Below are 208,164 nucleotides of genomic sequence, written 5' to 3' on the forward strand. Positions count from 1 at the left end.
GCGGGGGGGGGGGGGGGGGGGGGGGGGGGGGGTGGGGGGGGGGGGGGGGGGGGGGGGGCGGGGGGGGGGGGTGTTCCCCCCTCCGCACCGGGGGGGGGGGGCCGCCGGGGGGCGCCCCGGCGGCGCAGGGAGCGCCAGGCCTCGACCGGGTCCCAGACCGGGCGGCCCCGGGCGAAGCGGTAGAAGCTCAGGCCGATCAGCACCGAGCAGAAGTGGCCGAGGTCGGTGAAGGTGTGCGAGGTGATCAGCGGCAGCAGGTAGAAGAACAGCAGCCCGCCGCCGTACACGTAAGCCCAGCGCCCGGCGAACCGGTAGGTGAGCACGCCCTCGACCCCGGCCAGCGCGTACGAGACGCCCACGTCCACCGTGGTGGCCATGTTCTCCGGCAGCCGTCCGGCGTCCACGCCCCAGGCGACGATGCCCTCGCTGACGAAGGTGGCCAGCACGTGCGCGGTGAGCGCGACGGCCAGCCAGCGCAGGGTGCCGAGCCAGCGCTCGGCCGGGACGTGGAAGACGTTGAAGATCACGAAGTAGAAGGGGAAGGAGGCCGACTCGGTCCAGATCGCACTGGCCAGCAGGGCGTGCACCGGGTGCGAGCGCAGCTGGTCGATGTTGGTCGACCGCTTCCCCAGGAACCACTCCAGGTTGGCCGGGTCCATCCTGGCCACCACGAAGCTGGTGCAGGCGAGCAGCAGCAGCCAGACGTAGGTGCCGGGGGCCGCCCTGACGTACTGCCAGACCGCCTGCCCCGCGCGGGCGGCCACGCCCCGGCGCACGGGCTGCTCGTTCACGCTCTCCTGCAACCCGACTCCCGTGCTGGTGCGGCCTCCGCTGACATGATGGTCCGTTATGTCCCGCTCTGCGGGGCTGACCCGCCGAAACCGGGTCAGATCGGGGGAGGGGTGGAGGCCGGGTGGGCGGCTACCCTGGCGGCCATGACTGCGACGATCCCGACCACGACTCCGGCTTCCGCGGAGGCAGAGGTGACGGCGGCGGTGACCGCGGACGTGACGGCGGTGACGGCGGAGACGGGCGCGCCCACGACGGCCAAGCGGCCCGGGTACCGGCGGCTGCCGGTGCAGCAGCGCCGGGAACAGCTGATCGCGGTGGCCCTGGAGCTGTTCGCCTCCCGCCCGCCGGAGGAGGTCAGCCTGGACGACGTGGCCGAGGCGGCCGGCGCCTCCCGCCCCCTGGTCTACCGGTACTTCGCCGGCAAGCAGCAGCTGTACGAGGCCGCCCTGCGCAGCGCGGCGGAGGAGCTGGCCGGACGGTTCACCGTCCCGCCGGACGGCACGCCCACCGGGCAGCTGGCGGCGGTGCTGGACAGCTATTTCTCGTTCGTCGCCGAGCACCACACCGGGTACGGGGCCCTGCTGCGCGGCGGGTCCGTGGTGGAGACCGCGCGGACCGGGGCGATCGTGGACGAGGTGCGGCGGGTCGCGCTGCGGCGGACCCTGCGGTACCTCGGCGTCCGGGAGGCCGCCGGGCCCCGGCTCACGCTGCTGGTCCGCTCCTGGATCTCCGTGGTCGAGGCCTCGGCCATGAGCTGGCTGGACGAGGGCCGCCAGATCGACCCCGAGTCCCTGCGGGACTGGCTGACCGACCAGTTCGTGGTGATGACCGCCGCGACGGCGGCCCACGACCCGCAGACCGCGGGCGTCCTGGCCACCCTCCTGGAGCACGACCCGCAGGCGGCGGCGCTGCTCCGACGCATGGCCCCGTAGGGGCTTTCAGGGGCGCGGGGGATGTACGCGGTGAGGCCGGGGGCGCGGGGAACTGCGCGCAGGGGAACGGCAGCACCTGCAACTGGCTGACGTGCCCTCAGTTGCAGGTGAGCCGCCTTCCGACTCGCGCAGTTCCTCGCGCCCCCGGTGTGACCACGTACGTTCTCACGCGCCCGGTGGAACCACGTACGTCCCCGCGCCCCGGAGGGGTCAGGCCTTGCCGAGGACCTGGCGTTGGCGGCCGAGGCCGTCGACCTCGAGTTCGACGACGTCGGCGGGCTGGAGGAACGGGGTCCCCGGGCGGCCGAGGGTGACGCCGGCGGGGGTGCCGGTGACGATGACGTCGCCGGGGTCGAGGACCATGAAGTGGCTGAGGTAGCGGACCAGTTCGACCACCGGGAAGATCATCTCGGCGGTGGTGCCGTCCTGCCGGAGCTCGCCGTTGACCCAGAGGCGCAGGCCGAGCGCCTGCGGGTCCCCGACCTCGTCGGGGGTGACCAGCCAGGGCCCGAGCGGGGTGAAGGTCTCGGCGGACTTGCCCTTGTCCCACTGGCCGCCCCGGTCGAACTGGAAGGCCCGCTCGGTCACGTCGTTGACCACCGCGTACCCGGCGATCACCGCGGCGGCGGCCGCGTGGTCGTCCAGGTACCGGGCCGTCCGCCCGATCACCACGGCCAGTTCGACCTCGTAGTCGGTCTTGGTGCTGCCGCGCGGCACCAGTACCTCGTCGTGGGGCCCGACCACCGTGTTGGAGGGCTTGAGGAAGACCACCGGCTCCGCCGGTATCGCCGCTCCGGCCTCCGCCGCGTGGTCGCGGTAGTTGAGGCCGATCCCGACCACCTTGCCCGGACGGGCGACCGGTGCGCCGGTGCGCTCGCCCTCGACCGAGGTGACCGGCAGTTCGCCGGCCGCGACGGCCCGGCCGAGCGCGGCCGGGTCGAGGGTGGCCAGGAAGGCCCCGTCGATGTCGCCGGTGAGCCCGGAGAGGTCGTACGCGGTGCCGTCGTGACCGAGCACCACGGGCCGCTCGGCGCCCTGGGGGCCGACTCGGAGGAGCTTCACTGCCCATCACCACCTTGGTTCGTCGCATGCCATGGAGGAGCATCCGAGGTATATCAACCGCCTGAGCCTGCGATCCAGAGGTGTCCAGTGGGCGGATTCCTATCAATTCGTCCAAGCCACCGGGCCTCCGAATCGGTGTCCAGCACGCTTGACAGCGGGCCGCCGATGCTCCGTCCGACCTGACTGGTAGACAGGTCCCCATGGCGATCAGCAAGCACATCGAGGAGTTCCACGGGCTCCCGGTCCACGACTTCACCGACCACGAGGGCACGGCCGACCCGACGCCCGACCCGGGGTCGGTGGCCTGGCGGGTGCAGGTGGAGTACGAGGGCGGCCAGGACTTCGCGGCCGTCTGGGCGGCGTTCACCGCGGCGGTGGACACCACCCGGGTCCGGGCCCTGGTGATCGGGCCGTGGTGGGAGGAGGAGTACGAGCTGGTGACCCCGGTGGTCGCCGCGCTGGCGGCCGACGCGGGGCGCTTCCCGCAGCTGCGGGCGCTCTTCCTGGGCGAGGTCACCTTCGAGGAGTGCGAGATCTCCTGGCTCCAGATGGACGACGTCACACCGCTGCTGACGGCGTACCCGGAGCTGGAGGAGCTGGTGGTCCGGGGTGCCGACGGCGACTACGAGGGCAACGGCGGGCTGAAGCTGGAGCCGGTGAAGCACGAGCGGCTGCGGGCGCTGCGCTTCGAGTCCGGCGGTCTGCCGGGCGGGGTGGTGCGGTCCGTGCTGGCCTCCGAGCTGCCCGCGCTGGAGCGGCTGGTGTTCTGGCTCGGCACCTCCGACTACGGCGCCACCTCCACCGACGAGGACCTCGCCCCGCTGTTCTCCGGCGGGCTGTTCCCGGCGCTGCGCCACCTCGGGCTGGAGAACGGCATGCGGCAGGACGCGCTGGCCGCCGCGCTGGCCGCCGCACCGCTGACGCGGCGTCTGGAGGGGCTGAGCCTGGCCCTGGGCACCCTGACCGACGCGGGCGCCGAGTCCCTGCTCGGGCTGACCCACCTGAAGCGCCTCGACCTGCACCACCACTACCTCACCCAGGGCATGCAGGAGCGGCTGCGCGCCGCCCTGCCCGGCGTCGAGCTCGACCTCTCGGAGGCCGAGGACCCGGAGGACGACTGGCGGTACGTGGCGAACGGCGAATGACCGTCCGTCTCGCGGTCGTCGGCCACCCGGGCCACCGCCGGGTCGAGCTCTTCGCGGCGGCGGTCCGGGCGGCCGGGCTGCCCGGGCCGGTGCTGCTGCCCTGGCGCGAGGTGCTGCGCGGCGAGGTCCGGGTGCCGGACGGCGCCGCCGTCCGGGTGGACTCCCCCGGCGAGGACCCGGAGGTGGACGCGCTGCTGCGCGGCCCCGGGTACGCGCCGACCCGGGTCGAGGGCAGCGCCGCCTGGTACGCCGGGCTGCTGCGCGGCCTGGACGTCCTCGCCGGGGCGGTCGCCCGTGCGCCCGGTGCCCGGCTGCTGGCCGACCCGGCCCAGGTGGCCGTGGTCTGCGACAAGCGGGCCACCCACGGGTTGATGACGGCTCACCGCGTCCCGGTGCCCCGGGCGCTCGGCGGCGGGCCGGTCGAGGGGTGGGACGGGCTGCGCGGGCGGCTGGCGGAGGCGGGGCTGCGCCGGGTCTTCGTGAAGCCGGCGCACGGCTCCTCCGCCGCCGGGGTGCTGGCGCTGGAGTTCGGCCCGCGCGGCCGGGTGCACGCCACCACCTCGGTGGAGCTCACCCCGGACGGGCTGCACAACTCGCTCCGGGTCCGCCGCTACACCGACGAGGCGGAGATCGCCGCGATCGTGGACCGGCTGGCCCCGGACCGCCTGCACGTGGAGCAGTGGGTGCCGAAGGCCGCGCTGGGCGGCCGCTCGGCCGACCTGCGGCTGGTCGTGGTGGCTGGCCGGGTCACCCACGTGGTGGCCAGGACGGCCGCCGGTCCGCTGACCAACCTTCACCTGGGCGGCCGCCGGGGCGGTCTGACGGAGCTGCGGGCCGCCGCCGGGCCGCACTGGGCCGGGCTGCTGGAGCTGGGCGAACGGGTCGCCGCCTGCCTGCCCGGCCTGCCGATGGCGGGCGTGGACGTGCTGCCCTCGGCCGGCTGGCGGCGCTGGCAGGTCGGCGAGGTGAACGCCTTCGGCGACCTGCTGCCCGATCTGCCCGGCCTCCCCGAGGGCCCCGCCCCCGGGCTCGACACCTACGGCGCCCAGGTCGCGGCGCTGCTCGGAGAACCATGACGACACCTGACATGAACGACGTGGTCGGCAGCCACGACCTGCTGCTGGTCACCCTGGACACGCTCCGCTTCGACGTGGCCGAGGAGCTGGCCGCGGCCGGCCGGCTGCCGAACCTCACCGCCGTGCTCCCGGGCGGCCGTTGGGAGCGCCGGCACTCCCCCGGCAGCTTCACCTACGCCGCCCACCAGGCGATCCTGGCCGGCTTCCTGCCCACCCCGGCCTCGCCGGACGGCCCGCACCCGCGCCTGTTCGCGGCCCGGTTCGGCGGCTCGGAGACCACCGCCGAGCGGACCTGGGTCTTCGACGCCCCCGACCTGCCCTCCGCCCTGGCCGGCGCCGGGTACCGGACGGTCTGCATCGGCGGGGTCGGCTTCTTCAACAAGCAGGGCCCGCTCGGCTCGGTGCTGCCCGGGATGTTCCAGGAGAGCCACTGGGAACCGGAGTTCGGCGTCCCCTCCCCCGTCTCCTTCGAGGCCCAGGTGGCGTGCGCCGAGCGGGTGGCGGCCCGGCAGCCGCCGGAGCAGCCGCTCTTCCTGCTGCTCAACGTCTCCGCCCTGCACCAGCCCAACTGGTTCCACCTGCCCGGCGCCACCCGCGAGGACGGCGACACCCGGGCCAGCCACGCCGCCGCGCTGGAGTACGTGGACGCCCACGTCGGCCGCCTGTTCGCCGCGATGAGCGCCCGGCGGCCCTGCTTCGCCGTCGTCTGCTCGGACCACGGCACCGCCTACGGCGAGGACGGCTACACCGGCCACCGGATCGGCCACGAGGTGGTCTGGACGGTGCCCTACGCCCACTTCTTTCTGGACCAGCACAGCTTCCTGGAGCACAGCCCCGCATGAGGCCCTACCAGTCCTACGTCTACGCCTACCCGCACAAGACCGCCTACCGCCCGCTCGACCCGCGCCCGGAGCTCGGCGAGCTCTGGCGGGGCGAGCCGCAGCAGGCGCTCTCGCTCTACGTGCACGTCCCGTTCTGCGAGGTGCGCTGCGGCTTCTGCAACCTCTTCACCCGGATCGGCAGCCCGGAGGGCCTGACCACCGCCTACCTGGACGCCCTGGAGCGGCAGGCCGTCGCGGTCCGGGCCGCGCTGGACGAGGGGGCCCGGTTCGCCCTGGCGGCCTTCGGCGGCGGCACCCCGACCTACCTGACGGCGGGTGAGCTGGAGCGGCTCTGCGACCTGACGGAGCGCCACACCGGCGTGGACCTGCGGGCCGTGCCGCTCTCGGTGGAGGCCTCCCCGGCCACCGCCACCGCCGACCGGCTGGCGGTGCTGGCCGAGCGCGGCACCACCCGGCTGAGCCTGGGCGTGCAGTCCTTCGACGACCAGGAGGCCCGGGCGGCCGTCCGCCCGCAGAAGCGGGCCGAGGTGGAGGCGGCGCTCGGCCGGATCCGGGCGGCCGGTTTCCCGGTGCTCAACATCGACCTGATCTACGGCATCGACGGCCAGACCGGGGCCAGCTGGCTCCGCTCGCTGGACGCGGCGCTGGCCTGGCGACCGGAGGAGCTCTACCTCTACCCGCTCTACGTCCGGCCGTTGACCGGCCTGGCCCGCCGGGAGACCCCGGACGACTGGGACGGGCGCCGCCTGGCGCTCTACCGGGCCGGGCGGGACCACCTGCTGGCGCAGGGGTACCGGCAGGTCTCGATGCGGATGTTCCGCCGGGCCGACGCCCCCGCCGAGATGGCGGGCGAGTACAGCTGCCAGACCGACGGCATGGTGGGGCTGGGCTGCGGCGCCCGTTCCTACACCTCCCGGCTGCACTACTCCTTCGACTACGCGGTGGACCCGAAGGAGGTGCGTTCGATCATCGACGCCTACGTGGCCACCGAGGACTTCGGGCACGCCGAGGTGGGCCGGGAGATGACCGCCGACGAGGCCCGCCGCCGCCATCTGCTGCAGTCGCTGCTCCAGGCCGAGGGGCTCGAACTCGACGACTACCGGCGGCGGTTCGGCTCCACCCCGGCCGAGGACTTCCCGGCCGAGCTGGCCTCCTTCGCCGGGCGCGGCTGGCTCGCCGGGGCCGGCGGGCGGCTGACGCTGACCGCCGAGGGGCTGGCGTACTCGGACGCCGTCGGCCCCGCGCTGTTCTCCCCCGCGGTGGCGGACGCGATGGCGGAGTACGAGCTGCGATGACCACCTTCCTCGGCCTGCCCGGCCAACCGGCGCCCGTGCCACCGGAGTTGACGGTGCTCTACCGGGGCCCGCTGTCCTCCTGCGACTACGACTGCCCGTACTGCCCGTTCGCCAAGCGGCGGGACAGCCCGCAGACCCTGCGGGAGGACCGGGCCGCGCTGGAGCGGTTCACCGCCTGGGCACCGGCCCAGCCCGGGCTCTCGGTGCTCTTCACCCCCTGGGGCGAGGGGCTGGTCCGCTCCTGGTACCGGCGGGCGATGGTGGAGCTCAGCCGGCTGCCGAACGTGCGCCGGGTGGCGATCCAGACCAACCTCAGCTGCCGCACCGGCTGGCTGGCCGAGGCCGACCTGGACGCGCTCGCCCTCTGGGTGACGTACCACCCCGGCCAGGTCGCCCCGGACCGCTTCCTGGCGAAGTGCCGGGAGCTGGACGCGCTCCGCGTCCGGTACAGCGTCGGCATCGTCGGCCAGCCCGAACACCTGGCCCCGGCGCGGGAGTTGCGCGCCGCGCTGGACCCCGGCGTCTACCTCTGGGTGAACGCCGCCGAGGGCCGCACGTACACCGACGCGGAGGCCGCCGACTGGCAGGGAATCGACCCGCTCTTCGCCTACAGCCGCCACCCGCACCCCAGCGAGGGCCGCCCCTGCCGCACCGGCTCCTCGGTGGTCTCGGTGACGGGCGACGGCTCGGTGCAGCGCTGCCACTTCGTCCGCGCCCCGCTCGGCAACCTCTACGACGGCTCCTACCGGGCCGCGCTGACCGAGCGGCCCTGCCCGCTGCCGGTCTGCGACTGCCACATCGGGTACGTCCACCTGGAGACGCTGCCGCTGTACGAGGTGTTCGGCGCGGGCGTGCTGGAGCGCGTCCCGGAAGTGCTCACCGGCCCACCAGCAGGGCGAGTTGACCAGCCGCCGGCCCCGCCTGGCCGCCCAGCCGGGCGCTGAACCGGGCCAGGTCGCGGGCGGCGTCCTCGGCCACCAGGCCGGTGACACCGGTGGCCAGCACGTCCGCCATCAGCCCGGCCGCCTCCGGGTACCGGCCGTCGGCGGCCAGGCAGAGCGCCAGGTCGTGGCAGGCGCGCAGGGTGCGCGGGTCGTGCGGGCCGCAGACCCGGGAGAACTCGCCGACCAGCGGCCGGAGCCGGCGGGCCGCCTCGGCCGGGGCCCCGGCCGAGGCCAGCGTCCAGGCCTCGTCCGCCCGCTGCCGCAGCTCGGCCGCGGTGGTCAGCGGGACGGCGGCCAGCCGGCGGGCCACCGTCAGGCCGTCCGGGGGCCGCTGCTCCGGGTCCTTGGCGAGCAGGTCGAGGATCAGCTCCTCCAGTTCGGCGGGCAGGCTCGGCACCCGCTCGCGCGGCCGGGGCGGTGGGGCGGAGACGTGGCCGTGCATCACCACCCAGACCTCCTCGGCGCCGAACGGGGGCTTGCCGACGCAGAGTTCGTAGAGGATGCAGCCGACCGAGTAGAGGTCGGAGCGGCCGTCCACCTTGGTGCCGGTCCAGCGCTCGGGGGCCATGTAGGGCGGGCTGCCGATCACCGTGCCGACGGTGGTCAGCCCGGCCGCCCGGCCGTCCAGCCGGGCGATGCCGAAGTCCAGCACCTTGGCGGTGCCGGAGTCGGCGATCATGATGTTCTCCGGCTTGATGTCCCGGTGCACCACCCCGGCCCGGTGGGCGGCCGCCAACGCCTCGCAGACCTGGCCCGACCACCGGAGCACCTCCGGGAGTTCGAGCTTCACCTGGCGGGCCAGCGCGGACAGCGAGCGGCCCTTGACCAGCTCCATCACCAGGAAGTGCAGGCCCTCGCTCTCCCCCAGGTCGTGCAGGGTGACGATGTGCGGGTGGTTCAGCGAGGCCACCGCCCGCGCCTCGTCGGTGAACCGCTCCAGGTCGGCCGGGCTGCGGTGGGCCGCCTCGGAGATCACCTTGACGGCGATCTCCCGCCCGAGCCGGGTGTCCTCGGCGCGCCACACCACGCCGAAGCCACCCCGGCCCAGCTCGTCCACCAAGCGGTACTTGCCGTCCAGCACGTCCCCGGCCTGCATCCTGCGCTCCCCCAAGTCCCTCCGTGTAGGGGCGAGTCCACCACACGCGGGCGGCCGGGAGGCGAACTCCGGACTACTGGTTGGTCTTCGGCAGACCGGGCGGGTTGAGCTCGGAGGACTGGACGGCCTCGTTCTCCAGGCCCCAGCGCTTGAGCACCTGGCCGTAGCTGCCGTTCTTGATGACGGTGTCCAGCGCCTGGTGCAGCGCGTTCACCAGCCCGTTGTCCTTCTTGGTGGTGGCACCGATCTTGCCGAGCACCTGGGCGCCGGCACCCGAGTAGGTGCCGACGATCTCGGTCTCGCCGGTCTGCGCGGCGTGGAAGGCGGCGACCGGGTTGGGCCCGAGGTGGGCGTCGATCCGGCCGGAGCCCAGCGCCAGGTAGTAGTCGGAGGAGTTCTGGAAGTACTTGATGTCCACCGGCTTGAGGCCGGCCTTGACGTTCTCCTCGTTCCAGGCGACCAGCAGCTTCTCCTGGTTGGTGCCGGAGGAGACCGAGATGGTCTTGCCGGCCACGTCCTTGGGGCCGGTGACCTTCCAGCCGGAGCCCTTCTTGGCCTCGAAGCCCAGGATGTCCAGCCGGTAGGTGGCGAAGTCGTACTTCTCCTTGCGGGCCTCGGTGACGGTGATGTTGGACAGGCCCAGGTCGTACTTGCCGGAGTCCAGGCCGACGAAGATGTTCTCCCAGGAGACCGGGTTGAGCTCGACCTTGAGGCCCAGCACGTCGCCGATCAGGAAGGCGATGTCCGGCTCCACCCCGATGATCGTCTTGTTGTCGTCCGCGTAGAAGTCCAGCGGCGGCACGGTGCCGAGCGAGTCGACCACCTTGAGCGTGCCGCGCTTGCGGATCTCCTCCGGGACGAGGGCGGCGATCGCGTCCACCTTGGCGGTGGTGACGCGCTTCTGGTCGGCCGTCAGGTTGACCTCGGTCCCGTCCGGCGCGGTGTTCCCCTTGCTCTCCGCCGCCGGGGCGGGGCCGCCGCAGGCGGCGAGCAGCAGGGCGACGGCGGGCAGGGCCAGGAGGGCACGGCGGTGCGCGGACACGGTGATGGGCTCCATCCGGATCAGAGGACCTTGGCGAGGAAACTGCGGGTTCTGTCGTGCTGCGGGCGGTCCAGCACCTCGGCGGGCGGGCCCTGTTCGACCACCACGCCGCCGTCCATGAAGACCACCGTGTCGGCCACCTCGCGGGCGAAGCCGATCTCGTGGGTGACGACGATCATCGTGGTGCCGGCCCCGGCCAGGTCCTTGATGACGTCGAGCACCTCGCCGACCAGCTCCGGGTCGAGCGCCGAGGTGGGCTCGTCGAAGAGCAGCACCTTGGGTTCCAGGGCCAGCGCCCGGGCGATGGCCACGCGCTGCTGCTGGCCGCCGGAGAGCTGGCGCGGGTAGGCGTCGGCCTTGTCGGCCAGGCCGACCCGGCCGAGCAGGGCGAGCGCCTGCTCGCGGGCCTCGGCCTTGGAGCGGCGCAGCGCGCCGACCGGGGCCTCGGTGACGTTCTCCAGCACGGTGAGGTGCGGGAAGAGGTTGAAGTTCTGGAAGACGAAGCCGATGTGGGTGCGCTGGCGCAGCACCTCACGCTCCTTCAGCTCGTACAGCTTGCCGCCGGAGCGGCGGTAGCCGATCAGCTCGCCGTCGATGGTGACGTGGCCGCGGTCGAGCTTCTCCAGGTGGTTGATGGCCCGCAGCAGGGTGGACTTGCCGGAGCCGGAGGGGCCGAGCACCACGGTGACCGACCCGGCGGCGACCTGGAGGTCCACGCCGCGCAGCACCTCCAGCCGGCCGAAGGACTTGCGGACGCCGCGGACGTCCACCATGGCGGTACTGGTCATGTCCGGCCTCCTGCGGCGACGGGGATCTGACGGAGCCTCGACCGCAGCTGCTGCCACGGGGTGGGCGGCGGGGTGCGGTCGGCACCCCGGGCGAAGTGGCGCTCCAGGTAGTACTGGCCGATGGAGAGCAGGGTGGTCAGCACCACGTACCAGACGGTGGCCACCATCAGCAGCGGCACCACCCGGCCGGTCCGGCCGTAGACCACCTGGACCTGGTAGAAGAGTTCGCCGATCGCCATCACGTAGACGATCGAGGAGCCCTTGAAGAGCGAGATCACCTCGTTGCCCGCGTTCGGCAGGATGGCGCGCATGGCCTGCGGCAGCACGATGCGGCGCAGTTGGCGCGCCCTCGGGATGCCCAGCGCGGCGGCCGCCTCCAGCTGCCCGGCCTCCACCGAGATCACCCCGGCCCGGATGATCTCGGCGGCGTAGGCGGCCTGGTGCAGCGCCAGGCCGAGCACGGCGGCGCCGAGCGCGCCGAGCAGGTCCATGGTCTCGAAGCTGACCACGGTGGGCCCGAACGGGATGCCGAACCCGAACTCCTTGTAGAGGTAGGAGAGGTTGAACCAGAAGACCAGCTGGACGATCAGCGGGATGGAGCGGAACGCCCAGACGTAGGCCCAGGCGATGGTCTGCAGGATCCGGCTCGGGGAGAGCCGCAGCAGGGCCACCACCGCGCCCAGGGCGAAGCCCAGCACCGTTCCGTAGAGGGTGAGTTGGAGGGTCACCCCGACGGAGCGCAGGATGGTGTCGGCGGTCACGAAGGCCCGGAAGGTGGCCCAGTCCCAGCCGGGGTTGGTGGCCAGCCCGTGCAGGAACTGGGCCACCACCACCAGGGCCAGCACCCCGGCCACCAGCCGCCAGGGGTGGCGGGCCGGCACCACGGGCAGGTCGGCCAGGTCGTCCTCGGCCAGCGGCGGCCGCTCGGTCACGGTCGCGGTCATGGTCAGGGCCTCTCGGGCGGGCTGATCTCGGACTTCGGGATGGCCGACTCCTGGGTGCCCCACTTGGCCAGGATCTTCGCGTAGGTGCCGTCCTGGATCAGCTGGTTGACGGCCCCCTGGAAGGCCGGGGTCAGCGCGGAGCCCTTCCTGAAGGCGAAGCCGACGTCCAGGCGGCGGAACTCGCTGAGGAAGCGGGTGCCGGAGGCGGGCTGGGCGGCCTGGTGGCGCAGCCCGTTGATGGTGGACATCACCAGGTCGACCTTGCCCTGCTGGAGGCTGGTCAGGGTGGCGCCGGAGTCGGAGTAGGCGCGCACCTCGTAGGCCTTCTTGCCGGCGTCGGTGCACACGTTCTTCTTGGCGTTCAGGGTGGTCTCGAAGGTGGTGCCGACGCCGGTGCCGATGGTCAGTCCGCAGAGGTCGTCGACGGTCTTCACCGGCTGCCGGGCGGTGTCGTCCTTCTTCACCGCGAAGCCCTGGCCGTCGTTGATGTAGGTGACGAAGTCGATGGTCTTCAGCCGGGCGGTGGTCACCCCGAAGTTGCCGGTGCCCAGGTCGAACTTCCCGCTGTCCAGCGCGGGCAGGATGGTCTCGAAGGCGGCCTCCTCGCGCTGGATCCGGATCCCCAGCACCTTGGCCACCGCGTCGGTGAAGTCCACGTCGATCCCGGCCGCCTTCTTCACCGCCGGGTCCGGGTAGAAGGCGCTCGGCGGGGTGCCGGAGGAGCCGCCCAGCCTGAGCGTGCCGGCCTTGCGGACCTCCTCGGGCAGCAGGGCTGCCACCGCGTCGGACTTGGCGACCGCCGAGACCACGTCCTGGCTCGCCGCCGCGACCGCCGAACTCCCGGCCGGGGAGGGGGCGTTGGCCGGGCCGGAACCGCAGGCGGTGGCCAGTGCCAGCGGCAGCAGGGCGGCGACGGTCAGGGCGGGGGTGCGTCTCACGGGGTCTGGGCCTTTCCGGGGAGGTGCTTCTCGAAGGGGAGCGGGCCGGTGTCGGGGCCGGGGGCCGCGGGGTCGAACAGCGGGGTCCAGCCGGCCGCCAGGTAGAGCGCCTTGGCCTCGGGCTGGCGCGGGCCGGTGGTGAGGTACATCCGCCGGTAGCCGGTGCGCGCCGCCTCGGCCTCCAGCTCCGCCAGCACCCGGCGGGCCAGGCCCCGACGGCGGTGCGCCGAGTGCGTCCACATCCGCTTGACCTCGGCCGTCCCGTCCTCGTACCGGCGGTAGGCACCGCCGGCCACCGGCTGACCGTCCGTCAGCAGGAGCAGCAGGGTGCCGTCCGGCGGGGCGAACTCGGCGGCCGGGAAGCGGGTCATCTCCTGGGCGCCGCCCGGGCCGTAGCGCGTGACGTACTCGTGGGTGAGCTCGCGCACCAGCGGTTCGGCGAGCGGGTCGTCCAGCCGGACCCGGCGGACCTCCAGCAGGCCGGTCATGCGGCGGCGGCCTCACCGGCGGCCGCCTTGGCCGCGTCCCGCTTGGCGACCTCCTCGCGGACGATCGGGATCACGTACCGGCCGAAGTCGACGGCGTCGTCCAGCAGGTCGTAGCCCCGGGCGGAGAGGATGTCCACGCCCAGGTCGTAGTAGTCCAGCAGGGCCTGGGCGACCGTCTCCGGGGTGCCCACCAGGGCGTTGGAGTTGCCCGCGCCGCCGGTCGCGGCGGCGGTCGGGGTCCACAGGGCCCGGTCGTAGCGCTCGCCGGCGGCGGCGATCTCCAGCAGCCGCTGGGAGCCGGTGTTCTCCGGCGCCCACTCGCCCTCCGCGCCCTTGGGGCGCAGCAGCAGGCCGCTCTCCGAGACCCGGGTGCGGATCCGGTCCACCGTGCGGTGCGCCTTCTCCCAGGCCAGCTCCTCGGTCGGCGCGATGATCGGCCGGAAGGCCACCTGGATCCTCGGGACGTCGGTGCGCCCGGCCTCCTTCGCCGCCTGCCTGACCCGCTCGATCTGCTCGGCGGTGCGGGCCAGCGGCTCGCCCCACAGGCAGAAGATGTCGGCCTCGGCCCCGCCGGCCGCGTAGGCGGCGTCCGAGGAACCCCCGAACGAGACCTGCGGGCGCGGCTGCTGGACCGGGAAGACGTCGGCGACGAAGTCCTCGAAGCGGTAGTACTCGCCGTGGTGGTCGAAGCGGCTGGTGGTGGTCCAGATCTTCTTCACCAGGGCGATGTACTCCCGGGTGCGGTCGTACCGCTGGTCCTTGGTGACGTAGTCGCCCTCGCGGCGCTGGTCCTGGTCGGTGCCGCCGGTGATGAAGTGCACCGTCAGGCGGCCGTCGCTGATCCGGTCCAGGGTGGCGAAGGTCTTGGCGGCGAAGGTCGGGTAGGAGACGTTCGGCCGGTGGGCCAGCAGGATCTGCAGGGTGTCCAGCTTCGAGGCGATGTACGCGGCCGCCGGAGCCGGGTCGGGCGAGCCGGCCGCGTAGGCGAACAGCACCCGGTCCCAGCCGTTGTCCTCGTGGGCGCGGGCCAGCCGCAGGGTGTAGTCGCGGTCGAAGGCGCCGCCACTGCGGGGGTTGGTCTCCGAGCCGTCGTTGGTGGCGGCGATACCGAGGAACTCGACGGGCATGGCGGGCCTTTCGGACGTGCGGACATGGCGGTGCGAGGGGAGGGGGTGCGCGGCGGCGGGGATGGAGGCTTCGGACGGCCCCAGGGGGCGGCTCCGGTGATCCGAGTGGAACAGCGGGCCTCAGGGGGCGTCAACTGCCCTGGGATTCCTTCATGTTCTGTTATCAGCCGGGTCACAGCAGGCAACGTCGGGCCGCTCCGGGCGGCCTTGACAGCGGCGCGGGTCGGCTGCCTACGATCGGGAACCGGACGCGTTGAGGGGCGCGGCCGGGCGCGGCGGCCCGCCGATCCGGAGCCGCCCCATGGCCGTTGTCCTCACCCCCGCGCCCGAGACCTCCACCCCGCTGCCCGACGACCCGCCGATCGTGCCCCGGCGCCGCCCGGGCCGGTGGGCCGCCTCGGCGCTCGCCCTGCTGGTGCTCGCCCTGGTGCTCAACTCGGTGGTGCGCAACCGCGCCTTCCAGTGGGACGTGGTGGGGCAGTACTTCACCACCGCCGCGATCACCCAGGGGCTGCTGCTCACGCTCTGGCTGACCGCCGCCGTGATGGTGCTCGGCTTCGCCCTCGGCACCCTGCTCGCGGTGCTCCGGCTGACCGACAACCCACTGCTGCGCAGCCTGAGTTGGGGGTTCGTCTGGATCTTCCGGTCCACCCCGCTGCTGGTCCAGCTGCTGTTCTGGTTCAACATCGGCGCGCTCTACCCGACGGTGGGCCTGGGCCTCCCGTTCGGCCCGGAGTTCCTCACGGTGAAGACCGTCGACCTGTTCGGCCCCACCCTCACCGCCGTGATCGGCCTGACCCTGCACGAGGCCGCCTACGCCGCCGAGGTGGTCCGCGGCGGCATCCTCTCGGTGGACCACGGCCAGCTGGAGGCCGCCCAGGCACTGGGCCTGGGCCGGGCCCGGGTGCTGCGCCGGATCGTCGTCCCGCAGGCCATGCGCTCGATCGTGCCGACCGCCGGGAACATGCTGATCGGCACCCTCAAGGGCACCAGCATCGTCTCCGTGCTGGCCGTCCAGGACCTGCTCTACTCCGCCCAGTTGATCTACAACCAGACCTACCAGGTGATCCCGCTGCTGCTGGTGGCCACCCTCTGGTACATCGCGGTGACCAGCCTGCTCTCGGTCGGCCAGTACTACCTGGAGCGGTACTACGCGCGCGGCAGCAGCCGGGGCGGGCTGCCACCCACCCCGCTCCAGCGGCTGCGGACCCTCGTGACCCGGGCGGGGGTCCGGGCATGAGCACCCTGGTGATCGTCGGCGCCGGCCCCCGGGCCACCGGCCTGCTGGAGCGGATCGCCGCCAACGCGGACGGGCTCCTCCCCCCGGACCACCCCCTGGACATCCACCTGGTGGACCCGCACCCGGCCGGCCCCGGCCGGATCTGGCGGCACGAGCAGTCCGCACTGCTGCGGATGAACTCGATGGCCGAGGACGTCACCATGTTCACCGACGAGCGCTCGGTGGTCGACGGACCGGTCCGCCCCGGGCCCTCGCTGGCCGAATGGGCCCCGCACCAGGAGGAGTTCGCCCCGTACCAGCCGGTGGCCTCGGCCGCCGTGGAGGCCGAGCTGCGCGCCCTGGCACCCACCGACTTCCCGACCCGGCGGGCCCAGAGCGCCTACCTGGACTGGGTGTTCCGCCGGGCCGTCGCCGAACTGCCCCCGCAGGCCACCCTCACCGTCCACCGGGACACCGTGCTCTCCGTCACCGGCCCGGCCGACGGCCCCCAACTGGTCGAGCTCTCCGACCGGGTGCTGACCGCCGACCAGGTGGTGCTCACCCTCGGCCACCTGGCCGCCGAACCCGACCCCCGGCACGCCCGATTCGCCGCCTTCGCCGACCGCCACGGCCTCGCCCACCTGCCGCCCGCCTTCACCGCCGACGCCGACCTCAGCGGCCTCGCCCCCGGCGAGCAGGTCCTGGTCCGGGGCTTCGGCCTGGCCTTCGTCGACCTGCTGGTCCTGCTCACCGAGGGCCGCGGCGGCCGGTACGAGGAGGGCCCCGACGGGCGCCTGCGCTACCTGCCCTCCGGCGCCGAGCCGGTGCTGCACGTCGGCTCGCGGCGCGGCGTCCCGTACCACTCCAAGACCGGCTACCGGCTCCAAGGGCCACCCGCCCCGCTCCCCCGCTACTTCGACCGGGCCGCGGTCGACGGGCTGCTCGACCGCGAGGGCGCGCTCGAACTCCGGCGGGACGCCTGGCCGTTGATGGCCAAGGAGATCGGCTTCGGCCACTACCACGAGCTCTTCCACGCCCACCCCTCGCGGGTCACCCTCGACTGGCCGGAGTTCCTCGCGGAGTACGACCGACTGGGCTGGTACGACGCCGAGTTGGCCGAGCTGGTGGCGAAGGCCCTGCCGGACCCGGCGGACCGGCTGGACTTCGAGCGGCTGGACCGGCCGCTGGCGGGGCGGGAGTTCACGCCCGAGGAGTTCCAGGCCCACCTGCTGGCCCACGTCGAGGCGGACGCCGACCGGCGGGCCGACCCCGCGCACAGCGCCGACCTCGGGGCCTTCCTGGCGCTGCTCTCGCTCTTCGGCCAACTGCCGCGGCTGGCCGCCTCCGGGCGGCTGACGGACCGTTCGACGGCCGAGGAGCTGGAAGGGTGGTGGTTCGGGTTCTTCAGCTTCCTCGCCTCCGGCCCGCCGGGCTTCCGGCTGCGGGAGCTGGTGGCACTGGCCGAGGCGGGGGTGGTCCGCTTCCTCGGCGGCGACCTGTCCGTCGGCACCGACGAACGGAGCGGCACCTTCACCGCCACCAGCCCCACCGTGCCGGGGCACGTGGTGCACGGCACCGCCCTGATCGAGTGCTACCTCCCCGAACACACCCTGGACCGCTCCACCGACCCCGTCCTGCGCGGCCTCCTCTCCACCGGAGCCGCCGCCGCCCAACCCGCCACCGGCCTGCTCCTCGTCGACCCCGCCGACGCCCGCGTCCTCTCCCCCGACGGCACCCCCCACCCCCGCCGCACCGCCCTCGGCCCCTACACCACCTCCCGCGCCCACACCGCCTTCGCCCGCCCCCGCACCAACGCCCCGGGCTTCCGCCAGAACGACGCGGTCGCCCGCAGGCTGCTGACGGAGTTGTCGGCGCGACGTCCAGTTGCAGCGCCCTAGGGGCGCGAGGAACTGCGCGCGGGGGAACGGCAGCACGTGCAACCGGCTGACGGCGGTTCAGTTGCCGGTGCGCCGCCTTCCGATTCGCGCAGTTCCTCGCGCCCCTGGGTCGCTGCCCTACCGAGCGGCCCACTCTTGCAACCCGCACCTACGATGGAGGCGCAGTGGTCCGTACGAGGAAGTAGGACGTCATGGCGAAGCAGCCGCCGCAGGTCGACCCCGCGCAGGACCGGGCGAAGGTCACCGACCCGAAGCACGCGGCGGCCGGCCTGCCCGCCGTCGGCCACAGCCTGCGGATGGCCGCCGAGCAGATGAGCCCCAAGCGGGTGCTGGCCACCCTGAGCAAGGTGAACCAGCCCGACGGCTTCGACTGCCCCGGGTGCGCCTGGCCGGAGCCCGGCAAGACGCACACCGCCGAGTTCTGCGAGAACGGCGCCAAGGCGGTGGCCGAGGAGGCCACCGAGCGCCGGATCACCCGGGCCTTCTTCGCCGAGCACTCCGTCGAGGCGCTGGCCGAGCGCTCCGGCTACTGGCTCGGCCAGCAGGGCCGCCTCACCGAGCCGATGCTGCTGGAGGAGGGCGCGAGCCACTACACGCCGGTCTCCTGGGAGCGCGCCTTCGCCATCACCGCCGAGGAGTTGAAGCGGCTCGACTCCCCCGACGAGGCCGCGTTCTACACCTCCGGCCGGACCAGCAACGAGGCCGCGTTCCTCTACCAGCTGTTCGCCCGCCGCCTGGGCACCAACAACCTTCCCGACTGCTCCAACATGTGCCACGAGTCCTCCGGCTCGGCGCTGGTGGAGACGCTGGGCGTCGGCAAGGGCAGCGTCAGCCTCAAGGACCTCTACCAGGCCGACCTGATCATCGTGGCGGGGCAGAACCCGGGCACCAACCACCCCCGGATGCTCTCCGCCCTGGAGCGGGCCAAGCGGGCCGGCGCCACCATCGTCAGCGTCAACCCGCTCCCCGAGGCGGGCCTGGAGCGGTTCAAGAACCCGCAGAACGCCCGCGGTCTGGCCGGCAACGGCACCAAGCTCACCGACCTGTTCCTGCAGATCCGCCTCGGCGGCGACCTCGCGCTCTTCCGGGCGCTCAACCAGCTGATCCTGGCCGCCCCGGACGGCGTGGACCGCGCCTTCGTCGAGGAGCACTGCCACGGCTTCGAGGAGTTCGCCGCCGAGGCCGTCGCCACCACCAAGGCGGAGGTGCTGGCCGCCACCGGGCTGCCCTGGGAGCAGATCCGCCGGCTGGCCGAGCTGACCCTCTCCTCCCGCAAGGTGATCGTCTGCTGGGCGATGGGCCTGACCCAGCACCGGCACGCGGTGCCGACCATCCGGGAGGTCGTCAACTTCCTGCTGCTGCGCGGCAACGTCGGCAAGCCGGGCGCCGGCGTCTGCCCCGTCCGCGGGCACAGCAACGTGCAGGGCGACCGCACCATGGGCATCTTCGAGCGGCCCGCCCCGGCCTTCCTGGACGCGCTGGAGAAGGAGTTCGGCTTCGCCCCGCCGCGCGAGCACGGCCTGGACTCGGTGGACACCATCCGGGGCATGCGGGACGGCAAGGTGAAGGTCTTCTTCGCGATGGGCGGCAACTTCGTCGCGGCCACCCCGGACACCGAGGTGACCGAGGCGGCGATGCGCCGCTGCGCGCTCACCGTGCACGTCTCCACCAAGCTCAACCGCTCCCACGTGGTGACCGGCGCCCGGGCGCTGATCCTGCCCACCCTGGGCCGCACCGACCGGGACTGGACGGCGGCCGGCGCCCAGTTCGTCAGCGTCGAGGACTCGATGGGCATGGTGCACTCCTCGCGGGGCGGCCTGCGCCCGCCGTCCGAGGAGCTGCTCTCCGAGCCGGCCATCGTCTGCCGGCTGGCCCGGGCGGTCTTCGGGGAGCAGGACGAGCTGCCCTGGGAGGCGTTCGCCGAGGACTACGACACCGTCCGGGACCGGATCTCCCGGGTGGTCCCCGGCTTCGACGACTACAACGCCAAGGTCCGGGCCCCCGGCGGCTTCGCGCTGCCGCACGGCCCCCGGGACAGCCGCACCTTCCCCACCCACACCGGGAAGGCCAACTTCACCGTCAACCCGCTGACCGCCCCGGTGGTCCCCGAGGGCCGGCTGCTGCTCCAGACCCTGCGCTCGCACGACCAGTACAACACCACGATCTACGGCCTGGACGACCGCTACCGGGGCATCTCCGGCGGCCGCCGGGTGGTCCTGGTCAACCCGGCGGACGCGGCGGAGCTGGGCCTGGCCGAGGGCGCCTACACCGACCTGGTGAGCGAGTGGCGGGACGGCTCCGAGCGGCGGGCCCCGCACTTCCAGGTGGTGCACTACCCGGTGGCCCGGGGCGGGGCGGCGGCGTACTACCCGGAGACCAACGTGCTGGTGCCGCTGGACTCCACCGCCGAGATCAGCAACACGCCGACCTCCAAGGCCGTGGTGATCCACTTCGAGCCGGACAGCGGGCTCTGATCTCCCCCTCCTGACGGCGCGACACCTCCGGTCAAGTGAGCCGATATGTCGGATTTGCACCTAATCTGACACCAGCTCACCTGATCCGGAGGTCCCGCCGTGCCCGAACCCGACCAGCCCGAGAGCGTCGCCGGCCGGGAGCTGACCGAGGGCCCGCCCACCCCGGCCGCCAAGCTGATCCCGCTGATCGGCCCGGCGATCCTGACCGGCATCGGCTCCTCGCTCACCCTGCTGGCGATCAGCGAGGTCGCGAACCGCCTGGACCACCTGCTCTGGGACGTCATCCCGGGCGGGCTCGGCATCGGCGACTTCACGCCCTGGTGGATCATCGTGGTGCTCACCGTGACCGGCCTCGCCGTCGGCCTGGTGGTCTGGAAGGCCCCCGGCCACGCCGGGCCGGACCCGGCCACCACCGGACTGGTGGACCCGCCGGTCTCGCCGCTGGTCCTGCCCGGGCTGACGGTGGCCACCATCCTGGCGCTGGCCGGCGGGGTGAGCCTGGGCCCCGAGAACCCGATCACGATGATCAACATCGCGCTGGCCTACTGGATCGGCCGCCGCTTCCTGCCCGCCACCGGCCCGGCGCTCTGGGTCGCGCTGGCCGCCGCCGGGACCATCGGGGCGCTGTTCGGCACCCCGCTGGCGGCGGCGCTGATCCTCTCCGAGATGCCCGGCCCGGGTGCGCTCTGGGACCGGCTGTTCGCCCCGTTGATCGCCGCCGTCACCGGCTCGATGACCACGCTGCTGATCGCCGGCGAGGAGTTCTCCATCAAGGTGCCCGGCTACCCCGGCGCCCGGCTGGCCGACGTCGGCTGGGCCCTGCTGGTCGGCGCCCTCGGCGCGGCCTTCGGCCTGGCCGCCGTCTACGCCTTCCCGCTGGTCCACCGGACCTTCCGTCAGATCCCGCACCCGGTGGCGATGCTGACGGTCGGCGGCCTGGTGCTCGGCGCACTGGGCGCGCTGGGCGGCCACCTCACCCTGTTCAAGGGCCTGGAGGAGGTGAAGGACCTCGCCCTGGACTACGACGACTACAGCTTCGGGGCCCTGCTCGGCATGGCCGTGGTGAAGCTGGTCGCGCTGGTGATCGCCACCTGCTCCGGCTTCCGGGGCGGCCGGATCTTCCCGGCGGTGTTCGCGGCGGTGGCGCTCGGCTTCTCGGTCAGCGCGCTGTTCACCTCGGTGCCGCCCGCGCTCTCGGTGACCTGCGCGGTGCTCGGCGTCCTGATGGCGATCACCCGGCAGGGCTGGATGAGCCTGTTCACGGCGGCGGTACTGGTGCCGGACACCGCCCTGCTGCCGCTGCTCTGCGTCGCCGCCCTGCCGGCCTGGCTGATCGTCACCGGCCGCCCCGAGATGCAGCTCCCGGAGGAGCAGCCGGTCACGGCGTAGCGGTGCTGCCCGCCGTGCTGCCCGAGCCGGAGGCGGAGGCCGAGGCGGACCGGCCCGACTCCGAGGCGTCGGCCGACGGGGTGCCCGGGGCCGAGGCGTCCGCCGAGGGGCTGGCGGAACCCGAGCCGGACGGGGTGCCCGAACCCGACGGCGAACCCGAACCCGACGGGGTGTCCGTAGGCGAGGGCGAGCCGGAGCCCGACGGCGTGCCCGAACCCGAGGGCGAGCCGGAGCCGGACGGGGTGCCCGAGCCGGACGGCGAACCGGAGCCCGAGGGCGTGCCGGTGGCCGGCGGCGGGGTGGTGGCCGGGCCGGTGCCGGGCTGCTGCGGGGTGGCCGGGACCTGCGGCAGGTTCTCCTGCTTGGTCGGCTGGATCGGCGTCACGGCGTCCGCGCCCTTGGGCAGGTCGGGCACCTTCCAGGCGCCGCCCTGCTCGTCCGGGGCCGACTCCGGGTCGGGGCGGACGGCACCCAGGATCGGCATCGCGCCGACCGGCGAGACCTTGATCACCGCTCCGGTGCGCGGTGCCTGCACGACCAGGCCGCCGCCGATGTACATCCCGATGTGGGTGGCCCCGGCGTAGTAGACCACCAGGTCGCCCGGCCGCATCTGGTTGAGCGGCACCTTGGCCAGCTCGGCCCACTGGTCCTGGCTGACCCGGGGGATCCGCACCCCGGCGGCCAGCCAGGCCTGCGAGGTCAGGCCCGAGCAGTCGAACTTGTCCGGGCCGGTGCCGCCCCAGAGGTAGTCCTTGCCGAGCTGGGCCAGCGCGAAGGCGACCGCCTTGCGCCCGGCCTGGGAGGGGGTCCGCTCGCCCTTGCCGAGCGCGCCGGAGGCCAGGAAGGCCAGCTGGGCCTCGTCGGCCCGGGTCTTCTCCAGCTGCTCCAGCTCGGAGCGCTGGGCGCCGGTCAGCGAGCTGACCATCTGCTCGACCTCGGTCAGGCGCCGGGCCACGTCGGCCTTGGCCGACTCCTGCTGGGTGAGCAGCGCCTGGGCCTGGGCCAGCGAGGCCTCGGCCAGCTGCTGGAGCACCGTCAGCGAGGCCCGGTCGGCCTTCAGCTTGTCCAGGAACTCGCTCTGCGAGCGCCCGGCCGCGGCCAGCAGCTCGGCCAGCACCACGGCCTCGTACGGGTCCTTGGCGAGCATCAGCTCGGCCATCTCGGAGGCGTTGCCGTTGCGGTACTGGGCGGCGGCCAGCAGCGAGGCCAGGTCGCCGCCGGCCTCCACGGCCGCCTGCTGGGAGGTCTGACGGGTCTTCAGGTCGGCCACCACGGCCTGCTGCTCGGTCAGCTTGGCGACCGCGCCGTTGTACGTCTCGGTGGCCGCCTCGGCCTCCCGGTAGAGCTCGTGCAGCCGGTCCAGCATCGGGCCCAGGGTGGCCTTGGCGGCGGCCAGCGGGTCCTGGCCCGGGGAGACGGTGATGGAGGGGGCGGGCGGCGCGGGCGGGGTGGGCGCGGCGAAGGCCGTTCCGGCCGAGGTCAGCGCGAGGGCGGCGACCGCCAGCACCGCGCCGCAGCGCAGGGCGGCGCGCACCCAGGGCCGCACGCCGTTCTCCGTGGTCCGCACCCCAGCGTGCATCGGCCCGCCCTCCCCGTAGTCCCAGCCGTCGGCCGAGCCCCTCAGCCTGGCGATTCGACCCTGATCCTGCCATGCCCCCCACTCGGCCAGACAGGGGGTTACCGGACGGTTCGGTGAATTCTCAGGACGATCTCACCCAGGATGTGAGACACCTCTCAACAAACCCTGACCAAACCGGACTACTCCGGGCAAAGCCGCTGATCAGTGGCTCGATCTCCACCCTTCCACGGCCTGACCGCAACCCCCCGGCCACCTTCGGAACCACGACTCCGCGCCCAGTTCACCTTCCGTTCACCATCCGTCCCTACGGTCGCCCGTGACACCAGCGTCAGTACGACAACTACGACGATTGTTTGGGTTATGGAACACATCACGTTCCTGGTGGCCGTTGTGATCATCACGGCGCTCGCCTTCGACTTCACCAACGGCTTCCACGACACCGCCAACGCGATGGCCACCTCCATCGCCACGGGAGCCCTCCGTCCGAAGGTCGCCGTCACCATCGCGGCCGTCCTCAACTTCGCCGGGGCGTTCCTCTCGGTGAAGGTCGCCACCACCATCTCCGGTGGCATCGTGAACGAGAAGGCGGGCATCCAACCGTCGATTATCTTCGCCGCCCTGGTCGGCGCGATCCTGTGGAACCTGCTGACCTGGCTCAAGGGCCTGCCGTCCAGTTCCTCGCACGCCCTCTACGGCGGCCTGATCGGCGCCACCGTGGTCGGCGTCGGCCTGAACGGGGTCAACTTCGGCACCGTGGTCTCCAAGATCCTGATCCCGGCCGTGGCCTCCCCGATCGTGGCCGGCCTGGCCGCCTGGGGCGCCACCAAGCTGGCCTACCGGATCACCCGCGGCGGCAAGGCCAAGAGCACCGAGAAGGGCTTCAAGGCCGGTCAGATCGCCTCCGCCTCCCTGGTCTCGCTGGCCCACGGCACCAACGACGCGCAGAAGACCATGGGCATCATCACCCTGACCCTGGTCTCCGCCGGCGCGCTGCCCAAGGGCGCGCTGCCCCCCACCTGGGTCATCGTCTCGGCCGGTGCCGCCATCGCGATCGGCACCTACATGGGCGGCTGGCGGATCATCCGCTCGATGGGCAAGGGCCTGACCGACATCCAGGCGCCGCAGGGCTTCGCCGCCGAGACCGCCGCCACCACGGTCATCCTGACCTCCTCCCACATGGGCTACGGCCTCTCCACCACCCAGGTCTGCTCCGGCGGCATCATGGGCGCCGGCCTCGGCGGCCCCAAGGCCGAGGTCAACTGGGGCATGGCCCGCCGCATGGTCTACACCTGGGGCCTGACCCTGCCGGCCGCCGCCGCGGTCGGCGGCGTGGCCGCCTTCCTCGCGGACCAGGGCACCTGGGGCGTCCTGCTGGTCGGCACGGCGCTGGTGGTCGGCTCCGGCGCGATGTACGTGATCTCCCGCCGCCAGCCGGTGCACGCGGGCAACGTCAACGACGTCAGCGAGGTCACCCCGGTCGAGGTCCCCGGCGCCCCGACCCCCAACCCCGCCGCGACCACCGTCGCCGCCTGAGTCCGGAAGGGACCGAACCATGAGCATGAGCATCAAGTGGGCCGCCCTGGCCGAGACCGCCGGCATCAGCTTCGCCGTCACCGTGGCCACCGTCGTGGTGTTCTCCCTCGGCATCATGGCGCTCTCCCGCCGCGAGGCCGCCCTGGAGTCCGGTGCCACCGGCTCCGCCAAGGGCACCGTGGCGCTCGGCGCCGCCGGCCTCTGCTTCGCGGCCTGCGCCGCGGTGGTCGGCTACGGCCTCTACCTGATCGCCGGCTAGTGCCGCACTAGCTCCGAAGAGCACGCACGAAGCCCCCGGGTCCGTCCGCCAACGGACCCGGGGGCTTCGTCGTACGCGCTGTCAGCTCCTGGCCGGCTCCCGTGCGGCGGGCTCGGCCGGGGCGTCCTGCCGGGCGGTGCGCAGCGGGACCTCACGGATCATCAGCACCACCAGGAAGGCCAGCAGGGCGAACGGCGCGGAGACCAGGAAGACCGTGGCCACGCCGCGGCCGAAGGCGTCGGTGACCATCGGCACCACCTGGGCGGGCAGCGCCCGGAGGTCCGGGATGCCGCCGCCGGTGGCCCCGGCCGGCAGGTGGGCGGCGGCCAGGTTCTCGTTCAGGTGCCCGCTCACCCGGTGCGAGAGCAGGGCGCCGAGCGCTGAGACGCCCATCGCGCCGCCCATGGTGCGGAAGAAGGTGACGGTGGAGCTGGCGGTGCCGAGCTCGTGCCGGGGCACCGTGTTCTGCACCGCGAGCACCAGGTTCTGCATGGTCAGGCCGAGGCCCACGCCGGTGACCGCCATCGCGACGGCGAGCAGCCCGTACGGGCTGTCGTCCCGGACGGTGCCGAGCAGCGCGAAACCGACCGTGAGCAGGCCCGCCCCGGCCACCAGGTAGGCCTTCCAGCGCCCGTAACGGGTGATCAGCTTGCCGGCCACGGTGGAGGAGAGCGCCAGGCCGAGGATCATCGGCAGGGTGAGCAGCCCGGCCATGGTCGGGGACTCCTTCCGGGCCAGCTGGAAGTACTGGCCGAGGAAGGTGGTGGCGCCGTACATCCCGACGCCGACCAGCACGCTGGCGATCGAGGCCAGGGTGACGGTGCGGTACCCGAAGAGGCCGAGCGGCACGATCGGCTCGGCGGCCCGGCCCTCCGCCCACACGAACAGCCCGGCCAGCACCAGCCCGCCGCCGACCATCACGGCGGTCTGCCAGGAGAGCCAGGGGTAGCTGTCGCCGGCCAGCGTGATCCAGATCATCAGCAGGCTGACCGCGCCGGTGATCAGCACCGCGCCGAGGTAGTCGATCCTCGCCTTCCGCTTCACGACCGGCAGCCGCAGGGTGCGCTGCAGCACCACGATGGCGACCAGCGAGAACGGGATGCCCAGGTAGAAGCACCAGCGCCAGCCGAGCCAGTCGGTGTCCACGATGACGCCGCCGATCAGCGGGCCGCCGATGGTGGCCAGGGCGAAGACGGCGCCGAAGTAGCCGCTGTAGCGGCCGCGTTCGCGCGGCGGCACCATGGCGGCCAGGCAGATCTGGGCCAGCGCGGTGACGCCGCCGGCGCCGATGCCCTGGAGCACCCGGCAGGCGATCAGCTGGCCGGTGTTCTGGGAGAGGCCGGCCAGGGCCGAGGAGACGATGTAGATCACCAGGGCGGCCTGCACCAGCTTCTTGGGGCTGACCAGGTCGGAGAGCTTGCCCCAGATCGGGGTGGCGGCGGTCAGCGAGAGCAGCGCGCCGGTGACCACCCAGGTGTAGGCGGTCTGGCCGCCGTGCAGGTCGCGCAGGATGTGCGGCAGTGCGTTGGCCACCACGGTGGAGGAGAGCACCGCCACGAACAGGCCGAGCAGGAGCCCGGAGAGGGCTTCCAGTACCTGACGGTGGCTCATGGGGGCAGGGTCGGAAGCTGTGCTCATGGGGGTCCTTCGGCCTGAGAATCGTTGCCTCGGGCAACCATAGGACGCGATGGTTGTGCCAGGCAACCAACAGGGGTGATTCCCGGCCACCGCCGGGGGACTCCGTCGAGTCAGCCGAGCTTGGGCTCGCCCAGGGCGTCGTTCAGCCGCCCGAGCAGGGACCCCAGCTGCGCCAGGTCCTCCGGCTCCCAGCCGTCCAGCATCAGCCGGAAGCGGTCCAGCCGGCCGCTGCGGGCGGCCAGGTAGCGGGCGGCGCCGTCCTCGGTGAGCGAGACCAGCGAGGAGCGCCGGTCCAGCGGATCGGTCTCCCGGGTGACCAGACCGAGCTCCTCCAGCACCTTCACCTGGCGGCTGATGGTGGGCTTGCCGACCCCGAAGTGCAGCCCGATGTCGGTCAGCCGGACCTGCCCGGACTCCAGCACGAAGCCGAGCATGCTGTAGGCCACGCCCTCCAGGGCCGGGTGCACCTGGCGGGACATCTCCGCCGCCCGGGCCCGGCCGCGCCGGAACAGCACGGCGATCTCGCGCTCCACGGCGACCAATGCCGCCTCCGCCGCCACACCGTCAGCCGTACTCGCTCCCATGGCAGCAGTATCCCGCAGTCGCGCCTCCCCCTGGCGGACAACTGTTTCATGATATGAAGTATCCGTTTTGCCCGTCTTTGCGATAGGAGAGGTTCGATGGCCGACCAGGCCCGCCGCGGCTTCACGACCGAGCTGAAGGACGCGGTCACGCCGCGCGCCTTCCTGCTCGTCCTCGGGGTGCTACTGCTCCAGCTCGGGTTCATCACCTCCTACGTCGGCGCCCTGCACCACCCCACCCCGCACGAGCTCTCGATCGCCGTGGTCGCCCCGCCGCAGGTCGCCCCCAAGCTGGTCGGCGCGCTGGAGCAGGTGCCCGACGACGCCGTGCGGGCCACCACCGCCGCGGACCGGGCCGCGGCCGAGGACCTGATCCGGGATCAGAAGGTCTACGCCGCCTGGATCTTCGACCCCGCCTCGACCCAGGACACCCTGCTGGTCGCCGACGCCCGCGGCCCGGCCGCCGCCACGGCCGCCGAGAAGATCGTCACCGCCGTCGACCAGACCCAGGGCCGCACGGTGAAGGTGGAGGACGTCATCCCGCTGGCCAAGGGCGACGCGGAGGGGCTCTCCTCCTTCTACCTGGTGATCGGCTGGTGCGTCGGCGGCTACCTGGTCGCCTCGATCCTCGGCATCTCGGCCGGCTCCCGCCCCGCCAACGCCAGGCGCGCGGTGATCCGGCTGGGCACCCTGGCGCTCTACTCGGTGGCGGCCGGCATCGGCGGCGCCGTCATCATCGGCCCGGTGCTGAACGCGCTGCCCGGCTCCAGCTGGGCACTGATCGGCCTGGGCAGCCTGGTGGTCTTCGCGGTCGGGGCGATCACCATGGCGCTCCAGTGCCTGTTCGACGTGGTCGGCATCGGCGTGGCGGTGCTGATCTTCGTGGTGCTCGGCAACCCGAGCGCCGGCGGCGTCTTCCCGCCGCCGATGATGCCGCCGTTCTGGCGGGCCATCGGCGCCTGGATCCCCAACGGCGCCGGCACCGACGTGGCCCGCTCGATCGCCTACCTCGGCGGCACCAACGTGCTCGTGCCGCTGCTGGTCCTGGTGGCCTGGGCCCTGGTCGGGGTGGCCGTCACCATGGTCGCGGTGGTCCGCCGCCCGCGCGTCGGCCGGGAGCGGATCCCGGAGCCGGTCACGGCCTGACCGTCCGTCGGCACGGCGGCGGGGCCGCACCGGAGGAAGCCCTCCCGGTGCGGCCCCGCCGCCGTTCCTACTCCCGGGCGCCGATCGCGTCCGCCGGGTGGGCCCGCAGCGCGGCCCGGGCGGGCAGCGCGGTGGCCGCGAAGGCCAGCGCCGCGGCCGCGCCGACCACGCCGAGCCAGGTCAGCGGCGGGGCGTACGGGGTGCCCGAGCCGGTCATGCCCGCGCTGTACGCGCCCAGGGTCAGGGCCGCCACCGCCGTACCGAGCGCCACCGCGAGCAGCACCACCGTCAGGGTCTCCCAGCGGAGCATCGCCCGGACCTGACGGGCCGTCGTCCCGATCAGCCGCAGCATCGCGAACTCGCGGCGCCGGGCCGCGGTGGCCATCACCAGGGTGTTCACCACCGCGATGCCGGTGAAGGCGATGATCAGGCCCATCGCCACGTAGTTCACCTGGGCCTGGGTGCCCGCCTGGGCCTCCCGGGCGGCGTCCACCTGGGCCCGGTCCAGCACCCGCACCGCCGGGAACGGCTTGACGGCGGCGGCCAGCGCGGCCCGGTCGGCGGTGCCCGCCACCAGGACCGAGGAGGCCAGCGGGACGTCCACGTGCGCGGCGACCGCAGCGCGCGGCAGCAGCAGGTCCCCGAAGCCGAGGCCGCGGTGGTAGACCGCGACCACCCGCAGCGGCACGACGGCGCCGTCCCCGAGGGTGACCTCCAGCCGGTCCCCCACCCCCACGCCCTTGATCTGCGCGGCCAGTTCGCTGACCGCGACGGTGTCCTCGGCCATCCCGTCCAGCGAACCCGCCGTCACCTCCGGGTCCAGGGTGCGGGCCAGGCCCTGCGGGGTGACGCCCTGGGCCGGGAACTTGTCCTGCCCGGCCCGCACCGCGGTGCGCAGCACCTCGGTGACGGCCTGCACGCCCGGCACCCGGCGGACCGTCTCGGCCGCCGTCCCGGGCACGCCCGGGCCGGACGCGGCCAGCACGTACGGCGCGGTGGTCCCGGCCACCGCCTGCTCGCGGGCCGCGTGCCCGGCCGTGGTCTGGGTGAACAGGATGGTGGAGGCCATCGCCACCGCCAGGCTCAGCGGGGTGACCACGGCGGCCAGCCGCTTGGCGTTGGCCCGGGTGTTCTGCTCGGCCAGGAAGCCCGCCGCCGGGGCGGCCAGCCGGGCGATCCGGCCCAGCAGGAAGGTGGCCAGCCTGGTCACCAGCGGGCCCAGCAGGGCGATCGCGGCGGCGGCCAGGATCACGCTCAGGAAGGTGACCGGGGTGGCGGCGGCCTCGGTCCGCAGACCGCTCAGCACGTACACCAGCGCCCCGTACCCGGCCGCCAGCAGCAGACCGGCCACCAGCCGGCCCGCGCCGATGCCCGGCTTCGGCTGCGCCGCCTCGGCCAGCCCCTCGGTCGGGTGCACCCGGGCCGGGCGGCGGGCCGAGACCCGGGCCGCGCCCCAGGCCGCCAGCAGTGTGGCCGGGACGGCCAGCAGCGGCGGGAGGGCACTGACCGTCAGTTCCAGGGTGTCCGGCAGCGCGCCGACGGCGACGAAGCGGCCGTGCATCCAGCCGGCCAGCAGCAGCCCGGCCAGCGACCCCGGCACCCCGGCCAGCAGGCCGACCACCAGCGCCTCCCGGCCCACCATCCGGCGGAGCTGACGGGGCGTCGCCCCGACCGCCCGCAGCAGCGCCAGCTCCCGGGCCCGCTGCTGCACGGAGAGCGCGAACGTCCCGGTGACCACCAGCAGCGCGACCAGCAGCGAGGTGCCGCCCATCGCCGCGCCCAGGCTGACCAGGCTGACCCGGGCCTTGCCCGCGTCCAGGAACTCCACCGGGCCGCGCTCCTCGCCGGTGCGCACCTTGGCGGTGGTGCCCGCCAGCGCCGCCTCCGCGCCCCGCCGGACGGCGGCCGGATCGGCCCCCGGGGCGGTCAGCAGGCCGACCGCCGCCACCTGTCCCTGGTGCCCGGCCAGGCGGCGGGCCTCGGCGGGGGCGAAGAACAGCGAGGACTGGCGCTCGACCCGGCCCTGCGGGGCCGCGACGCCGACCACCGTGTACGCGGCGGGCGCGCCGGTGGACTGCACGGTCACGGCGGCTCCCACCGCCTGCCCGGCGGCGGCGTCCACCACCACCTCGTTCGCGGCGGCCGGGGCCCGGCCCTCGCGCAGCTCGTACGGGGTCAGCGCGGCGGACTCCCAGGCGTGCCCCCAGGAGGCGCCGGGCCGGACCCTGCCGTCGGGGGCCACCAGGTGGGCGGGGAAGGTGAGTTCGGGGACGGCGGCGCGCACCCCGGGGACGGCGGCCAGCCGCTCGGTGAGCGCGGCGTCCAGCCAGGCCCGCTCGGTCAGCGGCTTGGCCTTCTCCTTGGTCTTCCCCTTCTTCTCGGAGGTCCAGTGCACCTCCTGATCGGCCGTCACCAGCACCGGGGTGCCGGCGTAGCGCTCGGTCGGGATCCGGCCGTGCAGGCCGGTCTCCAGCAGCGCGGCACAGGCGGTGACCAGCGCGGCGGCGCAGAACAGGGCGACGAAGGCCCCGACGAAGGCGCCCTTGCGGGCGCGCAGGGTGGAGAGCGCGAGGGTGAACATCAGGCCCAGGCCCCCAGCCGGCTCATCCGCTCGGCCACCCGGTCGGCGGTGGGCGCGGCCATCGCGTCCACCACGTCGCCGTCGGCCAGGAACAGCACCGTGTCGGCGTACCCGGCGGCCACCGGGTCGTGGGTCACCATCACCACGGTCTGGCCCAGCTCGTCCACGGTCTGGCGGAGCAGGCCGAGCACCTCCTTGGCCGTCATGGTGTCCAGCGCACCGGTCGGCTCGTCCCCGAAGACCACCTCCGGCCTGGTCACCAGCGCCCGGGCGATCGCCACCCGCTGTTGCTGGCCGCCGGAGAGCTCGGCCGGACGGTGCCCGGTGCGGCCCGCGAGGCCGACCCGCTCGACGATCCGCTCCAGCCACTCCCGGTCGGGCTTGCGGCCCGCCAGCAGCAGCGGCAGCGTGATGTTCTGCAGCACCGTCAGCGAGGGCAGCAGGTTGAAGGCCTGGAAGACGAAGCCGATCCGGTCCCGGCGCAGGTGGGTCAGCGCCGTCTCGTCCAGCCCGGCCAGCTCGCTGCCGCCCAGCGTCACCGTGCCCCCGGTGGGCCGGTCCAGGCCCGCCGCGCAGTGCAGGAAGGTGCTCTTCCCGGAGCCGGAGGGCCCCATCACCGCGGTGAAGCTGCCGCGCGGGATGTCGACGGTGACACCGCGCAGCGCGTGCACGGCGGCGGCGCCGCGGCCGTACACCTTGGTGACGGAGGCGAGCCGGACGGCTTCGGCCGTGGCGGTGGGCGAGGGGGTGAGGATCTTGGGCATGCCCCCAGCCTGCTGGCCCCGGCGAAGATGATCTAGTGTCAGAAATGGCAAGGCGTGACAGCTTGATGCCACGCTCGACGGGGGAACGGGGAGCAATGTCGGGTCTGACCGCACTTGGCGTGTCCGATGACCAACTACGTCTGTACAGATACTTCCTGAGACATCCGGGACACCAGACCGAGGAGGCCGCGGCCGCCTTCGGACTGGAACCGGCGGCACTGGAAAGCGCCCTGACGGACCTTCAGGAGAAGGGGCTGCTCCGGGTCTCCGACCGGCACACGGTGCTGGTCTCCGACCCGGCCGTGGCGGTGGAGTGGCTGGTGGAGCAGGAGCTCGGCGCGCTCAAGCTCGCCGGGGACCAGGTGGCCGCCGCCCGCAAGGCCATCCCGGCCCTGGCCGAGGAGCACAAGCACGGCCTGGCCGAGACACCGGTCGGCGACATCGAGCGGGTGGACGGCGTGGACGCGATCCGCGAACGCCTCACCGAGCTCGGCTTCTTCACCTTCCGCGAGCTGATGGCCCTGCTGCCCAACCGCTGGCAGCCGGAGAGCATCGCGCAGGCCCGCGAGTCCGACCTGCGGATGCTGCGCCGGGGCATCCGCTGGCGCACCGTGGCCGGCCCCGAGGCGGCCGGGGACCCGGACACCCTGGCCTACCTGCGCGAGCTGGTGGCGCTCGGCGCCGAGGTCCGGGTCACCGACCAGGCGATCCGCCGGATGGTGGTCTGGGACCGCACCACCGCGATGGTCCCGGTGGACCCGGACGACTACCTCCAGGCCACCCTGGTGATCCGTCAGGGCGGTGTGGTGGCCAACACGGTGGCCTGGTTCGAACAGGTCTGGTCGAGCGGCCACGAGCTCCCCGCCGCCACCGCCGACGTCCCCGCCCCGGCCCCGCTCAGCCCGCTGGAGCGGCGCGTCCTGGACGTGCTGGCCCGCACCGACAAGGACGAGACGGCCGCCCGCGAGATGGGCGTCTCGCTGCGCACCTTCCGCCGCTACATCGCCGACCTGATGCAGCGCCTGGGCGCCGCCAACCGCTTCCAGGCCGGGCTGATGGCCAAGGAGAAGGGCTGGATCTGAACCGCGGCCCGGGCGGGCTCAGACCCGCTCGGGCTCCGGCTGCTGCTCCGACCGGGTGTCCAGGCGGTCGGTGAAGACGAACCTGGCCATCGCCCAGTAGCGGAAGACCATCGCCAGCAGGGTGCCGACGATCATGCCGCTGAGGAAGTCGGCGACGTCCTCGCCGAACTTCGAGATGTACGGCTCCCGCAGGTCCAGCACGTACTGGGAGAACGCCAGCGGGAGGCTGTTCACCACGATGGCCAGACCGCTGACCACGAAGAACAGCACCGCCTCGCGCCGGCGCCCGTACGCGCGGAACGACCACTGCCGGTTCAGCAGGTACGACACCACGGTGGCGATCAGGGTCGCGACGGTCAGCGCGGCCACCGGCTTGGCACTCAGGACGGTGGCCTTGAGGCTCAGGTTGATCACCAGGGTGAGCAGGAAGCAGGTCCCGCCCACGAGCAGGAACTTCACCAGCTTGCGGTGCTTGACCAGGAACGGTCGTGCCCGGTCCGGGACTCGGGACAGCGCCCGTTGCGTGGGTGACGGCATTTCGGCAGTTTCGCATGCCGCCCGGCGGCTCGGGTACTCGGGCCGCCGGGCGGGTCCGGCTACCCGGCCGTGATCCGCAGCACGCCGGTGGTGGTGCCCTGGAGCACCACCCGGCCGGGGGCGATCGAGCCCACCATCTGCAGCGTGTCGAAGACGAAGCCCGCCCCCAGGTACGCCGTCCGGACGGTGCGGCCGGTCTCGGGGTCGATCTCCGCGTAGCGGTACGGGTCGAGTGCCGAGGTGGCGTCGGTGCCCGGGATCACCGGCTCGCGCAGCACGGTGCGCAGCAGCCCGTCGGCGGTGGAGAGCCGGGGCACCGCCGCCGAACGGGTCCGGTTGTCCCAGCGCAGCTCGCAGCCGCTGCCGTCGGCCCGGACGTCCACCCGGCTGAGGCCGCCGCGGAAGGAGCCGGAGGAGGGCACGCTGGGCCCGGCGCCGTCCGGCAGGGCCGGGTACGGGTAGCCGTAGGTACTGGCGACGAAGACCGCGTTGCCCACCGCCACCGGGGAGTTCTCACTGCCGCTGCCACCGGCCTTCAGCACCGGCACCGAGCAGACCCGCCCGCCGTCGGAGGTGCGGTACACCAGCAGGTTGACGGTGGGGGCGGCGTTGTCGACCACGGTCAGGTAGTCGGTGCCGGTGCGCGGTCCGAAGAAGGTCGGGGTGGAACCGGTGCCCCAGCTGAGCTGGCCGGGCTTGCGGCCCGGGCCCCGGTCGTACGCCTGACGCCAGCTCACCTCGGGGGTGCCGTCCGGGCGGGCGGTGAGCAGGTAGGTGGCGTGGGTGGTGGCCACGGCGGCGCCCTCGGGGGCGGTGGAGATGGAGTTGGCGATCCGCTCGCCGGCCGGCAGCGCCAGGGTTCGGACCGCGCCGGTGCCCTCGTCGTCGGCGGTACCGACCACCCCGTTGCCGGTGGCGAACCAGACCCGGCCCTGCCAGTCCGGCGAGAGGCCGGTCACCGCGTCGCCGTCCGGGACGGCCCCGGCCAGCGGGAGGCGGGAGTCCACGGTGAGCTGCCAGCCACCGCCGGCGGTGCGGTGGTGGCCGACCCGCAGCAGGTCACGGTTGCCGTCCACCACGACCAGCCGGTCCCGGTGGTCCAGGTAGGCGTAGACGCCGCCGAGCAGGGAGCCCTTGGCGAGGGTGAGCTCGGTGAGCGAGGCGCCGCTGGACGGGTCGAGCAGGTGGACGGTGGGGGCCCGGCCGAAGATCTCGGTGCAGAGCGCCACCGGGTGGCCGTCGGCGCCCACCAGCACGGTCGGGCAGGCCGAGGCCAGCGCCGTCCGGTGCGAGCTGACGCTGCCCGCCCCCGGGCCGGGCAGCGGGGTGGCGTCCGAGGAGCCGGTGTCACCGTGCATGGTCGCGGTGCCGGGCGGGCCCGCGTACGGGTTGGCGGGCGGGAGCGGGGCGTACGGCTCGGCGGCGCGGGCCGGGGCTTGGGCGGCGAGCAGCAGCGCGGCGGTGGCGAGCACGGCGGCGCGTGGGCGCAGGCGCATGGGCGTCCGTTTCCGGGAGGAGGGGCACGACAGGGGTGCACTCCGCCCGGTGGGACGTGAGAGGAGCCCGGCGATCGGCCGGGCGGGAGGGCACCGCGCGGATCAGAGCGCGCGGTGACAGATGGCCGAGCACGCACGGGCCAGGTCGACGGCGAGTCGACGGCTCAGGTGCGTGTGGCGGTCCATGCGGGCGATCCTGCCGTGCTGACGGACCGTCACACAAGACCCGTCTCACGGTACGGCCCCTTGCTGCCCCCTCAGGGGGCGGCCAGGGGCGCGAGGAACTGCGCGAAGCGGAAGACCCCCACCTCAACTGAGGGCAGCACAGCCAGTTGCACGTGTGCCGGGACCCGGCAGGGCAGTACGGCCACCCTGCCGGGCCTGACGGACCCTCAGACCGAGACCGGCACCGCCGCCGGCTCCAACGCCAGCTCCAGCACCTCCCGCACGTCCGAGACCGTGTGCACCGTCAGCCGCTCCAGCACTTCGGCCGGCAGGTCGTCCAGGTCGGGCTCGTTCCGCTTGGAGATGATCACGGTGGTGATCCCGGCCCGGTCCGCCGCCAGCAGCTTCTGCTTGATGCCGCCGACCGGCAGCACCCGCCCGGTCAGCGAGACCTCACCCGTCATCGCGACCTCCGGCCGGACCTTCCGCCCGGAGAGCAGCGAGGCCAGCGCCGTGGTCATGGTGATGCCGGCGCTCGGGCCGTCCTTGGGGACGGCACCGGCCGGGACGTGCAGGTGGATGCCGCGCTCCCGCAGCCCCGTCACCGGCAGCTCCAGCTCCGCGCCGCGCGAGCGCAGGTAGGAGAGCGCGATGTGCGCGGACTCCTTCATCACGTCGCCCAGCTGGCCGGTCAGGGTCAGGCCGGTGGAGCCGGTCTCCGGGTCGGCCAGCGAGGCCTCGATGTAGAGGACGTCGCCGCCCGCGCCGGTGACCGCGAGGCCGGTGGAGACGCCGGGGACGGCGGTGCGCCGCTCGGCCGGCTCCTGGGCCGCCTCCGGGGTGTGGTGCGGCCGCCCGATCAGCGCCCGCAGGTCCTCGGCTCCGATGACCACGGGGAGCTCACGCGCCCCAAGCTCGGCTTCGGCGGCGACTTTCCGCAGGATCCGGGCCACCGAGCGCTCCAGGGTGCGCACGCCCGCCTCCCGGGTGTACTCCCCCGCGAGCTTGCGCAGCGCGTCCTCGCCGACCGTCACGTCCTCGGGCCGGAGGCCGGCCCGCTCCAGCTGACGGGGCAGCAGGTGGTCCCGGGCGATGGTGACCTTCTCGTCCTCGGTGTAGCCGTCCAGGCGGACCAGCTCCATCCGGTCGAGCAGCGGCTCGGGGATGGCCTCCAGCACGTTGGCGGTGGCCAGGAAGACCACGTCGGAGAGGTCGAGCTCGACCTCCAGGTAGTGGTCGCGGAAGGTGTGGTTCTGCGCCGGGTCGAGCACCTCCAGCAGGGCGGCCGCCGGGTCGCCCCGGTAGTCGGAGCCGACCTTGTCGATCTCGTCCAGCAGGACCACCGGGTTCATCGAACCGGCCTCCTTGACCGCCCGGACGATCCGGCCGGGGAGCGCCCCGACGTAGGTGCGCCGGTGACCGCGGATCTCCGCCTCGTCCCGCACGCCGCCGAGGGCGACCCGGACGAACTCCCGGCCCATCGCCCGGGCCACCGACTCGCCGAGCGAGGTCTTGCCGACCCCGGGCGGGCCGACCAGGGCGAGCACCGCACCGCCGCGGCGGCCGCCGACCTGGCCCAGGCCCTGCTCCGCGCGGCGCTTGCGCACCGCCAGGTACTCGACGATCCGGTCCTTCACGTCGGACAGGCCGGCGTGGTCGGCGTCCAGCACCGCGCGGGCGCCGTTGATGTCGTAGGAGTCCTCCGTCCGCACGTTCCACGGCAGTTCGAGGACGGTGTCCAGCCAGGTGCGGATCCAGGAGCCCTCGGGCGACTGGTCGGAGGAGCGCTCCAGCTTGTCGACCTCCTTGAGCGCGGCCTCCCGGACCTTCTCGGGCAGCTCGGCCGCCTCGACCCGGGCCCGGTAGTCGTCCTCCTCGTCGGCCGGGTCTCCGTTCAGCTCGGCCAGCTCCTTGCGGACGGCCTCCAGCTGACGGCGCAGCAGGAACTCCTTCTGCTGCTTGGCCACGCCCTCCTCGACGTCCTTGCGGATGGTGTCGTTGACCTCCTCCTCCGCGAGGTGCTCGCGGAGCAGGACCAGCGCGTACTCCAGCCGGGCCAGCTGGTCCGACTCCAGCAGCACCTTGAGCTTCTGCTCGGCGGTGACGAAGGGGGCGTACCCGATGTTGTCCGCCAGCTCGCCGACCTTGTCGATCTGCGAGACCCGGTCCACCACCTGCCAGGCGCCGCGCTTGCGCAGCCAGTGGGTGGAGAGCGCCTTGTACTCCTTCACCAGCTCGGCGGCCCGGCCGGCCACCGGCAGCCCGGCGTCCGACTCGTGGAAGGTGCTGGTCTCCACCCAGAGCGCGGCACCGGGCCCGGTCGTGCCGGCGCCGATCCGCACCCGTCGCACGGCGCGCACCAGCGCCGCCGGGTCCCCGTCCGAGAGCCGGCCGACCTGCTCGACGGTGGCCAGCGTGCCGACCGAGGCGTACGAGCCGTCCAGCCGCGGCACCAGCAGCACCTGCGGCTTGGCCCCGCCGGAGACGGCGGCCCGGGCCGCGTCCACGACGGCACGCACCTCGGAGTCCTTCAGGTCCAGCGGGACCACCATGCCGGGGAGCACGACCTCGTCGTCGAGGGGGAGCACGGGCAGGGTGAGCGGAGTGGACGTCGATGCCATGATCTCTCCCCAGTCAGTGAAGTTGAGTTGACCTGACTAAGGTTTGGCGGGCCGAGAATGTTCCCCGGCAGTTGTTCGCTCTGAGCGATCAGGGCATTGCCCCAGGCGGGGGCGGTGCGCCAGAGTGCCGAACGTGGAAATCCAGCCCACCGAGTTCGGCATCCGGGTCAACCTCCCGGAGCCCCGCCGACTTCCCGCCGCCCTCCGCAGCCGAGCCCTCGCCGAGGACGCGGACGGGCTGCTGCTCTCCGCCCCGCACCCCGGCGGCACCACAGAACAGGCCCTGCGGACCGTCCTCGCCGGACCGGCCGCCGAGCTCGGCCTCGACCTGGCCGGCCTGGAGATCTGGGACGGCGAACCCTTCGCCCGGCTCGACGACGCCGACGGGCGCCCCCTGCTCTACGCCGAGCTCGGCCGCGACCCGGCGGCACCCGAGGAACCCACCGGGACGGGGCCCGAACCGACGGACGCCGTCCGGGAACTGATCGACTACCTCTCGCTCTGGCTGCTGGTCACCGTCGAGACCGAGGACCCCGACGACCCGTCGGCGCGCGACCTCGCCGCACGCCTCGCCCGCGAACTGGCCGACACCCTCGCCCCCGACGCCACCGTCACCACCGGCCGCGCCCCGCACGGCGCCACCGCCGTGGTCCGCCCCACCTGGCTCGACACCGCGGACGTCCGTGCCGCCCTCCTCACGGCCTGCCGCGCCCTCCCCGGCCCCTGGAGCCCGCCCGACGTCCTGGAGACCCCCGACGGCGACTGCGCCACCGCCACCCGCGGCACCGTCCACCTCTCCGCCGCCACCGGCCCCGTCTTCGCCGAACTCACCCGCCGCCACCAACTCCCCTGAGGGACGCGGCTACACCCCCCGGAGGCACGAGGAACGTACGTGGTCACCCCGGGGGCGCGAGGAACTGCGCGAGTGCGGAAGGCGGCCCAGCGCCAGATCGGGGCACACGAGCCAGCTGCACGCGCCCCCGTTCGCACCCGATGAAAGTGGCTACCCCAGGGGCGCGAGGAACTGCGCGAACCCGGAAGACGGACCAGCGCTAGATCGGGGCACGCGAGCCGGTTGCAGCACGTGCCGTTCCCCTGCGCGCAGTTCCCCGCGCCCCCGGGGTGACCACGTACGGGGTCGCGCGCCGCAGCCAGGGCCAGAGGGCGATGCCCACCAGGAGGGCGACCGGGTGGCCGATGCCGGTCACGAGGTCGGTGTCGTCGAGGAGTTGACGGCCGATCAGGGCGGCGGCGCCGCCCAACGCGCACAGGCGGCCAGGGGGCGCGAAGAGCCCGGCGAGCGCCCCCAGGGACGCCAACACGCCGTAGCTCACCCCGATGTCCAGGCCGTCGAGCGCCGCGGCGTCCAACCGCCCGGCCGCGACGGCCGCGAGCACCACCGCCTGCGAGAGCAGCGTCGCGAGCACGTGCCCGGCCGCGAACACCGCCGCCGCCCGCCGCCCGCCGACCCGCCGTTCCAGCGGTGCCACGGTGACCGCGAAGGCCCAGAAGTAGGGCATCCAGACCGGCCCGGCCACCCATGTCCCGCTCAGCAGCAGGGAGCCGATGGGGTGGTCCAGCAGGTTGTGGGCGTCCGAGCTGGAGTAGCCCTGGAGCCGGTCGACCACCGCCTGGTCGCCGAAGCGGGCGAACAGCGTGGTGCCCAGCAGCAGGGCGAGGTACCCGAGCGCGAAGGGGTTGCGGCGGGGCGTGGGGAGCACGCCCCGCAGACCGGCGCGCAGCCGTGACCGGAGATCAGCCATTCCGCCCTCCGGTCGACTCGTGCCACCATGTGACTTGTCGTGCTCACGGTACTTCGCAGAACGCCCACGGTACTTCCCCGTACTGGGAGCCTCCTGTGAATCCGCTGTGAGCTCGGTTCGAACCCTGCCCGCCGTTGGTCCGGACCAGCCCTACGCCTACGGACCAGTAGCGAACCCGCCCAGGAGTCTGTCATCCCTTCAACGGCATACGCACCGTTACGGGCGATATTTTCGGCGGGTAAGGTATCGCCCCGTGCCGCATCCCGGGCCCGGGGCGAGGCCGGCCAACAGGCCGGTTGTGCCCGGTTCACCTGCCGGGATGCTCGCGGTGTACGTACGCTGCGACCAGAGCGGAACGGATGCGCGGACCACACCTGCGTACCCTTCCGGGACCCGTGACCTCGGCGGACGGTCCGGGTGATTTTCGGGCCCCGGCACGGGCCCGCCGACGGAACACAAGACGACTACGAGCGGACCCCGCTGTCCCCACAGGCAGCCGGGCCGCAGCCCTGGGGGCGGTGGCGTGACCGTGACAGAGATTCAGCAGGAGACCAACAACAACAGCGCGGTGGGCACCCAGCGACGGGTGCTCGTCGTGGAGGACGAGCCCACCATCGCCGAGTCCATCGCGGCCCGGCTCGGGGCCGAGGGCTTCAAGGTGGCCGTGGCGCACGACGGCCCCGGCGCGGTGGACGGCTTCCACACCTGGCAGCCGGACCTGGTGGTGCTGGACGTGATGCTGCCCGGCTTCGACGGCCTGGAGGTCTGCCGTCGGATCCAGGCCCAGCGTCCGGTGCCGGTGCTGATGCTGACGGCCCGGGACGACGAGACCGACCTGCTGGTCGGCCTCGGGGTCGGCGCCGACGACTACATGACGAAGCCGTTCTCGATGCGCGAGCTGGCCGCCCGGGTCAACGTGCTGCTGCGCCGCGTCGAGCGGGCCCAGCAGGCCGCCCGGACGCCCGCGCTGGGCAGCCTGCGGTTCGGCGACCTGGAGATCGACCACGTCCAGCGCCGGGTCCGGATCGGCAGCGGCGACGTCCACCTGACGCCGACCGAGTTCGACCTGCTGGCCTGCCTGGCCGCCCAGCCGCGCGCGGTGCTCACCCGCGAGCAGCTGCTGGCCGAGGTCTGGGACTGGACCGACGCGTCCGGCACCCGCACCGTGGACAGCCACGTCAAGGCGCTGCGCCGGAAGATCGGCGCCAGCTGGATCCGCACCGTCCACGGCGTCGGGTACGCCCTGGAGGCACCGCTCTCCTGACCGGGAGGACGGCAGAGGCCGGGACCGGGGGGTCCTGGCTCCGCCGCACACCCACCGGGTACGCGGGCACGACGCAGGGCGACGCAGGGGCGAGATGACCTTCCCACAACAGCGCAAGCGCACGGCGCAGCACCACGACGGCGACCACCGGGGCCTGGCCAGCCGGGCCGCCAGCCGGCTCTGGGACGACGTGCGTCCGCTGGACCCGGTCCGTTCGATCAAGGGCAAGCTCACGCTGCTGGTGATCGTCTCGGTCTTCCTGGCCAGCCTGATGGTGGTGGTCGCGATCCGGTCGGAGACCCAGATCCGGATCATCATGATCTTCTCGATGATCGCCTCGCTGCTCTTCATGCAGTTCCTGGCCCACGGCCTCACCGCCCCGCTGCGCGACATGACCGCGGCCGCCCGGGCGATGGCCGAGGGCGACTACAGCATCCGGGTCGAGGTGAACTCCCGGGACGAAGTCGGCGAGCTGGCCGAGACCTTCAACCGGATGGCCGGCGACCTGGAGGCCGCCGACCGCCACCGGCGGGAGCTGGTCGCGAACGTCTCGCACGAGCTGCGCACCCCGATCGCCGCCCTGCGCGCCGTGCTGGAGAACGTGGTGGACGGCGTGGTCAAGCCCGATCCGAGGACCCTCGGCGCCGCGCTGGAGCAGACCGAGCGGCTGGGCCGCCTGGTCACCCACCTGCTCGACCTCTCCAAGCTGGACGACGGGGTGGTCCCGCTGGACACCCGCCCCTTCGAGGTCAGCCCCTTCCTGGACGGCGTGCTGCGCGGGGTGACCGTGGACGGCGCGACCGCGGCCGGTGCGCACGGGCGGCGCGACGACGTCCACCTGGCCCTGGACGTCAGCCCGGCCGGGCTGACCGCCTGGGCCGACCCGGAGCGGCTGCACCAGGTGGTGGCCAACCTGGTGGACAACGCCTGCAAGCACTCCCCCGCCGGCGGCACCGTCACCGTCCGGGCCCGGGCCGGGGAGGAGTCCGGCGCCCTGGTGCTGGAGGTCGAGGACCAGGGCCCGGGCATCCCGGCGCAGGACCGCGACCGGGTCTTCGAACGCTTCGGCCGCAGCGGCAGCGCCACCTCGCAGGGCCCCGGCTCGGACGGCGGCACCGGCCTGGGCCTGGCGATCGCCCGCTGGGCGGTCGACCTGCACGGGGGCCGGATCGGGGTCGCGGAGGCCGCCCGGGGCTGCCGGATCGTGGTCACGCTGCCCGGCGGGCCGGGGGCTACCCCCGAGTTGTCACAGAACTGGGACATTGCCGCCGCCGGGACTGCGTCAGATCGGACCGCACCCCACTGACCTGCGGTATTGTCCCTGTTTGAGGGGATTTCCACCTGCTTGGGAGGCGATCGCTTCCCCGCAGTTGGAACTTTCTAACGCACATTTTCGGCCAAATAACCGGTCGGCACTGTGATCTGGGTGACGCCTGGCCCAGGGGGACTGCGCGATCAGTGATCGTAGGCGTAGCCTTAATCCCCGCTGTCCACCATCCCAAAAGGAAGCGGAAGAGGGCGGTTGCCCCGTGTCGCCACACCCTGAAACCCCCGTCAGCTCGGCAAGCTCCACTGGCTTCGGCCCCAACGAGTGGCTCGTCGACGAGATCTACCAGCAGTACCTCCAGGATCCGAACTCGGTCGACCGAGCCTGGTGGGACTTTTTCGCCGACTACAAGCCCGGTACCGAGGTGACTCCAGTGACCCAGGCCGCGACCCAGGCCGGCCCCACGCCGACCGCCGTTGCCGCCCCTGCCCCTGCTGCCGTGCCGGCGGCGCCCGCCCCCGCTGCACCGGCCACGCCGGTCCAGCCGGCGCCTGCGCCGCTCGCCGCAGCCCCCGCCGCGCCGCCCGCGCCGAAGGCCGCCGCCCCGGCCCCCGCGCCGGCCGCCGAGGGGACCGGCCCCGAGCTGCTCGTGCTGCGTGGTCCGGCGAAGGCCGTCGCCACCAACATGGACGCCTCGCTGGAGGTGCCGACCGCGACCTCGGTCCGCGCCGTCCCGGCCAAGCTGTTGATCGACAACCGCATCGTCATCAACAACCACCTGCAGCGCGCCCGTGGTGGCAAGGTCTCCTTCACCCACCTGATCGGCTACGCCCTGGTCCAGGCCGTCAAGGCCAACCCGGGCATGAACTACAGCTACAAGGTGGAGGACGGCAAGTCCTACCTGGTGAAGCCCGAGCACGTGAACCTGGGCCTCGCCATCGACCTGGTCAAGCCGAACGGGGACCGCCAGCTGGTGGTCGCGGCCATCAAGAAGGCCGAGACCCTCGACTTCCTGGGCTTCTGGCAGGCCTACGAGGACATCGTCCGCCGGGCCCGCGCCAACAAGCTGACGATGGACGACTTCACCGGCGTCACCGTCTCGCTGACCAACCCCGGCGGCATCGGCACCGTGCACTCCGTGCCGCGCCTGATGCAGAACCAGGGCACCATCGTCGGCGTCGGCGCCATGGAGTACCCGGCCGAGTTCCAGGGCTCCGCCCCGGAGACGCTGGCCCGCCTCGGCGTCTCCAAGACCATGACGCTGACCTCCACCTACGACCACCGCGTCATCCAGGGCGCCGGTTCGGGTGAGTTCCTGCGGTCGATCCACCAGCTGCTGCTGGGCGGGAACGACTTCTACGACGAGGTCTTCGAGTCGCTGCGCATCCCGTACGAGCCGGTGCGCTGGGCGACCGACGTCGCCACCACCCACGACGACGAGGTCAACAAGACCGCGCGCGTCATGGAGCTGATCCACTCCTACCGGGTCCGCGGTCACCTGATGGCCGACACCGACCCGCTGGAGTACAAGCAGCGCAAGCACCCCGACCTGGACGTCACCAACCACGGCCTCACCCTGTGGGACCTGGAGCGCGAGTTCGCGGTCGGCGGCTTCGGCGGCCAGAAGATGATGAAGCTCCGCGACATCCTCGGCCTGCTGCGCAACACCTACTGCCGCACCGTCGGCATCGAGTACATGCACATCCAGGACCCGAAGCAGCGCAAGTGGCTGCAGGAGCGCCTGGAGAAGCCGTACACCAAGCCCGAGCGCGAGGAGCAGCTGCGCATCCTGCGCCGCCTGAACTCCGCCGAGGCCTTCGAGACCTTCCTGCAGACCAAGTACGTCGGGCAGAAGCGGTTCTCCCTGGAGGGCGGCGAGTCCCTCATCCCGCTGCTGGACGCCACCATCGACGCGGCTGCCGAGCACCGCCTCGACGAGGCCGTCATCGGCATGGCCCACCGCGGCCGCCTGAACGTGCTGGCCAACATCGTCGGCAAGCCGTACGGCAAGATCTTCGGCGAGTTCGAGGGCAACCTCGACCCGAAGTCGATGCACGGCTCCGGCGACGTCAAGTACCACCTGGGCTCCGAGGGCACCTTCACCGGCCTGGACGGGGAGACCATCAAGGTCTCGCTGGCCGCCAACCCCTCCCACCTGGAGGCGGTCGACCCGGTGGTCGAGGGCATCGTCCGCGCCAAGCAGGACGTGCTGGACCAGGGCGGCACCACCTTCCCGGTGCTGCCGATCCAGGTCCACGGCGACGCGGCCTTCGCCGGCCAGGGCGTCGTCGCGGAGACCCTGAACATGTCGCAGCTGCGCGGCTACCGCACCGGTGGCACCATCCACCTGGTGGTCAACAACCAGGTCGGCTTCACCGCCGCCCCGGCCAGCAGCCGCTCGTCGATGTACTGCACCGACGTGGCGCGGATGATCGAGGCCCCGATCTTCCACGTGAACGGCGACGACCCGGAGGCCGTGGTCCGCGTCGCGCGGCTCGCCTTCGAGTTCCGCCAGGCGTTCCACAAGGACGTCGTGATCGACCTCATCTGCTACCGCCGCCGCGGTCACAACGAGGCCGACAACCCGTCGTTCACCCAGCCGCTGATGTACGACCTGATCGACAAGAAGCGCTCGGTGCGCAAGCTCTACACCGAGGGCCTGATCGGTCGCGGCGACATCACCATGGAAGAGGCGGAGCAGGCGCTCCAGGACTTCCAGGGCCAGCTGGAGAAGGTCTTCTCCGAGGTCCGGGACGCCGCCGGTGCCCAGCAGGGCACCACCAACGGCAAGCCGGTCGCGGACTTCCCGGTCTCCATCCAGACCGGCATCTCCGAGGAGATGGTGAAGCGGATCGCCGCCTCGCAGGTCAACCTGCCGGAGTGGCTGACCGTCCACCCGCGCCTGCTGCCGCAGCTGCAGCGCCGCGCCGCCTCGGTCGAGGACAACACCATCGACTGGGCGATGGGCGAGACCCTCGCCATCGGCTCGCTGCTGATGGAGGGCCACCCCGTCCGCCTGGCCGGCCAGGACTCGCGCCGCGGCACCTTCGGCCAGCGCCACGCGGTGCTGATCGACCGGAACACCGGCGAGGACTACACCCCGCTGCTGTACCTGACGGAGGACCAGGCCCGCTACACCGTCTACGACTCGCTGCTCAGCGAGTACGCGGCGATGGGCTTCGAGTACGGCTACTCCCTCACCCGGCCGAACGCGCTGGTGATGTGGGAGGCGCAGTTCGGCGACTTCGTCAACGGCGCGCAGACCATGGTCGACGAGTACATCGCCTCGGCCGAGCAGAAGTGGGGCCAGCACTCCGGCGTCACCCTGCTGCTGCCGCACGGCTACGAGGGCCAGGGCCCGGACCACTCGTCCGCCCGCCCGGAGCGCTTCCTCCAGATGTGCGCGCAGGACAACATGACGGTCGCCATGCCGACCCTGCCGTCGAACTACTTCCACCTGCTCCGCTGGCAGGCGCACAACCCGCACCACAAGCCGCTCATCGTCTTCACCCCGAAGTCGATGCTGCGCCTGAAGGCCGCGGCGTCCGCCACCAGCGAGTTCCTCAGCGGCTCGTTCCGCCCGGTCATCGGTGACACCACCGTCGACCCGGCGAACGTCCGCAAGGTGGTCATCACGGCGGGCAAGTTCTACTACGACGTCGAGGCGGCCCGGGCCGAGCGCGGGATCACCGACACCGCCATCGTCCGGGTGGAGCGGCTCTACCCGCTCCCGGTCGCCGAGCTCCAGGAGGAGCTGGCCCGCTACGGCGAGAACGTCCAGTTCGTCTGGGCCCAGGAGGAGCCGGCCAACCAGGGCGCGTGGCCGTTCATCGCCATGAACCTGGTCGACCACCTCCAGGTCGTCATCGGCCGCTCCGCCAACGGCGCCCGCCTGCGCCGCGTCGCCCGCACCGCGTCCTCCGCCCCGGCGGTCGGCTCGGCCAAGCGGCACGCCGCCGAGCAGCAGGCGCTGCTGGAGGAGATCTTCACCCTCTGACGCCGCGTCGGTCCGTACCCGGGCCCCGTCCACCGCTCCGGCGGCGGGCGGGGCCCGCGGTCGTTCCCCTGCCGGGCCCAGCGGTGCTGCCGTATGTTCGTCCCACCGATGTCACTGCGGGGGGAGCGAGGACATGACCACGGACCCGGTGTTCCGGCCGCTGGAGGCGGGGGACCCGTCGGAGGTGGGCGGGTACCGCCTGGCCGCCCGGCTCGGGGCCGGCGGCATGGGGCGGGTCTACCTGGGCTACACGCCGGGCGGGCGGCCGGTGGCGGTCAAGGTGGTGCGGCGCCGGCTCGCCGCCGATCCGGAGTTCCGCCGGCGGTTCCGGCACGAGGTGGCCAACGCCCGGCGGATCCACGGCCTGTACACCGCGCAGGTGGTGGACGCCGGGACGGACGAGGAGCTGCCCTGGCTGGCCACCGCCTACGTGCCGGGGCCCTCGCTCCAGGAGGTGGTCCGGGAGCACGGCGCCCTGCCGCCCCGGACGGCGCTGCTGCTGCTCGGCGGGATCGCCGAGGCGCTCCAGGCGATCCACCAGGTCGAGGTGGTGCACCGGGACCTCAAGCCGGCCAACGTGCTGATGGCGGTGGACGGCCCCCGGGTGATCGACTTCGGCATCGCCAAGGCCGCGCACGCCACCGTGCTCACCGACTCCGGCTCGACCATCGGCTCGCCGCCGTACATGGCCCCGGAGCAGGTCCGGGGGCAGCCGGTCACCCCGGCCACCGACGTGTTCGCGCTCGGCGCGCTGCTGGCGTACGTCAGCGGCGGAGCACTGCCGTTCGGGGACGGGCCGGACACCGCGGTGCTCTACCGGGTGGTGCACGAGCCGCCCGCGCTGGCCGGAGTGCCGGACGCCCTGCGGGAGTTGGTGGCCGCCTGCCTGGCCAAGCGGGTCGAGGACCGGCCCGGGCCGGCCGAGCTGGTCCGGGCCGCCCGGGAGCACCCGCTGGTGGGCGGCGAGTTGCGCTTCACCGGGCACTGGCTGCCGGACCCGGTCACCCTGGCGCTCCGCCACCGGGCCGAACTCCCGCTGCCCACCGGCCCGTTGGACTCGGCAGGACCGCCGGCCGGGCCGCTCCCCGAGCCGTCTCCCGAGCCGTCCGCCGGGCTGGTGCCGACCGCACCGGCCACCGCACCGGTGACGGTCCCGCCCCGGCCCGCGCTGCCGCCGCCCCCGGTCCTGCCCCCGCCGGTGCTGCCGCCGCCCGCCCCGGCGCGGAGGACGGCGGCCGCCCGCCGCCGGGCCCTGCTGACCGGCGCGACGGCGGTGGCGGTGGTGCTGCTCGGCGCGGTCGCGCTCTGGCCGGATCCGGACGAGCCCACCGGCCCGTTCCAGCTCGGCTACCGGGACCGGCAGTTGACCATCCCGCCGAACGGCGCCTTCGACTTCGACCTGGACGACGGCACCGTGGTGCCGGCCTACTCCTCCTCCTGGACGGTCTCCACCGCGGGCCCGGAGTTCCGGGTGAGCTCCGGCTCTGACGTCTACCTGCCGCACGACGGGGCGCGGCTGACCGTGCTGGCCTGCGTGGCCGGGATCGAGAGCGAACCGGGCACCGGGCCGGTGAAGTTCGAGCAGGTACCGGTCGGCCGGTCGTTCTGCGTGCGGAACCGGGAGACCGGCTCGGTCGCGGTGCTGCGCACGGTGAAGCTCGGCGACAGCGACGGCATGGCCACCTGCTCGGTGACCTACTACCGGCACCAGGGGTGAGGGCTATCCTGACCGGGTCACACCACGAGCGACCGGAGCAGAGCGTGTACTTCACCGACCGAGGCATCGAGGAGCTGCAGAACCGGCGCGGCGAGGAGGAGGTCAGCTTCGAGTGGCTGGCCGACCGGCTGCGCGAGTTCGTCGACCTCAACCCGGACTTCGAGGTCCCGGTCGAGCGGCTGGCCACCTGGCTGGCCCGGCTCGACGACGAGGACGAGGACTGACCCGCGGGTCACTCCAGCGGGACCCTACGGGCCCGGACGGCTACGGCCGTCCGGGCCCGTACTGCTTTCCCCGGGGTGGACCCTGACCCGTCCCTGACCCGTCCCTGAGACCGCCCGCTCCTCCTTGACTTCGCCCTCACGCGATATATCGTGTTGTTCAGGGGGACGCGATACATCGCGTATCCGACAACGGGAGGCGGGACGGAACCATGGGCAAGTGGACGGTCGAGGGGCCGGAGAAGATCAGCTTCGAGGAGCCGGTGAACGTGCTCCAGGTCCGGGTGGTGGCCGGCGCGGTGAACGTGGTCGCCGCCGAGGGCCCGGCCCGCCTGGAGGTCACCGAGCTGGAGGGCGACCCGCTGCTGGTCTCCCTGGAGGACGGCGTCCTGACGGTCACCTACAAGGACCTCTCCTGGAGCGAGCTGACGGAGTCGGCCAAGTCGGTCGAGAAGGTGAAGAGCTTCTTCGAGGGCCTGCGCCGCAAGCGCCGCGCGGTGGTCTCGCTGACCGTCCCGGCCGCCGCCGAGGTCAAGGTCGGCTCGGTCTCCGCCGACACCACCGTCTCCGGGGTGGCCGGCCGGGTCGGCGTGCAGGGCGCCAGCGGCGAGACCACGCTGGTCGGCCTCAGCGGCCGGGCCGACGTGAACACCGTGACCGGTGACGTGAACGCCCAGGCGGTGGCCGGGGAGCTGAAGGTCAACACCGTCTCCGGGCACCTCACCGTGGTGGCCGGCAGCGGCGAGAAGCTGCACGCCAAGTCGGTCAGCGGCTCCGTCACCCTGGACCTGGACTCCACCACCCCGACCGACCTGCACGTGGCCACGGTCAGCGGCCCGGTCGCCGTCCGGCTGCCCTCGCAGGCCGACGCCAAGGTGGAGGCCGGCACCACCGGCGGCGAACTCTCCAGCACCTTCGAGGAGTTGACCATCGGCGGCGGCTGGGGCACCCGCAAGCTCTCCGGCCAGCTCGGCTCCGGCACCGGCCGGCTCCAGGTGAACACCGTCTCCGGCGCGGTCACCGTGCTGCGCCGCCCCGAGACCGAGGACGGCCAGGTGCGCTTCACCAAGGAGCTGCCCGCCGCCACCGCCACCGACGAGACCCCCCAGGAGGGCTGAGATGACCCCCGTCTTCGGCCACGGCCGCCTGCGCCTGTACCTGCTCAAGCTGCTGGACGAGTCCCCGCGCCACGGCTACGAGGTGATCCGCCTGCTGGAGGAGCGCTTCCAGGGCCTGTACGCGCCCTCGGCCGGTACCGTCTACCCCCGGCTGTCCAAGCTGGAACAGGAGGGCCTGGTCACCCAGAGCACCGAGGGGGGCCGCAAGGTCTACCGGCTGACCGAGGCCGGGCGCACCGAGCTGGCGGCCCGTCAGGCCGAACTCGCCGAGCTGGAGGTGGAGATCCGGGACTCGGTGGCCCAGCTGGCCGGGGCGATCCGCGAGGACGTCCGGGACACCGCCAAGGACCTCCGCGAGGAGATCTGGGGCGCGGCCAAGCCGAAGTCCGAGGACACCGACGGGGAGGGCCGGGGCGGCGACCCGTGGGCCGGCCCCTGGGGCGAGAAGGAGTCCTGGCAGCGCGCCAAGCAGGAGTTCGCCCAGTTCAAGGCGCAGGCCAAGGAGCAGGCCAAGCGCGCCAAGGAGCAGGAGCGGGCCGCCAAGCAGCAGGCCAAGGCCGCCGAGGCGGAGGCCCGCCGGCTGCGCGAGGAGGCCAAGGCCTCCCGGGCGGCCGCCCAGCAGGAGGCGCTGCGGATCAAGCGCCGGGTCGAGCAGCACGTCAAGGAGGCGGCCTCGCGCGGTGACTGGTCCACCGGCCTGTCCGAGGGCCTGGCCGAGATCACCCGCTCGCTCTCCGGCCTGGCCGACGCCGCCAAGTGGGGCGCCGCGACCGTCACGGAGGACATCAAGGTCTCCCGGGTCGACTTCGAGAAGGACCGGAGCACCGAGAAGCCCGCCGACCTGCCCGGCTGGGCCGTCACCGACCCGGACGGCGACCCGGCCCGCGAGCTGGAGCGCCTGCTGGACCGCTTCCGCGACCAGGTCCGCGACGCCGCCCGCGACCACGGCGTCACCCGGGCCGGCCTCGCCGACGCCCAGGCCACCCTGGCGGCCGCCGCCGAACGGCTGTGCCGCCCCCGGGGCTGACGCCCCGTCCGCCCGGAGGGCGGTCAGGGGCGCGGGGAACTGCGCGAAGGGGAACGCAACGACCCGTGTGCCGGGTACGGGGATTCACTTGCACGTGAGCGTCCGTACCCGGCACACGGGTCTGCTTCTTCCGTCTCGCGCAGTTCCCCGCGCCCCTGTCGGCCCTGGCGGGCCTCCGGGCCCGGAGGGCAGGCGGTGCGTCAGGGTTCGAGCACCAGCTTGCCGAAGACGTCGCCCTTGGCGAGCCGGGCGAAGGCGTCCCGGGCCTCGGTGAGCGGCAGCACGGTGTCGATCACCGGCCGCACCCCGGAGGTGGCGCAGAGCGCGAGCAGCGCCGCCAGCTCCTCCTTGGTGCCCATGGTGGAGCCCTGGACGTTGAGTTCCAGGAAGAAGATCCGGTTCAGCTCGGCGGCCTTCGGGCTGGGGCCCGAGGTGGCGCCGGAGATGACGATCGAGCCGCCCGGCTTCAGCGACTTGACGGAGTGGGACCAGGTCGCGGCGCCGACGGTCTCCATCACCGCGTCCACCCGCTCCGGGAGCCGGGCGCCGCTCTCGAAGGCCGCGTCGGCACCGAGCTCGACCGCCCGGGCCCGCTTGGCCTCGTCCCGGCCGGTGACCCAGACCCGCAGGCCGGCCGCCTTGGCCAGCACGATCAGCGCGGTGGCCACCCCTCCCCCGGCGCCCTGCACCAGCACGGTCTGGCCGGGCTTGGCGGCGGCCTTGGTGAAGAGCATCCGGTAGGCGGTGAGCCAGGCGGTGGGCAGGCAGGCGGCCTCGGCGAAGGAGAGCTCGGCGGGCTTGGGCAGCAGGTTCCAGGTCGGCACGGCGACCTTCTGGGCGAAGGTGCCCTGGTACTTCTCGGTGAGGATGGTGCGCGGCTCGTCCGGGCCGACCCCGTGGCCGCTCTGGCCGATCACCGAGTGGATGACCACCTCGTTGCCGTGCTCGTCGATCCCGGCCGCGTCGCAGCCGAGGATCATCGGCAGCCGCTCGGCGGGCAGGCCCACCCCGCGCAGCGACCAGAGGTCGTGGTGGTTGAGGGTGGCGGCCTTGACCGTCACCACGCTCCAGCCGGGACGGGCCTGGGGCTCCGGGAGCTCGCCCAGCTCCAGTGCGCTGAGCGGGTCGTCGGCGTCGATGCGGGCTGCGTAGGCGGCGAACATGGACCGGACACTAGCGGTGAACGTCCACTCACCGGAACGGGACACGGGTGTGACGGCGGTAACCGTCACACCCGTGTCTCGTGAGTGCCATCGGACCCGGCGGAGCGCCGGACGGCGCGTCAGATCCGCGCCACGCCCTCGCGGCGGGCGGCCTCGGCCACCGCCTTGGTGACCGCCGGGGCGACCCGGGGGTCGAACGGCGAGGGGATGACCCGCTGCGGGGTCAGCTCGTCGGCGACCACCGCGGCGAGCGCCTCGGCGGCGGCCAGCTTCATGCCCTCGGTGATCCGGGTGGCCCGGACCTGGAGCGCACCGGCGAAGATGCCGGGGAAGGCCAGCACGTTGTTGATCTGGTTCGGGAAGTCCGAGCGCCCGGTGGCGACCACGGCCGCGTAGCGGTGGGCGACCTCGGGGTGGATCTCCGGGTTCGGGTTGGCCATCGCGAAGACGAAGCAGCCCTCGGCCATGGTGGCGACGACGTCCTCCGGGACGGTGCCGCCGGAGACGCCGATGAAGACGTCGGCGCCGGCCAGCGCGTCGGCCAGCGAGCCCTTGAGGCCGCTGCGGTTGCTGAGGGCGGCGATCTCCGCCTTGACGTCGGTCAGGTCGCCCCGGCCGTCGTACACCACGCCCTTGCGGTCGCAGACCGCGACGTCGCCGATCCCGGCGGCCAGCAGCATCTTGGCGATGGCGATGCCGGCCGCGCCCGCGCCGGAGATGACCGCGCGCAGCGAGCCGATCTCACGGCCCGTCACCTTGGCGGCGTTCCAGAGCGCGGCGGTGGTGACGATCGCGGTGCCGTGCTGGTCGTCGTGGAAGATCGGGATGTCCAGGGCCTCCTGGAGCCGGCTCTCGATCTCGAAGCAGCGCGGGGCGGAGATGTCCTCCAGGTTGACGCCGCCGAAGGACGGGGCGAGCCGCACCACGGTCTCGACGATCTCGTCGACCTCGGTGCAGGCGAGCGCGATCGGCACCGCGTCCACGCCGCCGAACTGCTTGAACAGGATGGCCTTGCCCTCCATCACGGGCAGCGAGGCCTCCGGGCCGATGTCGCCCAGGCCGAGCACGGCGGTGCCGTCGGTGACGACGGCGACCACGTTGGACTTCCAGGTGTAGTCGTTGACCAGTTCCGGCTGCTCGGCGATGGCCGTGCAGACCTTGGCGACACCGGGGGTGTAGGCGAGGGACAGGTCGTCCGCATCGCGCACCGGCACCGTCGCCCGGACCTCCATCTTGCCGCCCCGGTGGAGCGCGAAAACGGCGTCGACCGGGTCGTCGGTCTCAGTGCTGGTGTGGATGATCTCCGCTGCCACGATGACCTCTTCGTCATTTGTTCAGCGAGAGCGCGCGTACCGACGGGCCAAGACCCGCTCGGGGGCGTCCCGGACGGGATGCCGAAAAACCCGGGCCGCCTGAGCGGACCCGGACGAGGGGTCGGGGCGCTGCTGTCGGGCGGCGCCCTCGGATGAGGGTTTTATGGGTGTCTCTGCGGTTGTGCTTCCGGTCTGCCCTGGCCGGTTCCGGTGGGTACCGGTCCACGAGCCTAGGCCGGACAGAGGCATCGCACCTATGCCTTTTTGTCCTTTTCACGCGCACGTCATCCGCAGGTCAGGCAGTTGACGACCGTTGGTTTCGGAAGTACCGACGGCCCTGCACCGACAGCGGCGGTCGTGCACGCACACCCGCAGGATTGAACACCAGACACGGAGGGGAGCTGGCGCCTCGAATCCGGAGTCTGCGTAGCCGACTTCCGGTTCTGCGCGCCCCGGGTCTGTCGCGACCCGGCGGCCTGGGGTTCTGATCGGGGGTCACCCGATACCCGATTCTGACACATCCGAGACCTGCCTCGGCAGGGTGGGATGGAAGACTCCGGGCTCCGGCCCCCGCCGGTCCGCGCGCCCTCTCCCACAGGAGGACGCGCACCTCTCCCACAGGAGGACCAGTACCTCATGCAGTACATTTCCCCCATATTCCGTCATGTCGGCCGCACCACGGCCGTGTTGGCCGCCGGTTCCGCCCTGCTGACCGGCTGCGGCGCCGAGCCGGCACCGAAGGCCTCGTCCGACGACCCCCGCTCGATGCTCCCGGACGCCGTCCGGACGGCCGGGGTGCTCCGGGTCGGCTCCGACCTCAACTACGCCCCGGTGGAGTTCAAGGACCCGAACGGCCAGGCCGTCGGCCTCGACCCGGAGATCGCCGAGGCGATCGGCCGGCAGCTCGGTCTGAAGGTCCAGTTCGTCGACACCCCCTTCGACAAGCTGGTCCCCGGACTGCACGCGAAGCAGTACGACGTCGTGATGTCCGCGCTGAGCGACAACCGGCAGCGCCGCGAGGGCACCGACGACAACGGCACCCAGGTGAATCCCGGGGTGGACTTCGTCGACTACTTCATCGCCGGGACCTCGATCCTGGTGAAGAAGGGAAATCCGAAGTCGATCGCCACCCTGGACGACCTCTGCGGCCACACCGTCGCGCTCCAGCGCGGCACCACCCAGGACGCGATCGTCGCCCGCCAGACCGCGGCCTGCGACAAGCGCGGCAAGGCCCTCACGGTCAAGCTCTTCGAGACCGACGACCAGGCGCTGGCCGAGGTGAAGGCCGGCCGCGCGGTGGCCGACCTGAACGACTTCCCGGTGGCCGCCTACGTGGCCCAGCAGCAGGACGGCGGGAAGACCTTCGAGGTGGCCAGCGCCCAGCTCCAGCCCGGCCCGTACGGGATCGCGCTGCCCAAGGAGTCCACCGCGCTGCGCGACGCGCTGGCGAAGGCACTCGACCGGGTGATCCGCAGCGGCGAGTACGACAAGATCCTCGCGAAGTGGAACGTCTCGGCCGGCGCGGCACAGAACGCCGTGGTCAACGGCGGGTTCTGACGCTCCGGAGCCTTCCGGTCCGCATACTTATACACGGAGTGACAGGGACACGGTATTCGTCCGGATAGCGGACGCTCTGCCCCCTCGTTATCCGATTTTGATCTGAATAGTGGTCCGTTACCGAATGCCTGGTGGCAGGATTCCCACCAACTCGGATCGCTACAGCCCACCTCGGCGGAGGGTGGCGACAGCCCCGGCCCCCCGTGTACGCCGCTCCGCGGCGCGCTCCGCCCAGCCTCTCCCACAGGAGGAGTCTCCCCCCATGACCGTCCGTAACCCGCGCACCCGCCTCATCGCCGCCGGTGCCCTCGTCGCGACCGCCTCGCTGGTGCTCACCGCCTGCGGCAGCGACAGCAGCTCCTCCGGCGGGTCCGCGAGCCCGACCGCCTCCGTCAAGGCCGTCACCGCCGACGCCGCGCTGGCCGCGCTCGTCCCGGCCGACGTCAAGAGCTCCGGCAAGCTCGTGGTCGCGGCCGACGCCTCGTACGCCCCGAACGAGTTCAAGGACGACAAGGGCACCATCGTCGGCATGGACGTCGACCTGGCGAACGCCATCGCGCAGAAGCTGGGCCTGACCGCGGACGTGCAGAACTCCCCGTTCACCGCGATCATCCCGGGCATCGCGGCGAACAAGTTCCAGCTCGGCATGAGCTCCTTCACGGACACCAAGGAGCGCGAGCAGACCGTCGACATGGTCACCTACTTCACCGCCGGCACCAGCGCCGCCGTGAAGAAGGGCAACCCGGAGAAGGTCACCGCCGACGACTACTGCGGCAAGAAGGTCGCGGTGCAGACCGGCACCACCCAGGCCGACGCGATCAAGGACACCATCAACCCGGCCTGCGCCAAGGCGGGCAAGGCCACCATCCCGGGCGACGGCGACAAGTTCGACCTGCAGACGGACGTCACCAACGCGCTGGTCTCCGGCCGCGACCAGGTCATGCTGGCCGACTCCCCGGTCGTCGACTACGCGATCAAGCAGACCAACGGCCAGCTGGAGAAGCTCGGCGGCACCACCGACTCCGCCCCCTACGGCATCGTCGTCGCCAAGGGCTCCGCCCTCACCAAGGCGGTGCACGGCGCGGTCGAGGCGCTGATCGCGGACGGCACCTACAAGTCGATCCTCTCCAAGTGGGGCGTCGAGGCCGGCGCGATCGACAAGTCCGTGGTGAACGGCGCCGCAAGCTGACCTCGCGTCAGACCTGACTCTCCCGAAGGTCCCCCCTCGTGAACTCTTCAGACCAAGGGGCGGTGAAGCAGCCGGCACGGCCCGAGAACATCAAGGCCGTGCCGGTCCGCCACCCCGGACGCTGGGCCGGAGCAGCGGTCATCACGGTCCTCGCCGCGATGCTGGTCCACGCCCTGTTCCAGAACAAGGCATTCCAGTGGGATGTCTTCTCCAAGTACTTCTTCGACTCCAGCGTGCTGCACGGTCTGACCGTGACGCTGGAGCTCACCGCCCTCGCCATGCTGATGGGCCTGGCCGGCGGCGTCCTGCTGGCGGTCATGCGGCTCTCCCCGAACCCGCTGCTGTCCGGCACCGCCTGGCTGTACATCTGGTTCTTCCGCGGCACCCCGGTGCTGGTGCAGCTGGTCATCTGGTTCAACCTCGGCGCGCTCTGGCCGAAGCTGTCGATCGGCGTGCCGTTCGGTCCGGAGTTCTGGTCCGAGAGCACCAACAAGCTGATCCCGGTCTTCGTCGCCGCCCTGCTGGGCCTGGGCCTGAACGAGGCCGCCTACATGGCGGAGATCGTCCGCGGCGGCATCCAGTCGGTGGACGAGGGCCAGGCCGAGGCCGCCCACGCGCTCGGCATGAGCCGCTTCGCCACCATGCGCCGGATCGTGCTGCCGCAGGCCATGCGGGTGATCATCCCGCCGACCGGCAACGAGACCATCTCGATGCTCAAGACCACCTCGCTGGTCTCGGTGATCGCGCTGGAGGAGCTCTTCCGGGCCGGGCAGAACATCTACTCCCGGACCTTCCAGACCATCCCGCTGCTGATCGTGGTCAGCGTCTGGTACCTGCTGCTCACCTCGCTGCTGACGGTCGGCCAGTACTACATCGAGCGGCACTACGCCCGGGGCGCCAACCGGGCACTGCCGCCCACTCCGGTCCAGCGGATAAGGGCGCTGTTCCGCGGCCGGCCCACGCCGCCGCCGGCGCCGCCGACGGTGAACCCCGGGGTGCACGGCGGAGGGAACCTCTCATGACCGAGCTCACCAAGCAGCCGGCCGGCTCCGGCCACCCCATGGTCAAGGCCGAGGGCGTGCGGAAGTCCTACGGCCAGGTCGAGGTGCTCAAGGGCATCGACCTGGAGGTCCGCCAGGGCGAGGTGTTCTGCCTGATCGGCCCGTCCGGCTCCGGCAAGTCCACCTTCCTGCGGTGCATCAACCACCTGGAGAAGATCAACGGCGGCTTCCTGTCGGTCGACGGCGAACTGGTCGGCTACCGGCAGAAGGGCGACAAGCTCTACGAGCTGAAGGACCGTGAGGTCGCGCTCAAGCGCCGGGACATCGGCATGGTCTTCCAGCGCTTCAACCTGTTCCCGCACATGACCGCGGTGCAGAACGTCATGGAGGCGCCGGTCCAGGTCAAGGGCGAGGGCAGGACCGAGGCCAAGGAGCGGGCGATGGCCCTGCTGGAGCGGGTGGGCCTGGCCGAGAAGGCCGGCAACTACCCCTCCCAGCTCTCCGGCGGCCAGCAGCAGCGCGTCGCGATCGCCCGCGCGCTGGCCATGAAGCCCAAGCTGATGCTCTTCGACGAGCCCACCTCCGCGCTCGACCCGGAGCTGGTCGGCGACGTCCTGGACGTCATGCGCGACCTGGCCCGGGACGGCATGACCATGGTCGTGGTCACCCACGAGATGGGCTTCGCCCGGGAGGTCGGCGACGCGCTGGTCTTCATGGACGGCGGCGTGGTGGTCGAGTCCGGCCACCCGCGCGAGGTGCTGACCAACCCGCAGCACGAGCGCACCCGGAGCTTCCTCTCCAAGGTGCTCTGACCCGCGCGCGCCCCCGGGGAGCCCCGGTGAGCCCTCCACGGCTCACCGGGGCTCCCCTTTCCGTTCACCGAGGTAATACCCTAGGGGCAGCTCACCCGTTACCGGCCCTGGAAGGACCAACCGTGGAGCTCGCCTCGTACGCCAACTTCGCCGTCCGGCTGGTGAACAGCGAGGAGCCCGACCGGGGCACCGACTCGCTGACCTCGGTGGAGGCGGTGCGGGCGCTGTTCGGCCCGTCCTCGCAGGCCGCCCGGCTCTCCGACGAGAGCGACCTGCCGCGGCTGCGGGCGGTGCGGACCAGGCTGCGCGGGGTCTTCGAGGCCGCGGCCGAGGGCGACGAGGTCCGCGGGGTGGACCTGCTGAACAGCCTGCTGGTGGAGTACCCCGTCAGCCCGCTGGTCTCCGGCCACGACTACCTGGACGACGCCGGCCGCCCGCGCTGGCACCTGCACCTGGCCGACAACGCGCCGACCGCCGCCGCCAACTTCACCGCGGTCGCCTGCATGGGCCTGGCCATCCACCTCACCGAGCTGGGCGCCGACCGCCTCGGCATCTGCCAGGCCGCCCCCTGCCGCAACGCCTACCTGGACACCTCCACCAACCGCTCCCGGCGCTACTGCTCCGACCGCTGCGCCACCCGGGCGAACGTGGCCGCCTACCGCGCCCGCAAGCGCGAGGAGGCCCGTCAGGCGGCGGCCGCCGGCTGACGGCGCGGCCACCCCAGCCGGCAGAGCACCTGACCGAGGATCAACTCCTCCGGCACCGCTCCGTACTGACGGCTGTCGGTCTCCACGAAGGGGTTGTCGGAGAGCATCCACCACCCCTCCGGGCGCCGCTCGACGGCCCGCTTGAGCACCAGCAGCCCGGCGTGGCGGGGGTGTTCGAAGAGCGCGACCCGCCCGGGGCGCGGCGCCGCGCCGTACCGGACCAGCACCCGGTCGCCGTCCCGCAGAGTGGGACGCATCGAGGGCCCGGCGACCAGCACCACCCCGAACGGCAGGAGCCCGTCGTGCTGCTGTCGGTCCGTCATGCACCCTCCGTCCGGCCAAACCCAGGACCGAAGGGTAATCTCTGGCGCGGGAAGACGATTTCAGAAGGGACTCCCCAATGCGTCTGTTCACTTCGCGCGTCACCGCGCACGCCCACTGCGACCTGCCCTGCGGCGTGTACGACCCGGCCCAGGCCCGGATCGAGGCCGAGTCGGTCAAGGCCACCCAGGAGAAGTACCAGGCCAACGAGGACGCGGTCTTCCGGGCCCGCGCCATCGTCATCAAGGAGGAGCGGGCCGAGCTGGTCAAGCACCACCTCTCGGTGCTGCACACCGACTACTTCAAGGCCCCGCACTTCGAGAAGTACCCGCAGCTGCACGAGCTGTTCAACAACGCGGGCAAGGCGGCCTCGGCCGCCAAGGCGTCCACCGACCCGGCCACCGGCCAGGCGCTGCTCGACCTGATCGCGGAGATCGACAGCATCTTCTGGGAGACCAAGAAGGCCTGACGCCCCACCCCGGTGCCCCGGCCGTTCCCACCGGAACGACCGGGGCACCGGTGCGTTCGCGCTCCACGTCCCGTACTCCACCTGCCTCCAGGAGCACCCGTACCGTGAGCACCTCCCGACGCGCCCTGCTGCTCTCCGCCGCCGTCGGCGGCGTGACCCTGGGCGCCGCCACCGCGAGCCCCGCGGCCGCCGCCGACCCCGGCGCCACGCTGCGGATACCCGACGCGAAGGGGCTGGTCCGGCTGGACCTCTCCCTCGCCACCGTCTTCGACTGCACCGTCACCGGCGACGTGGTCTTCTCCTTCGTCAACTGGCCCGCCGGGCCGGTGGTCACCGAGCCGCTGGTGATCGCCACCCAGGACGCCACCGGCCACCGGATCTCCTTCGAGCACGTCGAGTGGCTGCCCGGCGGCACCGTGCCGGCCTTCCTCACCGGACCGGGGCGGACCAACCTGATCGGCTTCCTCAGTCACGACAACGGCACCACCGTCCACGGCCAGGGCGGGGCGGGCGTCCCCACCCCGGCCCCGGTCGCCGAGAGCGGCTTCGGGATCTTCGGCGACGGAGCCGACGGCCACGTGGTGCTCACCAAGGACGCCACGGCCAACCCGTACGCGGACTTCCTCGGCATGTCCGGCAACTGGTACTGGCTCAAGCGCGACGTCCACCTCGCCTCGCTCACCGTCCCGGCCGGGGTGACCCTCCAGCTCTCCGGCGGTGACACCCCCGCCTACCGGCTGTTCTGCGCCGGGACGGCCCGGATCGACGGCGCCGTGCACAGCTACGTCAACGTGGCGGCCAACGGTGCCAAGGGCGGCCGCAACCTCGCCAAGGGCCTGTTGCTGCCCGGTGCCACCGGCCCGGACGGCACCACCGGGGCCGGCACGGCCGGCGCCTCGGTGCTGGGGCAGAACGGCCCTGCGGCCGGGAGCGGCGGCTCCGCCGCGGGCCGGGCCGGAGGCGCGGGAGGCGGCTCGGCGCTGCCCACCGGCCTCGGCCTGCCGACCGTCCTGCCGTGGGCGGGGCTGGTCGCCACCGGCGGCCCGGGCGCCACCGACCCGGTGCGGTACTTCCCCGGTGGGGCCAGCGGCGGCGCGGGCGCCGGGGACGGCTCCGCCACCGGCGGTGGGGGCGGCGCCGGGGGCAACACCCTTTTCCTGGCGTCCCGTCACCTGGAGCTGAACGGCACGATCGCCGCGCACGGCGGCCGCGGCGGCAACGCGAGCGGCAGCGGGAGCGCGGGCGGCGGCGGTGGCGGCCAGGGCGGGCCGGTGGTGCTGATCACCCACGGCACCACCGGGGCCGGCACGGTCGGCTCCCCCGGCGGCCCGGGCGGGAGCGGGCTCGGCAGCGGCGAGCCCGGCCAGGACGGCTCGGCGGGCTGGATCGTCCGGGTGGCGGTCTGATGCCCCGTCGGCTCGCCTGGAACGCCCCCGACCCGGCCGCCCGGCCCGGCAACCTCAGCCTCGGCCTGGCCTTCGGCTCCGGCTACCAGGCCCGCTTCGACGCCCTGACGGCCCCTCAGCAACAGGACGAGGTCAGCCGCATGCGGGCGGCCGGGATCAGCTGGGTCCGGGCCGACGCCGAGTGGTGGACCGTCCAGCCGGTGCGGGACGCCCCGTACGACTGGCAGGTGCCCGACCGCACCGTGACCGCCCTGCTGGCCGGCGGGATGAACGTGCTGCTGCTGCTCAACGCGGCCCCCGACTCCGGCTGCCTGGCCCCCGGCGCCGAGCCGCTGCGCAGCCCCTGGCGGGCCGTGGACGCCCCGCGGTTCGCCGCCTTCTGCGCGGCCGCGGCGGCCCGCTACGGCCCCCGGGGCGTCACCGCCTACGAGCTGTGGAACGAGCCCAACCTGGACTCCGGCGAGCGGCCGTCCGCCGGTTGGGGCCACCTCTCCCCGTGGGGCTACGCCGACCTCGCGGTCCAGGCGTACCGAGCCGTGAAGACCGCGTTGCCGCAGGCGCACGTGCTGGGCGGCGGTGTGTCCACCCACCCCGAGTTCGGCACCGCCGGCGAGGCCAGGGCGGCCTCCTGGGCCGCCGTGCCGGCCGGGGCGGTCCGGGCCGCCGTGAGCGGGGCCGCGAAGCCGGAGGACCTGAACCGGCTGCTGCACGCCCCCGGCTTCCCGCCCGGCACGGTGGTGACCGGGGTGACCGGCGGCGGCTGGACGGTCGAACCACCGCCCTGGCTCGGGCGGTTCCCCGCGGTCCCGGCCGGCGACACCGGGGCCCGGATCAGCACCGGTTACCCGCCCGGGACCTTCCTCCGCGAGGTCTACGTCCGGGCCGCGGGACAGCCGATGTGGGACGCGCTGGCGATCCACCCGTACACCCAGCCGGTGCTCCCGGCCGATCACCAGCCGCAGTACGGGGGTTGGGCCGCCATCCCGGAGCTGCGCCGGGTCATGGTGGAGCACGGCGAGGGGGCCAAGGCCATGTGGATCACCGAGGTGGGCGCCCCGACCGGTGCGGCCACCGCTTCCTGGCCCGCCCGCACCGCCACCGACCGATCGGTGCAGGTGAGTTGCCCGGCCGCAGTGGCGGCCGATCTCGGACACCAGTTCAGCTCCGGCCTGCCGCAGGGCAGTTACGTCAGCGCGGTGGCACCGGGCGCGGGCTGGACGGTCACCCCGCCGACCGGACTCACCCTGGCCGCGCCCCTGGCCGCCGGAGCTCCGGTGGGCACCCTGCGGCTCGCGCCGACCTCCGGACCGGTACGGATCCCGGCCGGCACCGTGCTGGAACTGGTCCGCGCCCTCGACGCGCCCGGCCTGACCGCGGTGCTCCGGGTCACCACCACCGCCGAGACGACCACTGCCGTGGGCACCCCGGTCGACCTGACGGTCGGTGAGGTGACCCCGACCGGCACCTACCCGGCCGGGAGCGTGCTGCGCGGTCCGCTCGGCCAGACCTGGGGTACCGCTCTGGCCGCCCGGACGGATGCCCAGGTCCGGCTGGCCGGGCCCGGAGTGGCGGTCGTCCCGAGCATGGTCACCGAGCAGCGGCAGGCGGAACTGATCGTCCAGGCCGTCCGGGCCGCAGCGGTCGGTGTGCCCGGCAGCGGCCCGCTGCCGTACGTCGGCCCGGTCTTCCTCTACTGCTGGAGCGACGACGGCGGCGGCGCCGGTCCGTTCGGCCTGGTCCGGGCCGACGGGACCCCGAAAGCCGCGCTGGCCGCCGTCACGGCCCTGGCCACGACGGGCGGCGTCTGAGCCCGGTCACCGGGCAGGGGTTTCCGGCGGACCACCCGCCGGAAACCCACAGCCGCGATCCCCGGTCTCCCGAGTAGGCTCGCCGTATGATCCGCGAAGCAACGCCGTCCGACGTCCCCCTGATCCTCGACCTGATCCGCGAGCTCGCGGAGTACGAGAAGGCCCCCGACGAGGCCGTGGCCACCGAGGAGCAGCTGCGCGAGTCGCTGTTCGGCGCGAACCCGGCCGTCTTCGGCCTGATCGCCGAGGAGGACGGCGGCGGCGAGGCGGTCGGCTTCGCGCTCTGGTTCCGGAACTTCTCCACCTGGCGCGGTACCCACGGGGTCTACCTGGAGGACCTGTACGTCCGCCCGACCGCACGCGGCGGCGGCCACGGCAAGGCCCTGCTCACCGAGCTGGCCCGGATCTGCGTCCGCAACGGGTACTCGCGCCTGGAGTGGACCGTGCTGGACTGGAACGAACCCGCCATCGGCTTCTACACGTCGCTGGGTGCGGTGGGCATGGACGAGTGGACCGTGCACCGGCTCACCGGCGAGGCGCTGGCCGCCCTCGGCGCCGAGTAGCGGACCTCCGTGCCTGCCACGGCAGTTCGAACTCCTTCGCCCGTTCCCGTGACCCACGTCCTGGATCGCGACAAGCGTCGGTCCGGCGCGGTAACGTCTCGGGCGGATGCGCGGCGTTCCGACCTCTCCCGTATGGGTATGACCGGTACGTACCGCACCACCCCTCTTCACAGTTGGGGCTGAGCAGTTGAACCGAGCAACAGGAAGTGCCGCGGCCTCCCGGCCGCAAGCACCGCGCGTCACCCAGGAGGTGAGGGTGTCCCAGATCGACGGCGATCCCGGAGTGAAGGACTTCGTCGAAGTCCGGCTGCCCGCGGCGGGGGCGTACCTCTCGGTGCTGCGAACGGCGACGGCCGGTCTCGCGGCCCGTTTGGACTTCACCCTCGACGAGATCGAGGACCTCCGGATCGCAGTGGACGAAGCCTGCGCCATCCTGCTCCAGCAGGCTGTCCCGGGCTCCGTGCTGAGCTGCGAGTTCCGCCTGGTCGGTGACTCGCTCCGGGTCACCGTGGCGGCCCCGACCACCGACGGCCGGGCCCCCGAACGGGACACCTTCGCCTGGACGGTGCTCTCCGCACTGGCCGGCGAGGTGGAGTCCACGGTCGGCGCGGACAACACCGTGAGCATCAGCCTGCACAAGAAGCGCGGCGGAGCACCGGTCGCGGTGTGAGTCCACTCGCGAAGCCGTACGCGCGGCCCGGCCGCGCGTACGGCTCCCCCGTACCGCAGCGCGGTACGAACCCTCAGTGAAGTGCTCCGGAACGGAACGGGTGACCGCCGTGAGTGATCTCGACCGCACAGGCATGGCCCCCGGCCCGGCCGCCACCGCAGACTTGAGCCTGCCGGCCCAGCCGAGCCCCGCCGCCCCGCCCCCTGCCCGATCCGACCCCGCCGACGTGCACCCGAAGGACAACCATCGGATGACCCAGCCGACAGACCCGACGAACGACCAGCAGCCCGCCCCTCCGGTGCGTCCGCCGGTCGCCGGAGCCGTCCCGGCCCAGGCGCACCGCTCCGGCGCGCCGGACCGCGAGGCCGCGCGGGCGCTCTTCGTCCGGCTGGCGGAGCTGCCGGAGGGTTCGCCCGAGCGGGTCGAGCTGCGCAACCAGCTGGTCCGGATGCACATCCCGCTGGTCGAGCACCTGGCCCGCCGCTTCCGCAACCGCGGCGAGCCGCTGGACGACCTCACCCAGGTCGCCACCATCGGCCTGATCAAGTCGGTGGACCGCTTCGACCACGAGCGCGGCGTGGAGTTCTCCACCTACGCCACCCCGACCATCGTCGGCGAGATCAAGCGGCACTTCCGGGACAAGGGCTGGGCGGTCCGCGTCCCGCGCCGCCTCCAGGAGCTCCGCCTCTCGCTCACCACGGCGACCAGCGAGCTCTCCCAGCGGCACGGCCGCTCCCCCACGGTGCACGAGCTGGCCGAGCACCTCGGCATCTCCGAGGAGGACGTGCTGGAGGGCCTGGAGTCGGCCAACGCCTACTCCACGCTCTCCCTCGACGTCCCGGACAGCGACGACGAGTCCCCCGCGGTGGCCGACACCCTGGGCGCCACCGACGAGGCGCTGGAGGGGGTCGAGTACCGCGAGTCGCTCAAGCCGCTGCTGGCCCAACTCCCGCCCCGGGAGCAGAAGATCCTGGTGCTGCGGTTCTTCCGGAACATGACGCAGTCCCAGATCGCGGCCGAGGTCGGCATCTCCCAGATGCACGTCTCCCGGCTGCTGGCCCGCACGCTGGCCCAGCTCCGGGAGAAGCTCCTCGTCGAGGAGTGACGGACCCTCAGCCCTGGCCCTCAGGCCCTGAGGCTCAGGAACCTTCGGCGGTGCTCTGCTGCGCGTAGAGCACCGCCGTCACCTTCGGGTTGAGCAGCGCGCCGATGCCGACCAGCCCGACCAGGCCGATCACCACCCCGAGCACCTGCATCGCGCCGCCGTTCTGCCACATGTAGTAGGCCACCGGCAGGCAGATCGAGTTGGTCAGCACGGCCGGGGTGCGGCCCCAGCGGCGCAGCTTCAGCAGCGCCCGCCCGGCCAGCAGCGGCTGGAGGCCGAGCAGCAGCAGGATCACCCCGCCGAACTCGCTGCGGCCCAGCGCCGGGGAGTCCCAGAAGAACCCGGCGATCACGTCGTAGACGCCCCAGCCGGCCAGCGCCGCACCCTCCAGCGCGGTGATCGCGGCGCCGACGACGAGCGGGGTGGGCCGGGCGGGTCCGGTGGTCATGGAATCGGTGGTCACTCCAGCAGGGTAGCCGCAGCGGTTCGCACCCCGACCCGTAGGCTGAGCGCCATGCGCGCTCTCCTGGTCGTGAACCCGAAGGCGACCACCACCAGTGGACGCACCCGCGACGTGCTGATCCACGCCCTGCGCAGCGACCTCCGGCTGGAGGTGGCCCACACGGAGTACCGGGGCCACGCCCACGACCTGGCCGCGGGGGCCGCCGAGCGCGGCTTCGACCTGGTGGTCGCGCTGGGCGGCGACGGCACGGTCAACGAGGTCGTCAACGGGCTGCTCGCGCACGGCCCCTCCGAACGGGTGCCCCGGCTGGCCGTGGTCCCCGGCGGCTCGACCAACGTCTTCGCCCGCACCCTCGGCCTGCCCAACGACCCGGTGGAGGCCACCGGCGCGCTGCTGGACGCCCTGGAGCACCGCCGCGAGCGGGCGGTCAGCCTGGGCAAGGCGATGAGCGAGGGCTGCCCCGACCGCTGGTTCACCTTCACCGCGGGCCTCGGTTTCGACGCCGGCGTGGTGGGCCGGGTGGAGGCACAGCGGCGGGCCGGGAAGAAGTCCACCCACGCGCTCTACGTGAGCCAGGCGCTCCGGCATTTCGTCACCGAGCGTGATCATCGCCGCAACGGCCCCATCAGCCTGGAAATCAACGGCCAGGACCCCGTCCCGGGCCTCGTCCTGGCCATAGTCAGCAACACCTCGCCCTGGACCTTCCTGGGCAGCCGTCCGGTCTTCCCCTCCCCCTCCGCCTCCTTCGACACCGACCTGGACATCTTCGGCATCACTCGAATGACCGCGTTCGGCACGGCTCGAACGGTGCGTCAGATTCTGCGTTCGCACACGGCTTCGGAAGGCCGCACAGGGCCGTCCGGCCCTACGGGCAAGCACCTCGTCTCCTACCACGACGTCCGGCACTTCACCTTGGTTTCACAGGAACCGGCCCCGTTTCAGGTCGACGGGGACCACCTTGGAGACAGGAGTCGCGTCAGTTTCACAGGCGTTCGGCGGGCACTGCGTGTGATTGTGTGACCAGAAGGGCCCGTTGCCCTTCTTCTCGAACGCACAAGCCCCCTTCACCCCATAGAAGTACGGGCTGTGAGCTAGGCGACACCGAAGAATCAAAAATTTCCAGCCGAAGGGGGTTGTATCCGAGCCCGAGGTTTGCGAACCTCTACATGGCGATCGGGACACGTCGCAGCGGGACATACCGCGACGAGCTCCCTTGATAGCCCGAACCCCCTCCAGCACAGACCTCCCAGGCCCAGCGGGCCTTTGGTCCCTTTTGCTGTTGCGGGATTCGTGAAAGCGTTCACATTCACAAGCCACCACGATTGCGTCGCGCGGGCCACAGCCTGCCGACCGGAGGAGTTGGACGAACATGGACTGGCGCCACCGCGCTGTCTGTCGCGAAGAGGACCCGGAGCTGTTCTTCCCGATCGGGAACACCGGCCCTGCTCTGCTGCAGATCGAGGAAGCCAAGGCCGTGTGCCGCCGTTGCCCCGTCATGGAGCAGTGCCTCCAGTGGGCGCTCGAGACCGGCCAGGACGCCGGCGTCTGGGGCGGCATGAGCGAGGACGAGCGTCGTGCGATGAAGCGCCGCGCCGCCCGCAACCGCGCCCGCACCGCCTGAGTGACCGTCAGCCCCGCCTGATCAATCCACGATCAAGGGTCAGGCCGTGCCGTACGGCGCGCCGGGCCTTCCGCACCGCGGGTACTTGATACTGTTCACTTAGAGCAATACCGTGGAGCTGTGGCGCTCACCGTGTGCAACACGTCGAGCGAGTGCCGCGCGACACCACAGAGCCCCCGTTCCGGCCGACTCCCCCCGACGGCCGGAACGGGTTGAGAGGCCCTGTCGACCCACCCCCCCGGTCGACAGGGCCTCGTTTCTTTTCGGCCGACCGCAGGTTCGCGCGCCCAGGGGCGCGAGGAACTGCGCGAGTCGGAAGACACGGACCCGCAGCCGCTCGCCCGCGCCCAGTTGCACGTGCGACGACTCAGCGAACCGGGATCTCCAGGATCACCTTCGTCCCCCCGTCCGGCGCCGCCACCATGTCGAAGGTGCCGCCCAGCTCGTTGGTGGCCAGGGTCCGGACGATCTGCAGCCCGAGGTTCCCCGAGCTCTGCGGGTCGAAGCCCTCCGGCATGCCGGTGCCGTCGTCCTGCACGGTGATCAGCAGGTACTCCTCCGGCCGGGCCCCGGTGTTCCAACTGTCCGACCACCCCTTCCCGGTGGCCGGTGCCCGCCCGCGGAGCGCGCTGACCTCCAGGTTGCCCCCGGCGCTCGGCCCGAAGGCGTGCTCCAGCGCGTTCTGCAGCAGTTCGGTGAGCACCATCGCCAGCGGCGTGGCCACCTCCGCCGAGAGGATCCCGAACGAGCCGGTTCGCCGGGTGGCCACCCGGCCGTCCTGGGAGAGCTCCATCACCATGGCCAGCACCCGGTCGGCGATCTCGTCGAAGGCCACCGCCTCGTCCAGCGCCTGGGAGAGCGTCTCGTGCACGATGGCGATCGAGCCGACCCGCCGCACCGCCTCGTCCAGTGCGGCCCGCCCGGACTCGGAGTCCATCCGCCGGGCCTGCAGCCGCAGCAGCGCCGCCACCGTCTGGAGGTTGTTCTTCACCCGGTGGTGGATCTCCCGGATGGTCGCGTCCTTGGTCATCAACTCCCGGTCACGGCGCCGGAGTTCGGTGACGTCCCGGCAGAGCACCAGCGAGCCGGTGAGGGTGCCCTTGGGCTTGAGCGGGATGGCCCGCAGGGTGACCACGCCGCCCTGGGCCTCGACCTCGGTCTGCCGCGGGGCCCAGCCGCTGGCCAGCTTGACCAGGGCCTCGTGCACCGCGCCGCGCGAGGGCGGCACCAACTCGGCGGTGGCGCGGCCCAGATGACTGCCCACCAGGTCGGTGGTGAGGCCCAGGCGGTGGTAGGCGGAGAGGGCGTTGGGGCTGGCGTAGGTGACGATGCCGTCGGCGTCCAGCCGGATCAGGCCGTCGCCGACCCGGGGGGCGGCGTCCATGTCGGCCTGCTCGACGCCCGGGTAGGGGAAGCTGCCGGCCGCGATCATCTGGGCCAGGTCGGAGGCGGACTGCAGGTAGGTGAGCTCCAGCCGGCTGGGCGTGCGCACCGTCAGCAGGTTGGTGTTGCGGGCGATCACCCCGAGCACCCGGCCCTCTCGGCGGACCGGGATGGACTCCACCCGGACGGGCACCTCCTCGCGCCACTCCGGATCTCCCTCGCGGACGATCCGGCCCTCGTCGTAGGCGGCGTCCAGCAGTGGCCGGCGGCCCCGGGGCACCAGGTGGCCGACCATGTCGTCCTGGTACGAGGTGGGGCCCGTGTTGGGCCGCATCTGGGCCACCGAGACGTACCGGATGCCGTCCCAGGTGGGGATCCAGAGCACCAGATCGGCGAAGGAGAGGTCGGAGAGCAGCTGCCACTCCGAGACCAGCATGTGCAGCCACTCCACGTCGGCACCCGTCAGGGTGGTGTGGCGGCGGACGAGTTCGTTCAGCGAGGGCACAGGGCGAGCGTATCCGGAGCGGCCCCGCGGGGGCCTCCCGGAGCGATCACCACCGATCCCGGGAGCTCTCTGGACAACCAGGATTGGTCTAGTCCACAATGGAGAAGCACCAAGGAGACACCCCCCGCGCAACTGCCCTGACCGCGCGCGGTGCCTCCTCGGTCGGACGCTCCGGACCGGCGGCCCCGCACAGTTGCCGGCCCGCAGGAGCGACCGACGACAGCTCCGGGCTGCGGTGCCGCACAGGTTGAGGGTCCTGTGTCGGCGCCGTGGCCCGTAGTGCTTTCCGGGGGCACTGCGCCGTCCGGGGACGACGCCCCGTCACTTGGCCAGCGCCCGCGGCTCGTCCGGGTCCTGCCCGCGGGCGACCGCCACCTCGTGGGCCAGCTGCTGCAGCGGCAGGACCTCCAGCACCGGCTGCAGCTCCTCCGGCACGCCGGACGGCAGCACGAACCCCGCCGAGGCGGCCGCCACCTGCTCCGCGGTGCCGAACACCACCAGGTCCGCGCCCCTCCCCCGCAGCCGGTCCAGCACCGGCCGGAGCGCCTCGCCGCCCTTGCCGTCCGGCACCACCGCGATCACCGGCGAGACGTTGTCCACCATCGCCAGCGGCCCGTGCAGCAGGTCCGCGCCGGAGAACGCCGAGGCCGGGATGTAGCTGGTCTCCATCAGCTTGAGCGCGGCCTCCCGGGCGGTCGGGTAGCCGTAGCCGCGCGAGGTGAGCACCAGCCGCTGGGCGAAGCGGTAGCGCTCGGCCAGCGCCCGCACCTCGTCCCGCCGCCCGAGCACCTGCTCGGCCAGGTCCGGCAGCACCCGGGCGGCCTCCCCGCCCTCGCCGCGCAGGCCCTGCACCAGCAGGTAGAGCGTCAGCAGTTCGGCGGTGTAGGTCTTGGTGGCCGGCAGCGCCCGCTCCGGCCCGGCCAGCACGTCCACGTGAAACTCGGAGACCTCGGCCAGCCGCGAGCCCGCGTTGTTGGTGACGGCCAGGGTGACGGCCCCGGCCTCCCGGGCCGCGTTGGTGGAGGCCACCAGGTCCGGCGAGCCGCCGGAGCGGCTGACCGTCACCACCAGCACGTCGGTGAGGTCCGGCCGCGCCCCGTAGGCGGTGACGGTGGACATCGAGCTGAGCCCGGCCGGCCTGCCGAGCAGGATCTCCACCAGGTACTTGGCGTACAGCGCGGCGTTGTCCGAGGTGCCGCGCGCGGCCAGCAGCACGAACCGCGGACGGCGGGCCGCCACCTCGGCCGCGATCGCGGCGATCCCCGGCGCGCCCTCGTCGAGGATCCGGCGGAGCACGGCGGGCTGCTCGGCCGTCTCCGCCGCCATGATGCGGCCGGGCCCTTCGGCGACGGACATCTGACGCTGCCTCCGGCTCGGTCGGCCCCCTCGGAATCCCCGCTGGTGAGCCTACGGAGCACCGGCCGCCCCGGCACGCAGGAGGCCGCCGTCCGGTGGAGCGCGGACGGCGGCCTCCGACGGCGCGTCAGGGCGGGGTGGCGTCGGGACGGGGTGGCGTCAGGACGGCTGGTTGATCAGCTGGTCGATCTTGGCGTCGGCCTCCTGGGTGGCCTGGTCGACCGACTTACCGCCCTTCAGGATGTCGGTGAGCATGGTCACCAGCACGTTCTGCTTCTCGATCGCGCCCCAGCCGGGGGCCAGCGGGGTGAACCAGGCGTTCGGCACCGCGTTGGCCGCCGCCGCCGTGGCGGGCTTGGACTTCAGCGGGGCGAGCTGGGTCAGGTTGTTCGGCAGGGTGTCCTTGTCGACCAGCACCTGCTGCGACTTGGCGCTGGTGAACATCCGGATCCAGTCCTTGGCCGCGTCCTGGTTCTGCGACTTGGCGGTGACCGCCAGGTCGGAGCCGCCGATGAAGGAGGGCAGCGGCTTGCCGTTGGGGCCGGGCATGCCGACCACCTTCAGCACGTCCTTGAGCCCCGGGTTGCCGCCGACCGGGGCGGTGGCGGTGCCGATCTCCCAGCCGTTGCCGTAGAGCATCGCGGTCTTCTGCTTGCCGAGCACGCCGGACTGGTTGAGCTCGTTGACCGTCAGGTCGCCGTTGTTGTACTTCTTCACCAGGTCGACGAAGTGCTGGACGCCCTGCTGGGACTTGGCGTCGTGCAGCGAGCCGTGCCACTTGCCGGTGGAGTCGAAGCGGGCGATGGTGCCGCCGTACGCCTCGACGTAGGACATCGCGGCGTACCAGTACGGGCCGGGCAGGTAGAGCGCGGAGAAGGCCTTGTCGCCCTTGCGCTTGGCCGCCACCTTGTCGAGCGCGGCCCGCAGCTCGTCCTCGGTGGCCGGGAACTCGGCGCTGCCGGTGGCCTCCTGGAACATCGCGGTGTTGTAGATGCCGACCCGGGCGCCCGCGTAGTACGGCACGCAGTAGAGCTTGTCCTGGTACTCGCAGGTCTTGACCAGGCCCTTGATCCAGGTGTCGGAGTTGTCGTAGCTCGCCTTGTCCACCGGGGCCAGGGAATTGTTCAGGATGTACTTCATGGTCTCGGTGTTGCCGAGTTCGACCACGTCCGGAGCGTCCGCCTGGCCGGCCAGCGCGGCGTCCAACTTGGTGATCTTGTCGGCCCAGCCCTGGTAGCTGAGCCGGAGGTCGATCTTCGGGTACTTCGCCGCGAACTCGTCGTTGACCTGCTGGACCAGCTCGGGCCAGTTCTGCTGGGCCTCGTTCATCAGCCAGATGGTGACGCTGCCGGTCATCGACTTCGGGTCCGCGCTGCTCGGACCGCCGCTCTTGGCGCCCGACCCACCGTCACTTCCGCAGGCCGCGGTACTTGCGAGCAGTGCTGCGACGCCGAACGCCGCCATGAGCCGACGGTTCACGCCATCCTCCTGGTTTCGATCCCGGCCCAAGCTGTGGTTTAGACCGGATTGCTGGAGACTGGCCTAGACCAAAGCTGGTGTCAACGGATTCCGGGTGTCCAAGTGGCGGACGTTGCAGACCTGTTGTGAGTCGTGTGCGATGTGTTGCCGATCGGGCACATAGGGTTCCCTTAATGCTCCGTTAAGGCAGCCTGAGTACCCGTCAGAATTCTTGTCGCGGACACGGAAAAAGCCCCCGGAGGAATTCCTCCGGGGGCTTTTTGTTGACGTTATGTCAATTGCATTCGGCTCACTGGCCGGTGAGCACCTCGACGGCCGCCAGCCCGCAGACCCGGGCGGCGCCGTGGGTGGCCACGTACAGGGCTCCGGCGGGCTTGGCCTGAGGCACGCCCATCTCGACCACCGCGGCGTCCGGACGGGCCGTCAGGAGCCGCGAGAGCAGCTCCGTCATCCACGGGTAGCGGTGCTCGTCGCGGACCACCAGGACCAGGCTGCGGCCCTCGGCGCCGGCCAGCAGGCGGCCGGCGGTGGCCGCCAGCGCCTCCGGGGTGGCGTCCTCGGGGCCGACCGCAGCGGTCGAGGTGCCCGGGAAGCGGTCGGCCAGCATGGCCGAGACGCCCCACGGGGTCTCGTAGCCGACCGCGAAGTTGGGCTCGGCGGAGAGCGAGGCGACGAACGGGCGCTCGGTCACCGGGGTGAACGGGCGGCCCGGGGCGCGGACCACCCGCAGGGCCCGCCGGGCGGCCCGCAGGCCGATCGCCAGCTCCGGGTCGGACTGACCGGCCTGGGACTCGATCCGGGCCCAGGAGCCGAGCGTACGGACCCGCTGGGCCGCGTCGGCCAGCCGCTCCTCGGCCAGCTCGCCGGAGCGCACGCCCTCGACGATGGCGTCCCGCAGGTGCAGCACCGTCTCCTCGTCGTCGTGGCCGCCGCCGACGCAGATCGCGTCGGCGCCGGCCGCGAGCGCCCGGACCGTGCCGTTGCCCATCCCGTAGGTGTCCGAGATGGCGCCCATCTCGATCCCGTCGGTCACGATCAGGCCCTGGTAGCCGAGCTGGCCGCGGAGCAGGTCGGTGAGGACCGCCGGGCTGAGCGTGGCGGGCAGGGCGGGATCCAGTGCGGGGACCATGATGTGAGCGGTCATCACGGACTTGGCACCGGCCTCGATCGCGGCCAGGAAGGGCGGCAGGTCGCGGGAGCGCAGCAGGTCCACGTCGACGTCGACCACCGGGAGGCCCAGGTGCGAGTCGATCGCGGTGTCCCCGTGGCCGGGGAAGTGCTTGGCGCAGGCGGCCACGCCGGCCGACTGCAGACCGGTGACCCAGGCCGCCGTGTGGCGGGCGCAGAGCTCGGGGTCGTCACCGAAGGAGCGGACGCCGATCACCGGGTTGCGCGGGTCGGAGTTGACGTCGGCCGAGGGCGCCCAGTTGTGGTTGACGCCGCAGGCCACCAGGGCCCGGGCCAGCTCGCGGGCGACGCTCTCGGTGAGGGCCGTGTCGTCGATCGCGCCGAGCGCGAGGTTGCCCGGCCAGGAGGAGCCGGACGGGGCCTCGATCCGGGTGACGTCGCCGCCCTCCTCGTCGATGGCGATGAGCAGGTCCGGGTTCTCCGCACGCAGCTGGGCGGTGAGCGCGGCCAGCTGCTGGAGGTCGATCACGTTGCGGCCGAACAGGGCGACCGAGCCGAGCCCGTCGGCCAGGTGCCGGCGCACCCAGTCCGGCGGGGTGGCGGTGCCCACGAAGCCGGGCTGGAGGACCGTCAGGGCGTCCCGGTGGAGCTGGTCGCTGCCGGTCACGGCGGGGGTCAGGATGCTCATCGGCTCAGCCCTTCACGGCGCCGGCGGTGAGGCCGGAGGCGATCCGGCGCTGCACCAGGAGGAAGAAGATCACCACGGGGATGGCCATCATCGTCGAGCCGGCCATCATCGGGGCGTACTCGGTGCCGCGGGTGGTGGTGAAGTTGCCGAGCCACACCGTGGCGGTGGTGTTGGTCTGGCTGAGCAGCTGGAGCGCGTAGAGGTACTCGTTCCAGGCCTGGATGAAGCCGTAGATCGCGGTGGCCACCATGCCGGGGGCGAGCAGCGGGAAGACCACCCGGACGAACGCGCCGGTGCGGGTGCAGCCGTCCACCATGGCCGACTCCTCCAGCTCCTTCGGGATGTTCACGATGAAGCCGCGGAGCGTCCACACCGTGAAGGGGAGCACGAAGGTGAGGTAGGTCAGGATGATGCCGGTGAGCTTGTTGTACTGGCCCAGGTCGTTCAGCAGCAGGAAGACCGGGATGATCATCGCGACCAGCGGGACCATCTGGACCGTCAGGATGCCGACGATGACCACCTTGCGGCCGCGGAAGGCGAACCGGGAGATGGCGAGCGCGGCGAGCAGGCCGACCACCAGGCCGATGGCCACGGTGGAGCCGGCGATGATCAGCGAGCGGGTCACCGGGCCCCAGAAGTCGGAGACCTCCAGCGCCCGGCTGAAGTTCTCCAGCGAGAGCGGGAACGGCAGGAACTTCGGGTCGGTGGAGATGGCGTCCTTGGACGGCTTGAGCGCCGTGTTGACCATCCAGTAGACCGGGAAGCCCATGACCACGGCGGTGATGACGCCGAGCAGGTTGTAGAGCGGGCGGCCCTTCGGGGCCTTCTCCTTGGCGGTCGTCATCACTCCACCTCTCCAATCTTCAGCATCTGGCGCATGTAGACGGCGATCACGCCGAGCAGCAGCAGAACGGTCAGCAGGGCGATGGCCGAGCCCATCGAGTAGTCGTTGACCACGAACGCCTTGTCGTAGGAGTAGGTGGTGAGCAGCTGGTACTCGGGCTCGGGGTGTCCGCCGCGCATCAGGAAGACCTGCGCGAAGACGCCCATGTCCCAGATCACGGAGAGGGTGGCCAGCATGACGATGATGGGCTTGAGCACCGGGATGGTGACGTACCGGAAGACCTTGAAGGCACCGGCGCCGTCCATCCGGGCCGCCTCCTCCAGCTCCTTCGGGACCTGGGTGAGGCCGGCGTGCAGGGTGATCGCCACGAACGGGACGGCGCCCCAGACCACCAGGGCCATGATGATGGTGAAGCCCTGGGTGGAGTCGATGAACCAGTTGTGCTTCTCGAAGTCCAGGCCGATCTTGGTGAGCAGCCAGTTGACGACGCCGTAGTCGCTGTCGAACATCCACTTGAAGACGGTGACGGCGACCACGATGGGCATCGCCCAGCTCGCCACCAGGGCGATGTTGATCAGCGTCTTCACCCAGCCGGAGACCCGGACCAGCAGCATCGCGATCAGCATGCCGACGACCATGGTGGTGACCACCGCGCCGACCGTGAAGATGATCGTGCGGACCACGACGTCCCAGAACATCGAGTCGCCGAGCACGGTGGTGAAGTTCTGGAAGCCGACCCACTCGGTGGGGAGGAAGCCCCAGAGCTGCGACTGCCCGAAGTTCTGGAACGACAGCGTGACGAGCCGGACCAGGGGGTAGCCGAGCACCACGGCCAGCACGACCATGGTCGGCGCCAGCAGCAGCCACGGGGCCGCCGCGGTGCCCATCCGGCCGCCGCGGGCCGGCTTGGCGGCTCTGCCGGTGGCGGGGGCGCCCGCAGATGATGAGGGCCGCTTCGGCGGCACCTTCGCGGTGGATGTGTCGGCACTCATCACGTGCTCCTCAACTACGCCTGGTCTTGCTTGGAGATGGGGGCCTCACGACCGTGGCCCGCCGGCCCCCTCGGATGCTGAGGGGGCCGGCGGGCTGACGGGTGATCAGGCCTTGTTGATGACGGCGTCGATCGCGGTGTCGGCGTCCTTGGCGGCGGCCTCGACCGTCTTCTTGCCCTGGGCGATGTCCTGCAGGGCGTTCTGCAGGATGTTCGCCTTCTCGACCTGCAGCCAGCCCGGCGCGGTCGGGACGAACCAGCTGATCTCGGCCGCGGTGGCGGTGGCCGCGGTCTTCGGGTCGGCCTTGAGCGGGGCCAGCTGGGTCTTGTTGTTCGGCAGGTTGCCGGCCTTGATCAGGGCCTCCTGCGCCTTGCTGTTGGTGAAGGCGTTGATCCACTCGGAGGCGGCGGTCTTGGCCTTCGACTTCACCGGGACGGCGAGGTCGGAACCACCCAGGAAGGTGGAGAGGTTCTTGCCGGACGGGCCGGGGAAGACGAAGGAGGCCAGGTTGTCCTTCAGCTTGCCGCCGGTCTTGTCGAACTTCGGGTCGGCCGCGGACGGGCCCTCCCAGGCAGCGCCGTAGATCATGTTGGACTGGCCCAGGCCGTAGACGATGTAGCGGTCCGCGTCGTCCTTGGTCAGGTCGCCCTTCATGTACTTGCCGACGGCGTCCTTCCACGCGGTCAGGCCCTTGATCGCCTCCGGGGAGGAGAGCGAGGCCTTCCACTTGTCGCCGTCCTGCTTGGCGATGGCGCCGCCGGCGTCGGCCACGAAGGACATCGCGGCGTACCAGTCGCGGGACGGCTGGTACCAGGCGGAGAACTTGTCGCCCTGCTTGGCCTGGATCTTGTCCAGCGCGGCGGTCAGCTCGGCGTAGGTGGTCGGGGTGGCGGTCACGCCGACCTCGGCGGCGAGGTCCTTGCGCCAGGTGGCCACGCGGGCACCGGCGTAGTACGGGACGCCGTAGGTCTTGCCGTTGTAGGTGGCGGAGGCCTTGAGGCCGTCGAGCCAGGCCGAGCTGTTCTCGAACTTCGCGACGTCCAGCGGGGCCAGCGCGCCCTTGATCATGTAGGGCAGCATCTCGGTGTTGCCCATCTCGACCACGTCCGGCACCGAGTCGGTGGCGAGGACGGAGTCGAACTTGGTGTTCTTGTCCTTCCAGCCGTAGTACTCGTGGTTGATCTTGATGCCGGGGTACTTCGCGACGATCGCGTCGTCGGCCGCCTTGACCAGCTCCGGCCAGTTCTGCTGCGCGTCGACGGTCAGCCACACGGTGAGGCTGGTGGGGGCGGCATCCGCCTTGTCGCCACCGGCGGGCTTGGAGTCCGAACCACAAGCCGCGAGACCGACGACCATTGCTGCGACGCCGACCGCCGCGATGAGCTGACGCTTCACGCCATCCTCCTGAGGGATGCCCGGGTTGCCCCCACCGGGGGCAGGCGACATACCCGTGCATTTCGGCAGGAATGGTGTCGCGAACCCTTGGGACGGGGTTGGGAATTCAGAGTTGGTCTCAGTGGTGTAGACCAGATGTCTGGAGCTTGGCCTAGACCAATGGGCGTGTCAACGGCTGCCAGAGCAAACCGGACCACCCGTTATCAAGCCGACACCGCTCATCGTTCATCGTGTGATGAGGTCCCCGTTGACAGGCCATACGTGCAACGATGTGTGCCGTTAACGGAGGAGGCGGGGCCTGGGAAGGCTCCGCCAGGAGCGGGAGATACGGCCGAATGAGCAGCGACGGGGGCACCACGGCCCAGGTGACCGAACCCGAGGCCCAGAATCTGCCGACGCAGTCGGCGGCCGACCCGACCGCGCGCGTCCCCAAGTACTACGGACTCAAGCGCCATCTGCTGCAGCTCACCGAGACCCAGCCGGCCGGCACCCCGGTCCCGCCGGAGCGCGCGCTGGCGGCCCAGTTCGACACCTCCCGCACCACCGTCCGCCAGGCCCTCCAGGAACTGGTGGTCGAGGGCCGGCTGGAGCGCATCCAGGGCAAGGGCACCTTCGTGGCCAAGCCCAAGGTCGCCCAGGCCCTCCAGCTCACCTCCTACACCGAGGACATGCGGGCCCAGGGCCTGGAGCCCACCTCCCGCCTGATCGAGATCGGCTACATCAGCGCCGACGACCGGCTGGCCCCGCTGCTGGACATCAAGCCCGGCGGCCGGGTGCTGCGGATCGAGCGCCTGCGCCTCGCCAACGGCGACCCGATGGCCATCGAGGTGGCCCACCTCTCCGCCAAGCGCTTCCCCGCCCTGCGGCGCAACCTCGCCAAGCACAACTCCCTCTACACCGCGCTGCGCGAGGTCTACGGGGTCACCGTCGCCGAGGCCGAGGAGACCATCGAGACCACGCTGGCCGACCCGCGCGAGGCCGGCCTGCTCGGCTCCGACCTCGGACTGCCGATGCTCCAGCTCTCCCGGCACTCCTTCGACGCCGAGGGCGCCCCGGTCGAGTGGGTCCGCTCGATCTACCGCGGCGACCGCTACAAGTTCATCACCCGGCTCCAGCGGCCGGCCTCCTGACGGAGTAGGAGCGGTTCCGTCCGCTATCCGAAAAGTTCCCACCGGGGTGGTGACACGCGTCACGCCAGGGCCCAAGATGGCGCCTGACAGTCGATCACCCGGGTGCTGCTCGGCGGGCGTGCGGTTACCCGTACGTTGCGGCGCATGAGGTGAGCCCTCATAGGAGCCGCTTACATGTCGTCAGAAAGCACCGGGGCGCGGCAGCTCCCGGTGGTCACCCCAGCGCGGGTGATCGCCGGGATCTGCCTGCTGCTGCCCGTCGTCGCGATGCTCTGGGTGTCCTCGTACACCAAGGCCACCCCCGAACTCGGCGGGATGCCGTTCTTCTACTGGTACCAGCTGGCCTGGGTGCCGCTCTCGGCGGTCTTCACCGTCGCGGCCTACCTGCTGCTGCGCCGTGACGAGCAGGCCCGCAAGGCCGCCGCGGGGCCCTCCTTCGAGAAGGGTGTGTCCGAGTGAGCCACACCGGGATCAACTGGACCGCGCTGACGGTCTTCCTGCTGTTCTTCGTCCTAGTCACCGTGATGGGCTTCCTGGCCTCGCGCTGGCGCCGGGCCGACGACGCGCTGCACCTGGACGAGTGGGGCCTGGGCGGCCGGAGCTTCGGCACCTGGGTCACCTGGTTCCTGCTCGGCGGCGACCTCTACACCGCGTACACCTTCGTGGCCGTCCCGGCGCTGGTCTACGGCGCGGGCGCGGCGGGCTTCTTCGCGGTGCCCTACACGATCGTGGCCTACCCGCTGGTCTTCCTCTTCCTGCCCCGCCTCTGGTCGGTCTCCCGGGTGCACGGCTACGTCACCCCGGCCGACTTCGTGAAGGGCCGCTACGGCTCCAAGGGCCTGTCGCTGGTGGTCGCGCTCACCGGCATCCTGGCCACCATGCCGTACATCGCGCTCCAACTGGTCGGCATCCAGGCGGTGCTGGACGTGCTCGGGGTCGGCGGCAGCGCGGACAGCAACTGGTTCGTCAAGGACCTGCCGCTCTTCCTGGCCTTCGCGGTGCTGGCCGCGTACACCTACTCCTCGGGCCTGCGCGCCCCGGCGCTGATCGCCTTCGTCAAGGACACCCTGGTGTACCTGGTGATCATCGTCGCGGTGATCTACATCCCGATGCGGCTCGGCGGCTACGGCGCCATCTTCGACTCGGCGGCGCAGAAGTTCTCCACCGTCAACCCGGCGACCGGCAAGCCGGTCGGCTCGCTGATCACCGGCCCCAAGGCGCAGTGGACGTACGCCACCCTGGCCTTCGGCTCGGCGCTGGCGCTCTTCATGTACCCGCACTCGGTGACCGGTGTGCTGGCCTCCCGCTCCCGCAACACGGTGCGCCGGAACATGGCCATCATGCCCGCCTACTCGCTGATGCTCGGCCTGCTCGCGCTGCTCGGCTTCATGGCCATCGCGGCCGGCGTCGGCAAGGGCGTGAAGGGCTTCAACCCGCAGCTCTCGGTGCCGCAGCTGTTCGAGAACATGTTCCCGGACTGGTTCACCGGCGTGGCCTTCGCCGCCATCGGCATCGGCGCGCTCGTCCCGGCCGCCATCATGTCGATCGCCGCGGCCAACCTCTTCACCCGCAACATCTACAAGGAGTACCTGAAGCCCGGCGCCACCCCGGCGGACGAGACCAAGGTCGCCAAGATCGCCTCGCTGCTGGTGAAGGTCGGCGCGCTGGCCTTCGTACTGCTGATGGACAAGCAGTTCGCCATCAACCTCCAGCTGCTGGGCGGCATCTGGATCCTGCAGACCTTCGTCTCCATCGTCGGCGGCCTGTTCACCCGGTGGTTCCACCGCTGGGCGCTGCTGGCCGGCTGGGCGGTCGGCATGGTCTACGGCACCTGGAAGGCCTACGGGGTCTCCTCCCCCGCCACCAAGCACTTCGGCGGCAGCTCGGCCGAGATCCCCGGCGTCGGCGAGATCGGCTACATCGGTCTGACCGCCTTCGTGCTGAACGTCGTCGTGGCCGTGGTGCTCACCCTGGCGTTCAGGGCGCTCAAGGCGCCCGAGGGCCCGGACGAGACCAGCAAGTCCGACTACACCGCCGAGGCCCCGAAGCCCCCGGCCGCCTCCCCGGAGGCGCCGGAGCCCGTCGCGGCGCACTGACAGCGCCAGGGCGCACAGGCCCGTACCGCGCGCGCCCTGTGATCGCGCCGTCTCCCCGGTCAACACTGGAGGGACGGCGCGATCATTTGGTAGTACGACCAACGGGGAGAGCACGTGGAGCAGAGCACCGTCCTCAACGGACACCACCGTCCCGACAGCGGCGAGGGCCGCGGCACGCCCCTGCCCTCACTGCTGATCACCACCAGACACGGCGAGTCGATCGCCAACATCGAGTTCCAGCTCGCCGCCGAGACCGGCGCGATGGCCGTCCCGATCACCTGCCGGGACGCCGACATCCCGCTCTCGCTGCACGGCCAGGCCCAGGCCCAGGCGCTCGGCCGCTGGTGGGCCGCGCTGCCCCCGGCCGACCGGCCCCGCTCGGTCTGGTGCTCCCCGTACGTGCGCACCGCCGAGACCGCCCGGATCGCGCTGGCCCAGGCCCAGGGCCTGGGCGCGGTCCCGGTCGGGCTGACGGTCCGTCACGACGAGCGGCTGCGCGACCGCGAGCTGGGCGTGCTGGAGATGCTCACCCCGGCCGCGATCGAGAAGGAGCACCCCGGCGAGGCGGCCCGCCGTCGCAAGATGGGCGAGCTCTACTACCGCCCGCCCGGCGGCGAGTCCTTCCTGGACGTCGCGCTGCGGGTGCGCAGCCTGCTCCGCGACCTGGCCGAGGAGGAGGACGGACGCCCGGTGCTGGTGGTCTCGCACGACTGCCCGGTGCTGATGACGCGCTACGTGCTCGACCGCCTGACGGAGCGCCAGCTGCTCGACCTCGCCCCGGTGGCCAACTGCTCGACCAGCACTTGGCGCGCCCGCGGCGGCCGCCTGGCCCCGGAGCTCTGGAACGCCACCGAGCACCTCTGAGCAGGAGCGCCGGACGACCCCGCAGGGCTCAGGCGAACGCCCGCCGGTACGCCTGCGGGGTGGTGCCGAGCCAGCGGGTGAAGTGGTGCCGGAGAGTGGCCGCGTTGCCGAAACCACAGGCGGCGGCCACTGCCTCCACCGGTTCGTTGGTGCCCTCCAGCAGCCGCTGGGCCAGCAGCAGCCGCTGGTTGGTGAGCCACCGGTGCGGGGTGGTGCCGGTCTCCTGCTGGAAGCGGCGGGCGAAGGTGCGCGGCGACATGTGGGCCCGGGCCGCCAGCTGGTCCACCGTCAGCTCACGGTCCAGATGGCGGCGCAGCCAGTCCAGCAGGCCGCCGAGGGAGTCCTCGTCGCAGTCCGGCAGCGGCCGGTTGACGAACTGTGCCTGCCCCCCGTCCCGGTGCGGGGCGACCACCATGCGGCGGGCGATCCCACGCGCCACCTCCGGGCCCTGGAGCTTGCGGACCAGGTGCAGACAGGCGTCGATGCCGGCCGCCGTACCGGCAGAGGTGATCACCGGGTCCTCGTCCACGTAGAGCACGTCCGGCTCGACCCGGGTGAGCGGGAAGCGCTCCGCCAGCCGGGCGGTGTGCTTCCAGTGGGTGGTGGAGCGCCGGCCGTCGAGCAGTCCGGCGGCGCCGAGCAGGAAGGCACCGCTGCAGATCGACAGCACCCGCGCGCCCCGGTCGGCAGCCGCCCGGAGCGCCTCGATCAGCACCGCCGGGTACTCGTCCCGGACGTGGGTGGCGGCGGCGATCACCAGATCGGCCTCGGCCAGCTTCTCCGCACCGTGCTCCACCGCGATCCGGTAGCCGGCGTGCGTACGGAGCAGTCCCGGCGCGTCGCTGGCCACCGCGAAGTCGTAGACCGGCAGACCGTCGTCGCGCCGGTCCAGTCCGAACACCTCACTGGCCACCCCGAGTTCGAAGGGGTGGACGTCCTCCAGGACCACGGTGACCACGTTCTGCAGTGCCATGGGCCCAGCTTGCCCGATGGCAGGATATCGATGCAACGGGTCGTTCCTGCCACTCGTCCCGGCCGGGGCCCGGCGGGAGAGTGGAGCCATGGACACCTCGACGCTCCAGAGCCTGCTCGCCCTCGCCGCCGTCACCGGCTCGTTCGCCCTGCTCGGCCTGCTGGTCGGCCGCGACCTGACCCGCAACTCCCGCCACGGGCGTGACAACTGGCACCGCCCCGGCGGCTATCCGCACGAGGCCGGGCCCGGCGAACCGCTGCGCGCCACCCTGCCCGCCCCCTCGGACGTCCGTTCGGGCAGACTGGCCGGATGGACATCGTCATCCGGCAGGCCGTCGAAGCCGACCTGGAGGCCGTCGGCCTCATCACCCACCAGTCCTTCGTCGGAGACGGCCACAGCCCGGCCGACGGCCCGTACGCGGCCCAACTCCTCGACGCCCGGCCCCGCTTCGAGCAGGCCGAACTCCTCGTCGCGGCCGACCAGGCCGACGGGCAGCTGCTCGGCTGCGTGACCTTCGCGGTCGGCGGCACCCCGTTCGCCGACATCGCCGAGCCGCACGAGGGCGAGATCCGGATGCTCGCGGTCTCCGGGGCGGCCCGTGGCCGCGGCGTCGGCGAGCTCCTGGTACGGGCCACGATGACCCGCAGCCGCGAGCTCGGCCTGACCGGCATGGCCTTCTCCACCCGCCCGTCGATGACCACCGCCCACCGCCTCTACGAGCGGCTCGGCTTCCGCCGCACCCCCGAGCGCGACTGGGAGGTCCGGCCCGGGGTACTGCTGCTGACCTACGGCCTCACCTTCTGACGGCCCGTCGGGGACCGGGGCCGGTACCCCGCGTCCCCGACCCCCCGCACTATGCTCTGACGACCGTGGAGCGACTCTTCCGGTCCGGGCTTCCCCCGGGCCGTCCGACCGGAGACGCTGCGGCGCAAGCGCAAGGACGGCGAGGGGGACTCATGCGGGACATACCACCCGTTGGCATGCCCGGTGCGGCTCACACCCTGCAGGACATGCGGGAGGCGAGGGGTTCGACCGTCGTCCCCGGCCGCAGCCGGTACACCGTCGACCTCCCGCCGCCCCAGCCGTACGTCCCGGCCGGCGCGGCGGCCAAGTCGGCGGACCGCTACGAGGCGGTGGACGGGCTCCGCGGCCTGGCCGTCCTGTCGGTGCTGCTGTACCACACCAACTGGTTCCAGCGCGGGCTGTTCGGCGTCGACGCGTTCCTCGTGCTCTCCGGATTCCTGGTCACCCTGCTGCTGCTGCGCGACCTGCAGGCCAACGGCCGCATGGCCCTCGGCCGGTTCTACCGCGGACGGGCCAAGAAGCTGCTCCCGGGGCTGCTCGTCACCCTGCTCCTGGTGGTGGCCGCGGCCCTGCTGACCAGCCCGCTGCACGAGGCCCGGCGCCTGCGGCCGGAGGCGCTCACCGCGCTGGCCCAGGCCGCCAACTGGGCCGAGATCCACCGGGGCGGCACGTACTGGGACCAGTTCGCGCCGGTCGACCCGCTGGCGGCGATGGGGACGCTCGGCATCGTCGCGCAGTTCTGCCTCGTCTGGCCGCTCCTGCTGGTCTGCGTCCACGTGCTGTGCCGCCGCTCGCTCACGGCCACCGGCGTGATCACCCTGCTGCTGTTCGGTGGCGCCGCCGTGGTGGCGCCGCTGCGCTGGGACGGCGGCAACGGCGACCGCCTCCAGCTCGGGACCGACAGCCGGGTGGTGGCCTTGCTGGCCGGTGCCACCGCCGCCTGCCTGGTGCACCAGTGGCTGCGCCGGTCGCGGCGCGCCGAGCCCTCCACCGGCCGCACGGTGCTCCTCACCGTCCTGGGGACGGCCGCGCTCGCCGCGCTCGTCTGGCTGAGCGTCATCACCACGTCGTACCACCAGCCCTGGCTGTACCGGGAGGCCGGGCTCGCCGGGGTCGCCGCCCTGGTGGCCGTGCTGACGGTCTGCCTGTGCCACGGACGCGGTCCGCTGGTCCGGGTGTTCTCGTTCGCCCCGCTGGCGGCCACCGGGCGGATCTCCTACCACCTCTTCCTGCTGCACCTGCCGGTGTACTGGCTGCTCCAGCAGCACATGGACAACACGAGCCCGGCCGTGCTCCTCGGGCTCGGCGGCGTCGTCAGCTGGCTGGCTGCCTGGTTCCTGCACAACTTCACGGAGAAGGCCCGGCACGTCGACTGGCGGGTCAGCCGGGCGCTGCCGCTGATCACCGTGGCCGCCGTGGCCACGGCGGCCGGTGCCTGGTACCTGCCCCAGGTCTTCGAGGCCCGGACGCGTCCGGCCGGGAAGCCGGTGGTGGTCGCGCTGGGCGACTCGCTGACGCAGGACCTCGCCGCCTCGGTCCAGCAGTACGGCAGCCGGTACACGGTGGTCGACGCCGGCATCAGCGGCTGCGGCCTGTTCGGCTCGGACTCCGTGCGGGTCTCCTCCGGGCAGTCCGTCGAGACCAGCCCCGAGTGCCGGGACCGGGAGGCGCGCTGGCGCGAGCAGGTGGCCGAGGCCGCCCCCGCGGCCGTGGTGATCCACGCGGGCTGGGACGCCACCGAGCAGAACACCGGCAGCGCCCGGCTCTCGCCCTGCGCCCCGGAGTACCGGGCTCTCTACTACCCGCGGCTCCAGGCCATGGTGGACCTGGTCCGGCAGCAGGCCCCCACGGCCAAGGTGCTGCTGATGAACGAGCGCATCTGGAACGGCGCGATCAACCTCAGGTGGGGTTCCTGCTACAACCGCCACATCGAGGACTTCGTCCAGGCCTCCGAGGGCGCCGTCGAACTCCTCGACCTGGAGAAGCTGCTGTGCCCCCGGGGAGCCTGTGACGCCACCGACGAGCACGGTTCGCAGCTCAACCCGCGCGGCGGCAGCGGCGTGTTCCTGGCCCCCGCGGGCAAGCGGCTGGTCGGGCCCTGGCTGACCGAGCAGCTGGATCTGGCGCTGGCCGCCCCGTCGGCCGCGCCCGAGACCACGGCCACTCCCTCGCCGTCGGCCACCGCGCCGAGTCCGTCGCACTCGGCCTCGCCCTCGCCCTCGGCCTCCCGCAAGCCCGGCACCCCGAGTTCCCAGCCGACCGGCACCCGGACGGGCACGCCCAAGCCGACCGGGTCCCGAACGGGCACGGCGACCAGCCGGCCGACCAGCTGACGGAGGGTCAGCCCTGCTTCTCGGCCACCTGGTAGGTGGTCGAGAAGCAGTCCCGGATGGCCTGCTCGGAGGACGGGCGGCCGGCGAACTCCATCCTCGGGGTCTTCTCGTTCGCCGCCTTGTAGGGGTCCGTCCCGAAGTACGTGGACCAGAAGTAGGCACCGCCGAGCTTGCGCTCGGCCGCCACCTGGCAGACGGCGGTGAACCAGGTGGGCTGCGCCTTGTCGTTGGCCGCCCGGACGGTGTAGTGGTCACCGGGCGTCTGGTAGGCACCCTGCTGGGCCGGGATGCCCACCTCGGTGAGGGTGGTGCCGGGCAGCGGCCCCTTGCCCTTCTTGTCCAGCCAGGAGTTCCAGGACGCGACCAGCTCGGAGACCGGGGCGTCGTCCCCGGCCTTCTTCGCCGGGAAGTAGGCGTCCACGCCGATGTCCTCGAGGGGCACGGCGATCGGGCCCTTCACGTAGTTGTCCCAATTGGCGTCGTAGCCGATCCGACCGTGGTAGATCGCCTTGGCCTGCTCGATGAGCGGCTGCCAACGCGCGTCCCCCTCCAGCGAGTTGAACTCGGTGCCGATGGTGAAACGGGCTGCCCGGTGCTCCTCCGCCATCTTCAGGTAGGGCTTCAGCAGCTTGGTGTACGAGGCGAACCACTTGGTCCGGTCGGCCGGCTCGATGTTCCCCCGCCAGTCGCCCTGCGGTGACTCGAGCGCGTGCTCGTCGAGGATCGGCCGGACCACCGTGCGCAGCCCGGCCCGGTGCGCGGTGTCGATCAGCAGCGCCACCCGGTCCGGGCTCGGCGTGGTCGGCTCCACCGACAGCAGGTTCGAGGTCTTGTTCTTGGTGTAGAACGGGAAGGAGATCGACATCGAGTTGGCGTTCAGCCCGACCACGTACTTCACGATCCGGTCCGCCTTGCCCTGGACGTAGTTGTCCGGGTCGGCCGGGTCGTCGAGCCAGTAGACCTGCACCCCCCACTCCGGGCTGCCGGGCTGCCACGGCCTGGCCACCTTCGGTCCCCGGTAGGTCTCGGAGGGGGTCGGGCTCGCCGTGGCCTTGCCGGCCGGCTCGGAGGGAGCGGCAGTGGGGTCGACCGCGGTGGCGGTGCTGGTGGTGGTGGCGGACGGGGTCGTCGTCACGCTGCGCCCCGACACGACCGGCACGGTGCGGTCGAACTGGATCGGGTGGTCCCCGAAGAAGAACGGAACGGCGACGGTGGCCCCGACGATCACCGCCGGGGCGGCGAAGATGATGTTGCGCTTCACGTGTGGGTCCTCGACCGGTCAGGCGGGCTTGGCGATGACGACGAACTTGTTCTCTTCGCGCTTCAGGAACTTGATCAGTCCCCGCAGGCCGCCCCAGCCCTCCAGGAAGGAGAACACCGGGATGAGCGCGACGATCGCCATCGGCTCCCACCACTTGCGACGGTGCTGGGCCGAGGAGATCACGTTGAGCCGCAGCCCCTCCCAGTAGGTCCATATCACGTAGGCGAAGTTGACCGCCCAGATGAAGACCACGGACTGGGTCACCGGCGAGGTGTTCATGGTCCCGGTGAACCAGGCGAGCAGCATGACCAGCCCGACGTGCTGGAGCGGCCCCAGCACCCAGCTCACCATGCCGATCCCGATGAAGATCCGGAACCGCAGCGGGATGGTCGGGTTGAAGCAGAGCGCGACCAGCCCCCAGGCCCACCGCTCACGCTGCTTCAGGAAGTCCTTCACCCCGGCCGGGGAGGCCCCGTAGCAGCGGCCGTTGAACCAGTCGCTGCGGCCCGGGTAGCGGATGCAGAAGTTCAGCGCGTGCTGGGCGTCCTCGACGATGGTGTCCGGCCCGAAGTCCCAGCCGATGGTGGCCTCGACCGACGCCCGCATCAGCAGCAGCTCGCCGTGCACGCCGGCGGTCGGCGTGCCGGTGCCGGTCATCGCCCGGAAGCGCGCGATGTCGTCCGCCGGGCGGATCGCGTCGGCGAGCCAGGTGAAGGTGTTGACCGCGTTCTCGCGCGGGTACGTCAGGATGCCCTGCGCCATGTGCTTGGCCTCGTCGTCGCCGGCCCGGCGCTGGCGGTTGACGAACTGCGCGACGGCCGCGGCGGTGTCCGGTCCGACGCCGGTGTCGTCGTCCATGTGCAGGACCCAGACGTCGTCCTCGGCCTCGCCCTCGGCGATCCGCAGCTCGTGCGAGTAGTGGTTCGCGCGGGCCTTGAACTTGGTGCCGTTGGGGGTCTGGTAGACCTTCGGCACGGTGACCACCCGGATCAACGGGTTCCGCTCGGCGAGCTGGTCGATCTTCTCCCCGGCCTCGCAGCCCTCCTCCGTGAGGATGTCCACCCGCATCCAGGGGAAGTACGGCGGCAGGTGGTCCACGTACGAGAGCACCGAGCGTTCGAGCGCCGGGTAGGTGTCGTGCCGGCCGATGGTCGGCACCAGCACGATCAGGTAGTCGTCCTCGGCCGGGGCCGGCGGCACCATCTGGCCCACCTTGCGCAGGCGCCGACGGACCATCAGCACCCCCTGGAAGCCGATCATGACGCCGATGATCGGCATCGACCAGACGATGGTGATCACCCAGCCGAGCAGCGTCGGGTTCGGCACGAAGGCCCAGACCGAGAAGCCGAGGATGATGAGGAACGAGACGTAGAACGGCAGCAGTCCCGGCTTCCAGTCCTGGTGCCGTTCCGCCAGTCGCTGCGCCTCACGCGAGATCGTGCCCACAGGCCGCACAGGTGCTGTCGTCATCTCCAACTACGTTTCACTCGGCGGGACTTCGGCCGGGCGCCGGCTGCCCGAGCGGGTACTCCTCCGGCTCCGGCCGGAACGGTGCGGCCGGCTGCGGGGCCTGCTGGGCCCAGTGCTGCTCGGGCCCGGCCGGCGCGGCCTGTGCCGGCCCGGCCTGGACCGGCGGGCGGCCCTGGGCCGGGCCCGGGAAACCGTACCCCGACTGCGGCTGCGACCCGAACTGCGGTGCGGGGCGCAACGGTTCCTCGACCCGCCGGACCTGATCGGCGAGCAGGAACGACCGCCCCAGCACGGCCACCAGGCCGGCCGTCACCAGGAAGCCGACCGCGAAGGTCGACAGCTTGAGCCAGCCCTCGACCGTGCCGGTGAACCACTCGCGCTGCGGGGCGTCGAAGAGCGCGCCGGTCAGGCTGCGCAGCCGGTTGTACCCCTCCACCAGGGCGACGCCCATCACCACGCCCCGGGCCCAGTAGCGGCCGCCGAGGATCAGCCAGGCCGAGACCAGGTAGACCACCGCGTAGTTGAGGTTGTTGGTCTCGGCCTTCGAGGAGCCGTCGCTGACGCCGTAGTAGAAGATCCCCTGGACGAAGGTGAGGACGCCCACCTGCACGAAGCAGTTGTACGCCGCCCAGACCAGCAGGACCGCACCCCAGCCGCCCGCCACCAGGGCGGCCGGTCGGACGTGCCGCCCGGCGTATCCGAGCTCGGTCGCGTAGGACACCGGATGCCCCCCAGGTGATGGCCGGTCAAATGCGGCTAGCCTGCCACACCGGTCCGACGCCGTTGACACCGGGTTCGGTCGGTCCGGGCGATCGTTATGAAACTCAATCCAAGTGCAGCGCCGACCAGTCCTGGTTCGCCCCGAAACGTCCGGATCCACCGGTGATCGCCAGCGGGCTGTTGTAGGTGTCCTTGACGTCGGCCAGCCGGTTCACCACCGGGCCGGGGTTGACGTTCCGTTCGGTGAGCGACTGCCCCCACACCGTCCACATCGTCCACGGGGTCTGCGCGAGCGTGTCCTTCTGACGGGAGTTCACCGGCACGGCGAACGACTCGGCCAGCACCCTGGGCTTGCGGTACGCCGAGAGTCCGTCGTAGTAGCGCTTGGTCCACAGCTCGCCGGTGCCGATCGGGTCGGTCGGACTCCCGCTGTAGTCGTCCACCCCGACCACGTCGACGTACCCCTCGCCCGGGTAGTAGTCCCAGGGCTCGACGCCCGGCGCACCGTCCCAGGAGACCGGGGTCCAGACGAAGATCAGGTTGTGCAGCCCCCGGGTCTCCACCAGGTACCGGTAGGTGATCATCCAGAGCTTCTTGAAGTCCGCACCGGTCTGCCCGGACCACCAGAAACTGCGCTGGCAGTCCTGGTTGTTCATCTCGTGGTACGGCCGGAAGAGCACCGGGACGTCGTGCGCGGCCAGGTACTCCAGGTGGTCCGCGAGGAAGCGCAGGTCCTCCATCAGGGCCTGGTTCTCACGGGTCCCGCCCGCCTGGTCGACCACCCGGCCGAACCACTTCGGGTCGGTCATCCGGGGAGAGCTGCGGCAGAGCACGTTCTCGAAGGACTTCACCGGGGCACCGGGGTAGGGCTCGTGGAAGGACATGCCGACCATCCCGGCCGGGGCGCCGCCGTTGTCCGGCAGGACGGTGGTGCTGCCGTCGCAGTTGCGCTGCGCGCCGCCGGCACCGGTCCCGTAACTGCCGTCCGCCGCACGGGGGTAGCCCGACCAGACCGCCTTCAGCAGGTCCACCGCGTCGTCGGCGTACTGCCACTTGGCCTCGCAGGAGGGCCAGCGCCCGGCCGAGTAGCTCCGCTCGTTGCCGACCCCCCAGGCCGACTGCCCGTACCCCGGCCCCAGGTCCGCCTCGACGAACCCCGGCAGCTTGCCGGTGATGTCGGCCGCCTTCTTGTAGTAGTAGCCGGCCGGCTTGGAGCCGGCGAAGTCACCGTAGGAGGCGTTGTAGAGCTCGTTCTGCAGTTCCACGTGCTGCCCGATGACCGTGCCGCGCGGCTTGCCCGAGCGGGCGGCCTGCTCCAGGTCGGCCAGCAGCTGGAAGACCGCCCGGGCGTTGGGCGAGGCGGCCGGGTCACGCTTGAGCAGGTCCTTGCCCAGATCGGCCGGCACCGGACGCGACGCCGGGGCCGACGCCAGGCCGGGCCCGGACGAGGCCGGGGCGGAGGTCGGGGCCGCTCCCGGCCCGTCCTCCGCGCCGCTGACCGCTATCACCGTCGCGCAGACGAGCGAGGCCGTCAGCGTCACGGCGCCCAGCGTCACAGCACCGCCGTGTCTGCCCCGCAGAGATATCACGGACTCCCCCTGACAACTCCTGATCATCCTTGACAGGGAGACAGTATCGGGGCCTGCGTGCGGATCTGACCCCAGGTCACACCGGTCAGCCCGCCTGCGAGAGAGCCCGCTTCTCCAGCGTCGAGCGCACCCGGGCGGCGAAGCCCGGTCCGGCGTCGGTGGCGACCTTGTCAGCGGTGATGCCGCCCTCCTTCGCCGAGCCCGCGGCCGTGAAGTACGCGAACCGGCCGAGCGAGCCGTGCGTGCTGGCGCACCCCACCTCCTGGCAGAAGTCCTTCATGCCTTCGACCTGGAGGCCCTTGAGCTGTCCGTTGACGTTGCCGGTCGCCGTCTCGGCCTGGAGCCGCTTGTCGAAGACCGCCACGCCGACCACCACGGCGCTGTCGTTCAGCACGTAGGTGGCCCGCACCACCTGCCGGCAGGCCTGGTTCTCGATCGCGTCCGCGAGCCCGCCGGTGATGGCGTGCCAGCACGGCGTGACCGTCGTCGCGCTGCGCCGGGTCCAGACGGCGCCGCCGAACTCGAGGGTCTCCTCGGGGAAGAACGCGGCCGGGTCCACGGGTGCCTTGTCCGTGCTCACGTCCCAGATGGCCTTGAGTGACGCGTCGTCACCGGCGAGCGGGGACGCCGGGTTCGGTACCGGCGCCTTGGTCGCCCCGGTGGTGGCCGTCGGGCTCACGCTGGAGCCGGTCTTGCCGGTCGAGGCCGTCCCGGTCGGCTGTGCGACCGGGTCGCCGCCCTTCGACACGGAGACCGCCACGGCGACCAGCCCGCCGACGACCGCGAGCGCGACCACGCCGAGCAGCAACCGCATCCGGGTCTTCCGCTTCGCGTCGTCCTGGGCCCGCTGCGCCATCGCGTCCCAGTCCGGTCCGCCGGCCGGCGGACCGTACCCCGGGTACTGCTGCTGGTACTGCGGATATCCCTGACCGGGCTGCTGCCCGTTGCCACCGTTCATGCCCACCCCATCACTCATGAGCGCAGATCCTAGGCCATGTGGAGAATCCGCGAACAGGGACGGCCTCGGCTCCCCGAACGGCCTCCTGCGGGGCCTCCGGCCATCACTCCGGGCCACCATCGCGCTACACGACACCACACAAGATGTGGGGTCCACCAAGCCAGCTAGCACTACATGTATGCTCGCTCTCGCTGTCGATGCAGGGGAACTCCGGTGGAAGTCCGGGACTGCCCCGCAACGGTGAGCGGCCGCCTCGACGACGGCCCGCGAGTCCGGTGACCTGCCGACGGTGTGCCACACGGCTTCCCCGCAGATGCCTTGGAGCACCGCAGTGACGTCCGGGCCTCGCGGGTGGGCCGGGGGGTGGATCGCGCGCGCCGTGACGGCGTCAGCGCCGTACTCCCCTGCGCCCAAGTCGGCCCGGCAGCCATGCCGACCGCCGCCGCCAGGAGAGAAGCGCCTTGACCATCGCTGCCTCAGTTGCCCTGCCCGCCCAGGGAACCGCCGAAGACCGGACCGAACCGGGGGCCGCCCTGCTCCGGCTCCTCACGGACCGCAGCGCCGACCTCCCCCAGGTGGACCCGGGCCACGTCGCGGCCGCTGCGCTGCGCGGCCGGCACGCCGGTTCGGACTTCGCCGAGCTGCGCGGGCTGGCCGTGGAGGCTGCCGCCTCGATGATCGCCGAGGACCCGCAGTACTCGAAGCTGGCGGCCCGGCTGCTGGCGCTGGAGATCCAGGACGAGGCCGTCTCGCAGGGCGCCGTCTCCTTCTCCGCCTCGATCGCCGTCGGCCACGCCGAGGGCCTGATCGGTGACGTCACCGCGGCCTTCGTGGCCAAGCACGCGGCCGCCTTCGACGGTCTGGTCGACCGCTCCGGCGACGACCGCTTCGAGTACTTCGGCCTGCGCACCGTGCAGTCCCGCTACCTGCTGCGCCACCCGATCACCCGTCAGGTGATCGAGACCCCGCAGCACTTCCTGCTCCGGGTCGCGGCGGGCCTGGCGGTCGGCGACACCGAGGAGTCGGTGGCCGAGGTGGCCGGGCTCTACCGCCTGATGAGCCGTCTGGAGTACCTGACCAGCTCCCCGACGCTGTTCAACTCCGGCACCAAGCACCCGCAGATGTCCTCCTGCTACCTGCTGGACTCGCCGCTGGACAACCTGGACTCGATCTACAACCGGTACGCCCAGATCGCCCGGCTCTCCAAGCACGCCGGCGGCATCGGCCTGTCCTACTCCCGGATCCGCTCGCGCGGCAGCCTGATCCGCGGCACCAACGGCAAGTCCAACGGCATCGTCCCGTTCCTGCGCACCCTGGACTCCTCGGTCGCCGCGGTGAACCAGGGCGGCCGCCGCAAGGGCGCGGCCTGCGTCTACCTGGAGACCTGGCACGCGGACATCGAGGAGTTCCTGGAGCTCCGCGACAACACCGGCGAGGAGGCCCGCCGGACCCACAACCTCAACCTGGCCCACTGGATCCCGGACGAGTTCATGCGCCGGGTGAACGCCAACGCCGACTGGTCGCTGTTCTCCCCGGCCGACGTGCCCGAGCTGGTCGACCTCTGGGGCGCCGAGTTCGACGAGGCCTACCTCAAGGCCGAGCAGGCCGGCAAGGCCGTCCGCACCATCCCGGCGCAGACCCTGTACGCCCGGATGATGCGCACCCTGGCGCAGACCGGCAACGGCTGGATGACCTTCAAGGACGCCTCCAACCGGGCCGCCAACCAGACCGCGCTGCCCGGCCGGGTGGTCCACTCCTCGAACCTCTGCACCGAGATCATCGAGGTCACCGACGACTCCGAGACCGCCGTCTGCAACCTCGGCTCGGTCAACCTGGGCGCCCACGTCGCCGCGGGTGCCACCGTCGCCGACCTGCTCAACGCGATGGACTGGGAGCGGCTGGACGCCACCGTGCGCACCGCCGTGACCTTCCTGGACCGGGTCATCGACATCAACTTCTACCCGACCACCGAGGCGGGCACCTCCAACTCCCGCTGGCGGCCGGTCGGCCTCGGTGTGATGGGTCTCCAGGACGTCTTCTTCCAGCTCCGCCTGGACTTCGACTCCGCCGAGGCCAAGCAGCTCTCCACGCTGATCGCCGAGCGCATCATGCTCACCGCCTACGAGCGCTCCAGCGAGCTGGCCGAGCAGTTCGGCAAGCACGAGGCGTACGGCGAGACCCGGGCCGCCCGCGGCCAGCTGCACATCGACCACTTCGGCGTCACCCCCGCGTGGGCCGACCGCTGGGACGCGCTGCGCGCCCGGATCGCCGAGACCGGCCTGCGCAACTCGCTGCTGCTGGCCATCGCGCCGACCGCGACCATCGCCTCGATCGCCGGCGTCTACGAGTGCATCGAGCCGCAGGTCTCCAACCTCTTCAAGCGCGAGACCCTCTCCGGCGAGTTCCTCCAGGTCAACCCGTACCTGGTCCGCGAGCTCAAGGAGCTGGGCGTCTGGGACCAGCAGACCCGGGACGCGCTGCGCGAGTCCAACGGCTCGGTCCAGGACTTCAACTGGCTGCCCACCGAGGTCCGTTCGCTCTACCGCACCGCCTGGGAGCTGCCGCAGCGCGCGCTGATCGACCTGGCCGCCGCCCGCCAGCCCTACATCGACCAGAGCCAGTCCCTGAACCTCTTCATGGCCGCGCCGACCATCGGCAAGCTCTCCTCGATGTACGCCTACGCCTGGAAGGTCGGTCTGAAGACCACCTACTACCTGCGTTCGCGCCCGGCCACCCGGATCGCCCAGGCCGCCACCGGCGCCGCCCGCGCCGCCGCCCCGGTCCCGGTGACCGTGGGCGCCCCGACCCTCACCCCGGAGGAGGAGGCCGCGCTGGCCTGCTCCCTGGAGAACCCCGAGTCCTGCGAGGCCTGCCAGTGAGCACCCCCGACACCCCCGGCCGCGAGAAGATGCTGCTCGACCCCGGCTTCGAGCTGACGCTCCGTCCGATGCGCTACCCGTCGTTCTACGACCGGTACCGGGACGCGATCAAGAACACCTGGACCGTGGAGGAGGTGGACCTGCACTCCGACGTCGCCGACCTCGCCAAGCTGAGCGAGGGCGAGCGGCACATGATCGGCCGCCTGGTCGCCTTCTTCGCCACCGGTGACTCGATCGTCGCCAACAACGTGGTGCTGAGCCTCTACAAGCACATCAACTCCCCCGAGGCCCGGCTCTACCTGTCCCGGCAGCTGTTCGAGGAGGCCGTGCACGTCCAGTTCTACCTGACGCTGCTCGACACCTACCTGCCCGACCCGGACGACCGCGCGGCGGCCTTCGCGGCGGTGGAGAACATCCCCTCCATCCACCAGAAGGCGCAGTTCTGCTTCAAGTACATGAATGCGGTCGACCACATCGACTCGCTGCAGACCAAGGAGGACCGCCGCGCGTTCCTCCTCAACCTGATCTGCTTCGCGGCCTGCGTCGAGGGCCTGTTCTTCTACGGCGCCTTCGCGTACGTGTACTGGTTCCGCAGCCGCGGCCTGCTGCACGGCCTGGCCACCGGCACCAACTGGGTGTTCCGGGACGAGTCCATGCACATGGACTTCGCCTTCTCGGTGGTCGACACCGTCCGCGAGGAGGAGCCCGACCTCTTCGACGACGAGATGGCCAAGCAGGTCACCGAGATGCTGGAGGAGGCCGTCGAGGCCGAGCTCCAGTTCGCCCAGGACCTCTGCGGCGACGGCCTGCCCGGCATGAACACCGAGTCGATGCGCCAGTACCTGGAGGCCGTGGCCGACCAGCGCCTGGCCCGCCTCGGCCTGCCGGTCCGGTACGGCTCGGCCAACCCGTTCGGCTTCATGGAGCTGCAGAACGTCCAGGAGCTGACCAACTTCTTCGAGCGCCGGGTCTCCGCCTACCAGGTCGCGGTCGAGGGCTCGGTCGCCTTCGACGACGACTTCTAGGCCGCCCGCCGCAACGGACACGGAGGAGGCCCCCGACGCGAGCGCGTCGGGGGCCTCCTCGCTTCCGGTCAGACCTGCCAGGTCCCGGAGGCCCAGGCGGCACTGCCGTCCTGACGGTAGATCACCAGGTTGCCGTCGTCCTGGAGCACCGCGCGGGCCCCCGGGTTGCCCCAGGTGCGGCTGGACCAGATCGCACCGCCGGTGGCCGGGCCGCCGCCGCGGGCGTACAGGACCATGTTGCCGTCGGACTGCATCAGCAGATAGGCGCCGGGGCTGTTCCAGGTGCCGGTGGACCAGGCGACGCTGCCGTCCAGACGGTAGATCACCAGGTTGCCGTCGGAGTGCATGACCAGCGAGTCCACCGGGCCCCGCGCCCACTGGCCACCACTGAGCGCCGCGCCCGCGGTGAAGGTCCGCCCCGCCCGGTAGGTACCGGTGGCCCAGGCGGCGCTGCCGTCCTGACGGTAGATCACCAGGTTGCCGTCCTCCTGGAGCACCACGCGGGCCCCCGAGTTGCCCCAGGTGCCGGAGCTCCAGACCGCGCCGCCGGTGGCCATGGAGCCGTCGGCCCTGTACACCACCAGGTTGCCGTCGTACTGCATCTGCGCGTACGCGCCCGGGTTGCCGTAGGTGTTGGAGCTCCAGATCACCGCGCCACCGGCGGAGGACCCGTTGCTCTTCAGGTAGGCGACCAGGTTGCCGTCCGCCTGCATCACCACGGTGACGTCCGTGCTGGTCAACGACTGGCCGGAGCCGAGCTTCCAGCCGGCCTTCAGCTGGTTGCCGGCGTTCACCTGCGGGCCGCGCACGTCCACCGCGTTGCGGTCGATGTTGATGGTGACGCCGTTGTAGGTCTCGCTGACGTTCCCGGCGTACTGGTGCACCCGGTTGGCGGTCCAGTACTGGGAGCCGGGCAGGTTCATGGCCTGGTCCGAGGTGTCCGCGGTGCCGTTCCAGACGGCCGACCAGATCACGTCCGGGCTCGGGTAGTTCGGGTCGGTGTACTTGGCGGCCAGGTCGGCCACGCCGCTGTTGGCGCTGGAGTACACGCCGGAGCGGAAGTTCGACAGGTGCACCCGGTCGGTCCAGCCGCCCAGGAAGGCCAGCACCCGGGCCTTGGAGGTCGAACTGACGTAGTTCTCCATGTCGTTGTACAGCACCGCGCCCGGCTTGAAGCCGAGCGTCTGGGCCTGCTGGACGGCGTCCGCGGCGGCGTCGATGCCCTGCTGACGGGCCGTCGCCTCGTTGGCGTCGATCTGCAGGCTGTAGGCGGAGTTGGCCTGGCGGCCGACGTAGATCGGCAGGAACGACCAGCCGGCCGAGGCCTGCTGGTCCACCCAGGCGGCGGTCAGGTTGGGCTGGGCGCAGCCGCGCAGCGGGCCGCCGATGTAGACGCCGACGGTGCGGTACGGCGAGGCGGACCAGGCGTTCATCGCCGAGGAGGACGGCGCGGTGCACGCGTCGAAGGCCAGCCCGTTCACCTCGGTGGACGGGGTGGTCTTCGCCACCGGCGCCTGGGCGGTCAGGGTCTGCGCCGCCGGCGCCTGGGCGGCCGGGGCCTGGGCCAGGGAGCGCGGCTGACGGGAGGCGGGCGCCGCGGCGGCGGTCCCGTCCGTCCGGCCGCCGGCCAGCACCTGGCGGACCGCGTCGGCCGAGTCCCGGTACCCGGCGGTCACCCGCAGGCCGGTGCCCTCGACGGAGACGGTGAACTCCCGCCCGGCGGCGCCGGCCCGGACCACCGACGCGGGCACCTCGGCACCCGGACGGACCGTGGCCGCCGGGGTGTCGGTGCTCCGCTCCGGCGTCACCAGCAGGGTGTCCGCCCGGTCCGCCACCAGGTGCGGCGGGCAGTCCTGCGAGTCGCCCGGCAGACCGAGGTAGACCGTCTTCCGGTCCTGCCGGACGCAGGCGCGCGGGTTCGCCTCCAGGTCCACGACCTGCCAGTCCGCCGGAACGGTGAGGTGGTAGCCCCGGTAGGAGACCTCCACGCCGCCCCCGGCGGGGGCGGCGTGGGCGGTCGTCGGTATGGCGGCGAGCAGCCCGGCCGTGCTCAGCACGAGCGCGGTGGCGTGGCCTGCCAGTCGGCGTGTCATTCGGTGGTGATCCCTTTCGACCCCGTGGTCCGGCCAGATTTCTGACCGTGTTCAATTCGGGACCCTAGCCGATCACCGCGTCGCACTGTGTACCAACACCGCTACGAAACGGACTGGGCGATTCCCCATCGGGCCCGCCCCAAGTGCCGGAGGGCCACAGCACGGGTCCGAGCCGCTCCCCGTACTCCGGGTCCCACAGGTGGACACCAGGCTGCCGTCCGCCTGCATCACCAACGCCTCTTCGGCAGTGCGCAGTTCGTCCCCCGCCGTGAGCCGGCCCCCAGCGACAGCGGCCCCGGGTCACCCTCGCGACTGCGCCCCTCACAGGCCGGCACCGTCGCGGCAGGCGGACCGTACCAAGCGTCGGGCCCGGCACCTGATGGTGGTGCCGGGCCCGTGGCCGGAGGTGGCGGACCGTCAGTCGTTGGGGACGGTCGCGTAGCGCGGGGTGCCCTCGGCCATCTGCTTGAGGGCGTCCTTGCGGTCCCGCTTCGACAGCTTGTCGATGTAGAGGAAGCCGTAGAGGTGGTCGGTCTCGTGCTGGAGGCAGCGGGCGAAGAAGCCGGTGCCCTCGACCCGGACCGGGTTGCCGTCCTTGTCCTGGCCGGTCACCGCGGCGTAGTCCGGGCGGGGCAGCTCGGCGTAGGCGGTGGGGACGGAGAGGCAGCCCTCGTTGCCGTCGTCCAGGTTGCGCGGGCGGTCGGCCGGGAAGGGCTCCAGCACCGGGTTGATCACGTGGCCGATGTGGCGCACGCCCTCGTCGTCCGGGCAGTCGTAGACGAACACCTTGGCGTCCACGCCGATCTGGTTGGCCGCCAGGCCGACGCCCTCGGCCGCGTACATCGAGACGAACATGTCGTCGATCAGCGCCGACAGCTCGGCGTCGAAGGCCGTGACGGTCTTGGTCTCCCGGTGCAGCACCGGGTTCCCCACCACGGTGATCGGACGGGCGGTGCCCTTGGAGGTGTCCGGCAGCTCCCCCACGATCTTCCCCGCGCCCGACTCCTCGTGGTCGTGGTCGTGGTCGTGGCCGTCGTGGTCGTGGTCGTGCTGGTCCGCCATCGCTCCCGCTCTCCTGTACTCGGATCTTCCGGGTAAAGAGTACGGTGCGCGCACCGCCGGCGGTCCTTGCTCCGGAGAGCTCACCCGGAGATCTCAGCAGACCTCTTCGAGGTCCCGGTACGCCCGGCCGCCCGGCGCGGCGGCCACCCAGCGGTCCAGCAGGGTGCGGACCAGCGCGGCGGGGGCCGCGATCCCGCACTCCCGCTCGGCCAGCCAGGCCAGGCCCGAACCGGCCTGGCTGAGGTGGCTGAGGTGGCCCGGGTGGGCGGCGTCCCCGTCGTCGTGCGGGTCGTGGTGCACCGTGCGGCCGTCGTCGCTCGGCATCCGGCTCTCCGAACAGGCCCGGCAGAGCAGCCGGACGGAGGAGGTCCAGTCCTCGGCGGCGTACCCGGCGTCGGCCACCAGCCGCTCCAGGGCGTCCCGGTCGGCGGCGGTCTCGGCGTGCAGCAGCACCACGTAGGTGGGCACCGGGGAGGGCGCCCAGAGCTCGATCTCGTCGAAGACCGGGTAGGCCACGCCCTCGGCCACCCGCTCGCCGTGCGGGGCGCCGTCGTGCAGCACCACCTCGCCCCAGCGGCGGCCGGAGGAGGGCAGCGGGATGGAGAGCACCTCGATCCGGGCCGGGTCCAGGCGCCGGCCCCAGACCACCTCGGCCTCGCCCTCCGGGGAGAGCCGGACGGGGGTGGTGCCCAGGTCCAGCTGGACCGGGCCGTCCTGGGCGCCGCCGGGCAGCCGCAGGCCGTACGCCTGCCAGGCCCGCCGGGCCAGCGACCAGTCCTGCAGGGCGGTGGCGGTGATGCCGAGGTTCCACCAGTCGGGTGCACCCTGGTCGCGGTCGAGCAGGGCGACGGCGCGCAGCCCGGCGGCCCGGGCCTGCTCCCAGTCGCGGCGGAACTTGTGCAGCAGGGCGAGGTTGAACCAGGAGTCGGAGAGCCAGGGCTCCAGGTCGGCGGCCATCACCAGCAGGGTGCCCGCGTCCTCGTAGCGGCCGTCACCGATCAGGGTGAACGCCCGGTCGGTGGTCTGCCGCCAGGTCGCCGACGGCCGGTGCCGTGCGCGGTGGAAGATCCTCACGTTCCGTCCCTGCCGTAGTCGTCCGCCGGTTGCCCGGCCCGCCGGGTGCCGGGCCCTCGGCCCGCCCGGTCCGGGCCCTTTCCTCGCTATGACCGCATCCAACCACGCCGCCCCCGGGCCGCGCTCCTTGCGAGGGTGCTCAGTCAGGTCCGGGGGGCACCTCGGGCGGAACCGTCCCGGGGGTGTCAGGTAGCCGCGGCCCGGATCAGTCCGGGTACCGAGGACCCGGGGCTGACGGGAGCAGACCGCCGAGCGCGTCCAGCACCCTCGGGTCGTAGATCCGGCCGCCCTCCGCCCGCAGCCGGCCGAGCACCTCCCGGTGGCCGTCCGGCCCGCCCGGCCCGCGTTCCCGGGCCGCGGCCGACAGGTCGTCAAAGGCGTTGGCCACCCGGATGATCCGGGCCGCCAGCGGGACGGAGGGGTCCTCCCGGCCGTCCGGCCCCCGGCACGGGTCGGCCAGCCGGGCCACCTGGCCGGCCACCTGCCGGGGCACCCCGGTCCGGCTGATCACCTCGCTGCCGAGCCGGGCGATCCGCTGCTGCTCGGCCTGCGGCAGCAGTGCGGTGGCCCCGCCCGGCACCGGCTCGACCAGCGAGAGCTGGCCGATGTCGTGCATCAGCGCGGCGTACTCCAGCAGGGCCAGGTCCCGGCTGCCCAGGCCCAGCACGCGGCCGAGCGCGCAGGCCGTGTCGGCCACCCGGCGGGCGTGGCCCGGCGGGGTGTACCCGGCCACCTCGGTGGCCCGGGCCAGTGTCTCGATGGTCTGCCCGGTGGTCGCCCGGATGCCCGCGGCCCGCCGGAACGAGGCCTGCGCCAGCACCAGCGGGGCGCAGAACAGCGGCAGCGCCCAGAGCCCGACCTCGCCCGCCAGCAGGCTGATCAGCATCCCGGTGGCCACGATCGCCGAGCCGATCCCGAGCAGCGAGCGCAGCTCGTCCTCCAGCGCGGCCCCGAACCGCAGCCCGTGCGCGGCCCGCCGCTGCACCGCCGCCAGGGTGGCGTCGCAGAGGGCGGCCAGCGCGGCCACCCCGGTCAGGAACACCCCGTAGACCGGCCCGGCCAGCGGCAGCCGGTCCAGCGCCCCGCTGTTGTAGAGCGGCTGGAACAGCACTCCGGCGAAGCCCACCGTCAGCACCCGCCGGGCGGCCCCGTCCAGCACCCCGGGCCCGGCCGGTGCCTGCCCGGCGTGCGCGGCCCGGTGGGCCCGCCCGCCCGGGAAGCGGTGCGGGAACCGGCCGAGCAGGGTGCCCACCCCGGCGACCGCGACCACCTGGGAGACGCCGTGCGTGGTGGGCAGGCCGTGCAGCGGCCCGAGCAGGGCGTACGCCAACGCCACCGCGGTGCCGATCGGGGCCTGCTCGCGGTCCCCCGGCAGGGTGATCCGGACCCGCTCGCCGACCGCCACCACCAGGGCGAAGGCGGTCGCCACCAGCGGCGCGGCCACCCCGTGGTGCAGCACGTCCAGGCAGCAGAGCAGGAACAGCGCGGCCGCCGCCAGCCACAGCCCCCGGATCACGAGCCGCCGCGCAGCAGGTCGGAGGAGCCGCGCCGGGCGGGCTCGGGCACCCCGAGCGGGATGTCCGGCACCTCGCCGTCCCAACCGCCGGGCGGCGGCAGCGCGGGCTGCCAGCCGTGCTCGGCCACCGCCTCGACCAGCGCCCGCACCATCCGCGGGTCGAACTGGCTGCCCGCGCACCGCTCCAGCTCGGTCACCGCCTCGGCCACCGGGCGGCCCCGCCGGTAGGAGCGGGTCGAGGTCATCGAGTCGAAGGCGTCCGCCACCGAGATGATCCGGGCGAACTCCGGGATCCGGTCCCCCGCCAGCCCGCTCGGGTAGCCGCGCCCGTCCATCCGCTCGTGGTGGTGCAGGATGCCGCCGCGCGCCTCGCCCAGGAAGTCGATGCCGCGCACCAGCTCGAAGCCGAACACCGGGTGCACCTCGACCGCCCGCCGCTCGGCCTCGGTGAGCGGGCCGTTGCGCCGCAGCAGCTCGGTGGCCACCCCGAGCTTGCCGACGTCGTGCAGCGTCCCGGCGAAGTGCAGGGTGCGCAGCCGCTCCTCGGCCATCCCGAGCTGACGGGCGATCAGCACGGCCGCCCGGCCGACCCGTTCGCTGTGCCCCCGGGTGTACGCGTCCTTGATCTCCACCGCCTGCACCAGCGCCCGCACGGTCGCCTTGTGCGCCGTCCGCTCCCGGCTGCCCTGGGCCGAGACCCACGCCGAGATCGAGAACGGCAGCAGCGCCAGCACCGCGGCGAACGCCCCGTACGGGCCCTGCCAGAGCACCGCCACCATCAGCCCGCCGGCCCCGTGCAGCAGCGCCCCGGCCAGCCGGCCGCCGCGCCCCTCCGCCACCCCGGCCCGTCCGGAACCGCCCGGGGCCAGGTGGCGCATCCCGGCCACCAGGGCCGCGTTGACCAGGCAGAACAGCGCGACGGCGGCCAGCGCGGGCAGTGCGGCGCCGGGGAAGCGGGAGCCGAGCAGCAGCTCCGGGCCGTGCAGCAGCCGGAACAGCAGGGCCGCCGCGAAGGCGGAGAGCCCCAGCTGGGCCGCGTTCCAGGCCCGGCGCAGCACCCGGGGCGCGGCGGCCGGGGCCACCAGCGCGGCGGGGACGGCGACCAGCGCGGCCGCGGCCGGCGGCAGCATCAGCACCCCGGCGAACAGCACCGGCAGGAAGACCGGAGCGGTGCTCTCCCCCTCGGGGCGGCCGCCCTCCACCGGCCCCGGCCACTTGCCGGTGAGCAGCGCCCGGGCCGCCCGCGCGGCGCGCAGGCAGGGGGTCGGGCTGCCCTGGGCCAGCGAGTCCCAGCAGGCGTGCAGCAGGGCCAGCAGCCCGAGCCGGGGCCAGTGCACCGGCCCGGCCAGCACCCCGGGGCCCGGCAGGGCCAGGGTCAGCAGCGCGCCGAGCGCACCGCACAGCACCAGCGCCACGTACCGTCTGGCCGCTCCCGGCAGGGCCGGGGCCGCCTCGTCACCGACGATCTCCGCCTCCCGCCACGGCCGCAGTTCCCTTCGGGCACCCGCCTGCTGAGGGCCCGTCAGGGAGAATAGGGGCCCGGCGGGCGGGCTGGACGCCCGATCCCGGAATGCCCCGGTCGGCGCAGCACCGACTCACTCGAACGAGTGAGGATGCGGCGGGTACGGAGAAGCCCGGCAGGCCTCCTCGGCCTGCCGGGCTTCTCCGGTCGCTGCTGTGCCTACTCGGCCGCCTCGGCGGCCAGCGGCTGCGGCTCGCCCTCGCGCTGGGCCGCCCGGATCAGGTCGATCCGGGCCAGCACCTTGCCGCGCAGGTCGGCCGGGGAGTGGTCGCTGGAGCAGGAGCGCTTGACCAGGGCCTTGATGGCCGCCTCCAGGCCGTACTCCTCCAGGCAGGGGGAGCACTCCTCGAAGTGCACCCTCAGCTTGGCGCAGTCGCCCTCGGCCATCTCGTTGTCGAGCAGCTCGTAGAGGTGGTCGAGGACCTCTCCACAGTCGGTGTCGTGCGGATCGCCGCAGCTCATGAGCCCGAGCCCTTCGCTTCCTGCCCTGCACCGCTGCCGGCGGGGACCAGCCCGCGCTCGCGGGCGTAGTCCTCCAGCATGACGCGCAGCTGACGGCGGCCACGGTGCAGCCGGGACATCACCGTGCCGATGGGAGTACCCATGATGTCCGCGATCTCCTTGTACGCAAAGCCCTCTACGTCCGCGAGGTAGACCGCGATCCGGAACTCCTCCGGGATCGCCTGCAGGGCGTCCTTCACGTCGCTGTCCGGGAGGTGGTCGAGCGCCTGGGCCTCGGCCGAGCGCAGACCGGTCGACATGTGCGACTCGGCCCGGGCCAGCTGCCAGTCCTCGATCTCCTCGGCGGCGGTGCGCTGGGGCTCCCGCTGCTTCTTCCGGTACGAGTTGATGAACGTGTTGGTGAGGATCCGGTAGAGCCAGGCCTTGAGGTTGGTGCCCTCGCGGAACTGGTGGAAGGACGCGTACGCCTTGGCGAAGGCCTCCTGGAGCAGGTCCTCGGCGTCGGCCGGGTTGCGGGTCATCCGCAGGGCCGCCGAGTACATCTGGTCCAGGTAGCCGAGGGCGTCGCGCTCGAAGCGCTCGCGCCGCTCGTCCTCGGTCTCGTCGGCGGACACCCGGAAGGTGTCCTCGCCGATCGCCTCGGCCAGCTCCTCACCCGTCAGCACCGCGCTGACCTCGACCGGCTCGGCCTCGTGCTCCGCTCCGACGACCGGACCCACCTCCTCGGCAATACGGGCAGGCGCCGGGGTGGGCCCGCCCGACAGCGAGGATATCGGGCTGACGGACTTCCCGCCCGCGCCGATCCACTCGGACCAGTCCGGCACCACGGAGCCCGCGGCCGCCCGCTCGGGGCACGCGATCGAACCCATCTGCCCTGCCTCTCCACCGGTTTCACCTTGCTGACGTGAGGTGTCAACCCCTCACCCGCGCAGGTAATTCCCGGTGGGCCGGACGGACCTGACGGCGCTGGTCAGAGCCAGTCGACGACCGCCCCGGTGATCACCTCCAGGGCCTCCTCCTGGGAGACCGGGGCGCGCTTGGGCACCGCGAAGCCGTGGTCCCCGTACGGCACCTCGACCAGCGTGTGGGTCTCCGGCAGGGCCGGGTACTCGGCGGGCGCGCCGAAGGCGTCCCGGCCGCCCTGGAGCACCAGGGTGCGGCAGCCGGTGGCGAGCAGCTCCTCGGCCCGGCTCCGCTCCGGCCTGCCCGGCGGGTGGAGCGGGAAGGCCAGCGCGAGCACCCCGGCCGCGCCGAGCGCCCCCGCCGTCCGGCAGGCCACCCGGGCCCCGGCGCTGCGGCCGCCCAGGTACAACGGCAGCCCCTGCCCGGCGAGTTCGGCGATCACCGGGAGCCAGCCGGCGTCCAGGGTCTTCGGCGCGGGCGCGACCTTCTTGCCGGCCACCCGCCAGGGCTGCTCCACCAGGGCCACGGTGACGCCGTGCCCGGGCAGCACGGCGGCCAGCGCCCGGAGGTCGCGGGCCTCGACGCCGCCGCCCGCGCCGTGGCCGAGGGCCAGCAGCGCGCGGGGCTCCGCGGTGGCCGGGTGCAGGGTGATCCGGGCCTCGCCGGCCGGGGTGGGAACGAGCATGACACTCCGTCAGGTAGGGCGGCGCTCTGTCAGGCCGCCGGGGGCCGGGTCGGTTCGACGGCGTGCGCCGTGTCAGAACAGCACGCCCTCGTCGGGCTCCGCCTCGCCCGGCGGGAGCAGCAGCTCGGGCCCGTTGTTGCGGATGTTGCCCACCGCCGGGCCCACCGGTCGGGCCAGCAGGGCGCCCGGGGCGGGCGGGACGAGCAGCGGGAAGAGCCGGGCCGGGTCGTCCAGCCCCGGGTCCAGCCAGGCGTCGAAGGAGGAGGGGTCCAGGAAGAGCGGCATCCGGTGGTGGATCGGGGCCAGCGCGGGCTCGGCGTCGGTGGTGACGATCGCGCAGGTGACCAGCCAGGCCTCCGGGTGGTCCGGCGGGTACCGGCGGTCCCGCCAGAACTCGTACACCCCGGCCAGCGCGAGCACGGTGCCGTCCGCCCGGTGCACGAAGTAGGGCTGCTTCCTCGGCTTCCCCTTCTCCGCGGGTATGGTCTCCCACTCGTAGTAGCCGTCCACCGGGACCAGGCAGCGGCGGGACGCGAAGGCCTGCCGGTACGAGGGCTTCTCGTGGATCGTGTCCGAGCGGGCGTTGATCATCTTCACCGCCGCCTCGGGCGACTTCGACCAGGCCGGGACGAGGCCCCAGCGCAGCACCCGCAGCTGGCGGACGGGCGCGCCGCCGCCCTTCGGCGGGCGGTCCAGCACCACGAAGGCCGGGGAGGTCGGGGCGACGTTCCAGCTGGCCGCGACGGTCTCGGTCGGGTCCCACTGCTGGACCCCGAAGACCTCGACCAGGTCCTCGGGCCGGGTGGTGGAGGCGAAGCGTCCGCACATGACGATCAGCTTGCCACGGCCGTTCTCACCCGAAGGGAAGAACCGGACGGTTCCGCCGGGCCGTCCTGGCATGGGAGGCTGCCGGTCCCGCGTGGTGGAGGAGGTACGGAATGGACGTCGCGGCACTGTGGCGGACGGTCACGGACGCGGTCACCGCCACCCAGCCGGCCCCGCCCCGCTGGCTGGTGCTGGCCTGCGCGGGGGCGGCGCTGCTCGCGGTGCTGCCCCGCCCGCTCTGGCGGCTCAGCCGGAACGTGGTGACCATCGCCCACGAGGGCGGCCACGGCCTGGCCGCCCTGCTGACGAGGCGTCGGCTCTCCGGCATCCGGCTGCACTCGGACACCTCCGGCCTGACCATCTCCTCCGGACCGCCCACCGGCCCCGGCATGATCCTCACCGCCGCGGCCGGGTACACCGCTCCCCCGCTGCTGGGGCTGGGCGGCGCGGCGCTGCTGGCCGGGCAGCACGTCACCCAGCTGCTCTGGATCTCGGTGGTGCTGCTGGCCGGGCTGCTGGTGATGATCCGCAACCTCTACGGGCTGCTCTCGGTGGTGGTCACCGGCGGCGCCTTCTTCCTGATCTCCTGGTACGGCAGCAGCCAGCTGCAGTCCGCCTTCGCCTACGCGGGCGTCTGGTTCCTGCTGCTGGCCGGGGTGCGGCCGGTGCTGGAGCTCCAGGGCAAGCGCCGCCGCGAGGGCGCCCGCTCCACCGACGCCGACCAACTGGCCCGCCTCACCGGCCTGGGGCCCCTCCTCTGGGTGACGGTCTTCCTGCTGGTCGCCCTGGTCTCGCTGGCCCTGGGCTCCGCCTGGCTGCTGGGCTGAACCACCGTCAGCTGCGGCCGGGCGGTGCGTGCCGGGAGGGCCCAGGGGCCGTCCCGGCGAGCAGGCCGAAACGGGCCGCGGCGTTGGGGTGCGTGGCTCGGCGGCGCCGAGGAGGGAGTCCATGCGGAGCATCGGCGACCGACGAGAAGCCGGCGAGGCGCGTGCCCCGGCGTCGCGGCCTCGGCCTGCTCGCCGGGACGGCCCCTAGACTGAGCGCATGACCGAAGAGCTGTGGCCCGCACCCGTCGCGAGCGGTGCCGTCGACGCGACCGTCACCATCCCCGGCTCGAAGTCGGCGACCAACCGCGCGCTGGTACTGGCCGCGCTGGCCGACGGCCCCGGGTGGGTCCGGCGACCGCTGCGCAGCCGGGACTCCCAGCTGATGGCGGACGGTCTGCGCGCCCTCGGCGTCACCGTCGAGGAGACGGTCAACAACGCCAGCGGCGGCACCGGCGGCGGCGAGGCCTGGCGGGTCATCCCGGCCGGCCGGCTGCGCGGCCCGGCGCAGGTGGACGTCGGCAACGCCGGCACCGTGATGCGCTTCCTGCCCCCGCTGGCCGCGCTGGCCGACGGCCCGGTGCACTTCGACGGCGACCCGCGCAGCCACGAGCGGCCGCAGCACGGCGTGATCGACGCGCTGCGCGCGCTGGGCGTGCGGATCGACGACGGCGGCCGCGGCGGCTTCCCGCTCACCGTGCACGGCACCGGCGCGGTGGACGGCGGCACGGTGGAGCTGGACGCGTCCTCCTCCTCCCAGTTCGTCAGCGCCCTGCTGCTCTCCGGCGCCCGCTACAACAGCGGCGTGGAGGTGCGGAACACCGGCTCCACCGTTCCCTCCCTGCCGCACATCCGGATGACCGTCGACATGCTCCGCAAGGCCGGCGCCCAGGTCGACGCGCCCGAGGACGGCGGCGAGAAGGACGTCTGGCGGGTCACCCCCGGAGCCCTGATCGGCCGCGACCTGGTGGTCGAGCCGGACCTCTCCAACGCGGCCCCGTTCTTCGCCGCCGCGCTGGTCACCGGCGGCCGGGTGACGGTCCGGGACTGGCCGAAGCACACCTACCAGCCGGGCGACCAGCTCCGTGACCTCTACACCCGGATGGGCGGCTCCTGCGCCTTCACCGACGAGGGCCTGGAGTTCACCGGCACCGGCCGGATCCACGGCATCGAGGCCGACCTGCACGACGTCGGCGAGCTCACCCCGGTGATCGCCGCGGTGGCCGCGCTGGCCGACTCCGAGTCGCACCTCTACGGCATCGCCCACCTGCGCCTGCACGAGACCGACCGGCTCGCCGCCCTCGCCAAGGAGCTGAACGAGCTGGGCGGCGACGTCAGCGAGACCGCCGACGGCCTGCGGATCCGCCCGCGCAAGCTGCACGGCGGCACCTTCCACACCTACGAGGACCACCGGCTGGCCACCGCCGCCGCCGTCCTCGGCCTGGCCGTGCCCGGCGTGCTGGTGGAGAACGTGGCCACCACCGCGAAGACCCTGCCGGACTTCCCGCAGATGTGGGCCGACTTGCTCGGCCGGGGCGACCGGGGCTGACGGGGAGTCAGGGCATGCGCCGCTACGGCAAGGACACCGACGAGGACGACATCCGCAACCGCCCGGCCCGCAAGGGCTCGCGGCCGCGGACCAGGATCCGGCCCAAGCACGAGGACGCCTCCGAGGCGATGGTGCTCACCGTCGACCGGGGCCGGATCACCTGCCTGGTCGAGGCCGGGACCAAGCGCGAGCGCGAGGTCACCGCGATGAAGGCCCGCGAGCTGGGCCGCAAGGGCGTGGTGGTCGGCGACGTCGTCCAGCTGGTCGGCGACCTCTCCGGCGAGCCGGACACGCTGGCCCGGATCGTCCGGGTGGAGGAGCGCACCTCGGTGCTGCGCCGCACCGCGGACGACGACGACCCGTACGAGCGGATCGTGGTGGCCAACGCCGACCAGCTGGCCATCGTCACCGCGCTGGCCGACCCGGAGCCCCGCTCCCGGCTGATCGACCGCTGCCTGGTGGCCGCGTACGACGCCGGGATGACGCCGCTGCTGGTGCTCACCAAGTCCGACCTGGCCCCGGCCGAGCCGCTGCTGGAGACCTACGCGCCGCTCGGCATCGCGTACGTGGTGACCCGGCGGGACGAGCTGGAGACCACCGGCGCCGAGGCCGTCCGGGAGCGCCTGCGCGGGCTGGCCACCGTCTTCATCGGCCACTCCGGCGTCGGCAAGACCACCCTGGTCAACTCCCTGGTGCCGGAGCGCCAGCGGACCACCGGCCACGTCAACGCGGTGACCGGCCGCGGCCGGCACACCACCGTCTCGGCGCTGGCCCTGCGGCTGCCCCCGCCGCCCGGGGCCAAGCCCGGTTCGAAGAAGGCGCTGGACCCGGGCTGGGTGATCGACACCCCCGGCTTCCGCTCCTTCGGCCTCTCCCACATCGACCCGTCCCGGGTCATCCTGGCCTTCCCCGACCTGGAGCCCGGCACGGTGGACTGCCCGCGCGCGTGCAGCCACGACGAGCCGGACTGCGCGCTGGACGCCTGGGTCGAGGAGGGGCACGCCGAGCAGGCCCGGCTGTACTCGCTGCGCCGCCTGCTGGCCTCCAAGGAGGCCCGGGAGGGCGACTGAGGTGACGGGGGAACACCTTTCGGCCCGTCAGAAGTGTCGGGCCGCCACCTCGCGGTGATCATAGGAAGGTCGGACCGGGCGGTCCGGCCTCGCGAGGGGAGTCGGCTCGGATGGCTTGGGCTTTGGTGATCATCGCCGGACTGCTGGAGACCGGCTTCGCGATCAACCTCAAACTCAGCGACGGCTTCACCAAGCTCTGGCCCACCATCAGCTTCGCGGTCTTCGCGCTCGGCAGCTTCGGCCTGCTGACCCTCTCGCTGAAGACCCTCCCGGTCGGCCCCGCCTACGCGGTGTGGACCGGGATCGGCGCGGCCGGCACCGCGATCTACGGCATGGTCTTCCTGGACGAGGCCACGTCCGTGCTCAAGCTGGTCTCCATCTCCCTGGTGGTGGCCGGGGTGATCGGGCTGCAGCTCAGCGGCTCCGCCCACTGAGCCCGGGGCGTCCGGTGTGCGAGCCGAACTGGTCCCGGACCGACCCGGCTCGCTAGGGTTTTCGGCATGGCCGACTACCACGACGATCTCCGACTCGCCCACGTCCTCGCCGACTCGGCCGACTCGATCACCATGGAGCGCTTCAAGGCGCTGGACCTCAAGGTGGAGACCAAGCCCGACCTCACCCCGGTCAGCGACGCCGACAAGGCCGCCGAGGAGCAGGTCCGCGGCGTGCTCGCCCGGGCCCGCCCGCGGGACGCGGTGCTCGGCGAGGAGTTCGGCCTCCAGGGCTCCGGACCGCGCCGCTGGGTGATCGACCCGATCGACGGCACCAAGAACTACGTCCGCGGCGTCCCGGTCTGGGCCACCCTGATCTCCCTGCTGGAGGTCGGCCCGGACGGCGAGCAGCACCCGGTGGTCGGCATCGTCTCCGCCCCGGCGCTGAACCGCCGCTGGTGGGCCGCCAAGGGCCTGGGCGCGTACGCCGGCCGCAGCCTGGCCAAGGCGAGCCGGATCGAGGTCTCCAAGGTGTCCCGCCTGGAGGACGCCTCGCTCTCCTACTCCTCGCTCAGCGGCTGGGAGGAGCGGGCCCGCCTGGACGCCTTCCTGGACCTCACCCGCTCCTGCTGGCGCACCCGCGCCTACGGCGACTTCTGGTCCTACATGATGGTGGCCGAGGGCGCGGTGGACGTGGCCGCCGAGCCCGAGCTCTCGCTCTGGGACATGGCCGCGCCCTGCATCGTGGTGCAGGAGGCCGGCGGCCGCTTCACCGGCCTGGACGGCATCGACGGCCCGGGCGGCGCCGACGCGGTGGCCTCCAACGGGCTGCTGCACGACGACGTGCTGCGGGCGCTGACGATCTGACGCCCCCGTGGTGGAACTGGTGCGGGCCCCGGGGGTGACTGAACACACCCGGGGCCCGCGGTCTCTGAGCGTCCGTTACTTCTGCGTGCGCAGCTCTCGGACGGTCTCCTCCAGGCGCTTGCCGAAGTCGGCGTCGGCCTGGCGGAAGTTGTTGATCGCCCGCTCGACGATGTCCTCGCGGTCCGCCGACACCTTGGCGATGAAGCCGCCCAGGTTGGCGATCAGGCGGGCCTTCTCGTCCTCGGAGAACAGGCGGTAGAGGTTGCCCGCCTGGACGAAGTCGTTGTCCTCGGCGTGCGAGGGGGCCGCGCTCTCACCGGTGGCGCCGTTCAGCGGCACCGAGGCCCAGAGCGGACGGTCGATCTGCACCGGGCCGCCGAAGGAGTTCGGCTCGTAGTTCTTGGCCCGGCCGTGGCGGCCGTCGTAGAGGAAGCCGTCCCGGCTGTTGGTGTTGGCCTCGGTGGCGTGCGGGCGGTTCACCGGCAGGTGGTCGGCGTTGATGCCGACCCGGTAGCGGTGCGCGTCGCCGTAGCCGAACAGGCGGCCCTGGAGCATCTTGTCCGGCGACGGGCCGATGCCCGGCACGAAGTGCGCCGGCGAGAAGATCGACTGCTCGACCTCGGCGAAGACGTTGTCGGGGTTCCGGTTGAGCTCCAGCTTGCCGATCTCGATCGGCGGGTAGTCCGCGTGCGGCCAGACCTTGGTCAGGTCGAACGGGTTGAACCGGTAGTTCGCCGCGTCGGCCGCCGGCATGATCTGGACCTGCACGGTCCAGGTCGGGAAGTCGCCGTTCTCGATCGAGGTGCGCAGGTCGCGCTGGTGGCTGTCCGGGTCCTCACCGGCCAGCACGGCGGCCTCGGCCGCGGTGAGGTTCTTGATGCCCTGGTCGGTCTTGAAGTGGTACTTCACCCAGAAGTACTCGCCGGCCTCGTTCTCCCACTGGAAGGTGTGCGAGCCGTAGCCGTTCATGTGGCGGTAGGACGCCGGGATGCCGCGGTCACCGAACAGCCAGGTCACCTGGTGGGTCGACTCGGGCGACAGGCCCCAGAAGTCCCAGACGTTGTCCGCCTCCTGCGAGCCGGTGTACGGGTCACGCTTCTGGGTGTGGATGAAGTCCGGGAACTTCACCGCGTCCTTGATGAAGAAGACCGGGGTGTTGTTGCCGACGAGGTCGTAGTTGCCCTCCTCGGTGTAGAACTTCAGCGCCCAGCCGCGCGGGTCGCGCACCGCGTCGGCCGAACCGAGGTTGCCCGCCACCGTGGAGAAGCGGAGGAAGGTCTCGGTCTGCTTGCCGACCTCGGAGAGGAACTTCGCCCGGGTGTACGCGGTCACGTCCGCGGTCACGGTGAAGGTGCCGTAGGCGCCGGCGCCGCGGGCGTGCACCACGCGCTCCGGGATGCGCTCGCGGTTGAAGTGCGCGAGCTTCTCGAACAGCAGCTGGTCCTGGACCAGCGCCGGTCCGCCCACACCCGCGGTCTCGGTGTTCTGGTTGTCCGAGACCGGCGCACCGGCCTCCGTGGTGAGTATGGGCCGCTCGCTCTGGGTGGTCATGTCGGGGTGCCTCCGCGTGTCCGGTCGTCGGTCGTACCGTGTGCCTGAGCTTCGGCTCGATCCTATCTTGGACTTTGTCTAAGTCAACACTGGAACCAAGTCGAGAAGCTGGCTTACCCTGTCACCCATGAGTGACCTGTTGGAAAGACTGCGCGGACGCGGCTGGCGCATGACCTCGCAGCGCCGCGTGGTGGCCGAGGTCCTCGACGGCGAGCACGTGCACCTCACCGCCGACGAGGTACACGCCCGGGCGGTGGCCCGGCTCCCCGAGATCAGCCGCGCGACGGTCTACAACACGCTGGGCGAGATGGTCTCCCTGGGCGAGGTGCTCGAGGTCTCCACGGACGGCCGCGCCAAGCGCTACGACCCCAACGCCCGGCACGCCCACCAACACCTCATCTGCTCCGGCTGCGGCTCCATCCGCGACGTCCACCCCCAGGGTGACCTGATCGCCGCACTCCCCGCAGCCGAGCGCTTCGGCTATGTCATCTCCGCCGCCGAAGTCACGTACCGGGGGCTCTGCCCTTCGTGCAGTCAGGCTTGATCGCGGAATTGGCTACGCCTTCGGGGGCGCGAGGAACTGCGCGCTTCGGGAGGCGGCCCACCGGCAACTGAACCGCCGTCAGCCAGTTGCAGGTGCTGCCGTTCCCCCGCGCGCAGTTCCTCGCGCCCCTGAGGTGACTGCCCTTCCGGGCGTCAGCCTCAGGCGCTGAGGTCCGTGTGCAGGGCACCCAGGAGGCGGGCGGCCCGCTCGGTGACCTCCGGGGGGCCGTAGTCGGCGGCGCGGCGGCACCAGGACTCGGCCTGGACCGGCTCGCCGCGGCGGAGCGCCAGCAGGGCCAGCCGCAGGGCGGCCCGCCCGTGCCCGGCGTCGGCGGCCCGGGTGTACCAGGCGACGGCCTCGCCCTCCTGGTCCTGACGGGCCAACAGCAGCCCCAGGTTGAACGCGGCGCTGCGGCTCCCGGCCTCCGCCGCCCGCCGGTACCAGCTCTCGGCGATCTCCAGCGCCCCGCGCTCCGCGGCCCGCACGCCCATCCGGACCTGCGCCCGCCGGTGCCCGGCGTCCGCCGCGACCGCGTACCAGTGCTCGGCCTCCGCGTCGGCGTCGCCGCGCCGGTCCAGCAGCGAGGCCAGCCGGAAGCCGCCCTCGGCCGAACCGCCGGCCGCCGCCTGGCGGTAGCGCTCCAGGGCGCCCGTCAGCTGCCCGCGCTGCTCCAGGACCACGGCCAGCTGCAGCGCGGCCTCCCCGTGCCCTTCCGCCGCAGCGCGCGCGTACCACTCGTGCGCCTGCTGGAGCTCCCCGCGCCCGGCGTGCAGCACCCCGAGGTTGAACGCCCCGTCCACGCTCCCCGCCTCGGCGGCCTTGGAGAACCAGGGCTCCGCCCCGGACTCGTCGCCGCGCTGGAGCAGCACGACGGCCAGCGCGTTGCATGCCTCCCGGTGCCCGGCGTAGGCCGCGCGCCGGTACCACTGCTCGGCCTGCGCCTCGCGCCCGGCGCCCGCGCAGAGCAGGCCGAGGTTGAAGGCGCCGTTCTGGTCGCCCGCCTCCAGCGCCAGCCGGTACCAGTGCTCGGCCTCGACGGCCTCGCCCCGGCCCGCGTACAGCGCGCCGAGCGCGTTGGCGGCGTTGCCGTCGCCGGCCTCGGCGGCCTCCTGCCACCACTCGGCGGCAGCGCCGAGGTCACCCGCGTCGCGGTGCAGGAAGCCCAGCGCGCAGGCGGCGCGCGCCTCGCCGTTCTGCGCCGCCTGCCGGTACCAGCGCGCCGCCTCCTCCACGTCGCCGCGCTCCTCCAGGAGCACGCCGAGCCGCAGCCCCGCGCGGGCGTGGCTGCGGGCGGCGGCGGTGCGGTACCAGGTCTCGGCGGTCTCCTTGTCGCCGGCCGCCTCGCGCATCCGGGCGAGGCGGTAGGCGGCCTCGCGGTGGCCGGCGTCGGCGGAGACCTTGAACCAGCGCTCGGCGCGCACGTCGCGCCGGTGCTCCATCAGGTCGCCCAGCGCGTAGGCGCCCAGCGGGTGGCCGTGCTCGGCGGCGAAGTGCAGCCAGTACTCGGCGGCCTCCTCCTCGCCCTGGTCGCGCAGTTGGAGCCCGAGGGCGTGCGCGGCCGGGGCGGAGCCGGCCACGGCGGCCTGCCGCCACCACTGGGCGGCCTCGGCCCGGTGGCCGCGCTGGTGCAGCAGCACGCCGAGGTTGTTGGCGGCGGCCCGCAGTCCGGCCGAGGCGGCGCTGCGCAGGTAGGGCTCGGCGTCCTCCAGGTCGCCGCGGCGCAGCAGCAGCGCGCCGAGCTGGCTGGCGGCGTTCGGGTCGCCCTGGTCGGCGGCCTGACGGTGCCTCACCTCGAGGGCGGCCTGCTCGCGGGCGGCGAGGGCGGACTCGAAGCTCATCGGGTCGGGCTCGGGCTCGTCGGCGGGCGCGGTGTAGCTGCCGGCGGCGGGCGCGAACTGCTTGGTCGGCACCCGGACCAGGCTGTCGGGCCCGTACCCGGTGGTCCGGGGAACGGTCAGTCCGCTGGTGCGCTGGGCCGGCAGCGCGGCGGCCGGCTCCTCGCTCTGCGCCCACGCCTCGGTGTCGACCGCCCCCACGGCCGACTTGTCCGCCCTGCTCGGATCGTTCCTTCCGATCAGCCTCATGCCGACTCCCGCTTCCCCCGAGTGCCGCGGCATCCGCCGGGGACGTCGAGGCTGCGACGGCGACCTCCCCGGGGCATGGGAGTCAACTGCCGTACGGCATCCCCCATGTGCTCCATCGTCGCATCACCCGCAACCCGCGTACACCTGCCCCGGCCAGGTTTGGCGGGAGCGGGCCGAAGCCCGGCGAGATTGCTTCAGCGCTTTGTCGATTTCCCGACACTTGCCCCCCACAAACCCCGGGGACGCATCGTACCGGAGCACGAGCCGGGCGGGTGAGCCCATTTGACGGGCGATCAGCTCCCGGGAAGCACCGAAGGCCCGGAGAAGATCTCCGGGCCTTCGGTTCAGAGTAGCGGGGACAGGATTTGAACCTGCGACCTCTGGGTTATGAGCCCAGCGAGCTACCGAGCTGCTCCACCCCGCGTCGTTGTGTGTCACAACCATAACACGGGGGTGGAGCGGTTCGTTAACCGGCCTTCTGCTGCGCCGCCGCCGTGGCGGCGTCCAGGGCGGCCTTCAGGGCCTTCTGGGCCTCGCCGTACTTGGCCCAGTCGCCGTCCTTGCGCGCCTGTTCCATGTCGCCGAAGGCCTTCTGCGCGTCGGCCACCGCCTGCTGCTGCGCCGCGTTGCCGGTGGTCGGCGTGGTCGGGTTGGTCGGCGTGGTGGGCGTCGTCCCCGGGGTGGTCGGCGCGGTCGGCGTGGTGGCCGTCGCGTTGCCGAGCACCTTGGTCAGCGCCTTCTCCAGGGTGTCCTCGAAGGCCACGTTGTCGTTGCCGTAGACCGCCAGGACCTTCTGCAGCACCGGGTAGTTGGCGCCGCGGCCGCGGACGTACACCGGCTCGATGTTGAGCAGGCCGCCACCGACCGGGAGGGTCAGCAGGTTGCCGTACTCGACCTCGGAGTCGCCACCGATCTTCAGGGTGTTCAGCTTGTTCGCCACGTCGGCGTTCGAGTTGAACTGCGACTGCACCAGCTTGGGGCCGAGCGTGTTGGAGTCGCCCGGCACCTTGAGGATGCGGATCTTCCCGTACTCCGGCCCCGGGTCCGCGCTGACCGCCATGAAGGCGGCCAGGTTGTCCCGCTTGCTGGGCACGAAGGTGGTGGTCAGCGAGAAGCTCGCCTGGGTGACCGCCGGGTCCGGCATCCGCACCGTCATGTAGTACGGCGGCTGCACCTCACCGGTGTTGGTGGTCGGGTCCACCGGCACCTGCCAGATGTCGGTGCCGTTGAAGAAGGAGTTGGCGTCCGTCATGTGGTACTGGCCGAGCAGGTCGCGCTGCACCTTGAACATGTCCTGCGGGTACCGCAGGTGCGGCATCAGCGTGGCCGGGATCTTGTCCTTGGCCTCGACCGTGCCGGGGAAGGCCTTCATCCAGGTCTTCAACACCGGGTCGGCGTCGTCCCACTGGTAGAGCGTCACCTCACCGGTGTAGGCGTCCACGGTCGCCTTCACCGAGTTCCGGATGTAGTTGACCTTGTTGACCGTGGTGAGCGTGCGCCCGCGCTGGTCGGTCAGCGAGTCCTTGGTGACGTCGCCCAGGGTGGTCTTGGACGCGAACGGGTAGCCGTCCGAGGTGGTGTAGCCGTCCAGCACCCAGACCAGCTTGCCGTCCTGCACCACCGGGTACGGGTCGGCGTCGATCGACAGCCACGGCGCGACCTTCTCCACCCGCTCCTTGGGGGTGCGGTCGTAGAGCACCTTGGCGCCGTCGGTGATGGCGCCCGCGTAGAGGATCTGCGGCTCGGCGAAGCGCACCGCGTAGGCGGCCCGGGTGAACGGGTTGTCCAGCGAGACGCCGCCCTCGCCCGTGTACTTGTAGGTCTTGTCGCCGCCGTCGGTGGAGTAGTCGATCTCCTCGTTGGAGCCGCCGACGATGGAGTAGGTCTTGGTCTCCTCGCCGTAGTAGATCCGCTGCTGGTAGTCGCCCAGCGACCCGGTGGACGGCAGGCCCGACTCGGTGAAGACCGGCTGGCCCTTGTCGTTGACCTGGTTGCCCTTGGCCGAGACGACGCCGTAGCCGTGGGTGTACTTGAAGTGGTCGTTGATCCAGTTCCGCTGCTGCACCCCGTTGAGGTCCAGCTCGCGCAGACCGATCACGGTGTCCTGGCCGCCGATCTGGCCGTTGTTGTACCGGTCGACGTCCAGCGTCTTCGGGAACTTGTAGTACGACCGCTGCTGCTCGATCTGCTGGAAGGTCGGCGAGACCACGTTCGGGTCCAGCAGCCGGATGTCGGCGATGGTCTGCGCGTCCTGCTTGAGCGCCTCGGTCGAGGTGGACGCCTTCGGCGCGTACTGCTGGGTCTCACTGCCGGCGATGCCGTACGCCTGCCGGGTGGCGTCGATGTTCTTCTGGATGTACGGCGTCTCCTTGGCCTGCTCGTTCGGCTTGACCTGGAACTGCTGCACGATCGCCGGGTAGAGCCCGCCGATCAGCACCGCCGAGAGCGCCATCAGCCCGAAGCCGATCAGGGCCGGGGCCCAGGTCTTGCGGATCGGGGTGAGGAAGAACAGCGCCGCACAGATGATCGCGACGAAGAACAGGATGGTCTTGGCCGGCAGGAACGCGTTGGCGTCCACGTAGCGCAGCCCGGTCCAGCCGTCCACACCCTTGTACGCGCCGGTCTTCACCGCCAGCGCGTACCGGTCCAGCCAGTACGCGACCGCCTTCAGCAGCACGAACACGCCCAGCAGCACGGCCAGGTGGCCCTGCGCGCCCGGGCTGGCCTTGCGGCCGGGGCCCTGCAGGCGCAGGCCGCCGTACAGGTAGTGCACCAGCGCGGCCGCCAGCAGCGAGACGATCACCGCGCTGAACGCGAAGCCCAGCAGGAACTCGTACCAGGGCAGCTCGAAGGCGTAGAACGAGACGTCCAGGTGGAACTGACTGTCCTTCACCCCGAACGGCGTCTGGTTGGTCCACAGCATCCAGGTCCGCCACTGCCCGGCCGCCGCCGCGCCGGCCACCAGGCCGGTCAGCAGCGAGATCCCGATCAGCAGCCACTTCCGGTACGGGGCCACGCCCATCCGGTAGCGGTCCAGGCTCTGCTGCTCCACCGACATCGCGGCCAGCGGCGGCCGCAGCCGGTGCGCCAGCCAGACGTTGACGCCGACCACCACCGCCATCACCAGGCCGAAGACGGCGAACAGGCCGACCTTGGTCCAGAGCTGGGAGGTGAACACCGAGGAGTAGTGGAGCGACTTGAACCAGAGCCAGTCCGTCCACAGACCCGCGAACATCACGAACAGCAGGAACAGCACCGCGAGGACGCCTGCGGTCAGCAGGAGCACGCGGGTGCGGCGGGAGGGCGGGCCGACTCTGGCGCGGAAGCCCGGGCCTTGCGGGCGGTCCGGCATCTGGAAAACCAAGGGGGCACCTCTGGTGTGTCGTGTCGTCAGATTTCGGGCGGGTCTCCTGATGCAACTTAATCGCTCTTTACCTGAGTTCCCACGGTTCACCACGACTTCACGCACTCCGTCCGGTCGGACGGCGGCACACCCCCACCCGGCCCGCCGGGAACCCGTCGCACCCCCTCCCCCGCCACCTGCGCGGAGCGCGCCCGCCGCCGTGTGAGGATGGAGCCATGTCCGATGCCCTTGATGCCCTGGCCGGCGGCAAGCCGCCCGCCGCCTCCCCGCTGACCCGCGCCGCGCTGGAGATCGACGAGTACGCCGCCACCCTCGGCTGGGACCTCCCGGCCCGGCTGTTCGCCCTGGTCGACAGCTCCGCCCTGCGCCGCCAGGACCCGAGGCTGGCCAAGCAGCTCGGGCTGTCGGCGGACGACAACGGGCTGACCCCGGTCGAGCAGGACGAGCTGCCCGCCGGGATGGAGCTGGACAAGTTCCTCGGCACCATCGCCTGGCCCGAGCAGGTGGCCGGCTGCGCCCTGGTGGTGGAGCGTCAGATGCTGCCGCCGGGCGCCGAGCAGACCCGCCCGAAGAACGCCACCGAGGCCCAGATCGCCGAGTGGGTGGCCAACCAGCCGGGCCGCGAGGAGGTCCGGATCACCGCCGCCGTGCTGCGCGACGGCAAGAAGGAGATCGCGCTGCGGCTGCGCTCCAAGGACGTCGCCCGTGAGGTGCTGACCGGCCCGGACCTGGTGCCCGGCCTGACCGAGGCGCTGCTCGCCACCTTCTCCTGACGCCCGGCCGGGATCAGGAGGCCTTGCAGGACGGCAGCCCGTCCGCCTTCCCCTCCCGGATCAGGTCCAGCGACTTCAGTGCGCTGTCGAGGGTCTCCGCCTTCACCAGGCGGAGGCCCTCCGGCGTGTTCTTGGAGGCTTCGGCGCAGTTGTCGGCCGGGGTGAAGAAGTACTGGGCGCCCTTGTCCCGGGCGGCGATCAGCTTCATCGAGATGCCGCCGATCGGGCCGACCTTGCCGTCGTCGGTGATGGTGCCGGTGCCGGCCACGAACCTGCCGCCGGTCAGGTCGGTCGGGGTCAGCTTGTCCACGATGCCGAGGGCGAACATCAGCCCGGCGCTGGGGCCGCCGACGTCCTGCAGCCCGATCTCGATCTTGAACGGGTAGGTGTGGCTGATCCGGGGCCGGATGCCCACGACCGCCCGGTCGGAGTCGGCCGCCTTGGCGGTGGTGATGGTGACCCGCTGCTGGTCGGCCGGGTTCGGGTCCCCCGTGCCCTTGTCCTTCTCCTTGGGCACGACGGTGAAGACCACGTCCTCGCCCGGCTTGTGCTTGACGACCTGCTCGGCCACCTGGACGTCACTGGTGATCGTGGTGCCGTCCACCGCGACGATCCGGTCGCCCGCGTGCAGCTTGCCGTCGGAGGGACCGCCGGCCACCACGGAGTTGACGATCACCTCGCTGCCGATCGGGATGCCCAGCTGGTTCAGCGCCGCGGTCTTGGCGCTGTCCTCGGAGGAGGCGAACTCCTCCGCGTTCTGCTGCTGCGCCTCCTGGTCGGTCTGCCCCTCGGGGTAGACGTTGTCGTGCGGCACCACCAGCACGTCCCCGCGCAGCCACCCGACCACCGCCGAGACCAGGCTCGGCTCGTACTTGGCCCCCGTCACCTGAACGGTCGTCATGTTGAGGTGGCCGCTGGTCGGGTAGGTCTCGTGCCCGGAGATCTGGATCACCGGCTTGTCGCTGTTCTCCTGCGTCCCGAGCGTGTTGTACGTCGGGCCGGGGCTCATCTCCGTGTACGGGACCTTCATCAAGACCGACGCGCAGAGCAGTGCTATGAGCAGCAGGGTGGCGGCGAGCATCGTCGCGGAGCGGCGTGGCATGGGTCCGACAGTACGGGACGGAACCGTCACCGTGCCGCCCGGGTCACCGGTCCCGTTCCGCTCCGGCGGAGGTGCTGCGCTCCATCGCGGCCTTGAACCGCTGGTGCTCCGCGAGCGAGGCCGGATCCCCGGTGGCCCTGGGGGTGCGGGCGGCCCAGCCGGCCCAGACCATGGCGCACAGCGCCGCCACCACAGGAATGATCAACCAGGCGAGCGCAGCCATGTCCCCAACTCCCAGCTCCTCGTTCGTATGAGCAGATTAACCACCCGGGAGTCCAACGGTGACGGCGCCGTTCGGGTTACGGCGCCGGGGGCCTGCTCAGCTCGGCGGAGTATTCGTATGACCGGGTGCGCCCGAACGTGACCGGGCGCGGCCGAACGGACGTACCGTCAGCAGGAGCCGGCCCCGACCCACTCCTCCTCGCCGTCGGTGAAGACCTGGTGCTTCCAGATCGGCACCTCGTGCTTGAGGTCGTCGATCAGCCGCCGGGCGGCCGCGAAGGCCTCGCCCCGGTGCGGGCAGGAGACGGCGACGATCACCGCCTTGTCGGTGATCTCCAGCCGGCCGATCCGGTGCACCGCCGCGAGCGCCCGGACCGGGAACTCGGCGACGATCTTCTCGGCGATCCGGCGCATCTCCGCCTCGGCGGTCGGGTGGGCGCTGTACTCCAGCGCGGAGACCGACTTGCCGCCGTCGTGGTCCCGCACCGTGCCGACGAAGACGGTGGTGCCGCCCGCGGCGTCGTCGCCGACCGCTTCGTACACCTCGTCCAGCGAGAGCGGGGTCTCGCGGATGGCCAGCAGCCGGATGGGGTCGTGGTTCTCGGACATGCTCCCCATGATTCCTCATCCCCCCGGGCCCGCGACAAGAGCCTTCCGCATCACGATTGGAGCATTCCGCACTGCGGAACGCCCGAAGGTCGCCGGCACTCCGTCAGGTCCGCCGACGGACCCGCCCGGACCCCGCCGCCGGACCCTCCGTCAGATCCGCCGCCGCTTGCGCATCTGCCGCACCAGCGCCGCCGTGCCGACCAGCGCCACGGTGGCGCCCGCCGCGCCCAGCCCGGCCGTGGCCTCCTTGCCGCCGAGGCGCCGCCCGGCCACCGCGTGCTTGCCGGCCACCTGCTCCAGCAGCTCGGCCAGCACCTCCTCGTTGCTGAACGTGGGCCGCCAGCCGGCCTCGTACAGCCGGGAGCCGGAGACCACCCACGGGTACATGGTGTACGCCAGGTCCCCCGCCGGGGCCGGGGTCAGGCCCAGCCGGTGCAGCCGGGCCGCGGTGCCCAGCGCCAGGGCGGCGGGCAGCTCCATCCGGCGGATGCCGGAGAGCGCCTCCACCTCCTCCTGCTCCAGCCAGCCGTCGCAGCCGACCGTCACCTCGCCCTCGACCAGGCCGAGCACCGCGTACTCCAGCGCCGCCGCCAGGTCGTCCACGTGGCAGAACTGCCAGCACGGCCGGGAGCCCGCCACCACCAGCAGCCGGGGCGCCTCGAAGTGCCTGGTCAGCACGGTGTCGATGCCGGGACCGACCACCACGGCCGGGCGCAGCACGGTCACCTGGAGGCCCGGGTGCGCCCGCGGCGCGCGGCGGGCCAGCCGCTCGATCTCCAGCAGGTCCCCGACCAGCGAGGCCTCCTCGGTGGCCCGCAGCTCGGCCGACTCGGCCAGCGGCACCTCGTTGTCGGCCAGCGCGCCGTAGACCATCGCCGAGGTGCAGAGCACCACCCGGGAGACCCCGGCGGCCGCGGCGGCGGTGATCACCGTCTGCGCGCCCCGCACGTTGTACGCGCTCCGGGCGCGCGGGTCGGACTCCATGCCCAGGTCCATCGCCAGGTGCACCACCACGTCCACCCCGGCCAGCCGCTCGGCCACCGCCGGGTCCCGGACGTCCAGCACCCGCCAGAGCACGCCGGGCACCTCACCGCGCCGGTCGTCCAGCGCCAGCACCTTGCGCACCGAGGGCGAGGCCACCAGGCGGGCGGCCACCCGCTCGCCGAGCACTCCGGCGGCGCCGGTCACGGCCACGGTCAGCGGCTTGCCGCCGTAGGCTGGAGGCGGCGAACCCGCGGTGGCAGGGACGTCCTCTCCTTCGGTCAGCCCAGAGCGAACGTCCGAGGGCGGGGAACTCACCGGCCATCCTCCACGGTTAGCTTATGTGCGTACGTACGAGTGTCTTGTACGTCCATCCTGCCCGAGGCACGGCCCCGGCGGTGCACCCGGCGCGGTCGGGCCGCGATCCCGTCGGCGGTTTTCCCCGGGCGCCGCAGCCCCCGCCACACCACTTGCGTGACGGCCGACCGGATCGAGGACCCCGTGAGCGACCTTCCCTTCGGATTCGGCGTTCCTCCCGAGGAGCCCGAGGACGGCAAGGCCAAGGGCGACAAGGACAAGAAGGACGAGAGCTCCGGCGGCACCCCGCCGCAGCAGCCGTTCGGCTTCGGCGGGGCCAATCCGTTCGGCGCACTCTTCGGCATGGGCGCCCCCGGTGCGGGCTCCGGCGCCCCCGGGGACAACCCGTTCGGGGCGATGTTCGGCAACCTCAACCCGAACGACCTCGGCGCCGCCTTCCAGCAGCTCGGCCAGATGCTCTCCTTCGAGGGCGGGCCGGTGAACTGGGACCTGGCCCGGGACATCGCCCGGCAGACCGTGGTCGCCGAGCAGCCCGAGGGGAAGAGCAAGGACCGCTCGGTCAGCGCCACCGAGCGCTCGGCGGTGGCCGAGGCGGTCCGGCTGGCCGACCTCTGGCTGGACTCGGCGACGGAGTTCCCCTCCGGCGCCGGCACCGCCGTGGCCTGGAGCCGGGCCGAGTGGGTGGAGGCCACCCTGCCGGTCTGGAAGGACCTGGTGGACCCGGTGGCCGAGCGGGTCGGCAACGCCATGGGCGGCGTGCTGCCCGAGGAGATGCAGGCCATGGCCGGGCCGCTGATGGGCATGATGCGCTCGATGGGCGGCGCCATGTTCGGCACCCAGATCGGCCAGGCACTGGGCGCGCTGGCCGCCGAGGTGGTCGGCTCCACCGACGTCGGCCTGCCGCTGGCCCCGGCCGGCAAGGCCGCGCTGCTGCCGCAGAACGTGGCCGAGTTCGGCGAGGGCCTGAGCGTGCCCGCCGAGGAGGTCCGGCTCTACCTGGCCCTGCGCGAGGCCGCCCACCAGCGGCTCTTCGCCCACGTGCCGTGGCTGCGGGCGCACCTGTTCGGCGCCGTCGAGGCCTACGCCCGCGGCATCAAGGTCGACACCACCCGGATGGAGGAGCTGGTCGGCCAGCTCGACCCGTCCAACCCCGAGGCGCTCCAGGAGGCCCTGGGCAACGGGCTGCTCCAGCCCGAGGACACCCCCGCCCAGAAGGCCGCACTGGCCCGGCTGGAGACCGCCCTGGCCCTGGTCGAGGGCTGGGTGGACGCGGTGGTGCACGCCGCCGCCGAACCGCACCTGCCGCAGGCCGGGGCGCTGCGCGAGACCGTCCGCCGCCGCCGCGCGGCCGGCGGCCCGGCCGAGCAGACCTTCGCCACCCTGGTCGGCTTGGAGCTGCGCCCGCGCCGCCTGCGCGACGCCTCCCGGCTCTGGGCCTCGCTGGCCGACGCCCGCGGCGTCGAGGGCCGGGACGCGCTCTGGGAGCACCCCGACATGCTGCCCACCGCCGCCGACCTGGACGACCCGGACGGCTTCGTGCACCGCGGCTCGGGCGACTCGCTGGAGGGCGGCATCGACTTCGCCGAGCTGGACAAGCTGCTCGGCGAGGCGGCGGCCGGCGCCGACGGTGCCAAGAAGGACGACGAGGACGAGGACGGCAAGGGCAAGTGAGCACCACCCTGCACGCGGACGCGGTCCGTGCGCTGACCGACTGGACCGTGGCCGACGCCGGGCAGGACCTGCTCCGGCAGGACTACCTGGCCCACCTGGCCGCCGAGCCGGAGGGCCTCTGGCGCTCCTGCCTGCCCGCCCACATCACCGCCAGCGCCCTGGTGGTCGACCCGGCGGCCGGGCGGGTGCTGCTGACCCTGCACCCCAAGGTCGGCCTCTGGCTGCAGATGGGCGGGCACTGCGAGCCCGGCGACGCCACGCTGGCCGCCGCCGCGCTGCGCGAGGCCACCGAGGAGTCCGGCATCGCCGGGCTCGAACTGCTCGCGGTGGACGGCGCCCCGGTGCCGGTGAAGCTGGACCGGCACACCGTCCGCTGCACCGGCAAGGACGGGCCGGAGAACACCCACCTGGACGTGCAGTACGTCGCGCTGGCCCCGGCCGGGGCCGAGGCGCTGATCAGCGAGGAGTCGCTGGACCTGGGCTGGTTCGCCTTCGACGCCCTGCCCGACCCGACCGACGACGCGGTGCGCGAACTGGTCGAGCTGGCGCGGAAGCTGACGGAGCGTTAACCGGCCTCCTCCTCGGGATCCTGACGGGCCTGCGGGAGCCTGGGAGCGGCGGCCACGCCCTCCAGGTACCCGCGGGCCCGCTCCGTGCGAGGGTAGGCCTCCAGCAGGGCCCAGAAGGCCGGGCCGTGGTCGGCCTCCAGCAGGTGGGCCAGCTCGTGCAGCAGCACGTAGTCCACGACGTACTCGGGCATGCCGCGCAGGCGGTGGGAGAGCCGGATGCTGCCCTCGGCCGGGGTGCAGGAGCCCCAGCGGGAGTTCTGGTTGGTGACCCAGCGGACCACGCTGGGGCGGGCCCGGCCGCCCAGGTAGGCCTGCGAGAGCCGCTCGGCCCGGGCGGCCAGCTCCTGGTCCCCGCCGAGCGCGCGGCGGCTCTCCTGGCGGGCCAGCCGCTCCACCATCTTGGCCACCCAGCGCCGCTCCTCGGCCAGCGACATCCGGGCCGGGATCAGCACCACCGTGCGGTCGCCCTCGCGGTAGGCGGAGACGGTACGGCTGCGGCGGGCGCTGCGCCGGACCTCCACCAGGGGCTCGCCCGGGGCCGCCGGGGGCTCGCCGGGGGCGTGCGGTGCCGCCCGCCGCGCCGCCTCGCCCCGCGCTGTCGGGCCCTGCTGCCGGGAGTCCTGTTCGGTCGCCATGCCAACCGACGCTACCCCGCGGCACCGACGGACGGCCTCCGCCGGAGCGGGCAGCGTCAACTCCGGGCCCACCGTTGTCCACAGACCGTGCAGAACGATCGTCGTACCAGCCCACCGGGCCTGTGGACGGGCCTCGGCCGGAGGGCCGCCGGCTCGGGCATGCTGCCTCTGTCAGCCCTGCCCACCCCTCCCCGGAGGTGCCCGTGCGACCGATGGTGAAGCCCGCGCTCTCCCGCCTCTGGCGGGACGGATCGACCCTGCAGTTCGGCACCGTGCACCGGCACGCCCGGGTGGTGGAGGAGGTCGGCCAGCCGGTGGCCGCCTTCCTGGAGCTGCTGGACGGCAGCCGGGAGCGGCCCGCCCTGCTGGAGGCCGCGGAGCGGCTCGGGCTCGGGCGGGAGGTGGCCGAGGAGCTGCTCGGCTCGCTGGAGCAGGCCGGGCTGCTGGACGACGCCGAGGCCGGGCAGGCCGCCCTCGGCGGCTACCCCCGGGCCCGCCAGGAGCTGCTCGGTCCTGACGTGGCGTCACTCTCCCTGGTGCACCCGGCACCCGGGGAGGCCCCGGCGGTGCTGCGCGGCCGGGCCGCCTCCCGGGTGGAGATCCACGGGGCCGGCCGGGTCGGCGCCGCGGTCGGGGCGGTGCTGGCCGCCGGGGGCGTCGGCAGCGTCACCCTCACCGACCGGGGCCGGGTCACCGCCCGGGACTGCTCCCCCGCCGGGTACCCGCCGACGGACGTCGGCCGGCTGCGCACCACCGCCGCCCGGGAGGTGGTGCACCGCACCTCGGGCACCCCGGCCGGGGAGCGGCAGCGCCGGCGGCCCGGCGGCGATCCGCCGCCGCCCGCCCTGGTGGTGCTGGCCCCCAGGGACGGTGCCGGGGCCTTCGCCGGGGTCGCGGCGGAGGCGCACCGGCTGATGCGGGCCGGAGTGCCTCACCTCTACGTCGGCGTGCTGGAGCACCTCGGGGTGGTCGGCCCGCTGGTGCTGCCTGGTGTCTCGGCCTGCGGCGCCTGCGCCACCCTGACCAGACGGGACGAGGACGAGGCCTGGCCCCGGCTGCTCGCCCAGCTCGGCGAGGAGGGTGCCGGGCGCCCTCGTACCCCCGCCTGCGACAGTGCCCTCGCCACCGCCGTCGCCGGGCTGGCCGCCCTGCACGTGGAGCTCTGGCTGGACGGCGTCCGCCCGCCCAGCGTGGACGGCTGGTGCGAGGTCTCCGCCGCCGACGGCATGGCCCGCCGCCTGCGGCTGCCCACCCATCCCGCCTGCGGCTGCACCTGGCCCTCCGGCCCGCCGGTGCACCGGACGGAGGTCATCACCCCGCCCCGGTGAGCGGGCCGCCGAGCAGGCCACCGGGCGGGCCGCCGGGCAGGCCGGTGAACGGGCTGTCGACGGGGCCGTGATCCGCTGGTCACAGTCCGGCCGGGCCCGCATCCGGAGCGGGCACAATGGCGTAGTGACACGCCCACCGGACGGGCGTCGGAGCTGGGAGGCCCTGGGGTGAGCGATCTTCCGCGCAAGGCAGTGACCCGGACGGCGCGGCTGGCCGCCCTCCCGCTCGGGATAGCGGGCCGGGCCACTCTCGGTCTGGGGCGGCGGATCGGCGGCCGCTCGGCCGAGGTGGTCACCGCCGAGCTCCAGCAGGCCACCGCCGACCAGCTGTTCAAGGTGCTCGGGGAGCTCAAGGGCGGGGCGATGAAGTTCGGGCAGGTGCTGTCCGTCTTCGAGGCCGCGCTGCCCGAGGAGGTGGCCGGCCCCTACCGGGCCGCCCTGACCAAGCTCCAGGACGCCGCTCCCCCGATGCCGGCCGCCAAGGTGCACGCGGCGCTGGCCGAGCGGCTCGGCAAGGACTGGCGGAAGAACTTCCGCAGCTTCGACGACCGGCCGGCCGCCGCGGCCTCGATCGGCCAGGTGCACCGCGCGGTCTGGAAGGACGGCCGGCAGGTGGCCGTCAAGATCCAGTACCCGGGCGCGGGCGACGCCCTCCTCTCCGACCTGGCCCAGCTCAGCCGGGTGGCCTGGCTGCTCGGCCCGCTGATCCCCGGCCTGGACATCAAGCCGCTGATCACCGAGCTGCGGGAGCGGGTGGCGGAGGAGCTGGACTACGCGCTGGAGGCCGAGGCCCAGCGCCGGCACGCCGAGGAGTTCGCCGACGACCCGGACATCACCGTCCCCGGGGTGGTCGCCCAGGCCGACCAGGTGCTGGTCAGCGAGTGGCTGGACGGCACCCCGCTCTCCGAGGTGATCAGCAGCGGCACCCAGGAGGAGCGGGACAGGGCCGGGCAGCTGATCGCCCGCTTCCTGTTCGCGGGGCCGTCCCGGACGGGCCTGCTGCACGCCGACCCGCACCCGGGGAACTTCCGGCTGATCAAGGACGACGGCCCGGCCGAGGGCTGGCGGCTGGGCGTGCTCGACTTCGGCACGGTGGACCGGCTGCCCGGCGGCCTGCCCCGGCCGATCGGCGACTCGCTCCGGATGGCGCTGGCCGGGGACGCCGACGGAGTGCTGGACATGCTCCGCGAGGAGGGCTTCGTCAAGCCCTCGATCAAGCTGGACCCGACGGCGGTGCTGGACTACCTGCTGCCGATCATCGAGCCCGCCACGGTGGAGGTCTTCCACTTCACCCGGGCCTGGATGCGGGCCCAGGCGGCCCGGATCGCCGACCCGCGCTCGCCCGCGTACGACCTGGGCAAGCAGCTCAACCTGCCGCCCGCCTACCTGCTGATCCACCGGGTCACCCTCTCCACCATCGGGGTGCTCTGCCAGCTCGGCGCCAAGGCCCCGTTCCGGGCCGAGATGCTGGAGTGGCTGCCCGGCTTCGCCCACCCGGTGGCGGAGCCCGCGGAGGGCTGAGACTCCGTCAGAACGCGCCGATGGCCGCCCTCCTTGAGGAGGGCGGCCATCGGCGTTCGGGGAATGTCACTGCGGGGCAATGCTGTTGGTACCGCTGGAACGACGTGCCGCGCGGGCCTACGCGGCTGTCACTCCGTCAACTCCCGATCCGCCAGGTCTCACAGGACCGCGACGGCGAGGGCCTTGCGGGCGCGGAGCGAGGCACGCTCGGCCTTCCGCATCAGTCGGGCGGCGCGGTCGAGGCGCTCGCCCATCCGTTGGTGTTCGGCCTCGTGCAGTCGTTCCTGCATATGGGCACGGGCCAGGGTTTCTTGCATGAGTTGCATCTCGCGGGTCCTGTTCTGGATCAGAAGTTCTGTGGCCTGGTCGGCGTGGGCGGTCTTGTCGGCTGCGGGGGTCATGTGGTGGTCCTGCTCGTGGTGCGTGCTCGGAAACGGACGGGGGTTGGCGGCTGCGTCGACCTTGGCTGTGGCGACGCGGACCGAGTGGCGCAGTGTGGTGGTGCCCAGCGGGGGCTGCTCTCCCCGACGGGCGGTCACTGCGGTGGTCATCGCGGGGTTCACGCCATGACCTCGGTCTTGCGCGGACGGCCCCGGGGCCGCTTGCGGGCGACGACCACACCCTGGACGAAGAGCTCGCCGCCCCAGACACCCCACGGCTCGCGCCGCTCGAGGGCGCCGGCCAGGCAGGCCTCCTTGACCGGGCAGGTGCCGCAGAGCGACTTCGCGTACTCGACGTCGGCGGGGGTCTCGGCGAAGAAGACCTCGGGGTCGAAGGCCCGGCAGGGGATGGGCTGGCCGTTGACCTCGGCCTGGTCGAGCGCGGTGAGCTGCATGAGAGAAACCTCCGGGGGGTCGGCCTGGTCGGCCTTGGTGATGTCTGTCGGTACGGACGGGAGTGGCGGCGTGATGACCGTGGACACTGTGGCGTCTTCCTCGTCTTTGCTTGTGGTTCCGGCCAGCTGACTGGTGGGGCTGGACCGGAGGACCCGAAGGTCCAGGCTGGGTCTTGACGTACCGGACAAAACAGAAGGGCCGCGAATCCCGGTGTGAGACGGGTTCCGCGGCCCTGGAGGCTCCGACCTGAGGCTACTCAGGTTCGAACTCTCCAGGGTTCGGGGCCGCGGAAGGCCCACATCCGGACGGCCTCGGCGCCCGCGAAGGCGGCCTTGGCCTCGATCTGCTTCTCGTCCTGCTTCTGCTGGGCCCCGGCATCGACTGCCGCCACATAGGCGCCATGCTTGGCGTCTACCTGAGCTGCCTTCGATGCCTGGAGCGGTCGCTCGCTGCGCAGTCCACGACCGCCGCCGAACGCCGCCCCGGCAAGGGACAGACCCGTCTCGACGGAGGTGCCGCGGGTGCCGTTGCCGCCCAGGCCATTAATGCCGGAGCCACTGACAACGCCGGAGACACCGGTGCCGTTGAGACCCAGACCGAAGGGAGCGGTGACGACCTGCGAGGAGACGCACGAGGGCACGGCGATGACGGTCTGGCCAGTCAGGTTGGTGATCATCTTGGTTTCCACTGTCTTCGCCTCCTCTCGGCGTCTCGCGCGGCCCAGTTCCCCGGGCCCCGATGTTCGGATGTTTGGACGGTCATGCAGGTACTGCGGTACTGCTGGCAGGCGTGCGGAAGGGAGCCTTCCGAGGCCTTGCGATCTCGTTCCCTTGACCGCTCCGGCAGGCTATTGCGCCCCGTGTACGGCGCGCAAACTATTTTTCCGGCGAGTTTCGCGGAGTGACTCGGGCGGCTCCCGGAAGCGGCGTCACGCCTGCTCCTCGGACTCCCCCCGAAGCCCCTCGACGGTGGCCTCGGACTCGTCCGTGGGCTCCTCGCCAGCACACAACAACAGCACGTCGGCACCGTACTTGTCCAGCTTCATGGCTCCGACGCCCGAGATCAGGGCCAGTTCGCGCTCGCTGGAGGGCACCGCCTCGGCGATCGCCATCAGGGTGGCGTCGGTGAACACCACGTAGGCCGGGGCCCCCTGCTTCTTCGCCTGCACCGAGCGCCACTCGCGCAGCCGCTCGTACAACGCCTCGTCCATGTCCGAGGGGCAGCTCTCGCAGCGGCGCAGCTTGCGCTCCACCGCCTCGGTCAGCGTCTTGTCGCAGACCCGGCACTTGACCGGGCCGCGGACCTTGCGCCCGCCGGAGCGCTCGGCGCCCTGCTCGACGCCGCCCCGGCCGCCCCGGCTGGTGGGGCCGGAGTACGAGGAGCCCGGCCGCAGGCCGTCCAGGAAGCGGGTGGGCTTGCGACCGGCCCGGCCGCCCGGGGAGCGGGAGAGCGCCCAGGAGAGCGACAGGTGGACCCGGGCCCGGGTGACGCCGACGTAGAGCAGCCGGCGCTCCTCCTCGATCTGCTCGTCGGTCTTGGCGTAGATGATCGGCAGGGTGCCCTCGGTCAGGCCGACCAGGAAGACCGCGTCCCACTCCAGGCCCTTGGCGGCGTGCAGCGAGGCCAGCGTGACACCCTCGACGGCGGGGGCGTGCTGGGCGGCCGCGCGGGCGTCCAGCTCCGTCACGTAGGCCGCCAGGTCGGCCGGCTGGCCGGCCTCCCGCCGGGCCGTCTCGAACTCCTCGGCCAGCCGCACCAGGGCGGCCAGCGACTCCCAGCGCTCGCGCACCGTGCCGGAGCCGGACGGCGGCTCGGGGGTGAAGCCCCGGGTGGCCAGCACCGCGCGGACCTGCCCGGCCAGCGCGGGGCTGTCGGCCGTCAGCGGGTCGTCGGAGGCCCGGGCGGCGCCGCGCACCAGCATCACCGCGTCCCGCACCTCGGGGCGCTCGAAGAACCGCTCGGCGCCCTTGAGCTGGTACGAGATGCCCAGGTCGGCGAGGGCCTGCTCGTAGACCTCGGACTGCCCGTTGGTCCGGAACAGCACGGCGATCTCGCTGGCCCGCACGCCGCGGCCGAGCAGGGCGCGGATCTCCCGGGCGGTGGCCTCCGCCTCGGTGGGCTCGTCGGCGTACTCGACGTAGACCGGGGCCGGGCCGGCCTCGCGCTGGGAGACCAGCTCCAGGCGGTGCTGGGCGGCCTGGCCGCGGGCCTTGGCGAGCAGCCCGTTGGCCAGGTGGACCACCTGCGGGGTGGAGCGGTAGTCCCGGACCAGCTTCACCACGGTGGCCTCGGGGTGGCGGTGGCGGAAGTTCAGCAGGTGGTCGGGGGTGGCGCCGGTGAACGAGTAGATCGTCTGGCTGGCGTCGCCGACCACGCAGAGGCTGGCCCCGCCGGTGGACCACTGCTCCAGCAGGCGCTGCTGGAGCGGGGAGACGTCCTGGTACTCGTCCACCGTGAGGTGCCGGTACTGGGCCCGGACCCGCTCGGCGATCTCCGGGCGGTCCTCCAGGATGGCCGCGGTCAGCAGCAGCACGTCCTCGAAGTCGATCACGCCGCGGTCGCGCTTGGTCTGCTCGTAGGTGGCGTAGACCCGAGCGATCTCGGCCGGGTCGCGCGGGGCCTCGCGGCCGGTCTTGAGCACGGCGGCCGGGTAGTCGTCGGGGACGATCTGGGTGACCTTGGCCCACTCGATCTCGCTGGTCAGGTCGCGCAGCTCGGTGCGCTGCACCCGCAGGCCGGAGCGGCCGGCCGCCTCGGCGACCAGCTGCACCTTGCGCTCCAGCAGCCGCGGCACCTCGCCGCCGATCGCCCGCGGCCAGAAGTACTGGAGCTGGCGCAGCGCGGCGGAGTGGAAGGTGCGGGCCTGCACGCCCTCGGCGCCGAGCTGGCGCAGGCGGCCGCGCATCTCGCCGGCCGCGCGGGCGGTGAAGGTGACCGCGAGCACCTGCTGCGGCTGGTAGACGCCGCTGCGCACGCCGTAGGCGATCCGGTGGGTGATGGCCCTGGTCTTGCCCGTGCCGGCGCCGGCCAGCACGCAGACGGGGCCCTGCAGGGCGGTGGCGACGGCCCGCTGCTCCGGGTCGAGCCCGGCCAGCACGGCCTCGGCACTGGAGGCCGGGCCGTGGGGCGCGCCGTAGTGTGCGCCGCCACCTGACGGAGTGCCGTACCGGTCGCCGTGGCCGTCGGGGAGGCCCAAGAGCTGTTCCTGCATGCCGCCCATCCTCGCAGGGCGCTCGGACGTTCCGTCCCGGCTCGTCCACAGGGCGGCCCCGGCGGACGATAATCGCTCCGCCGACCGGCGCGCGTGGTAGGTCACACGCCGGGCGCGCACGGAATGTTCCGTTGCGCCCCGGACGTTGTCGGCACAGACCGCACGCCCCTTCACGAAGGAGTCCCCCGAATGTCCGGCAGCGTCACGATGTACAGCACGACCTGGTGCGGGTACTGCAACCGGCTGAAGAGCCAGCTGGACCGCGAGGGCATCGGCTACGACGTGATCAACATCGAGGAGGACCCGGCCTCGGCGTCCTTCGTCGAGTCCGTCAACAACGGCAACCAGGTGGTGCCGACCGTGATCGTCCAGCCCGCGGGCGGCGGCGAGCAGGTCGTGATGACCAACCCGAGCCTGCGTCAGGTCCAGGCCGCGCTGGCCGGCTGACACCGCGTCAGGAGAACCGCTCCAGGTGGCCCTGCCCCGCACGGGACGGGGCCACCGGCGCGTCGTCCACCGGCCGGGACGGCCCGGGGACCGGGGACGGGACCGGCAGCACCGTCGGCCGGCCGGCCAGCTCGCCCAGGCCGTAGACCAGCCGGCAGCGGTCGGCCGAGTACCTGGTCTCGATCACCCGCACCGGCCCCCGGGCGTCGTAGCTGACCCGGGTCTGCACCAGCAGCGGGGCGCCCGGCCCGCCCTGGAACCAGGCGGCCTCCTCCGGCCCGGGCATCCGGGAGACCAGGTGGTCCACCGCGCCGATCTCGGTCCGGCCGAGCGCCTCCAGCACCGACTCGTCGCCGCCGGGCACCTGGTCCGGCTCCATCAGCGGGGTGCCGGCCGCCAGTCCGGCCCGGTAGTGGCTCTCCTCGATCGAGTACGGCTCGCGGTCCAGCAGCCGCAGCTGGCGGCGGACCACCACCGCCTCGCCGGGCCGCAGGCCGAGCCGCTCGGCGACGTCCACCCGGGCCCGGACGATGAGCATCTCGAAGTCCACCGTGAGCCGGCGCCCGCCCTCCGCGGCCTCCGCCTCGTAGACGCCGGTGGGCGCGGTCAGGCAGTGCCCGGCGGCGCGGCCGGGCGGGGGGCCGGGGAGCAGGTCGGGCCCGAAGACCCGGTGGTCCAGCACCGGGTGGTCCTTGAGGTACGTGCCCTTGCCCTGGAGCCGGACCAGCCGGCCCTCGTTGACCAGCACGTCCACGGCCAGCCGGACGGTGTTCCGGGCGACCCCGTACTGCTGCTCCAGTTCGGTCTCGACCGGCAGCGGCGCGTCGCCGCGCCACTCGCCGGCCGCGATCCGGCGTCGCAGGTCGGCGGCCAGCCGCTGGTACTTCGGTGATTGGGAACTGCCCCGCGAGATTGTCACGCGAGTGAATGTAGCGATCCGGGTTGCGCCATTTCAGCGAAACCGGCCAATATTGCCCGGGATCGGGGATCTCGGTTTCCGTCCCGATCAGGTCGTTCGCAGTCGCCCGGCGGCACTCGGCCCTTCCGGATGAGCGCCGCATTCAGCCACGTACAACCGGGGGCGGAGCCATGCCCGTGACCAGTACCGCGCAGCACTTCCAGGCGCGGCCGACCATCCTTCGAACCGGCGAGCCGGACGGCGCCCGGCCACGTCCGGGGCGGGCCCTGGGGGCCGCCGACCGGGGCGCCTGGCACGCCACCGCCAGCTTCCCGCCGCGCCCGCGCAACGTGGCCCGGGCCCGGCAGCTCACCAGGACCGTGCTCACCGCCTGGGGCGCGGCCGAACTCGCCGACAGCGCCGAGCTGTTGATGTCCGAGCTGGTCACCAACGCGCTGCGGTACGGCCGGGGCGCGGTCTCGGTGACGCTGGCCCTGACGGAGCAGGCGCTGCAGATCTCGGTGGCCGACTACGGCCGGGCGATGCCCGAGCCCCGGGAGGCCGGGGAGGAGGAGACCAGCGGCCGCGGCCTGGCCATCGTCGGGGCCCTGTGCACCGACTGGTCGGTGACCACCCGGCTGACCGGAAAGACCGTCAGCTGCTGGTTGGAAATCGACCGGAAGAGCGACTGACCGAGGGATTTCGATTCCGCTCGAAAAAGCCGAAGAAAAGCACAAGGGGCGTACGGTTTTCCACCGCACGCCCCTTATTCACTACGATTCACCACGATTCGCGACGGTCTCCGCCGTCACCAGCGGGCCGCGCTCGGCAGCGGTTCCCCGTACCAGAGTTCGACCAGGTGACGGGCGATCGAGATGCCCGAGGGCGGCAGGATCTCGCCCGCCTCCATCCCGGCCCTCAGCTCCTCGCGGGAGAACCAGCGGGCCTCCGCCAACTCCTCACCGTCCACCGTGATCGCGGTGCCCGCCGGGTCGGCCCTGCCCAGGAAGCCCAGCATCAGGCTGGACGGGAACGGCCAGGGCTGGCTGGCCACGTACTCCACCTCGGCGACCCGGACCCCGGCCTCCTCGTAGACCTCGCGGGCCACCGCCTGCTCGATCGACTCGCCCGGCTCCACGAACCCGGCCAGGGTGGACCAGCGGCCCTCCGGCCAGAGCGCCTGGCGGCCCAGCAGGCAGCGGTCCTCCGGGTCGGTGATCATCATGATCACCGCCGGGTCGGTCCGCGGGTAGTGCTCGGCCGCACAGGAGGTGCAGCGCCGCACGTGCCCGGCCCCGGCCTTCTCGGTCCGGTGCCCGCAGCGCGAGCAGAAGCTGTGCAGCCGGTGCCAGTGCTCCAGCGCGACGGCGTGCACCAGCAGCCCGGCGTCCCGGTCGGAGAGCTGGGCGCCGACCTCGCGCAGCCCGGCCGGACGGGCGTCGCCGTCGAGGCGCCCGGGCAGCGTCTCGTTCACCAGGGCGAAGTAGGAGGTGCCGCCCTCGTCGGTGCCGAGGAAGTAGCGGTCGCCGGCCTCCGGCGCTTCGAAGGAGGGCAGCAGCACCAGCTCGGTGCCGTGCTCGGTGTCCACCACGAAGGCCTCGCCGCTGGCGATCGGCAGCACCTTGGTGCTCGGGTGGCTCCAGGCGGCGGCCAGCCACGGCTCGTCGAACCGGTGCTCGGCGGCCCGGTCGACCCCCGCCCGGGCCAGGGCCAGCTGCTTGGTGTCAGGCACGGTGCTCAACGCGGTCCATCCCCATCGGTCGGAAGACTTCGGTCGGAAGACTGTCGAAGTGGTTCATGCCCCGAGCCCGCTCTCGGCCAACTCGCCCCACAGGTACGCGGCCGTCTCGACGCCCTTGGTGAGCAGCGGCAGCTCGACCTTCTCGTCCACCGAGTGCCAGCCGTCCGAGGGCACCGAGATGCCGAGGAAGACCACCGGCGCGCCCAGCACGTCCTGGAGGTCGGCGGCCGGACCGGAGCCGCCCTCGCGGGTGTACAGCACCTCCTGCTCGAAGGCCCGGCCCATCGCCCTTACGGTGGCCTGGAGCGCGGGGTGGTCCAGCGGGGTCAGGCAGGGCCGGGTGGCGCCGGGGAAGACCAGCTCGTACCGGATGCCGGCCGGCACCTTGGCCGCGACCCAGTCCGCCACCGCCGCGCGGACGGCGTCCACGTCCTGCCCGGCGACCAGCCGGAAGGAGAGCTTGAGGTGCGCCTCGGCCGGGACGATGGTCTTGCCGCCGGGGCCGGTGTAGCCGCCCCAGATGCCGTTCACCTCGGCGGTCGGCCGGGCCCAGACCCGCTCCAGCACCGAGTACCCGGCCTCGCCCAGCACCCCGTGGGACTTGGCGGTCCGCAGCCACTGGTCCTCGTCGAAGGGCAGCGCGGCGAACAGCTCGCGCTCACGCTCCGTCAGTTCCACCACGCCGTCGTAGAACCCGGGCACGGCCACCCGGCGGTCCTCGTCGTGCAGGCCGGCCACCAGCTCGGCGGCGACCGCGGCCGGGTTGGGCACCGCGCCGCCGAAGGAGCCGGAGTGGATGTCGGTGTCCGGGCCGTAGAGGTCGATCTGGGCGTCGGCCAGGCCGCGCATGCCGGTGCAGACGGTCGGCGTGGTCTCGTTCCACATGCCGGTGTCGGAGACCACCACCAGGTCGGTGGCCAGCCGGGCGGCCTCGCGCCGGACCAGCGCCTCGAAGTTCGGCGAGCCGGACTCCTCCTCGCCCTCGATCAGCAGCTTGAGGTTGACGGCGGGGGCGGTGCGGCCGGTGGCGGCCAGGTGGGCGCGCAGGCCCAGGGTGTGGAAGAAGACCTGGCCCTTGTCGTCGGCCGCGCCGCGGGCGTACAGCCGGTCCCCGACCACGGTGGGCTCGAACGGGTCGGTCGCCCAGCCGTCCTCCTTGGCGGCCGGCTGGACGTCGTGGTGGCCGTAGACCAGGACGGTGGGCGCGTCCGCGTCCCCGGACGGCCACTCGGCGAAGACCGCCGGCAGCCCCTCCGTCTCCCACACCTCGGCCACCGGGAAGCCGGTCTTCCGCAGCTTCTCCGCCAGCCACTCGGCGGAGCGCCGGACGTCCCCGGCGCGGGCCGGGTCGGCGGAGACCGAGGGGATGCGGAGCCAGTCGGCCAGGTCGGAGAGGAACTCCGCCCGGTGGAGGTCGATGTAGGAGCGGACGACGCTGTCCGGGGTTTTCGTCATACGGACGACTTTAGTTCGCCACCGCCTCCCGGTGTGCGGCCCGTCCACCCGGCGGTCCCGTAACCTGCGTCACCCCGTGCGGCCCACGGGCCCCACGGGGTGACACGGGTCACTGGTGACGGGCCGTCAGGCGGAGCGCCTCAGCAGGCCCAGCCGGGACCGGGTGAAGAGCATCGCCAGCAGCACCGCCACCACCGGCAGCACCACCAGGGTCAGCCCCAGGGTGGCCCACGGGAAGACGATCACCGCCTCCCTGGCCTCCTCCCCCGGGAACTGCGGCATCGCCTCGATCTTCCGCAGCGCCACCGAGGGCACCACCCCGCAGACGGCGCCGAGCACCGCGCCGATCGCGGCGATCACCCCGCACTGGAAGCCGGACAGCCGCCGCCGGATGCCGCCGGTGGCGCCGACCGCCGCCAGGGTGGCCAGGTCGCGCTGCGAGTCGGCCGCGGCCAGCCCGGTGGCGATGCCCGCCGCGCCGAGCGCGACCAGTCCGGCGAAGCCGGTCAGGGCCAGCGGCACCAGGTCGGGTTCGGGCCGGAACCCGCGCTCGACGGTCACGCCGCCCTCGCTGCCGAGCCTGGACAGCGCCGCCGTGGCCTTCTGCTCGACGGCGGTGCTCGGCGCCTTCGCGGGCAGCCAGACCGTGGCGACCTGAGCCGCCGTCAGACCGAGCCGCGCCGCGGTCTCCCGGCTGGCGAACGCCCCGGCGTTCTGCAGCGCCGGCGCGAACCGGACCGCGTCCACCGCGAGTTCGCGGCTCTGGACCTGGGGCCGGGTCAGCGTGCCGTCCGCGCTGCGGGCCATACCCGTCATCGGATCCGTCGTGCCCTGCTCCGGCTCGACCAGCGCCAGGGCGACCTTGCCGTCCTTGAGGTAGGCCGGGTCGAAGACCAGCACCTTGCCCTCGGCCAGCGCCTTGCCGGCGGCCGGGTCGCGGACCCCGGTCAGGTTGGCCAGTGCGGTGGCGTCGCCGAGCAGCAGCCCCTGGCCGACCGGGGACGAGTACTGCCCGGTCGAGCGCTTGCAGCGCTCGTCCTGGTAGAACCGGTCGCGCTCCTCCACCGGGAGCCCCTCGGCCGCCGGGTCGTTGGCCGGGCAGCGCAGGTCCTTCGGCAGCATCAGCTCCACCCGCCCGCTGCCGCGCTGGTAGCGGGTGCCCTTGTACTCGGCCTGGTAGACCTCGCCGCGCGGGCCGAGGTCCGGGACGACGCCCTCCACCGCGCCCTGCTGGAGCGCGTACGAGGCCGGGTCGCGGTTCTCGCCGTAGCCGGTGTGCAGCAGCACCGCGCCGGGCTGCAGGTAGGCCGTGTAGTTCTGCCGCTGCTGGGCCTCCGAACTCGCGGTGTAGATGCCGACCGCGACCGAACCGGCCACCGCCGCCATCACCGCCGCCACCGCCGGGGCGGTCCGGCCCCGGTGGCGGACCGCGTCGCGCAGCGCCAGCCGGGGGCTGAGCGGCAGCCAGCGGCCCAGCCGCCCGAACAGGCCGACCAGCATCGGGGTGCAGGCCACCATGCCGAGCTCGGCCAGCACCGAGCCGCCGAGCACCGCCAGGACCCGGTCGGTCAGCTGGGAGCCGAGCAGCGCGAGCGCCGCGCCGCCGCCCACCATCAGCAGGCCGAGCACGGCCAGCCGCTTGCTCGGCGGCTTGACCGAGCCACGGCCGGTGAGCGCCTCCACCACGTCCTGCCGGGAGGCCTGGACCGCCGGGACCACGGCTGCCAGCAGGCCGGTGACCAGGCCGATCGCGGCGATCCCGAGCAGGTCCAGCGGGGCCAGGTCGAAGCTGCCGAAGCGGCGCCCGGCCAGGTCCTCCAGCCACGGCCGGGTGGCCGCCACCAGCAGCACCGCCAGCACCAGGCCGGCCACCGCACCGGACAGGCCGAGCACCGCGCCACCGCCGAGCACCACCGCGCGGACGTGCTTGCGGTCCCCGCCGCCGGCCGCCAGCAGCCCGAGCTGGCGCCGGGAACGGCGCGCGCCGACCGCGAAGGCCGGCCCGGCCAGCAGCACGATCTCCAGCAGCGCCATGCCGACCACGGTGGCCAGCACCGCCAGCGCGGTCTTGTCGATCAGCTGCGGACCCGTCTGCTGCTGGTAGTACGGCACGGCGGAGCGCGGCGGCGGGTCCAGCAGCACGGCCTTCGACGTCGCCGAGAAGCCGTACTTGTTCAGCTCCAGCACCTGGGGCCAGGTCAGCGCCGCCCCGGCCGGCATCCGGACCAGCCACTTGCCGCCGCCGAACCGGTCGTCCGCCTTCTTCTCCTGGACGGGCGCGGCGCCGGGCCGCAGCACCAGCTGGCTGAAGCCCAGGTCGCCGGGGTACTCGACCTCGGCGGTGATGGTGAACGGGCGGTCCGGCCCGCGCACCGTGGTGGTGTCACCGACCTTCAGGCCGGACAGCTCCAGGAACCCCCGGGTGGCCGCCACCTCGGTCGCGGCGGTCGGCAGCCGGCCGCCGGTCAGCACCGTGTGGCCGTTCCAGACCGGGTCGGTCAGGTCCGCCTCGGTCAGCCGGGTCCTGAGCAGGCCCTCCTTGGTGGTGACGTTGGCGGACACACCCCCGTCCATCGGGGTCAGCCGGGTGCCCGCCGGAAGCAGGGTCGGCAGCAGTGCGCCCGGCTCGGTGTCCAGGCTCTTCTGCTGCTCCGGGGTGGGCTTCTGGCCCTCCCGGGGCATGTCCGCGTTGGCGCCCTCGCCCGGGTTCGGTGGCTGGACGACCGTCATGCCCCGGCCGTACGCGGACACCATCGCGTCGGCCTCGCCCATGATCCGGACGATCTTCTGCTCCGGCTCCAGCTGGGCACTGCGGAAAACCACGTCGGCCCCGGTCACCCCGAGCACCGGCAGCGCGATCATGGCGATCACCAGCGCGCTGCGCCCCTTGGCCCGGAGCGCGTCCCTCCGGGCGATCCGCAGGGCCACCCGCCACGACGTCAGGCTCACTCCGTCACCGGGCCGTTCACGCTGTTGGTGGCCGCCGAGACCAGCAGGCTGGCCGCGTCCCGGCTGACGCTCTCGTCCACCACCCGGCCGTCCCGGATGAAGACCACCCGGTCCGCCCAGGCCGCGTGCCGGGCCTCGTGGGTCACCAGCATGGCCGCGGCGCCCGCGTCGCAGCGGGCCCGCAGCACCGCGAGCACCGACTCGCCGGTGGTGGAGTCCAGCGCCCCGGTCGGCTCGTCGGCCAGCACCAGCCGGCGGTCCCCGATCAGCGCCCGGGCGATCGCCACCCGCTGCTGCTGACCGCCCGACATGTCGTCCGGGAAGCGGTCGGCCAGCTCCTCGATGCCCATCTCGACCAGGGCCGCCATCGCCTCCTTGCGGGCCGCCCGGGTGGAGAGCCCGTCCAGCTCGCGCGGCAGCGCGATGTTCTCGGCCGCGGTCAGCGCCGGTATCAGGTTGTAGTCCTGGAAGACGTAGCCGACCGCCCGGCGGCGCAACTGCGCCTGCTGACGGCGGCTCAGCTCGCCGAGCGCGCTGCCCTCGACCAGCACCCGCCCGGAGGTCGGGGTGTCCAGCCCGCCGGCCAGCGTGAGCAGCGTGGACTTGCCGGAGCCGGACGGCCCCATCACGGCGACCAGCTCGCCGGGGTGGACCTTGAGGTCGACGCCGCGCAGGGCGTGGACCTCGGCCGCCCCCTGGCCGTGGACCCGGGTGACGTTCTCCAGGTGCAGCACCGGGGCGGTGCCGGACCGGTCGTTCTGGGTGCTCATCGCTTCCCCCTGACGGTGGTTCAGAATCGGGCGCGCCTGCGGGCGCGGGGTGGGGCGGGCTCCGGATCGGGCTCGGCGGCCTCGGAGGGAGCCGCCGGAGCGGCCGGGCGGTACTGGGCGAGGCGGGTCTCGCAGTGGTCCAGCCAGCGGATCTCCGCCTCGGTCTGGAAGATCAGCTGCTCCAGCACCAGCAGCCAGGCCAGGTCCGACCCGCTCTCCTGGGAGGTCAGCGCCTGGCCCTTGAGCCGGGTGTAGTCCTGCAGCGCCTTCATGCTGTGCCGCCGCTGCCCCTGCACCACGGCCGTGACGTCGACGCCGGGCACGGTGACCGCCATCGCCAGCTTGATCGCCAGCTCGTCCCGGGGCGGGTTGGTCCGCGGCACCGGGGTGTCGAACCAACTGCGCAGCTCCGCACGTCCCTTGTCGGTGACGGCGTAGAAGACGTGGCCCTCCTCGTCCGCACCGTCCGGGACCACCAGGCCGTCGCGCTCCAGGCGCCCCAGCGTGGTGTAGACCTGGCCCACGTTGAGCGGCCAGGTGGCCCCGGTGCGGGCCTCGAACTCGGTTCTCAGCTGGTAGCCGTAGCGCGGGCCCTGGTCGAGCAGGGCGAGCAGACCGTGACGGATGGACATACCGAGTATGTATACCGGGTATGCCCCACCGGCTCAAGCGCAGCCGGTACCGTCATGCCTTGTGAGCCAGCTGCGCATCGCCACCTTCAACCTGCTGCACGGCCGCCCGCTGGCCGCCGACGGCAGCCCGCTGCCCTTCCCCGCCGAACCGGGCGAACCGCTGGCCGAAGCGGTCAGCGCCCTCGACGCGGACGTGCTCGCCCTCCAGGAGGTCGACCGCCACCAGGAGCGCTCCGGCTTCACCGACCAGACCGCCGTGGCCGCCAAGGCGATGGGCGCCGGCGACTGGCGGTTCGCCGCCGCCCTGCACGGACGCCCCGCCACCGGAGCCGGCTGGATCCTCGACCCCACCCGGCCCGGCCTCCAGGTCTACGGCCCCACCGAGGCCGGCACCGCCCTCCAAGTCCCGTCCTACGGAACGGCGTTGCTCACCCGGCTGCCCGTCAGCCACTGGCGCGCCCGCCGCTTCGCCCCGGCCCCCTTCGGCCTCCCCCTCCGGGTCGCCGGCCGACGGGGGCTCACCCCCGTACCGGACGAGCCGCGGGCCGCGCTGGCCGCCGTCCTGCGCGGCCGCCACGGCGAGTTCACGGTGGTCGCCACCCACCTGTCCTTCGTCCCCGGCTGGAACATGGCCCAGCTCGCGGCCATCCGGCGGTGGATCGCCGACCTGCCGGGGCCGCACCTGGTGCTCGGGGACTTCAACCTGATCGGGGCCGTGCCGCGGACCGTGCTCGGCGGGGCGGCCGCCCTCGGCCCGCGCCCCGCGCGGCAGCCGGGGCCGCGGCGGCGCCGCGTCCTGCGCGGCTGGCACGACCTCGCCAAGACCCCCACCTACCCGTCCCACCGCCCCGCGGTCCAGTTCGACCACGTCCTCGCCATGGGCGTCCCCCGCACCGCCGTCGGCACCATCACGGCCCCCCGCACCCCGGTCTCCGACCACCGGCCCCTCCTCGTCGAGGTCGACCTGTAGTCAGGGGCGGGCCGCCCGGCAGGGCAGCGACCCAGGGGCGCGAGGAACTGCGCGAATCGGAAGGCGGACCACCGGCAACTGAGGGCACGTCAGCCAGTTGCACGTGCTGCTGTTCCCCCGCGCGCAGTTCCTCGCGCCCCTGGGTCGCTGCAACTGAGCGTCACGCCGTAGGTACGAGCTCCGTGGTGGTCTGGTGCGGGAGTTGGACGGGCTCGTGGTGGAGCAGCAGCATCGCCGCGTCGTCCCCGAGCTTGTGCCCCACGTGCCGCACCACGTCCTCGTGCAACCGCCGCAGCACCTCCGCCGGGGAGCCGACCGCGCAGTACGGCAGCCGCTCCGCCAGTGGGTAGAAGGCGCCCCGGTGGTCGCGGGCCTCGATGACGCCGTCGGTGTAGAGCAGGATGCGGTCCCCCGGCGCGACGGTGAGCCGCTGCACCGGCGGCCGCACGTCGGCCGGGTCGAGGACCCCGAGCGGCGGCACCGTCTCCGGCAGCTCCAGCGCCCGGGCCGGCGCGCCGGGGCTGAGCAGCAGCGGGGCGGGGTGCCCGCAGTTGACGATCTCCACGGACCCGTCCGGACGGACCCCGATCAGCACCAGGGTGACGAACTCCTCCTCCACCCCGGGGTGCTCCCCCTCGTGCAGGACCCGGTCGAGGCTGACCGCCAGCCAGCCGGCCACCCGGTCGAGCTCCGGCTCCTGGTGGGCGGCCTCCCGGAAGGCCCCGAGGACGGCCGCCGCCGTCTCGACCGCGGCCAGCCCCTTCCCCCGGACGTCGCCGACGACGGCCCGCACCCCGTGCCGGGTGTTGACCACCTCGTACAGGTCGCCCCCGATGGAGGCGTGCGCGGCGGCGGCCGCGTAGTGGACGGCGGCCCGGACGCAGCCGAGCCGGTCCGGGACGGAGCGGAGCAGCACCCGGCGGGCCACCTCCGCGACCAGCTGGGCGTCGGCGAGGGCCTGTTCCTGACGCACCCTCAGGGTGGCGCTGACCCAGCCGATGGCGGCCACCAGCGCGATGGCCAGCACGGTGGCGGTGTGCACGGACTGGCCGAGCACGCCGTTGTACCAGGCGAGCAGGAAGGCGACGGCCTCGGTGGCGAGGCCGACGGCCAGCGGGTACCAGGTGCGGCGGCTGACCACGGCGGCCAGTGCGGGGACGGCGGTGAGGGCGGGTTCGACGGTCAGCGAGGTGGCGCTGAACCAGTCCAGGGCGAGTACCAGCAGCATGCCGATGAACGGCAGCGCCATCGAGGTCTTCGGCCACGTTCCGGTGACCGTGCCCGGCACGGCTCCGGGGGAAGGCCCCGCGAGCCGGTCCTTGATCCATCCGGTCGCGCTCAACTTCGGTCTCTCCAGCGAGGGTGCGCGGGCGCCCGTGGCACCTGCGGTGATGACTGAGGGTCAGAGGTGGGGCCCTGCCCGGCGGCCGGAGTACCTTGATTGACCGGTTACCGACCCCACAATAGGCGCGAAACGTGCATGAAGCACAGGTTTCGCACGCTGCCGTGACGGCATGGATGCGCTGCGTGACTCATTCTTCACTATTCCCGATCAGAAGCCGAGTCAACTCTTTTCGGCCCGGAAGTCCTGACGGTCTGTCGACCCGGCCGCTGCGGACGTACAGGAACGACGCGGTGACCTGCTCGGGTTCTACGCCCGTCAACTCGGCCCAGGCCAGCCGGTAGACCGCGAGCTGGAGCGGATCGGCCGCCTCGTCCCGCTGGGTCTTCCAGTCCACCACCTCCCAGCGCTCGCCCTCCGGTGACCCTGAGCCACCGTCACCGTCCCGGTAGACCGCGTCGATCCGGCCGCGCACCACCCGGCCCCCGAGCACCAGCTGCACCGGCACCTCGACCCGGTGCGGGCGCCGCCCGGCGTACGGGCTGCGCAGGAACGCCTCCTTGAGCCGCTCCAGGTCGTGCTCGTCCTCGATGCCCTCGTCGTCGAGGCCGGGCAGCGCGTCCGGGCCGACCAGCGGCAGCTCCTCGTACGGCAGCTGGTACTGGGCCTGGATCCAGGCGTGGAAGCGGGTGCCGCGGCGGGCGGCGGGCTGCGGGGGGCGGGGCATCGGGCGGGCCAGGTCGCGGGCGAAGCCGTCCGGGTCGGCGTTGAGGCGCAGCAGCTGGGTGGCGGAGAGCGAGGCGGGCAGCTCCACCTCGCGGACGGCCCGGCGGGAGCGGGCCAGCTCGCCCAGCAGGGCCGTCAGGTCGCGGTCCCAGGAGGCGATCCGGCGCTGCTCCTCGACGGTGTGCTGCTCCGGCGGCGGAGCGGGCTGCCCGGCCAGCCGGCGGTGCACCACCTCGGCCACCCGGCGCCGGGCCAGCTGGGCCCCCCGGTCCAGCGGCAGCGGCCAGGGGGTCTCGACCGAGGTGTCCAGCGCCGGGTTCTCGGCGTCCGGCAGCGGGGGGTCGGCCCAGAGCTCGACCTCGCCGTTGCCGGGCCGCTCGGCGTGCTCGCGCAGCGCGGTGAGGAAGGAGGACGGGCCGCGGCGGCGCTTCTGGCTGGGGCCCCACCAGTGGCCGGAGGCGAGCAGCAGCTCGCGCGGGCGGGTGAAGGCGACGTAGCCGAGCCGCAGCTCCTCGACGTGGCCGTGCCCGGCCATCTCGGCCTTGAACTCCTTCATGTCACGCGGCGTCAGGCCGCCCAGCACCGGCAGGGTGGCCGCGTCGCCGCGCAGCTCGTGCGGGAGCACCTGCTTGGTGCTGGTCCAGCGCTCCCGGCCCCGGCCGCTCGGGAAGGCGTCCTTGACCAGGCCGGGGACGGCCACCACGTCCCACTCCAGGCCCTTGGACTTGTGCGCGGTGAGCACCTTCACGGTGTCCTCGCCGCCGGGCAGGCTGCTGTCCAGACCGCGCTCGTACTCCTGGGCGGCGCGCAGGAAGGCCAGGAAGGCGGAGAGCCCCGGGTCCCCGTCCAGGTCGGCGAAGCCGGCCGCCACGTCCAGGAAGGAGTGCAGCGTCTCCCGCCGGCGGGCGGCCAACGCGCCCGGGGAGGAGGAGAGTTCGACCTCCAGGCCGGTGACGGTGAGCACCCGGTGCAGCACGTCCATCAGCGGCTCGGCCAGCACCCTCCGCAAGTCCCGCAGCTCGCGCGCCAGTTGGGCGAAGCGGTGACGGGCCTCCGGGGAGAACGGCAGCTCGTCCGGCTGCTCGGTCTCGATGAAGGTCTCCAGTGCGTCGGCCAGCGAGACCACCTCGGTCGGGTCGGTCTCGGCCACCGCCGCCGCCAGCGGATCGGCACCCTCGGACCGTCCGGTGCGCACCAGTTCGGCGGCCCGGCGGCCCAGCAGCGCCAGGTCACGCGGGCCGGTCCGCCAGCGCGGGCCGACCAGCAGCCGCACCAGCGAGGCGTTCGCGGTCGGGTCCTGCAGCACCTCGCAGACCGCCACCAGGTCGGCCACCTCCGGGAGTTGGAGCAGCCCGCCGAGTCCGACCACCTCCACCGGCACCTCCCGGGCGACCAGCGCGGCGTGGATGTCCGGGAAGGCCGAACCGCCCCGGCAGAGCACCGCGATCCGCCCCGGCGGGGTGCCGGTCGCCGTCAGGTGGGCGATCCGGTCGGCCAGCCAGTCGATCTCCTCGGCGTGGGTGGGCAGCAGCGCGCAGCGCAGGTACCCGTCCAGCTCGGCCCCCGGCGCCGGGCGCAGCGCCTCCACGCCCTCGTGCATCTCCCGCAGCGGGGCGGCGAGTTCGTTGGCGAAGGCCAGCAGCCGGCCGCCGCTGCGGCGGTTCTCGCTCAGCGCGTACCGGTGCGCCGGGGAGCCGTCCGCGCGCGGGAAGTGCCGGGGGAAGTCGTCCAGGTTGGCCACCGAGGCGCCGCGCCAGCCGTAGATGGCCTGGCACGGGTCCCCCACGGCCGTCACCGGGTGCCCGCCCTCGGTACCGAACAGCCCTGCCAGCATGAGGCGTTGGGCCACCGAGGTGTCCTGGTACTCGTCCAGCAGCACCACCCGGAACTGCTCCCGCAGCAGCCGCCCCACCTCCGGCCGCTCCTGCGCCAGCCGGGCCGAGGCGGCGATCTGGTCGCCGAAGTCCATCAGGTTGGCCCGGCGCTTGCGGCGGCGGTACTCCTCCACCAGCTCCAGCAGCTCCAACCGGGCCCGGGCGGTCACCGGGATCGGGCGCAGGTCGTCGTTGCTCAGCCTGACCGTGGCGGCGTGGTCGATCAGCTCCCGGTCGAAGGCGCGCAGCCGCTCCGGCTCCACCAGGTGCTCGGCCAGCTCGGAGTCGAGCGCGACCAGTTCGGCGACCAGACCGCTGAACGCACCCGTCAGGTGCGGGTACGGTCCGCGCGAGGACCGCAGCACCCGGGCGGCCAGCTGGTACCTGGTCGCGTCCGCCAGCAGGCGGACGTCCGGCTCGATGCCCAGGCGCAGGCCGTGCTCCTTGAGCAGCCGCCCGGCGAACGAGTGGTACGTCGAGATCTCCGGCTCCCCGAGCACCTCCTCCTCGGGCCCGGCCACCCCCGCCCGGTGCAGCGCCGCCCGGACGCGCTCGGCCAGCTCCCCCGCCGCCTTGTTGGTGAACGTCAGCCCCAGCACCTGCTCCGGCCGCACCGCCCCCGACCCGACCAGCCACACCACCCGGGCCGCCATCACCGTCGTCTTGCCCGACCCGGCCCCCGCCACGATCACCCCGGGCTCCAACGGGGCCCCGATCGCCGCCACCTGCTCCGCGTTGAACGGCACCCCGAGCAGCACCTTCAACTCTTCGGGGCTGCTCAGCGCGGATCTCATCCGGCAAGCCTAAAGCGATGCCCTGACGAAATTGGCTACGCCTCCGGGGGCGCGGGGAACTGCGCGAACCGGAAGGCGGCCCAGTGCTGGATCGGGGCAAGCGAGCCAGTTGCAGCTCGTGCCGTTCCCCCGCGCGCAGTTCCCCGCGCCCCCGGAAGCATCACCTTGTTCAGTCCAGGATCTGCCGCCCGTCGCGCTGCACGGAGCAGGAGGCCCGGAAGGAGCACCGCGTGCAGCCGTCGCCCGCCTTGGGCGTGAAGCGTTCGGAGAGCACCCGCCCCGCCGACTCCGCCAGCAGCCCCTCGATCCACGGCTCCGCCGGCGGCCCCTGGTGCTGCACCTTCGGGGCCTCCGGCTCCTTCTTCGAGGCCTCCGCCCGCAGGTGCACCAGCTCCGCGCCGCCGACCTCGACGCCGCCCGCCAGCCCGTCCACCCCGTCCAGCGCGCCGCTGCGCGCCGCGAGCTGGTAGACCGCCAGCTGCTTGTGGTCGGGCAGGGACTTGTCCGTCGGGAGCTGCTTGCCGGTCTTGAAGTCGACGACGTAGACCCGTCCCGCCGCGTCCTGCTCGACCCGGTCCATCGACCCCCGGATCCGCACCGCGATGTCCCCCACCGGCAGTGTCAGGTCGAAGTCCTGCTCGGTGGCCACCGTCGCCCGTCCCCGCTCCAGCACGTGCCAGTGCAGGAAGCGCTCCAGGGCCGCCCGTGCCTGCTCCTTCTCCTGCTGCGACTTCCAGGGCGCGTCGAAGGCCAGCGCGTCCCAGACCGTGTCCAGGCGCTCCATCAGTACCGCGAGGTCCGCCGGAGTGCGCCCGGAGCCGACCTCGTCGGCCAGTGCGTGGACCACGTTGCCGAAGCCCTGCGCCGCCGTGGTCGTCGACCCCGCCCGGACGTCCTTCTCCAGGAACCACTTCAGCGAGCACCCGTCCAGCTGCTCCAGCCCGCTGCCCGACAGCCGCACCGGCTCCGCCGGGTCCCGCAGCGGCTTGGCGGACTCGGTCCGGTCCACCAGGCCCCACCACCGGTCGGGGTGGGCGGCGGGCACCAGCGGCACCCCGTCCTCGTCGGCCGCGGCCGCCAGCGCCGCCAGCCGTTCGGCGGCGGCCCGCCGCAGCGCGGGCGACTGCGCCGGGTCCACCGTCACCGCGCGCAGCTCGGCCACCAGCGCCGCGACCGAGAGCGGCCGCTTCGGACGGTGCGTCACCTCCTCCACCGTCACCGGCGGGGTGCGCCGCAGCACCTTCCCGCTCGCCCGGTCGACCTCTTCCCGGTAGAGCTCGCGCAGGAAGCGCGACGGTTCGTCACCGTCCTCGCTCGGTGCCTTGACGGCCGTCACCACCAGGCGGTCCTTGGCCCGGGTGACGGCGGTGTAGAAGAGGCGCCGCTCCTCGCCCAGCAGGGCGCCCGGGGAGAGCGGTTCGGCCAGGCCGTCCCGGCCGATCCGGTCGGCCTCCAGCAGCGAACCGCGGCGGCGCAGGTCGGGCCAGAGGCCCTCCTGCACCCCGGCCACCACCACCAGCCGCCACTCCAGGCCCTTGGAGCGGTGGGCGGTCATCAGCCGGACGGCCTCCGGGCGGACGGCCCGCACGGTCAGGGTGTCGGCGGCGATGTCCTGGGCCTCCAGTTCGGCCAGCAGCTCCAGCGCTCCCCGGTGGCCGGCCGACTGCTCCTCGGCCCGGGCCGCCGTGTCGAACAGCGCGCACAGCGCGTCCAGGTCCCGGTCCGCGTTCCGGCCCGCCGGTCCGCCGCCCCGGAGCGCGGCCCGCTCCAGCCGCTCCCGCCAGCGGCGCGCACCGTCCCAGAGCTGCCAGAGCGCCTCCTCCGCGCTGCCGCCCCCGGCCAGCAGCTCGCGCACCTTGCGCAGCAGCATGCCCAGTTCCATGGCCCGCCGGGCGTACGAGGGCTCCATCGCCACCAGCCGCTCGGGCTCGGCCAGCGCCTCCCGGATCAGCTCCTCCGCCGACCGCACCACCAGCGGGGCCGGCCCTGAGTCCTCGTCACCCCGCAGCGCCTGCCGCTCCTCCTCCCGCAGCGCCCGCCCGAGCCGCCGCAGGTCCGAGCCGTCCAGCCCGCCGAGCGGCCCGGTCAGCAGCGCGTGCGCCTGCTCGGCGTCGCACTCCGCCGCCGGGTGCGCGCAGACCCGCAGGGCGGCGAGCAGCGCGGCCACGGCCGGCTCCTCGCGCAGCGGCAGGTCGTCGCCGTCGATCTCCAGCGGCACCCCGGCCGCGCCGAGCGCCCGCCGCACCCCGGGGATGGAGCGCGCACCGGCCCGGACCAGCACGGCCATCTCGCCCCACGGGACGCCGTCCTCCAGGTGGGCGCGGCGCAGCAGGTCGGCGATCGAGTCCAGTTCGGCGCCGGGCGTCGGGTAGGTGTACACCTCGACCCGGCCGCCCTCCCGGGACGGCAGCAGCGCCCGGTGCTGGGCCAGCTTGTCGGCGGGCAGCCGCCCCATCGGCATCCGGCCGGTGAGCTCGCGGGCCGCGGCCAGCAGCACGGCGCCGGAGCGGCGGGAGACCCGGAGCACCTTGACCTCGGCGGGGCCGCCGTCGGCCTTGGGGAAGGCGGAGGGGAAGTCCAGGATGCCGTTCAGGTCAGCGCCGCGGAACGCGTAGATCGACTGGTCCGGGTCACCGACCACCACCAAGTCGCGCCCACCGCCCGCGAGTTGGCGCAGCAGCCGGACCTGGGACGGGTCGGTGTCCTGGTACTCGTCCACGAACACCACGTCGTACTTCTCCCGCAGCTGCCCGCCCACCTCCGGACGCTCCGCCAGCAGCACGGCGCGGTGGACCAGTTCGGCGTAGTCCAGCACCCCGCGCAGGTCCAGCACGTCCAGGTACTCGGCCAGGAAGTGCGCGGCCGCGGACCAGTCGGGCCGCTGCACGCCCGCCGCGAAGCGGCCCAGCTCCTCGCCGCCGAGCCCGAGCTCCCGGCTGCGGGCCAGCACCGCGCGGACCTCGTCGGCGAAACCGCGGGTGGTCAGGCAGGCCCTCAGGTCCAGCGGCCAGTCGAAGCGGGCGGTCCCGTCCCGGACGTCCTCGGCGCCGCCGGCCAGCAGCTCACGGACCATCACGTCCTGCTCCGGGCCGGAGAGCAGCCGCAGCGGTTCGGCGTAGGCGTCGGGCGCCTGGTGCGCGCGCAGCAGCGCGTAACAGAAGGAGTGGAAGGTGGTGGCCTGCGGAGTGGCCGAGCCGTTGCCGAGCCGGGTGGTCATCCGGTCCCGGAGCTCGGCGGCGGCCTTGCGGCTGAAGGTCAGCACCAGGATCCGCTCGGGGTCGGTGCCGCGCTCGATCCGCCGCACCACCGACTCCACCAGCGTGGTGGTCTTGCCCGTCCCCGGCCCCGCCAGCACCAGCAGCGGCCCGGCCCCGTGCTCGGCCACCGCCCGCTGGTACTCGTCCAGCACGGGCGGCACCGGCTGCGCCAGTGCGTTGCGGACCAGACGGAACGGAGAAGCCATCCGACGAGCGTAACCGCCGTACGAAGATCGGCTAACCGCCGTCCCAGCGGGCCTTCTTGAGGTCCACCCTCGGTTCGCCGCCGACCAGTTTCAGCGGCGTGCCCTCGACCCGGTACTCCGGGAGTGCCCGGTGCTCGTGGCCGGGCAGCGGACGCCCGTCGGCCCGGATCACCCGCCACCAGGGGACGCCGGAGCCGTAGAGCGCCATCACCCGGCCGACCTGCCGGGGGCCGCCCTGGCCGAGGTACTCGGCCACGTCCCCGTACGTCATCACCCGGCCCGGCGGGATCCGCTCGGTCAGTTCGAGCACCGACTCGACGTACGGCGGAAGCTCATCCGGCGGCTCACGGTTCGTCACTCTGGCATCCTGCCAAACAGCACCGACAGCCGGAGCCCGTCCGGGGGATTCGCCGCGCCCGATGCGGACCCTGTCCCGCACCGGTGCCCCCGGCATGCCACCATCTGACGGGGCGGTGAGTGGTGATACGAGGACAAGACCAGATGACCGGGACGGCGGACGTGGACGTGGAAGAGGGCCCTGCGGAGCCCGCCACCATCCAGCCGTCCGGCTCTCCGGAGCCGTCGGCCAGGCTGACCAAGGGGGAAGAGGGAGTGGCCGAGGAGCCACCGAACGGCGAGCACGTCGCCGTCGACGAGCCGTTGCTGGCGGCCCGGGCACACCGACCGTCCGATCTGCTGAGGTTCCTGGCCGGCGTGCTCGGGATAGTGGCCCTCTTCCTGGTGGCCCGCTTCGCGGTCTCCACCACCTCGGGCCTGGAGACCGACATCTCCAAGAACGCCGAGCACATCCCGAGCTGGCTCACTACCGTCTCCGGGCTGGTGGCCAGCATCGCGGTGCTGGCGGTACCGCTCTCCTTCGCGGTGGAGCGCCTGATCAAGCGCGACGGGCTGCGGGTCGCCGACGGTGTCCTCGCCTCGGTGCTGGCGTACGGCGTCTCGCTCGGCGTCGACTGGTGGGTGGCGGCGGGGGCGCCGAACGAGGTGCGCAACGCGCTGACCCAGTTCCCGCCCGGTTCGCAGTCGCTGACCGACCCGGTGCACGGCTACCTGGCCCCGGTGATCGCCTACATGACCGCCGTCGGCATGTCGAGCAGACCGCGCTGGCGGGTGGCCCTCTGGTCGGTGGTGCTGCTCAGCGGCCTGACCGAGCTGGCCAGCGGCTACACCACCGTGCTCTCCCTCATCCTGACGGTGCTGATCGGCTGGTCGGTGGCCTACGCCACCCTCTACGCCATCGGTTCCCCGAACATCCGTCCGACCGGCCAGCACCTGCTGATCGGCCTGCGCAAGGTCGGCTTCTCCCCCTCCGTCGCGCACGTCGCCCCGGACGCCCCCGGCGGCACCCGGCGCTACTACGTGGAGCAGGTCTCGGGGCCGCCGCTGGACGTCCACGTGATCGACCGGGAGCAGCAGGCCTCCGGCTTCTTCTACCGCGCCTGGCGCCGCGTCAGGCTCCGCTCGGTGGCCGTCCGGCGCAGCCCCCAGTCGCTCCGCCAGGCCCTGGAGCAGGAGGCGCTGATCGCCTACGCGGCCACCGCCTCCGGAGCCCGCGCCCCCCAGCTGGTGGCCACCTCCGAGCTCGGCCCGGACGCCGCCATCCTGGTCTACGAGAAGCTGACGGGCCGTCCGCTGGACGAGCTGGTGGACGAGGAGGTCACCGACGAGGCGATGGCCTCGCTCTGGGAGGCCGTCGACGCCCTGCACCAGCGCCGCATCGCGCACCGCCGCCTCACCGGCGAGTCCCTGCTGGTGGTGGACGAGAAGACCGGCTACCTGGTCAACCTCTCGGGCGGCGACATCGCGGCCGGCGACCTCACCCTGCGGATCGACATCGCCCAGCTGCTCACCACCTTCGCCCTGCGGGTCGGCCCGGAGCGCGCGGTGGCCACCGCCAACCGGGTGCTCGGCGCCGACCGGGTGGCCGCCTCCCTCCCGCTGCTCCAGCCCGTCGGCCTGAGCCGCACCACCCGGCTCGACCTGGGCCGGCTGAACAAGGAGCGCAAGTCCGCCGCCCAGGCCCTGGCCCTGGAGCAGGTGGCCTCCGGCGAGCGCACCCAGCAGCAGGCCGAGGAGGACATCGCGGTCGCCAGCGAGGACCTGCTGAGCCGGATCCGCGGCCAGATCCTCCAGGTCGTCCCGGAGGCCCCGCTGGCCCCCGAGAAGCTGGAGCGGCTCAGGCCGAAGACCGTCATCACGGTGGTCGCCCTGGCCTTCGCGGCCTACTTCGCGCTGACCACCATCAAGCCCGAACAGTTCAACCTCGACCGGATGAACTGGGCCTGGGCGGCCGCCGCGCTCGCCGCCTCGGCACTCACCTACGTGGCGGCCGCGATGAGCCTGACCGGCTTCGTGCTGGAGCGGCTGCCGTTCGCCCGGACGGTGGCGGCCCAGGTGGCCGGCTCCTTCGTGAAACTGGTCGCGCCCGCCGCGATCGGCGGCATCGCGCTGAACACCCGTTACCTGCAGAAGGCCGGCATCCGCCCGGTCCAGGCGGTGGCCAGCGTCGGCGCCTCCCAGCTGGCTGGTCTGGGCGGGCACCTGCTCCTGCTGTTCGTCTTCGGCCTGATCACGGGCAGTCAGCGGGAGGGCGAGTTCGGGGCCTCCCGGGCCCTGATCATCGGCGTGCTGAGCGCCGCCGTGCTCTCGCTGGTCATCGCCGCGGTCGCCCCGCTGCGGCGGTTCGTGGTGACCAGGGTGCGGGCGCTGTTCTTCGGCGTGGTGCCCCGGATGCTCGACCTCATGCAGAGCCCGCGCAAGCTGGTCACCGGCTTCGGCGGCATCCTGCTGCTGACCCTGTCGTTCACCGCCTGCCTGGACGCCTCGGTCCGGGCCTTCGGGTACTCGATGAGCTTCTCCGCCGTCGCGGTGGTCTTCCTGACCGCCAACGCGGCGGGCTCGGCCATCCCGACCCCCGGTGGCATCGGCGCCGTCGAGCTCGCCCTGATCGGCGCGCTCATCGCGTCCAACGTCCCGGCGACCGTCGCCACCCCGGCGGTCTTCCTCTACCGCGCCCTGACCTTCTGGCTCCCGGTGATCCCCGGCTGGATCTTCTACAACGTCCTCCAGCGCAAGGACGCGCTCTAGACCGCCGTGCTCCGGGAACCACGGAGGGGCGGGTGGCCACCGGCCACCCGCCCCTCCGCCGTCCGGTGACGGCCCGTCAGTAGGACGGCTTGTGCGGCTCGATCTGGTTGACCCAGCCGAGGATGCCGCCGCCCAGGTGGACCGCGTCGGAGAAGCCGGCCGACTTGAGGACGGCCAGCACCTCGGCCGAGCGGACGCCCGACTTGCAGTGCAGCACGATCTTCTTGTCCTGCGGCATGGACTCCAGCGCGTTCCCCATCAGGAACTCGTTCTTCGGGATCAGCGTGGCGCCGGGGATCGAGACGATCTCGTACTCGCCGGGCTCGCGGACGTCGACCAGGAAGATGTCCTCCTCGTCGTCCTGCCACTGCTTGAGCTGCTTCGAGGTGATGGTCGAACCGGCGGCGGCCTCCTGGGCCTCGTCGGAGACCACGCCGCAGAAGGACTCGTAGTCGATCAGCTCGGTGACCGTCGGGTTGTCACCGCAGACCGCGCAGTTCGGGTCCTTGCGGATCTTGACCTGGCGGTAGTTCATCTCCAGGGCGTCGTAGATCATCAGACGGCCCACCAGCGGCTCGCCGACCCCGGCCAGCAGCTTGATCGCCTCGGTGACCTGGATCGAGCCGATCGAGGCGCAGAGCACCCCGAGCACGCCGCCCTCGGCGCAGGACGGGACCATGCCCGGCGGCGGGGCCTCCGGGTAGAGGCAGCGGTAGCAGGGGCCGTGCTCGGCCCAGAACACGCTGGCCTGGCCGTCGAAGCGGTAGATCGAGCCCCAGACGTACGGCTTGCCGAGCAGCACCGCGGCGTCGTTCACCAGGTACCGGGTGGCGAAGTTGTCGGTGCCGTCGACGATCAGGTCGTAGCCGGAGAAGATCTCCATCACGTTGTCGTTGTCGAGGCGGTCCTCGTGCAGGATCACGTTGACGTACGGGTTGATCTCCAGCACGGAGTTCTTCGCCGACTCGGCCTTGGAGCGGCCGATGTCCGACTGGCCGTGGATGATCTGCCGCTGGAGGTTCGACTCGTCCACCGTGTCGAACTCGACGATGCCGAGCGTGCCGACACCGGCGGCGGCCAGGTACATCAGGGCGGGCGAGCCCAGGCCGCCGGCGCCGACACAGAGCACCTTGGCGTTCTTCAGCCGCTTCTGCCCGGCCATCCCGACGTCCGGGATGATCAGGTGGCGGGAGTACCGGCGGACCTCGTCGATGGTGAGCTCGTCGGCCGGCTCGACCAGGGGTGGCAGCGACACAGTGACTCCGATGGTCGTCAGTTCGGGGCTTGGCGGGCCACCGAAGTGGCTCTGCTACGCCAACAGTGTCACTCGACCGAGGTATTCCGAGACAGCAGGTCCGTCTGGTGAGACACCCTCCGCCGGATCGTGGGACCGGGCCGGATTCCCGCAACACCCCTGGTGGGAGCGGACGGTGGGAGCTCAGACCCGGCAGGCGGTCTCCAGCCAGATGTCCCCCAGCGACTCCTCCAGCGGCACCTGTGTCCGCCAGCCGAGACGGTCCCGGGCGGTCCGGGCGTCCGCCTGCCGCCACTGCACCGGCTCGCCGCCCGGCCGGAACGGCGGGTACTGCGGCGGGTGGTCCCCCGACGGCCCCGGCTGGCCCGGCAGCACCGCCGGACGGGCGTCCTCGCTGATGGAGCCCTCGAACCCGGCCGCCCGGAGTAGCAGCTGCGCCCCGTCCCGGGCCCGGACGGCGTGGCCGCTGCCGATGTTGATCACCCCGGTGGCGGCCGAGACCGCCGCCGACTGCACCGCCCTGGCCACGTCCCGGACGTCCACGAAATCCCGGTATCCGGACAGGTCCGGCATCCGCACCTGCCGCTCGCCCTGCTCCAGCGCCCGGCGCAGCCCCTCCGCCAGCCGCCCGAACAGCGAGGCGGCCGGCGAGCCCGGCCCCACCACGTCGAACACCCGCAGCACCGCCGCGTCCAGCCCGCTGGCCAGCACCAGCTCCGTCCCGGCCAGCTTGGACACCCCGTACGGGCCGGACGGCCTGGGCTCGGCGTGCTCCGAGATCGGCACCCCGGCGGGCATCGGCCCGTACTCCGCCGCCGACCCGATGTGCACCAGCCTGGCCGGCTCCCGGCTGCGCCGGATCGCCTCGCAGACGGTGGCCACGGCCAGCGTGTTCGACCGGATCAGCATCCGCGAGCTGCCGTACGTCGCCCCCGCGCAGTTGATCACCACCTGGGGCGCCACCGCGTCCAGGAACCGGGCCAGCGCGCCCGGGCTCCCCGCCGTCAGGTCGAACCGGATGTCGGCCGAATCCCGCCGGCCCAGCACGGTGACCTGGAGGTCCGGTTCGTCCAGCAGACGCTCGGCGACACGACGGCCGATGAAACCGTCGGCGCCCAACAGCAGCACCCTCATCTGGGGTGTCCTTCCACGAGATCCATTGCAGACAACTAGGGGTACGAGGGGGCCGGACGTCACGGGGCCCGGTGGGCCCCGGGGCGCCCCAGCACCAGCCACGCGTAGGGCAGCAGCACCGCCGCCACGGGAGAACAGGCCAGTAACTGGGCAACCGGCCCGGGCTGGGCCACCGTCAGCAGGGCCCCGCCCGCCCCCGCCACCGCCAGACCCGCCAGGGCCGGGGCCGGCCGGCCGCAGCGGAACAGCACCACGGCCGGGAGCAGCACCGCCCCGAGGGCGGCCTGCCCGGCCCACTCCGGGCCGGTGGCCCGGTGCAGCGCGCCGTACAGCAGGCCGCCGTCACCGGCCGGACCGGCCGCGGTCAGCAGCACCAGCCCGCCGAAACCGAGGGCGGCCACGGCCAGGACGTGCAGCCCGACCGCGACCGGGAGCACCGGCCGCATCCGGGCCCGGAAGTCCGCGATCGTCCGCGCCGCACCGAGGTGCCCCCGGCCGACCCGCCGCAGCCACCCGGCCGCCCACTCCACCGCCCCGGCCCCCACCGCCGCCGCCACCCCGAACACCACCCCGACCGGCCCCCCACCCACCACCGGCACCACCAGCGCCAGCGCGACGGCGGCTCCGCCCACGAAGGCGGCCACACCAGGGAAAGTGGTCACCCCGGGGGCGCCCGCGCGGCCGCTTCCGCTTCCCAGCAGCCCCGCGGGCCGCGTCGCCGCCCACGCCAGCCACCCGCCGCACAGCACCGCCAACGGCCCCCGCGCCGCAGGCACCACCGCACAGCCCACCGCCACCCCCACCACCGGCAGCCCGTGCCGGACGGCGCTCCGCAGCGCCGCCCCGGCCCGCTCCCGCCAGGCCCCGCCGGCCGCCGTGGCCGGCGCCCGCGGCGGGCGCCGCGGCACCCGGGCGTACAGCTCCTCCGCCAGCGAGAACACGTCCGCGTGCCGGTACCGGGCCGCCTCCCCCGGTCCGATCCCGGAGTCCTCCAGCGCGGCCGCTATCTCCAACGCGTCCACCGCCTGCTCACAGGTCCTGCGGTGACGCTCCATCAACTCCCGGACCGGGTCCCCCGCTCCCCCGACCATCAGACCGCTTCCTTCAACGGCTCCACCGCACCGACGGGAGCGGGAGCCTCCTCGCCCCCGACCGGCCCGGCCACCCAGTACTCGGCGGGCCGGGCGAACGGCCGCACCTCCGCCCTCGCCCCCTTCTTCTCCGCCCCGCCCGCACGGTCCGCCGCCGGGTACGCCGGGAAGCGTGAGACCAGCTCCAGGTAGACCTCGCGGAAGGCCGTCACCACCGGCTCCACCGCGAACCGTTCCTGCGCGCGCAGCCGCCCGGCCAGCCCGAGCCGGGCGCGCCGCTCCGCGTCGCCGAGCAGCGCCAGGCAGGCGGCGGCCAGCGCTGCGGGGTCGCGGGGCGGCACCAGCAGCCCCGTCGGCCCGAGCACCTCCCGGGCCACCCCGACCTCGGTGGAGACCACCGCCCGGCCGCTCAGCATCGCGTCCGCGATCAGCCGGGGGCTGCGCTGGGCGAGCGCCGAGAAGACCACCACCTGCCCGGCCTCCCAGGCCTCGGCCGCGCCGCCCTCCGGCCGCCCCTCGAAGGAGACCGCCGCGCCCACCCCGAGCTTCTCCGCGATCCCGCGCAGGTGCGCCAGGTACCCGGGCGCGCCCTCCTCGCCGTACAGCCGCAGCCGCGCCTTCGGCAGCTCGGCCCGGACCCGGGCGAAGGCGTGCAGCACCAGGGCCGGGTCGCGCCCGGGCTCCAGCGCCCCGGCCCAGACCAGCACCGGCCGCTCCGGCTCCGGCCCGGCGGCCGGCCGGGCCACCGCCGGGGTGCCCTCGTGCACCACCCGGACCCGGGCCGGGTCGGCCCCGCAGCGCTCCTGCCAGCGCCGGTCGTAGTCGCTCCCGGGGGTGAGCACGGCGGCCTGACGGTACGTCTCCTCGGTGAGCTGCCGGAAGAAGGCGATCAGCAGCGCCCGCACCGGCCAGCGGTACGGCGCGGTGCGCCAGCTCCGGTACTGCTCGCGCAGGTGCAGCCCGTGCTCGGTGACCACGAACGGCACCCCGTACAGCTGCTTGGCCACCAGGGCGGGCAGCGCCGCCGGGCCGCCGCCGACCACGTGGCAGAGGTCGGCCCCGCCGAGCCCGTCCTCCCCGGCGCCGTACCAGGACGCGGAGAGCGGCCGCAGGCACTGCTCCAGCAGGTCGGCCGCGACCAGCACGTCCCGCACCTGCGGCTGCCCGGCCGCCGTCTCGGCCCCGGGCGAGCGCCAGACCTGCTCCAGCACCCGCTGGGCCGGCCCGGAGGCCAGGAAGGCGGGCAGCGCGCCGTCCTCCCGGGCCAGCGCGGCCAGCCGGTACAGCGCGGGGCCGAAGGAGTCCTTCTCCCCGGGTATCACCAGCGAGCGCACCAGCGCCCGGTAGGCCTGGGCGTACGACCGCCGCCGGTGCAGCGCGGGCCCCCGGCCGCGCGGCCGCCGCCCCCAGATCGGCAGCTCGCTGACCGGCAGCCGCCCGCCCCGGGCCCCGCCCCCCTCGCCCAGCACGTACATCCGGAACTCGTGCTCGGCCAGCCCCTCGGCCAGCCGCCCGCACCAGCCGTCGGCACGGCGTGCGTACGAGTGGGAACTCTCGGTGATCAGGGCAATGCGCACGACGACCTCCAGGGCGCAGCGGTTCGTGTTGACCGGGTGCGGTTACGCGACGACGTCAGCCCACGTACCAGTACTCAGAACCCGCGCGGCTGCTCCGGGACCACCCGGAGGGGCCGCGCTTCCCCCACACCTGTTCGGTCCGACACCACGAAGGTAGAACGAATCGCTGAGAACGCCTCCGACATGGGCGTCCAGGCCACCTGAACGAGTGAAACCGCGTGACCTCACCCCGACTGAGCCGTTCCGCAAGGCCGCTGACGCCCCGTCAGCAAGGGCCCGGCACCGGGGAGGCCGCAGGTCAGGAGGCCGCCAACAACTCCCGCACGGCCCGCGCCACCCGCTCCGGGTGCTCCAGCATCGCCACGTGCCCGGCCTCCGGCAGCACCAGCAGCCGGGCGTCCGCGAAGGCCGCGCAGGCCTTCCGGGCCGAGCGGTACGAGACCAGCTTGTCCTTCAGCCCGTACACCAGCAGCACCGGCGCCTTCACCTGCGCCGCCTGCCGCCAGAGCGACTGGTCCCCGCGCTCGGTGTAGGCCGAGACGATCCCGCGGGCCGATCCGGCCAACACCGAGAGCGCGTACGGCAGTCCGGCCCGGCGCCGGTACTCGGCCACCGCCCGGTCCCACTGCCCGGACGGCACCGCCGCCGGATCGCCGTAGACCAGCGCCATCAGCTGGCGGGTGGCCGCCTCGACGTCGCCGCCGGGGGCGCGGGTGCGGCTCAGCAGCGCGGCCACCCCGGGCAGCGCGAGCAGGCCGGTGGGCCAGGCGGTGCGCTGCGGGGGCAGCTCGGGCAGCGCCGGGGAGATCAGGGTGAGGCTGCGCACCAGGTCGGGCCGCAGGGCGGCCAGCCGGACCGCGACGGCGCCGCCCAGCGAGTTGCCGAACAGGTGGACCGGGCCGCGTCCGGAGGCCTCCAGGTAGCCGATCACCGCCCGGACGTGGCCGTTCAGCGAGAGGTTGCCGTCCTGCGGGGGCATCGACCAGCCGAAACCGGGCAGGTCCACCGCCTCCACGTCCAGCACGTCGGAGAGCTCGGTCATCAGCTCGGTCCAGTTGTCCCCGGAGCCGCCGAGCCCGTGGACGAAGAGCGCCGGCGGCAGGTCGGCCGACCGCGTGGCGGGCCCGTGCACCGCCAGCACCGCCCCCGGGACCTCCACGGTCCGCCCCGCGCCCGCCCCGTCCGCCACCCGCTGCTCAGTGCTCATGGAGCACGATCGTAGTGAGCGGGCGGGAGCGGGCCCAGCCCCCACGAGCACCCCCGCCGGTGTCTCGGCCTCTGGACAGCGCAGGTCGGCACCGTATTGTGGGCTCCCGACAAGGGGTCCGAGGGGTAATTGATCTGCGCTCGCCCGGCGCGGATCCGGTTACCCAAAAGTAGAATCGGACTCCTCTGCAAGCCACGCACGGCACACCACCCCCGTCCCGGGCGTGCCGCGGACCGAGAAGTGAGGAGCGCCCGTGTCGGCCGTCCAGGAGGCCCAGGAGCGCCCGCGCGGCGCCCGCCTGCCGCGCAGCGCCCGCCGTGAACAACTGCTCGGTGCCGCGCAGGAGGTGTTCGTCGCCCAGGGCTACCACGCCGCGGCGATGGACGACATCGCCGACCGCGCGGGCGTCAGCAAGCCCGTCCTCTACCAGCACTTCCCCGGGAAGCTGGAGCTCTACCTCGCGCTGCTCGACAAGCACTGCGACGCCCTGGTCGACGCCACCCGGGACGCCCTCTCCGCCACCACCGACAACAAGCAGCGCGTGGCCGCCACCATGGAGGCGTACTTCAACTACGTCTCCAGCGAGTCCGGCGCCTTCCGCCTGGTCTTCGAGTCCGACCTGACCAACGAGCCCGCCGTGCGCGAGCGGGTCGAGCGGGCCGCCGACGCCAGCGCCACCCTGGTCAGCCAGGTGATCGCGGAGGACACCGACCTGCCCGACGCCGAGTCCAAGCTGCTCGCGGTCGGCGTCTGCGGCCTGGCCCAGATCACCGCCCGCTACTGGCTCTCGCAGAACCTGGAGATCCCGCGCGACGCCGCCGTCAAGCTGGTCGCCAGCCTGGCCTGGCGCGGCCTCAAGGGCTTCCCGATGCACCCGGGCGAGCAGGGCGCGGAGTCCCCCGCCGGCTGACCGGAGTCCCGCGGTGATCGCGGGACCTTCGCCGCCGGGCCGGGCAGGTGCTCTATGGTGAAGCCGTAAGACGCGACGGCCGCGAACTGCGGTTCGAGCGCACGGATGACTGCAAACCCGGAGGGACGGAAGCCGTGGAGGTCAAGATCGGCGTGCAGCACGCGCCCCGAGAGATCGTTCTCGAGAGCTCGCAGACTGCCGATGAGGTCGAGAGCGCGGTCGCCAAGGCGCTGGAGGGCACCACGAAGCTCTTCACGCTGACCGACGAGCAGGGCCGCCGCGTCATCGTCCCGGCCGAGCGCCTGGCGTACGTGGAGATCGGCGAGCCGAGCGTCCGCAAGGTCGGCTTCGGCACCATCTGACGCACCGGCAGCACCTGACGCTGTCTCAGGCGGACGGCCGCCCCTTCACCCGAAGGGGCGGCCGTTCCGCGTCCGGTGCGCGTACCACCGGTCCGTACGGGGTATGGCCCGGGTGGTACCCCCCGCCCCGGCCCCACACCTGGGAGGCAGCCCGTGGTCCTGCAGTCGATCGCCTTCGCCGTCATCGGACTGGCCGTCGCCGCCGTGGCGCTGGTGCTGTTCGCGGACTACTTCCCGAGTCCGAGGGCGCTGACCGTCTGCACCGCGGTGGTCTCGGCCCTGATCGGCGGGGTTGTCTCCGGCTACGCCCTGGACGACCGGCTGCCCGGCCTGGCCCTGCTCTTCTCCGCGGTCAGCTCGGCCCTGCTGCTCTCGGTGCTGGCCCGCCCGGACCGCGCGGCCGGCCACGGCCGCCACCGGCACGCCTGAGGCGCCCTCCGGTCAGGAGGCCAGCCCCAGCGCGGCCATCCGCCGGGTGTGCGCCTCGGTGATCCGGTTGAACATCTTGCCGACCTCGACCAGGTCGAAGCCCTGCACCTCGGCGCCGCCGACCAGCAGGTTGGAGAGCGCGTCCCGCTCCGCCACCACCCGCTGGGCCTGGCTGAGCGCCTCGCCCATCAGCCGCCGGCCCCAGAGCGCCAGCCGGCCGCCGACCCGCGGGTCCTCCTCGATCGCCTGCCGCACCCGGTCGACCGCGAACTGGGCGTGCCCGGTGTCGGCGGAGACGCTGAGCACCAGGTCCCGGGTGTCGTCGTCCAGCCGGACGGCCACCTCGCGGTAGAAGTCGGTCGCGATGGCGTCGCCGACGTACGCCTTGACCAGGCCCTCCAGCCAGTCCGAAGGCGCGGTCATCCGGTGGAAGTTCTCCAGCGGCTCGACGAACGGGGTCATCACCTCGGTCGGATCCGCGCCGACCTCGACCAGCCGGTCGTGCAGCTGCTGGTAGTGGTGGTACTCGTTGGAGGCCATCTTGGCCAGCGCGGCCTTGTCGACCAGCCCGGGCGCGAACTTGGCGTCCTCCGCCAGCCGCTCGAAGGCGCTCAGCTCGCCGTAGGCCAGCGCCCCCAGCAGGTCCAGCACGGCGGCCCGGTACCCCGGGTCGGCGGCCCTGGCCTCCCACCCGCCGATGGAGGCGGGAGCGTCGGAAGTGGCGGAAGCGTCCAGCGGGGTGCCGTCGTCGGCGGCCTGAGTCTCCATTCCCGCCACCCTAGTGCCTCCCCCTGAGCAGGGACGGTCGGCACGGAGTAGGGCACGTCACGTGTTCGAGTCGTCGCCTGACTGTATGGTGGTAGTGAGGCCCGATGTATCCGGGCGGCACATGAAGGTGCCGCGCAGGACACCGGGCGTTCACGTACGCGGATGCCCGGTCGGAGAGCCGATCGGCTCCGACCATGGCCCGGACTTCGGGCCCTGGCACCGCATCAGTGGCCGAGCGAGGGCCGCCGCGGACCGCGCCTCCCCCCGGCGCAAGGTCCCGCGCCGCGCCCCTCAAGGGAATCCTCCCCGACGCCGCCGCACCCCGCGCCCCGAACCGGGCCGCTCGGGTCGGCAGGGCACAGGGGCCGGCGCGGTTGTGCGACCTCGTGACGACGGGACGGGCTGTGACACGGCCCGCGACCGAACACGGGGCTGCCACGCCGCCTCTCTCGCTCTCGGCCCACCCACACGGAAGAGGCAGCACCCTGTCCACCACCGCTGAACCCACCAAGACCACCTTCCGGGACCTGGGCGTCCTGGCCGAGACCGCCGAGGCCCTGGAGTCCGTCGGGATCGTCCACCCCTTCCCGATCCAGGAGATGACCCTGCCGGTCGCGCTGACCGGCCACGACGTCATCGGCCAGGCCAAGACCGGCACCGGCAAGACCCTCGGCTTCGGCCTCCCGCTGATCGAGCGGGTCGTCGTCAAGGCCGACGTGGACGCCGGCCGGGCCACCGCCGACCAGCTCTCCGACAGCCCGCAGGCGCTCATCGTGGTGCCCACCCGCGAGCTCTGCACCCAGGTCACCAACGACCTGCAGACCGCCGGCAAGGTCCGCGGCGTCCGCGTCCTCGCCATCTACGGCGGCCGGGCCTACGAGCCGCAGGTCGAGGCGCTCAAGAAGGGCGTCGACATCATCGTCGGCACCCCGGGCCGCCTGCTCGACCTGGCCGGCCAGCGCAAGCTGGACCTCTCCAAGGTCCGCGCGCTGGTCCTCGACGAGGCCGACGAGATGCTCGACCTGGGCTTCCTGCCGGACGTCGAGAAGATCATCACCATGCTGCCGGCCAAGCGGCAGACCCTGCTCTTCTCCGCCACCATGCCCGGCCAGGTCATCTCGCTGGCCCGCCGGTACATGAGCCAGCCGACCCACATCCGGGCCACCGCTCCGGACGACACCGGCACCACCGTCGCCAACATCGAGCAGCACGTCTTCCGCGCGCACTCGCTCGACAAGGTCGAGATGGTCGCCCGCATCCTGCAGGCCGACGGCCGCGGCCTGGCGATGATCTTCTGCCGCACCAAGCGCACCGCCGCCGACGTGGCCGACCAGCTGACCCAGCGCGGCTTCGCGGCCGGCGCGGTCCACGGCGACCTCGGCCAGGGCGCCCGCGAGCAGGCGCTGCGCGCCTTCCGCTCCGGCAAGGTCGACGTGCTGGTCTGCACCGACGTCGCCGCCCGCGGCATCGACGTCGAGGGCGTCACGCACGTCATCAACTACCAGTGCACCGAGGACGAGAAGACCTACCTGCACCGGATCGGCCGCACCGGCCGCGCCGGCGCCTCGGGCACCGCCGTCACCCTGGTCGACTGGGACGACATCCCGCGCTGGCAGCTCATCAACAAGGCGCTGGACCTGCCGTTCACCGACCCGGAGGAGACCTACTCCACCTCGCCGCACCTCTACGAGCTGCTCAAGATCGCGCCCGGCACCACCGGTGTCCTGCCGCGCTCCGAGCGCACCCGGGCCGGCCTGAAGGCGGAGGAGATCGAGGACCTCGGCGAGACCGGCGGCCGCGGCTCCCGCACCCGCGGCGGCCGTCGCGGCGCGGCCGCGCCCGAGGCGCCCGCCGCCGAGAAGCCGGCCCGCAAGCCGCGCGAGCGCCGCCGCACCCGCGGCGGCGTGGGCGCCGACGGCCAGCCCGTCGCCGAGGCCCCCGCCACCGAGACCGCCCCGGTCATCCCGGCCCAGGCCGGCGAGGCCACCCCGGCCGTCGAGGGCGACGCCCCCAAGCGCCGCCGCCGTCGCCCCCGCGCCGCCGCCACCGAGGCCGCCGCCGTCGAGGCCCCCGCCACTGAAGCCGCCCCGGCGGCCGACGGCGAGGCCCCCAAGCGCCGCACCCGGACCCGCACCCGCCGCCCGGCCGCGGAGACCCCCGCCGCCGAGTAACCCGCGCCACCCCGTGCCGCCCTCCGGGCCGCCCGGAGGGCGGTTAGGGGCGCGGGGAACTGCGCGAATCGGAAGACACAGACCCGTGTGCCGGGTACGGACAGCCACTTGCACGTGAGCCTCCGTACCCGGCACACGGGTTTCGTCCTTCCGCCGCGCGCAGTTCCCCGCGCCCCCGGTGTAACCACCACCAACCCGGCGCCGCAGGCCCCACGCCACCCGCAGACCCCCGCGCGCCCCCAGGGTGACCACCACCAACCCGCCGCCGCAGACCACCGCGCCCCCGATGTAATCGCCACCGCCCCGGCGCCGCAGGCCTCGTGCCCCGGGGTCATGGCCGCCACCGCCGCGCCGCAGGCCCTACGCTCTGCGGGGTGAGCACTCCCCCCTTCCTGAAGCTGCCCGTCTGCGCCAGTGCCGTCCGGCTGGCCACCGCCCGGGGGAGCTTCGCCGCCTTCGTGGGGGAACCGGCCGGCCCGGTCCGCGGTACCGCCCTGCTGGTCCCTGGCTTCACCGGGAGCAAGGAGGACTTCATCGCCCTCCTGGAGCCGCTCGCCGAGCGCGGCTACCGCACCGTCGCGGTGGACCAGCGCGGCCAGTACGAGACCGAGGGTCCGGCCGACGCCGCCGCGTACGCGATCGGCGAGCTGGCGCTGGACGTGCTGGCCCTGACCGCCGCGCTGCCCACCGACGCCCCGCGCCACCTGCTGGGCCACTCCTTCGGCGGCCAGGTCTCCCGGGAAGCGGTCCTGACGGCCCCTCAGCCCCTCCCGTGGAGCTCGCTGACCCTGCTCTCCACCGGCCCCGCGGCGATCGACCCGCCCGAGGCGGCCCGGACCGGGCTGCTCGTCGACGCGCTGGCGGGCGGTCTGACGCTGGAGGAGATCTGGCAGCTGATGCGGGAGATGGACCAGGACGACGACAGGCCCGCCCCGGATCCCGAGATCGGTGCGTTCCTGCACCGCCGCTGGCTGGCCAACCGCCCCGAGGCGCTGATCGCGATGGGCGGCCACCTGACCGCCGCCCCGGACCGGGTGGCGGAGCTGGCGGCCACCGGCTTGCCGGCCCAGGTGGTCTCCGGTGAGCGGGACTACGCCTGGCCGGTGGAGGAGCAGATCGCGATGGCCGGCCGGCTCGGCGTCCCGCACACCACCGTCCCGGGGGCGCTGCACTCCCCCAACGCGGAGCAGCCCGCCGCCACCGCCGCCGTGCTCGCCGGTTTCTGGGACCTGACCTGACGTAATGCCCCCGTGCCGGGTACGGCGCGGGCGCTCCACGGGCACAATTTCTTTAGTTCAGGTAATATTTGATTCTGTCCGGGAATCACTGAGCCCGGCGCCTGGTTGCAGACCTCGGAGCACACCGGCGCCGATGCGCCGAAACCGGGACTTAACGGGCGGGCAATCGCCCGGATTCAGCAGTGCGAGACCGTACGAAGCAGGACAGCACCACACCCGGACGACGAAGACCGAGCTGTCACAAGCGCCCCACCTCGGGTGGGGCAGGGAAGGGAGCGACCCATGCGTTTCGAGATCCTCCGCCTGGACGACATCCAGGGTGCCGCCACCGACCGCCTGATCGCCGACGCGGACACCGTCCGCGAGTACGTGGAGCGGGCCGCCCGCACCGGCGAGCGCATCTACATCCGCCCGTGCAAGACGGCCTGACCGCCGCAGGGCCGGCCGAGGCCGGGTCCGACGCCCCGAGAGTCACCGACGCCCCGCTCACCCCGTCCGGGTGACGGGGCGTCAGTGCGTTCCCGCACGGGCCAGGCCGCGCCGCCCCGCACGGCCGGACGGGGCCCCGCACACGTTTGCCGCGCCCTCGGGCGGGACATCCCCCAACGGGGCTGCCCACCACCCCCGGCGGAGCCGCACTCCATCCGGGTGATCGTCCTTGACGCGGCGCTCCGGGAGGAGGACCGTTGTCCGTCATGAGGGGCGAGCCAAGCTGCCCGAGGTGTGGCGCCCGGGTCCGCGCACCCGGTCTCTTCTCCGACACCTGGCAGTGTGACCAGCACGGCGCGGTCCATCCCATGCAGCCCGTGCTGCCGCCGAGCGTGGAGGCCCTGGGGGTCGCCGTCGCCCGTTCGCAGGTGCCCGTCTGGCTGCCCTGGCCGCTGCCGGTCGGCTGGCTGTTCACCGGGATCGCGCACGCGGGTGACGACGTGTCAGGGGCCCGCGCCACCGCGGTGGCCTGCTCCGGCCCGGCCCCGCTCGGCGGGTTCGGCGAGCTGGTGCTGGTGGCCGAGGAGCTGGGCGTCGGGCTCGGTGCCCGGTACGCGGGGCTGCCCGGGCCGGATCCGGGCGACTCGGTCTCGCTCTACAAGCCCGCCGACGCCAAGCTGACCGCGGCCGGCCGGCCCACACCGATGTTCCACGTCCCGGACGCGCCGGACGACCGCGCGGTGTACGTCGGCGAGGCGCGCGGGCTCTGGCTCTGGGCGATCGCCTGGCCCGAGCAGTCGGCGCTGATGATGCACGACGAGCTGGTCCTGACCGACCTGCGGGACGCCGGGGCGGAGCTCGGCCTGCTGCCCTGCGGGGCGCCCTCGCCGCGCCTGCTGGGGTAGCGGCCGTCTCCTCCGTCGGGTCACGGCTGCGACGTCGTGCGACTCCGCCGCGCGGGCGGGCGCCGTCGGGGTGGGTGCCCCGGCGGCGCCCGCACGGCCCGGTCGAGGGGACGGCCCCGGCGGCTCCCCGGGGCCGTCGGGTCGTAGGCTGAGCGCCCACGACACCCGGACCGAGGAGCGACCAGCCCGTGCGCATCGACCTGCACGCCCACAGCAACGCCTCGGACGGCACCGACTCCCCCGCCGAGCTGGTCGCGGCCGCCGTGGCGGCCGGGCTGGACGTGGTGGCGCTGACCGACCACGACACGGTGGCCGGGTACGGCGAGGCGGCGGAGGCGGTGCGCGGCACCGGGCTGACCCTGGTGCCCGGGGCGGAGCTGTCCTGCCGGACCGGCGGGATCTCGATGCACCTGCTGGCGTACCTCTTCGACCCGGCCGAGCCGGAGTTCGCGGCCGAGCGCGAGCTGGTCCGCACCGACCGGTTCCGCCGGGGCCGGGCGGTGGTGGAGAAGTGCGTGGAACTCGGGGCGCCGATCAGCTGGGAGCAGGTGGAGCAGATCGCCGGGAACGGCAGCGTCGGGCGGCCGCACATCGCCAGCGCGCTGGTCGAGGCCGGGGTGGTGCCGGACGTCTCGGCGGCCTTCACCGCGGACTGGCTGGCCAACGGCGGCCGGGCCGACGTGCCCAAGCACGAGACCGACCCGGTGACGGCCGTCCGGCTGGTCCGGGCGGCCGGCGGGGTGCCGGTCTTCGCCCACCCGGGTGCGGTGAAGCGCGGCCGCACGGTCTCGGAGGACACCATCCGGGAGCTGGCCGGGGCGGGCCTCGGCGGCCTGGAGGTCGACCACATGGACCACGACCCCGAGACCCGGGAGCGGCTGCGCGCCCTGGCCGGGGAGCTGGGGCTGCTGGCCACCGGCTCCAGCGACTACCACGGCAGCCGCAAGACGGTCCGGCTCGGCGAGCACACCACCGACCCGGCGGTCTACGAGGCCCTGCTGGCCCAGGCCACCGGAGCCGCCCCGATCACCGGCTGACCTCGCGTCAGGGCTCGACGGACCGGACAATTCGTCACATGAGCCGCGTACCACCCCAGTCGACGGACGCCCGCCGATGAGCTTCTTCGACCTCACGACCTTCGGGTCGCTGTTCGTCACCCTGTTCGTGATCATGGACCCGCCGGGGACCATCCCGATCTTCCTGGCGCTGACCTCCGGCCGGGCGGCCAAGGTGCAGCGGAAGATGGCCTGGCAGGCCGCGGCCGTGGCGCTCGGGGTGATCACCTGCTTCGGCCTGTTCGGCCAGCAGATCCTGGACTACCTGCACGTCTCGATCCCGGCGCTCCAGGTCTCCGGCGGCATCCTGCTGCTGCTGATCGCGCTGGACCTGCTCACCGGCAAGATCGAGGAGCCGACCCAGACCAAGGACGTGAACGTCGCCCTGGTCCCGCTCGGCACCCCGCTGCTGGCCGGTCCCGGGGCGATCGTCGCGGTGATCCTGGCGGTGCAGGGGGCCGACGGCGCGGCCGAGGAGTTCTCGGTCTGGACGGCGATCGTGGCCATGCACGTGGTGATGTGGCTGACCATGCGGTTCTCGCTGGTGATCATCCGGGTGATCAAGGAGGGCGGCGTCGTCCTGATCACCCGGCTGTCCGGGCTGCTGCTCTCGGCCATCGCGGTACAGCTGGTGGCCAGCGGCGTCTACGGCTTCATCAAGGACTACCGGTAGCACTGACCCCGCGTCAGCCCAGCGGCACGCCGCGCCGCTCCGGGTCGCGCAGGTCGGTGCCGTGCCGCAGCCAGCGCTCCTCCAGCTCGGCCGCGCCGTGCACCCGCTTGTGCGCCGCCTCGTTGGGCGTCATCGGCAGCAGCGGCAGGAAGCGGACCGGTTCGGCCGGCTCCGGCAGCTCCAGGTCGGGCACCAGGCCGCCGGGCTCGCCGGTCAGCACCGAGGTGAACGGGGCGCCGGCCCAGAGCGGGGAGCCGAGGTCCAGCGAGGCGCCGGGGGCCACCACCAGGCCCTCGACCTGAGGGGTGGCGGCGAAGGTGGCCAGCGTGCGGAGCACGTCGTCGCGCCCCCCACGGACCGTCAGCACCAGTTCGGTGCGCGGCCCGCGGACCGGGTCGGCCACCACCGCGGTGGGGTCGGTCATCGGCGCAGCTGACATTCCGAGGGTGACGTACCTCACCAGTCCGGCCCCGTCGGGGCCGAAGCGCAGCACCTCGATCCGGTCCGCGCCCAGGAAGGTGACGGCGGCCCGGCCGCTCGGTTCGCCGAAAGTCGCCAGCAAGCGGGCCTCGACGGCGGCCAGCACGGCCGTGCGGGAGAGCTCGGCGGGGTCGTGGAAGTCGTGCGCCATGGGCAGACCCTAACGCCCGGTTGACAGCCGGGGCGCGCAGACCCCCAGCGCTGGCGGCCCGTCAACTGTTAGGGTATGGAGCTGGCCACTGGGGCATCACTCCACCCACAGGGCCACGACGTGAAGGAGGTGGTTGCGGTGGATACCAGCCGACCATGCAGTACCGGCAGCTCTGCCCGGCCGCGTCGCCTCCGCTCCGTCCTCGTCACCCTCGTCTGAGGCCCCTCTCCGCAGGGCACCGTCCGATCGCCCAGCAGATCGGCCGAGCGAGCACCTGAGGCAGCGTCACGTCCGGCCGGGAGAGCACCTTCCCCGAAGCCGCAGCGTCCAAACCGCGCCCCAGCAAGGCAGCAGGACTTCTTCCCCGGCTCCGGAAACACCGGCCTCGGCCGCTACGAACGTGCCGCCCGCTCCGCCGCACCACGGTCTGCCCACAGCTCCGCCGTGCGACGGTTCCTGCCCGAGGAGCCCGTCATGTCGATGATCGACAACCTCCGTGCCGTCGTCCGCCCGCGTCCGCGCCGCACCGCGCCCACGTACGACGCCACCGCCGGCGACCAGACCTCGTCGGCCGTGGTCGACTGCGCCGTCTACCTGGACGGCAAGCGGGCCGGTGCCAAGTGCAGCCCCCGCGAGGCGGCCCGCCAGGTCCGCGCGGCCCGGGAAACGGATGCAGGATCGTTCAGCTGGATCGGCCTGCACGAGCCCACCGAGGCCGAGTTCGAGGGCATCGCCCAGCGCTTCGGCCTGCACCCGCTGGCGGTGGAGGACGCGGTGCACGCGCACCAGCGCCCCAAGGTGGAGCGCTACGACGACGTGCTGTTCGCGGTCTTCAAGACCATCCGCTACGTGGAGCACGACGCGCTCACCCCGACCAGCGAGGTGATCGAGACCGGCGAGCTGATGGTCTTCGTCGGCGCCGACTTCGTGATCACCGTCCGGCACGGCGGCCACAGCTCGCTCACCCAGCTGCGCCGCCGGCTGGAGAGCGACGGCGGCGGCGAGCTGCTGGCCAAGGGCCCGTCCGCCGTGCTGCACGCCATCGCCGACCAGGTGGTGGACCAGTACCTGCTGGTGGCCGACCGCCTGCAGGCCGACGTGGACGACATCGAGTTCGACGTCTTCGCCAACAAGGGCGGGCGCGGCGCCGACGTCGGCCGGGTCTACCAACTCAAGCGCGAGGTGCTGGAGTTCAAGCGCGCCGTGACCCCGCTGCTGCGCCCGATGCAGCAGCTCTCCGAGCCGGGCCAGCGGCTGGTCGACCCGGACATCCGCAAGTACTTCCGCGACGTGGCGGACCACCTGACCCGGGTGGTCGAGCAGGTGCACGGCTTCGACGAGCTGCTCAACTCGCTGCTCCAGGCCAACCTGGCCCAGGTCTCGGTGGCGCAGAACGAGGACATGCGCAAGATCACCGCCTGGGCGGCCATCTTCGCCGTCTCCACCATGGTCACCGGCGTCTACGGGATGAACTTCGACTACATGCCGGAGCTGCACTCCAAGTACGGCTACCCGATCGTGATGGCCTGCATCGGGGTGCTCTGCGTCGGCATGTACCGGGGCTTCCGCCGCAACGGCTGGCTCTGACGCACCGTCAGGCCCGGCTCTGGCCCCGGACCACCAGGGCCAGGCCGGCCAGGATCACCACCAGCGCCGGGTAGGCGGCCACCGGCGGCAGCTGGCCCAGCCAGAGGGCGGCGATCAGCGCCGCACCCGGGGTCTCCAGCAGGATCGCGGTCGAGGTGACGGTGGGGCCCAGGGTCCGCACCACCCGGTTGCTCAGCGAGTGGCCGAGCAGCTGGGCGGCCACCATCAGCAGCGCGATCTGGCCCCAGACCCCGGCGTCCCACCCACCCATCGGGGTGCCGGCGACCAGGCAGATCACCAGCAGCACCACCGCGGTGGTGGAGTAGCAGACCAGCGTGTACGCCGTGGTGCTGACGGTCCGCCGGACCTCGGCGCCCAGCAGCATGTACCCGGCGGCGGCCAGCCCCGCGCCGAGCGCCAGCGCGTCCCCGAGCAGCGCGCGCGGCGAGAGCGACATGTCGACACCGGTCAGCACCAGCACCCCGGCGAAGGCCACACAGGTGCCGATCCAGACCAACCGGGGCGCGCGGTGGCCGAGCAGCCGCATCAGCAGGATGGTCCAGAGCGGGGTGGTGGTGACCAGCGCGGTGGCCGAGGCCACCGAGGTCATCCGCAGGCTGGGCATCCAGAGCGCGAAGTGCAGCCCCAGCAGCACACCGGCCGCCACCGCCAGCAGCAGCGCCCGGCGGCCGATCCCGCGCAGCTCGGCCCGGTGCCGCAGCAGCGCGTACGGGCCGAGCACGCCCACCGACATGACGTTGCGCCAGAACGCGATGGCCAGCGCGGGGGCGGCGGTCGCGGTGATCAGCGGGGCGGAGAGCGAGATGCCGGTGATCGAGACGGCCAGCAGCACCAGGTCCGTCCTGGGCAGCGCGGCCCGGGCGGGCGCGGCGGCGGGCGCCTGGGCGGCGGTGACGGTCTCGGACCGGGCGGCGGGCACGGTGCTCCTCGGGGTGGTGCTCAGGGTGGTGCTCGGGTTTCGGCTCTTACCGTAAGGGCTGTGACGGCCGGACGGAACTGTCGTCCTGCCTGCTGGGACATCCGGCGGACGGCAAGCCGTACGCTGTGCGCCATGGAGCCCACGATCGCCGCCGACGACCTGCTGGACCGCGCCCTGCTGGAGGAGGCCGCCAAGAAGTCCGGCCTGCTCTGGGTGCGCGCCGACGGGCAGCCGCAGGCCAGGCCGGTCTGGCACGCCTGGCACGACGGCGCGGTGGTGGTGGTCGGCGACGGCGCCGAACAGCCGCTGCACGGCCTGACGGCCGGTCAGGGCGCCGAGGTCACGGTGCGCAGCAAGGACAAGTGGGGCCGGCTGACCGCCTGGCCCGCCCGGGTCAGCGAACTCGCCCCGGGCAGCGAGGCCTGGGCGGGCGCGGTCGAGGAGCTCAAGGGCAAGCGCCTGAACGCCCCCGACACCGACACCATCGGTGACCGCTGGGCCCGCGAGTGCCGCGTGCTCCGCCTGGAGCCGGCCGGTGCCCTCTCCGAGAAGCCCGGCGCGATGCCGGAGGTCTCCCACCAGGCCGTCCCGATGCCCACGGACGCCACCACCCGCCAGCCCATCCCGGCCGGCCTCCCCAAGCTCCTCTTCAAGCGCTCCCGCTGACCCGGCCGGCCGGAGGCCGGCCAGGGGCGCGAGGAACTGCGCGAATCGGAAGACACAGACCCGTGTGCCGGGTACGGAGAGCCACTTGCACGTGAAGGCCCGTACCCGGCACACGGGTCCCGTCCTCCCGCCTCGCGCAGTTCCCCGCGCCCCCGGGGTGACCACCACCAACCCGGCACCGCAGCACCCGCCCTCGGGGTGACCACCTTCCTCCCGCCCCCGGGGGAGCACCCCGCTTGACCCTGACACCGTGTCAGCCCTTGGAGTACCCCTCGTCATGTTCAGCATCGGAGACTTCGCGAAGCACGGCCGGGTGTCGGTCCGGATGCTCCGCCACTACGACGCCATCGGCCTGCTCGCCCCGGCCCGGGTGGACCCGTTCACGGGTTACCGGGGCTACGAGGCGGCCCAGCTGGCCCGGCTCAACCGGATCATCGCGCTCAAGGACCTCGGCTTCACCCTCCAGCAGGTGGCGGGGATCATCGACGAGCAGGTGTCCCCGGAGGAGCTGCGCGGCATGCTGCGCCTGCGCAGGGCCGAGCTGGCGGAGGCGGTGGCGGAGGCCGAGAGCCGCCTCACCCGGGTGGAGTCGCGGCTCCGGTCGATCGAGAGCGAGGGGCACATGCCCACCGAGGACATCGTGGTGAAGGGCCTCCCGGCGGTCCGGGTGGCCCGGCTGTCCGCCGTGGCGGAGAGCTTCGGGCCGGAGCACATCGGCCCCGTCATCGACCCGCTGTTCGGGCGGCTCTGCGCCCTGGTCGAGGAGGCGGGCCTCACCGTCGCCGGGCCCGGCCTGGCGTACTACGAGGAGGCCGAGCCCGGGTCCGAGCGGGTCCGGGCGTACGCCGCGCTGCCGGTGAACGCCGCGCCCGACCCGGCGTACGGGTTCGAGGTCGCCGACCTGCCCGCCGTGGCCCGGGCCGCCACCCTGGTGCACCGGGGCGCGATGGACCAGGTGCTGCCGGCCGAGCAGTTGATGGCCCGGTGGGCCGAGGCCACCGGCGAGCGGGCCGTCGGGTACGTCCGCGAGCTCTACCTGGAGTGCGAGGGCCCGCAGACCACCTGGGTCACCGAGCTCCAGCAGCCCCTCGCCTGACGCCCGCTCGACCCAGGTCCCTGACGCCCGCTCAGCCCAGGCCCAGCGCCGCCGCGTTGGACCACTCGCGGGTGGAGAGCACCAGCCGGTAGCCGTCCGGGTCCTCGACCGTCACGCCCCACTGGTCCCAGTAGGGGTTGTGCGCGGGGACCCGGCGGCCGCCGTGCGCCTCCAGCCGCTCCACCAGCTCCTGCGGGACCTCCTCGCCCAGGTAGACCACCAGCAGGTCCTCCACGGTCGGCACCGGCTGGATCTCCCCCGCGTCGACCAGTTCCAGGTGCCAGGCGGCGTCCGGCCAGCCGGCCATCAGCAGCGCGTGCTTCCCGGAGCCGGGCTCCGGCTGCGAGCGCCAGAGCACGCTCAGCCCGAGCCCGCCGATCCAGAACCGCTCCGCCGCCGCCAGGTCCCTGCTCGGCCGGGCGATCCGTACGTGTGCCGAACCGTTCATGCGCAATCCCCTCCCACGTCGTGTGACGACCGCTCCGTCTGACGGATGATCAAGTAGCCGACCGTACCGCGCAGCAGCCGGTCGGCGGGCTGCCGCCCTCCCGGGCGGGTAGCCTGGGCCGCGGATCGTCGCGAGGAGGAAGCCAATGGCAGGGCCGGGCACCCGGGTCTTCATCTCGCACCTCTCGGGGGTCGCGGTCTTCGACCCGAACGGCGACCAGGTCGGCCGGGTGCGCGACGTGGTGGTGTCGCTGCGGATCGGCGGCCGCCCGCCCCGGGTGCTGGGCCTGGTGGTCGAGGTGGTCGGCCGGCGGCGGATCTTCCTGCCGATGACCAGGGTCACCAGCCTGGAGTCCGGCCAGGTGCTCACCACCGGTGTGATCAACATGCGGCGGTTCGAGCAGCGCCCCTCCGAGACCCTGGTGCTGGCCGAGCTGCTGGACCGCACCGTCACCCGCACCAAGACCTCCGAGGAGGTCACCGTGCTGGACGTGGCGATGGTGCAGACCCGGGTCCGCGAGTGGGAGATCAGCAAGGTCTTCGTCCAGGTCGGCAAGGTCTCCCGGCTGCGCAAGGCCAAGGGCGAGACGCTGACCCTGGACTGGTCCGCCGTCAGCGGCTTCTCGCTGGCCGAGGAGGGCCAGGGCGCGGCCAACCTGCTGGCCACCTTCGAGCAGCTCCGCCCGGCCGACCTGGCCAACGTGATGCACCACCTCTCCCCCAAGCGCCGTGCCGAGGTGGCCGCCGCCCTCGACGACGACCGGCTGGCCGACGTGCTGGAGGAGCTGCCGGAGGACGACCAGGTCGAGATCATCGGCAAGCTCCAGGAGGAGCGCGCCGCCGACGTGCTGGAGGCGATGGACCCGGACGACGCCGCCGACCTGCTCTCCGACCTCCCCGAGGAGGCGGCCGAGCGGCTGCTGCGGCTGATGGAGCCGGAGGACGCCGCGTCCGTCCGACGCCTGCTCAGCTACGAGGAGAACACCGCCGGCGGTCTGATGACCACCGAGCCGATCGTGCTGGAGCCGGACGCCACGGTGGCCGAGGCGCTGGCCCGGGTCCGGGTCTCCGACCACAAGCCCGCGCTGGCCGCCCAGGTCTACGTCTGCCGGCCGCCGAACGAGACGCCGACCGGCAAGTACCTGGGCACCATCCACTTCCAGCGGCTGCTGCGCGAGCCCCCGTACACCCTGGTCGGCTCGCTGGTCGACGACGACCTGGACCCGCTGCCGCCGGACACCCCGCTGCACCTGGTGACCAGTTACCTGGCCGCCTACAACATGGTGGCCGCGCCCGTGGTGGACGAGGCCGACCACCTGCTCGGCGCCGTCACGGTCGACGACGTGCTCGACCACCTGCTGCCGGACGACTGGCGCGAGGAGGCGCTGCACGCGGGGGACGCGCACGACGCGCAGGACCACGAGAGCGAGGTGACCACCGGTGGACGGTGACCGCAAGAGCCGGCGGGAGGACTCCCCGCGCCAGCGCCTCCAGGGCGAGCTGCGGGAGCTCCGCCAGCTGCGCGAACTGCGCGCCCGCGAGGGCACCCAGCGCGGCAGCCGCCCCGAGCGCGGCCGCCCCGAACCGAGCGGCCCCGTCCGGGCCCGGCTGGACCAGCCGCGCACCGCCCGCCCCGGGCTGATCTCGCTGCCCGCCTACGACCCCGAGGCCTTCGGCAAGCTCTCCGAGCGGATCGCCCGCTTCCTCGGCACCGGCCGGTTCATCGTCTGGATGACGGTGGTGATCATCGCCTGGGTGGTCTGGAACACCGTGGGGCCGGTGAGTTGGCGCTTCGACGACTACCCGTTCATCTTCCTCACCCTGATGCTCTCGCTCCAGGCCTCCTACGCCGCCCCGCTGATCCTGCTCGCGCAGAACCGCCAGGACGACCGGGACCGGGTCAACATGGAGCAGGACCGGGCCCGCAGCGACCGCAACATCGCCGACACCGAGTACCTCACCCGCGAGGTCGCCGCCCTGCGGCACGGCCTCGGCGAGGTCGCCACCCGCGACTTCGTCCGCTCCGAACTCCAGGCCCTGCTGAAGGAACTCGACGAACGCCGGGACCACGCCGACACGTTGTGACCCTCCGCACGTTACTCCCCGGTCGGCGGGATGCCGCCGGGCCGTACCATCAAGGCATGGCGAACGAGACTGAGGTCCCGGCAGGCGTCACGGAGGACTCCGTACGCACCGCGCTGGCGACCGTCAACGACCCGGAGATCAACCGACCGATCACCGAGATCGGCATGGTGAAATCGGTCGAGATCGGTGCCGGCGGCGCGGTGAAGGTGGCGGTCTACCTGACCGTCTCCGGCTGCCCGATGCGCGAGACCATCACCGAGCGGGTCACCACCGCCGTCGCCGCCGTGCCCGGCGTGACGGAGGTTCAGGTCGAGCTGGACGTGATGAGCGACGAGCAGCGGCGCGAGCTCTCCCAGCTGCTGCGCGGCGGCGCGCCCGAGCGCGAGATCCCCTTCGCCAAGCCCGGCACCCTCACCCGGGTCTACGCCGTCGCCTCCGGCAAGGGCGGCGTCGGCAAGTCCTCGGTCACCGTCAACCTGGCCGCCGCGATGGCCGCCGACGGCCTCAAGGTCGCCGTGGTCGACGCCGACATCTACGGCCACAGCGTGCCCCGCATGCTCGGCGTCGAGGGCCGGCCGACCCAGGTCGAGGACATGATCATGCCGCCGTCGGCGAACGGCGTGAAGGTCATCTCGATCGGCATGTTCACCCCCGGCAACGCGCCGGTGGTCTGGCGCGGCCCGATGCTCCACCGCGCCCTCCAGCAGTTCCTGGCCGACGTCTACTGGGGCGACCTCGACGTCCTCCTGCTGGACCTCCCGCCCGGCACCGGCGACATCGCCATCTCGGTCGCCCAGCTCGTCCCGAACGCCGAGATCCTGATCGTCACCACCCCGCAGATGGCCGCCGCCGAGGTGGCCGAGCGGGCCGGCACCATCGCCCTGCAGACCCACCAGAAGATCGTCGGCGTCATCGAGAACATGTCGGGCATGCCCTGCCCGCACTGCGACGAGATGATCGACGTCTTCGGCACCGGCGGCGGCCAGACCGTCGCCGACGCCCTCACCCGCTCCGTCGGCGCCACCGTCCCCGTCCTCGGCTCCATCCCGATCGACGTCCGCCTGCGCGAGGGCGGCGACGACGGCCGCCCGGTCGTCCTCTCCAACCCCGACTCCCCGGCCGGCGCCGCCCTGCGCACCATCGCCGGCAAGCTCGGCGGCCGCCAGCGCGGCCTCTCCGGCCTCTCCCTCGGCCTCACCCCCAAGAACAAGTTCTGACCGAGCGTCAGCACCGAGGGCCCCGGAACTCGTTCCGGGGCCCTCGGCGTTCCCGGTTCGTGAGGGGACGGGCGGGTGTGCGGCTGGTGCCGGTGTCGGCGGGGGCGTTGCTGTTGAGCGCCTCGGTGACCGGGGAGGCCGAGGGGCGGTATCCGGGGTACCAGGAGAACCACGCGGGGCTGGCGTCCCTGCTGCTGGTGGTCGCGGTGGCGGCGGCGGTGGGGGCGCTGGTGGCCGCCCGGCGGGGCCCCCGGGCGCGGTTCGTGGGGGTGGGGCTGGTCTGCTGCGTGCTGGTGGTGGCGGGCGCCTGGCGGGGCCGCGCGCTGGAGCCGATGCTGGACTGCCTCGGGTACCCGAGGGTGGCGCAGCAGCAGGACGGGTCCTACCGCTGCGCCCCGTGAGCCGTCAGCGGCCGTTGTAGACCGTCAGGTCGGGGACGGTGGAGAAGCCGGCGCCGTAGGCGCTGACGCCGCGGCCGTAGGCGCCGAGGAGGACGCCCGGGGCCTCGCCCGCGAGGACCCAGCCGTACTCGGACTCGCGGTAGCGGAAGGGCTGCGGGAGGCCGTTGACGGGGAGGCTGAGGGGGGACCAGCCGGGGCCGTCGAGGTCGTCGGCGAGGTCCCAGGCCAGGGCGGTCTGCTGGTCGAGCCAGTCCTGGCGCAGGGCGCGGTCGAGCTGGCCGGGCCAGGTGGCGGCGAGCAGGCCGGAGCCGGCCAGCCAGGCGGCGGAGGAGGCGGAGGTGGCCTCCAGCGTGCCGGTGTTGTCGGCGCTGCGCCGGGAGTCGCGGCGGGCCACGGTGACCACCACGGCGAACTTGCGGACGTCCCGGGGCTCGTAGGCCTTGGCGGGCTCGTCCCCGTGGCCGAGGGTGCCGTAGTCGACGGGGGCGCCGTCGCGGCCGCTCGCGCCGGCCTGCATCAGCCAGCGCCGTCCCGTCCAGCCGTCGTCCAGGCCGTACCAGGGGAAGTCGGCGGACTGGTAGGGCGCCAGGGGGTCCGCGGCGGGGCGCTTCTGCGCACCGACCGGGGCCCCCACCGTCGTGCTGCTCGCGTCCATCCCGGTCCTCCTTGGTCACACCGCCGATTTGCACTCAGCACAGTAGCGGGCGGCGGACGCCGACGCCCCGCGCAGCGGGGCTGGCGGGGCGGTGCGGTGGCGCGGGCTGACGGAAGGTCAGGTGGCGTCCGGGTCGAAGGGCGGGCGCTCGCCGGTCTTGAGCGGCTCGACGGTGACCGGCGGGGCGGACTTGGTCAGGTCGGCGACGGCGCGGTTGGGCGCGGGCTCGTCGTTGAGGACCGACTTGATGTCCAGGCCGTCCCGGATCTCCTTGAAGCCGAGCGGGTCCTCGTTGCCCCCGAGCAGCTGCTTGCGGACGAAGGTCTTGGGGTTCAGGTCCTCGAAGTCGAAGTCCTTGAAGTCCGGGCCGAGCTCGCTGCGGATGTCCTGCTTGGCGTTGTCGGCGAAGGACCTGACCTTGCGGACGAAGCCCATCACGTCCTGGATCAGCTTCGGCAGCTTGTCCGGGCCGAAGATCACGATGGCCAGGATGACGATCGTCAGCAACTCAAGTGGGCCTATGTCAGTGAACACCCGAGCTCCCGGCGCTGAAAAAGAGGTCTGGACAGCAGTCAGTACAGAGTAAACGGCCCCGGCGCCGACCAGGGATGCCCCCGGATGAAGCTGTGGCAAAAAAGCGTCCCGCCGGGGCCCTGGCGGGCACCGGCGGGACGGTGATCAGCGGAAGTAGTGCTGCGGACCGGAGGGCGACCCGTCGGGCCGCCCGCTGGGCGAGGCGGTGGGGCGGGCGCCTCTGGCCGGCTGGACCGCGCGCTCGCCCTGGAAGTCCACCGGGACCACGGCCGCCCCGCCGGAGCCGGAGCCGCTGACCGGGGAGATCCGGGTGGGCACCGGCTGGCCGGAGACGGCGCCGACGCCGCCCAGGGTGACCGCCGCGACCGAGAAGGCCCCGGCCGCCGCGAAGACGAAGCGCCGCCCGCGCGGGGCCGACGCCCGGACCACCGGGGGCAGTTCGGCCAGCGCGGCCAGCGGGCGGACGGCCGCGGCCAGGGGCCGGACCGCGGCGGACCGGCGGGCCCTCGGGTCGAGCCCGGGCAACGGGCTGCCGGCGCCGAGCGCGCCGCCGCCGAAGGAGGCACCGGCGCCGCGGCCGAAGGAGCCGCCGGTGAGCCGGCTGCCGCCGAAGGTGCTGGGGCCCGGTTCGGGCAGCGGCCCGGAGGCCGGCAGGCCGGCGAGCGGCTGCCCGGGGCCGCCGGGCAGGTCCTCGTCGTCGGGCAGGGCCGCCACCGCGAGCAGACGGGCCATCAACAGGCCGGAGGGCTCGGGGACGGCGGTGCGGGTGAGGAGCTGCTTGGCCGCCCGGCTCTCGTCCGCCTCGGCGAGGCAGTCGGCGCAGGTGGCGAGGTGGGACTGGACCCGCTCGCGGTCGTCGTGGTCGAGCTCGCCGTCCACGAAGGCGGCCAGCCGGTCGCCCAGGTGGTGCTGCCCGGGGGCGGGTGCCGCGGCGGGGACGGGGTGAAGCTCCGTCAGGGGCTCGGCCCGGCGGCCGAGTGCGGCCCGGACGCTGCCGCGCCGGGACCTCCCGGTGGAGCCGGCGGAACTCACGCCGGCCCCCGTTCGCCCCCGGACCCGGCGGCCACCGCCACCGGCTCGGCCCCGCCGCGCCGGACCCGGCCCGGCGCGCTGCCGGGGGCCCGGTGCTTGAGCGCGGCCCGCAGGTGCGAGCGGCCACGGTGGATGCGGGAGCGCACGGTGCCGAGCTTCACGCCCAGCGTCGCGGCGATCTCCTCGTAGGAGAGGCCCTCGATGTCGCAGAGCACCACGGCCGCGCGGAACTCGGGCGCCAGGGTGTCCAGCGCCTGCTGGACGTCGGCGTCGAAGTGGGTGTCGCTGAAGTGCTGGGCCGGGCTCGGCTCCTTGGACGGCAGCCGCTCGGCGGCGTCCTCGCCCAGCGCGTCGAAGCGGATCCGCTGACGGCGGCGGACCATGTCCAGGAAGAGGTTGGTGGTGATCCGGTGCAGCCAGCCCTCGAAGGTGCCGGGCGTGTAGGTGGAGAGCGAGCGGAACACCCGGACGAAGACCTCCTGGGTCAGGTCCTCGGCGTCGTGCTGATTGCCCGTCAGGCGGTAGGCGAGCCGGTACACCCGGGCGCTGTGCGCCTCGACGATCTCCGCCCAGCTCGGCGGCGTCCAGGTCTGCGCGTCGGGGCCCTCGGCGAAGGTCGCGAGCGGGGCGGCGTCCGCCGCGGAGTCGGCTGCGGTCGACGTGTCCAGGGTGGAGTGCGCAGGCTGGTTCATCACGGGCTTCGGCGTACGGGCCGACGCGCTGCCGTAGGAGTGCCACGGCATCGGGGCGTCGCCCTCGGCCACACCTCCTCGGTCGGCTCTTCTGCCCAGCAGGGCCACCACCATATCCACCTCACCCGTCAGATCCGGATAAAGCACCGATTCCGGCTGCACCCACGGTGCTCCGTGCGCCGATCACCGGCCGTCTCCCGGTACAACGGCCCGTCTTCGAACGCGGTTCCCGCGCGGCCAGTAACCTGTGGCTGGAAATATCGACATCCGGCGCTCCGGAAGAGGCAGCCATCACCGAGTTCGGGCCCGCGCGAGCGGCACTCGCCGACAGCTACGTCGGCGAGGACGCGGTGCTGACCTACGCCCGGGCGCACTCCGCCCGGATCGGGGTGCAGGCGATCGGGCCGAGCGGCGGGGCCGCGCTGCGGCTGCTGGCGGCGGCGCTGGACGCCAAGGCGGTGGCCGAGATCGGCACCGGCACCGGCGTGTCCGGGGTCTACCTGCTGCGCGGGATGCGGCCGGACGGCGTGCTCACCACCGTCGACCTGGAGCCGGTGCTCCAGCAGTACGCCCGCGAGGCGTACCAGGCGGCGGGCTTCGCGGCCAACCGGGCCCGGTTCATCCCGGGCCGGGCGCTGGACGTGCTGCCGAGGCTCGCGGACGGCCAGTACGACCTGGTGTTCTGCGACGGGGACCCGGCCGAGTCCCGGGCGTACCTTGCAGAATCGTTGCGCCTGCTCCGGCCGGGCGGGATGGTCTGCTTCGAGGGCGTGTTCCAGCAGGGCCGGCTGGCCGAGCCCGACCTCGACGACCCCGCCACCCACTCGGTGCGCGAACTGGTCCGGGACGTCCGGGAGAGCGAGCTGCTGCTGCCCGCGCTGCTGCCGGTCAGCGACGGGCTGCTCTGCGCCGTCAAGCGCTGAGGGACCGTCAGCACGGGGACAACGCGAAGCCCGGTTCCGGAGGTCCGGAACCGGGCTCAGGTCTGCGGTCTCCGAGGAGAACGCGGCAGCACCCGCTGTGTCAGCCGGTGACGTTCTTCAGAGCCTCACCGAGGGCGCTCGCCTCGTCCGGCGTGAGCTCCACCACCAGGCGTCCGCCGCCTTCGAGCGGAACGCGCATGATGATGCCCCGCCCCTCTTTGGTGACCTCGAGCGGGCCGTCACCCGTCCGCGGCTTCATGGCCGCCATGCTCGTTCCCCTTCCTGCAAACCGCTCAACTACGTCCCGGCAGTCCGTCCACCGCCGGTATCGAACGCATTGATCGGAAGCCATTATCCCGCATCCGGAGCCCGGATGACCAACGTCACTCTCTCCGCGCCACCCGCCGCACCCCTGCGAGGTGCCCGGTGGACGGCCGGAACCCCCGGTGGCACGAGGTGTGCGGCGCCGCGAAAAGGTGCCCGAGCTCACACTCCCTCATGCCACTGACAGTCGGGCATCCTGGCACCGTCCCACCCTCAGACACCGGGAGCTGCGGTCCATGTCGGACTCCGTGCTGTACGAAATCGACGGCGGCCTCGCCGTCATCACCATCAACCGCCCCGAGGCGATGAACGCCCTGGACACGGCCACCAAGGTGGCCCTGCGGGACACCGTGACCGCCGCCGCCGAGGACTCGGCCGTCCGGGCGGTGCTGCTCACCGGAGCGGGCGGGAAGGCCTTCTGCGTCGGCCAGGACCTCAAGGAGCACCTCGGCCTGCTGCAGGCGGCCGACGAGGGCGGGGCCCCGGCCCTGCGCACCGTCGCCGAGCACTACAACCCGCTGGTGCGGGCGCTGGCCGGGATGAACAAGCCGACGGTCGCGGCGGTCGGCGGCGTGGCGGCCGGGGCGGGCGCCTCGCTGGCCTTCGCCTGCGACTTCCGGATCGTGGCCGACACGGCCGGCTTCAACACCTCCTTCGCGGGCGTCGCGCTGACCGCCGACTCCGGGGCCTCCTGGACCCTGCCGCGGCTGGTCGGGCACGCCCGGGCGACCGAGCTGCTGATGTTCCCGCGCACCGTGAAGGCGGCCGAGGCGGCCGAGCTCGGCCTGGCCACCAAGGTGGTGCCGGCCGAGGAACTCGCCGCCACCGCACGGGAGTTCGCCCAGCGTCTGGCCAAGGGGCCGACGGTGGCGCTGGGCGCCATCAAGACCGCGCTGGCCTACGGCGCGACCCACTCGCTGAGCGAACTGCTGGACAAGGAGGACGAGCTCCAGACCCTGGCCGGCGAGAGCCAGGACCACCGGATCGCGGTGGCCGCCTTCCTCGCCAAGGAGCAGCCCGAGTACCTCGGCCGCTGACGCACACGGCTGCGCCACCAGGGCGCGAGGAACTGCGCGAGTCGGAAGGCGGCTCACCTGCAACTGAGGGCACGTCAGCCAGTTGCACGTGCTGCCGTTCCCCTGCGCGCAGTTCCCCGCGCCCCGAAGCCCCTTGCGGGGCTACCGGGCGTGGCAGTCGGCCAGGTGGTCGTTGACCAGGCCGCAGGCCTGCATCAGGGCGTAGGCGGTGGTGGGGCCGACGAAGCGGAAGCCCTGCTTCTTGAGCTCCTTGGCCAGCGCGGTGGAGGCCGGGGTGACGGCCGGCACGTCGGAGAGGGCGTGCGGGGCCGGGCCGGGTTCGGGGGCGTGACGCCAGATCAGGGCGTCCAGGCCGCCGTCGAGTTCGCGGGCCACCCTGGCGTTGGCGATGGTGGCCTCGATCTTGGCCCGGTTGCGGATGATGCCGGTGTCCTGGAGCAGCCGCTCCACGTCCTCCGCGCCGAACTCCGCCACCCGCTCGATCGCGAAGCCCGAGAAGGCCGCCCGGAAGCCCTCCCGGCGGCGCAGGATGGTGATCCAGGACAGCCCGGACTGGAAGGCCTCCAGCGCCACCCGCTCGAACAGCGCGTCGTCGCCGTGCACCGGCCGGCCCCACTCGGTGTCGTGGTAGACCCGGTAGTCGTCGGCCGAGTCGCCCCAGCCGCAGCGCTTCAGGCCGTCCGCGCCGAGCACCGCGCCGCCGGTCATCAGGCGTCCCCGTCCCGGCCCTTGGTCAGCTCGACGGCGGTGGTCACCGTGGAAGCGGCCTCCGCGGCGGCGGCGGAACCGGCGCCGGCCGGGACCGCGGCGGCCTCCAGCTCGGCGATCCGGGTGTCCCGGAGGGCGAGCTCGGCGCCGAGCCGGTCCAGCACGTCGTCCACCTCGTCCATCCGGTAGCCGCGGACGGCCATCGGCAGGCGGATCTCGTCCACGTCGGTGCGGCTCAGCGGCCGGTCCTGCGGGAGCCGGGCGGCGATCCGGTCGTGCTCCGCCTCGGGCAGGGTGCCGCCCCCGCCGAGGGCCACCAGGGCCGTCCCGCCGATCACCACGGCCATCGCCACCACGACCAACCAGAACACGAGCTGTCCTCCAGTACTCCGGTGGGCCCGGCACGAGACGAGAGAGATGGGATCATGGTCCCCGAACAGACCGGGGCCCATCATTGCACCCGGGCGAGCCGTGGAGGAGACACCGGTGGCACTGCGTCTGGGCCCGCGCGAATTCGGCGCCGAGGAACTCGTCGTCATGGCGATCGTCAACCGCACCCCCGACTCCTTCTTCGACAGGGGCGCGACCTTCGCGGACGAGGCCGCCTTCGCCGCCGCCGACCGGGCGGTGGCCGAGGGCGCGGCGATCCTGGACATCGGCGGGGTGAAGGCGGGGCCGGGCGAGGAGGTCACCGTCGAGGAGGAGCTGCGCCGCACGGTGCCCTTCGTGGCGGAGCTGAGGAAGCGTCACCCCGGGGTCGTGATCAGTGTGGACACCTGGCGGCACGAGGTCGGCGAGGCGGTCTGCGAGGCCGGCGCCGACCTGTTGAACGACGCCTGGGGCGGGGTGGACCCGCAGCTGGCCGAGGTGGCCGCCCGGTACGACGTCGGGCTGGTCTGCACCCATGCGGGCGGGGCCGAGCCGCGCACCCGGCCGCACCGGGTCGGGTACGCGGACGTGATGGCCGACATCCTGGACGTCACGGTCGGCCTGGCCGAACGGGCGGTGGGGCTCGGGGTGCGGCGGGACGCGGTGATCATCGACCCGGGCCACGACTTCGGCAAGAACACCCGGCACTCGCTGGAGGCCACCCGCCGCCTGCCGGAGATGACCGCGACCGGCTTCCCGGTGCTGGTCTCGCTCTCCAACAAGGACTTCGTCGGCGAGACCCTGGACAAGCCGGTGGACGAGCGGCTGCTCGGCACCCTGGCCACCACGGCGGTCTCGGCCTGGCTGGGGGCGCAGGTCTACCGGGTGCACCAGGTCGCCGAGACCCTCCAGGTGCTCGACATGGTGGCCTCGATCCGCGGCACCCGGCCCCCGGCGGTGGCCCGCCGGGGGCTGGCGTGAGGAGGCGTCAGACCTCCTCCGCCGGGCGGCGGCTCTCCTCCAGGATCTTCAGCACGTCGTCGATCTCGTCGGTGACGTGGAAGAGCTCCAGGTCCCTCGGGTTGGCCTTGCCCTGGGCGATCAGGGTGTCCCGCAGCCAGTCCACCAGGCCGCCCCAGTAGGCCGAGCCGAAGAGGACCACGGGGAAGCGGGTGACCTTCTTGGTCTGCACCAGGGTGAGCGCCTCGAACAGCTCGTCCAGGGTGCCGAGCCCGCCCGGCAGCACCACGAAGCCCTGCGCGTACTTCACGAACATCGTCTTGCGGACGAAGAAGTAGCGGAAGTTCAGCCCGAGGTCGACGAACTCGTTCAGCCCCTGCTCGAAGGGGAGCTCGATGCCGAGCCCGACCGAGAGGCCGCCGGCCTCCGAGGCGCCGCGGTTGGCCGCCTCCATGGCGCCGGGCCCGCCGCCGGTGATGACCGCGTAGCCGGCCTCCGCCAGGGCCCGGCCGATGGCCACCCCGGCGGCGTACTCGGGCGAGTCGACCGGGGTCCGGGCGGAGCCGAAGACGCTGATCGCGGCCGGGAGTTCGGCCAGGGCGCCGAAGCCCTCGACGAACTCGGAGGTGATCCGCCAGACCCGCCACGGGTCGGTGTGCAGCCAGTCGGTCGGGCCGGTGGTGTCCAGCAGGCGCTGGTCGGTGGTGCCGGTGCCGACCTGGTCCCGGCGGAGCAGCACCGGGCCCTTGCGCTTCTCCGGCACGCTCTTCTTCTCGGTGTGCTCGTCGGATCCGTACGTGGTGTTCTCGTCTCCTGTGCCTGTCATGACGGAACAGTACGCCCGTTGATCCCCGATGTCGGGGAAAAACGGGCGGTACGCCCGGTGACGGTCAGTTGGCCGTGAGCCAGACCCGCAGCCGCTCCTCCACCTCGGCGATGGCGCTCAGCGAGCAGTGCTCGTCCCGCTTGTGGGCCTGGTTCGGGTCCCCCGGGCCGTAGTTGACGGCCGGGACGCCCAGCGCGGAGAACCGGGCCACGTCGGTCCAGCCGAACTTGGCGCGGGCCTGGCCGCCGACCGCCTCCAGGAAGGCCCGGGCGGCGGGCTGGTCCAGGCCGGGCAGCGCGCCGGGGGCGGTGTCGGTGACCTCGACGTCGTAGCCGGCGAACACCTCGCGCACGTGCGCGGCCGCCTCGGCCTCCGAACGGTCCGGCGCGTAGCGGAAGTTCACGTGCACCAGGCACTCGTCCGGGATGACGTTGCCGGCCACGCCGCCGCTGATCCGGGTGCAGTTGAGGCCCTCGCGGTACTCCAGGCCGTCGATCTCCACCCGGCGCGCCCGGTACTCGTCCAGCCTGCGGAGCACCTCGGCGGCCTTGTGGATGGCGTTGTCGCCCAGCCAGCTGCGGGCCGCGTGGGCGCGGGTGCCGGTGAGCTTCACGTCCGCCCGCAGGGTGCCCTGGCAGCCGCCCTCGACCATGGCGCCGCTGGGCTCCATCAGCACCGCGAAGTCGGCCGCCAGCCAGTCCGGGTGACGCTCCGCCAGGTGCCCGAGGCCGTTGTGCGCGGCCTCGATCTCCTCGCAGTCGTAGAACACGAAGGTGAGGTCGCGGTTGGGCTCGGTCAGGGTGGCGGCCAGCTTCAGCTGGACGGCCACGCCGGACTTCATGTCCGAGGTGCCGCAGCCGTAGAGCAGGTCGCCCTCGACCCGGGAGGGCACGTTGTCGGCGATCGGCACGGTGTCCAGGTGCCCGGCCAGCACCACCCGCTCGGCCCGGCCCAGCTGGGTGCGGGCCACCACGTTGTTGCCGTACCGGTCCACCCGCAGGTGCGGCAGGGCCCGCAGGGCGGTCTCGACCGCGTCCGCCAGCGGCCCCTCGGAGCGGCTCACGGACGGGAAGTCGACCAGCTGCGCGGTGAGCGCTCCGCCGTCGAGGGTGAGGTCGAGCTGCTGGGGCGCGGTGGCGTCGGAGCTGGTCATGCCCGTCAGCGTAGTGGGGGCCGCGCAACCGCGGGCACCGCACAGCCGTCCGAGTGGGTACGGTGTCCGGGCGGATCGGCGAGGAGAGGACGGGACCTGTGGCGGAGACTACGACCGAGGAGACGGCGGGCCGTCGGCGGCGGCCGGTGCGCCGGGTGCTGATCGGGCTGACCGTGCTCGCGATCGTGGGCGGCGCCGTGGTCTACCTCAACAAGGACACCCTGATCCCGCCGCAGGAGGGCTGCAAGGTGGCCACCGCCTCCGGCCAGGGGCAGCTGGAACTGGCGCAGGCGGCCAACGCGGCCACCATCTCCGCGGTGGCGCTCTCCCGCGGGCTGCCCGAACGGGCCGTCACCATCGCGCTGGCCACCGCGATGCAGGAGTCGAAGCTCTACAACCTGGACGGCGGGGACCGCGACTCGGTCGGGCTGTTCCAGCAGCGGCCGTCCCAGGGCTGGGGCACCGTGCAGCAGATCAAGGACCCGGTGTACGCCACCAACAAGTTCCTGGACGGCCTGGTGAAGGTGAACGGCTACGCCCGGATGCCGCTCACCGACGCGGCCCAGGAGGTGCAGCGCAGCGGCTTCCCGCAGGCGTACGCCAAGCACGAGACCAACGCGACGCTGCTGGCCTCGGTGCTCACCGGCCGCGAGGCGGCCGCGCTCAGCTGCGTGGTGCACGATCCGGCGAAGACCGCCGCCGCGGCCTCGCTCGGCGACGACGGCAAGCCGCTGCCCGGCCCGGCCGACCGGGCCCGGCGGGAGTTCGGGAAGCTGGTCACCACCACTCCTGCGGCCCCGGCCGCCAAGGACCCGCGCACGGTGCTGGCGCTCTCCCCGCAGTCCGGGCCGACGCAGCGGCAGACCGGCTGGGCGCTGGCCCAGTGGGCGGTGTCGCAGGCGGCCGACCTCGGGATCGGCCAGGTCGCCTTCGACGGGAAGGTCTGGCGGGTGGACCGGCCCACCGAGGGCTGGCAGGCGGCCGGCGGCGAGGCGGCCGGGGCCGAGAAGGTGCTGGTCACCCTGGGCACCAAGGCCGGGGATTGACGCACTGGTGAGCCAGTACCGGCCGACCGGGTGATTCGCGTCAACCCCGGTGGACGGTGCGGGCCGCACCGGAGCACCTCCGGACGGACGGTGGGCCACGGCGCCCCTTCCCTTGCGGGAGGGGCGCCGTGACGTTTCGTCACCTCCCCGCGGGCCGGGGCGAAATGTCCTGAATGCCGGAAAGAGGATCGTCCGATCTTTGCCAACCCTTGACCTTGGCCCGGCGAAACCTTCTCGGCCCTGCAGCGGTAATAACGTCGTCCGCCCGACGGACGACCCCTGGCGCCCCGAACACCCGACCCATGCCGGGGGACCACCTCTCAGAGCAGGAGCACCATGTCTCGTCCCCTCACGCGCCGGATCGCCCAGGCCGCGCTCCTCGTCGCCGCCGCCGCGACCCCGCTGGCCGCCGCCGGCGCGGCGTCCGCCGCCGACCTGCTGCCGAAGACCGACCTGGGGGCCGGCCTGAGCCAGCTCGACAACCCGAACAACACCCTCCAGGGCGCCACCCACGACGCCGGCGTGGCCGCCGCCGACACCACCGCCGCCACCGTGCAGACCGGCGTGCCGGCCTCCGCCGACGTGGCCGGCAAGGCCGTCGCGGGCGCGCTGCCCGACGCCGACCAGGCGCTCGGCAAGGTGGCCGGCCCGGCCGCCAAGACCACCGAGACGGCCGGCACCCTGGCCGCCGTGGCCGGCAAGGCCACCCCGATGCTGGTCGACCGCCTGGCCCCCGCCGTCACCGACAAGGTGCCGCACCTGCCCGGCTCCCCCGCCGCCGCCAACCGCTCGCTGCCGGGTACCGGCCTCCCGCTGAGCGACCTCGCCTCGGGCTCGCTGACCGGCACCGCCGCCAGCGCGCTGCCGACCGGCGGCGTGCCGGACCTCGGCCAGGTCACCCAGCACCTCCCCGGCGGCCTGGGCCACCTGGTGCCGGACACCGGCAAGCTCCCGGTGGACACCCAGGACCCGACCGACCACTCCAACCGGCTCGGCGGCGCCCCGGACCTGGGCGGTGCCACCGGCGCGCTCGGCCCGGTGGGCGGCCTGCTCGGCGGCGGCCTGCCGCTGCTCGGCGGCTGACGCTCCGCCAGGACGCCGGAAGGGGCGCGCACTCCGTGGAGTGCGCGCCCCTTCCCGTACCGCCGGCTCAGCGCTTGAGGCGCTCCACCGCCGAGGCCACCCGCTCGTCGGTCGCGGTGAACGCGACCCGGACGAACTCGGCCCCGGCCGGCCCGTAGAAGTCACCGGGCGCCACCAGGATGCCCAGCTCCGCCAGTTCGGCCACCGTCTCCCAGCACGGCCGCCCCTGGGTCGCCCAGAGGTAGAGGCTGGCCTCGGAGTGCTCGATCCGGAAGCCGTACCCCTCCAGCGCCGCCCGCAGCGCCGAACGCCGGGCCGCGTACCGGCCCCGCTGCTCCTCGACGTGGGCGTCGTCGGCCAGCGCGGCGGCGGTGGCCGCCTGCACCGGGGCGGGCACGATCATGCCGCCGTGCTTGCGGACCTCCAGCAGCTCCTTGACCACCACCGGGTCACCGGCCACGAAGGAGGCCCGGTACCCGGCCAGGTTGGAGCGCTTGGAGAGCGAGTGCACCACGAGCAGGCCCTCGTGGTCCCCGCCGCAGACCGCCTGGTCCAGCACCGAGACCGGCTCGGCCTCCCAGCCCAGCTCCAGGTAGCACTCGTCGCTGACCAGCAGCACCCGGTGCTCCCGGGCCCAGGCCACCGCGGCCCGGAGCTGATCGGCCGTCAGCACCCGGCCGGTCGGGTTGGAGGGCGAGTTGAGCCAGAGCAGCCGGACCCGGGAGGGGTCGAGCTCGTCCAGCTCGCCGTACTCGACCGGCTCGGCGCCGCAGAGCCGGGCGCCCACCTCGTAGGTCGGGTACGCCAGCTTGGGGTAGGCGACCTGGTCGCCCGGGCCGAGGCCCAGCTGGGTCGGCAGCCAGGCCACCAGCTCCTTGGAGCCGACGGTCGGCAGGATCGCCTCCGGGCCGATCTCGGCCCCGAGGCGGCGGCGCAGCCAGCCGGCGATGGTCTCGCGCAGCTCCACCGGGCCCCAGACGGTCGGGTAGCCGGGGGTGTCGGTGTGGGCGGCCAGCGCCTTCTGGATCAGCTCGGGCACCGGGTCGACGGGGGTGCCCACGGAGAAGTCGCAGAGCCCGTCCGGGTGCGCCAGGGCCGTCCGCTTGTACGGCTCCAGCTTGTCCCAGGGGAAGACGGGCAGCAGGTCGGAGACGCGGCGCGCCGCCCCCGGGTGGCCCGGGAGCGGCGCGTGCGTGCTGTCGTTGCTCACAGCTGGTCGGCCACCGATCAGTGGTCGGCGTTCTGCGGCGGGAGGGCCGCGATGAACGGGTGGTCCGAGTCGATGACACCCAGCTTCGAGGCACCACCGGGCGAACCGAGGTCGTCGAAGAACTCGACGTTCGCCTTGTAGTAGTCCTTCCACTCCTCCGGGGTGTCGTCCTCGTAGAAGATCGCCTCGACCGGGCAGACCGGCTCGCAGGCGCCACAGTCGACGCACTCATCCGGGTGGATGTAGAGCGAGCGCTTGCCCTCGTAGATGCAGTCAACCGGGCACTCTTCGATGCACGCCTTGTCCTTGACGTCGACACAAGGCTGCGCGATGACGTAAGTCACGCTGTCGTTCCTCCTCGGTTGGGCAGTTGCCCAAACTATTGGCTTGTGCGCGGGTGAGCGCGGCGTCGTCGATGCCCGCCCCTAGTATCGCGGGTCAGAGACAGCAAATGCACAGGAGGTGCCATTGATGACGGGTGGAGCCACCGCCGGAGGCCGTCCCGAAGTCCGCCTGGACGGCTCTGACGTGGGACGACGCGTCTCCGTGCGCCGTCTTTCGGAGGTCGTGGACGACCGGCCGGTGTTCCGCGATGTGATCGGCGTGCTCACTTCCTGGGACAGTGAGGGGATCACCGTGGTACCGCGCGACGGCGGTGCGGTGACGATCCCCCAGCAGCTGCTGGTGGCCGGGAAGCCGGTGCCGCTCTTCCCGGCCCGCCGGAGCCCACTGCCCGTCAGTTCCCCCGTGGAGCTGCAGCGGACCGCCGCCCGGGGCTGGCCCGCGGTCGAGCAGGAGCCGCTGGGCGAGTGGACCCTGCGGGCCTCCTCCGGCTTCACCCGGCGGGCCAACTCGGTGCAGGCGCTCGGCGACCCCGGCCTGCCGCTGCCGGAGGCGCTGGCGGCCGTGGACCGCTGGTACGCGGCGCGCGGACTGCCCGCGTACGTCGAGGTCTCGGTGCCCGGCTCGCCCGACGGGCTGGCCGATGAGCTGGCCCGCAGCGGGGCCGAGCTGGCACCCACCCTGGTCCGCACCGCTCCGCTGGCCGGGCTGGTGAGGCTCGGTCAGGGCCACGACCGGGTGCGGCTGGCGCGCACCGCGGACGCCTCCTGGCTCTCCCGCTACCGCCGGGTCGGCGACGACCCCGCGCTGGAGAGGGCCGCCCACCAGGTGCTGCACGGCGGGCCCTCGGTCTGGTTCGCCACCGTGCCGGGGCCGGAGGGCAGCGGGCCGCTGGCGATCGGACGGTGCGTCATCGACGGGCCCTGGGCCTGCTTCGGAGCCGTGGAGGTCGCCCCCGGGGCGCGCCGCTCCGGGCTGGCCACCACGGTGATGGCGGTGCTCGCGGCCCGCGCCGCGGAGGAGGGCGCCACCGGCGGCTACCTCCAGGTCGAGGCCGAGAACGCGGGCGCGATCGCCCTCTACGACCGTCTGGGCTTCACCACCAGTCACACTTACCACTACGCCCGCCTGCCCCGGCGGTAGCGTCACCGGAGAGTGTGGACTGTTGACCGAACAGAGCCGTGCACGTTTCCGCGCCGAGGCCAGGGCCGACCAGCCCGACCCGGTGCTGCTCTGCGTGCTCGCCGCCGCCGAGCACATCCTCGCGCCCTCGGCCGAGACCCCGGAACCACCTGCCCTGGACGAGCTGGTGGCGGCCTGTCAGGCCGCCCTCGACCGGCACGCCGCCGCCGTCCGGCTGGCCGTCGCCGAGCGCGCCCCCGGCACCCCGGACGAGGTGGCCGCGCTGCTCGCCGCCGTGCTCGGCGGCCGGGAACGCTTCCACGGCCGCCCGGCCGACTACCGGCGGCTGGAGTCCTCGCTGCTGCCGGACGTGCTGCGGCGGCGGCGCGGCCTGCCGATCATGCTCTCGCTGGTCTGGCAGGCCGTCGCCCGGCGGGCCGGGCTGACCGTCCACGGCATCGCCCTGCCCGGGCACTTCATCGTCGCGGTGGGCGGGCCGGGCGGCGGCGAGGAGTACGTGCTGGCCGACCCGTACCACGGCGGGCGGCTGCTCGACCTCCCCGACGCGGCCCAGCTGACCCGGGCCGCCGGCCACCACTTCTCCCCCGAACTCCTCAGCCCCGCCGCCCCGTTGGACACCGTCCACCGGGTCCTCGGCAACATCCGCAGCTGGGCCGCCGACCGCCCCGAACACGCCCGTACCCAGCTCTGGGCCACCGAGCTCGCCCTGCTGCTCCCCCGCCACCCCGCCCAGCTCCGCCTGGAACGCGCCGAACTCCTGGTCCGCACCGGCGACTTCCTCTCCGGGGCGGCCGAGATGGACGCCTACGCGGAGATCCTCGACACCTTCGACCCCAAGGCCGCCGCCCGCACCCGCCACGAGGCCCGCGCCGCCCGCCACCGCCTCAACTGACCGAAATCCCCTGGCCCGCCCGGCCCGGCACCCCCTAGGGTCCCCTCGTGACCGATGCGAACGTGCGGGCCGTGCCCGACTGGTGGGGTTCCGTGCGGAGCATCCCCGCGGGCGGCTGGGTGCTGCTGCTGGTGCTCCACCTGGTGGTGATCGTCCTGGTGGACACCCTGTTCCTGGCCGGGAGCTTCACCGCGGTGCTGCTGCTGGGCGCCCTGGTGGCCGCCGGCGCCTGGTACGCCGGGCTCCGCGTCCTGCACGCGCGGCACGGGGCGGTTCCGGACCTCCGGCGGCTCCCGCTGCTCTGGGCCTGGCTGGTGCTGCTGGACATCACCGGCCTGCTGAACCTGCGGTTCGACGCCGACGTCCTCGTCCCCGGGTACCTGCCGGCCGTGGCGAGCCTCGCCGACCTCGCCCTGCGGTACGTCTTCGCGCTGCTGCCGATGGTGGTCCTGCTCGACGGGCGCGGCCCGCTGCGCGCGGTGCGGCTGCTCCACCGCTCCTGGCGGACCGTGGTGCCGGTGGCGCTGGTGGTGGTGCTCGGCTTCCTGAGCGAGCAGGTCGTCCAACTGGTCCTGGTGACCGCGACGACGGGCTACCAGCGGCCGGACGGGTTCGTGGCGCTGATGGTCGGCAACCTCGTGTTCAGTACCCTCCGCGCGGTCCTCACCACGGCGGTCCTGTACACCACCTACCGCCTGGCCACCGCCGACGAGCCCCTCCCCGCCTGACCCCTCGTCAGAGCCAGCCCTTCTCCCGGGCCAGCCGCACGGCCTCCGCCCGGTTGCGGGTCGCGGTCTTCTGGATCGCCATCGACAGGTAGTTGCGCACCGTCCCCTCGGACAGGTGCAGCCGGGCCGCGATCTCGGAGTTGAGCGCCCCGTCGGCCGCCGCCGCGAGCACGTCGCGCTCACGGGCGGTCAGCGGGTTGGCGCCCTCGGCCAGGGCGGCGGCGGCCAGGACCGGATCGATGACCCGTTCGCCGCGGAGCACCCGGCGGACCGCCTCGGCCAGTTCGGCGGCGGGGGCGTCCTTCACCAGGAAGGCGTCCGCCCCGGCCTCCATCGCCCGGCGCAGGTAGCCGGGCCGCCCGAAGGTGGTGGCGATGACGATCCGCACCCCCGGCGCGGCCTTCCGCACCGCCGCGGCCGCCTCGATCCCGGTCATCCCGGGCATCTCGATGTCGAGCACGGCGACCTCGACCTGGTGCTCCGTCACCGCCGCGACCACCTCGTCGCCGCGCGAGACCTGCGCGACCACCTCGATGTCGCCCTCCAGCGAGAGCAGCGCCGCCAGCGCCTCCCGCACCATCCCCTGGTCCTCGGCCAGCAGCACCCTGATCACCCGGGCACCTTATCGGCCACCGCCCGCAGCGGCACCGAGGCCCGCAGCCGGTAGCCCCTGCCCCGCTCGCCGGGCCCGGTCTCCAGCCTGCCGTCGACCAGGGCCAGCCGCTCCCGCAGGCCCGAGAGGCCGTTGCCCGCCGAGGACTTGCCGGGGCCGCGGCCGTTGTCGGTGACGGTGAGGACGGCGTAGCGGGTGCCGTCCTCGGCCCAGCTCTCGTCCAGGGTGACGGTGCACCGGGTGGCGCCCTCGCCGTGCCGGACCACGTTGGTGACCGACTCGCGCAAGGCCCAGGCCAGCACGCCGGCCTCCTCGCCGTCCAGGCCGGGGCGCGGGTCACCGATCGCCGGGTCGGCCTCCAAACGGATCTGAGCGGCCGTCAGGGCGGTTCGGGCGGCGGAGAGTTCGACCGGGAGGGTGGGGCGGCGGTAGCCGCCGACAGCCTCCCGGACGTCGGTCAGCGACTGCCGGGCGACCTGCTCGATCTCGGTGAACTGGGCCCGCCCGGCCTCCTCCCGGCCGGCGTCCATCAGCCGCCCGCCGAGCTGGGCCTTGATGGTGATCAGGGAGAGCGAGTGGCCCAGCAGGTCGTGCAGGTCGCGGGCCATCCGCAGGCGCTCCTCGGCGACCGCGAGGTGGGCCACGGTGGCCCGGGCCTCCCGGAGTTCACGCATGGTGGTGACCAGCCGCTGGAGCCCGACCATGGCCAGGCCGCTGAGGAAGCAGGGCAGCAGGATGGCGGCCAGGGTGCCGTGCTCGGCGTGGACCAGCAGGGCCGTCGCCAGCGCCAGCAGGGTGACCGCGCCGACCCCGTACATGCCGTACCTGGGCGGCAGCACCGCGCCGAAGCAGACCGAGGTGTACGTGAACAGGGTCAGCCAGGCCTCCCCCAGCCCGAAGGAGGTGGCCACCGCGAGCGCCAGCATGGTGCCGGCCACCGGGAGGCCGATCCACCAGCGGTCGTGGGCCAGCGAGCGGACCGCGACCATGCCCAGGTAGGCGGTGAGGAAGACGGCCAGCGCGCACCAGCCGAGCACCTTCCCGGTGGTGGTGTGCTCGTCGCCGAGCAGGTCCTCCACCGGGTAGTACAGGTAGATCATCCACAGCGACATCCAGCAGATCTTGACGACCAGTTGGCGCAGGTTGTCCACCGGTGCGCCCGGGACGACGCGGAACTCCCCGCCCCCTCCGGTCCGTTCGGTACCGGCGCGGGAGGTGGCGGGGAGCTGCTTCGGCATGGGCGACATCATGCCTGCTTGGTGTCCTTGCGGTAGAGGTGCGCGGCGGCGGCCACGAAGACCACCAGGAAGCCGGCCAGCCCGGCGGCCGCCCCGAGGTCGAAGCCGTGGCCCGGCTGCACGAAGGTGGCCAGCTGGTTGTAGAGGTAGACCGGGTTGAAGCGGGCGAAGGACTCCAGCGAGCCGCCGACCGGGAACCAGGTGCCGCCGAGCAGCGCCATCAGCATGTAGACGATCATCACGATCGGCTGCACCGCGTCCGGCTGGGCCGCGTAGCCGAGGGCCACGCCGAGCGCGGCGAAGACGAAGCTGCCCGCCCAGAGCGCGAGCGCCAGGCCGGCCCACTGGGGGGCGGAGAGCGAGACGCCCTCGACCGCGCCGATCGCGAAGACCACCACGATCGCGGGCAGTGTGGTCACCGCACAGGAGGCGATCTTGGCGATGGTGTACGCCCGGCCGGGCAGCGCGGTGAGCCGCAGTTGGCGGACCCAGCCGCTCTTGCGCTCCAGCGAGATCCGCTGGGCACTGCCGGTGAGCACCGCGCCGACGGAGCCGAAGGTGGCCATCGAGACCATGAAGTAGGTCTTCACCTGCATGCCGTTGGCCAACGGGGAGGTGCCGTAGGCGTTGATGAAGAAGACGTAGAGCAGGGCCGGGTAGAGCACCGTGAACATCAGGTACCGCTTGTTCCGCAGGGTGCGCAGGATCTCCAGCTGGATCAGGGTGTTCATCGCGCACGCTCCTCGGAGGCGTCGGCCTCGCCGGTGATGGTCAGGAAGGCCTGCTCCAGGCCGAGGCCGGTGACCTCCAGGGCCCGGGGGTAGAAGCCGGCCCGGTAGAGGGCGGCCACGCCGGCGTCGGCGTCGGTGGTGCGGATCCGGACCACCCGGACGCCGTCCGGACGGACCGTCAGGTCCAGTCCCACGGTGCCCGGCAGGGCGCGCAGCACCGCCTCCTCGACCGGGCCGTCCGCGGGGTGCAGCTCGCAGGAGATCCGGCGGGCGCCGGCCTTGGCCTTGATCTCGGCGGCGGTGCCGTCGGCGATCAGCCGGCCCCGGTGCAGCACCAGCACCCGGTCGGCGATGGAGTCCGCCTCCTCCAGGTAGTGGGTGGCGAAGAGCACGGTGCGCCCGGCCTCGGCCTCGGCCCGCATGGCGGCCCAGAACTGCTGACGGACCGACACGTCCATCCCGGTGGTGGGCTCGTCCAGCACGATCAGGTCGTTGGCCCCGGCGATCGCCAGGGCGAACCGGACCCGCTGCTCCTGGCCGCCGGAGAGCTTGTCCACCTTGCGCTCGGCCAGCTCGGTGATCCCGGCCCGCTCCATCACCTGCTCGGGGCGGTGGCCGCGGGGGTGCACCTCGCAGGCGAACCTCACCAGCTCGCGGACCTTCACCTCGCCCAGCAGGCCGCCGCTCTGCAGCATGGCGCCCACCCGGCCGGTCTCGATGGCCGCCCGGGGGCTGCCGCCGAACAGCGAGACGCGGCCGGCGTCCGGCTCCCGCAAGCCGAGCAGCAGGTCCAGGCTGCTGGACTTGCCCGCCCCGTTCGGCCCCAGCAGGGCCACCGTCTCCCCGGGCCGCAGCACCAGGTCCAGGCCGTCCACCGCCTTGACGGTGCCGTAGCTCTTGCTCACCTGCCGGAAGGCGGCCACCTCGGTGGCCGTCTCTGTCGCGGTGCTCATCGCGCTTCCCTCTCTCCCCGTTCCCTCTGACTCCTCAAGAGTCGCGAAAACGGCGGAGCACGGGCAGTGCGGTGCGTCGGGTGTTCCGCATGACAGCTGTCATGCGGAACACCCGACGGTCCGTCACGTCCGTCAGAGCGACTTCTTCAAGAAGTCGACCTGGAACAGCATGAGGTTCTCCGCGACCTCCTCCTGCGGGGTCATGTGGGTGACCCCGGAGAGCGGCAGCACGCTGTGCGGGCGGCCGGCGGCCAGCAGGGCGGAGGAGAGCCGCAGGGTGTGCGCGGCCACCACGTTGTCGTCGGCCAGGCCGTGCACCAGCAGCAGCGGGCGCTCCAGCTTGGCCGCGTCGCCGGTCAGGGTGTTGGCCTCGTACACCTCGGGGCGCTCGTCGGGGTGCCCGAGGTAGCGCTCGGTGTAGTGGGTGTCGTAGAGCCGCCAGTCCGTCACCGGGGCACCGGAGACGGCGGCGTGGAAGACGTCCGGGCGGCGCAGCACCGCGAGCGCGGCCAGGTAGCCGCCGTAGGACCAGCCGCGGATGCCGACCCGGCCGAGGTCCAGCGGGTACGTCCCGGCGAGCGCCCGGACGGCGTCCACCTGGTCCTCCAGGGTGGCCCCGGCGAAGTCGAAGGCGATCGCCTTCTCCCACTCCGGGCTGCGGCCCGGGGTGCCCCGGCCGTCCGCCACGACCACCGCGAAGCCCTGGTCGGCGAACCACTGCGAGGTCAGGTGCGGGTTCTGCGACCGCGCCACGCGCTGGCCGTGCGGGCCGCCGTACGGGTCCATCAGCACGGGGAGCAGGCCGTCCCGCTCGCGGTCGTAGCCGGTCGGCAGGAAGACCGCGCAGGGGATGCGGCGCTCCCCGGCGAAGACGAACTCGGGCCGGGCGGTGAGCACCGGGGTCTCCGCGTACGAGGCGACGGTGGCCACCGTCTCGCCGCCGCGCAGCACCTCGACCCGGGCCCCGTGCCAGGAGGGGTCGGCGGAGAGCAGCACCGTGACGTCGCCGCCGCGGACGGCCGAGACCACCCCGGCGGTGCCGAGCCGGGTCAGGCCGGTGCCGTCGGGGGCGACCTCGAAGGTGCCGATCCACCCCGGCTCCGCGGAGTCGTCGGCGGGGCCGCCGGAGGCGGTGAAGAGGATCGTCTCGTCCACCGAGAGCACCGCACGTACGTGCAGTCGGGCGTCGGACAACGTCAAGTCGCCCGCCACCAGGGCCCGGACGCCGTCCTGGTCGGCGATCCGCACCAGCCGGCCGTCGGCCGTCCGGGACGGGGAGCCGTCGAACAGGTCGAGCCAGACCTCGTCCCGCTCGGCCAGCTCGGTGCTGGTGGCGCCGGTGGCCTGGTCGACCGTCAGGTAGCGCTGGGAGCGCTGGCTCCGGGCCTGCACCAGCAGGGTGAGGGCCGTGGCGGACCAGTGCACCCGGGCCAGGTACGGCTCCTCGGCGCCGTCCCAGCCGACCTGGGTGCGGCTGCCGTCCAGGCCGAGCAGCCAGAGGCCGACCTCGGCGTTGGCGGTGCCGGCCCGGGGGTAGGCCACCTCGGCCGGGACGGCGTCCGGGTTGGCCGGGTCGGCGATCCACCAGCGGGCCACCGGGGCCTCGTCGGCCCGGGCGGCCAGCAGCCGGTCACCGGCCGGGGACCACCAGAAGCCGCGGTCCCGGTCCATCTCCTCCTGGGCGATGAACTCGGCCTGACCCCACGTCACCCCGTCCCGCTCGGGGGTGGCCAGCGCGCGGTCCCCACTGCCGTCGGCGGCGGTCACCCGCAGCTCGCCGGCGGTGTTCGCGTACGCCACCAGGGTGCCGTCCGGCGAGAGGCGCGGGTCCAGCACCGGGCCCTCGGCGGGCAGCTCGCGCGGCGCCCCGCCGCCGGCCAGGTCCACCACGAAGAGGCGGCCGGAGAGCACGAAGGCGGCCAGCGCACCGGAGCCGTCCAGGGAGTAGCCGACGATGCCCGCCGAACCTTCCCGGCTGCGCTCGCGGCGGGCCTTCTCGGCCGCCGAGAGGTTCTCCTCACCGCCGCCGAGCAGCTCCACCGGGTCGGCGGCGATCCGCTCCTCACCGGTGGCCGGGTCCAGGGTCCAGAGCAGGTTGGCGCGCTCGGCGCCGCCCTTGGCACGCAGGAAGACGACCCGGGAGCCGTCCGGTGCGACGGCGAACGACCGGGGGGCGCCGACCGTGAACCGCTGGGTGCGCGCGTACTGGCGAGGGAAGGTTTCAGTGCTCATGGCACGAACTCTAAGGCCACACGAACAACCGTCATCACCCGTTCGGCGCAGCGCCCGTGACCTGCCGTCAAGCGGCTCGTGGGCTGCTCCCACCGGCCCGGATGCCGATCTTGGGGGCTCGTGCGCAGCCATGCGGACTCACGGAAAGTAATGCAGTGCTCACCGATCGGGTATCCCTTGAGTCATCACGTCCCCTGCCGTCCTGTCCCCGGGGCGGCACACCCGAGAAAGGGTGTGAGCCTGATGGCTCTGTCCATCTCCGCAGCCGTGCTGATGCTGGTCATCGTCGTGGTGCTGATCCGCCGGTCCGGCCTGAAGCTGGCGCACGCGATCGTCTGCGCACTGCTCGGCTTCTACCTCGCCTCCAGCTCGATCGCCCCGTCGATCCAGCAGGTCACCAGCAACGTGGCCGGGATGATCAACGGCCTGAAGCTCTGAGGGCCCGGTCGGGGCTCGGGGCGGGCGGAGATCGGTAGGCTCCTGCGCATGACCGCTGTCTCCGACCGGCCCGGGCGCCGGCTGCTGCTGGTGCACGCGCACCCCGACGACGAGTCGATCGGGAACGGCGCCACCATGGCCCGGTACGCCGCCGAGGGGGCCGGGGTCACGCTGGTGACCTGCACGCTCGGCGAGGGCGGCGAGGTGATCCCGCCGGAGCTGGCGGACCTGACGGCGGACCGGACCGACCGGCTGGGCGAGTACCGGATCGGCGAACTGGCCGCCGCCATGCGCGAGCTGGGCGTCACCGACCACCGCTTCCTGGGCGGCCCCGGCCGGTACCGGGACTCCGGGATGATGGGCCTGCCCGAGAACGACCGGCCGGACTGCTTCTGGCAGGCCGACCTGGACGAGGCGGCCGGCCACCTGGTCGCGGTGGTCCGCGAGGTCCGGCCGCAGGTGCTGGTCACCTACGACGAGCAGGGCGGCTACGGGCACCCCGACCATGTCAAGGCCCATCAGGTCGCGATGCGGGCCCACGAGTTGGCGGCCGATCCCGGCTGGCGCCCGGAGCTGGGCCCGGCCTGGCGGATCGCCAAGGTGTACTGGAACCGGATGCCCCGCCCGGTGATCGAGGCCGGACTGGCCGCCGTCGCCGCCGCCCGCCCCTTCCCCGGGGTGGCCGAGCCGGGCGACGTGCCCGGAGTGGTCGACCCCGGGCTGGTCACCACCGTGCTCGACGGTGCGGCGCACGCCGGGGTGAAGGCGGCCGCGATGGCGGCGCACGCCACCCAGATCACCGTCAAGGGCGAGTGGTTCGCCCTCAGCAACGACCTCGGGCAGCCGCTGGTGGCCACCGAGTACTACCAGCTGGTCCGCGGTGAGCCCGGACCCGAGCGGCCGGAGACCGACCTGTTCGCCGGTCTGGAGGCGCAGCGATGAGCACCCCCGCCGAGAACACCGCCACCGCGAAGGCCCCGTCCGTGCGCGGCCTGCCCGCCCGGGTGCTCGGCAGCCGCGGCGGGCGGCTGGCGGAGGCCCAGCCGTCGCGCGGGGCCCGGGTGGTGGCCTACCTGGTGCTGCTGGTGCTCGGGGCGGCGGTCTCGCTGGCGGGCTGCTTCGTGCAGGCGCTCTGGCCGCCGGCCGGCCTGCTGCTGGCACTGGCCGCCACCTGGGCGGTCTTCTACGGCGGCCTGCGGGTGACCGGTACCAAGCTGGGGGCCGGGGCGCCGCTGGTGGGCTGGTTCCTGGTGCTGCTGGTGCTGATGGCGCCCCGCCCGGAGGGCGACTTCGTGCTCGCCGCCTCCTTCACCTCCTACGCCTACCTCTTCCTCGGCGCGGTCTCCGGAGTGGTCTGCGCGACCCTCCCGACCCGGGGCGGCTTCGGTCTCCTGAACCCGTGACGGCACGTCAGGGCACCCTCCGGGGCGCCCCCTCTGCCGGAGATGCCCGACCTGTCCGCGGGACCGCACAGTATGGTGGTGCCGCGACAGGAGGTCTGAGGTCCGCCTGCGCAACTGGTGTCGGAGGGTCACTCGGCCGGGCCGAGGTCCCACAACCCGCGACCGCACGTCCCACACGCGCGGGCCGCGAACCCGGAGCAGAGCAGCATTGAGCAGCCGCGAACCTGACAGCGCGAACCCGTCGCCCCGGCACACCGGGCCGGACGCCTACCCGTCGGGCACCCCGCCCTACGGCACCGGCGTCCCGGGCGGCTTCGGCGCCGCCGACCCGTTCGGTGTGACGCCCGGTCAGCCCGCGGCCGCCCGGGCGGGCCGGGGCGAGCCCGAGGACGTCCCCAAGACCGAGACCACCCTCACCACCAGGGTCCGGATCAACATCCCGGGCTCCCGGCCGATCCCGCCCGTGGTGGTGCGCAGCGCGGTGAAGACCGAGCCCGCCGCTGCCGCCGCGCCCGAGGCGCCCAGCGGGCCGCGCCACCGCTCGGCCACCCCGTCCTCCCCCGTGCTCGGCGTGGTGGACTCGGCCGCCCCCGCCGGGACCCCGCCGAACCTCCCGCCGGAGTGGCGCCAGGAGCCGGCCACCGCCCCGGTGGACGGCGAGTCCACCGGCGAGTGGTTCCGGCCCCGGCAGAAGGGCGCCCCCGCCCCGGTCGCCGCCGGGGCGCCGCAGCCCGAGGCGGGCGCCCCGCGTCCGGGTGCGCGCCCGTCCGCGCCCCAGGCGGCACCGGGCGGCGCGCACCCCGCACCGTCGGGCGCACCGGCCTCGCCGTTCGCCCCCGCGGACCCCTTCGCCCCCGCCGACCCCTTCGGGGGCTCACCGGCCGCGGGGGCCCCGCGTGCTGACGACCCGTTCGCCGCGCAGCACCCGGGCGGCGGCTCGCCGTACGCGAACGACCCCTACGCCAACGACCCGTACGCGGCCCAGCAGGCCGGCGGGCCGCGCCCGCAGGGCGAGCCGGAGGACACCCAGATCGGCGGCTTCGACCCGGTCCGGGACGACTTCGACGCCTACCCGGCCGGCGAGGCCGCCATAGCCGCCGGCCCCACGGGTGCGGGTGCCGCCCAGGCCTCGCCGTACGGCCAGGCCGACCCGTTCGCCCCGGCCGACCCGTTCGCGGGCGCCCCCGGCGGGCAGGCCGGGCAGCCGGGCCGCACCGCACCGCATGACCCGTTCGCGGGCGCCCCCGCCGACCCCTTCGGCGGCCGCCCCGCCGGGCAGCCGGGCGGAGCTGACGCCCCGTCGGCCGGCCGCCCCGAGGGCCGCTTCGCCAACGTCCCGTACGAGCCCGCCGAGCCGTTCCCGGGCAACCGTCCCACCGGCCCCCTCGGCGCCTCCCGCCCGGGCGACCGGCCCGCGCCCGCCGCCGACCCGTTCGGCACCGCCCCGGCCGCCGGGCGGCCCGGGCCGGCCGACGACGCGGAGGAGGCCCCGGCCCAGGAGGCCGCAGAGCCCAAGGCCGCCAAGCCCAAGCCCAAGGCCGCCGCCAAGCCCGCCCCCGCCCCGCGCGGCAAGGCCGGGAAGCTCGCCACCTACGCCGTCGGCGGCGTGCTGTTCGCCGGCGCCGCCGCGTACGGCACCGGTCTGATGCTCAACCAGGCCGACATCCCCCGGGGCACCACGGTGCTCGGCACCGACATCGGCGGGGACACCCGCGACCAAGCGGTGACGGCGCTGGACTCCTCGGTGGCCAAGACCGGCCAGAAGCCGCTCAAGCTCAAGCTCGGCGACCAGACCGTGGATCTCGACCCGGTGACCGCCGGTCTGGCCTTCGACACCACCGCGACGGTGGACGGGCTGACCGACCACACCTACAACCCGGTCGATGTGATCGGTTCGCTGGCCGGCGGCAGCAAGGCCGTCGAGCCGCAGGTGAAGGTGGACCGGGCCAAGCTGAAGGCCGCGCTGGAGGGCCTCGGCGCCAAGACCAGCCAGGGCCTCCAGGAGGGCGTGGTCCGCTTCACCGCCGACGGCAAGGCCGAGGTCGTGCCCGGCCGGGCCGGGCAGACCGTGGACGCCAACGCCGCGATGGACAAGGTCGAGCAGGCCTACCGCGCCAGGGCCGCCGGGCAGCCCGACGCCGAGCTCTCGGTGCCGGTGACGGCCGCCCAGCCCAAGGTCTCCCCCGAGGCCCTCCAGGCGGCCGCCGACGGCCTCGGCAAGCAGGTGCTGGCCGGGAACGTCACGGTGCAGGCCGGCGGCAAGACCTGGAACTTCGGGAAGGCCACCGCCGCCAAGGTGCTCACGCTGGCCCCGGACGCCTCCGGAAAGGTCGCGCTCAGCTGGGACCTGGCCGAGCTGGAGAAGGCGCTGAACGGCACCTTCGACCGGGTGAAGACCAAGAAGAACGGCGCCTCGGTGGCCATCACCGCGCAGGACGTCGCCGACGGCATCGCCTCGGTCCTGGACAAGACCGCCACCAAGGACCGGACGTACAAGTTCGCCTGAGGCAGGGCCAGTTGAGGCGGCGCGGGGCCGGTACCGGATGATCCGGTACCGGCCCCGCGGCATTTACGACCCCCGGCCCCGGCGGCGAAAACTCGCCAGTGGCGTGAATTTGCCAGCAACCGTGCGTGACAACACCCCCCGTTGATTTGGGCCGTTGGACCCCAAATTCCCCGTAGCCCTCAACAAAGCGGTAGCGTCCGATTATCGGACATGCAATTTCACTGGACATTCGCGGACAGAGCAACCAAAACGGACACCCTGTCTACGCGCATCACATTCCCGAACAGAGGAACGGTCCGTCCTGATACCGGAGTTGCGAAGCTCGGGTTACGGACGCGTGAACGTTACTTGTGGTGCTATGTCCGGTTTGTGCCGTATCGCTGAACGCTTGTCAAGGTGTCTGGAACTACGAAGTGGTTGATATTCCAACACGAAGCAAGAAATGCACGGCCAGCAACTGGGGAACTCTTGACGTTCGATAAACGACTTGCAAGAGTCCGTGCGATCACCTTTTTGCAGCCGCTACACCCCGGGCGGGAGCTCCAGCACCATGACTAACCCCACCAAGGCCACGGCCGAGGCCGACACCGTAGGGACGGCCGACACCATCGCGCCGACCGCGAAGTCGGCCACGACGTTCAAGGGCCTGTCCCCGAGGACCATCAGCTGGCGGCGCTTCAAGCGCGACCGCACCGGCGTGGTCTCGGCGTTCATCGTGGCGTTCTTCGTCCTGGTGGCGCTGTGCGCCCCGCTGATCTCGATGATCTACGGCAAGGACCCGTACACCCTGTACGGCCAGGACGACCCGAGCCTGCTGAACGACTACGGCTTCCCGGTCGGCGCCAACGGCGGCATGAGCGGCGACTTCTGGTTCGGCCTGGAGCCCAAGCTCGGCCGTGACGTCCTGATGCAGCTGGTCTACGGCATCCGCACCTCGCTGCTGATCGCCCTGATCGCGACCCTGCTCTCCACCGCGATCGGCGCCATCATCGGCGTCGCGGCCGGCTACCTCGGCGGCAAGACCGACTACCTGGTCGGCCGGGTGATCGACGTGCTGCTCGCCTTCCCGTCCACCCTGTTCTTCATCGCCTTCACCCCGGTGCTGTTCGCGGCCTTCTACAAGCCGGACGAGAACATCCCGCCCTTCGCCCGCGCCGTGGTGCTGGTGGCCGTCCTGGTGATCTTCGGCTGGGCCGGCCTGGCCCGACTGATCCGCGGCACCGCCCTGGCCTTCCGTGAGCGCGAGTTCGTCGAGGCGGCCCGGGTCACCGGTGCCTCGCCGGCCCGGATCATCTTCAAGGAACTGCTCCCCAACCTGTGGACGCCGATCCTGATCCAGGCCACGCTCTCCCTCCCCGCCCTGGTGACCGCCGAGGCCGCACTCTCCTTCCTCGGCGTCGGCATCATCGAGCCGACCCCGGACTGGGGCCGGATGATCGCGGCCGGTACCGACGTCTACCAGGACGACATCACATATCTGATCTTCCCCGGGGCCTCGCTGGTGATCTTCGTGCTCGCCTTCAACCTCCTCGGGGACTCGGTCCGGGATGCACTCGACCCGAAGACCAAGCGCTGACGCAGCGTCGCCAAGGCGCTGAACACTCTCAAAAAGTTGAGCAACCGCACACCTCGGCAGCCGCCGCGGCCGTGCTGACCAGCCGGTTAACCGACAGGCAGGACGACATGATTTCTCGCAAGACCCTCCAGGCGGCCGCAGCAGTCGTGGCCGTCGGCACCCTGACCCTCACCGCCTGCTCCAGCGGCGGTGGCGGCGGCAAGACGGACGGCAAGTCCTCGCCCTCCGCCTCGAAGTTCAACGAGCACCCGAACATCGTGGTCGGCACCGCCGCCGACTCCCAGGGTCCGGCCAAGCCGGTCGAGGGCGCCAAGGCCGGCGGCACGGTCAAGAACATCGAGCGTGACGACTACGAGCACCTCGACCCGGCCCAGGTGTACTCCAACACCGGCTCCAACTTCTCCCTGCTGATCACCCGTGGCCTCACCGGCTACAAGCAGGAGGGCAACACCGTCAAGCTGGTCGGCGACCTCGCCACCGACACCGGTGTCGCGAGCGACGGCGGCAAGACCTGGACCTTCAAGCTGAAGGACGGCGTCAAGTGGGAGACCGGCGACGCGATCACCTCGGCTGACGTCAAGCACTCGATCGAGCGCTCCTTCGCCCCCTTCATCACCCAGGGCGCGACCTACGTCCAGCGCTGGCTGACCGAGGAGGACTACCGCAAGGCCTACGCCGGCCCGTACGACGGCAAGCACCTCGACAACGTCACCACCCCGGACGAGAAGACCATCGTCTTCAAGTTCGCGAAGCCGCACGCCGACTTCAACTACGCGATGGCGATGACCACCTACGGTGTCGTCTCCCAGAAGGGTGACACCAAGGAGGAGTACGACAAGAAGCCGGTCTCCTCCGGCCCGTACAAGATCGTCAACCGGGTCACCGACAAGTCGCTGAGCCTCGAGCGGAACACCAACTGGGACGCGAAGACGGACCCGATCCGCCACGCCTACCCGGACAAGTGGAACTTCGAGTTCGGCTACCAGGCCATCCCGGCCACCGACAAGCTCCTCGCCGCCGACAAGGGCGAGGACGTCACCACCATGTCCTTCTACTCCGGTGTGGCCGGCGACCGCCTGCAGAAGGTGCTCGACGACGCCTCCCTGAAGGACCGTCTGGTCAAGGGCGAGAGCCCCTACGCCGACTACTACTACATCAACAACAAGAAGGTCACGGACCTGAAGGTCCGTCAGGCCCTCAACCACGCCTGGCCGCACCAGCAGATCCGCACCACGGAGGGTGGCCCGGCCACCGGCACCTACTCCACCACCCTGCTGAACCCGTCGGTCGCCGGCTTCCAGGACTACGACCTGTTCGGCAAGAAGGAGAAGCCGACCGGTGACCCGGAGAAGTCCAAGGCGCTCCTGAAGGAAGCCGGCAAGGAGAACTACAAGATCGTCTACGCGTACAACAACACGCCGAACCAGCAGAAGGTTTCGGTCGTGATCGAGGACGCGCTGAAGAAGGCCGGCTTCGACGTCGTCCTCAAGCCGATCGACACCAAGACCTGGTACGACGAGATCTCCAAGGTCGACAAGCAGTTCGACGTCTTCTGGGGTGGCTGGGGCGCCGACTGGCCGAACGCCTCCACCGTCCTCCCGGTGCTGTTCGACGGTCGCCTGATCCAGGACGGCTCGAACAACTACGCCAACTTCAACGACCCCGAGGTCAACGCCGAGATCGACCGGATCCTCGACCTGGCCGACCTGAACGAGCAGAACAAGGCGTGGGGCGCCCTGGACAAGAAGATCATGGAGAAGGCCGCCCTGATCCCCGGCATCCAGGAGAAGTTCTACATCCTGCACGGCTCCAAGATCGGTGGCGCGACCTACGACGCGCTGGGCAAGATCATCTCCCCGAACGACGTGTTCGTGAAGCAGTGATCACCGCCTGACCCGTAGTACCCCGTGGTGCCCGCCGCCCAGCGCGGCGGCGGGCACCACCGCCACCCACCCGGGTGGCACCACGCACCACAAGCCCCAGCCCGCCCCACCACGCCGGCCGCCGAACACCCCCCGTGCGGACCAGGCGTGACATGCGATCAGGAGATCCCGCTCCCATGTTCCGCTTCCTCGTGCGCCGGACACTAGGTGCGGCTGTGATCCTATTGATCATCAGCGCCATCACCTTCTTCCTCTTCTACGCGGTCCCGGCCGACCCCGCCCGGTCCTTCTGCGGCAAGACCTGCGACGCGAGCACCCTGGCGCAGATCAAGATCAACCTCGGGATGAACGAGTCGGTTCCGGCCCAGTACTGGCACTGGCTGGTCGGCATCTTCGCCGGCCGCGACTACGCCGCCTTCGGTGCCTGTGCCGCTCCGTGCCTCGGCTACTCCTTCGCCAACAAGGAGCCGGTGCTCGGCACCATCCTGGACCGCTTCCCGGCCACCATCTCGCTCACCCTGGGCGCTGTGGTCGTCTTCCTGATCGTGGGCGTCGGCGCGGGCATGCTGGCCGCGCACAAGCAGGGCACCATCATCGACAAGGCCGCGAGCTCCATCTCGCTGTTCTTCTCGTCGATGCAGATCTACTTCATCGGCACCGTGGCGATGTACTTCCTGGTCTTCAAGAACCAGATCTTCGACCAGCCGCACTACAACAACTTCAGTGACGGCATCGGCCCGTGGTTCTCCGGTCTGCTGCTGGCCTGGCTGGTGCTGGCCCTGATCTTCACCGCCAACTACACCCGCATGACCCGTTCCTCGATGATCGAGCAGCTCACCGAGGAGCACGTGCGGACCGCGCGGGCCAAGGGCATGTCCGGCCGCACCGTCTTCATGCGCTTCGCCTGGCGCGGTGCGATGGCCCAGATCGTCACCATCCTCGGCCTCGACCTGGGTTCGCTGCTCGGTGGCGCGATCATCACCGAGACCACCTTCAACATCCACGGCATCGGCAAGCTGTCCATCGCGGCGGTCGTCGACAACGACCTGCCGATGCTGATGGCGGTGGTCGTGGTGGCAGCGGCACTGATCGTCTTCTTCAACATCATCGTGGACGCCGTGTACGCCCTCATCGACCCCCGGATCCGTCTCGCATGAGCGCCATGAACCGCTCCGAGCACCGCACGACCCCACGAGGAGTACGCCCGTGACCACCCAGGCCAAGCCCCAGGCCGCCGCTGACCGGAGCGACAGCTCCGCCTTCCTCTCGGTCCGTGACCTCGCGGTCAAGTTCAAGACCGAGGACGGCATCGTCAACGCGGTGGACGGCCTCTCCTTCGAGGTCGAGAAGGGCACCACCCTCGGCATCGTCGGTGAGTCCGGCTCCGGCAAGTCCGTCACCAACCTGGCGATCCTCGGGCTGCACAACCCGGCCGTCACCACCATCACCGGCTCGATCCGGCTGGGTGACGACGAGCTGGTCGGGATGACCAACCGTCAGCTGGAGCCGCTGCGCGGCAACAAGATGGCGATGATCTTCCAGGACCCGCTGACCGCGCTGTCGCCGTACTACACCATCGGCCGGCAGATCGGCGAGGTCTACCGCAAGCACACCGGGGCCAGCAAGAAGGAGTCCCGGGACCGCGCCATCGAGATGCTGACCAAGGTCGGCATCCCGCAGCCGCAGACCCGGGTGGACGACTACCCGCACCAGTTCTCCGGCGGTATGCGCCAGCGCGCGATGATCGCCATGTCGCTGGTCTGCGACCCCGACCTGCTGATCGCCGACGAGCCGACCACCGCGCTCGACGTGACCGTCCAGGCCCAGATCCTGGACCTGCTGAAGGACCTCCAGCAGGAGTTCGGCACCGCGATCATCATGATCACCCACGACCTCGGCGTGGTCGCCCAGACCGCCCACAACGTGATGGTCATGTACGCCGGCCGGGCGGTCGAGCGCGGCACCGTGCGCGAGGTGCTGAAGGCCCCTCAGCACCCCTACACCTGGGGCCTGCTGTCCTCGATGCCGAGCCTGAGCGGCCCGCTGGACGTCCCGCTGACCCCGGTCCGCGGCACCCCGCCGAGCCTCATCAACCTCCCGACGGGCTGCCCGTTCAACCCGCGCTGCGACCACCGGGAGCAGGTCACCGGCGGCAAGTGCACCAGCGAGCGTCCCGCGCTCGCCCCCGCCACCGGCCACGCCACCGCCTGCCACCTCGCCGCGGCGCAGAAGCAGGACATCTTCATCAACCAGATCCAGCCGCGGCTCGGCTGAACGGGACGGCGATTCACATGAGCGACCAGATCACCCTCGACAAGCCCGAGGGCACCGCCGCCCCGACCGGCACGCCGCTGCTGGAGATCAAGGGCCTGGAGAAGCACTTCCCGGTCCACGGCGGCTTCCTGATCAAGCGCAAGGTCGGCGCCGTGCACGCGGTGGACGGCATCGACCTGACCGTGCACTCCAACGAGTCGGTCGGCCTGGTCGGCGAGTCCGGCTGCGGCAAGTCGACCCTCGGCCGGCTGGTCACCCGTCTGCTGGAGCCCACCGGCGGAAGCATCAAGTACCAGGGCCAGGAGATCGCCCACGCCAGCCGCAAGGCCATGGCGCCGATCCGGTCCGACATCCAGATGATCTTCCAGGACCCGTACTCCTCGCTGAACCCGCGTCAGACCGTCGGTGCCATCATCGGCGCGCCGATGGAGATCAACGGGATCGAGCCGGCCGGCGGCGTCCAGCGCCGGGTCCAGGAGCTGCTGGAGACCGTCGGTCTCAACCCGGAGCACTACAACCGCTTCCCGCACGAGTTCTCCGGCGGCCAGCGCCAGCGCATCGGCGTGGCCCGCGCGCTCTCGCTGAACCCGAAGCTGATCGTGGCCGACGAGCCGGTCTCCGCGCTCGACGTCTCGATCCAGGCCCAGGTCGTCAACCTGCTGCAGCAGCTGCAGAAGGACCTCGGCATCTCCTTCCTGTTCATCGCGCACGACCTCTCGATCGTCCGGCACTTCTCGCAGCGCGTCGCGGTGATGTACCTGGGCAAGATCGTCGAGATCGCGGACCGCAAGTCGCTGTACGAGAGCCCCCGGCACCCGTACACCCACGCGCTGCTCTCCGCCGTCCCGGAGGCCGACCCGGACGACGTCCGCGAGCGCATCCGGCTGACCGGTGACGTCCCGTCGCCGATCAACCCGCCGTCCGGCTGCCGCTTCCGCACCCGCTGCTGGAAGGCGCAGGACAAGTGCGCGACCGAGGAGCCGCCGCTGGTGCAGCTCTCCGGCAACGTGGACGGTCACCTGACCGCCTGCCACTTCCCGGAGGAGGGCTCCACCGCGGTGCCCGAGCCCCGGCTCGCCAAGGAGCTCTGACCCACACCGAAGGGCCCCTCCCCACCACGGGAAGGGGCCC

General features: G+C 73.0%; 181 protein-coding genes, 1 tRNA gene, 1 pseudogene and 1 riboswitch. Of the genes and pseudogenes, 91 read left to right on the top strand and 92 right to left on the bottom strand.

What is annotated here, in order from left to right; translation table 11 throughout:
• Window positions 1-173 precede the first annotated feature (173 nt).
• Window positions 174-791: pseudogene (locus tag ACIA8O_RS29580) on the bottom strand (rhomboid-like protein); the annotation flags it as partial.
• Window positions 792-1,016: 225 nt separating this feature from the next.
• On the opposite strand from ACIA8O_RS29580, the gene ACIA8O_RS29585 reads away from it, so the two are divergent.
• Window positions 1,017-1,724 carry a TetR/AcrR family transcriptional regulator gene (locus ACIA8O_RS29585; RefSeq protein ID WP_396297193.1) on the top strand — a complete coding sequence of 236 codons (708 nt, stop codon included), beginning with the start codon at window positions 1,017-1,019 and terminating at the stop codon, window positions 1,722-1,724.
• Window positions 1,725-1,934: 210 nt separating this feature from the next.
• On the opposite strand, the gene ACIA8O_RS29590 is transcribed toward ACIA8O_RS29585, so the two are convergent.
• A complete protein-coding gene (locus tag ACIA8O_RS29590) occupies window positions 1,935-2,786 on the bottom strand; it encodes a fumarylacetoacetate hydrolase family protein (RefSeq protein ID WP_396297030.1) in 852 nt (283 codons plus the stop codon).
• Window positions 2,787-2,986: 200 nt separating this feature from the next.
• On the opposite strand from ACIA8O_RS29590, the gene ACIA8O_RS29595 reads away from it, so the two are divergent.
• From ACIA8O_RS29595 to ACIA8O_RS29615, 5 genes are read left to right on the top strand one after another with little or no spacing between them, the layout of a single operon-like run.
• A complete protein-coding gene (locus tag ACIA8O_RS29595) occupies window positions 2,987-3,931 on the top strand; it encodes an STM4015 family protein (protein WP_396297031.1) in 945 nt (314 codons plus the stop codon).
• Window positions 3,928-5,007 carry an STM4014 family protein gene (locus ACIA8O_RS29600; RefSeq protein ID WP_396297032.1) on the top strand — a complete coding sequence of 360 codons (1,080 nt, stop codon included), beginning with the start codon at window positions 3,928-3,930 and terminating at the stop codon, window positions 5,005-5,007. Before ACIA8O_RS29595 ends, ACIA8O_RS29600 begins: the two co-directional genes overlap by 4 nt.
• A gap of 11 nt (window positions 5,008-5,018) precedes the next feature.
• Window positions 5,019-5,849: an STM4013/SEN3800 family hydrolase gene (locus tag ACIA8O_RS29605; RefSeq protein WP_396297194.1), complete on the top strand. Its 831-nt coding sequence runs from the start codon at window positions 5,019-5,021 to the stop codon at window positions 5,847-5,849.
• A complete protein-coding gene (locus ACIA8O_RS29610; protein ID WP_396297033.1) occupies window positions 5,846-7,144 on the top strand; it encodes an STM4012 family radical SAM protein in 1,299 nt (432 codons plus the stop codon). The genes ACIA8O_RS29605 and ACIA8O_RS29610 overlap by 4 nt, the downstream gene beginning before the upstream one ends.
• A complete protein-coding gene (locus tag ACIA8O_RS29615; protein ID WP_396297034.1) occupies window positions 7,141-8,088 on the top strand; it encodes an STM4011 family radical SAM protein in 948 nt (315 codons plus the stop codon). Before ACIA8O_RS29610 ends, ACIA8O_RS29615 begins: the two co-directional genes overlap by 4 nt.
• On the opposite strand, the gene ACIA8O_RS29620 is transcribed toward ACIA8O_RS29615, so the two are convergent.
• The 7 genes from ACIA8O_RS29620 to ACIA8O_RS29650 are packed head-to-tail and all read right to left on the bottom strand — an operon-like array spanning window position 8,021 to window position 14,511.
• Window positions 8,021-9,199, bottom strand: a complete 1,179-nt coding sequence (locus ACIA8O_RS29620) for a serine/threonine-protein kinase (protein ID WP_396297035.1) — start codon at window positions 9,197-9,199, stop codon at window positions 8,021-8,023. The genes ACIA8O_RS29615 and ACIA8O_RS29620 overlap by 68 nt on opposite strands.
• Window positions 9,200-9,257: 58 nt before the next feature.
• On the bottom strand, window positions 9,258-10,241 hold the full coding sequence (locus ACIA8O_RS29625; RefSeq protein WP_396297036.1) for an ABC transporter substrate-binding protein: 984 nt from the start codon (window positions 10,239-10,241) through the stop codon (window positions 9,258-9,260).
• 5 nt (window positions 10,242-10,246) lie between these two features.
• Window positions 10,247-11,014 (bottom strand): amino acid ABC transporter ATP-binding protein, encoded by a 768-nt coding sequence (locus ACIA8O_RS29630; protein ID WP_396297037.1) that lies wholly within the window; start codon window positions 11,012-11,014, stop codon window positions 10,247-10,249.
• The gene (locus ACIA8O_RS29635; protein ID WP_396297038.1) at window positions 11,011-11,958 is read right to left on the bottom strand and encodes an amino acid ABC transporter permease; all 948 of its coding nucleotides are present in this window, start codon (window positions 11,956-11,958) and stop codon (window positions 11,011-11,013) included. Before ACIA8O_RS29635 ends, ACIA8O_RS29630 begins: the two co-directional genes overlap by 4 nt.
• Before the next feature lie 2 nt (window positions 11,959-11,960).
• Window positions 11,961-12,896: an ABC transporter substrate-binding protein gene (locus ACIA8O_RS29640; protein WP_396297039.1), complete on the bottom strand. Its 936-nt coding sequence runs from the start codon at window positions 12,894-12,896 to the stop codon at window positions 11,961-11,963.
• Window positions 12,893-13,384 (bottom strand): GNAT family N-acetyltransferase, encoded by a 492-nt coding sequence (locus tag ACIA8O_RS29645; protein WP_396297040.1) that lies wholly within the window; start codon window positions 13,382-13,384, stop codon window positions 12,893-12,895. The genes ACIA8O_RS29640 and ACIA8O_RS29645 overlap by 4 nt, the downstream gene beginning before the upstream one ends.
• A complete protein-coding gene (locus tag ACIA8O_RS29650; RefSeq protein WP_396297041.1) occupies window positions 13,381-14,511 on the bottom strand; it encodes an LLM class flavin-dependent oxidoreductase in 1,131 nt (376 codons plus the stop codon). Before ACIA8O_RS29650 ends, ACIA8O_RS29645 begins: the two co-directional genes overlap by 4 nt.
• Window positions 14,512-14,812: 301 nt before the next feature.
• On the opposite strand from ACIA8O_RS29650, the gene ACIA8O_RS29655 reads away from it, so the two are divergent.
• From ACIA8O_RS29655 to ACIA8O_RS29670, 4 genes are all read left to right on the top strand, one after another.
• A complete protein-coding gene (locus tag ACIA8O_RS29655; RefSeq protein WP_396297042.1) occupies window positions 14,813-15,751 on the top strand; it encodes an amino acid ABC transporter permease in 939 nt (312 codons plus the stop codon).
• Window positions 15,748-17,628: an FAD/NAD(P)-binding protein gene (locus ACIA8O_RS29660; RefSeq protein ID WP_396297043.1), complete on the top strand. Its 1,881-nt coding sequence runs from the start codon at window positions 15,748-15,750 to the stop codon at window positions 17,626-17,628. The genes ACIA8O_RS29655 and ACIA8O_RS29660 overlap by 4 nt, the downstream gene beginning before the upstream one ends.
• 191 nt (window positions 17,629-17,819) lie before the next feature.
• Entirely contained in the window at window positions 17,820-20,102 is a 2,283-nt protein-coding gene (locus tag ACIA8O_RS29665; protein ID WP_396297044.1) for an FdhF/YdeP family oxidoreductase, read from the top strand.
• A 99-nt stretch (window positions 20,103-20,201) separates the two neighbouring features.
• Window positions 20,202-21,491, top strand: a complete 1,290-nt coding sequence (locus ACIA8O_RS29670; RefSeq protein ID WP_396297045.1) for an ion channel protein — start codon at window positions 20,202-20,204, stop codon at window positions 21,489-21,491.
• Here ACIA8O_RS29670 and ACIA8O_RS29675 read toward each other — a convergent pair.
• The gene (locus ACIA8O_RS29675) at window positions 21,481-23,070 is read right to left on the bottom strand and encodes an NlpC/P60 family protein (RefSeq protein WP_396297046.1); all 1,590 of its coding nucleotides are present in this window, start codon (window positions 23,068-23,070) and stop codon (window positions 21,481-21,483) included. The two genes, ACIA8O_RS29670 and ACIA8O_RS29675, sit on opposite strands and share 11 nt — an antisense overlap.
• A 360-nt stretch (window positions 23,071-23,430) precedes the next feature.
• Between ACIA8O_RS29675 and ACIA8O_RS29680 the strand changes: the two genes are divergently transcribed.
• Both ACIA8O_RS29680 and ACIA8O_RS29685 read left to right on the top strand, forming a co-directional pair.
• Window positions 23,431-24,603 (top strand): anion permease, encoded by a 1,173-nt coding sequence (locus tag ACIA8O_RS29680; RefSeq protein ID WP_396297047.1) that lies wholly within the window; start codon window positions 23,431-23,433, stop codon window positions 24,601-24,603.
• Window positions 24,604-24,622: 19 nt separating this feature from the next.
• Window positions 24,623-24,862, top strand: a complete 240-nt coding sequence (locus ACIA8O_RS29685; protein ID WP_396297048.1) for a hypothetical protein — start codon at window positions 24,623-24,625, stop codon at window positions 24,860-24,862.
• Window positions 24,863-24,943: 81 nt separating this feature from the next.
• Here the strand turns inward: ACIA8O_RS29685 and ACIA8O_RS29690 are convergent, their stop codons facing one another.
• Both ACIA8O_RS29690 and ACIA8O_RS29695 read right to left on the bottom strand, forming a co-directional pair.
• Entirely contained in the window at window positions 24,944-26,473 is a 1,530-nt protein-coding gene (locus tag ACIA8O_RS29690) for an MDR family MFS transporter (protein WP_396297049.1), read from the bottom strand.
• A 137-nt stretch (window positions 26,474-26,610) separates the two neighbouring features.
• A complete protein-coding gene (locus tag ACIA8O_RS29695; RefSeq protein WP_396297050.1) occupies window positions 26,611-27,084 on the bottom strand; it encodes a MarR family winged helix-turn-helix transcriptional regulator in 474 nt (157 codons plus the stop codon).
• A gap of 96 nt (window positions 27,085-27,180) precedes the next feature.
• Here ACIA8O_RS29695 and ACIA8O_RS29700 point away from each other — a divergent pair, with 96 nt between their 5' ends.
• On the top strand, window positions 27,181-28,227 hold the full coding sequence (locus tag ACIA8O_RS29700) for an ABC transporter permease (protein ID WP_396297051.1): 1,047 nt from the start codon (window positions 27,181-27,183) through the stop codon (window positions 28,225-28,227).
• Window positions 28,228-28,294: 67 nt separating this feature from the next.
• On the opposite strand, the gene ACIA8O_RS29705 is transcribed toward ACIA8O_RS29700, so the two are convergent.
• Both ACIA8O_RS29705 and ACIA8O_RS29710 read right to left on the bottom strand, forming a co-directional pair.
• Window positions 28,295-30,808 (bottom strand): FtsX-like permease family protein, encoded by a 2,514-nt coding sequence (locus ACIA8O_RS29705; protein WP_396297052.1) that lies wholly within the window; start codon window positions 30,806-30,808, stop codon window positions 28,295-28,297.
• Window positions 30,808-31,572 carry an ABC transporter ATP-binding protein gene (locus ACIA8O_RS29710; RefSeq protein WP_396297053.1) on the bottom strand — a complete coding sequence of 255 codons (765 nt, stop codon included), beginning with the start codon at window positions 31,570-31,572 and terminating at the stop codon, window positions 30,808-30,810. Before ACIA8O_RS29710 ends, ACIA8O_RS29705 begins: the two co-directional genes overlap by 1 nt.
• 119 nt (window positions 31,573-31,691) lie before the next feature.
• On the opposite strand from ACIA8O_RS29710, the gene ACIA8O_RS29715 reads away from it, so the two are divergent.
• Window positions 31,692-32,654 (top strand): LuxR C-terminal-related transcriptional regulator, encoded by a 963-nt coding sequence (locus ACIA8O_RS29715; RefSeq protein WP_396297054.1) that lies wholly within the window; start codon window positions 31,692-31,694, stop codon window positions 32,652-32,654.
• A gap of 18 nt (window positions 32,655-32,672) precedes the next feature.
• Here the strand turns inward: ACIA8O_RS29715 and ACIA8O_RS29720 are convergent, their stop codons facing one another.
• From ACIA8O_RS29720 to lon, 3 genes are all read right to left on the bottom strand, one after another.
• The gene (locus ACIA8O_RS29720; RefSeq protein WP_396297055.1) at window positions 32,673-33,191 is read right to left on the bottom strand and encodes a GtrA family protein; all 519 of its coding nucleotides are present in this window, start codon (window positions 33,189-33,191) and stop codon (window positions 32,673-32,675) included.
• Between the two features lie 59 nt (window positions 33,192-33,250).
• Window positions 33,251-34,687, bottom strand: coding sequence for a hypothetical protein (locus tag ACIA8O_RS29725; protein WP_396297056.1), 1,437 nt, complete (start codon window positions 34,685-34,687; stop codon window positions 33,251-33,253).
• A 392-nt stretch (window positions 34,688-35,079) separates the two neighbouring features.
• On the bottom strand, window positions 35,080-37,473 hold the full coding sequence (lon, locus tag ACIA8O_RS29730; RefSeq protein WP_396297057.1) for an endopeptidase La: 2,394 nt from the start codon (window positions 37,471-37,473) through the stop codon (window positions 35,080-35,082).
• 133 nt (window positions 37,474-37,606) lie between these two features.
• Here lon and ACIA8O_RS29735 point away from each other — a divergent pair, with 133 nt between their 5' ends.
• A complete protein-coding gene (locus tag ACIA8O_RS29735) occupies window positions 37,607-38,326 on the top strand; it encodes a hypothetical protein (RefSeq protein WP_396297058.1) in 720 nt (239 codons plus the stop codon).
• A 199-nt stretch (window positions 38,327-38,525) separates the two neighbouring features.
• On the opposite strand, the gene ACIA8O_RS29740 is transcribed toward ACIA8O_RS29735, so the two are convergent.
• Entirely contained in the window at window positions 38,526-39,236 is a 711-nt protein-coding gene (locus ACIA8O_RS29740; RefSeq protein ID WP_396297059.1) for a rhomboid-like protein, read from the bottom strand.
• Window positions 39,237-39,765: 529 nt separating this feature from the next.
• On the opposite strand from ACIA8O_RS29740, the gene ACIA8O_RS29745 reads away from it, so the two are divergent.
• The 7 genes from ACIA8O_RS29745 (at window position 39,766) to ACIA8O_RS29775 (ending at window position 49,847) form a co-directional block, all read left to right on the top strand.
• Complete coding sequence (locus ACIA8O_RS29745) at window positions 39,766-40,500, top strand: response regulator transcription factor (protein WP_396297060.1); 735 nt, start codon at window positions 39,766-39,768, stop codon at window positions 40,498-40,500.
• Between the two features lie 94 nt (window positions 40,501-40,594).
• Window positions 40,595-41,806 carry a sensor histidine kinase gene (locus tag ACIA8O_RS29750; protein ID WP_396297061.1) on the top strand — a complete coding sequence of 404 codons (1,212 nt, stop codon included), beginning with the start codon at window positions 40,595-40,597 and terminating at the stop codon, window positions 41,804-41,806.
• Window positions 41,807-42,029: 223 nt separating this feature from the next.
• A complete protein-coding gene (locus tag ACIA8O_RS29755) occupies window positions 42,030-45,764 on the top strand; it encodes a multifunctional oxoglutarate decarboxylase/oxoglutarate dehydrogenase thiamine pyrophosphate-binding subunit/dihydrolipoyllysine-residue succinyltransferase subunit (RefSeq protein ID WP_396297062.1) in 3,735 nt (1,244 codons plus the stop codon).
• 133 nt (window positions 45,765-45,897) lie between these two features.
• Window positions 45,898-47,481: a serine/threonine-protein kinase gene (locus ACIA8O_RS29760; protein WP_396297063.1), complete on the top strand. Its 1,584-nt coding sequence runs from the start codon at window positions 45,898-45,900 to the stop codon at window positions 47,479-47,481.
• 44 nt (window positions 47,482-47,525) lie between these two features.
• Window positions 47,526-47,705: a DUF6104 family protein gene (locus tag ACIA8O_RS29765; RefSeq protein ID WP_345290039.1), complete on the top strand. Its 180-nt coding sequence runs from the start codon at window positions 47,526-47,528 to the stop codon at window positions 47,703-47,705.
• Window positions 47,706-47,914: 209 nt separating this feature from the next.
• On the top strand, window positions 47,915-48,820 hold the full coding sequence (locus ACIA8O_RS29770) for a DUF4097 family beta strand repeat-containing protein (protein WP_396297064.1): 906 nt from the start codon (window positions 47,915-47,917) through the stop codon (window positions 48,818-48,820).
• Between the two features lies 1 nt (window position 48,821).
• Window positions 48,822-49,847: a PadR family transcriptional regulator gene (locus ACIA8O_RS29775; protein ID WP_396297065.1), complete on the top strand. Its 1,026-nt coding sequence runs from the start codon at window positions 48,822-48,824 to the stop codon at window positions 49,845-49,847.
• A gap of 200 nt (window positions 49,848-50,047) precedes the next feature.
• On the opposite strand, the gene ACIA8O_RS29780 is transcribed toward ACIA8O_RS29775, so the two are convergent.
• Together ACIA8O_RS29780 and ACIA8O_RS29785 are read right to left on the bottom strand one after the other, a co-directional pair.
• Window positions 50,048-51,010: a zinc-binding dehydrogenase gene (locus tag ACIA8O_RS29780; protein WP_396297066.1), complete on the bottom strand. Its 963-nt coding sequence runs from the start codon at window positions 51,008-51,010 to the stop codon at window positions 50,048-50,050.
• A 119-nt stretch (window positions 51,011-51,129) separates the two neighbouring features.
• Window positions 51,130-52,323: an NADP-dependent malic enzyme gene (locus ACIA8O_RS29785; protein WP_396297067.1), complete on the bottom strand. Its 1,194-nt coding sequence runs from the start codon at window positions 52,321-52,323 to the stop codon at window positions 51,130-51,132.
• A 636-nt stretch (window positions 52,324-52,959) separates the two neighbouring features.
• Here ACIA8O_RS29785 and ACIA8O_RS29790 point away from each other — a divergent pair.
• From ACIA8O_RS29790 to ACIA8O_RS29810, 5 genes are all read left to right on the top strand, one after another.
• Window positions 52,960-53,880, top strand: a complete 921-nt coding sequence (locus ACIA8O_RS29790; RefSeq protein ID WP_396297068.1) for an ABC transporter substrate-binding protein — start codon at window positions 52,960-52,962, stop codon at window positions 53,878-53,880.
• A gap of 262 nt (window positions 53,881-54,142) precedes the next feature.
• Complete coding sequence (locus tag ACIA8O_RS29795; protein ID WP_396297069.1) at window positions 54,143-55,069, top strand: ABC transporter substrate-binding protein; 927 nt, start codon at window positions 54,143-54,145, stop codon at window positions 55,067-55,069.
• Between the two features lie 62 nt (window positions 55,070-55,131).
• On the top strand, window positions 55,132-56,091 hold the full coding sequence (locus tag ACIA8O_RS29800) for an amino acid ABC transporter permease (protein ID WP_396297070.1): 960 nt from the start codon (window positions 55,132-55,134) through the stop codon (window positions 56,089-56,091).
• 38 nt (window positions 56,092-56,129) lie between these two features.
• Window positions 56,130-56,882, top strand: a complete 753-nt coding sequence (locus tag ACIA8O_RS29805) for an amino acid ABC transporter ATP-binding protein (RefSeq protein ID WP_396297195.1) — start codon at window positions 56,130-56,132, stop codon at window positions 56,880-56,882.
• A gap of 122 nt (window positions 56,883-57,004) precedes the next feature.
• Entirely contained in the window at window positions 57,005-57,589 is a 585-nt protein-coding gene (locus ACIA8O_RS29810; protein ID WP_396297071.1) for a CGNR zinc finger domain-containing protein, read from the top strand.
• On the opposite strand, the gene sodX is transcribed toward ACIA8O_RS29810, so the two are convergent.
• Window positions 57,568-57,912, bottom strand: coding sequence for a nickel-type superoxide dismutase maturation protease (gene sodX, locus ACIA8O_RS29815; protein WP_396297072.1), 345 nt, complete (start codon window positions 57,910-57,912; stop codon window positions 57,568-57,570). The genes ACIA8O_RS29810 and sodX overlap by 22 nt on opposite strands.
• A 77-nt stretch (window positions 57,913-57,989) precedes the next feature.
• Between sodX and sodN the strand changes: the two genes are divergently transcribed.
• From sodN to ACIA8O_RS29845, 6 genes are all read left to right on the top strand, one after another.
• Window positions 57,990-58,379: a superoxide dismutase, Ni gene (sodN, locus tag ACIA8O_RS29820; protein ID WP_345290026.1), complete on the top strand. Its 390-nt coding sequence runs from the start codon at window positions 57,990-57,992 to the stop codon at window positions 58,377-58,379.
• 104 nt (window positions 58,380-58,483) lie between these two features.
• The gene (locus ACIA8O_RS29825) at window positions 58,484-59,785 is read left to right on the top strand and encodes a hypothetical protein (protein WP_396297073.1); all 1,302 of its coding nucleotides are present in this window, start codon (window positions 58,484-58,486) and stop codon (window positions 59,783-59,785) included.
• Window positions 59,785-61,593 (top strand): hypothetical protein, encoded by a 1,809-nt coding sequence (locus tag ACIA8O_RS29830; RefSeq protein WP_396297074.1) that lies wholly within the window; start codon window positions 59,785-59,787, stop codon window positions 61,591-61,593. The genes ACIA8O_RS29825 and ACIA8O_RS29830 overlap by 1 nt, the downstream gene beginning before the upstream one ends.
• Before the next feature lie 86 nt (window positions 61,594-61,679).
• Window positions 61,680-62,156, top strand: coding sequence for a GNAT family N-acetyltransferase (locus tag ACIA8O_RS29835; protein ID WP_396297075.1), 477 nt, complete (start codon window positions 61,680-61,682; stop codon window positions 62,154-62,156).
• 256 nt (window positions 62,157-62,412) lie between these two features.
• Window positions 62,413-62,826 carry an anti-sigma regulatory factor gene (locus ACIA8O_RS29840; RefSeq protein WP_345290023.1) on the top strand — a complete coding sequence of 138 codons (414 nt, stop codon included), beginning with the start codon at window positions 62,413-62,415 and terminating at the stop codon, window positions 62,824-62,826.
• Window positions 62,827-62,959: 133 nt separating this feature from the next.
• Window positions 62,960-63,931, top strand: coding sequence for an RNA polymerase sigma factor SigF (locus tag ACIA8O_RS29845; RefSeq protein WP_396297196.1), 972 nt, complete (start codon window positions 62,960-62,962; stop codon window positions 63,929-63,931).
• A gap of 34 nt (window positions 63,932-63,965) precedes the next feature.
• On the opposite strand, the gene ACIA8O_RS29850 is transcribed toward ACIA8O_RS29845, so the two are convergent.
• Complete coding sequence (locus tag ACIA8O_RS29850) at window positions 63,966-64,394, bottom strand: hypothetical protein (protein ID WP_396297076.1); 429 nt, start codon at window positions 64,392-64,394, stop codon at window positions 63,966-63,968.
• 51 nt (window positions 64,395-64,445) lie between these two features.
• On the opposite strand from ACIA8O_RS29850, the gene ACIA8O_RS29855 reads away from it, so the two are divergent.
• On the top strand, window positions 64,446-65,414 hold the full coding sequence (locus ACIA8O_RS29855; protein ID WP_396297077.1) for a diacylglycerol/lipid kinase family protein: 969 nt from the start codon (window positions 64,446-64,448) through the stop codon (window positions 65,412-65,414).
• Between the two features lie 349 nt (window positions 65,415-65,763).
• Window positions 65,764-66,015 (top strand): WhiB family transcriptional regulator, encoded by a 252-nt coding sequence (locus ACIA8O_RS29860; protein ID WP_014138019.1) that lies wholly within the window; start codon window positions 65,764-65,766, stop codon window positions 66,013-66,015.
• Between the two features lie 367 nt (window positions 66,016-66,382).
• Here the strand turns inward: ACIA8O_RS29860 and ACIA8O_RS29865 are convergent, their stop codons facing one another.
• From ACIA8O_RS29865 to ACIA8O_RS29895, 7 genes are all read right to left on the bottom strand, one after another.
• Window positions 66,383-67,903, bottom strand: a complete 1,521-nt coding sequence (locus tag ACIA8O_RS29865) for a sensor histidine kinase (protein ID WP_396297078.1) — start codon at window positions 67,901-67,903, stop codon at window positions 66,383-66,385.
• A 321-nt stretch (window positions 67,904-68,224) separates the two neighbouring features.
• Entirely contained in the window at window positions 68,225-69,259 is a 1,035-nt protein-coding gene (locus tag ACIA8O_RS29870; RefSeq protein WP_396297079.1) for an SIS domain-containing protein, read from the bottom strand.
• Window positions 69,260-69,418: 159 nt separating this feature from the next.
• Window positions 69,419-70,738 (bottom strand): extracellular solute-binding protein, encoded by a 1,320-nt coding sequence (locus tag ACIA8O_RS29875; protein WP_396297080.1) that lies wholly within the window; start codon window positions 70,736-70,738, stop codon window positions 69,419-69,421.
• A 289-nt stretch (window positions 70,739-71,027) separates the two neighbouring features.
• The gene (locus ACIA8O_RS29880) at window positions 71,028-72,554 is read right to left on the bottom strand and encodes a glycoside hydrolase family 3 protein (protein ID WP_396297081.1); all 1,527 of its coding nucleotides are present in this window, start codon (window positions 72,552-72,554) and stop codon (window positions 71,028-71,030) included.
• Between the two features lie 4 nt (window positions 72,555-72,558).
• Window positions 72,559-73,398, bottom strand: coding sequence for a carbohydrate ABC transporter permease (locus ACIA8O_RS29885; RefSeq protein WP_396297082.1), 840 nt, complete (start codon window positions 73,396-73,398; stop codon window positions 72,559-72,561).
• On the bottom strand, window positions 73,398-74,393 hold the full coding sequence (locus ACIA8O_RS29890; RefSeq protein ID WP_396297083.1) for a carbohydrate ABC transporter permease: 996 nt from the start codon (window positions 74,391-74,393) through the stop codon (window positions 73,398-73,400). Before ACIA8O_RS29890 ends, ACIA8O_RS29885 begins: the two co-directional genes overlap by 1 nt.
• A gap of 102 nt (window positions 74,394-74,495) precedes the next feature.
• The gene (locus ACIA8O_RS29895; RefSeq protein WP_396297084.1) at window positions 74,496-75,785 is read right to left on the bottom strand and encodes an extracellular solute-binding protein; all 1,290 of its coding nucleotides are present in this window, start codon (window positions 75,783-75,785) and stop codon (window positions 74,496-74,498) included.
• Between the two features lie 335 nt (window positions 75,786-76,120).
• On the opposite strand from ACIA8O_RS29895, the gene ACIA8O_RS29900 reads away from it, so the two are divergent.
• The 4 genes from ACIA8O_RS29900 to ACIA8O_RS29915 all read left to right on the top strand — a co-directional run bounded on the left by ACIA8O_RS29900 (window position 76,121) and on the right by ACIA8O_RS29915 (window position 79,875).
• Window positions 76,121-76,915 (top strand): GntR family transcriptional regulator, encoded by a 795-nt coding sequence (locus ACIA8O_RS29900; protein WP_396297085.1) that lies wholly within the window; start codon window positions 76,121-76,123, stop codon window positions 76,913-76,915.
• 174 nt (window positions 76,916-77,089) lie between these two features.
• The gene (locus ACIA8O_RS29905; protein ID WP_396297086.1) at window positions 77,090-77,374 is read left to right on the top strand and encodes a DUF3311 domain-containing protein; all 285 of its coding nucleotides are present in this window, start codon (window positions 77,090-77,092) and stop codon (window positions 77,372-77,374) included.
• Between the two features lie 11 nt (window positions 77,375-77,385).
• Window positions 77,386-79,011 (top strand): monocarboxylate uptake permease MctP, encoded by a 1,626-nt coding sequence (gene mctP / locus ACIA8O_RS29910; protein ID WP_396297197.1) that lies wholly within the window; start codon window positions 77,386-77,388, stop codon window positions 79,009-79,011.
• Between the two features lie 114 nt (window positions 79,012-79,125).
• Complete coding sequence (locus tag ACIA8O_RS29915) at window positions 79,126-79,875, top strand: histidine phosphatase family protein (protein ID WP_396297087.1); 750 nt, start codon at window positions 79,126-79,128, stop codon at window positions 79,873-79,875.
• A gap of 28 nt (window positions 79,876-79,903) precedes the next feature.
• On the opposite strand, the gene ACIA8O_RS29920 is transcribed toward ACIA8O_RS29915, so the two are convergent.
• Window positions 79,904-80,848 carry a helix-turn-helix domain-containing protein gene (locus ACIA8O_RS29920; protein ID WP_396297088.1) on the bottom strand — a complete coding sequence of 315 codons (945 nt, stop codon included), beginning with the start codon at window positions 80,846-80,848 and terminating at the stop codon, window positions 79,904-79,906.
• A gap of 309 nt (window positions 80,849-81,157) precedes the next feature.
• On the opposite strand from ACIA8O_RS29920, the gene ACIA8O_RS29925 reads away from it, so the two are divergent.
• Together ACIA8O_RS29925 and ACIA8O_RS29930 are read left to right on the top strand one after the other, a co-directional pair.
• Window positions 81,158-81,652, top strand: a complete 495-nt coding sequence (locus tag ACIA8O_RS29925; RefSeq protein ID WP_396297089.1) for a GNAT family N-acetyltransferase — start codon at window positions 81,158-81,160, stop codon at window positions 81,650-81,652.
• 206 nt (window positions 81,653-81,858) lie between these two features.
• A complete protein-coding gene (locus ACIA8O_RS29930; protein WP_396297090.1) occupies window positions 81,859-83,985 on the top strand; it encodes an acyltransferase family protein in 2,127 nt (708 codons plus the stop codon).
• Window positions 83,986-83,992: 7 nt separating this feature from the next.
• Here ACIA8O_RS29930 and ACIA8O_RS29935 read toward each other — a convergent pair whose 3' ends face one another.
• The 5 genes from ACIA8O_RS29935 to ACIA8O_RS29955 form a co-directional block, all read right to left on the bottom strand.
• Window positions 83,993-85,246 carry a glycoside hydrolase family 113 gene (locus ACIA8O_RS29935; RefSeq protein ID WP_396297091.1) on the bottom strand — a complete coding sequence of 418 codons (1,254 nt, stop codon included), beginning with the start codon at window positions 85,244-85,246 and terminating at the stop codon, window positions 83,993-83,995.
• Window positions 85,247-85,264: 18 nt separating this feature from the next.
• A complete protein-coding gene (locus tag ACIA8O_RS29940; protein WP_396297092.1) occupies window positions 85,265-86,716 on the bottom strand; it encodes a glycosyltransferase family 2 protein in 1,452 nt (483 codons plus the stop codon).
• A gap of 13 nt (window positions 86,717-86,729) precedes the next feature.
• The gene (locus tag ACIA8O_RS29945) at window positions 86,730-87,437 is read right to left on the bottom strand and encodes a hypothetical protein (RefSeq protein ID WP_396297093.1); all 708 of its coding nucleotides are present in this window, start codon (window positions 87,435-87,437) and stop codon (window positions 86,730-86,732) included.
• Window positions 87,438-87,540: 103 nt separating this feature from the next.
• Entirely contained in the window at window positions 87,541-88,977 is a 1,437-nt protein-coding gene (locus ACIA8O_RS29950; RefSeq protein WP_396297094.1) for a glycoside hydrolase family 26 protein, read from the bottom strand.
• Window positions 88,978-89,110: 133 nt separating this feature from the next.
• The gene (locus ACIA8O_RS29955; RefSeq protein ID WP_396297095.1) at window positions 89,111-90,001 is read right to left on the bottom strand and encodes a hypothetical protein; all 891 of its coding nucleotides are present in this window, start codon (window positions 89,999-90,001) and stop codon (window positions 89,111-89,113) included.
• Window positions 90,002-90,144: 143 nt separating this feature from the next.
• Window positions 90,145-90,286, top strand: a riboswitch (cobalamin riboswitch).
• A gap of 158 nt (window positions 90,287-90,444) precedes the next feature.
• Between ACIA8O_RS29955 and ACIA8O_RS29960 the strand changes: the two genes are divergently transcribed.
• Window positions 90,445-92,862: a ribonucleoside-diphosphate reductase subunit alpha gene (locus tag ACIA8O_RS29960; protein ID WP_396297096.1), complete on the top strand. Its 2,418-nt coding sequence runs from the start codon at window positions 90,445-90,447 to the stop codon at window positions 92,860-92,862.
• Window positions 92,863-92,891: 29 nt separating this feature from the next.
• Window positions 92,892-93,887: a ribonucleotide-diphosphate reductase subunit beta gene (locus ACIA8O_RS29965; RefSeq protein WP_396297198.1), complete on the top strand. Its 996-nt coding sequence runs from the start codon at window positions 92,892-92,894 to the stop codon at window positions 93,885-93,887.
• 68 nt (window positions 93,888-93,955) lie between these two features.
• Here the strand turns inward: ACIA8O_RS29965 and ACIA8O_RS29970 are convergent, their stop codons facing one another.
• From ACIA8O_RS29970 to ACIA8O_RS30010, 9 genes are all read right to left on the bottom strand, one after another.
• Window positions 93,956-95,980 carry a glycoside hydrolase domain-containing protein gene (locus tag ACIA8O_RS29970; protein WP_396297097.1) on the bottom strand — a complete coding sequence of 675 codons (2,025 nt, stop codon included), beginning with the start codon at window positions 95,978-95,980 and terminating at the stop codon, window positions 93,956-93,958.
• A 417-nt stretch (window positions 95,981-96,397) separates the two neighbouring features.
• Complete coding sequence (def, locus tag ACIA8O_RS29975; protein ID WP_396297098.1) at window positions 96,398-97,042, bottom strand: peptide deformylase; 645 nt, start codon at window positions 97,040-97,042, stop codon at window positions 96,398-96,400.
• A gap of 93 nt (window positions 97,043-97,135) precedes the next feature.
• Window positions 97,136-98,116, bottom strand: coding sequence for a tetratricopeptide repeat protein (locus tag ACIA8O_RS29980; RefSeq protein WP_396297099.1), 981 nt, complete (start codon window positions 98,114-98,116; stop codon window positions 97,136-97,138).
• 205 nt (window positions 98,117-98,321) lie between these two features.
• Window positions 98,322-99,632 (bottom strand): HD-GYP domain-containing protein, encoded by a 1,311-nt coding sequence (locus ACIA8O_RS29985; protein ID WP_396297100.1) that lies wholly within the window; start codon window positions 99,630-99,632, stop codon window positions 98,322-98,324.
• Window positions 99,629-101,047 (bottom strand): HD-GYP domain-containing protein, encoded by a 1,419-nt coding sequence (locus tag ACIA8O_RS29990; RefSeq protein WP_396297101.1) that lies wholly within the window; start codon window positions 101,045-101,047, stop codon window positions 99,629-99,631. Before ACIA8O_RS29990 ends, ACIA8O_RS29985 begins: the two co-directional genes overlap by 4 nt.
• Window positions 101,048-101,313: 266 nt before the next feature.
• The gene (gene rsrA, locus ACIA8O_RS29995) at window positions 101,314-101,616 is read right to left on the bottom strand and encodes a mycothiol system anti-sigma-R factor (RefSeq protein WP_345287391.1); all 303 of its coding nucleotides are present in this window, start codon (window positions 101,614-101,616) and stop codon (window positions 101,314-101,316) included.
• Window positions 101,613-102,485, bottom strand: a complete 873-nt coding sequence (locus tag ACIA8O_RS30000) for a sigma-70 family RNA polymerase sigma factor (RefSeq protein WP_396297102.1) — start codon at window positions 102,483-102,485, stop codon at window positions 101,613-101,615. The genes rsrA and ACIA8O_RS30000 overlap by 4 nt, the downstream gene beginning before the upstream one ends.
• Before the next feature lie 101 nt (window positions 102,486-102,586).
• The gene (locus ACIA8O_RS30005; RefSeq protein ID WP_396297103.1) at window positions 102,587-103,204 is read right to left on the bottom strand and encodes an alpha/beta family hydrolase; all 618 of its coding nucleotides are present in this window, start codon (window positions 103,202-103,204) and stop codon (window positions 102,587-102,589) included.
• A gap of 72 nt (window positions 103,205-103,276) precedes the next feature.
• Complete coding sequence (locus ACIA8O_RS30010; protein ID WP_396297104.1) at window positions 103,277-104,032, bottom strand: SOS response-associated peptidase; 756 nt, start codon at window positions 104,030-104,032, stop codon at window positions 103,277-103,279.
• Between the two features lie 110 nt (window positions 104,033-104,142).
• Between ACIA8O_RS30010 and ACIA8O_RS30015 the strand changes: the two genes are divergently transcribed.
• The 5 genes from ACIA8O_RS30015 (at window position 104,143) to hisN (ending at window position 108,770) form a co-directional block, all read left to right on the top strand.
• Entirely contained in the window at window positions 104,143-104,856 is a 714-nt protein-coding gene (locus tag ACIA8O_RS30015; protein ID WP_396297105.1) for a M50 family metallopeptidase, read from the top strand.
• A gap of 217 nt (window positions 104,857-105,073) precedes the next feature.
• Window positions 105,074-106,402 carry a 3-phosphoshikimate 1-carboxyvinyltransferase gene (gene aroA / locus ACIA8O_RS30020; RefSeq protein WP_396297106.1) on the top strand — a complete coding sequence of 443 codons (1,329 nt, stop codon included), beginning with the start codon at window positions 105,074-105,076 and terminating at the stop codon, window positions 106,400-106,402.
• A gap of 14 nt (window positions 106,403-106,416) precedes the next feature.
• The gene (gene rsgA / locus ACIA8O_RS30025; RefSeq protein WP_396297107.1) at window positions 106,417-107,472 is read left to right on the top strand and encodes a ribosome small subunit-dependent GTPase A; all 1,056 of its coding nucleotides are present in this window, start codon (window positions 106,417-106,419) and stop codon (window positions 107,470-107,472) included.
• A 110-nt stretch (window positions 107,473-107,582) separates the two neighbouring features.
• Complete coding sequence (locus ACIA8O_RS30030; RefSeq protein ID WP_396297108.1) at window positions 107,583-107,906, top strand: DMT family transporter; 324 nt, start codon at window positions 107,583-107,585, stop codon at window positions 107,904-107,906.
• 66 nt (window positions 107,907-107,972) lie between these two features.
• Window positions 107,973-108,770: a histidinol-phosphatase gene (gene hisN / locus ACIA8O_RS30035; RefSeq protein ID WP_396297109.1), complete on the top strand. Its 798-nt coding sequence runs from the start codon at window positions 107,973-107,975 to the stop codon at window positions 108,768-108,770.
• Window positions 108,771-108,845: 75 nt separating this feature from the next.
• Here hisN and ACIA8O_RS30040 read toward each other — a convergent pair whose 3' ends face one another.
• Complete coding sequence (locus tag ACIA8O_RS30040; RefSeq protein WP_396297110.1) at window positions 108,846-110,321, bottom strand: catalase; 1,476 nt, start codon at window positions 110,319-110,321, stop codon at window positions 108,846-108,848.
• Window positions 110,322-110,448: 127 nt separating this feature from the next.
• On the opposite strand from ACIA8O_RS30040, the gene ACIA8O_RS30045 reads away from it, so the two are divergent.
• Entirely contained in the window at window positions 110,449-110,865 is a 417-nt protein-coding gene (locus ACIA8O_RS30045) for a Fur family transcriptional regulator (protein ID WP_396297111.1), read from the top strand.
• Window positions 110,866-111,023: 158 nt separating this feature from the next.
• Here the strand turns inward: ACIA8O_RS30045 and ACIA8O_RS30050 are convergent, their stop codons facing one another.
• From ACIA8O_RS30050 to ACIA8O_RS30060, 3 genes are all read right to left on the bottom strand, one after another.
• Window positions 111,024-112,703, bottom strand: coding sequence for a tetratricopeptide repeat protein (locus tag ACIA8O_RS30050; RefSeq protein WP_396297199.1), 1,680 nt, complete (start codon window positions 112,701-112,703; stop codon window positions 111,024-111,026).
• A 596-nt stretch (window positions 112,704-113,299) separates the two neighbouring features.
• Window positions 113,300-113,373, bottom strand: a tRNA-Met gene (locus tag ACIA8O_RS30055).
• Between the two features lie 42 nt (window positions 113,374-113,415).
• Window positions 113,416-116,301, bottom strand: coding sequence for a UPF0182 family protein (locus ACIA8O_RS30060; RefSeq protein ID WP_396297200.1), 2,886 nt, complete (start codon window positions 116,299-116,301; stop codon window positions 113,416-113,418).
• A gap of 227 nt (window positions 116,302-116,528) precedes the next feature.
• Between ACIA8O_RS30060 and ACIA8O_RS30065 the strand changes: the two genes are divergently transcribed.
• Entirely contained in the window at window positions 116,529-117,086 is a 558-nt protein-coding gene (locus ACIA8O_RS30065; RefSeq protein ID WP_396297112.1) for a PPA1309 family protein, read from the top strand.
• A gap of 13 nt (window positions 117,087-117,099) precedes the next feature.
• On the opposite strand, the gene ACIA8O_RS30070 is transcribed toward ACIA8O_RS30065, so the two are convergent.
• The 4 genes from ACIA8O_RS30070 to ACIA8O_RS30085 all read right to left on the bottom strand — a co-directional run bounded on the left by ACIA8O_RS30070 (window position 117,100) and on the right by ACIA8O_RS30085 (window position 120,318).
• Window positions 117,100-118,188 carry a PDZ domain-containing protein gene (locus tag ACIA8O_RS30070; RefSeq protein WP_396297113.1) on the bottom strand — a complete coding sequence of 363 codons (1,089 nt, stop codon included), beginning with the start codon at window positions 118,186-118,188 and terminating at the stop codon, window positions 117,100-117,102.
• 43 nt (window positions 118,189-118,231) lie between these two features.
• Window positions 118,232-118,411, bottom strand: a complete 180-nt coding sequence (locus ACIA8O_RS30075; RefSeq protein ID WP_396297114.1) for a hypothetical protein — start codon at window positions 118,409-118,411, stop codon at window positions 118,232-118,234.
• Window positions 118,412-118,578: 167 nt separating this feature from the next.
• The gene (locus ACIA8O_RS30080; RefSeq protein ID WP_396297115.1) at window positions 118,579-119,028 is read right to left on the bottom strand and encodes a molybdenum cofactor biosynthesis protein MoaE; all 450 of its coding nucleotides are present in this window, start codon (window positions 119,026-119,028) and stop codon (window positions 118,579-118,581) included.
• Between the two features lie 141 nt (window positions 119,029-119,169).
• Window positions 119,170-120,318 (bottom strand): NAD-dependent epimerase/dehydratase family protein, encoded by a 1,149-nt coding sequence (locus ACIA8O_RS30085; protein WP_396297116.1) that lies wholly within the window; start codon window positions 120,316-120,318, stop codon window positions 119,170-119,172.
• A 183-nt stretch (window positions 120,319-120,501) separates the two neighbouring features.
• Here ACIA8O_RS30085 and ACIA8O_RS30090 point away from each other — a divergent pair, with 183 nt between their 5' ends.
• The gene (locus ACIA8O_RS30090; protein ID WP_396297117.1) at window positions 120,502-121,989 is read left to right on the top strand and encodes a zinc-dependent metalloprotease; all 1,488 of its coding nucleotides are present in this window, start codon (window positions 120,502-120,504) and stop codon (window positions 121,987-121,989) included.
• Entirely contained in the window at window positions 121,986-122,558 is a 573-nt protein-coding gene (locus ACIA8O_RS30095; RefSeq protein ID WP_396297118.1) for an NUDIX hydrolase, read from the top strand. Before ACIA8O_RS30090 ends, ACIA8O_RS30095 begins: the two co-directional genes overlap by 4 nt.
• Here the strand turns inward: ACIA8O_RS30095 and ACIA8O_RS30100 are convergent.
• Window positions 122,555-123,193 carry a M48 family metallopeptidase gene (locus tag ACIA8O_RS30100; protein WP_396297119.1) on the bottom strand — a complete coding sequence of 213 codons (639 nt, stop codon included), beginning with the start codon at window positions 123,191-123,193 and terminating at the stop codon, window positions 122,555-122,557. The genes ACIA8O_RS30095 and ACIA8O_RS30100 overlap by 4 nt on opposite strands.
• Window positions 123,194-123,405: 212 nt before the next feature.
• On the opposite strand from ACIA8O_RS30100, the gene ACIA8O_RS30105 reads away from it, so the two are divergent.
• Together ACIA8O_RS30105 and ACIA8O_RS30110 are read left to right on the top strand one after the other, a co-directional pair.
• Complete coding sequence (locus ACIA8O_RS30105; RefSeq protein WP_396297201.1) at window positions 123,406-124,521, top strand: TOMM precursor leader peptide-binding protein; 1,116 nt, start codon at window positions 123,406-123,408, stop codon at window positions 124,519-124,521.
• Between the two features lie 168 nt (window positions 124,522-124,689).
• The gene (locus tag ACIA8O_RS30110) at window positions 124,690-126,042 is read left to right on the top strand and encodes an ABC1 kinase family protein (RefSeq protein ID WP_396297120.1); all 1,353 of its coding nucleotides are present in this window, start codon (window positions 124,690-124,692) and stop codon (window positions 126,040-126,042) included.
• Window positions 126,043-126,200: 158 nt separating this feature from the next.
• On the opposite strand, the gene ACIA8O_RS30115 is transcribed toward ACIA8O_RS30110, so the two are convergent.
• The 4 genes from ACIA8O_RS30115 to ACIA8O_RS30130 all read right to left on the bottom strand — a co-directional run bounded on the left by ACIA8O_RS30115 (window position 126,201) and on the right by ACIA8O_RS30130 (window position 130,098).
• Window positions 126,201-126,443: a hypothetical protein gene (locus tag ACIA8O_RS30115; protein ID WP_396297202.1), complete on the bottom strand. Its 243-nt coding sequence runs from the start codon at window positions 126,441-126,443 to the stop codon at window positions 126,201-126,203.
• 158 nt (window positions 126,444-126,601) lie between these two features.
• Window positions 126,602-126,964, bottom strand: coding sequence for a WhiB family transcriptional regulator (locus ACIA8O_RS30120; protein WP_396297121.1), 363 nt, complete (start codon window positions 126,962-126,964; stop codon window positions 126,602-126,604).
• A 170-nt stretch (window positions 126,965-127,134) separates the two neighbouring features.
• Complete coding sequence (locus tag ACIA8O_RS30125; RefSeq protein ID WP_396297122.1) at window positions 127,135-127,566, bottom strand: hypothetical protein; 432 nt, start codon at window positions 127,564-127,566, stop codon at window positions 127,135-127,137.
• 240 nt (window positions 127,567-127,806) lie between these two features.
• Window positions 127,807-130,098 carry an ATP-dependent DNA helicase UvrD2 gene (locus tag ACIA8O_RS30130; protein WP_396297123.1) on the bottom strand — a complete coding sequence of 764 codons (2,292 nt, stop codon included), beginning with the start codon at window positions 130,096-130,098 and terminating at the stop codon, window positions 127,807-127,809.
• A gap of 180 nt (window positions 130,099-130,278) precedes the next feature.
• Between ACIA8O_RS30130 and ACIA8O_RS30135 the strand changes: the two genes are divergently transcribed.
• The gene (locus ACIA8O_RS30135) at window positions 130,279-130,536 is read left to right on the top strand and encodes a mycoredoxin (protein ID WP_345287355.1); all 258 of its coding nucleotides are present in this window, start codon (window positions 130,279-130,281) and stop codon (window positions 130,534-130,536) included.
• Window positions 130,537-130,543: 7 nt separating this feature from the next.
• Here ACIA8O_RS30135 and ACIA8O_RS30140 read toward each other — a convergent pair whose 3' ends face one another.
• Window positions 130,544-131,455, bottom strand: coding sequence for a GntR family transcriptional regulator (locus tag ACIA8O_RS30140; RefSeq protein ID WP_396297124.1), 912 nt, complete (start codon window positions 131,453-131,455; stop codon window positions 130,544-130,546).
• Window positions 131,456-131,631: 176 nt separating this feature from the next.
• Here ACIA8O_RS30140 and ACIA8O_RS30145 point away from each other — a divergent pair, with 176 nt between their 5' ends.
• Window positions 131,632-132,126 (top strand): ATP-binding protein, encoded by a 495-nt coding sequence (locus ACIA8O_RS30145; protein WP_396297125.1) that lies wholly within the window; start codon window positions 131,632-131,634, stop codon window positions 132,124-132,126.
• 116 nt (window positions 132,127-132,242) lie between these two features.
• On the opposite strand, the gene nudC is transcribed toward ACIA8O_RS30145, so the two are convergent.
• From nudC to ACIA8O_RS30170, 5 genes are all read right to left on the bottom strand, one after another.
• Window positions 132,243-133,175 (bottom strand): NAD(+) diphosphatase, encoded by a 933-nt coding sequence (gene nudC, locus ACIA8O_RS30150; RefSeq protein ID WP_396297126.1) that lies wholly within the window; start codon window positions 133,173-133,175, stop codon window positions 132,243-132,245.
• A 54-nt stretch (window positions 133,176-133,229) separates the two neighbouring features.
• Window positions 133,230-134,630, bottom strand: coding sequence for a dipeptidase (locus ACIA8O_RS30155; RefSeq protein ID WP_396297127.1), 1,401 nt, complete (start codon window positions 134,628-134,630; stop codon window positions 133,230-133,232).
• 126 nt (window positions 134,631-134,756) lie between these two features.
• Entirely contained in the window at window positions 134,757-137,579 is a 2,823-nt protein-coding gene (locus ACIA8O_RS30160) for an FtsX-like permease family protein (protein ID WP_396297128.1), read from the bottom strand.
• On the bottom strand, window positions 137,576-138,349 hold the full coding sequence (locus ACIA8O_RS30165; RefSeq protein ID WP_396297129.1) for an ABC transporter ATP-binding protein: 774 nt from the start codon (window positions 138,347-138,349) through the stop codon (window positions 137,576-137,578). Before ACIA8O_RS30165 ends, ACIA8O_RS30160 begins: the two co-directional genes overlap by 4 nt.
• A 20-nt stretch (window positions 138,350-138,369) precedes the next feature.
• Complete coding sequence (locus ACIA8O_RS30170; RefSeq protein WP_396297130.1) at window positions 138,370-138,981, bottom strand: PadR family transcriptional regulator; 612 nt, start codon at window positions 138,979-138,981, stop codon at window positions 138,370-138,372.
• A 61-nt stretch (window positions 138,982-139,042) separates the two neighbouring features.
• On the opposite strand from ACIA8O_RS30170, the gene ACIA8O_RS30175 reads away from it, so the two are divergent.
• On the top strand, window positions 139,043-139,951 hold the full coding sequence (locus ACIA8O_RS30175) for an endonuclease/exonuclease/phosphatase family protein (RefSeq protein WP_396297131.1): 909 nt from the start codon (window positions 139,043-139,045) through the stop codon (window positions 139,949-139,951).
• Between the two features lie 160 nt (window positions 139,952-140,111).
• Here ACIA8O_RS30175 and ACIA8O_RS30180 read toward each other — a convergent pair whose 3' ends face one another.
• The 4 genes from ACIA8O_RS30180 to ACIA8O_RS30195 form a co-directional block, all read right to left on the bottom strand.
• Entirely contained in the window at window positions 140,112-141,293 is a 1,182-nt protein-coding gene (locus ACIA8O_RS30180; RefSeq protein ID WP_396297132.1) for a PP2C family protein-serine/threonine phosphatase, read from the bottom strand.
• Between the two features lie 190 nt (window positions 141,294-141,483).
• Window positions 141,484-144,687, bottom strand: coding sequence for an ATP-dependent helicase (locus tag ACIA8O_RS30185; protein WP_396297133.1), 3,204 nt, complete (start codon window positions 144,685-144,687; stop codon window positions 141,484-141,486).
• Window positions 144,688-144,856: 169 nt separating this feature from the next.
• Entirely contained in the window at window positions 144,857-148,150 is a 3,294-nt protein-coding gene (locus ACIA8O_RS30190) for an ATP-dependent helicase (protein WP_396297134.1), read from the bottom strand.
• A gap of 31 nt (window positions 148,151-148,181) precedes the next feature.
• A complete protein-coding gene (locus ACIA8O_RS30195; RefSeq protein WP_396297135.1) occupies window positions 148,182-148,508 on the bottom strand; it encodes an MGMT family protein in 327 nt (108 codons plus the stop codon).
• Between the two features lie 143 nt (window positions 148,509-148,651).
• Between ACIA8O_RS30195 and ACIA8O_RS30200 the strand changes: the two genes are divergently transcribed.
• A complete protein-coding gene (locus tag ACIA8O_RS30200; RefSeq protein WP_396297136.1) occupies window positions 148,652-151,255 on the top strand; it encodes a flippase-like domain-containing protein in 2,604 nt (867 codons plus the stop codon).
• A 76-nt stretch (window positions 151,256-151,331) separates the two neighbouring features.
• On the opposite strand, the gene moeZ is transcribed toward ACIA8O_RS30200, so the two are convergent.
• The 5 genes from moeZ to ACIA8O_RS30225 all read right to left on the bottom strand — a co-directional run bounded on the left by moeZ (window position 151,332) and on the right by ACIA8O_RS30225 (window position 157,519).
• Window positions 151,332-152,510, bottom strand: coding sequence for an adenylyltransferase/sulfurtransferase MoeZ (gene moeZ, locus ACIA8O_RS30205; RefSeq protein ID WP_396297137.1), 1,179 nt, complete (start codon window positions 152,508-152,510; stop codon window positions 151,332-151,334).
• Window positions 152,511-152,693: 183 nt separating this feature from the next.
• Window positions 152,694-153,644: an NAD-dependent epimerase/dehydratase family protein gene (locus ACIA8O_RS30210; RefSeq protein ID WP_396297138.1), complete on the bottom strand. Its 951-nt coding sequence runs from the start codon at window positions 153,642-153,644 to the stop codon at window positions 152,694-152,696.
• Between the two features lie 59 nt (window positions 153,645-153,703).
• Complete coding sequence (locus ACIA8O_RS30215) at window positions 153,704-154,735, bottom strand: hypothetical protein (protein ID WP_396297139.1); 1,032 nt, start codon at window positions 154,733-154,735, stop codon at window positions 153,704-153,706.
• The gene (locus tag ACIA8O_RS30220; protein WP_396297140.1) at window positions 154,735-156,312 is read right to left on the bottom strand and encodes a DUF3492 domain-containing protein; all 1,578 of its coding nucleotides are present in this window, start codon (window positions 156,310-156,312) and stop codon (window positions 154,735-154,737) included. The genes ACIA8O_RS30215 and ACIA8O_RS30220 overlap by 1 nt, the downstream gene beginning before the upstream one ends.
• 298 nt (window positions 156,313-156,610) lie before the next feature.
• Window positions 156,611-157,519, bottom strand: a complete 909-nt coding sequence (locus ACIA8O_RS30225; RefSeq protein ID WP_396297141.1) for an alpha/beta fold hydrolase — start codon at window positions 157,517-157,519, stop codon at window positions 156,611-156,613.
• A 253-nt stretch (window positions 157,520-157,772) separates the two neighbouring features.
• Between ACIA8O_RS30225 and ACIA8O_RS30230 the strand changes: the two genes are divergently transcribed.
• The 3 genes from ACIA8O_RS30230 to ACIA8O_RS30240 all read left to right on the top strand — a co-directional run bounded on the left by ACIA8O_RS30230 (window position 157,773) and on the right by ACIA8O_RS30240 (window position 159,220).
• Window positions 157,773-158,429 carry a TetR/AcrR family transcriptional regulator gene (locus ACIA8O_RS30230; protein WP_396297142.1) on the top strand — a complete coding sequence of 219 codons (657 nt, stop codon included), beginning with the start codon at window positions 157,773-157,775 and terminating at the stop codon, window positions 158,427-158,429.
• A gap of 134 nt (window positions 158,430-158,563) precedes the next feature.
• On the top strand, window positions 158,564-158,791 hold the full coding sequence (locus ACIA8O_RS30235; RefSeq protein ID WP_345287327.1) for a DUF3107 domain-containing protein: 228 nt from the start codon (window positions 158,564-158,566) through the stop codon (window positions 158,789-158,791).
• 153 nt (window positions 158,792-158,944) lie between these two features.
• On the top strand, window positions 158,945-159,220 hold the full coding sequence (locus ACIA8O_RS30240; protein ID WP_396297143.1) for a hypothetical protein: 276 nt from the start codon (window positions 158,945-158,947) through the stop codon (window positions 159,218-159,220).
• Between the two features lie 12 nt (window positions 159,221-159,232).
• On the opposite strand, the gene ACIA8O_RS30245 is transcribed toward ACIA8O_RS30240, so the two are convergent.
• Window positions 159,233-159,988 carry a ferritin-like fold-containing protein gene (locus ACIA8O_RS30245; protein ID WP_396297144.1) on the bottom strand — a complete coding sequence of 252 codons (756 nt, stop codon included), beginning with the start codon at window positions 159,986-159,988 and terminating at the stop codon, window positions 159,233-159,235.
• A gap of 599 nt (window positions 159,989-160,587) precedes the next feature.
• Here ACIA8O_RS30245 and ACIA8O_RS30250 point away from each other — a divergent pair.
• The 6 genes from ACIA8O_RS30250 to ACIA8O_RS30275 all read left to right on the top strand — a co-directional run bounded on the left by ACIA8O_RS30250 (window position 160,588) and on the right by ACIA8O_RS30275 (window position 166,459).
• Window positions 160,588-162,159: a DEAD/DEAH box helicase gene (locus ACIA8O_RS30250; protein WP_396297203.1), complete on the top strand. Its 1,572-nt coding sequence runs from the start codon at window positions 160,588-160,590 to the stop codon at window positions 162,157-162,159.
• A gap of 374 nt (window positions 162,160-162,533) precedes the next feature.
• Window positions 162,534-163,397, top strand: coding sequence for an alpha/beta fold hydrolase (locus ACIA8O_RS30255; RefSeq protein ID WP_396297145.1), 864 nt, complete (start codon window positions 162,534-162,536; stop codon window positions 163,395-163,397).
• A gap of 282 nt (window positions 163,398-163,679) precedes the next feature.
• Window positions 163,680-163,826 carry a hypothetical protein gene (locus ACIA8O_RS30260; protein WP_345287319.1) on the top strand — a complete coding sequence of 49 codons (147 nt, stop codon included), beginning with the start codon at window positions 163,680-163,682 and terminating at the stop codon, window positions 163,824-163,826.
• Between the two features lie 266 nt (window positions 163,827-164,092).
• Window positions 164,093-164,731, top strand: coding sequence for a DUF6758 family protein (locus ACIA8O_RS30265; protein WP_396297146.1), 639 nt, complete (start codon window positions 164,093-164,095; stop codon window positions 164,729-164,731).
• 188 nt (window positions 164,732-164,919) lie between these two features.
• The gene (locus tag ACIA8O_RS30270) at window positions 164,920-165,768 is read left to right on the top strand and encodes a PHP domain-containing protein (protein ID WP_396297147.1); all 849 of its coding nucleotides are present in this window, start codon (window positions 164,920-164,922) and stop codon (window positions 165,766-165,768) included.
• A 76-nt stretch (window positions 165,769-165,844) separates the two neighbouring features.
• Complete coding sequence (locus ACIA8O_RS30275; protein WP_396297148.1) at window positions 165,845-166,459, top strand: MarC family protein; 615 nt, start codon at window positions 165,845-165,847, stop codon at window positions 166,457-166,459.
• Between the two features lie 13 nt (window positions 166,460-166,472).
• Here ACIA8O_RS30275 and ACIA8O_RS30280 read toward each other — a convergent pair whose 3' ends face one another.
• Complete coding sequence (locus tag ACIA8O_RS30280) at window positions 166,473-167,090, bottom strand: suppressor of fused domain protein (RefSeq protein ID WP_396297149.1); 618 nt, start codon at window positions 167,088-167,090, stop codon at window positions 166,473-166,475.
• Between the two features lie 474 nt (window positions 167,091-167,564).
• Here ACIA8O_RS30280 and corA point away from each other — a divergent pair, with 474 nt between their 5' ends.
• Window positions 167,565-168,677, top strand: a complete 1,113-nt coding sequence (corA, locus tag ACIA8O_RS30285) for a magnesium/cobalt transporter CorA (RefSeq protein ID WP_396297150.1) — start codon at window positions 167,565-167,567, stop codon at window positions 168,675-168,677.
• Window positions 168,678-168,684: 7 nt separating this feature from the next.
• On the opposite strand, the gene ACIA8O_RS30290 is transcribed toward corA, so the two are convergent.
• Window positions 168,685-169,617: a DMT family transporter gene (locus tag ACIA8O_RS30290; protein WP_396297151.1), complete on the bottom strand. Its 933-nt coding sequence runs from the start codon at window positions 169,615-169,617 to the stop codon at window positions 168,685-168,687.
• 132 nt (window positions 169,618-169,749) lie between these two features.
• Between ACIA8O_RS30290 and ACIA8O_RS30295 the strand changes: the two genes are divergently transcribed.
• Complete coding sequence (locus ACIA8O_RS30295; RefSeq protein ID WP_396297152.1) at window positions 169,750-170,283, top strand: hypothetical protein; 534 nt, start codon at window positions 169,750-169,752, stop codon at window positions 170,281-170,283.
• A 277-nt stretch (window positions 170,284-170,560) separates the two neighbouring features.
• Window positions 170,561-171,379, top strand: coding sequence for a MerR family transcriptional regulator (locus tag ACIA8O_RS30300; protein ID WP_396297153.1), 819 nt, complete (start codon window positions 170,561-170,563; stop codon window positions 171,377-171,379).
• Between the two features lie 31 nt (window positions 171,380-171,410).
• Here ACIA8O_RS30300 and ACIA8O_RS30305 read toward each other — a convergent pair whose 3' ends face one another.
• Window positions 171,411-171,827 (bottom strand): VOC family protein, encoded by a 417-nt coding sequence (locus ACIA8O_RS30305; protein ID WP_396297154.1) that lies wholly within the window; start codon window positions 171,825-171,827, stop codon window positions 171,411-171,413.
• Window positions 171,828-171,972: 145 nt separating this feature from the next.
• On the opposite strand from ACIA8O_RS30305, the gene ACIA8O_RS30310 reads away from it, so the two are divergent.
• The 4 genes from ACIA8O_RS30310 to ACIA8O_RS30325 all read left to right on the top strand — a co-directional run bounded on the left by ACIA8O_RS30310 (window position 171,973) and on the right by ACIA8O_RS30325 (window position 175,529).
• On the top strand, window positions 171,973-173,277 hold the full coding sequence (locus tag ACIA8O_RS30310) for a magnesium transporter MgtE N-terminal domain-containing protein (RefSeq protein ID WP_396297155.1): 1,305 nt from the start codon (window positions 171,973-171,975) through the stop codon (window positions 173,275-173,277).
• Window positions 173,267-173,911 (top strand): DUF1003 domain-containing protein, encoded by a 645-nt coding sequence (locus tag ACIA8O_RS30315; protein WP_396297156.1) that lies wholly within the window; start codon window positions 173,267-173,269, stop codon window positions 173,909-173,911. Before ACIA8O_RS30310 ends, ACIA8O_RS30315 begins: the two co-directional genes overlap by 11 nt.
• 56 nt (window positions 173,912-173,967) lie before the next feature.
• Window positions 173,968-175,128: an Mrp/NBP35 family ATP-binding protein gene (locus tag ACIA8O_RS30320; RefSeq protein ID WP_396297157.1), complete on the top strand. Its 1,161-nt coding sequence runs from the start codon at window positions 173,968-173,970 to the stop codon at window positions 175,126-175,128.
• A gap of 77 nt (window positions 175,129-175,205) precedes the next feature.
• Window positions 175,206-175,529: a hypothetical protein gene (locus tag ACIA8O_RS30325; protein WP_396297158.1), complete on the top strand. Its 324-nt coding sequence runs from the start codon at window positions 175,206-175,208 to the stop codon at window positions 175,527-175,529.
• A 4-nt stretch (window positions 175,530-175,533) separates the two neighbouring features.
• On the opposite strand, the gene ACIA8O_RS30330 is transcribed toward ACIA8O_RS30325, so the two are convergent.
• From ACIA8O_RS30330 to sigE, 4 genes are all read right to left on the bottom strand, one after another.
• Entirely contained in the window at window positions 175,534-176,184 is a 651-nt protein-coding gene (locus ACIA8O_RS30330; RefSeq protein WP_396297159.1) for a hypothetical protein, read from the bottom strand.
• A 117-nt stretch (window positions 176,185-176,301) separates the two neighbouring features.
• Window positions 176,302-176,718, bottom strand: a complete 417-nt coding sequence (locus ACIA8O_RS30335; protein ID WP_396297160.1) for a sec-independent translocase — start codon at window positions 176,716-176,718, stop codon at window positions 176,302-176,304.
• Between the two features lie 144 nt (window positions 176,719-176,862).
• Window positions 176,863-177,750 (bottom strand): zf-HC2 domain-containing protein, encoded by an 888-nt coding sequence (locus tag ACIA8O_RS30340; RefSeq protein ID WP_396297161.1) that lies wholly within the window; start codon window positions 177,748-177,750, stop codon window positions 176,863-176,865.
• Entirely contained in the window at window positions 177,747-178,442 is a 696-nt protein-coding gene (gene sigE / locus ACIA8O_RS30345) for an RNA polymerase sigma factor SigE (RefSeq protein WP_396297204.1), read from the bottom strand. Before sigE ends, ACIA8O_RS30340 begins: the two co-directional genes overlap by 4 nt.
• Window positions 178,443-178,699: 257 nt before the next feature.
• Between sigE and ACIA8O_RS30350 the strand changes: the two genes are divergently transcribed.
• Window positions 178,700-179,365, top strand: coding sequence for an O-methyltransferase (locus tag ACIA8O_RS30350; RefSeq protein WP_396297205.1), 666 nt, complete (start codon window positions 178,700-178,702; stop codon window positions 179,363-179,365).
• Window positions 179,366-179,465: 100 nt separating this feature from the next.
• Here ACIA8O_RS30350 and ACIA8O_RS30355 read toward each other — a convergent pair whose 3' ends face one another.
• The gene (locus tag ACIA8O_RS30355; RefSeq protein WP_345287293.1) at window positions 179,466-179,633 is read right to left on the bottom strand and encodes a DUF3117 domain-containing protein; all 168 of its coding nucleotides are present in this window, start codon (window positions 179,631-179,633) and stop codon (window positions 179,466-179,468) included.
• Between the two features lie 292 nt (window positions 179,634-179,925).
• Between ACIA8O_RS30355 and ACIA8O_RS30360 the strand changes: the two genes are divergently transcribed.
• Complete coding sequence (locus ACIA8O_RS30360) at window positions 179,926-180,726, top strand: enoyl-CoA hydratase-related protein (RefSeq protein WP_396297162.1); 801 nt, start codon at window positions 179,926-179,928, stop codon at window positions 180,724-180,726.
• 141 nt (window positions 180,727-180,867) lie between these two features.
• On the opposite strand, the gene ACIA8O_RS30365 is transcribed toward ACIA8O_RS30360, so the two are convergent.
• Window positions 180,868-181,434 (bottom strand): DNA-3-methyladenine glycosylase I, encoded by a 567-nt coding sequence (locus ACIA8O_RS30365; RefSeq protein ID WP_396297163.1) that lies wholly within the window; start codon window positions 181,432-181,434, stop codon window positions 180,868-180,870.
• Window positions 181,434-181,805, bottom strand: a complete 372-nt coding sequence (locus ACIA8O_RS30370) for a DivIVA domain-containing protein (RefSeq protein ID WP_396297164.1) — start codon at window positions 181,803-181,805, stop codon at window positions 181,434-181,436. The genes ACIA8O_RS30365 and ACIA8O_RS30370 overlap by 1 nt, the downstream gene beginning before the upstream one ends.
• A 166-nt stretch (window positions 181,806-181,971) precedes the next feature.
• Between ACIA8O_RS30370 and folP the strand changes: the two genes are divergently transcribed.
• Window positions 181,972-182,784, top strand: coding sequence for a dihydropteroate synthase (gene folP / locus ACIA8O_RS30375; RefSeq protein WP_396297206.1), 813 nt, complete (start codon window positions 181,972-181,974; stop codon window positions 182,782-182,784).
• A 7-nt stretch (window positions 182,785-182,791) separates the two neighbouring features.
• Here the strand turns inward: folP and ACIA8O_RS30380 are convergent, their stop codons facing one another.
• Both ACIA8O_RS30380 and dapE read right to left on the bottom strand, forming a co-directional pair.
• Window positions 182,792-183,589, bottom strand: a complete 798-nt coding sequence (locus ACIA8O_RS30380; RefSeq protein WP_396297165.1) for a TIGR00730 family Rossman fold protein — start codon at window positions 183,587-183,589, stop codon at window positions 182,792-182,794.
• Window positions 183,590-183,653: 64 nt separating this feature from the next.
• Window positions 183,654-184,742 carry a succinyl-diaminopimelate desuccinylase gene (gene dapE, locus ACIA8O_RS30385; protein ID WP_396297166.1) on the bottom strand — a complete coding sequence of 363 codons (1,089 nt, stop codon included), beginning with the start codon at window positions 184,740-184,742 and terminating at the stop codon, window positions 183,654-183,656.
• A 98-nt stretch (window positions 184,743-184,840) separates the two neighbouring features.
• Between dapE and ACIA8O_RS30390 the strand changes: the two genes are divergently transcribed.
• Together ACIA8O_RS30390 and ACIA8O_RS30395 are read left to right on the top strand one after the other, a co-directional pair.
• Entirely contained in the window at window positions 184,841-185,788 is a 948-nt protein-coding gene (locus tag ACIA8O_RS30390; protein ID WP_396297167.1) for a hypothetical protein, read from the top strand.
• Between the two features lie 336 nt (window positions 185,789-186,124).
• Window positions 186,125-186,871 carry a hypothetical protein gene (locus ACIA8O_RS30395; protein ID WP_396297168.1) on the top strand — a complete coding sequence of 249 codons (747 nt, stop codon included), beginning with the start codon at window positions 186,125-186,127 and terminating at the stop codon, window positions 186,869-186,871.
• A 67-nt stretch (window positions 186,872-186,938) separates the two neighbouring features.
• On the opposite strand, the gene dapC is transcribed toward ACIA8O_RS30395, so the two are convergent.
• Entirely contained in the window at window positions 186,939-188,081 is a 1,143-nt protein-coding gene (gene dapC / locus ACIA8O_RS30400; protein ID WP_396297169.1) for a succinyldiaminopimelate transaminase, read from the bottom strand.
• A 17-nt stretch (window positions 188,082-188,098) separates the two neighbouring features.
• A complete protein-coding gene (gene fdxA / locus ACIA8O_RS30405; RefSeq protein ID WP_345282199.1) occupies window positions 188,099-188,425 on the bottom strand; it encodes a ferredoxin in 327 nt (108 codons plus the stop codon).
• Window positions 188,426-188,627: 202 nt separating this feature from the next.
• On the opposite strand from fdxA, the gene ACIA8O_RS30410 reads away from it, so the two are divergent.
• The 3 genes from ACIA8O_RS30410 to ACIA8O_RS30420 are packed head-to-tail and all read left to right on the top strand — an operon-like array spanning window position 188,628 to window position 191,186.
• Window positions 188,628-189,566 (top strand): GNAT family N-acetyltransferase, encoded by a 939-nt coding sequence (locus tag ACIA8O_RS30410; protein ID WP_396297170.1) that lies wholly within the window; start codon window positions 188,628-188,630, stop codon window positions 189,564-189,566.
• Between the two features lie 22 nt (window positions 189,567-189,588).
• Window positions 189,589-190,458 carry a transglutaminase family protein gene (locus ACIA8O_RS30415; protein WP_396297171.1) on the top strand — a complete coding sequence of 290 codons (870 nt, stop codon included), beginning with the start codon at window positions 189,589-189,591 and terminating at the stop codon, window positions 190,456-190,458.
• Window positions 190,459-190,505: 47 nt separating this feature from the next.
• Window positions 190,506-191,186 carry a hypothetical protein gene (locus tag ACIA8O_RS30420; RefSeq protein WP_396297172.1) on the top strand — a complete coding sequence of 227 codons (681 nt, stop codon included), beginning with the start codon at window positions 190,506-190,508 and terminating at the stop codon, window positions 191,184-191,186.
• Window positions 191,187-191,193: 7 nt separating this feature from the next.
• On the opposite strand, the gene ACIA8O_RS30425 is transcribed toward ACIA8O_RS30420, so the two are convergent.
• The 5 genes from ACIA8O_RS30425 to ACIA8O_RS30445 form a co-directional block, all read right to left on the bottom strand.
• Window positions 191,194-191,766 (bottom strand): DNA-binding response regulator, encoded by a 573-nt coding sequence (locus tag ACIA8O_RS30425; protein ID WP_396297207.1) that lies wholly within the window; start codon window positions 191,764-191,766, stop codon window positions 191,194-191,196.
• A gap of 29 nt (window positions 191,767-191,795) precedes the next feature.
• Complete coding sequence (locus ACIA8O_RS30430) at window positions 191,796-193,037, bottom strand: sensor histidine kinase (protein WP_396297173.1); 1,242 nt, start codon at window positions 193,035-193,037, stop codon at window positions 191,796-191,798.
• A gap of 8 nt (window positions 193,038-193,045) precedes the next feature.
• Window positions 193,046-193,768, bottom strand: a complete 723-nt coding sequence (locus ACIA8O_RS30435; RefSeq protein WP_396297174.1) for an ABC transporter permease — start codon at window positions 193,766-193,768, stop codon at window positions 193,046-193,048.
• Window positions 193,765-194,721, bottom strand: coding sequence for an ABC transporter ATP-binding protein (locus ACIA8O_RS30440; protein ID WP_396297175.1), 957 nt, complete (start codon window positions 194,719-194,721; stop codon window positions 193,765-193,767). The genes ACIA8O_RS30435 and ACIA8O_RS30440 overlap by 4 nt, the downstream gene beginning before the upstream one ends.
• A gap of 132 nt (window positions 194,722-194,853) precedes the next feature.
• Window positions 194,854-196,953 (bottom strand): alpha/beta fold hydrolase, encoded by a 2,100-nt coding sequence (locus ACIA8O_RS30445; protein WP_396297176.1) that lies wholly within the window; start codon window positions 196,951-196,953, stop codon window positions 194,854-194,856.
• Between the two features lie 243 nt (window positions 196,954-197,196).
• Between ACIA8O_RS30445 and ACIA8O_RS30450 the strand changes: the two genes are divergently transcribed.
• The 9 genes from ACIA8O_RS30450 to ACIA8O_RS30490 all read left to right on the top strand — a co-directional run bounded on the left by ACIA8O_RS30450 (window position 197,197) and on the right by ACIA8O_RS30490 (window position 208,124).
• Window positions 197,197-197,391 carry a DUF2304 domain-containing protein gene (locus tag ACIA8O_RS30450; protein WP_345282187.1) on the top strand — a complete coding sequence of 65 codons (195 nt, stop codon included), beginning with the start codon at window positions 197,197-197,199 and terminating at the stop codon, window positions 197,389-197,391.
• A gap of 48 nt (window positions 197,392-197,439) precedes the next feature.
• Window positions 197,440-198,333 carry an N-acetyl-1-D-myo-inositol-2-amino-2-deoxy-alpha-D-glucopyranoside deacetylase gene (gene mshB / locus ACIA8O_RS30455; RefSeq protein WP_396297177.1) on the top strand — a complete coding sequence of 298 codons (894 nt, stop codon included), beginning with the start codon at window positions 197,440-197,442 and terminating at the stop codon, window positions 198,331-198,333.
• Entirely contained in the window at window positions 198,330-198,794 is a 465-nt protein-coding gene (locus tag ACIA8O_RS30460) for a DUF6113 family protein (protein ID WP_396297178.1), read from the top strand. Before mshB ends, ACIA8O_RS30460 begins: the two co-directional genes overlap by 4 nt.
• A gap of 208 nt (window positions 198,795-199,002) precedes the next feature.
• Complete coding sequence (locus ACIA8O_RS30465) at window positions 199,003-201,300, top strand: peptidoglycan binding domain-containing protein (protein WP_396297179.1); 2,298 nt, start codon at window positions 199,003-199,005, stop codon at window positions 201,298-201,300.
• A gap of 550 nt (window positions 201,301-201,850) precedes the next feature.
• Window positions 201,851-202,876 carry an ABC transporter permease gene (locus tag ACIA8O_RS30470; protein WP_396297180.1) on the top strand — a complete coding sequence of 342 codons (1,026 nt, stop codon included), beginning with the start codon at window positions 201,851-201,853 and terminating at the stop codon, window positions 202,874-202,876.
• A 107-nt stretch (window positions 202,877-202,983) separates the two neighbouring features.
• Window positions 202,984-204,759 (top strand): ABC transporter substrate-binding protein, encoded by a 1,776-nt coding sequence (locus ACIA8O_RS30475; RefSeq protein ID WP_396297181.1) that lies wholly within the window; start codon window positions 202,984-202,986, stop codon window positions 204,757-204,759.
• A gap of 176 nt (window positions 204,760-204,935) precedes the next feature.
• Complete coding sequence (locus ACIA8O_RS30480; protein WP_396297182.1) at window positions 204,936-205,916, top strand: ABC transporter permease; 981 nt, start codon at window positions 204,936-204,938, stop codon at window positions 205,914-205,916.
• 49 nt (window positions 205,917-205,965) lie between these two features.
• Window positions 205,966-207,033: an ABC transporter ATP-binding protein gene (locus ACIA8O_RS30485; RefSeq protein WP_396297183.1), complete on the top strand. Its 1,068-nt coding sequence runs from the start codon at window positions 205,966-205,968 to the stop codon at window positions 207,031-207,033.
• A 17-nt stretch (window positions 207,034-207,050) separates the two neighbouring features.
• Window positions 207,051-208,124 carry an ABC transporter ATP-binding protein gene (locus tag ACIA8O_RS30490; RefSeq protein ID WP_396297184.1) on the top strand — a complete coding sequence of 358 codons (1,074 nt, stop codon included), beginning with the start codon at window positions 207,051-207,053 and terminating at the stop codon, window positions 208,122-208,124.
• Window positions 208,125-208,164: the final 40 nt, after the last annotated feature.

The organism is Kitasatospora sp. NPDC051853, assembly GCF_044452665.1.
GTDB lineage: Bacteria > Actinomycetota > Actinomycetes > Streptomycetales > Streptomycetaceae > Kitasatospora.

Bases quoted from the DNA above. Each gene is read 5' to 3' on its own strand.
- ACIA8O_RS29595 (WP_396297031.1), top strand. From the start codon at position 2,987: ATGGCGATCAGCAAGCACATCGAGGAGTTCCACGGGCTCCCGGTCCAC.
- ACIA8O_RS29600 (WP_396297032.1), top strand. From the start codon at position 3,928: ATGACCGTCCGTCTCGCGGTCGTCGGCCACCCGGGCCACCGCCGGGTC.
- ACIA8O_RS29605 (WP_396297194.1), top strand. From the start codon at position 5,019: ATGAACGACGTGGTCGGCAGCCACGACCTGCTGCTGGTCACCCTGGAC.
- ACIA8O_RS29610 (WP_396297033.1), top strand. From the start codon at position 5,846: ATGAGGCCCTACCAGTCCTACGTCTACGCCTACCCGCACAAGACCGCC.
- ACIA8O_RS29615 (WP_396297034.1), top strand. From the start codon at position 7,141: ATGACCACCTTCCTCGGCCTGCCCGGCCAACCGGCGCCCGTGCCACCG.
- ACIA8O_RS29625 (WP_396297036.1), bottom strand. From the start codon at position 10,241: ATGGAGCCCATCACCGTGTCCGCGCACCGCCGTGCCCTCCTGGCCCTG.
- ACIA8O_RS29630 (WP_396297037.1), bottom strand. From the start codon at position 11,014: ATGACCAGTACCGCCATGGTGGACGTCCGCGGCGTCCGCAAGTCCTTC.
- ACIA8O_RS29635 (WP_396297038.1), bottom strand. From the start codon at position 11,958: ATGACCGCGACCGTGACCGAGCGGCCGCCGCTGGCCGAGGACGACCTG.
- ACIA8O_RS29645 (WP_396297040.1), bottom strand. From the start codon at position 13,384: ATGACCGGCCTGCTGGAGGTCCGCCGGGTCCGGCTGGACGACCCGCTC.
- ACIA8O_RS29650 (WP_396297041.1), bottom strand. From the start codon at position 14,511: ATGCCCGTCGAGTTCCTCGGTATCGCCGCCACCAACGACGGCTCGGAG.
- ACIA8O_RS29655 (WP_396297042.1), top strand. From the start codon at position 14,813: ATGGCCGTTGTCCTCACCCCCGCGCCCGAGACCTCCACCCCGCTGCCC.
- ACIA8O_RS29660 (WP_396297043.1), top strand. From the start codon at position 15,748: ATGAGCACCCTGGTGATCGTCGGCGCCGGCCCCCGGGCCACCGGCCTG.
- ACIA8O_RS29665 (WP_396297044.1), top strand. From the start codon at position 17,820: ATGGCGAAGCAGCCGCCGCAGGTCGACCCCGCGCAGGACCGGGCGAAG.
- ACIA8O_RS29675 (WP_396297046.1), bottom strand. From the start codon at position 23,070: ATGCACGCTGGGGTGCGGACCACGGAGAACGGCGTGCGGCCCTGGGTG.
- ACIA8O_RS29680 (WP_396297047.1), top strand. From the start codon at position 23,431: ATGGAACACATCACGTTCCTGGTGGCCGTTGTGATCATCACGGCGCTC.
- ACIA8O_RS29685 (WP_396297048.1), top strand. From the start codon at position 24,623: ATGAGCATGAGCATCAAGTGGGCCGCCCTGGCCGAGACCGCCGGCATC.
- ACIA8O_RS29690 (WP_396297049.1), bottom strand. From the start codon at position 26,473: ATGAGCCACCGTCAGGTACTGGAAGCCCTCTCCGGGCTCCTGCTCGGC.
- ACIA8O_RS29695 (WP_396297050.1), bottom strand. From the start codon at position 27,084: ATGGGAGCGAGTACGGCTGACGGTGTGGCGGCGGAGGCGGCATTGGTC.
- ACIA8O_RS29700 (WP_396297051.1), top strand. From the start codon at position 27,181: ATGGCCGACCAGGCCCGCCGCGGCTTCACGACCGAGCTGAAGGACGCG.
- ACIA8O_RS29705 (WP_396297052.1), bottom strand. From the start codon at position 30,808: ATGTTCACCCTCGCGCTCTCCACCCTGCGCGCCCGCAAGGGCGCCTTC.
- ACIA8O_RS29710 (WP_396297053.1), bottom strand. From the start codon at position 31,572: ATGCCCAAGATCCTCACCCCCTCGCCCACCGCCACGGCCGAAGCCGTC.
- ACIA8O_RS29720 (WP_396297055.1), bottom strand. From the start codon at position 33,191: ATGCCGTCACCCACGCAACGGGCGCTGTCCCGAGTCCCGGACCGGGCA.
- ACIA8O_RS29725 (WP_396297056.1), bottom strand. From the start codon at position 34,687: ATGCGCCTGCGCCCACGCGCCGCCGTGCTCGCCACCGCCGCGCTGCTG.
- lon (WP_396297057.1), bottom strand. From the start codon at position 37,473: ATGGCATCGACGTCCACTCCGCTCACCCTGCCCGTGCTCCCCCTCGAC.
- ACIA8O_RS29740 (WP_396297059.1), bottom strand. From the start codon at position 39,236: ATGGCTGATCTCCGGTCACGGCTGCGCGCCGGTCTGCGGGGCGTGCTC.
- ACIA8O_RS29750 (WP_396297061.1), top strand. From the start codon at position 40,595: ATGACCTTCCCACAACAGCGCAAGCGCACGGCGCAGCACCACGACGGC.
- ACIA8O_RS29760 (WP_396297063.1), top strand. From the start codon at position 45,898: ATGACCACGGACCCGGTGTTCCGGCCGCTGGAGGCGGGGGACCCGTCG.
- ACIA8O_RS29770 (WP_396297064.1), top strand. From the start codon at position 47,915: ATGGGCAAGTGGACGGTCGAGGGGCCGGAGAAGATCAGCTTCGAGGAG.
- ACIA8O_RS29775 (WP_396297065.1), top strand. From the start codon at position 48,822: ATGACCCCCGTCTTCGGCCACGGCCGCCTGCGCCTGTACCTGCTCAAG.
- ACIA8O_RS29780 (WP_396297066.1), bottom strand. From the start codon at position 51,010: ATGTTCGCCGCCTACGCAGCCCGCATCGACGCCGACGACCCGCTCAGC.
- ACIA8O_RS29790 (WP_396297068.1), top strand. From the start codon at position 52,960: ATGCAGTACATTTCCCCCATATTCCGTCATGTCGGCCGCACCACGGCC.
- ACIA8O_RS29795 (WP_396297069.1), top strand. From the start codon at position 54,143: ATGACCGTCCGTAACCCGCGCACCCGCCTCATCGCCGCCGGTGCCCTC.
- ACIA8O_RS29805 (WP_396297195.1), top strand. From the start codon at position 56,130: ATGGTCAAGGCCGAGGGCGTGCGGAAGTCCTACGGCCAGGTCGAGGTG.
- sodX (WP_396297072.1), bottom strand. From the start codon at position 57,912: ATGACGGACCGACAGCAGCACGACGGGCTCCTGCCGTTCGGGGTGGTG.
- sodN (WP_345290026.1), top strand. From the start codon at position 57,990: ATGCGTCTGTTCACTTCGCGCGTCACCGCGCACGCCCACTGCGACCTG.
- ACIA8O_RS29830 (WP_396297074.1), top strand. From the start codon at position 59,785: ATGCCCCGTCGGCTCGCCTGGAACGCCCCCGACCCGGCCGCCCGGCCC.
- ACIA8O_RS29835 (WP_396297075.1), top strand. From the start codon at position 61,680: ATGATCCGCGAAGCAACGCCGTCCGACGTCCCCCTGATCCTCGACCTG.
- ACIA8O_RS29845 (WP_396297196.1), top strand. From the start codon at position 62,960: ATGGCCCCCGGCCCGGCCGCCACCGCAGACTTGAGCCTGCCGGCCCAG.
- ACIA8O_RS29855 (WP_396297077.1), top strand. From the start codon at position 64,446: ATGCGCGCTCTCCTGGTCGTGAACCCGAAGGCGACCACCACCAGTGGA.
- ACIA8O_RS29860 (WP_014138019.1), top strand. From the start codon at position 65,764: ATGGACTGGCGCCACCGCGCTGTCTGTCGCGAAGAGGACCCGGAGCTG.
- ACIA8O_RS29870 (WP_396297079.1), bottom strand. From the start codon at position 69,259: ATGTCCGTCGCCGAAGGGCCCGGCCGCATCATGGCGGCGGAGACGGCC.
- ACIA8O_RS29880 (WP_396297081.1), bottom strand. From the start codon at position 72,554: ATGAGCATCCTGACCCCCGCCGTGACCGGCAGCGACCAGCTCCACCGG.
- ACIA8O_RS29885 (WP_396297082.1), bottom strand. From the start codon at position 73,398: ATGACGACCGCCAAGGAGAAGGCCCCGAAGGGCCGCCCGCTCTACAAC.
- ACIA8O_RS29900 (WP_396297085.1), top strand. From the start codon at position 76,121: ATGAGCAGCGACGGGGGCACCACGGCCCAGGTGACCGAACCCGAGGCC.
- ACIA8O_RS29905 (WP_396297086.1), top strand. From the start codon at position 77,090: ATGTCGTCAGAAAGCACCGGGGCGCGGCAGCTCCCGGTGGTCACCCCA.
- ACIA8O_RS29920 (WP_396297088.1), bottom strand. From the start codon at position 80,848: ATGGCACTGCAGAACGTGGTCACCGTGGTCCTGGAGGACGTCCACCCC.
- ACIA8O_RS29925 (WP_396297089.1), top strand. From the start codon at position 81,158: ATGGACATCGTCATCCGGCAGGCCGTCGAAGCCGACCTGGAGGCCGTC.
- ACIA8O_RS29930 (WP_396297090.1), top strand. From the start codon at position 81,859: ATGCGGGAGGCGAGGGGTTCGACCGTCGTCCCCGGCCGCAGCCGGTAC.
- ACIA8O_RS29940 (WP_396297092.1), bottom strand. From the start codon at position 86,716: ATGACGACAGCACCTGTGCGGCCTGTGGGCACGATCTCGCGTGAGGCG.
- ACIA8O_RS29955 (WP_396297095.1), bottom strand. From the start codon at position 90,001: ATGAGTGATGGGGTGGGCATGAACGGTGGCAACGGGCAGCAGCCCGGT.
- ACIA8O_RS29965 (WP_396297198.1), top strand. From the start codon at position 92,892: ATGCTGCTCGACCCCGGCTTCGAGCTGACGCTCCGTCCGATGCGCTAC.
- ACIA8O_RS29970 (WP_396297097.1), bottom strand. From the start codon at position 95,980: ATGACACGCCGACTGGCAGGCCACGCCACCGCGCTCGTGCTGAGCACG.
- def (WP_396297098.1), bottom strand. From the start codon at position 97,042: ATGGCGGACCAGCACGACCACGACCACGACGGCCACGACCACGACCAC.
- rsrA (WP_345287391.1), bottom strand. From the start codon at position 101,616: ATGAGCTGCGGCGATCCGCACGACACCGACTGTGGAGAGGTCCTCGAC.
- ACIA8O_RS30000 (WP_396297102.1), bottom strand. From the start codon at position 102,485: ATGGGTTCGATCGCGTGCCCCGAGCGGGCGGCCGCGGGCTCCGTGGTG.
- ACIA8O_RS30005 (WP_396297103.1), bottom strand. From the start codon at position 103,204: ATGCTCGTTCCCACCCCGGCCGGCGAGGCCCGGATCACCCTGCACCCG.
- ACIA8O_RS30010 (WP_396297104.1), bottom strand. From the start codon at position 104,032: ATGTGCGGACGCTTCGCCTCCACCACCCGGCCCGAGGACCTGGTCGAG.
- ACIA8O_RS30015 (WP_396297105.1), top strand. From the start codon at position 104,143: ATGGACGTCGCGGCACTGTGGCGGACGGTCACGGACGCGGTCACCGCC.
- aroA (WP_396297106.1), top strand. From the start codon at position 105,074: ATGACCGAAGAGCTGTGGCCCGCACCCGTCGCGAGCGGTGCCGTCGAC.
- rsgA (WP_396297107.1), top strand. From the start codon at position 106,417: ATGCGCCGCTACGGCAAGGACACCGACGAGGACGACATCCGCAACCGC.
- ACIA8O_RS30030 (WP_396297108.1), top strand. From the start codon at position 107,583: ATGGCTTGGGCTTTGGTGATCATCGCCGGACTGCTGGAGACCGGCTTC.
- hisN (WP_396297109.1), top strand. From the start codon at position 107,973: ATGGCCGACTACCACGACGATCTCCGACTCGCCCACGTCCTCGCCGAC.
- ACIA8O_RS30040 (WP_396297110.1), bottom strand. From the start codon at position 110,321: ATGACCACCCAGAGCGAGCGGCCCATACTCACCACGGAGGCCGGTGCG.
- ACIA8O_RS30045 (WP_396297111.1), top strand. From the start codon at position 110,449: ATGAGTGACCTGTTGGAAAGACTGCGCGGACGCGGCTGGCGCATGACC.
- ACIA8O_RS30050 (WP_396297199.1), bottom strand. From the start codon at position 112,703: ATGAGCTTCGAGTCCGCCCTCGCCGCCCGCGAGCAGGCCGCCCTCGAG.
- ACIA8O_RS30060 (WP_396297200.1), bottom strand. From the start codon at position 116,301: ATGCCGGACCGCCCGCAAGGCCCGGGCTTCCGCGCCAGAGTCGGCCCG.
- ACIA8O_RS30065 (WP_396297112.1), top strand. From the start codon at position 116,529: ATGTCCGATGCCCTTGATGCCCTGGCCGGCGGCAAGCCGCCCGCCGCC.
- ACIA8O_RS30070 (WP_396297113.1), bottom strand. From the start codon at position 118,188: ATGCCACGCCGCTCCGCGACGATGCTCGCCGCCACCCTGCTGCTCATA.
- ACIA8O_RS30075 (WP_396297114.1), bottom strand. From the start codon at position 118,411: ATGGCTGCGCTCGCCTGGTTGATCATTCCTGTGGTGGCGGCGCTGTGC.
- ACIA8O_RS30080 (WP_396297115.1), bottom strand. From the start codon at position 119,028: ATGGGGAGCATGTCCGAGAACCACGACCCCATCCGGCTGCTGGCCATC.
- ACIA8O_RS30100 (WP_396297119.1), bottom strand. From the start codon at position 123,193: ATGGCGACCGAACAGGACTCCCGGCAGCAGGGCCCGACAGCGCGGGGC.
- ACIA8O_RS30105 (WP_396297201.1), top strand. From the start codon at position 123,406: ATGGTGAAGCCCGCGCTCTCCCGCCTCTGGCGGGACGGATCGACCCTG.
- ACIA8O_RS30115 (WP_396297202.1), bottom strand. From the start codon at position 126,443: ATGACCCCCGCAGCCGACAAGACCGCCCACGCCGACCAGGCCACAGAA.
- ACIA8O_RS30130 (WP_396297123.1), bottom strand. From the start codon at position 130,098: ATGGGCGGCATGCAGGAACAGCTCTTGGGCCTCCCCGACGGCCACGGC.
- ACIA8O_RS30135 (WP_345287355.1), top strand. From the start codon at position 130,279: ATGTCCGGCAGCGTCACGATGTACAGCACGACCTGGTGCGGGTACTGC.
- ACIA8O_RS30155 (WP_396297127.1), bottom strand. From the start codon at position 134,630: ATGACGAAAACCCCGGACAGCGTCGTCCGCTCCTACATCGACCTCCAC.
- ACIA8O_RS30165 (WP_396297129.1), bottom strand. From the start codon at position 138,349: ATGAGCACCCAGAACGACCGGTCCGGCACCGCCCCGGTGCTGCACCTG.
- ACIA8O_RS30170 (WP_396297130.1), bottom strand. From the start codon at position 138,981: ATGTCCATCCGTCACGGTCTGCTCGCCCTGCTCGACCAGGGCCCGCGC.
- ACIA8O_RS30185 (WP_396297133.1), bottom strand. From the start codon at position 144,687: ATGAGATCCGCGCTGAGCAGCCCCGAAGAGTTGAAGGTGCTGCTCGGG.
- ACIA8O_RS30190 (WP_396297134.1), bottom strand. From the start codon at position 148,150: ATGGCTTCTCCGTTCCGTCTGGTCCGCAACGCACTGGCGCAGCCGGTG.
- ACIA8O_RS30200 (WP_396297136.1), top strand. From the start codon at position 148,652: ATGACCGGGACGGCGGACGTGGACGTGGAAGAGGGCCCTGCGGAGCCC.
- ACIA8O_RS30210 (WP_396297138.1), bottom strand. From the start codon at position 153,644: ATGAGGGTGCTGCTGTTGGGCGCCGACGGTTTCATCGGCCGTCGTGTC.
- ACIA8O_RS30215 (WP_396297139.1), bottom strand. From the start codon at position 154,735: ATGGTCGGGGGAGCGGGGGACCCGGTCCGGGAGTTGATGGAGCGTCAC.
- ACIA8O_RS30225 (WP_396297141.1), bottom strand. From the start codon at position 157,519: ATGAGCACTGAGCAGCGGGTGGCGGACGGGGCGGGCGCGGGGCGGACC.
- ACIA8O_RS30245 (WP_396297144.1), bottom strand. From the start codon at position 159,988: ATGGAGACTCAGGCCGCCGACGACGGCACCCCGCTGGACGCTTCCGCC.
- ACIA8O_RS30250 (WP_396297203.1), top strand. From the start codon at position 160,588: ATGACCCTGCCGGTCGCGCTGACCGGCCACGACGTCATCGGCCAGGCC.
- ACIA8O_RS30260 (WP_345287319.1), top strand. From the start codon at position 163,680: ATGCGTTTCGAGATCCTCCGCCTGGACGACATCCAGGGTGCCGCCACC.
- ACIA8O_RS30265 (WP_396297146.1), top strand. From the start codon at position 164,093: ATGAGGGGCGAGCCAAGCTGCCCGAGGTGTGGCGCCCGGGTCCGCGCA.
- ACIA8O_RS30275 (WP_396297148.1), top strand. From the start codon at position 165,845: ATGAGCTTCTTCGACCTCACGACCTTCGGGTCGCTGTTCGTCACCCTG.
- ACIA8O_RS30280 (WP_396297149.1), bottom strand. From the start codon at position 167,090: ATGGCGCACGACTTCCACGACCCCGCCGAGCTCTCCCGCACGGCCGTG.
- corA (WP_396297150.1), top strand. From the start codon at position 167,565: ATGTCGATGATCGACAACCTCCGTGCCGTCGTCCGCCCGCGTCCGCGC.
- ACIA8O_RS30295 (WP_396297152.1), top strand. From the start codon at position 169,750: ATGGAGCCCACGATCGCCGCCGACGACCTGCTGGACCGCGCCCTGCTG.
- ACIA8O_RS30300 (WP_396297153.1), top strand. From the start codon at position 170,561: ATGTTCAGCATCGGAGACTTCGCGAAGCACGGCCGGGTGTCGGTCCGG.
- ACIA8O_RS30305 (WP_396297154.1), bottom strand. From the start codon at position 171,827: ATGAACGGTTCGGCACACGTACGGATCGCCCGGCCGAGCAGGGACCTG.
- ACIA8O_RS30310 (WP_396297155.1), top strand. From the start codon at position 171,973: ATGGCAGGGCCGGGCACCCGGGTCTTCATCTCGCACCTCTCGGGGGTC.
- ACIA8O_RS30320 (WP_396297157.1), top strand. From the start codon at position 173,968: ATGGCGAACGAGACTGAGGTCCCGGCAGGCGTCACGGAGGACTCCGTA.
- ACIA8O_RS30330 (WP_396297159.1), bottom strand. From the start codon at position 176,184: ATGGACGCGAGCAGCACGACGGTGGGGGCCCCGGTCGGTGCGCAGAAG.
- sigE (WP_396297204.1), bottom strand. From the start codon at position 178,442: ATGAACCAGCCTGCGCACTCCACCCTGGACACGTCGACCGCAGCCGAC.
- ACIA8O_RS30355 (WP_345287293.1), bottom strand. From the start codon at position 179,633: ATGGCGGCCATGAAGCCGCGGACGGGTGACGGCCCGCTCGAGGTCACC.
- ACIA8O_RS30360 (WP_396297162.1), top strand. From the start codon at position 179,926: ATGTCGGACTCCGTGCTGTACGAAATCGACGGCGGCCTCGCCGTCATC.
- ACIA8O_RS30365 (WP_396297163.1), bottom strand. From the start codon at position 181,434: ATGACCGGCGGCGCGGTGCTCGGCGCGGACGGCCTGAAGCGCTGCGGC.
- folP (WP_396297206.1), top strand. From the start codon at position 181,972: ATGGCGATCGTCAACCGCACCCCCGACTCCTTCTTCGACAGGGGCGCG.
- ACIA8O_RS30380 (WP_396297165.1), bottom strand. From the start codon at position 183,589: ATGACAGGCACAGGAGACGAGAACACCACGTACGGATCCGACGAGCAC.
- dapE (WP_396297166.1), bottom strand. From the start codon at position 184,742: ATGACCAGCTCCGACGCCACCGCGCCCCAGCAGCTCGACCTCACCCTC.
- ACIA8O_RS30395 (WP_396297168.1), top strand. From the start codon at position 186,125: ATGTCTCGTCCCCTCACGCGCCGGATCGCCCAGGCCGCGCTCCTCGTC.
- ACIA8O_RS30425 (WP_396297207.1), bottom strand. From the start codon at position 191,766: ATGGTGCGGGAGGCGCTGGCGGCGCTGCTCTCGCTGGAGGGCGACATC.
- ACIA8O_RS30430 (WP_396297173.1), bottom strand. From the start codon at position 193,037: ATGCCGAAGCAGCTCCCCGCCACCTCCCGCGCCGGTACCGAACGGACC.
- ACIA8O_RS30435 (WP_396297174.1), bottom strand. From the start codon at position 193,768: ATGAACACCCTGATCCAGCTGGAGATCCTGCGCACCCTGCGGAACAAG.
- ACIA8O_RS30440 (WP_396297175.1), bottom strand. From the start codon at position 194,721: ATGAGCACCGCGACAGAGACGGCCACCGAGGTGGCCGCCTTCCGGCAG.
- ACIA8O_RS30445 (WP_396297176.1), bottom strand. From the start codon at position 196,953: ATGAGCACTGAAACCTTCCCTCGCCAGTACGCGCGCACCCAGCGGTTC.
- ACIA8O_RS30450 (WP_345282187.1), top strand. From the start codon at position 197,197: ATGGCTCTGTCCATCTCCGCAGCCGTGCTGATGCTGGTCATCGTCGTG.
- mshB (WP_396297177.1), top strand. From the start codon at position 197,440: ATGACCGCTGTCTCCGACCGGCCCGGGCGCCGGCTGCTGCTGGTGCAC.
- ACIA8O_RS30460 (WP_396297178.1), top strand. From the start codon at position 198,330: ATGAGCACCCCCGCCGAGAACACCGCCACCGCGAAGGCCCCGTCCGTG.
- ACIA8O_RS30470 (WP_396297180.1), top strand. From the start codon at position 201,851: ATGACTAACCCCACCAAGGCCACGGCCGAGGCCGACACCGTAGGGACG.
- ACIA8O_RS30475 (WP_396297181.1), top strand. From the start codon at position 202,984: ATGATTTCTCGCAAGACCCTCCAGGCGGCCGCAGCAGTCGTGGCCGTC.
- ACIA8O_RS30480 (WP_396297182.1), top strand. From the start codon at position 204,936: ATGTTCCGCTTCCTCGTGCGCCGGACACTAGGTGCGGCTGTGATCCTA.
- ACIA8O_RS30490 (WP_396297184.1), top strand. From the start codon at position 207,051: ATGAGCGACCAGATCACCCTCGACAAGCCCGAGGGCACCGCCGCCCCG.